Source organism: Paenibacillus sp. FSL L8-0436 (genome assembly GCF_038593025.1).
GTDB lineage: Bacteria > Bacillota > Bacilli > Paenibacillales > Paenibacillaceae > Paenibacillus_AQ.
Map to the genome: position 1 here is coordinate 6333951 of NZ_CP151955.1, position 230686 is coordinate 6564636.

At 50.1% G+C, this 230686-nt stretch carries 198 protein-coding genes, 16 tRNA genes, 2 rRNA genes, 3 pseudogenes, 2 riboswitches and 1 other annotated feature (1 of these 222 running past the window's edge); of the genes and pseudogenes, 56 read left to right on the forward strand and 163 right to left on the reverse strand.

Annotation, left to right across the window (positions count from 1 at the left end; translation table 11 throughout):
• From NSS79_RS29195 to NSS79_RS29210, 4 genes are all read left to right on the forward strand, one after another.
• Positions 1-440, forward strand: partial view of an ATP-grasp domain-containing protein gene (locus tag NSS79_RS29195; RefSeq protein ID WP_342437174.1) — the final stretch only. 457 nt of this gene lie to the left of the window's left edge; 440 of the gene's 897 nt are visible here — the last part of the coding sequence; the start codon falls outside the window, past its left edge; its stop codon occupies positions 438-440.
• A 156-nt stretch (positions 441-596) separates the two neighbouring features.
• Positions 597-2066: a VCBS repeat-containing protein gene (locus tag NSS79_RS29200; protein ID WP_342437175.1), complete on the forward strand. Its 1470-nt coding sequence runs from the start codon at positions 597-599 to the stop codon at positions 2064-2066.
• Positions 2067-2086: 20 nt separating this feature from the next.
• Positions 2087-2773 carry a response regulator transcription factor gene (locus NSS79_RS29205; RefSeq protein WP_342437176.1) on the forward strand — a complete coding sequence of 229 codons (687 nt, stop codon included), beginning with the start codon at positions 2087-2089 and terminating at the stop codon, positions 2771-2773.
• Positions 2774-2775: 2 nt separating this feature from the next.
• A complete protein-coding gene (locus NSS79_RS29210) occupies positions 2776-4173 on the forward strand; it encodes an ATP-binding protein (RefSeq protein ID WP_342437177.1) in 1398 nt (465 codons plus the stop codon).
• A 15-nt stretch (positions 4174-4188) separates the two neighbouring features.
• Here NSS79_RS29210 and NSS79_RS29215 read toward each other — a convergent pair whose 3' ends face one another.
• The 4 genes from NSS79_RS29215 to NSS79_RS29230 form a co-directional block, all read right to left on the reverse strand.
• Complete coding sequence (locus NSS79_RS29215) at positions 4189-4938, reverse strand: ABC transporter permease (protein ID WP_342437178.1); 750 nt, start codon at positions 4936-4938, stop codon at positions 4189-4191.
• Positions 4935-5858: an ABC transporter ATP-binding protein gene (locus NSS79_RS29220; RefSeq protein WP_342437179.1), complete on the reverse strand. Its 924-nt coding sequence runs from the start codon at positions 5856-5858 to the stop codon at positions 4935-4937. The genes NSS79_RS29215 and NSS79_RS29220 overlap by 4 nt, the downstream gene beginning before the upstream one ends.
• A 62-nt stretch (positions 5859-5920) precedes the next feature.
• Positions 5921-6610 carry a TetR/AcrR family transcriptional regulator gene (locus tag NSS79_RS29225; protein ID WP_342437180.1) on the reverse strand — a complete coding sequence of 230 codons (690 nt, stop codon included), beginning with the start codon at positions 6608-6610 and terminating at the stop codon, positions 5921-5923.
• An 86-nt stretch (positions 6611-6696) separates the two neighbouring features.
• Positions 6697-7002 carry a TetR-like C-terminal domain-containing protein gene (locus NSS79_RS29230; protein ID WP_342437181.1) on the reverse strand — a complete coding sequence of 102 codons (306 nt, stop codon included), beginning with the start codon at positions 7000-7002 and terminating at the stop codon, positions 6697-6699.
• Between NSS79_RS29230 and NSS79_RS29235 the strand changes: the two genes are divergently transcribed.
• Positions 7002-7571 (forward strand): hypothetical protein, encoded by a 570-nt coding sequence (locus tag NSS79_RS29235; protein ID WP_342437182.1) that lies wholly within the window; start codon positions 7002-7004, stop codon positions 7569-7571. The genes NSS79_RS29230 and NSS79_RS29235 overlap by 1 nt on opposite strands.
• 69 nt (positions 7572-7640) lie before the next feature.
• On the opposite strand, the gene NSS79_RS29240 is transcribed toward NSS79_RS29235, so the two are convergent.
• The 9 genes from NSS79_RS29240 to NSS79_RS29280 form a co-directional block, all read right to left on the reverse strand.
• Positions 7641-9698: an iron ABC transporter permease gene (locus NSS79_RS29240; RefSeq protein ID WP_342437183.1), complete on the reverse strand. Its 2058-nt coding sequence runs from the start codon at positions 9696-9698 to the stop codon at positions 7641-7643.
• An 8-nt stretch (positions 9699-9706) separates the two neighbouring features.
• Entirely contained in the window at positions 9707-10735 is a 1029-nt protein-coding gene (locus tag NSS79_RS29245; protein WP_038596330.1) for an iron-siderophore ABC transporter substrate-binding protein, read from the reverse strand.
• A 368-nt stretch (positions 10736-11103) separates the two neighbouring features.
• Positions 11104-12750 carry a 5'-nucleotidase C-terminal domain-containing protein gene (locus NSS79_RS29250; protein WP_342437184.1) on the reverse strand — a complete coding sequence of 549 codons (1647 nt, stop codon included), beginning with the start codon at positions 12748-12750 and terminating at the stop codon, positions 11104-11106.
• A gap of 23 nt (positions 12751-12773) precedes the next feature.
• Positions 12774-13601, reverse strand: a complete 828-nt coding sequence (locus tag NSS79_RS29255; protein WP_342437185.1) for a carbohydrate ABC transporter permease — start codon at positions 13599-13601, stop codon at positions 12774-12776.
• 12 nt (positions 13602-13613) lie between these two features.
• On the reverse strand, positions 13614-14498 hold the full coding sequence (locus NSS79_RS29260) for a sugar ABC transporter permease (RefSeq protein ID WP_342437186.1): 885 nt from the start codon (positions 14496-14498) through the stop codon (positions 13614-13616).
• A gap of 89 nt (positions 14499-14587) precedes the next feature.
• The gene (locus tag NSS79_RS29265) at positions 14588-15883 is read right to left on the reverse strand and encodes an extracellular solute-binding protein (RefSeq protein WP_342437187.1); all 1296 of its coding nucleotides are present in this window, start codon (positions 15881-15883) and stop codon (positions 14588-14590) included.
• 236 nt (positions 15884-16119) lie between these two features.
• The gene (locus tag NSS79_RS29270) at positions 16120-16971 is read right to left on the reverse strand and encodes a response regulator (protein ID WP_342437188.1); all 852 of its coding nucleotides are present in this window, start codon (positions 16969-16971) and stop codon (positions 16120-16122) included.
• Entirely contained in the window at positions 16968-18743 is a 1776-nt protein-coding gene (locus tag NSS79_RS29275) for a sensor histidine kinase (protein WP_342437189.1), read from the reverse strand. Before NSS79_RS29275 ends, NSS79_RS29270 begins: the two co-directional genes overlap by 4 nt.
• 396 nt (positions 18744-19139) lie before the next feature.
• Entirely contained in the window at positions 19140-19643 is a 504-nt protein-coding gene (locus NSS79_RS29280) for a MerR family transcriptional regulator (protein ID WP_342437190.1), read from the reverse strand.
• A gap of 452 nt (positions 19644-20095) precedes the next feature.
• On the opposite strand from NSS79_RS29280, the gene NSS79_RS29285 reads away from it, so the two are divergent.
• Positions 20096-21223 (forward strand): NADH-dependent flavin oxidoreductase, encoded by a 1128-nt coding sequence (locus NSS79_RS29285; RefSeq protein WP_342437191.1) that lies wholly within the window; start codon positions 20096-20098, stop codon positions 21221-21223.
• Between the two features lie 204 nt (positions 21224-21427).
• Here the strand turns inward: NSS79_RS29285 and NSS79_RS29290 are convergent, their stop codons facing one another.
• The gene (locus NSS79_RS29290; RefSeq protein WP_342437192.1) at positions 21428-22822 is read right to left on the reverse strand and encodes a PTS transporter subunit EIIC; all 1395 of its coding nucleotides are present in this window, start codon (positions 22820-22822) and stop codon (positions 21428-21430) included.
• A 253-nt stretch (positions 22823-23075) separates the two neighbouring features.
• Here NSS79_RS29290 and NSS79_RS29295 point away from each other — a divergent pair, with 253 nt between their 5' ends.
• On the forward strand, positions 23076-24275 hold the full coding sequence (locus NSS79_RS29295) for an enolase C-terminal domain-like protein (RefSeq protein ID WP_342437193.1): 1200 nt from the start codon (positions 23076-23078) through the stop codon (positions 24273-24275).
• A gap of 73 nt (positions 24276-24348) precedes the next feature.
• Here NSS79_RS29295 and NSS79_RS29300 read toward each other — a convergent pair whose 3' ends face one another.
• Positions 24349-25056 carry a GntR family transcriptional regulator gene (locus NSS79_RS29300; protein WP_076112612.1) on the reverse strand — a complete coding sequence of 236 codons (708 nt, stop codon included), beginning with the start codon at positions 25054-25056 and terminating at the stop codon, positions 24349-24351.
• Positions 25057-25119: 63 nt separating this feature from the next.
• Here NSS79_RS29300 and NSS79_RS29305 point away from each other — a divergent pair, with 63 nt between their 5' ends.
• Entirely contained in the window at positions 25120-25614 is a 495-nt protein-coding gene (locus NSS79_RS29305; protein WP_342437194.1) for a PTS glucose transporter subunit IIA, read from the forward strand.
• Positions 25615-26204: 590 nt separating this feature from the next.
• Positions 26205-27533 (forward strand): extracellular solute-binding protein, encoded by a 1329-nt coding sequence (locus tag NSS79_RS29310; protein WP_342437195.1) that lies wholly within the window; start codon positions 26205-26207, stop codon positions 27531-27533.
• Between the two features lie 71 nt (positions 27534-27604).
• Here NSS79_RS29310 and NSS79_RS29315 read toward each other — a convergent pair whose 3' ends face one another.
• The 9 genes from NSS79_RS29315 to NSS79_RS29355 form a co-directional block, all read right to left on the reverse strand.
• On the reverse strand, positions 27605-29209 hold the full coding sequence (locus NSS79_RS29315; protein WP_342437196.1) for a response regulator: 1605 nt from the start codon (positions 29207-29209) through the stop codon (positions 27605-27607).
• Entirely contained in the window at positions 29202-30992 is a 1791-nt protein-coding gene (locus NSS79_RS29320) for a sensor histidine kinase (RefSeq protein ID WP_342437197.1), read from the reverse strand. Before NSS79_RS29320 ends, NSS79_RS29315 begins: the two co-directional genes overlap by 8 nt.
• Before the next feature lie 198 nt (positions 30993-31190).
• The gene (locus tag NSS79_RS29325) at positions 31191-32138 is read right to left on the reverse strand and encodes an ABC transporter permease (protein ID WP_342437198.1); all 948 of its coding nucleotides are present in this window, start codon (positions 32136-32138) and stop codon (positions 31191-31193) included.
• Between the two features lies 1 nt (position 32139).
• The gene (locus NSS79_RS29330; protein ID WP_342437199.1) at positions 32140-33630 is read right to left on the reverse strand and encodes a sugar ABC transporter ATP-binding protein; all 1491 of its coding nucleotides are present in this window, start codon (positions 33628-33630) and stop codon (positions 32140-32142) included.
• A gap of 35 nt (positions 33631-33665) precedes the next feature.
• Positions 33666-34628, reverse strand: a complete 963-nt coding sequence (locus NSS79_RS29335; protein WP_342437200.1) for an ABC transporter permease — start codon at positions 34626-34628, stop codon at positions 33666-33668.
• Between the two features lie 90 nt (positions 34629-34718).
• A complete protein-coding gene (locus NSS79_RS29340; RefSeq protein WP_342437201.1) occupies positions 34719-35885 on the reverse strand; it encodes a Xaa-Pro peptidase family protein in 1167 nt (388 codons plus the stop codon).
• A gap of 53 nt (positions 35886-35938) precedes the next feature.
• Positions 35939-36952: a substrate-binding domain-containing protein gene (locus NSS79_RS29345; protein WP_342437202.1), complete on the reverse strand. Its 1014-nt coding sequence runs from the start codon at positions 36950-36952 to the stop codon at positions 35939-35941.
• 603 nt (positions 36953-37555) lie between these two features.
• Entirely contained in the window at positions 37556-38344 is a 789-nt protein-coding gene (locus NSS79_RS29350; RefSeq protein ID WP_342437203.1) for an RNA methyltransferase, read from the reverse strand.
• Positions 38345-38735: 391 nt separating this feature from the next.
• The gene (locus NSS79_RS29355) at positions 38736-39395 is read right to left on the reverse strand and encodes a TrkA family potassium uptake protein (protein WP_038596366.1); all 660 of its coding nucleotides are present in this window, start codon (positions 39393-39395) and stop codon (positions 38736-38738) included.
• Between the two features lie 311 nt (positions 39396-39706).
• Here NSS79_RS29355 and sspI point away from each other — a divergent pair, with 311 nt between their 5' ends.
• Positions 39707-39943 carry a small acid-soluble spore protein SspI gene (gene sspI, locus NSS79_RS29360; protein WP_076112599.1) on the forward strand — a complete coding sequence of 79 codons (237 nt, stop codon included), beginning with the start codon at positions 39707-39709 and terminating at the stop codon, positions 39941-39943.
• Positions 39944-40085: 142 nt separating this feature from the next.
• Here the strand turns inward: sspI and NSS79_RS29365 are convergent, their stop codons facing one another.
• The 6 genes from NSS79_RS29365 to liaF all read right to left on the reverse strand — a co-directional run bounded on the left by NSS79_RS29365 (position 40086) and on the right by liaF (position 47244).
• The gene (locus NSS79_RS29365; protein WP_038596370.1) at positions 40086-41672 is read right to left on the reverse strand and encodes a peptide chain release factor 3; all 1587 of its coding nucleotides are present in this window, start codon (positions 41670-41672) and stop codon (positions 40086-40088) included.
• A gap of 486 nt (positions 41673-42158) precedes the next feature.
• Positions 42159-43709: a glucose-6-phosphate dehydrogenase gene (zwf, locus tag NSS79_RS29370; protein WP_038596372.1), complete on the reverse strand. Its 1551-nt coding sequence runs from the start codon at positions 43707-43709 to the stop codon at positions 42159-42161.
• A gap of 238 nt (positions 43710-43947) precedes the next feature.
• Positions 43948-44763 (reverse strand): YwmB family TATA-box binding protein, encoded by an 816-nt coding sequence (locus NSS79_RS29375; protein ID WP_342437204.1) that lies wholly within the window; start codon positions 44761-44763, stop codon positions 43948-43950.
• A gap of 83 nt (positions 44764-44846) precedes the next feature.
• Positions 44847-45506: a response regulator transcription factor gene (locus NSS79_RS29380; RefSeq protein ID WP_144024396.1), complete on the reverse strand. Its 660-nt coding sequence runs from the start codon at positions 45504-45506 to the stop codon at positions 44847-44849.
• A gap of 17 nt (positions 45507-45523) precedes the next feature.
• Complete coding sequence (locus NSS79_RS29385) at positions 45524-46558, reverse strand: sensor histidine kinase (RefSeq protein ID WP_038596373.1); 1035 nt, start codon at positions 46556-46558, stop codon at positions 45524-45526.
• Positions 46559-46596: 38 nt separating this feature from the next.
• Complete coding sequence (gene liaF, locus NSS79_RS29390; RefSeq protein ID WP_342437205.1) at positions 46597-47244, reverse strand: cell wall-active antibiotics response protein LiaF; 648 nt, start codon at positions 47242-47244, stop codon at positions 46597-46599.
• A 259-nt stretch (positions 47245-47503) separates the two neighbouring features.
• On the opposite strand from liaF, the gene NSS79_RS29395 reads away from it, so the two are divergent.
• Positions 47504-48505, forward strand: a complete 1002-nt coding sequence (locus tag NSS79_RS29395; protein WP_340899475.1) for an IS110 family transposase — start codon at positions 47504-47506, stop codon at positions 48503-48505.
• A 595-nt stretch (positions 48506-49100) separates the two neighbouring features.
• On the opposite strand, the gene NSS79_RS29400 is transcribed toward NSS79_RS29395, so the two are convergent.
• From NSS79_RS29400 to NSS79_RS29415, 4 genes are read right to left on the reverse strand one after another with little or no spacing between them, the layout of a single operon-like run.
• Positions 49101-49811 carry a PspA/IM30 family protein gene (locus NSS79_RS29400; RefSeq protein ID WP_340896568.1) on the reverse strand — a complete coding sequence of 237 codons (711 nt, stop codon included), beginning with the start codon at positions 49809-49811 and terminating at the stop codon, positions 49101-49103.
• Positions 49812-49814: 3 nt separating this feature from the next.
• On the reverse strand, positions 49815-50300 hold the full coding sequence (locus NSS79_RS29405; RefSeq protein WP_340896567.1) for a PspC domain-containing protein: 486 nt from the start codon (positions 50298-50300) through the stop codon (positions 49815-49817).
• Positions 50301-50304: 4 nt separating this feature from the next.
• A complete protein-coding gene (locus tag NSS79_RS29410) occupies positions 50305-50982 on the reverse strand; it encodes a PspA/IM30 family protein (RefSeq protein ID WP_038596387.1) in 678 nt (225 codons plus the stop codon).
• 47 nt (positions 50983-51029) lie between these two features.
• Positions 51030-51332: a hypothetical protein gene (locus NSS79_RS29415; protein ID WP_342437206.1), complete on the reverse strand. Its 303-nt coding sequence runs from the start codon at positions 51330-51332 to the stop codon at positions 51030-51032.
• A 255-nt stretch (positions 51333-51587) separates the two neighbouring features.
• Here NSS79_RS29415 and NSS79_RS29420 point away from each other — a divergent pair, with 255 nt between their 5' ends.
• The 5 genes from NSS79_RS29420 (at position 51588) to NSS79_RS29440 (ending at position 59004) form a co-directional block, all read left to right on the forward strand.
• The gene (locus tag NSS79_RS29420) at positions 51588-52274 is read left to right on the forward strand and encodes a response regulator transcription factor (RefSeq protein WP_342437207.1); all 687 of its coding nucleotides are present in this window, start codon (positions 51588-51590) and stop codon (positions 52272-52274) included.
• Positions 52271-53305 (forward strand): HAMP domain-containing sensor histidine kinase, encoded by a 1035-nt coding sequence (locus NSS79_RS29425; RefSeq protein WP_342437208.1) that lies wholly within the window; start codon positions 52271-52273, stop codon positions 53303-53305. The genes NSS79_RS29420 and NSS79_RS29425 overlap by 4 nt, the downstream gene beginning before the upstream one ends.
• An 89-nt stretch (positions 53306-53394) precedes the next feature.
• Positions 53395-54099 (forward strand): ABC transporter ATP-binding protein, encoded by a 705-nt coding sequence (locus NSS79_RS29430; RefSeq protein ID WP_342437209.1) that lies wholly within the window; start codon positions 53395-53397, stop codon positions 54097-54099.
• A complete protein-coding gene (locus tag NSS79_RS29435) occupies positions 54096-56627 on the forward strand; it encodes an FtsX-like permease family protein (protein ID WP_342437210.1) in 2532 nt (843 codons plus the stop codon). Before NSS79_RS29430 ends, NSS79_RS29435 begins: the two co-directional genes overlap by 4 nt.
• Positions 56628-56811: 184 nt before the next feature.
• The gene (locus NSS79_RS29440; RefSeq protein ID WP_340896559.1) at positions 56812-59004 is read left to right on the forward strand and encodes an alpha-galactosidase; all 2193 of its coding nucleotides are present in this window, start codon (positions 56812-56814) and stop codon (positions 59002-59004) included.
• A 101-nt stretch (positions 59005-59105) separates the two neighbouring features.
• Here NSS79_RS29440 and NSS79_RS29445 read toward each other — a convergent pair whose 3' ends face one another.
• From NSS79_RS29445 to NSS79_RS29460, 4 genes are all read right to left on the reverse strand, one after another.
• The gene (locus NSS79_RS29445) at positions 59106-59885 is read right to left on the reverse strand and encodes a helix-turn-helix transcriptional regulator (RefSeq protein ID WP_342437211.1); all 780 of its coding nucleotides are present in this window, start codon (positions 59883-59885) and stop codon (positions 59106-59108) included.
• 27 nt (positions 59886-59912) lie between these two features.
• Positions 59913-60884 (reverse strand): EamA family transporter, encoded by a 972-nt coding sequence (locus tag NSS79_RS29450; protein ID WP_340896556.1) that lies wholly within the window; start codon positions 60882-60884, stop codon positions 59913-59915.
• A gap of 15 nt (positions 60885-60899) precedes the next feature.
• On the reverse strand, positions 60900-61352 hold the full coding sequence (locus tag NSS79_RS29455) for an Lrp/AsnC family transcriptional regulator (protein WP_340896555.1): 453 nt from the start codon (positions 61350-61352) through the stop codon (positions 60900-60902).
• A gap of 332 nt (positions 61353-61684) precedes the next feature.
• Complete coding sequence (locus tag NSS79_RS29460) at positions 61685-62251, reverse strand: transcriptional regulator (protein WP_340896554.1); 567 nt, start codon at positions 62249-62251, stop codon at positions 61685-61687.
• 221 nt (positions 62252-62472) lie between these two features.
• On the opposite strand from NSS79_RS29460, the gene NSS79_RS29465 reads away from it, so the two are divergent.
• The 6 genes from NSS79_RS29465 to NSS79_RS29490 all read left to right on the forward strand — a co-directional run bounded on the left by NSS79_RS29465 (position 62473) and on the right by NSS79_RS29490 (position 67732).
• Positions 62473-63354 (forward strand): sugar ABC transporter permease, encoded by an 882-nt coding sequence (locus NSS79_RS29465; protein WP_342437212.1) that lies wholly within the window; start codon positions 62473-62475, stop codon positions 63352-63354.
• A gap of 32 nt (positions 63355-63386) precedes the next feature.
• A complete protein-coding gene (locus tag NSS79_RS29470; RefSeq protein WP_342437213.1) occupies positions 63387-64229 on the forward strand; it encodes a carbohydrate ABC transporter permease in 843 nt (280 codons plus the stop codon).
• Between the two features lie 33 nt (positions 64230-64262).
• A complete protein-coding gene (locus NSS79_RS29475; protein WP_340896550.1) occupies positions 64263-65609 on the forward strand; it encodes an ABC transporter substrate-binding protein in 1347 nt (448 codons plus the stop codon).
• Between the two features lie 48 nt (positions 65610-65657).
• Positions 65658-66443: an HAD family hydrolase gene (locus NSS79_RS29480; protein WP_340896548.1), complete on the forward strand. Its 786-nt coding sequence runs from the start codon at positions 65658-65660 to the stop codon at positions 66441-66443.
• Positions 66440-66781 (forward strand): multidrug efflux SMR transporter, encoded by a 342-nt coding sequence (locus tag NSS79_RS29485; RefSeq protein ID WP_340896546.1) that lies wholly within the window; start codon positions 66440-66442, stop codon positions 66779-66781. Before NSS79_RS29480 ends, NSS79_RS29485 begins: the two co-directional genes overlap by 4 nt.
• 66 nt (positions 66782-66847) lie before the next feature.
• On the forward strand, positions 66848-67732 hold the full coding sequence (locus NSS79_RS29490) for a metallophosphoesterase (RefSeq protein WP_340896545.1): 885 nt from the start codon (positions 66848-66850) through the stop codon (positions 67730-67732).
• Between the two features lie 172 nt (positions 67733-67904).
• On the opposite strand, the gene NSS79_RS29495 is transcribed toward NSS79_RS29490, so the two are convergent.
• The 10 genes from NSS79_RS29495 to NSS79_RS29540 all read right to left on the reverse strand — a co-directional run bounded on the left by NSS79_RS29495 (position 67905) and on the right by NSS79_RS29540 (position 76484).
• The gene (locus tag NSS79_RS29495) at positions 67905-68729 is read right to left on the reverse strand and encodes a MetQ/NlpA family ABC transporter substrate-binding protein (protein WP_340896544.1); all 825 of its coding nucleotides are present in this window, start codon (positions 68727-68729) and stop codon (positions 67905-67907) included.
• Positions 68730-68789: 60 nt separating this feature from the next.
• Complete coding sequence (locus NSS79_RS29500) at positions 68790-69452, reverse strand: methionine ABC transporter permease (protein WP_076112570.1); 663 nt, start codon at positions 69450-69452, stop codon at positions 68790-68792.
• Positions 69445-70206: a methionine ABC transporter ATP-binding protein gene (locus NSS79_RS29505; protein WP_342440464.1), complete on the reverse strand. Its 762-nt coding sequence runs from the start codon at positions 70204-70206 to the stop codon at positions 69445-69447. Before NSS79_RS29505 ends, NSS79_RS29500 begins: the two co-directional genes overlap by 8 nt.
• Before the next feature lie 232 nt (positions 70207-70438).
• Positions 70439-70618: a hypothetical protein gene (locus tag NSS79_RS29510; protein ID WP_340896542.1), complete on the reverse strand. Its 180-nt coding sequence runs from the start codon at positions 70616-70618 to the stop codon at positions 70439-70441.
• 34 nt (positions 70619-70652) lie between these two features.
• On the reverse strand, positions 70653-71813 hold the full coding sequence (locus tag NSS79_RS29515; protein WP_342437214.1) for an ABC transporter permease: 1161 nt from the start codon (positions 71811-71813) through the stop codon (positions 70653-70655).
• The gene (locus NSS79_RS29520; protein WP_340896537.1) at positions 71767-73035 is read right to left on the reverse strand and encodes an ABC transporter permease; all 1269 of its coding nucleotides are present in this window, start codon (positions 73033-73035) and stop codon (positions 71767-71769) included. Before NSS79_RS29520 ends, NSS79_RS29515 begins: the two co-directional genes overlap by 47 nt.
• Positions 73036-73046: 11 nt before the next feature.
• Positions 73047-73982 (reverse strand): ABC transporter ATP-binding protein, encoded by a 936-nt coding sequence (locus NSS79_RS29525; RefSeq protein WP_342437215.1) that lies wholly within the window; start codon positions 73980-73982, stop codon positions 73047-73049.
• A 206-nt stretch (positions 73983-74188) separates the two neighbouring features.
• On the reverse strand, positions 74189-74842 hold the full coding sequence (locus NSS79_RS29530; RefSeq protein WP_340899722.1) for a response regulator transcription factor: 654 nt from the start codon (positions 74840-74842) through the stop codon (positions 74189-74191).
• A gap of 27 nt (positions 74843-74869) precedes the next feature.
• Positions 74870-76030 (reverse strand): sensor histidine kinase, encoded by a 1161-nt coding sequence (locus tag NSS79_RS29535; RefSeq protein WP_340896535.1) that lies wholly within the window; start codon positions 76028-76030, stop codon positions 74870-74872.
• A gap of 106 nt (positions 76031-76136) precedes the next feature.
• Positions 76137-76484, reverse strand: a complete 348-nt coding sequence (locus tag NSS79_RS29540; protein ID WP_342437216.1) for a BMP family ABC transporter substrate-binding protein — start codon at positions 76482-76484, stop codon at positions 76137-76139.
• A gap of 325 nt (positions 76485-76809) precedes the next feature.
• Here NSS79_RS29540 and NSS79_RS29545 point away from each other — a divergent pair, with 325 nt between their 5' ends.
• From NSS79_RS29545 to NSS79_RS29560, 4 genes are all read left to right on the forward strand, one after another.
• The gene (locus NSS79_RS29545) at positions 76810-77067 is read left to right on the forward strand and encodes an AraC family ligand binding domain-containing protein (RefSeq protein WP_342437217.1); all 258 of its coding nucleotides are present in this window, start codon (positions 76810-76812) and stop codon (positions 77065-77067) included.
• A gap of 32 nt (positions 77068-77099) precedes the next feature.
• Positions 77100-77558, forward strand: coding sequence for an AraC family transcriptional regulator (locus tag NSS79_RS29550; RefSeq protein ID WP_342437218.1), 459 nt, complete (start codon positions 77100-77102; stop codon positions 77556-77558).
• A 311-nt stretch (positions 77559-77869) separates the two neighbouring features.
• Complete coding sequence (locus NSS79_RS29555) at positions 77870-80101, forward strand: helix-turn-helix transcriptional regulator (RefSeq protein ID WP_342437219.1); 2232 nt, start codon at positions 77870-77872, stop codon at positions 80099-80101.
• A 195-nt stretch (positions 80102-80296) separates the two neighbouring features.
• Positions 80297-80902, forward strand: a complete 606-nt coding sequence (locus NSS79_RS29560; RefSeq protein WP_342437220.1) for a class I SAM-dependent methyltransferase — start codon at positions 80297-80299, stop codon at positions 80900-80902.
• A gap of 362 nt (positions 80903-81264) precedes the next feature.
• On the opposite strand, the gene NSS79_RS29565 is transcribed toward NSS79_RS29560, so the two are convergent.
• From NSS79_RS29565 to NSS79_RS29580, 4 genes are all read right to left on the reverse strand, one after another.
• Entirely contained in the window at positions 81265-82863 is a 1599-nt protein-coding gene (locus NSS79_RS29565) for an extracellular solute-binding protein (RefSeq protein WP_342437221.1), read from the reverse strand.
• 104 nt (positions 82864-82967) lie between these two features.
• Positions 82968-83861, reverse strand: coding sequence for a carbohydrate ABC transporter permease (locus tag NSS79_RS29570; RefSeq protein WP_038596468.1), 894 nt, complete (start codon positions 83859-83861; stop codon positions 82968-82970).
• 24 nt (positions 83862-83885) lie between these two features.
• On the reverse strand, positions 83886-84824 hold the full coding sequence (locus NSS79_RS29575) for an ABC transporter permease subunit (RefSeq protein ID WP_231578519.1): 939 nt from the start codon (positions 84822-84824) through the stop codon (positions 83886-83888).
• A 398-nt stretch (positions 84825-85222) separates the two neighbouring features.
• Positions 85223-86623, reverse strand: coding sequence for an MATE family efflux transporter (locus tag NSS79_RS29580; RefSeq protein WP_342437222.1), 1401 nt, complete (start codon positions 86621-86623; stop codon positions 85223-85225).
• Positions 86624-86784: 161 nt separating this feature from the next.
• Here NSS79_RS29580 and NSS79_RS29585 point away from each other — a divergent pair, with 161 nt between their 5' ends.
• On the forward strand, positions 86785-87666 hold the full coding sequence (locus NSS79_RS29585) for a helix-turn-helix domain-containing protein (protein ID WP_342437223.1): 882 nt from the start codon (positions 86785-86787) through the stop codon (positions 87664-87666).
• Between the two features lie 197 nt (positions 87667-87863).
• On the opposite strand, the gene NSS79_RS29590 is transcribed toward NSS79_RS29585, so the two are convergent.
• A complete protein-coding gene (locus NSS79_RS29590) occupies positions 87864-88244 on the reverse strand; it encodes a MerR family transcriptional regulator (RefSeq protein ID WP_342437224.1) in 381 nt (126 codons plus the stop codon).
• A gap of 153 nt (positions 88245-88397) precedes the next feature.
• On the opposite strand from NSS79_RS29590, the gene NSS79_RS29595 reads away from it, so the two are divergent.
• Positions 88398-89318, forward strand: a complete 921-nt coding sequence (locus NSS79_RS29595; RefSeq protein WP_342437225.1) for an aldo/keto reductase — start codon at positions 88398-88400, stop codon at positions 89316-89318.
• Positions 89319-90334: 1016 nt separating this feature from the next.
• Here the strand turns inward: NSS79_RS29595 and NSS79_RS29600 are convergent.
• From NSS79_RS29600 to NSS79_RS29700, 21 genes are all read right to left on the reverse strand, one after another.
• Positions 90335-91147, reverse strand: coding sequence for a hypothetical protein (locus NSS79_RS29600; protein ID WP_342437226.1), 813 nt, complete (start codon positions 91145-91147; stop codon positions 90335-90337).
• Positions 91137-91676 carry an RNA polymerase sigma factor gene (locus NSS79_RS29605; protein ID WP_342437227.1) on the reverse strand — a complete coding sequence of 180 codons (540 nt, stop codon included), beginning with the start codon at positions 91674-91676 and terminating at the stop codon, positions 91137-91139. The genes NSS79_RS29600 and NSS79_RS29605 overlap by 11 nt, the downstream gene beginning before the upstream one ends.
• 144 nt (positions 91677-91820) lie before the next feature.
• Positions 91821-91902 (reverse strand) — tRNA-Leu (locus NSS79_RS29610).
• A 35-nt stretch (positions 91903-91937) separates the two neighbouring features.
• Positions 91938-92011 (reverse strand) — tRNA-Cys (locus NSS79_RS29615).
• A 7-nt stretch (positions 92012-92018) separates the two neighbouring features.
• Positions 92019-92093: transfer RNA gene (locus tag NSS79_RS29620), tRNA-Gly, on the reverse strand.
• Positions 92094-92097: 4 nt separating this feature from the next.
• Positions 92098-92172 (reverse strand) — tRNA-Gln (locus tag NSS79_RS29625).
• Positions 92173-92192: 20 nt separating this feature from the next.
• Positions 92193-92268: transfer RNA gene (locus NSS79_RS29630), tRNA-His, on the reverse strand.
• 46 nt (positions 92269-92314) lie between these two features.
• Positions 92315-92390, reverse strand: a tRNA-His gene (locus NSS79_RS29635).
• 24 nt (positions 92391-92414) lie between these two features.
• A tRNA-Trp gene (locus NSS79_RS29640) sits at positions 92415-92488 on the reverse strand.
• A gap of 5 nt (positions 92489-92493) precedes the next feature.
• Positions 92494-92579: transfer RNA gene (locus tag NSS79_RS29645), tRNA-Tyr, on the reverse strand.
• 5 nt (positions 92580-92584) lie between these two features.
• Positions 92585-92660, reverse strand: a tRNA-Thr gene (locus tag NSS79_RS29650).
• An 18-nt stretch (positions 92661-92678) separates the two neighbouring features.
• Positions 92679-92754, reverse strand: a tRNA-Phe gene (locus NSS79_RS29655).
• A gap of 23 nt (positions 92755-92777) precedes the next feature.
• A tRNA-Asp gene (locus tag NSS79_RS29660) sits at positions 92778-92855 on the reverse strand.
• A 4-nt stretch (positions 92856-92859) separates the two neighbouring features.
• A tRNA-Met gene (locus NSS79_RS29665) sits at positions 92860-92936 on the reverse strand.
• 33 nt (positions 92937-92969) lie between these two features.
• Positions 92970-93045: transfer RNA gene (locus NSS79_RS29670), tRNA-Val, on the reverse strand.
• A gap of 55 nt (positions 93046-93100) precedes the next feature.
• Positions 93101-93175, reverse strand: a tRNA-Glu gene (locus NSS79_RS29675).
• A gap of 17 nt (positions 93176-93192) precedes the next feature.
• A tRNA-Ser gene (locus tag NSS79_RS29680) sits at positions 93193-93285 on the reverse strand.
• Between the two features lie 3 nt (positions 93286-93288).
• Positions 93289-93364 (reverse strand) — tRNA-Asn (locus NSS79_RS29685).
• Positions 93365-93427: 63 nt separating this feature from the next.
• Positions 93428-96355: ribosomal RNA gene (locus NSS79_RS29690) — 23S ribosomal RNA — on the reverse strand.
• Between the two features lie 245 nt (positions 96356-96600).
• Positions 96601-98156 (reverse strand): 16S ribosomal RNA (locus tag NSS79_RS29695).
• Together the 16S and 23S rRNA genes with 16 tRNA genes alongside form the textbook arrangement of a ribosomal RNA operon.
• A gap of 505 nt (positions 98157-98661) precedes the next feature.
• On the reverse strand, positions 98662-99537 hold the full coding sequence (locus NSS79_RS29700; protein WP_038596521.1) for a nucleotidyltransferase-like protein: 876 nt from the start codon (positions 99535-99537) through the stop codon (positions 98662-98664).
• A 129-nt stretch (positions 99538-99666) separates the two neighbouring features.
• Between NSS79_RS29700 and NSS79_RS29705 the strand changes: the two genes are divergently transcribed.
• Positions 99667-100032, forward strand: a complete 366-nt coding sequence (locus tag NSS79_RS29705; protein WP_038596523.1) for a DUF2614 family zinc ribbon-containing protein — start codon at positions 99667-99669, stop codon at positions 100030-100032.
• A 78-nt stretch (positions 100033-100110) separates the two neighbouring features.
• Here the strand turns inward: NSS79_RS29705 and NSS79_RS29710 are convergent, their stop codons facing one another.
• From NSS79_RS29710 to NSS79_RS29795, 18 genes are all read right to left on the reverse strand, one after another.
• Positions 100111-101838 carry a glycosyl hydrolase family 18 protein gene (locus NSS79_RS29710; protein ID WP_342437228.1) on the reverse strand — a complete coding sequence of 576 codons (1728 nt, stop codon included), beginning with the start codon at positions 101836-101838 and terminating at the stop codon, positions 100111-100113.
• 250 nt (positions 101839-102088) lie between these two features.
• On the reverse strand, positions 102089-102520 hold the full coding sequence (locus NSS79_RS29715) for a Fur family transcriptional regulator (protein ID WP_038596527.1): 432 nt from the start codon (positions 102518-102520) through the stop codon (positions 102089-102091).
• A gap of 123 nt (positions 102521-102643) precedes the next feature.
• A complete protein-coding gene (locus NSS79_RS29720) occupies positions 102644-104566 on the reverse strand; it encodes a DUF4097 family beta strand repeat-containing protein (protein ID WP_342437229.1) in 1923 nt (640 codons plus the stop codon).
• A 36-nt stretch (positions 104567-104602) separates the two neighbouring features.
• Positions 104603-105073 (reverse strand): GNAT family N-acetyltransferase, encoded by a 471-nt coding sequence (locus NSS79_RS29725; protein WP_342437231.1) that lies wholly within the window; start codon positions 105071-105073, stop codon positions 104603-104605.
• A gap of 94 nt (positions 105074-105167) precedes the next feature.
• The gene (gene gatB / locus NSS79_RS29730) at positions 105168-106613 is read right to left on the reverse strand and encodes an Asp-tRNA(Asn)/Glu-tRNA(Gln) amidotransferase subunit GatB (protein ID WP_342437232.1); all 1446 of its coding nucleotides are present in this window, start codon (positions 106611-106613) and stop codon (positions 105168-105170) included.
• Between the two features lie 40 nt (positions 106614-106653).
• Positions 106654-108111 carry an Asp-tRNA(Asn)/Glu-tRNA(Gln) amidotransferase subunit GatA gene (gene gatA / locus NSS79_RS29735; RefSeq protein WP_076113354.1) on the reverse strand — a complete coding sequence of 486 codons (1458 nt, stop codon included), beginning with the start codon at positions 108109-108111 and terminating at the stop codon, positions 106654-106656.
• Between the two features lie 24 nt (positions 108112-108135).
• Positions 108136-108423: an Asp-tRNA(Asn)/Glu-tRNA(Gln) amidotransferase subunit GatC gene (gene gatC / locus NSS79_RS29740; RefSeq protein WP_342437233.1), complete on the reverse strand. Its 288-nt coding sequence runs from the start codon at positions 108421-108423 to the stop codon at positions 108136-108138.
• Between the two features lie 377 nt (positions 108424-108800).
• Positions 108801-109184 carry a hypothetical protein gene (locus NSS79_RS29745; protein WP_038596538.1) on the reverse strand — a complete coding sequence of 128 codons (384 nt, stop codon included), beginning with the start codon at positions 109182-109184 and terminating at the stop codon, positions 108801-108803.
• A 159-nt stretch (positions 109185-109343) separates the two neighbouring features.
• Positions 109344-110114 (reverse strand): ABC transporter permease subunit, encoded by a 771-nt coding sequence (locus NSS79_RS29750; RefSeq protein ID WP_342437234.1) that lies wholly within the window; start codon positions 110112-110114, stop codon positions 109344-109346.
• The gene (locus NSS79_RS29755; protein ID WP_342437235.1) at positions 110111-111025 is read right to left on the reverse strand and encodes an ABC transporter ATP-binding protein; all 915 of its coding nucleotides are present in this window, start codon (positions 111023-111025) and stop codon (positions 110111-110113) included. The genes NSS79_RS29750 and NSS79_RS29755 overlap by 4 nt, the downstream gene beginning before the upstream one ends.
• Positions 111025-111216 (reverse strand): PLD nuclease N-terminal domain-containing protein, encoded by a 192-nt coding sequence (locus NSS79_RS29760; RefSeq protein WP_342437236.1) that lies wholly within the window; start codon positions 111214-111216, stop codon positions 111025-111027. Before NSS79_RS29760 ends, NSS79_RS29755 begins: the two co-directional genes overlap by 1 nt.
• 61 nt (positions 111217-111277) lie before the next feature.
• Positions 111278-111496 carry a hypothetical protein gene (locus tag NSS79_RS29765; protein ID WP_342437237.1) on the reverse strand — a complete coding sequence of 73 codons (219 nt, stop codon included), beginning with the start codon at positions 111494-111496 and terminating at the stop codon, positions 111278-111280.
• The gene (locus NSS79_RS29770; protein ID WP_342437238.1) at positions 111493-111816 is read right to left on the reverse strand and encodes a YxlC family protein; all 324 of its coding nucleotides are present in this window, start codon (positions 111814-111816) and stop codon (positions 111493-111495) included. The genes NSS79_RS29765 and NSS79_RS29770 overlap by 4 nt, the downstream gene beginning before the upstream one ends.
• On the reverse strand, positions 111806-112339 hold the full coding sequence (gene sigY, locus NSS79_RS29775; protein ID WP_038596550.1) for an RNA polymerase sigma factor SigY: 534 nt from the start codon (positions 112337-112339) through the stop codon (positions 111806-111808). Before sigY ends, NSS79_RS29770 begins: the two co-directional genes overlap by 11 nt.
• A gap of 57 nt (positions 112340-112396) precedes the next feature.
• Positions 112397-112618: a hypothetical protein gene (locus NSS79_RS29780; RefSeq protein ID WP_342437239.1), complete on the reverse strand. Its 222-nt coding sequence runs from the start codon at positions 112616-112618 to the stop codon at positions 112397-112399.
• Between the two features lie 184 nt (positions 112619-112802).
• Positions 112803-113438, reverse strand: coding sequence for an MBL fold metallo-hydrolase (locus NSS79_RS29785; protein WP_038596555.1), 636 nt, complete (start codon positions 113436-113438; stop codon positions 112803-112805).
• Positions 113439-114005, reverse strand: a complete 567-nt coding sequence (locus NSS79_RS29790) for a thioredoxin family protein (RefSeq protein ID WP_038596557.1) — start codon at positions 114003-114005, stop codon at positions 113439-113441. It lies immediately after the preceding gene.
• Complete coding sequence (locus tag NSS79_RS29795) at positions 114002-114616, reverse strand: DedA family protein (RefSeq protein WP_076113346.1); 615 nt, start codon at positions 114614-114616, stop codon at positions 114002-114004. Before NSS79_RS29795 ends, NSS79_RS29790 begins: the two co-directional genes overlap by 4 nt.
• Before the next feature lie 231 nt (positions 114617-114847).
• Here NSS79_RS29795 and NSS79_RS29800 point away from each other — a divergent pair, with 231 nt between their 5' ends.
• Both NSS79_RS29800 and NSS79_RS29805 read left to right on the forward strand, forming a co-directional pair.
• On the forward strand, positions 114848-115183 hold the full coding sequence (locus tag NSS79_RS29800) for an autorepressor SdpR family transcription factor (protein ID WP_342437240.1): 336 nt from the start codon (positions 114848-114850) through the stop codon (positions 115181-115183).
• Positions 115184-115185: 2 nt separating this feature from the next.
• Positions 115186-115839, forward strand: coding sequence for an SdpI family protein (locus NSS79_RS29805; RefSeq protein ID WP_342437241.1), 654 nt, complete (start codon positions 115186-115188; stop codon positions 115837-115839).
• Positions 115840-115924: 85 nt separating this feature from the next.
• Here NSS79_RS29805 and NSS79_RS29810 read toward each other — a convergent pair whose 3' ends face one another.
• The 4 genes from NSS79_RS29810 to NSS79_RS29825 all read right to left on the reverse strand — a co-directional run bounded on the left by NSS79_RS29810 (position 115925) and on the right by NSS79_RS29825 (position 122084).
• The gene (locus tag NSS79_RS29810) at positions 115925-118750 is read right to left on the reverse strand and encodes an O-antigen ligase family protein (protein ID WP_342437242.1); all 2826 of its coding nucleotides are present in this window, start codon (positions 118748-118750) and stop codon (positions 115925-115927) included.
• A 563-nt stretch (positions 118751-119313) separates the two neighbouring features.
• Positions 119314-120507 carry an SAM-dependent methyltransferase gene (locus NSS79_RS29815; protein ID WP_342437243.1) on the reverse strand — a complete coding sequence of 398 codons (1194 nt, stop codon included), beginning with the start codon at positions 120505-120507 and terminating at the stop codon, positions 119314-119316.
• 75 nt (positions 120508-120582) lie between these two features.
• Positions 120583-121410 (reverse strand): PhzF family phenazine biosynthesis protein, encoded by an 828-nt coding sequence (locus NSS79_RS29820; protein WP_342437244.1) that lies wholly within the window; start codon positions 121408-121410, stop codon positions 120583-120585.
• Positions 121407-122084 carry a DUF6483 family protein gene (locus NSS79_RS29825; protein ID WP_342437245.1) on the reverse strand — a complete coding sequence of 226 codons (678 nt, stop codon included), beginning with the start codon at positions 122082-122084 and terminating at the stop codon, positions 121407-121409. Before NSS79_RS29825 ends, NSS79_RS29820 begins: the two co-directional genes overlap by 4 nt.
• Before the next feature lie 276 nt (positions 122085-122360).
• On the opposite strand from NSS79_RS29825, the gene NSS79_RS29830 reads away from it, so the two are divergent.
• Positions 122361-122951: a winged helix-turn-helix domain-containing protein gene (locus tag NSS79_RS29830; protein WP_342437246.1), complete on the forward strand. Its 591-nt coding sequence runs from the start codon at positions 122361-122363 to the stop codon at positions 122949-122951.
• Positions 122952-124268: an MFS transporter gene (locus NSS79_RS29835; protein WP_342437247.1), complete on the forward strand. Its 1317-nt coding sequence runs from the start codon at positions 122952-122954 to the stop codon at positions 124266-124268.
• A 120-nt stretch (positions 124269-124388) separates the two neighbouring features.
• On the opposite strand, the gene NSS79_RS29840 is transcribed toward NSS79_RS29835, so the two are convergent.
• Both NSS79_RS29840 and yyaC read right to left on the reverse strand, forming a co-directional pair.
• On the reverse strand, positions 124389-125174 hold the full coding sequence (locus NSS79_RS29840) for an alpha/beta hydrolase (protein ID WP_341379829.1): 786 nt from the start codon (positions 125172-125174) through the stop codon (positions 124389-124391).
• Between the two features lie 125 nt (positions 125175-125299).
• Complete coding sequence (gene yyaC, locus NSS79_RS29845) at positions 125300-125818, reverse strand: spore protease YyaC (protein ID WP_342440465.1); 519 nt, start codon at positions 125816-125818, stop codon at positions 125300-125302.
• Between the two features lie 401 nt (positions 125819-126219).
• Between yyaC and NSS79_RS29850 the strand changes: the two genes are divergently transcribed.
• Positions 126220-126444 carry a DUF1128 domain-containing protein gene (locus tag NSS79_RS29850; protein ID WP_342437248.1) on the forward strand — a complete coding sequence of 75 codons (225 nt, stop codon included), beginning with the start codon at positions 126220-126222 and terminating at the stop codon, positions 126442-126444.
• 230 nt (positions 126445-126674) lie between these two features.
• Here NSS79_RS29850 and NSS79_RS29855 read toward each other — a convergent pair whose 3' ends face one another.
• Positions 126675-127394, reverse strand: coding sequence for a pirin family protein (locus tag NSS79_RS29855; RefSeq protein WP_342437249.1), 720 nt, complete (start codon positions 127392-127394; stop codon positions 126675-126677).
• A 433-nt stretch (positions 127395-127827) separates the two neighbouring features.
• On the opposite strand from NSS79_RS29855, the gene NSS79_RS29860 reads away from it, so the two are divergent.
• Entirely contained in the window at positions 127828-128352 is a 525-nt protein-coding gene (locus tag NSS79_RS29860; RefSeq protein ID WP_342437250.1) for a YtxH domain-containing protein, read from the forward strand.
• A 146-nt stretch (positions 128353-128498) separates the two neighbouring features.
• Positions 128499-128831, forward strand: coding sequence for a DUF5665 domain-containing protein (locus NSS79_RS29865; protein WP_038596579.1), 333 nt, complete (start codon positions 128499-128501; stop codon positions 128829-128831).
• 216 nt (positions 128832-129047) lie between these two features.
• Here the strand turns inward: NSS79_RS29865 and NSS79_RS29870 are convergent, their stop codons facing one another.
• From NSS79_RS29870 to NSS79_RS29915, 10 genes are all read right to left on the reverse strand, one after another.
• On the reverse strand, positions 129048-129818 hold the full coding sequence (locus NSS79_RS29870) for a sigma-70 family RNA polymerase sigma factor (RefSeq protein WP_076113333.1): 771 nt from the start codon (positions 129816-129818) through the stop codon (positions 129048-129050).
• Positions 129815-130267: an anti-sigma B factor RsbW gene (rsbW, locus tag NSS79_RS29875; protein WP_342437251.1), complete on the reverse strand. Its 453-nt coding sequence runs from the start codon at positions 130265-130267 to the stop codon at positions 129815-129817. Before rsbW ends, NSS79_RS29870 begins: the two co-directional genes overlap by 4 nt.
• 18 nt (positions 130268-130285) lie before the next feature.
• On the reverse strand, positions 130286-130624 hold the full coding sequence (locus NSS79_RS29880) for an STAS domain-containing protein (RefSeq protein WP_038596585.1): 339 nt from the start codon (positions 130622-130624) through the stop codon (positions 130286-130288).
• A 97-nt stretch (positions 130625-130721) separates the two neighbouring features.
• The gene (locus NSS79_RS29885; RefSeq protein WP_342437252.1) at positions 130722-132392 is read right to left on the reverse strand and encodes a response regulator; all 1671 of its coding nucleotides are present in this window, start codon (positions 132390-132392) and stop codon (positions 130722-130724) included.
• A 17-nt stretch (positions 132393-132409) separates the two neighbouring features.
• Positions 132410-133279 carry a protein-glutamate O-methyltransferase CheR gene (locus tag NSS79_RS29890; protein ID WP_342437253.1) on the reverse strand — a complete coding sequence of 290 codons (870 nt, stop codon included), beginning with the start codon at positions 133277-133279 and terminating at the stop codon, positions 132410-132412.
• 81 nt (positions 133280-133360) lie between these two features.
• Positions 133361-137029 (reverse strand): response regulator, encoded by a 3669-nt coding sequence (locus NSS79_RS29895; RefSeq protein ID WP_342437254.1) that lies wholly within the window; start codon positions 137027-137029, stop codon positions 133361-133363.
• Positions 137026-138192: a fused response regulator/phosphatase gene (locus NSS79_RS29900; RefSeq protein ID WP_038596593.1), complete on the reverse strand. Its 1167-nt coding sequence runs from the start codon at positions 138190-138192 to the stop codon at positions 137026-137028. The genes NSS79_RS29895 and NSS79_RS29900 overlap by 4 nt, the downstream gene beginning before the upstream one ends.
• 221 nt (positions 138193-138413) lie before the next feature.
• A complete protein-coding gene (locus tag NSS79_RS29905; protein ID WP_038596595.1) occupies positions 138414-138761 on the reverse strand; it encodes a general stress protein in 348 nt (115 codons plus the stop codon).
• Positions 138762-138852: 91 nt separating this feature from the next.
• Positions 138853-139386, reverse strand: coding sequence for a hypothetical protein (locus NSS79_RS29910; RefSeq protein ID WP_342437255.1), 534 nt, complete (start codon positions 139384-139386; stop codon positions 138853-138855).
• Positions 139387-139422: 36 nt separating this feature from the next.
• A complete protein-coding gene (locus NSS79_RS29915) occupies positions 139423-139929 on the reverse strand; it encodes a DUF948 domain-containing protein (RefSeq protein ID WP_342437256.1) in 507 nt (168 codons plus the stop codon).
• A 185-nt stretch (positions 139930-140114) separates the two neighbouring features.
• Between NSS79_RS29915 and NSS79_RS29920 the strand changes: the two genes are divergently transcribed.
• Together NSS79_RS29920 and NSS79_RS29925 are read left to right on the forward strand one after the other, a co-directional pair.
• Positions 140115-140282, forward strand: a complete 168-nt coding sequence (locus NSS79_RS29920; RefSeq protein WP_038596600.1) for a DUF1328 domain-containing protein — start codon at positions 140115-140117, stop codon at positions 140280-140282.
• 336 nt (positions 140283-140618) lie between these two features.
• Positions 140619-140984, forward strand: coding sequence for a hypothetical protein (locus NSS79_RS29925; RefSeq protein ID WP_342437257.1), 366 nt, complete (start codon positions 140619-140621; stop codon positions 140982-140984).
• A gap of 273 nt (positions 140985-141257) precedes the next feature.
• On the opposite strand, the gene NSS79_RS29930 is transcribed toward NSS79_RS29925, so the two are convergent.
• Both NSS79_RS29930 and NSS79_RS29935 read right to left on the reverse strand, forming a co-directional pair.
• Positions 141258-142340, reverse strand: a complete 1083-nt coding sequence (locus NSS79_RS29930; protein WP_342437258.1) for a C40 family peptidase — start codon at positions 142338-142340, stop codon at positions 141258-141260.
• A 212-nt stretch (positions 142341-142552) separates the two neighbouring features.
• Entirely contained in the window at positions 142553-143422 is an 870-nt protein-coding gene (locus tag NSS79_RS29935; protein ID WP_342437259.1) for a cation diffusion facilitator family transporter, read from the reverse strand.
• Positions 143423-143556: 134 nt separating this feature from the next.
• Between NSS79_RS29935 and NSS79_RS29940 the strand changes: the two genes are divergently transcribed.
• On the forward strand, positions 143557-143742 hold the full coding sequence (locus NSS79_RS29940; protein ID WP_038596607.1) for a hypothetical protein: 186 nt from the start codon (positions 143557-143559) through the stop codon (positions 143740-143742).
• Between the two features lie 126 nt (positions 143743-143868).
• Here the strand turns inward: NSS79_RS29940 and NSS79_RS29945 are convergent, their stop codons facing one another.
• Positions 143869-145494, reverse strand: a complete 1626-nt coding sequence (locus NSS79_RS29945) for an ATP-binding cassette domain-containing protein (protein ID WP_342437260.1) — start codon at positions 145492-145494, stop codon at positions 143869-143871.
• Positions 145495-145695: 201 nt separating this feature from the next.
• A complete protein-coding gene (locus NSS79_RS29950; protein WP_342437261.1) occupies positions 145696-146691 on the reverse strand; it encodes an MBL fold metallo-hydrolase in 996 nt (331 codons plus the stop codon).
• Positions 146692-146996: 305 nt separating this feature from the next.
• On the opposite strand from NSS79_RS29950, the gene NSS79_RS29955 reads away from it, so the two are divergent.
• Together NSS79_RS29955 and NSS79_RS29960 are read left to right on the forward strand one after the other, a co-directional pair.
• Complete coding sequence (locus tag NSS79_RS29955) at positions 146997-148130, forward strand: virulence factor (protein ID WP_342437262.1); 1134 nt, start codon at positions 146997-146999, stop codon at positions 148128-148130.
• A gap of 97 nt (positions 148131-148227) precedes the next feature.
• A riboswitch (Lysine riboswitch) is annotated at positions 148228-148438 on the forward strand.
• A gap of 254 nt (positions 148439-148692) precedes the next feature.
• Positions 148693-150087: an amino acid permease gene (locus tag NSS79_RS29960; protein ID WP_269322579.1), complete on the forward strand. Its 1395-nt coding sequence runs from the start codon at positions 148693-148695 to the stop codon at positions 150085-150087.
• A 104-nt stretch (positions 150088-150191) separates the two neighbouring features.
• Here the strand turns inward: NSS79_RS29960 and NSS79_RS29965 are convergent, their stop codons facing one another.
• The 9 genes from NSS79_RS29965 to xylA form a co-directional block, all read right to left on the reverse strand.
• On the reverse strand, positions 150192-151334 hold the full coding sequence (locus tag NSS79_RS29965; protein ID WP_342437263.1) for a transglutaminase domain-containing protein: 1143 nt from the start codon (positions 151332-151334) through the stop codon (positions 150192-150194).
• A gap of 289 nt (positions 151335-151623) precedes the next feature.
• On the reverse strand, positions 151624-154008 hold the full coding sequence (locus NSS79_RS29970) for a glycoside hydrolase family 95 protein (RefSeq protein WP_342437264.1): 2385 nt from the start codon (positions 154006-154008) through the stop codon (positions 151624-151626).
• A 100-nt stretch (positions 154009-154108) separates the two neighbouring features.
• The gene (locus tag NSS79_RS29975) at positions 154109-155851 is read right to left on the reverse strand and encodes an ABC transporter substrate-binding protein (protein WP_342437265.1); all 1743 of its coding nucleotides are present in this window, start codon (positions 155849-155851) and stop codon (positions 154109-154111) included.
• 206 nt (positions 155852-156057) lie between these two features.
• Positions 156058-156957: a carbohydrate ABC transporter permease gene (locus NSS79_RS29980; protein ID WP_342437266.1), complete on the reverse strand. Its 900-nt coding sequence runs from the start codon at positions 156955-156957 to the stop codon at positions 156058-156060.
• A 14-nt stretch (positions 156958-156971) separates the two neighbouring features.
• Complete coding sequence (locus tag NSS79_RS29985; RefSeq protein WP_342437267.1) at positions 156972-157958, reverse strand: ABC transporter permease subunit; 987 nt, start codon at positions 157956-157958, stop codon at positions 156972-156974.
• Positions 157959-158061: 103 nt separating this feature from the next.
• Positions 158062-159849 carry a histidine kinase gene (locus NSS79_RS29990; protein ID WP_342440466.1) on the reverse strand — a complete coding sequence of 596 codons (1788 nt, stop codon included), beginning with the start codon at positions 159847-159849 and terminating at the stop codon, positions 158062-158064.
• Between the two features lie 150 nt (positions 159850-159999).
• Positions 160000-161541 carry a response regulator transcription factor gene (locus tag NSS79_RS29995; protein ID WP_342437268.1) on the reverse strand — a complete coding sequence of 514 codons (1542 nt, stop codon included), beginning with the start codon at positions 161539-161541 and terminating at the stop codon, positions 160000-160002.
• Positions 161542-161642: 101 nt separating this feature from the next.
• Positions 161643-163139 carry a xylulokinase gene (xylB, locus tag NSS79_RS30000; RefSeq protein WP_342437269.1) on the reverse strand — a complete coding sequence of 499 codons (1497 nt, stop codon included), beginning with the start codon at positions 163137-163139 and terminating at the stop codon, positions 161643-161645.
• A 135-nt stretch (positions 163140-163274) separates the two neighbouring features.
• A complete protein-coding gene (gene xylA / locus NSS79_RS30005) occupies positions 163275-164591 on the reverse strand; it encodes a xylose isomerase (RefSeq protein ID WP_342437270.1) in 1317 nt (438 codons plus the stop codon).
• A gap of 328 nt (positions 164592-164919) precedes the next feature.
• Between xylA and NSS79_RS30010 the strand changes: the two genes are divergently transcribed.
• Entirely contained in the window at positions 164920-166080 is a 1161-nt protein-coding gene (locus NSS79_RS30010; protein ID WP_342437271.1) for an ROK family transcriptional regulator, read from the forward strand.
• Between the two features lie 134 nt (positions 166081-166214).
• Positions 166215-166415 carry a hypothetical protein gene (locus NSS79_RS30015; RefSeq protein ID WP_342437272.1) on the forward strand — a complete coding sequence of 67 codons (201 nt, stop codon included), beginning with the start codon at positions 166215-166217 and terminating at the stop codon, positions 166413-166415.
• Positions 166416-166513: 98 nt separating this feature from the next.
• On the opposite strand, the gene NSS79_RS30020 is transcribed toward NSS79_RS30015, so the two are convergent.
• The 7 genes from NSS79_RS30020 to NSS79_RS30050 form a co-directional block, all read right to left on the reverse strand.
• On the reverse strand, positions 166514-166912 hold the full coding sequence (locus tag NSS79_RS30020) for a GNAT family N-acetyltransferase (protein WP_342437273.1): 399 nt from the start codon (positions 166910-166912) through the stop codon (positions 166514-166516).
• A 399-nt stretch (positions 166913-167311) separates the two neighbouring features.
• Entirely contained in the window at positions 167312-167545 is a 234-nt protein-coding gene (locus tag NSS79_RS30025) for a glutaredoxin family protein (RefSeq protein ID WP_038596638.1), read from the reverse strand.
• A gap of 90 nt (positions 167546-167635) precedes the next feature.
• Positions 167636-168577, reverse strand: a complete 942-nt coding sequence (gene trxB, locus NSS79_RS30030; protein ID WP_038596640.1) for a thioredoxin-disulfide reductase — start codon at positions 168575-168577, stop codon at positions 167636-167638.
• A gap of 198 nt (positions 168578-168775) precedes the next feature.
• Complete coding sequence (locus NSS79_RS30035) at positions 168776-170743, reverse strand: heavy metal translocating P-type ATPase (protein WP_342437274.1); 1968 nt, start codon at positions 170741-170743, stop codon at positions 168776-168778.
• 1332 nt (positions 170744-172075) lie between these two features.
• Positions 172076-173134, reverse strand: coding sequence for a hypothetical protein (locus NSS79_RS30040; protein WP_342437275.1), 1059 nt, complete (start codon positions 173132-173134; stop codon positions 172076-172078).
• 426 nt (positions 173135-173560) lie between these two features.
• The gene (locus tag NSS79_RS30045; protein WP_341096463.1) at positions 173561-174853 is read right to left on the reverse strand and encodes a homocysteine synthase; all 1293 of its coding nucleotides are present in this window, start codon (positions 174851-174853) and stop codon (positions 173561-173563) included.
• A 240-nt stretch (positions 174854-175093) separates the two neighbouring features.
• Positions 175094-175600, reverse strand: a complete 507-nt coding sequence (locus NSS79_RS30050; RefSeq protein ID WP_342440467.1) for a GNAT family N-acetyltransferase — start codon at positions 175598-175600, stop codon at positions 175094-175096.
• Between the two features lie 57 nt (positions 175601-175657).
• Between NSS79_RS30050 and NSS79_RS30055 the strand changes: the two genes are divergently transcribed.
• Together NSS79_RS30055 and NSS79_RS30060 are read left to right on the forward strand one after the other, a co-directional pair.
• Positions 175658-176341: a hypothetical protein gene (locus NSS79_RS30055; RefSeq protein WP_342437276.1), complete on the forward strand. Its 684-nt coding sequence runs from the start codon at positions 175658-175660 to the stop codon at positions 176339-176341.
• Positions 176232-176924, forward strand: a complete 693-nt coding sequence (locus NSS79_RS30060) for a hypothetical protein (RefSeq protein ID WP_342437277.1) — start codon at positions 176232-176234, stop codon at positions 176922-176924. Before NSS79_RS30055 ends, NSS79_RS30060 begins: the two co-directional genes overlap by 110 nt.
• Before the next feature lie 119 nt (positions 176925-177043).
• Here the strand turns inward: NSS79_RS30060 and deoC are convergent, their stop codons facing one another.
• Positions 177044-177721, reverse strand: coding sequence for a deoxyribose-phosphate aldolase (gene deoC, locus NSS79_RS30065; protein ID WP_342437278.1), 678 nt, complete (start codon positions 177719-177721; stop codon positions 177044-177046).
• 284 nt (positions 177722-178005) lie between these two features.
• On the opposite strand from deoC, the gene NSS79_RS30070 reads away from it, so the two are divergent.
• Both NSS79_RS30070 and NSS79_RS30075 read left to right on the forward strand, forming a co-directional pair.
• The gene (locus NSS79_RS30070) at positions 178006-178347 is read left to right on the forward strand and encodes a hypothetical protein (RefSeq protein ID WP_038596681.1); all 342 of its coding nucleotides are present in this window, start codon (positions 178006-178008) and stop codon (positions 178345-178347) included.
• Positions 178348-178356: 9 nt separating this feature from the next.
• A complete protein-coding gene (locus NSS79_RS30075; protein ID WP_342437279.1) occupies positions 178357-179361 on the forward strand; it encodes a 3-oxoacyl-ACP synthase III family protein in 1005 nt (334 codons plus the stop codon).
• A 95-nt stretch (positions 179362-179456) separates the two neighbouring features.
• Here NSS79_RS30075 and NSS79_RS30080 read toward each other — a convergent pair whose 3' ends face one another.
• From NSS79_RS30080 to NSS79_RS30110, 7 genes are all read right to left on the reverse strand, one after another.
• Positions 179457-180287, reverse strand: coding sequence for a prohibitin family protein (locus NSS79_RS30080; RefSeq protein WP_341096471.1), 831 nt, complete (start codon positions 180285-180287; stop codon positions 179457-179459).
• A gap of 274 nt (positions 180288-180561) precedes the next feature.
• Positions 180562-182016 carry a SulP family inorganic anion transporter gene (locus tag NSS79_RS30085; protein WP_342437280.1) on the reverse strand — a complete coding sequence of 485 codons (1455 nt, stop codon included), beginning with the start codon at positions 182014-182016 and terminating at the stop codon, positions 180562-180564.
• Positions 182017-182210: 194 nt separating this feature from the next.
• Entirely contained in the window at positions 182211-183287 is a 1077-nt protein-coding gene (locus NSS79_RS30090; RefSeq protein ID WP_076114024.1) for a bifunctional 3-deoxy-7-phosphoheptulonate synthase/chorismate mutase, read from the reverse strand.
• 493 nt (positions 183288-183780) lie between these two features.
• Positions 183781-186042: a PAS domain S-box protein gene (locus NSS79_RS30095; RefSeq protein WP_342437281.1), complete on the reverse strand. Its 2262-nt coding sequence runs from the start codon at positions 186040-186042 to the stop codon at positions 183781-183783.
• Positions 186043-186194: 152 nt separating this feature from the next.
• The gene (locus NSS79_RS30100) at positions 186195-186332 is read right to left on the reverse strand and encodes a hypothetical protein (RefSeq protein ID WP_342437282.1); all 138 of its coding nucleotides are present in this window, start codon (positions 186330-186332) and stop codon (positions 186195-186197) included.
• Positions 186333-186851: 519 nt separating this feature from the next.
• The gene (locus NSS79_RS30105; RefSeq protein WP_342437283.1) at positions 186852-187241 is read right to left on the reverse strand and encodes a response regulator; all 390 of its coding nucleotides are present in this window, start codon (positions 187239-187241) and stop codon (positions 186852-186854) included.
• Positions 187242-187385: 144 nt separating this feature from the next.
• Positions 187386-188060, reverse strand: coding sequence for a Na-translocating system protein MpsC family protein (locus NSS79_RS30110; RefSeq protein WP_342437284.1), 675 nt, complete (start codon positions 188058-188060; stop codon positions 187386-187388).
• A gap of 216 nt (positions 188061-188276) precedes the next feature.
• On the opposite strand from NSS79_RS30110, the gene NSS79_RS30115 reads away from it, so the two are divergent.
• On the forward strand, positions 188277-188819 hold the full coding sequence (locus NSS79_RS30115) for a glutathione peroxidase (protein WP_076114027.1): 543 nt from the start codon (positions 188277-188279) through the stop codon (positions 188817-188819).
• 124 nt (positions 188820-188943) lie between these two features.
• Here NSS79_RS30115 and NSS79_RS30120 read toward each other — a convergent pair.
• Positions 188944-189198, reverse strand: a pseudogene (locus NSS79_RS30120) (ferredoxin family protein); the annotation flags it as partial.
• 95 nt (positions 189199-189293) lie between these two features.
• Positions 189294-189929 (reverse strand): annotated as a pseudogene (locus NSS79_RS30125) (ABC transporter ATP-binding protein); the annotation flags it as partial.
• 298 nt (positions 189930-190227) lie between these two features.
• Between NSS79_RS30125 and NSS79_RS30130 the strand changes: the two are divergent.
• Entirely contained in the window at positions 190228-191334 is a 1107-nt protein-coding gene (locus NSS79_RS30130; protein WP_342437285.1) for an LLM class flavin-dependent oxidoreductase, read from the forward strand.
• A gap of 160 nt (positions 191335-191494) precedes the next feature.
• Here NSS79_RS30130 and NSS79_RS30135 read toward each other — a convergent pair whose 3' ends face one another.
• Positions 191495-191734 (reverse strand): hypothetical protein, encoded by a 240-nt coding sequence (locus NSS79_RS30135; RefSeq protein WP_342437286.1) that lies wholly within the window; start codon positions 191732-191734, stop codon positions 191495-191497.
• 4 nt (positions 191735-191738) lie between these two features.
• Positions 191739-192740, reverse strand: coding sequence for a nucleotide-binding protein (locus NSS79_RS30140; protein WP_342437287.1), 1002 nt, complete (start codon positions 192738-192740; stop codon positions 191739-191741).
• Positions 192741-192900: 160 nt separating this feature from the next.
• Between NSS79_RS30140 and NSS79_RS30145 the strand changes: the two genes are divergently transcribed.
• On the forward strand, positions 192901-194031 hold the full coding sequence (locus NSS79_RS30145; protein WP_342437288.1) for an N-acetylmuramoyl-L-alanine amidase: 1131 nt from the start codon (positions 192901-192903) through the stop codon (positions 194029-194031).
• Positions 194032-194042: 11 nt separating this feature from the next.
• On the opposite strand, the gene NSS79_RS30150 is transcribed toward NSS79_RS30145, so the two are convergent.
• From NSS79_RS30150 to NSS79_RS30160, 3 genes are all read right to left on the reverse strand, one after another.
• A complete protein-coding gene (locus tag NSS79_RS30150) occupies positions 194043-195047 on the reverse strand; it encodes an HD-GYP domain-containing protein (protein WP_342437289.1) in 1005 nt (334 codons plus the stop codon).
• Positions 195048-195179: 132 nt separating this feature from the next.
• Entirely contained in the window at positions 195180-196760 is a 1581-nt protein-coding gene (locus NSS79_RS30155) for a response regulator (RefSeq protein WP_341096487.1), read from the reverse strand.
• Positions 196761-196795: 35 nt separating this feature from the next.
• Complete coding sequence (locus NSS79_RS30160; protein ID WP_341096489.1) at positions 196796-198625, reverse strand: histidine kinase; 1830 nt, start codon at positions 198623-198625, stop codon at positions 196796-196798.
• 121 nt (positions 198626-198746) lie between these two features.
• Here NSS79_RS30160 and NSS79_RS30165 point away from each other — a divergent pair, with 121 nt between their 5' ends.
• From NSS79_RS30165 to NSS79_RS30175, 3 genes are all read left to right on the forward strand, one after another.
• Entirely contained in the window at positions 198747-199637 is an 891-nt protein-coding gene (locus tag NSS79_RS30165) for a sugar ABC transporter permease (RefSeq protein WP_341096491.1), read from the forward strand.
• The gene (locus tag NSS79_RS30170) at positions 199637-200473 is read left to right on the forward strand and encodes a carbohydrate ABC transporter permease (RefSeq protein WP_341096492.1); all 837 of its coding nucleotides are present in this window, start codon (positions 199637-199639) and stop codon (positions 200471-200473) included. The genes NSS79_RS30165 and NSS79_RS30170 overlap by 1 nt, the downstream gene beginning before the upstream one ends.
• A gap of 107 nt (positions 200474-200580) precedes the next feature.
• Positions 200581-201888, forward strand: a complete 1308-nt coding sequence (locus tag NSS79_RS30175) for an ABC transporter substrate-binding protein (protein WP_341096495.1) — start codon at positions 200581-200583, stop codon at positions 201886-201888.
• A 110-nt stretch (positions 201889-201998) separates the two neighbouring features.
• Here the strand turns inward: NSS79_RS30175 and NSS79_RS30180 are convergent, their stop codons facing one another.
• From NSS79_RS30180 to NSS79_RS30190, 3 genes are all read right to left on the reverse strand, one after another.
• Positions 201999-203300: an Nramp family divalent metal transporter gene (locus tag NSS79_RS30180; RefSeq protein ID WP_341096496.1), complete on the reverse strand. Its 1302-nt coding sequence runs from the start codon at positions 203298-203300 to the stop codon at positions 201999-202001.
• A 378-nt stretch (positions 203301-203678) separates the two neighbouring features.
• Positions 203679-205382, reverse strand: a complete 1704-nt coding sequence (locus NSS79_RS30185) for a glutamine--tRNA ligase/YqeY domain fusion protein (protein WP_342437290.1) — start codon at positions 205380-205382, stop codon at positions 203679-203681.
• A gap of 88 nt (positions 205383-205470) precedes the next feature.
• Positions 205471-205730, reverse strand: a binding site (T-box leader).
• 49 nt (positions 205731-205779) lie between these two features.
• Complete coding sequence (locus tag NSS79_RS30190) at positions 205780-207336, reverse strand: tetratricopeptide repeat protein (RefSeq protein ID WP_342437291.1); 1557 nt, start codon at positions 207334-207336, stop codon at positions 205780-205782.
• A 157-nt stretch (positions 207337-207493) separates the two neighbouring features.
• On the opposite strand from NSS79_RS30190, the gene NSS79_RS30195 reads away from it, so the two are divergent.
• Positions 207494-208693, forward strand: coding sequence for an oxalate decarboxylase family bicupin (locus NSS79_RS30195; RefSeq protein ID WP_342437292.1), 1200 nt, complete (start codon positions 207494-207496; stop codon positions 208691-208693).
• Between the two features lie 65 nt (positions 208694-208758).
• On the opposite strand, the gene NSS79_RS30200 is transcribed toward NSS79_RS30195, so the two are convergent.
• Positions 208759-209871 carry a WG repeat-containing protein gene (locus NSS79_RS30200; protein ID WP_342437293.1) on the reverse strand — a complete coding sequence of 371 codons (1113 nt, stop codon included), beginning with the start codon at positions 209869-209871 and terminating at the stop codon, positions 208759-208761.
• Between the two features lie 176 nt (positions 209872-210047).
• Between NSS79_RS30200 and NSS79_RS30205 the strand changes: the two genes are divergently transcribed.
• Positions 210048-210200, forward strand: a complete 153-nt coding sequence (locus NSS79_RS30205; protein WP_341096505.1) for a hypothetical protein — start codon at positions 210048-210050, stop codon at positions 210198-210200.
• A 185-nt stretch (positions 210201-210385) separates the two neighbouring features.
• Entirely contained in the window at positions 210386-211447 is a 1062-nt protein-coding gene (locus tag NSS79_RS30210; protein ID WP_038596754.1) for an LLM class flavin-dependent oxidoreductase, read from the forward strand.
• Between the two features lie 286 nt (positions 211448-211733).
• On the opposite strand, the gene NSS79_RS30215 is transcribed toward NSS79_RS30210, so the two are convergent.
• From NSS79_RS30215 to NSS79_RS30285, 15 genes and pseudogenes are all read right to left on the reverse strand, one after another.
• Positions 211734-212255 carry a GNAT family N-acetyltransferase gene (locus NSS79_RS30215; RefSeq protein WP_342437294.1) on the reverse strand — a complete coding sequence of 174 codons (522 nt, stop codon included), beginning with the start codon at positions 212253-212255 and terminating at the stop codon, positions 211734-211736.
• 441 nt (positions 212256-212696) lie between these two features.
• A complete protein-coding gene (locus NSS79_RS30220; protein ID WP_342437295.1) occupies positions 212697-213056 on the reverse strand; it encodes a hypothetical protein in 360 nt (119 codons plus the stop codon).
• Between the two features lie 169 nt (positions 213057-213225).
• Entirely contained in the window at positions 213226-216282 is a 3057-nt protein-coding gene (locus NSS79_RS30225) for a glycoside hydrolase family 2 TIM barrel-domain containing protein (protein WP_342437296.1), read from the reverse strand.
• Between the two features lie 69 nt (positions 216283-216351).
• Entirely contained in the window at positions 216352-217176 is an 825-nt protein-coding gene (locus NSS79_RS30230) for a carbohydrate ABC transporter permease (protein WP_342437297.1), read from the reverse strand.
• A complete protein-coding gene (locus tag NSS79_RS30235) occupies positions 217176-218042 on the reverse strand; it encodes a sugar ABC transporter permease (protein ID WP_341097790.1) in 867 nt (288 codons plus the stop codon). The genes NSS79_RS30230 and NSS79_RS30235 overlap by 1 nt, the downstream gene beginning before the upstream one ends.
• 132 nt (positions 218043-218174) lie before the next feature.
• Entirely contained in the window at positions 218175-219476 is a 1302-nt protein-coding gene (locus NSS79_RS30240; protein ID WP_342437298.1) for an ABC transporter substrate-binding protein, read from the reverse strand.
• 286 nt (positions 219477-219762) lie between these two features.
• A complete protein-coding gene (locus NSS79_RS30245) occupies positions 219763-221529 on the reverse strand; it encodes a sensor histidine kinase (protein WP_342437299.1) in 1767 nt (588 codons plus the stop codon).
• A 21-nt stretch (positions 221530-221550) separates the two neighbouring features.
• Positions 221551-223092 (reverse strand): response regulator transcription factor, encoded by a 1542-nt coding sequence (locus NSS79_RS30250; RefSeq protein WP_341096520.1) that lies wholly within the window; start codon positions 223090-223092, stop codon positions 221551-221553.
• A gap of 199 nt (positions 223093-223291) precedes the next feature.
• Complete coding sequence (gene thiC / locus NSS79_RS30255) at positions 223292-225070, reverse strand: phosphomethylpyrimidine synthase ThiC (protein WP_341096521.1); 1779 nt, start codon at positions 225068-225070, stop codon at positions 223292-223294.
• A 104-nt stretch (positions 225071-225174) separates the two neighbouring features.
• Positions 225175-225281: riboswitch (TPP riboswitch) on the reverse strand.
• A gap of 84 nt (positions 225282-225365) precedes the next feature.
• Entirely contained in the window at positions 225366-226184 is an 819-nt protein-coding gene (locus tag NSS79_RS30260) for an SDR family oxidoreductase (RefSeq protein WP_342437300.1), read from the reverse strand.
• Positions 226185-226214: 30 nt separating this feature from the next.
• Entirely contained in the window at positions 226215-226757 is a 543-nt protein-coding gene (locus NSS79_RS30265; RefSeq protein ID WP_341096525.1) for a PadR family transcriptional regulator, read from the reverse strand.
• A gap of 153 nt (positions 226758-226910) precedes the next feature.
• Positions 226911-227765 carry a hypothetical protein gene (locus NSS79_RS30270; RefSeq protein WP_341096527.1) on the reverse strand — a complete coding sequence of 285 codons (855 nt, stop codon included), beginning with the start codon at positions 227763-227765 and terminating at the stop codon, positions 226911-226913.
• A gap of 213 nt (positions 227766-227978) precedes the next feature.
• Entirely contained in the window at positions 227979-228413 is a 435-nt protein-coding gene (gene tnpA, locus NSS79_RS30275) for an IS200/IS605 family transposase (RefSeq protein ID WP_342437301.1), read from the reverse strand.
• A gap of 420 nt (positions 228414-228833) precedes the next feature.
• Positions 228834-229265, reverse strand: a complete 432-nt coding sequence (locus tag NSS79_RS30280; RefSeq protein WP_342440468.1) for an RICIN domain-containing protein — start codon at positions 229263-229265, stop codon at positions 228834-228836.
• Positions 229266-229289: 24 nt separating this feature from the next.
• Positions 229290-230227: pseudogene (locus NSS79_RS30285) on the reverse strand (glycoside hydrolase family 5 protein); the annotation flags it as partial.
• Positions 230228-230686: the final 459 nt, after the last annotated feature.

The following is a 230686-nucleotide window of genomic DNA, read 5'->3' on the forward strand; positions in this document are numbered from 1 at the left end:
ACGAATGGGTTGATGCCTGCTATATCCCGGATGCTTCAGACCACGGCAATGTACAGCGGGTGGTGTGGAACTTCATTGAAAGACAGGGGGCTGGACTGAGCGAAGGAATCGTTATCCGTGAATTCGTTCCTCTGGAGTACCTGCAATCACACGATAAGAGCGGCATGCCTCTTTCCAAGGAATACCGGATATTTTTTCTGGATCATCAAATCATAGCTTTTCTGAATTACTGGGATGATGTTACCTACGATGAGGATCAGCCGGATCTGACCCCTTTTATGGAAATTGCCCGCACGATTACAAGCCGCTTCTTCACCATGGACATCGCCAAAACTGCAGAGGGAAGCTGGATTATTGTAGAGCTGGGAGACGGCGGAGTTTCGGGGCTGCCCGAGCAGATGGATGTCAGAGCGTTTTATGAGGGGTTACTTCAAGACTAATAATGTCCGATCCGCCGCTGCTCTAGCTTTTTGCTGGACACTTATATACAAGGCACTATCCAAACAGACTCCCGTTTAGCCTTTACCATTTTGAAACTACTTTGCCGAAGGGTTGGGATATACTAGCCACAGATGAACTAAAGGAGATTATATCTTATGAACAAATCAGGCCTAAGCACCCTTCTCTTATTATCGATGATTGCTGCAGGCTGCGGTGCACCCAAGACTCCCAGTGATTTACTCCGGGCCCCTTCGCAGGGCAGTGCCGATGGCACCATTACAAGTATTGTGAAGTCTTTTCTTCCGGCGAATGCCCACCTGACGGTGCCCATCAATTCCGAATCCGGCAGTGCCATTCAATTGCAGGATCTCGACAAGGATGGTCAGGATGAAATTCTGGCCTTCTATAAGACGGACAAAACGGATTATGAAATCAATACCCTCGTATTGTCCAAACCCGGCGCCGACTGGAAAAAGCTTACTACGATTACGGGAGTCGGCAGTGAGCTGGATTACGTACAGTTTATAGATGTTACCGCAGACGGAGCAGCGGATATGCTGCTAGGGTTCAGCGGCGGCGAAGGCTTGAGCAAGGAACTGTCCGTCTACAGTCTGAGTGGGGGTGAGCTGACCGAAAAGCTCAAGCAGCCTTATGACCAGCTGGCTGTCGGCAATCTGACCAATGAAGGTCAGACAGATATCGCCCTGATCCAGGGAACGTTCACCACGGACACCCAGCCGCAATCCCACCTGCAGGTAATCCGGCTTCATGACGGCAAGCTGCAGACCTTGTCTGACCAGACCATCGACGGGTATGTGTTTCAAGCCTTGTTTACAAAAGCAGCGCCATCCAAAAACGCCCTGTTCATTGATGCGGCGGTTGGTGCACATTCCTCCTACACTTCTCTGCTGACTTGGGAAAATGGCAGATTTATTGATATACTTGCAACAGAGGATTATCAGCGTGACGAATTGGCAGACAGCAGGGATATTGTGCTGGGGCCACTTGTTTCGGAAGCTAACGGTTTGCTGGGTGAGAACAATATGGCGATCAAGGATTACCCGCTGTATAGCTCAGATATTAACGGTGATGGCATTGTCGAGATCGGATTCCTTGTCCCTCCTGCGGGTACAGAGAGCTTTGCCCCGCTGGCCACTCCCTTCATCACCAAATATTATCAGTGGGACGGGCAATCGGGACTGAAGTTTGTGGAGGAGCATTTCGACAGATGGGGCTACAATTTCCACATTCCGCAATCCTGGACCGGTAAATACAAGCTTGTGGCCCCGGAGGAATCCCCTACGGCTTGGGAGCATATCCAGTTTAGCTACACCAATGCAGCGTCTGCTGAGCAGGCCCCGCTTCTGGAGCTGCGCCAGATCTCCAAAAAGGATTGGCAGACTGCCGAAGCGGCACTGCTGGCGAAGAACACAACCTATAAACTGCTGTATGAGCTGCAAAATACGGAGGATAGTACAGCGCCGACCGTGCTTGTTGCTGTTCTTCCATCCGCAGATGCAGCCGGCAAGCTGACCGGCTCCTCCCTTCAGGAGTATGAACAGCTAAAGCTGACGCTTGATGAAGTGCAGCAGCTGGCCGGCACGCCCCAGAAGCCCCAGCAATAGGTAGAACAAGGAGGGCACCCATGAAAGTACTGGTACTGGAAGATGAGAAGCCCATACGCGATTTTCTGCTTGTTAACCTTAAGCGTGCGGGCTTCGAGGTTGTTGAGGCCTCCACAGGCGAAGAGGCTCTGGCTGCCGCCCGGAATCAGAAGGATTTTGATATTGCTATTCTGGACCTGATGCTTCCCGGTGTCAGCGGCTTCGAGGTGTGTGAACGCCTGCGGGGACTGTTCCCCCGGCTTGGTATTATTATGCTGACTGCCAAAAGCCAGGAAGTCGATAAGGTGATGGGGCTGGAAGCCGGTGCAGACGATTATGTGGTTAAGCCCTTCAGTCCGGTTGAGCTGGTTGCCCGGGTCCGGTCGCTCTACCGGCGGATGTATCCGGGAGAAGTGTCCGAACAAGAGAACCATATTGAGCTTCCTCCATTTACACTGATGCTGGATGAACGCAAATTACTGAAAGACAAGCTCGAGATTCCCCTGACGCCCACGGAATTCTCCATCGTCAAGCTGCTTATGGAGCAGCCTAACAAGGCTATGAACCGTGACGATATTCTTACCTCCGTATGGGGGCAATATTTTATGGGAGAGCTTAAGATTGTAGATGTGAATATCAGCCGAATCCGCCAAAAAATCGGGCAGGGCTCTTCCGGACCACAATACCTCGAAACGGTCTGGGGATTCGGCTATCTATGGAGGGTCTAACATTGCTGAAGGGAATCAGGTCTAGGCTTATCGTCTATATCACCATTGTTCTGCTCCTGATCGTCCTGCTGCTGGAGGGGGTATTTATTGTAGCAGTCCATTACTACTATCTGGGCAGCGCGATGGAAACCCTGTCTTCCCGGGCCGTTACCTCCGCCACCTTTTTCAATAAGTATCTGGAGGGCTACTCGATCAATGAACGGGCCAGGTACATTCTGGAGAATCTTTCGACTGAAGAGAGCAGCAAGGTTGAAGTGCTCAGTCCGGCAGGTGATGTCATTATCAATTCATTCGGTTTCGCAAGCTCGGAGCATATTGAGACCCCTGACGTCAAAGATGCTTTGATCAGCGGCAAGGGGACCTATCAGAGTATTACCCCTCTCAACGGGGAACGGATAATGGCCGTTTCCATTCCTTTGAGGGAATCCGGGGAGAACATTGGTGTACTGCGCTATTCTGTTTCAGCAGAGCCCCTCTACGACGTTATTATCAACATTGTCCTGAATGCCGCCTGGGTCGGGCTGCTCGTCATTCTTTTTGGCTTCGTACTCAGCGTGATTATCGCTAAACGGATCGTTGGACCTATTCAGCAATTAACCTCTGTCGCCAAAGAGATGGCCACCGGAAACTTTGACGTAAGGGCGGAAAAGCGGTATGACGATGAGGTCGGCACCTTGGCAGTCACACTGAATTACATGTCAGAGGAAATGGTCAAAAGCGAAAAAATCAAATATGATTTCATCTCTTCCGTCACGCATGAGCTGCGCACTCCCCTTACCTCGATCAAAGGCTGGGGCGAAACACTGCTTGTGGGTGATTTGTCTGATAAAAAAGAGACCCTCCAGGGTCTTGAGGTAATGACCGGGGAAACAGATCGTCTGATTGGTCTGGTCGAGGATTTACTGGATTTCTCCAAATTCCAGGCTGGGGAGATAAAGGTCTCGCTCCAGCCTTATGACCTCAGGGGTCTGCTTGAGGATCTGCTGCTGCAGTTCAGGTACCGGGGCCAGACCAAACAAATCCGGCTCTATGCCGATATTCCCGATCAGCCGCTGCCCGTGGACGGCGATTTCAACCGGTTGAAGCAGGTTTTTGTAAATCTGCTGGACAATGCTTTCAAATTCACTCCGGCCCAGGGGGAGGTCCGCCTCACGGCGGACTATAATGAAACCCTAATTATCATCACAGTCGCGGACAACGGGGAAGGCATCGAAGCTGACGACCTCACGAAGCTCGGGACCAAATTCTTCAAAGGCAGATCACGCCAGTCCGGAAGCGGACTGGGCCTTGCCATCTGCAAAGAAATTATCGTACTGCATGGCGGCCGCCTGCGCATCGAGAGCGAATTCACCAAGGGAACCTCAGTCATCGTGGAGCTGCCGCGCTACCCGGTGGAGTGAGGTCCCTTTTATCAATTATGCTTGATCAGCATAACGCCACCAGGAGAGTGTGCCGATCAAGCCAATACCACCGGTCAGATACGGAAGGCTGAGACTCAGAGCCTGCAAATGGGCATTTTCCTCCCCCGAAGCGCCGCTGAGGAGCCCGGGGATGGCCCATGGAATATATTCCGTAATTCCAAGGCCTCCGCCAAGCTGGGAAATCACGATCGTAAGTACAATGAACCCAAATGCAGACATATACCCGCGTCCAACGCTGGCCATCCAGGCTACCGGGATGCATAGGCAGATAACCATGAGACAGAGCAATACATATTCCCTGAAGCTTTGCGCGATGATCTCAAGGCTCCAGCCATCCAACTGGACAAACCAGGCGGTAAGGCCTCCAACCGCAAACATAAGGAGTGCCAGGACCTCACACCAAACTGTGGCAACCATTAATTTAGCGGCTGCTACACTGTAACGGGAAAGCGGCAAGGCCAGTAAATCCTTAACCGTACGGTCGGAGTATTCCCGGCCGAATATCCAACTGTATATAAAACCGAAGCCGATCAAGCCTCCGATCGAAACCACATAACCAAGCTCATCCATAAACCCCGGCACATCCAATATACTCTCTATGTTGTTCTGAGAACCCAGCGATCCGGAAAATACGAGCCCCAGCATAACCGGCAGCAGGATGCTGGTGCCGAGTGATATCCATAGCAGTCTGGACCGGCGAAGCTTCAAGATTTCCCCTCCTATGGCTGATAACCATTGATTCATTCTGTTGCTCCCCCTCCGGTTTCAATTTTTCTAAGAAAATAAGCTTCCAGATCCTCTTCTTCTACACTCAACTGAATGGGCGGCATATTTGCATGGACCAGCAGCTTCGATATATGCTCAGGACTAGCTATCGCATGATCGTCGGAGAGCCGCAGCCCTTCCTCGGACCATTTCACCTTATAACCGTGCTGGAGCAGCTTTATCCGGGCAGCTTCAGGATTACGGGTCTGCACAAGCAGATGTTTCCGGAGAATATGCTGCAGCTCCCTGACCTCCGTTTCCTGAAGCAGCTTGCCATGATGAACAATACCGATCCGTGTCGCCAGTCTGGCGACCTCGCCCAGGATATGGCTGGAGATAAATATTGTCACCCCGTGAGTCAGGGCAAGCTCGTTAAGCAGCTGCCGTACCTCGACAATTCCAGCGGGATCCAGTCCGTTCGTCGGCTCATCCAGAATCAGCACTTTTGGATTATGCAGCATTGCCTTGGCCAGGCCCAGCCGCTGTCCGTTGCCGAGTGACAATTTACCGGCCTTGCGGTCCCGGTAGGGGGTTAGCTGCAGCTTGTCCATTACAGAATCTATGGCATCGTGTTCCGGTATGCCCCGCAGACGGCGGATGATCTCCAGATTCTCCCGGACCGTTAGCTCAGGATAAGAATACGGGGTCTCCACCATGTATCCGACGTTCGCCCACAGCTTGTGACTGCCGGCATCCACACGTTGTCCGAACAAATAGGAAGCTCCGGCATCCGGCCGGATCATCCCCAGCAGCATGCGTATCGTCGTCGTTTTGCCCGCACCATTCAATCCCAGAAATCCGTAGATTTCCCCTTGCTCAACATGCAGTGATATTCCGTCTACAGCATGATGGCTTCCGTAATGTTTCGTTAAGCCTTCAGTCTGAATAATAGCATTCACATTATCGCCTCCCTTTATAAACTAACTAGTTAGTTATATTTGATGAAAATAAAAGCCATCTTCTACAGTAGAGATGGCTCCATGACACCATAAATGACAAACTTCGCAATCTGATCCATGGTGTGCTCCTTCATCTCCGGGGAGTCCAGCTTGCCCATCACTTCCTTATACCGTGAAAAGGACTGAAGCGTCGCTGTCGTCACATTCAGAATCAGAATCGGAAACATCGCCGGATCGAAATCCTGCCGGAGGATTCCATTCTGCTTCGCGGCTATGGCCAGCTCATGCAGCTGAGTCATATCATCCGGGCGGTAGGTGATTTGATTCCAGGTCTTCCAATCCTCAGCGGCCTCCCAGAACAGAATTTTCAAATATCGCGGGTACTCCAGGAGAAATTCATACATTTGCCGGGTAATCTTCTCCAGAAAACTTTTGAATACAACAGGGTCACTCATGAGACTTGGGTTCTTTAACAGCTCGGCGATTGCCGCCCCGGTTACCTGTTCACTAATCTGGTCGGCACGTTTGACTACTTCGGTGTAAAGTCCCAGCTTATCGCCGAAATACTGATAGATCAGGCTTTTGTTATACCCCGAAGCTTTCGCAATCCCGTCGATTCGCGCTGCTGAATAACCAAGCTCGGCAAACGTCTCCTCCGCTGCGTCAAGAATCATCCCCTTGGTTCGGGCTGCATCGTAAGTCCGTGAACTTCGCTTGCCATTGTCCTTGCTCCCGCTCTCTGCTGATGTCATGGTTTTCACCTCTTTTTATAACTAACTGGTTAGATTATATTTAAATGTACTACCGAAGTCAAGAGCACCTATATTCTATTGATCCGTTATTGTGAGCGGAGCAACGTTATTTGTCTGGCCAGATAGGACGGTGTATAGGGCATGTCCTTTCGAAGCCAGGCGACAATCGTACCAATCAAGGCTGCGGAACCGTACCAAATGGCGATCTCTCTTTGTATGTTTGCTGATGAGTCCCCCGGGTCGCCTTGCTTTCGCTCCAGTCTTTCAGCAATCATTTCCGATAGCAGCTTGAACAAACGGTCCGTGAAGATCGTAATTTGTCTCGACGTAAGAATAACTTTGTAAAATCTTGCATTTGTCTTATTATCATATTCAAAAAAGGTGGGATACAATGCTTAAATCTACCCTGGTTTCCGTCCTATTGACGGCTTTCATCCTCTTAACCGCGTGCACTGGAGGTCTAAATAAATCCAACACAGCAGTAAACACACCCGGAAACGATGTTAAACCGACAGTATCCCAAAGTCCGTTGAACGGTAATAGCGGGGTAAAAGAACAAGATATTACGGGGACAAATCTGGAGGATGTATATAATTTTGATTCGGGAATGTTCATAAACCTGAAATCCTACGAAGATCAGTTAACTGAAGAAAACGTATCGGCGCTTTCCGCACTCGAAAAGAATCTTGCAGCGTTGGTTGAGCATAACAACACGGATTATAATGCCGGTTTTGTGAATGAAAAGCTGGTTGACGCTATGAAGTATTATTACGGCGAACAATTCCAGTATCGGTTTACAGCGATCGAGAGCATTGAGCCAAATCCGATGAATGGTAATTTACACATTACCGTTACCGGACAACGTTTGGATACGGATACTCAGACGATTGAGGATGTCAAAATGATGTATGCTCTCGGTCAGAACGACCAGGGAAACTGGGTGATTTATACAATTGACTGAGCGTACAAACAAAAAACCGATACCTAAAAAGGTACCGGTTTTAAGTCATTCTAGTTCTCTTCATCCCTTTTACTTCTTGCTGACAAGCGAACGGTACATTAGAAACAGGAAATATGGAGCTCCAATGATCATAATAATCAGGCCTGACGGTATTTCTATCGGGGCCATTATGGTTCTTCCGATCGTATCGGCAATGACCAGCATTAATCCCCCCAGCAGTCCCGACAAAATAATGGAGCGTCTTGTGTGATGCCCGATCATCATCCGTACTGCATGCGGCGCCATAAGCCCGAGAAATCCGATTGTCCCTACGCTGGCAACGGCTCCCGCTGCAAGCAAAACGCCGATAATCATAGCCCACAGCCGCGTTCCCCGAACCGGCAAGCCAAAACCTGTTGAACTCTCGTCGCCAAACGCCAGCAAATCAAATTTCCGGCCCAGATAATAAGCAACCGGCACAAGGACAATCAGAAAGATAAACAGGCTGTAAAACTGATTCCAGCCGCGGCCATAGGTCGAGCCTGTCAGCCAAATAAAGGAACTGCTGCTCCACAGGCTTGCCTTAACGATCATAACCTGTATGCCCGCAGAGCCGACGGCCGATACAGCGATTCCGAGCAGGATAAGCACGGACGGATTCAAGGCTTTACGCCAGGCCAGAAAGAATACAAAGGCTGCTGCGACAACCCCACCCGCAATTGCGGCAAAAGGTAAAACCACTACTGTCAATGCAGGCCATGCGAACAGTACGATCATCGCACCAAGCCCGGCGCCTGAGGTCACGCCGATAATCGAAGCGTCGGCCAGCGGATTGCGGACAGCGCTTTGAATTAAGACACCGCTGACGGCCAGCGCGATACCGCCGCAAGCTGCAACGAGAGTACGCGGAAGCCGCAGATTCAGCAGCACAGAAAACGATTGATCTCCCCCGGGGATAAGACTACCCAGCAAATCAGCCAACGGAATTCTTGTTCCCCCAAGCGATAAGCTCACAAGGATGACAACGAGGAGCAGTGCGGTCATGAATATCGCCGTAGGAACAAAACGCATACGCAGCGCGGCTCCCCCAACACTCATGGATGACTGTCCGGAGCCTGAACCGGAAATATTCTTCATCTTGGTAAGCACCAGCCAAATGAGCCATGGTGCTCCAATAATCGCCATAACCGCACCGACGGGTATCTCACCTACATTGCTCCGCACCACACGCGCAAGCGTATCCGCTGCCGTAATGAGCAAGGCTCCCCACAAGGCGCTCGCGGGAATAAGCAGGCGATGCTTGCGGATACCGCTAAGCCGGACCAGATGCGGAGCGACCAGACCGACGAAACCTATCGGTCCGACCACACTGACCACGATCGCAGCCATGAGCACGGATATGCCCAGGCCCACTGCCCGGGTTAACCCCACACGCTGTCCCAGCGAACGGGCGGTTGACTCATCAAGCTCAAGCGCATCGAATTGCCGGCCGGCGAATACTGCTGCCCCAATCAGCGCAAGGACGAAAGGCCAAGCGTACCGGACACCATCCCAGTCCAGTTGAATCAGGGAACCTGCGCCCCATAAGAATAAATTTTGTGTTTCCGTCTGTTTGAAGATATGTAAGGCAGATGTGAACGCACCTAATACCATGGATACGATCATACCCGATAATGCCAGCCGGACAGGCGTGGCCGCCTTGCCTCCACCCAGGAAATAGGCGGCCATTGCCGCCAGAAGTCCCCCTCCCGCTGCCAGCAAAAACGGGAACTGCTGCTGCATAGCCGGGAAAGCAACCACACCCAGGACAACCATAAAGTAAGCCCCGGCATTAATCCCCAGCGTATCCGAGGATGCGAGCGGGTTCTTCGTTATGGTTTGCAGTAATGCACCAGCCGCAGCTAAAGCAGCCCCGGCCAGAATCCCGATAACCGTACGGGGCATCCGGATATCCCAGAGCAGATTATGCTCCATCACATCCTGGCGGTTCAGCAATCCATCTAATATAGTGGCTGCCGGAATCTTGGCCTCTCCGAAGCCGAGGCTCAGGAGGAATAGAACGAAGAGGACGGCAAGGCCGCCCCCAAATATTCCAATTAGCCGCCAGGTCATTCCGATTGAGGATGCCTTGCTACTATTCCCGTTCATCAAAGTACTCATTTCGTTAAACTATTTACAACTTCATCCACGATAACCTTGGAGGAGACCGGACCGCCGAACACCCAAGTTGCGCTGCCTAATCCAAAGGTGCGTTTCTCCTTCACGAAAGTAAGGCCTTTCCAGACGGAATTATCCTTCAGTTCGTTCGAGAAAATATCATCATCCTTCTGGACGATATAGATCAGATTGGTATCCTGAACCGCAGGCAATGCTTCAACTGTCGATGTGCTGAATCCGTAAGCCTCAAAAGCTTCGGGTTTCCAGTCGTTCTTCAAGCCGATCCGGTCCAGCGTCTGTACCGCCAGAGAATTATCCGTAAAGAGACGCATTGTCGCTGCATTCTGATAGCTGTAGGCTTGCGTCAGTACATAGTTCAAGCCTTCCTTGCCTGCAGCAGCCAGCTTCGTCTTGGCATCCGCGTAATGCGCATCCAAATCTGCCAGGACCTTATCACCTTCCGCGGTCTTGCCGACAGCGGCTGCAATCGTTTTGAAGATGTCTTCCATCATCGTGTATTGATCGCCTTGGCCTTCAGGCGGATACAGGCCGAAAATCAGCGTTGGCGCAATGCCCTTCAATTGCTCATAGATGGCTTCATGGCTGTCTGTATTCGCAATAATCAAATCCGGCTTCAGCGCCGCAATCGTCTCCAGATTCGGCTCACCGCGTGTACCGACATCAGTCACGCCTGCATCCAGGGGCGCCTCGCCAGTTACCCACACCTTATAGTTTTCGTTATCGGCATTCCCTACCGGCTGCATGCCGAGGGCAATAATATCTTCAGTAAATGTCCACTCCAGCACTACGACCTTTTGCGCAGGCTTGTCCAGCTTAACCTCACCTTTAGCATCCTTCAGTACAATCGGGCCACTCGCCGCTTCACTGCCAGCATTCGTTGCAGTTGCAGTTGCATTGCCAGTTGCGCTTTCGTTAGCTGCCGGACTTTTCGTATTGTTGGATCCACAACCTGCCACAACCAGTATGACAGCAATAACCAGAACTAAACTCAACAACCTTTTGTGCATTTTGTAAATCCCCCTGATATTCAGATATAAGTTCTCTATGATAATCGTTATCGTTATATTGATAATGATTATCATTTCTATTCATATTAGCTATCTTATATGCGATTTCCCGGAATGTCAAAGTTAAAATTTAAATTTATGGAGAAGTGACGCTTGAGATCAGGTAGCTTTCTCTTGCGCCTAATTTACTCAAGCAAGCAGCCGCTGATCAAAAACACAGAGAGCATAACCGGGACACAAATAATTCCGGCAAACTACATGCAGTTTGCCGGAATTATTGAGTAGATGACAAGCGGTATTGACGTTTGGAGCCTTTTTACTTCTTATATCCTCCCTGATAAGAAACCTGATCTATCAAGGATTCTTGATTATTTAGCCTTATCACTAATTTCAGAACCACTCTGCCTGTTGATCCCAACAATGGACCAGTTGTCATCAACTTCCGGCGATAACGTCTTACGATCCCGGATGTAGCCTACAAGCATATCACGGATGCTGCATGCCGATTCCCAATGTTTTGTCGCGCTTACCAATTTGGACGCCTTCAATAAGCTGCTGTAGCGATAATTGTTGACAGCAAGCTGCAGCTGTTCGGTATCGGCAAGCGGTTTGCCTTTGTAGATCACATTTATGATCCGGCTACCGGAGGGTTGCGACAGGTCGATCTGATAATCGATACCGGCGAACATATCATAGAGATAACTCGGCACCTCGGGGTTAATACTAATCGCAGAGTCACCTGGCTGCCACTGTTTGAAATGCGTTGCTGAGGCTTCCATATAAGCCTTAAGCTCTTTGCCGGTTACATTGACAACGTACAGCAAATTATCGAATGGATAAATGCGGTACACATCAGCGTACGTCAATGGGCCCTGCTTCAAATCCGCCTTGTCCGAAAAAAGGCTCGTGGCGGCAACATCCGCACCGCTGGCCTCAAGCATCGCCTTCTGAATCAATGTAATGACTGCTGTATCCCGCAATCTTCCCGCTGGCACACCACTGATTTCATCCTGTGGCTGGAAGTCGGCTGTCGCATAGCCCAGAACGCCACCGTCCATTTCTGTTGAGGATACTCCTCCTCCCTGCTCGATGAAGCGAAGCGTTTCTTGATGCGCTTCTGAGACCAGACTCCGGAAATCCGGGTCCGGCTCCCAGCCGGCCATATCAACAATCGAGACTTCCCGGTTCACAACCCGGGGTCCTTCACCGCCAAGCTCGACCGTAAGGTCGAAGCGTACCACTTCCCGCCCCCGGTCGCGCGGTCCTCCAATGACGGTATCACCGGTACGTTCTTTAACCGTAATGTGCATATGACCGACCAGAAGCACATCAGCCTCAGGAACCAGCCGGACAATGTGTTCAGCGGCATCCGAACCGCCTTCTTCATCGAATTCCGCCACCATTCCGGCATGCGCGCTGATCATAATAATGTCAGCCTTACCTTCAGCCCTCAGTGAGGCTTCAATCCTCTGTGCCGTTTCAGCCATGGGGCCAAAGCGCAGAGCATCCACCTTCCCACCGTCCCAGCGCGGGACATTAGGGTTAGTCAGACCGATAACAGCAATCTTAATACCTTGTACTTCAACAAGCGCATAAGGTTCTGCAAACAGTTCCCCATTGAGATAACAGGCATTCGCAGCAAGCACTGGAAATTCCAGCTCCCGCCTGAATTTCTCAATCAGGGCAAGACCAAAGTTAAATTCATGATTGCCTAAGGTCATGGCCGAATATCCCATTGCATTAAGCGCCACTGAAACCGGATGTACACTATCCACCCGCTTATTGAAGACATCATCAGTCAGCATATTCCCTTGGAACACATCACCATTATCAATCAGAATGACCTCGGCTCCACTCTGTCTGATCTCCCGGACATAGGAGGCGACTCTGGCCATCCCGTCATTCGTTGTATCCACACCGTCTTCGTAACGATAGCCCCACAGATTCCCGTGAAGATCCGAGGTGGCAATAATTACGATATTCAATATATTACTGGTGTCCGCCCGTTCAATCATAATTCCATCCTTCTCTCGTCTCTTTACTTCAGAATTGCACCTGCGGTAAAACTCTTCTCCATCTGGTCACTGAACAGTACGTAGGCCAGTAGAATGGGAAGGGTCGATATGACCATGGCTGCTGCGAGCGGTCCCCAGCTAATGCTGTATTGACCGCTGAAATTCATCAGGCCCAGCGGCAACGTCCGCAGCTCTTGCTTTTGAATAAAGGTCGCAGCCATGAGAAGCTCATTCCATACGGCTAAAAACACGAAGATCGCTACCGAAGCGAGTGGTGGCTTCAGCAAGGGCAGCACAACTTTGAAGAAGGATTTAACGACTCCGCAGCCGTCCATAAACGCAGCTTCCTCCAGTTCCTTCGGCATGGTCCGCAGAAAAGCCGACAGCATGTATACGCCAATAGGCAAATTCACAGCAATATACGGCAAAATAATCGATAATCTCGAACTGAGAATGCCAAGATTCTTGAGTATCATAAAGAGCGGGATTAGCGTAGCGTGAATTGGAACCATAACGCCCATCAATAGAACGAACAAAATCACACCGTTATATTTGAATTTCATGCGTGTCAAAGCATACGCCATCATCGAAGCAAACAGAAGCACAAAAAAGAGTGTAACCAGCGTGACGGTCACACTGTTGAAAAAGTATTGGCTGACTTTAGCGCTTACCCAAGCCTCTGTGAAATTGTCTAAACGCCATTTGGTGGGCAACGCCCAGACCGCTCCGCCAATAATCTCCGAGTTATCCTTAAACGCACTTACCACAAGCCAGTAGAGCGGGAACAACTGGAGGACGGCGATGATGATCATCAGTATGTAAATAGCTGTATTTTTCGTTTTATTGAACATGACCTGTCCTCCTTAATATTCAATTTTTTCCTGGGTCAACAACTTGTTAATCACCCAGGCAATAATGAGACATTCCAGCACCATAAATACAGCAAGCGCGCTGCCGTAACCGAAATTCTGCTTCAGGAACGCTTCCTGAAACATTTTTAGCGCAATCACAGTTGTTGAATCAAGCGGTCCTCCATTAGTCATCACATACACACTTTCGAATGTTTTCAGTGCATATATAACGTTTAGGACGATACAGATCCGTAATACATCAGATAATAAAGGAAAAGTGATATAACGTACCGCTTTCCAGCCTGTCGCTCCGTCCAGCTTCGCTGCTTCATAATACTGTTCCGGGATACCTTGCATTCCGGCGAACAGGATCAGCATATTGTAACCCACGTAATGCCAAGTGGTTACGATTAATACGGACAGTAGTGCCGTCTTAGTGTCTCCAAGCCATGCTTGTGTCCAACTTCCCAGTCCCATGGCATCCATTAACGTGTTCAGCATGCCGATGTTCGGATCATAGATTTTGACCCATAGCAGGCTCACCATTGTTGTTGACATCACTACAGGGAAAAAGTAAATATTGCGGAACCATTTACGCCCCTTCATTTTTCGGGAGACCAGCATCGCCAAGGCAAACGAGATCGGCAACTGGATAAACACACCTACAAGCAAAAAGGCGAGGCTGTTCCATACCGCTTGCCAAAAACTTTTATCAACCGTAAACATCTCAATATAGTTGTCTAGTCCAATGAAGGTCATGGGATTGATGCCATCCCAATCTTGGAGACTGTAATAGGCTGTAATCAAAATAGGCACGAAATAGAAGATCAGAAACACGATTAATCCGGGCAATAAAAACAAAGCTAATATTTTTTTATTTGAGAGCGCTTTTTCCATCACTTACCCACCTGTCAAGTTGCAGAAAAGCGATGCGGTCCAACTGACTGCATCGCTTTTCCCAGAATATATTTTTGAAACGCTACAGCTTACTCTGCCTTGCGAAGCAAGGTTTCCAGTTCAGTTGTGAACTGCGCAGCTGTCAACACGCCACCATATAGCTGCTGTGTCAGATCACGGTATTCCTGACCTGCATCTGCTGAAAGCAGACCGAACCACATCGCCTGTGTTTTAGTGGTTTTACCGATATCTGTAGCGTAAGCTGAAAGCTGCTCATTCTGTGATTCAGACTTAACGTCGCTTTTGGCATATCCGGGCAGACCTTTTCTAACAAATTCGTCATTGAGCTTCAAAGACATGCGAATGGCGAATTCTTTGGCTGCATCCACATTTTTGGAGCTGTTGTTGACAAACAATGAGTAAGGCGCCTCAGCATTCTGGAAACCGATTGTTGAACTGTGAATCTCTTCTGCACCTGTTTTCGGAAATGCGATATATCCCAAATTGTCGCCCATTACAGTCGACAGAGAAGTGAAGTTAAAGCTGCCGTCGATCCACATCAAGGCTTTATCATTCTTAAACAGTTCTTGTGCATCCAGGTAGGCGGAGCCGAGGAAACCCTTTTGGAAGGCATTTGAGTTCACCAATGTTACCACCTGATTCGCTGCATCAACAAATGGTGCGTCTGTGAATTTAGCTTGTCCTTTAATCGCCTCATCGAAGGCATTAACGTCCTCACGCGCTACAAGCATGTTGTAGAGCAGATCTGCCTGCCATCTTTCTTTTCCGCCGAGTGCGATTGGGATCACACCTTCATCGTTTGCGGTTTTAATCAACGCCTGAAGTTCATCCCACGTTGTTGGAGCAGAAGCGCCAAGCTCGCCCATCAGCTTTTTGTTATAGTAAAGAACCAGTGTTGTACTGATGTTGGAAGGAACGGAATAGATGTTGCCATCTTCCTCTGTGACCAACTGATTGTCCAGAAATTGCGAGCCTAGTCCCGTGGAATCCAGCGTATCGTTCAATGGAGCAACTGTCTTCGACTGCAGAACAGGGGTGCGGTATGACTTTCCGGCATGCTGTTGGAAAACATCCGGAAGTTCATTTGCAGCAAGCGCAACACTTAGTTTAGTTTTGTATGTCTCATCTTGTATGTATTCATAATTCAGTTCAGCGCCAATTTCCGCTGCGGTAGCTTCGGCAGTTGCTTGGTACATCGGATCTGCATCGAATATCCATAACGTGATAGATTTCTTACTATCCGCTGCTGTCGCTTCCTTGTTCTGAGTCCCTCCATTGTTTACTTCCGCACCTCCACAAGAAGTAAGCACTACACTAACAAGCGCGACGGATGCTGCAATAACCCCAAACTTTTTACCAAACATCTGATTTAGACCACCTTTCAAAATTTACGGATACGAGCTACAGGTACAATCTTAACAAGTGTGAAGCTAGGTTCGAATGGATATATATTGGTTTTGACAGTAAAATTTTTAGGTATGTTATATTACTTAACACCACGTTTACAAACCACACCCGTGTTAACATCCCCTGAACATCAGATTTACTTTGCACGAACAAAAAAGCCCGGCTGGAAAACCGGACTTCAACTAGCAACTGCTCAATCTCTCTCTACATTGGACCCCTCGTATACCTTATTTGGGGTAATTCCGTACTTCTTCTTGAAGCATTTGCTAAAGTAAAACGGATCCCTATAGCCGACCTGATGTGCTATCGTCGCTACCTTTGGAGCCAAGGATTCATCCGCAGCAGCCCCTTGGCGCAACAGCTCCATAGCTTTGCCAAGACGGACATTGGTCACATATTCCACAAAAGACTCACTTGTCTCCTTCTTGAACATGTGACTTAAATAGCTCGGATTCACGAAGAGGACACTCGCTGTACTCTGAAGCGACAAGCTGTCATCGGCATAATGTGCAGTCACATGATCAACCGCTTTGCGAACCAGCCGTTTACCGCTGCCCTGACGCCTTCCCTCCTCAGTTGACTGCCCTGCTTCCGGTTCTTGTACATAACCCGCTTCCTTTTTCAAACGATTAATATAACGCTCTGCTTCCCATTTCTCAGTCAATTGCGTACGGATAGTTATAAGTGCTTGTTCAACCGCTTCCTCATCAATGGGCTTCAACAAATAATGATCCGCTCCGAGCGAAATGGCCTTCTGTGCATAAGTAAAGTTGTCGTAGCTTGTGATGAAAATCAGCTTTGCAGCTGAGTCTAGGGCGCGGACGGCCTTTACAAAGTCTAGCCCATTCATATTCGGCATTTCAATATCTGTAATGATGAGATCAATCGCTTGTTCCTTCATAATCTTCAAGGCTGCCAAACCCTCTTCAGCCTCTGCGACCACCTCAAAACCGGCAGAAGTCCAATCAATCAAATGGATCAAAAGCTGCCTGAAATAATATTCGTCATCCACAATCAGGACGCGGGCTACCGGCGCTGTATTCATAGTCTAGCTGTCCCCTCCTCCTGTCCGCTCGTTTTCAAGATCAGCGGCAAACGTACCTGCACTTCCACTCCATTGCCTGGTTCAGATGTCAGGACGATGCCATAAGATTCACCGAACCTCAGTTGAATCCGGTCCTGAATATTTTTAAGTCCGAAGCTGTATACCTCTTCTTCGCCATTGTCAGACCAAATAAGCCGTTTTTCCTCTTCACTCATGCCTTTGCCGTTGTCACGTACAATAAAGCAGAGATTGCTCTTCTCGCCCGTCCTTTCCGTATAGCCTATGATTTCGCACAATCCTCCGTCAGGCATCCCTCTGATTCCATGGTGGATCGCATTCTCGACAAGAGGCTGCAGCAGCATCGTAGGCACTTGGCAGGACTCTATTCCCGGTTCAAACGAAATCCGGTAATCCAGCTTTTTAAAGCGGATTTGCTGAATGTATAAATAGCTTTCCAGATGTTTTTTTTCCTGTGCAGCAGCAATTAATTCCTGCCCATTGCTAAGTGAAATCCGGTAGAATTCGCCAAGCGCCTTTAGGATACTGCTTATTTCTTTGGCATTCGTCATCACAGCCATCGCACGTATCGTGTCCAGCGTATTATACAAAAAATGCGGTTTGATCTGCGAATACAGCAGCCTTAGCTCCAGCAGCCGCTTCGTCTTCTCTTCATCTTCAATTCTTAGCATCAATCCCTGAATATGCTCCACCATTTCATTAAATGTCGCACCCAGCCTGCCAATTTCGTCTTGCGTTTCGGCGGATGCACGAACATCAAAGTTCCCGGCACCCACTTCAACAATCACCTCACTGAGCTGGCTAAGGGGCCGAGTTAGCAGCCGCGAGAACACAAAGGACAAAAACGCTGCCGAGAGCATGCTGATCAGTCCGAAGCCGACCATTAATAATGCGATTTTCCAATACCCATAGGTCAACTCTGAAGTGGTAACCAGGTGGACAACCTTCAAGCCATAGGGATCAAGGCTTTGTAAGGACACTAAATAACGTATTCCATCGACTTGCTCGGTCCTGCTCCCTTCAGCTGCTGACTTCGCCCATTTGGCAAGAGAGTCATCTTGAATCGCCTGGCTGACCAGTGAAGCTTCATTCGCGGATACAATTATTCCGTCCTGGTTAATGACCAAAGTAGGATTCTGATTAGAATGTTCATTATGGTACATTCGGGCGAGTGTCCGCTCGTCAATATTCACATAAATATAACCAAGCGGAGTCCCCTTCTCCATGCTCATAATAACTCTGCACACACTAATCATATTCTTCTTCTTCATACCGGACAGAAATGATGGCTGCAACGTATCTCCCCAGACCGCTCCACCTTTTGCAGCATCAATCGCTTCTTTGGGATAAATGCCGAGACTCTGCAAAGTAACACCGGTCAAATTGGAGGTATAATAGAGTTCGCCGCTTAAGGATTCGATAATAACGGAATCGATATTCGGCTCGGTCTCCAGCATCGCAGCCAGCGTATTATGTATTGACTTCAGAGCAGAAACGTCATCACTTGCTACGGTATCTCTACTGAGCACCTTCTGTGTATCCTGATTTATCAAAGCGAATTTCGAGAAGTTCTGAACAGATTGAAACACGGTCTCCATAGATTGTTTTATCAGTTTCACTTCTTGCTGCGAGCTTGCTGAAGTCCTTTCCAAGGTCTGATTAAAGACAATTCTATGAATGCTTATTATAAAGATTACCAGGGCCAGCGATACGATAAGAATGTTGCTGATTAGAATCTTTTGCCGCAGCGGCATGTTTCGTCTGACCTCCATTGTATATTCAATATTTCAGCGGAATTGATAATCATATTTTTTTATATAACTATAACATTTTAAAGCAAGTCTGTTGATTATATAGATTGAACTCAGGGTTTTAGAGTACAGGATCAGTTGCAGCTACGGTGAATATTTAGACTTCCGGCTGCTGTTGTCGTAAGAATTTCTTGATCAATACCGCTATTAGCGGTAGAAATCCGTGGACTGCTTATGCTTTCGATGCTAGCTTTCCTTTTGAAAGCTTTCAGGCGGACGCTACCGCTCCTCCAGTTCCAAATTCCCCTCCGTAGAATGACCCCGGCTTATATAAAACAGTGGCAGTCCTAGACAAAAACAAATGTCCTAGACTGCCACTGTTTGATTAAGCACACAAGCTTATTTAATCGCATTTGGTAACTTGCCCGTTTTCGCAGATGCGGAAAAATAACTCATCTCTACGACGGAAATGGGCTTTGTTTTTGTCTCCTTGAATTCTTCTTGAACGCCGTCTGGAGTTTGATCTGAGCATTCCCCTCGGGGTCGCCCTTCTTCTAACTTTATGTCAATGAAATCAACGATTTGCTGAAGCGATGAGATTTGGCTGACAATATTATCGCGTTGGCTCCTTAATTCCTCAACCAATTCCAGATGTTCGGCGGGATCAGCGTCAGCGGAGACCTTCAAAAATGGTTTCATTGCCTCCAGGGAAATCCCCGTTTTTTTCAGACAGACTATCAACCGGATCGTATTGATGTCCTTCTGGTGGTAAACTCGATGCCCATTGTCCTTCCTGTCCGCCTGAGGGAGCAAATTAATCTTTTCGTAATAACGGATCGTATCCTCAGAAAGTCCAGTTAGCTCCGCAGTTTGCTTTATCGTGAACGTTTGCTCGGTTATCATCCCGCACCTCCGGAAATTGAAACTTAGGGGCATTATACATCTTAGAGTCGGCTCCAAGTCAAGTCTCTAACCTTGGAACAACTAATTCGATATTTATGTCTTGACTTAAAGCCGACTCCAACAAATAACATAGCCGTTATACGGGGAAGGAGGAAATTTACAACGAACACGAACCAACGTGAAAATATTGCACTATATAGATTGAACTTGAGAATTATATTTAGGGAAAAGTGGCGGAGGGGAATTTTGGAACTGTAGGAGCGATAGCGTCCGCCTTTAGGTTTGGATTTCTACCGCGATTCGCGGTTAAATTCAGGAAATCCAAAACCTAACAGCGGCCGGAAGTCCAAACATTCTCTGGAGTCACGAACAATCCCAAAATAGAAGAATTATAAGTTCAATCTATATAATACGTTTAGTAATTACAGAAAAGATAACAGGAGTGAACAACTATGAACCCAAAATATCAACCTTTAATGGAGCCGTTTCGTTTCAAGAATGGGGTCGAAGTAAAGAACCGCGTCGTTCTTGCACCCATGACCATTTCTTATTCTCAGCAAGACGGTACGTTATCTGATGAGATAACCGCGTATTACGAAAGCCGTTCGAACGGTGTTGGAATAGCTGTCACTGGAAGTACCGTGGTGACACCAAATGGAAAGCTTTTTGGCGGGGAGGTGGGGGCTGATCGTGATGATATGATCCCAAGCCTGCAACGTTTGGCAGCAGCAATAAAGAAACACGGGGCAAAAGCCATTCTACAAATCTTTCATGGTGGTCGCGAATGTCTGCCCGAAGTGGTACCCAATGGTGAGATTGTAAGTGCGAGTGCGGTTGCTAAGGAAGGGGGAAGTGTGATCCCTCGAGCACTCGAAGAGCAGGAAATTATAGAGATCATTCATGCGTTTGGCACTAGCACCCGTAGGGCGATCGAGGCTGGTTTCGACGGGGTAGAGATTCACGGGGCAAATCGATTCCTTATTCAACAATTTTTCTCACCATACACAAACCGGCGTGATGATCGCTGGGGAGGAAATGTGGACAAACGTATGGCGTTTCCGCTCGCTATTGTAGATGAAGTGAAAAAAGTGGTGGCTGAACATGCCAAACAGCCGTTTCTAGTGGGATATCGGTTGTCCCCGGAAGAAGAAATGACACCCGGTATTACAATGGCCGATACACTAAAATTGATAGATACCCTCGCAAACCAAAACTTGGATTATTTGCATGTCTCTTTAATGAACTTCTGGTCTAAGCCTAGACGTGGAGTAGAGGACAATCGCTCTAGAATGGAAATTATTTATGAGCTCGTTGGGCAAAGAGTTCCCGTTATCGGTGTAGGTTCAATCCACACACCTGATGAGGCGCTTAGAGCGCTGCAATCGGGTGTCCCTTTTATAGCACTTGGACGAGAATTGATTATCGATCCAGATTGGGTTGAAAAAATAACTCAAGGTAAGGAAAGTGAAATTCGTACTGAGTTAACTTTAAATGATCAAGAACAATTGGGAATCTCTGATCCATTATGGCAGAAAATTATCAATACCCCAGGATGGTTCCCGTTTGCAAATCAAGGTTGACAGTCCCCCCTGTAAGAAGATGAAAATTTGCCGCAACGACAAAAAGACTGGAATTGGATCGGGGAAAGAATCGATCTTCTCCAGTCTTTTGGCTTCTTGTGGACATTAATGTGAGTTGTAATTCACTTCTTGCTTTGCCTTCAATATCTTTCGAAAACGTTATACAGCAAAATTTAAGTTCGGTACCCTAACATATTTGCTGCATTACTGTGCAGACTGCAGGGAGGCTTTATTGGCATTTTCAACATCATTTTTACTCAGAAGTAGATTGCAAACGGTAAAACCTACCACAACCGCAATGAACATTCCCGAAATTGCATAGACAAAGTAGGGGCCGATGTATGCCGGAATACTGAAAATACTGGACAGTACATATCCGTACAAACGGACACCGAAGAAACTAATGTAGGCGGAAGCAACCGTACTGGCAATCGTGGCAGCCAAGAAGGCTTTTTTGTACTTTGCTAACACCCCGAACAAAGCGGGCTCTGTTATTCCCAGCAAGCCGGATACGGCAGCGGAGACGATAATTGTTTTTTCTTTCGGGGTCTTCACTTTAAAATACACGGCAAAGGTTGCGCCTACAATCGAGAAGTTAGCCATACACATCATTGGCATTAACATATCATAGCCTTGTGTTGCAAAGTTCTGCAGCGCAATTGGGGTCATGGCATGGTGCATGCCCGTAAAGACAGCTATTGGACGAATCGCACCAACAACCACACCAGCCAGAACAGGGGAGATGTCAAACAAGCCTTGAACCAGCCAAGCCAGTCCGTTTCCTAAATAGACACCGATTGGACCAATAACAGCTAAAGCCATAAATCCAGAGATAAATAGAGTCAACGTTGGTGTAACTACCGTTCTGAGCACTTCCGGAACAATCTTGTTAACCCAGCCATAAATATAACTCATCGCCCAAACGGCAAAAATAATCGGGATGACGGTTCCGCTATAGTTGAAAACAGGAATCGGGAGCAGATTAAGGAAATGAAAAGAGGATATTTCACCGGCTTTCGCCGCATCCACCATCGTTGGGAACATAATAGTTGCCGCTATGGCAATGGCCAAATACTGATTGGTCTTAAAAATCTTGGCCGCCGAGGCTGCCAGGAAGAATGGCAGGAAAGTGAACACACCACTGGCCATCATATTTATTATTTGAAAGGTCTCACTTTTATCTGAGATGTAATGAAGTGCAGTCAAACCGGCAATAAGTCCTTTGATTAATCCCGCACCTGCAATTGCTGGTACAATGGGCCCGAATACACCAGATACTATGTTCATGAAGAGAGTAACAAAACCTACTTTTTGCTTGCTTCCCTTCTCCTCTTCAGGACTCTGCGCATCCTTCAGCTTGAGCTCATTAGCCAGAACGGTGTAATATTCTCCGACTTTAGGACCTAGTATTATTTGAAACTGGTCTTGATTGAACTGCGCACCAAGTACTGGGTCCAACTCTTTGATTTTCGCAATATCTACTTTATTTTTATCTTTCAGCTCAAATCTAAGTCGTGTCATACAATGCCAAGCGTTTTCAATATTCTCCTCACCGCCTATACCTGCAATCATGTCCTTAATCGCTTTCTCTTTGCTCATCAAGAATTCTCCTGTCCTAATGGATATTGGTTCCGTTTACACACTGAATAGTATCATAAAGAAACTTCTAATAAAAGCAGTCCAAAATGGTTCGCCTTTATCAAAAAAACCTTTATAAAAAAGGGTTTTCATTCAATTTACATCATAATTGGACTGATATCTTTCGTTATTCAACCGGTTTACCAAACCAAATTGATTCTTCCTTTCAAACTATGGTTCAATACTCTTAGAAATTGTAGAAAAGAGGAGAAACATGAACCCTTCCATCATCACTAATGTGGAAAGCTTTATACTAAAACCTGACCGTCATAATCTGGTGGTTGTCAGGGTAACTACGGATAATGGAGTCATTGGATATGGCTGCGCCACTTTTCAGCAACGGCCCAAAGCCGTCCAGCTCGTCATAGAGGAATACCTCAGACCGATTTTACTTGGCCGTGACGCCAACCATATTGAAGACTTGTGGCATATGATGATGGTCAATTCATACTGGCGCAACGGACCTATTCTGAATAATGCAGTTTCCGGTGTTGATATGGCTCTATGGGATATTAAAGGCAAGCTCGCCGGTATGCCATTGTATCAGCTGTTTGGCGGCAAATCACGGGATGCCATTCCAGCATATACTCATGCAGTTGCTGACAATATTGAAGATCTGTACAGCGAGATTGATGGACTCCTTGAACAAGGATACAAGCACATCCGTTGCCAGCTTGGCTTCTACGGGGGGAATCCTTCACAGCTGCACTCTCCGGCCACTTCCACAGTGGGCTCCTATTATGATCAGGACGAGTATATGGAGACTACGGTCATAATGTTTGCTCTTTTGCGGGAAAAGTATAACAACCGGTTCCATATTCTTCATGATGTTCACGAGCGGTTATTCCCCAATCAGGCCGTACAGTTTGCCAAAGCGGTCGAACCGTATAAACCCTACTTTATCGAGGATATTTTGCCGCCGGATCAGAATGAATGGTTAGGGCAGATCCGCTCACAAACGTCAACGGCGATTGCCACAGGCGAACTGTTCAACAATCCGCTGGAATGGAGAAACCTGATTGCGGGTAGACAGATTGATTTCATCCGCTGCCATGTATCCCAAATCGGGGGAATTACACCTGCACTGAAGCTTGGAGCATTATGCGAGGCTTTTGGGGTTCGTATCGCCTGGCATACACCATCCGATATTACCCCAATTGGAATTGCCGTCAATACACATCTCAACATTCATCTGCATAATGCAGCGATTCAGGAGAATATTCCGATTAAAGCAAACACCCGCAGCGTATTTTCGCACAATATTGACGCCATTGATGGCTATATTTATCCGATTGATCTGCCGGGCATCGGCGTGGAGTTCAATGAGGAACAGGCAGGCGCCTTCCCGGTGGAATACCGTATGCATGAATGGACACAGGCCAGATTACCCGACGGGACGCTAATGACGCCGTAATTAAGGCGCAGCAAAAAACTCTCCGGCACAGGCGGTCAGCACGGAGAGTTTCAGGTCAATGATTAGTTGCGTATCAGAGGTTTCTTCTTTTGTGATGCTCGTTGTTGAAGGCCGTCAAGTACGTGCACTTATAGTCGACAGCCACAATTTCACTGATTTCAAAAATGGTACCGTTATTCAGTATTCCACGGCTTGAAATTTTCATTGCTGGACTTTTCTTTTTTTGCTGCAAGAACATCGCTTGTTCTTTATCAAGCGAGATTGCCTCATAAGTATTCAGGTAATGTGAGATAGTGAACTTATGCTTTTTCACAAATGACTGAATGGAATTCTCGGCATCCTTCTGTGTTAATACAGGGAATAATGTCGCAGGCAATCTCGACTGCTCAATCTGCATTGTCTGGTAGTTAACGATTCTCAAGCGCTGGTACATCCACACTTCATCCTCGGCAGTTATATTAAAGATTTGCTGGTCACTAGGGGTGGAAGGAAGCTTCTGCAGCTCAATGACCTTAGACTGAATATTGGAATAAGGATTCTCTGTAAGTGAGTTGTAGATCAGCGGACTGGCTTGAATATTTTTGTTAATAAAAATACCCGAGCCCTGGACAACCTTAACCATACCCATATATTTCAGCTTCTTAATGGATTCTTGTATTGTAAATCTGGAAACCTTATATTGCGCCGCCAATTCTCTTTCTGTAGGAAGCTTCCAGTCTGAATAATGTTTTTGATAGATTTTACTGAGCAGATCATGGATGACAAAGTCTCTTTTGTTCACAAGGCAGGCCCCCTATTCGTTGTTTCATTGCTATTCTAACACACAGTTACAGGAGGAAAACCTATGTTTGGGTTTAAGAAAAAAAAGATAGAATCGCTTTCCATAGATATCTCATCACCTCTCTCCGGTCAATTCTTAGCTCTGGATGAAGTCCAGGACGAAGCCTTCTCAAGTAAAGCGATGGGCGAGGGATTCGCCATCTTGCCAGATTCCGGCAGGGTCATTGCTCCTTTTGACGGCATTATCGCCCATATCATGGAAAAGAGTAAGCATGCTATTCTCATTGAGCACATTTCCGGCGTTCAATTGCTCATTCATGTTGGTATGGATACCGTTTCTCTAAAAGGAAAGGGTTTTACAGCTCATGTAAGCAACAGCGACCGGGTGAAAAAAGGGCAGCTTCTACTGGAATTTGATATGGAAACTCTCCGGGAAAACGGATGTTCTACGGTTACGCCCATCGTTGTTCCAGGAGGACAGGACAACATATCGCGGGTCGAGGTTGTAAGCGAGAGTAAACAACCTGCGAACGAGACGGTGTTACGTATATTTTATTAAGTTGTTCAGGGCTGCTTCCGCTAATAATTTGATTACAGAAGTACAAATTAGTCTGGTATTTATTACCATATGATATAAAAATTCAGTGTGGTATAAATAACGTTTGTACGCTGTATTACTTATAGCCCTGCCCACACCAATAGCAGAAATCTCTTGTCACACAAGGGATTGCTGCTATTTCTCGGTCTCATTTTGAAGCTATAAGCTCATTTATTTCCTCTAACCATCCATATAAGTAAACTTTTACCAGTCATCAAATGGATCAAAGAAAGCAAATTGCGGCATAATAACTCCCCCAAAATGGTTCTAATATTATAGTTTCTGTAATTTCTAATGTCTCATCTAAGTCATTAACAAGAGTCAATGCTACCAACACTGAAAGCACTGGCCCCTAAACAGAAATCAATTAATTTTAGTACAGCTGTTTTCTCAACATTGTTACCAGTTGACTTATCGTCGAGTGGAGTCTTGTCAATAATAAGATTTAAGCCTTTATTAAATCAGTTTCGAAAAAAACATTTCTGTCGATTTAATCAAATAATCCCACTATACTATTAGAGGAAGATAACCCGACTATGCTTTGGGGGTGTATGGACAAGTCTATGCTCAAATCCAAGCTTTTTTATTATCTGTTATTACTGTCACTCCTGACCCTGGTAGCCATCTTCATCTTCAGCACCCGTTCGAATGAACGTGAATCCGGAAATGAAGCAGCCCATTCAACGTCTCCGGCCTCCGGCCGTCCTGACCAGATCAGCATTCTGATCGAAAACTCCTATCTGCCATATATCAGGCAAATTGCAGCGCGGTATGAAGAGCAATACGGGATCAAAGTCGATATCCGCTCCACCGATATCAACTCGCTGCATGACCAGATAGAAGACAGCATCCTGCGGGGAGGCACAGATCTGGATATTATTCTGGTCGATACGGTCTGGACCACCGGATTCGCCAGAGCTGGCTTGCTTGAGCCTCTGCGGAACTATGTCACAGGAAACGTAATTGATAAATTGGTACCCATTGCTTATAACCAGCGGGTCATCAGCAATGATTTATATGCGCTTCCCGATTTATATGCCTTCCCGGTCATCATGGAAGAGAAGTTCCTCTACTATAATGAAACGTTGCTGAGAAGCGCCGGCATTTATGCTCCTCCAGCCACCTGGGAGGAACTAAAGGACATGGCGAAGTACATTCAGGATAAGGGACTTGCCAAGTACGGCCTGATCTGGAGCTGGAAGCCTGGCGAAGGCCTGATCACTGATTATACGCTGCTGGCCAACGCCCTGGGTGTGCAGGCGAAGGATGCCAACGGCCGCTGGGTATTCAATGAAGGCGGCGGCGTGCAGGCGCTGGAATTCATGGTGAACACCCTGCGGAGCAGCGGTTTATCCGATCCCGCTTCCCTGACTGCAGGCGATATGTCGGCTATTGAGACCTTCGCGGAGGGCAAGTTGCCTTTTTTGATCAGCTGGGCTTATGCCGATCCGATCCTCAGCCGCAAACCCGGCTTTAAAATGGCGCTCGTTCCCGGTTTCCAGGGATATCAAAGAAGCTCCACCGTTACCGGGGGCGGCGCACTCGGCATTACCCGAACTTCACGTCATAAAGACTGGGCCTGGAAATTTATTGATTTGACGATTAGCATGAGAAATGAAGTGTCCGCCAAGGACCAACTTGGAGGCCTTTCAGTCTGGAACGAGCAGATCGACCAGTTCGAGAATGAGGAAAAATACCTGAACCGGAACCTGATGACCGAACAATTCGAATATGCGATCAACAGGCCGAGCATGTCATCTTATGTGGAGTGGTCGGGTGTGCTGCAGGATGCCATCACCTCGGCGCTCACCGGCAGGAAGACGGCCAGGCAGGCGCTGGATGAAGCCAAGGCGGAAATCAAAAAGAAGGGCATCAAATAAAAAATCTCTATCCCCGCTTGTTTTGCCAAACCGGCCGGGGATAGAGATTTTTGCTGTGCGCCCTCCTGGCGTTATAACGCATTGCACCGGGGGCCGAACAAGGTTTCTTTATATTCCGAGGGCGTCATTCCATAATATTTTTTGTACACCTGCCCGAAGTATTTGCCGTCCGCGAACCCGACCCGGTGGGCAACTTCCAGTACGGTCAAACGCCGGCTGCCGGTGAGTAATTGCTTGGCCTTTTCCACCCGTTTGAGCGACAGGTACTCGTTAAAGTTAGTCCCCAGCTCTTTTTTAAAAATTCTGCTGAGATGGCTGGCGCTCACATGGAACAAGTCTGCAACCAATTGAAGATTCAGCTCGGCTTCGGCATAATGATCATCCACATACCGGGCGATCCGCTCCGCCAGGCTTCTTCCCATCGCTTCTTCCTTCCTCCATAACGCCTCCTCGCAGGCCAGGGCCGTAATCCGGCTTAATAGGTCCGTATATTCTTCGAAGGTCCTCAGTCCGGTGATTCCCGCAATGGCTTCCGTGATCCGGTCCTTTATCTTCCACTCCGGCACATGCTTGGACAGGCCGAGCAGGAAGTCAATACAGCTGTTCAGGGCGATGCTTTTATTCCTGCCGGCTCTAATGCCGGCCGTGAATTCGTCCAAATACCGTTTCGCTTTCGGCTCGTCGCCGTCACAGATCGCCTCAAACCATTCCGCATCCATGCGGCCCAAGGGCGGCTTGCCAGAGCTGCACTGAAGTGCATCCTGCAGCTCTGGCATCAGACTTCCCCAGAACAATTGGGTCTCGAGCAGCTTGAGCGCATGCTGGAAGGAGCTGTACAACTCGCTGATCTCCCGGTAGTTGGTGCCGATGCCGACGCTGATTTGCTTTTTTAAATACATTTCGATGTTCTCCAGACATTCGGTTGTCGCTTCCACCACTCTTTTGCGGATAATCACCTGCTGCAAGGCGGGATCAGACTTGACGACGACAACGCTCTTCCCTTCCATATCCACGATGGAGGTCGCCATTTGGAAGCGGCGGTACGTTTCATTCACTATATTGTTGACGGCATACTGGTACAGGGAGGCATACTCTTCATAAGATAGATCCGAGGGATTATACATCTCAAACACCACGACCACACCGCAGCCGAGCTGGATACCGTAATCCTTCAGCTTTGTACGCATAGCGGCAATATCCTTATTGCCGTTCACAATCACATTCATTAGGATGCCCGCCTCCACGATGTCCGCGTTCTCCCGCTTGGAGTCATTGGCCGCCTGCAGCAGGGAAGCCCTCTTGCCGTTGATCCTGTCCACCGCCTTAAGAATGCAGGCATTCAGGTCCGGAATCTTGATCGGTTTGAGCAGATAATCGAATACTTGATGCCTTACTGCGGTACGGGCATAGTCGAATTCACTGTATCCGCTGAGGAGAATCGTGATCATCCCCGGATAATGACGCTTGATATGCTCGGCCAGCTCCAGCCCGTTCATCCCCGGCATCTTGATGTCGGTAATGACGATATCCGGCTTAAAGCGTTCAATGACTTCCATGCCTTCCAGTCCGTTGGCGGCCGTCCCGCATACTGTGCAGTTCAGCTTGCTCCAGTCTACCTTCTCGCTCAGCCCCCGGCTTACGATGTCTTCATCATCCACAATCACGATTTTATACAATATTCTTCCCACCTTCATCCGCAGTATTGGGAGGCGCAGTTACATTCACCATTACAGGCACTATAATCTCGACAATGGTACCGCTGCCCGGCATGCCGTTGATCGTCAGACCGTAGCTTTCGCCGAACAGCATTTGAATCCGTTTGTGTACGTTTCTCATTCCGTTGCCCGTCCCTTTGGCGCTGCCGAGGTCCACCTCGCCCGTGAATTCCAGCAGCCGGTCCCGCTTCTGTTCCTCGATCCCGACACCGTCATCAATCACCCGGAATCTTACGCTCCCTCCATCCACGATCCCGATTATGCTCAGGTTGCCCGGACCGACTTTATTCTCCAGCCCGTGTACGAACGAATTCTCCACAATCGGCTGCAAAATAAACCTGGGAATCCATAGCTCCGCAATGTCGTCGTCCATGTGGATTGAAACCGTGATCCGGCTCTCAAAGCGGGTCTTCTGAATAGCCAAATAAGCATTGATATATTCCAGCTCCGAGCGGACCGGCACCATTTCCCGGTGATCGGCCAGGTTGGCCTTCAACAGCTGCGCCAGGGAGATGGTCACATTCTCGATCTTGTCATTCTCACCGTACATGGACAGCCAGCGGATCGTATCCAGCGTATTGTACAGAAAATGAGGATTAATCTGGGCCTTAAGCGCCCGGTATTCGGATTCACGCTGGGCCAGCTCCTTCTGGTACACCTCGGAGATCAAATAATTGATCTTGCCCATCATCTGGTTGAAGCTGCGCCCGAGCCGCCCGAACTCATCCCTCCGGTTGATTCTGACCTGCTGATCGAAATGGTCTGTCTCCACCTGATCCATAACCTGCTTAAGCGCGTGGAGCGGAGCGATTAAGCGGCTGGTCGTGAACCAGGTCAAGAGGATGCCCAGCAGCACGCCGATCACTCCGATCGCGGTGATCCAGCGTCCGATCAGTTCCGTGCCTTTGGAGATTTCCTTAAGCGGCACAAGCGAGACTACTGTCCACCCTTCCTGGGCGGATACGAAGGTTGTGAACAGCATTTTTCCGTACGGCTCCATATTTAATAAAGAAGGCCTCTCGGCGGATTGCAATTTCGCGCGACGGAGCAGATCCTCCACGTGGATATCGGGATCCTCGCTGCTGCTGACAACGATACGATCCTGCTCATCAAACACATAGCTGTAGCGGTAAGGCTCGGATTGCAGGCGCTGCTTTAAATAATCGTCCTTGAGCGAAATGGTTATATAACCGAGCATCTTGAGCGAATCCCGTTCCCGGATGGCTCTTTCGATATAAATAACCCCTTTGTTAACCCTCCAGGTGATTCTTCCCACCGTGTCATAACGCTGTTTCTTCAACTCGGACTGCACATCGTCCTTATTATTCACACTCCCGGAAGTATTATAGTTCAGCTTGACCAGGAACTGCTGCGTATTGAAGAGATAGACGGTTTCCAGCTTATCGGTGGAGTACAGGATTTTGGAAACGACCAGCTGTTCCAGCGCACTTAACTTCTCATATGTAAGCTGGTTCGTCTGCAGCAGCATAGACTGGATATCTGAATCTTCGGTAATGCTGTCCATCAGCTTGCCCATATACGAAATGGCATCGTCCATATTCTCGCTGATAAATTGCACCTTCTGGGTATCATTTGCCTTGGCGTCGTTCAGATGAAAATTAATGGAAACGGCGTAAGTGACAATCTCGATGATAGCGATTACAAGAATCAGCATGACTACAACCATCAGAATCATCTTGCGCTTTACGCTGGAAGACAGGTAGGTTAGCAGTGCGCGCTTCAATATCCAGCAGCTCCTTCAAACATAGGTTGTACCTATACTACCAAGAATCCTTTTACATGTTAATGAACAAAATTAACCTGCTGCCGCGTATCCGACATGGTTCGCCTTTAAACTCCATATAGTGAAAACAGCCGAACGCCCCCATGATGCGGACCGTCCGGCCTTTACTCTTTTGCACATTCGCTATGCGTCTTTCGCTCATGAAGTTTCCGCAGCTGAGGATTTCGATTTTACCATCCGGGAAATCGCCAGGGCGGCCAGGATAATAATCAGTCCCCGCACGATCGGTTGGACAAAGGATGAGATGTTCAGCAGATTCATGATGTTCATGACAACAGCGAAAATGAGCAGTCCGATGAAGCTTCCGCCGATCGTGCCGCGGCCTCCGGTAAGGCTGGTTCCCCCGACAATCACGACGGCAATGGCCACCAGCTCAAATTGAAAACCCGAGCGCGGTTCACCCATGCCGATCCGGGAAGTAATCAGCAGCCCGGCCAGGGCGGCAAGAACGCCGCTGATGATATATACGATCACCTTAACGCGCTCAACCTTGATCCCGAACAACCGGGATGTCTCTTCCCCGCCGCCGACAGCCAGCACATGTCTGCCAAACGGTGTACGATTCAGAACGAAATATCCGAGGATGAACACCACTACGACATAGACGGCGGGAAGCGGAATGCCCAGCAAACTTCCGTTCGCTATATTCGAAAACGCAGGTGTCACCGTTCCGATAATTGGCCCGCCGTTCGTGTACCAGAGAGCAACGGCCCGGAAGATCGCCATCGTAGCCAGCGTCGCCATAAAAGGCTCGACCCGGAATTTCGTCAGCACGACTCCGTTAAGCGCACCGACAAGAGCCCCGATCAGGATCACCACCGCCAGAATGCCCCACACGCCCAAATGCTGCGTATTGGCGCTGACGACCGCCGTTAAAGCCACAACGGATCCGACCGAAAGATCGATCCCTCCCGTAAGAATAACAAGTGTCATACCTACGGCAATGAGCGCACTTTCCGCACTGTATTGCAACAAATTCATCAGATTGGCGTACGTCAGGAACTTATCGGACAGCAGTGAACCTACGATCATTAACAGGAAGAGGGTTGCCAGCGGAAGATAGCTTCTCCATTTCGCCATATTCATTTCATTTCACCTCCTGCAGTGCGTATTCCATAATTTTCTCTTCGGATGCTTCGTCCCGCTGCAGCTCGCCGGTAATGGTGCCGCCGGAGAAGACGAGAATCCGGTCACACATTCCCAGAAGCTCGGGAAGCTCGGAGGAGACCATGATCAGGGACAGGCCCTGGCTCAGCAGCTTGTTGATTTCCTGGTAAATTTCCATCTTGGCCCCGACATCTACACCCCGGGTAGGCTCTTCGAGAATAAGAATTTTATACTTGTCCAGGAGCCAGCGTCCAATAAGCGCCTTCTGCTGGTTGCCTCCGCTGAGAGAGCGGATCGGCGCCTTAATGTTCTTCGGTCTTACCGACAGCTGCTGCACCAATTCATTGGCCTGCCTGCTTTCCTTCGGCTCACTGATCAGACCGAACGTTCTGAACTTACGCAGCGAAGTAATGGACATATTGGTCCGCACACTTAAATTCAGAAATAACCCTTGCGTCTTACGGTCCTCCGGCACAAATGCAATCCCGTCCGCAATGCACTGCCGCGGATTTCTCGGAGCGAACGGCTTGCCGTCCAGCACCATCTTACCCGAATAGCCTTTGACCAGCCCGAACAACACTTTAGTCAAAATATTTCCGCCCGAGCCCGCCAATCCGGCAATGCCGAGAATTTCGCGTTTGTTCAGGCTTAAGCTCACATTATGCAGCAGCTCCGGCACATTCAAATCAGAAATCTCCAGCACTTTGGCACCGATCTGTTCCGTGTTCACAGGATAATATTCATTCAGCTCCCGCCCGATCATCAGCTGGACGAGCCGTGCTTCATCCGTATCCTTGATATCCATCGTTTTTACATGCTGTCCGTCCCTCAGAACGGTAACCCGGTCAGCCATGGCGAAGATTTCCCGCAGCCGGTGCGAAATATAGATGATCGTTACCTTTCTTTTTCTGAGCTCGGCAATCGTCTTGAACAGCACAGCCAGCTCGTCTTCGTTCAGGTTTGCGGAAGGTTCATCCATAATCAGCAGCTCCGCGTTGAACGAAACGGCTCTGGCGATCTCGACCATCTTCCGTTCCGAGATGCTCAGCTCTTCCATTTTCTTATAAGGGTCAATCTTGATGTCGAGATTGTTCAGCAGCTCTCCCGCTTCCTTATACAGCGTCTTCCACTGCAGCAGGGAACCCTTTTGCGGTTCTCTCCCCAGAAAAATATTCTCCGCCACCGACAGCGCGGGAATCTCCTGAATTTCCTGAAACAACGTGCTGACCCCGCTCTTCTGCGCCATATAAGGCGACAGGAACTTGACGGACTGGCCTTTAAAATGAACGTTGCCTTCCGAAGGCAAATGAACGCCGGATAATATTTTGATCAGGGTTGATTTGCCGGCCCCGTTCTCGCCGACAATCGCATGGAATTCCCCTTCGCTAATGTTCACGTTAATATCTTTCAGCGCATAATGATTGCCGAACTGCTTGGAGATTCCGTCTAATTTAAGGATGACATTATCCATAGCGTTCCCTCTTTGTCATATACATGGATTTGTAGTTACTTGCGGTTCTTGGAAGCGGAAAAGACGACGGCAGCCATAATGATGATGCCCAGAATGAACTGCTGAATATAAGGGTTCATGTTCAGGAATACGAGCAGATTAAACAGCAGCCCGGCGAGCAGAGCACCTAAAAAGGCTCCCCAGATTGTGCCTTTTCCGCCGGATAAGCTGGCTCCGCCCACCACGACGGCGGCGATGGCGCTCAGCTCCATGCCTGTTGCTCCGCTGTTGCCGGACATCGGCTGATAAGCGCCGGTTCTGGAGGCAATCAGCAGGCCCGCTATCGCGGCGAACAATCCGGACAGCGCATAAACGCTCAGCTGTACTTTTTTAACGTTGATGCCCGAGTTATAAGCCGCCACCCGGTTGGACCCTACACTGTAGATCTGCCGTCCAAAGATCGTTTTGTTCAGCAGAATGAACCCGATGATGTATAACACTAGCATGATAATGACGGGATTGGGAATAGCCCCGATGTACCCCCCGCCAATGGAAAGAAAGCTGTCGCTCGCGTCTCCGCTGATGCCTTTGCCTTTCGTCATAAACAGCGTGGTTCCGTCGATAATTACCTTGGTCCCGAGCGTTACGATGAATGGCTGCAGCTTCCCGAAGGTAATCAGCATGCCGTTAATGAGACCGAGGAACAAACCCAGTGCCAGGACAACTATCACGATTACGCCGGTTGGCGCCTGCAGCTGAACGAGCATAATGGCCGTTAAACTTACCGCCTGCATCACGGAACCCACCGACAGGTCAATGCCGCCGATCAGTACCGTCAGCAGCATCCCGATCGACACGATGGCCGGATAGGAGATCTGCCGCAGCAGATTTGAGAAGTTATAGGAAGTGAAGAACTCCGGTGAGAAGATCGGAGAGATTAATGTGACGATTACGATAAACAGCAGCAGCAGCGTCTCTTCCTGTTTCAAGAGCGTACGGGCTTTCTTAATGGTTTCCATCTGCTTGATTCCCCTTTATTTAATGGGACAATGATGGCTTTGCATACGGACGCTTAACTGAGGCAAAGCCATCATTGCTAATCTCAAATTTTAATCCTGGTACCAGTTGCAGACATACGGATGATTGGTCAGCGACTCCGGTCCATCTTTGCGGATCACAACCGTATCTTCTACACGGGTCCCGGCATATCCGGGAATGAGCAGAGTAATTTCAAAAGCGATCGTCTGGTTCTCGACCAGAATATCCTGGCTGTCCGGGCCTACTACCGGAATTTCCTCCTCCGGATCCATGCCTGTGGAGTGGGCGCAGCCGCGGCCTTCACCGGCCATATGCGGATATCCTTCGCGCTTCAGCACTTCGTTGGCGGCCACATCGGCCTCCGCGCCGGTCATGCCCGGTCTCAGAGCGGACATTCCCGCTCTCCATGCTTCCAGGCAGGTATCGAGCAGGCGCTGTTTCTCCGCATCCACCTTGCCGTAAGCTACACCACGCGCCATATCGGACGAATATCCGTTATAACGGCAGCCGATATCGATGAGGATCGTGTCGCCTTTGACAATTTCGCGGTCACGCGGGCGGGCCAGGAAGAAGTCCCCGGAGTTCGGTCCCGACTGGACCATCATGTCGAACGAGACGGTGTCCGCACCGCTCGCGAACATGTGCGCCATCGCTTGACGCGTCACTTCTCTCTCGGTCAGGCGTTCGGTGGCGAGCAGCTCGTGGATTTTTTCAATCCCCATGTCCGCCAGGCGGCCGGCTACTTTCATATTACGGATTTCCGTTTCGCTCTTAATCGATTTCAGGTACTCGATGATATTGGTCTTCTGCAGCATCGAGGTTGGATTCAGGCTGTCGCGGATCGTCTCATAGAATTCAAGCGCGCAGTATTTCGAGCCGCTGAGGCCGATTTTGGCGGAATTTCTGCCTTTCTGGAAATCCTTCAGCACATTGCCAAGCTCCTGGCGGATGCCTCTTACATCGGAGAACCATGTCTCGTCGGCGGCATAGGATACCAGACTGCCTTCCGCGAACAGCGTAGGTTCGCCGTCAAGCGGGATAAACACCATGGCCGGATACGGGAATACCCCGTCAAATGCGCGATAGTTGGCTAACCAGCGGACATTGCTCATACGGTACGAGTCTGAATAAACCAGCAGCCCGTCCAGGCCTTCCGCTTCCATTTTCACTCTTGCCTTCTGCAAACGTTCCTTGTACTCGGTTACCGGAATTTCCTGCAATACGTCTTCAAAACCCATGATGAATTCCTCCTGAATTTATAATTGGATTGGTGTTGGCGAATATGTTTCTTTTAGAACGTTGAATTCGGATCGTAGAAGTCATCGACATTCGACTTGTCGATTACAGGAGAGTCCAGAATCACTCTCTTCTGAATCTCTTTGCCGTTCGCCGCATCGATCGCCAGCTTCACAGCCGTCTCGAAGCTCCATTCATTTTTCACGGACATCAGCAGCTCATCCGTGTTCTTGATCTTCTCCAGCGCTTCCTTCTGGGAGTCCATGCTGACCACCTTGATCTCACTCATCCGGTTTGCTTTCTTAATGGCTTCAATCGCGCCAAGCGCCATCTCGTCATTCTGGGCGAACACGAAGTCAATCTTGCTGTTGGCCTGCAAAATATTCGTCATCACCTGCATCGCCGGCAGCCGCAGCCATTCTCCGGATTGCTCCGCCACGATCTTGATATCCGGATACTTTTGAATCTCCGGCATGAATCCCTGCGTACGAAGCTGAGAGTTGGTCGACTCGACGACACCGTTGAGGATGACCAGATTGCCCTTTTGGCCCATCTTGTCGGCAATGTACTTCGCCGCCTGCTGGCCCATCATCACCTCATCCGAAGCAACGAATGTCGTATAGGGAATGCTATCATCGTCCGGTACGCCGGAGGCCGCGATAATCAGCGGGATGCCCGCTCTTTCCGCTTCCTTGTATGCGGGATAGATCGCGTTGCCCGACAGGCTGCTCACGATAAGGGCATCGACATTGCGGGCGATCAGGCTCTCGATGTTGGCGATTTCCTTGTTTGCGTCCCCTTGTCCATCTGTCACAATAATCTCAACCCCGAGATCGGCGGCTGCCTTCTTTGCCGTATCTACGTTGGCAATCCGGAACGGGTGATTCATGACCGTCTGCGAGAAACCGATTACAATTTTTCCGTCTCCCGATTTCCCGGATGAATTGGAGCCTTCGGATGTACTGGCCGCTTCTGTCGTGCCTGCATTACCAGCCCCTCCGCCGCATCCTGTAACCGCTATCAAGAGCACTAAAAACAATGCCAATACCGAAGTTTTTTTCTTCATCATTATTCCCCCTGTCATTAGTGTTGACCTAGCCGCCGTCCTCCTTCCAGTGTTTATAGCTTGTTGCCTTGAATTGATTATATAATTAATTGCCGCCCGATTAAGGTTGAAAAAAATGACATCAGGGTTGAAAGTTTTGATGCCGGAGAGTAAAAAGAGCAAAACCCAAGCCTTGTTCCGGCTAGGGCTTTGCTCTGATGCTGTCTTGAACCTTATCTGCCTGTCCCAAATGTTTCCCTCTTCCAAACCCTCCCCAATCCCTTGCCCCACAAGGCTTCCCCTTCATTTTCAAGATAAAAATTAGTGTCTGAAAAGGTAGGGGGAAAGCTGGGGATCAGGTTCTCAAAAACCAGGGGAATAGCTTGAGTAAGTGCTTGAGTAAAAGACCCCACAAAACTTCTGAACCCTTGAGTTGCTTGGGTTTCTGCTTGAGTATGATTCGGGAAAAGACTGAGAGATCCCTGCATGGGTTCGCCGCAGAAGATGAAAAAAGACTGGGGATTGGATCGAGGAAAGAATCGATCTTCTCCAGTCTTTGGGTATTTGTGGACAGTTATTTTTATTCTGGGACAGTTATTGGGAAAATGGATAGGAATTATTATTTAGTTATAACCCCCGCTGCCGCATCCCTTCAAACAACAGAATGGTCGCTGCCATCGCCGCATTGAGCGATTCGGCACGGCCAGCCATCGGGATGATAATGCTTTTATCGACAAGCGCGGCCGTTTCCGGCGAGATGCCCTTACCTTCACTGCCGATCAGCAGCCACTGGCTGCCGTGAAAATCGTGGGTGTAGCACGAGTCCTCACCGGTCAGCGAGGTGCTGACTAAGAGTGCGCCGCGTTCCCGCGCCTGCGGCAAAACAACACTTAAATCACCCTCCACCACCGGGAGATGGAACATCGAGCCCATCGTGGAACGGATGGTCTTCGGGTTGTACAGATCGGCGCAGCCTTGGCCGAGGATCACGCCGTCCGCGCCTGCCGCATCCGCGCTGCGGATGATCGTCCCCACATTGCCGGGGTCCTGAACTCCGTCCAGCACAACGACTAGACTATCCGGCTTCGCAAGGATCGTCTCCACGCCCTGCTGTTCCTTGCGCACCACCGCAAATACCGGCTGCGGCGTATTGGTGCTGCTGCACTTCGCAATCACCGGCGCTGATACGCCGATGACCTCCATGCCCTGTACCGCCTGCAGCAGTTCCTTCAGCTCAGACGGCATGCCCTTATCGAGGTCATACGCCAATATTTCCACATCGGCTTCGGCCAGCAACGCCTCTTGTACGAGATGAATACCTTCCACAATATATTTACCGGACTTATCGCGGTGTTTCTTCTCCTGCAGTCCGGCCCATTCCTTCACCCGCGTATTTTGCGGAGACATAATTTCCATGAGGTCCTACCTTTCTGTTCACCTGCAGCTTAGTTATCGCATCTTTTCTGCCTTTTTCCTTGCAGTCACTACGATCTTCCCATGTATTTCTCTAACACGCTGCACCTGCACACAGCTTCATTTTAAGTGTATTTCCTGCAACTAAAACCACGCTTTTTACCGCTAATTCCAATTTAGTTGTAGTCTGTACATTTATAATCATCATTATGGCTATAAACCGGGGGTATGCTAAATTTTAATTGCACGAAATACATCTATCCTTCTGAACAAGCGGTTAACGAAGCAAATAGCTGTACAGAGTGCAACTAAGCAAATCCGGCCACTATCGTCAGCGCACTTAACACTTCCTACAGCACCGCGAGAGCCACGTTATACTTCGTTTGCTCGTGCGTTATTGATATGCCATCTCCAGCTTGGTCAGGTTGTCCTTGTGGCCAACGATGACAAGAACATCGCCATCGGCCAGCCGGTCCTCGGCTCTTGGAGTAATATTCATTTCTTCGCCCCGGCGGATCGCCATCACATTGCAGCCATATTTGGCGCGGATATTCAGCTCCTGCAGGTTTTTGCCCAGCATCGGCCTGGGAACCTTCATATCCAGAATACTGTAATCCGGCGACAGCTCAATATAGTCAAGGATGTTCGGCGAGGCCAGATGATGCGCCACCCGCATGCCCATGTCCCGTTCAGGGTAAATGACTTTGTCTGCACCGATCTTGCTTAGCACCTTGCCGTGCAGCTCACTTTTGGCCTTGACCAGAATCGCCGGCACCCCAAGGTCCTTCAAAATCAGCGTCGTAAGAATACTCGCCTGAATATCTTCTCCGATTGCCACAACGACAACATCGAAATTTCGAATGCCCAGTGCACGCAGCGCTTCCTCATCGGTGGAATCTGCAGATACAGCATGGGTAACAATTCCCGAAATTTCCTGTGTGCGCTGCTCATCCGAATCGATGGCCAGCACATCAAATCCCATCCCGCTGAGCGCCTTGGCTACACTTGAGCCGAAACGTCCCATTCCGATGATGGCATATTGTTTTTTAGCCATGTCCGTGTACCTCCCGCTCACATTTTACATCTCACACAGTATAGCATAAGCACACACAAACTTGAATTTTCAGCATCGCCGCAGGGCACATTAGTACAGGGCGTTTCAGCATGAGCAGGCTTCCTAAGCCAGTTCTGCGAACCATTGGCAGGATGCTTTGCTCACAAAACTAAGCATATGCTTTCGAAGCAGTTTTGTACGAAGAATTGGCAGGAAGCCTTGCTCACAAAACTAAGCACATGCTTTCGAAGCAGTTTTGTACGAAGAATTGGCAGGAAGCCTTGCTCACAAAACTTTTAAGGGGGTACATTATGCCGGTTACCATTGATTTGCGCCAGGCGATTCTCCATAAAGTGCACGGCCAGTCCGAAGAAGACCTGCGGCACATGATTGAAGGCTCCGTGGACGGGCCGGAAGCTGCACTTCCCGGGCTTGGCGTCGTGTTCGAAATGGTCTGGAAGGACCTTGGAGAGGCCAAGCAGGATCATGTGATTAGTCTGCTCCACAGACATCTGGAGGAGACTACTCCCGGATCCATCACATCCTAGAAAGCCTCATGAGCCAAAAACCTCCGTCACCCAAGGTGCATCTGCACACATGGGGGCGGAGGTTTTTACTACCTATTTGAAACTGCTGCAGGTGCAGCTGTATCCCCTGCACCTGCAGCCTGAATTCGTCAACAGCCTACACTCAAGGAGCTGTTTCCAGGAATTTCGCGGTCGGGTTCTTCTCCATCGCTGTACGCATCGCATACTCGTTCTCGAACAGCACCACGTAGTTGCCCTTCTTGTCGGTAACCAGTGTAGAGTTGATGCGGAATTTGCCGGGGTCCGGTTTATTCTCATCCACGATCCAGCGTGCGAACTGATATGACATCCGCTGCAGCTGAACATCCACGCCATATTCACCCTTCATCCGGTACTCGAACACCTCAAACTGCAGCTGTCCGACTACTCCGAGCAGAATATCGTCAAAGTTGACCGTACGGAACACCTGAATCATGCCCTCTTCCGTCAGCTGATCAATACCCTTCTGGAACTGCTTCGATTTTAGCGCGTTTTTGATGCTTACTTTGGAGAAAATCTCCGGTGAGAACGTAGGCAGCTCATCGAACTCCATATCCCCGGCTTGACTGAGTGTATCGCCGATCCGGAAAATACCCGGATCAAACAGCCCGATAATATCGCCCGGATACGCCTCTTCGACGATATCGCGGTCTTGAGCCAGGAACTGCTGCGGCTGGGACAGCTTAATGTCTTTGCCTGCACGGACATGCTTTACACTCATGCCGCGCTCGAACTTGCCGGACACGATCCGCAGGAAAGCAATCCGGTCGCGGTGGGCCGGGTTCATGTTCGCCTGGATTTTGAATACATAGCCGGTAAATTTCTCATTGGTCGGCTCAATGGAGCCAACTGTACTGCGGCGCGGCTCCGGCTTCGGTGCAAGATCCAGGAAGTTGTCCAGGAACGTCTGCACCCCGAAATTGTTGATCGCACTGCCGAAGAATACCGGAGTAAGCTCTCCGCGAAGTACCTTCTCATAGTCAAAAGGATCGCCCGCAACGTCCAGCAGCTCCAGCTCCTGGCACAGCTGATCATGCAGGTACTCACCGGCCATCTCACGGATGATCGGGTCACGGTAGCTTTCCACCTTTTGCACTTTAATTACGGAATGGTCATCACCCTGGAACAGCTCCACCTGATTCTTCATCCGGTCGTACACACCGCACAGTTCACGTCCGCTGCCGATTGGCCAGTTCATTGGAACAGAACGGATGCCCAGTACATTCTCAAGCTCTTCCATCAGATCAAACGGACTTTGGCCTTCGCGGTCCAGCTTGTTGATGAACGTAAAGATCGGAATACCGCGTTTGGCGCAGACCTGGAACAGCTTGATGGTCTGTGTTTCTACACCCTTCGCCACGTCGATCAGCATAACCGCGCTATCCGCAGCCGTTAACGTACGGTAGGTATCCTCACTAAAATCCTGGTGACCTGGGGTATCCAGAATGTTCACCCGATGGTCTAAATAGTCGAACTGCATCACAGAGGAAGTAACGGAAATCCCGCGCTGTTTCTCTATTTCCATCCAGTCACTTGTTGCATGTTTGCTTGCCTTGCGGGCTTTAACCGTTCCCGCTAACCGGATGGCTCCGCCGAACAGCAGCAGCTTCTCCGTAAGTGTTGTTTTACCCGCATCCGGGTGGGAAATGATCGCAAAGGTTCTGCGTTTGTCCACTTCCTGTTGCAGCTTCTGATCCGGTGCCTTATTCATTGCACATATCCCTTCATATATAAATTCATGCTTCTGCTTATATCACACGGGTTGTTCATCAAATCGGCGCTCTGCTCATGAGTACAAATCCCTCCATTGGTGAATTCATTGTTATCCCATAATAGTCTCCAGTTCCGCTTCTAGTGAAAGCATCCTTTAAAGTATATCAAAATCCGGCAAACTTTATCTACAAAAAAGCGGCTTATACCAAATATCTTGTAAGAAAAACAGCGATTGCAGCCTATTCTGTACAGTCCTCGGCCTATACGAGGCTATTTTGCGTGAATTTCACCAAGTGGAAACGGCTTTGCCGTCCTTTTTAAGGACGGTATCGTTTCAGCGAGAAATAGAAGGATAAGTTATCGTGTGAAACATATAAATTCTTATATTTGGGCAAACCCGTCCCCACGCTAACGGGGGTATCGCAAAAAAGCTCTCCCTGCAGCCTCTGCAGGGGGAGCTTAAATCTTGTAGCTTATTCAGGTCTTAGCTGTTAACCCGCCAGACCACATTGTCTTCTTCCTGTCCGTTTACCGGCCACCAATGGAAACCTTCCTGAGCCAGCAATTGATCGGCTTCCACCGGACCCCACGAACCTGCAGGGTACGAAGCCAGATCAGCCGCTTCTTCCTTCCACGCTTTGGCGATACGGTCCACGAACGACCATGCCGACGAAACCTCATCCCAACGGGTGAAATAGGTTGAATCTCCACGCGCCGCATCATGCAGCAGACGCTCATAAGCTTCCGGCGAGTTGATCCCCACCATGCAGCTTTGGCAGAAATCCATGGCCAGTGGCTGAATTTCCGATTCTGAGCCCGGTTTCTTGGCATTGATCTTCACATAGATGCCTTCCATCGGATTCACGCGGATGACGAGCAGGTTGGGCTCGAGGTTATGCTTTTGGCCCAAATAGACATTGGTCGGCATACCCTTGAACTCTACAACCACTTCCGTCGTCTTCACCGGGAGACGTTTACCCGTACGGATGTAAAAAGGAACGCCTGCCCAGCGGAAATTGTCCACAAATACACGCGCCGCGAAATACGTCTCGGTATTGGATTCAGGATCCACTTTGTCTTCCTGGCGGTAAGCCGGAAGGGTCTTGCCTTTATACAGGCCTTGGGTGTACTGGCCGCGCACCACGTTCTCGCGCACTTCTTCGGAGGAAGCATACGGACGCAGCGAACGAAGCACCTTGACCTTCTCATCACGGATATCTTCAGCCAGCAAACGGCTTGGCGGTTCCATAGCGATCATCGTCAGCAGCTGCAAAATATGGTTCTGGCCCATGTCGCGCAGCGCTCCCGCATGATCGTAATATCCGCCGCGCTCTTCCACCCCAACGGTTTCACCGAGGGTGATCTGAATGTTGGCGATGTGCTTGTTGTTCCAGAGCGGTTCAAAGAAGGCATTCGCAAAACGGATGACTTCGATGTTCTGCACCATTTCCTTGCCCAGGTAGTGGTCGATCCGGTAAATCTCTTCTTCCTTAAACACCTGGCGGATCTGTTCGTTCAGCTGCTCAGCAGACTCCAGATTGTAACCGAACGGCTTCTCGATCACCAGACGGTTCCAGCCTGAACTTTGCAGCATGCCACCGGCTTTGAGGTTGAACGACACGCTGCCGAACAGCTCAGGAGCAAGGGCGAGATAGAACAGACGGTTACCCGGAATGCGGAATTTCTCTTCGATTGCCTCCGTTTGCGCGTTGAGCTCGCGGAAGCCGTCGATATTATTGATGTCCAAAGACTTGTATTCAAAATGTTGCACAAACTCATTCCATTCTGCAGCATCTCCCGCCTGGTAGCGGCAGAATTCGCGAATGGACTCTTTCACATCTTCCCGGAATTCCTCCTGGGTGCGGGGACGCCGAGCCACGCCAATTACCGCAAAATCATGTGTCAGCTTACCTTCACGGTACAAACTGTAAATCGCCGGAAAAAGCTTACGCCGGGCTAGATCTCCGGTTGCCCCAAAGATAAAAAATACAGCGCCGGGTGTATGCAGTGCATCAAGGGTTTGATTTTCAGCCATGGCTCCTCATCTCTCTGTATGTAATATAGTTGACAATCATTCTCAACGTCCGTCAAATAATAAAAAACGCATGACGACGTGATGTCATTTTATCATATTCGCAGAAAGGATGCTATCACATTCCTGACAGTTTTTCTCGGGATTTCGTAATTTTTCATTAATCTTTCTTATTCGTTTACATACTCCAGCTTATATAACAATTAATGTCTATTACCTTCGGATTTCATCGAATCCGCCCTCAATATTCAATCGTGATCAGCGGCAGCCCGATCGTTACCCGGTTGCTGTTGTTGTTGCCGTTCTTATGAACAGCTGTCTGCATAGCAACAGCATGCTTCCCGCTGCTCACATAACGCGCCAAACCCGGGACAATGTAAGAGCGGCTGTACGTGGTTTCGTCTTCATACTCTTCCACCGACTGCAAGCCGGAGATCGCGGCAGCGATGGCCTGTTCCGTATGAACAAGCGCTTCGCGCGGGGTTCCTTGTGTGGACGCCACGCCCTGAAGGGAAACATTCCACTCCGGCTCGATGCCGGCAGCCTGCATCTGCACACCCGTTTCTTGCGCCGCTGCCTGAAATGCCGTTGCCTTGAGCAAATCAGCCGTTTCAAGGGTTACGATCACGTAGCTGCTGCTCTGGTCAATCCCGCTCCAGAACATGGAGATTTTCCCTGATGGGTTAAAGGAAGCGGCAGCACGGAAGGTTGTGTGTCCATCTTCTTCACTGTGCTCCGGCGTTCCAAGTCCAAGACGTTCAGCCAGGCCGGCAGCTGCTTCCGCAGATTCCGCAGCGTTACCGCTGTATTCCCCCTGCCATTTCAGCACAAGCCGCAGCGGGGATCCCGGTTCAGTGGATTTCCGTCCGGCTGTAACCAGCAGCTCCAGACCTTGCTCCAGTCCAGAGCCTTCGGAAATGATAACATCAGCCGCAGCCGATGCCGTCACAGTCTCTCCGCCTGCCCCACTGCGGAACCCCGCCAGTAATAGTGCCGCAATACACATGCATAGCAGCGCTAATGTGACCTTCCCTTTTCCTCTGTTCCGCAGCTTCATCTCCGCATCTCCCTCTCGAACCAATCTAGTAATCTACTAGAAAGGATGTCCAGGTTCAAGAGGATATATACTTCCTGAGGCTGTTATTCAGCCAGACCGTTCTTGTAAGCATATATAGCTGCCTGGGTCCGGTCTTCCACACCCAGCTTGGCGAGAATGTTCGTTACGTGAAATTTCACAGTTTTGATCCCGATAATCAGTTGGTCAGCAATATCCTGATTGGATTTGCCCTGGGCCAGCAGCTTCAGCACTTCCATCTCGCGCTCGGTAAGCTCCTTATAGGCAGGTGATTCGCCCTTGGCGTTGTTACGGAAACGGTTCATCATTTTGGAAGCTACCTGCGACTCCAGTACCGATTGGCCTCTTGCCGCCGCGCGGATGGCATCCGCCACTTCACTGGCCCGCGAGGTTTTCAGCAAATAGCTAAAGGCTCCGGCTTCAATGACCGGGTACATTTTTTCGTCATCCAAATAGCTGGTTAGTACGATTACCTTACAATCCGGATAAAGCTTCAGGAGCTGTCTCGTTGTTTCGATGCCGTCCATGCCGTCCATCACAAGATCCATCAATACGACATCCGGATTATATTCCTGGGCCAGCCGGATGCCTTCTTCTCCGCTTCCGGCTTCGCCCACAACTTCAATTCCGTCCTCGGTGCCAAGCACCGCAGCAAGTCCGATCCGGACCATTTCATGATCGTCCACGAGCAGTACTTTAATCGCTTCCGCTTCCTCCATCTCCATGGTTTGCCCTTGCCCCCTTATTCATTAACTAGTGGTACAGTAATTTCAATGCGCATCCCTTTGCCGGGTGCGGTGATAAATTGAATGGAACCTCCGGTTTCATTGATCCGCTCCTGCATATTGGAGAGGCCGTAGGAAGTCTGCTTACTCTCATCCATCTCGAAGCCGATCCCGTCATCCCGCAGTGTGAGCCGCACGGTATCTCCCCGGCGGTGCAGCCGGATCTCCATCTTATCCGCTTTGGCGTGGCGCAGTGTATTGGAAATGGCCTCCTGCACAATGCGGAACAAATGATTCTCGATCCCTTTAAGCAGATGTACATCCGGGTCCATCTCAAACACAATCTCCATAGGAACCTTGATCTCCAGTTCCTTTATCAACTCCTGCAGCCCCTGCTCCAGACCTTTGCCCTCCAAGTACACCGGACGCAGGTGCAGCAGCAGTGCCCGCATCTCCGACTGGGCTACGGCGGACATCTCCTCGATAAGCGCAATCTGCCGCTGTGCCTTGTCAAAGTCCTTCTCCAGCGTTCTGCCTACAGCCGTCGCCGTCATGGAGATCGCGAACAGCTGCTGCGATACAGCATCATGCAGCTCACGCGCCAGCCGTTGCCTTTCCTCCATAATCGCCGATACGCGCGCCTGTTCGGCAAGCTTGGCGTTATTGGTGGACAGCCGCTGCAGTGTGTTCACCTGGTTCTCCCACTTGCCGCTGATCCGGCCAAGCTGCAAGCCGAGCCTGCCCAGTTCATCCGTACCCAGTTCCGGCATGGCCGGGGTAAGATTTCCTTTCTCCCAGGCTACGAGTGTTGCCCGCAGCCGCTCCAGCTTGCGCTTGATACGGAAGCTCTGGTAGAAACCGAAGCCAATCCCGAAAACCATCGGCAGCAGAATTAGCGTCACCGCCGTTCTTACCCCGATCTTCCAGTTTTCAAAGGGCTGCAAATATCCGTATGTATACATAATGTACAGGATAACCAGCAGCATGACAAAGGAGAACAGAGCCCCCTCGCCCATGCTGCGCGTTACCATACTCCTATTCTTTTCCTCCACGCCGGGAGCACTCCCTTCTTAGCTAACGCTCATCCCTTTTAGGACATGCTTATATCCAGGTCACCCATTAAATAAGATACATTAATCTTCACCTTATTCTCGCTGATATCATAATTGGCCGATTTCCAATTGAGCCGGTTCAGCATTCCGGTATCCCGATGGCTGCCGAATTCAATCGAGCCGAACAACACAAAGGCTTCAATCTCCACGCCGTAGTCTTCCGACAAATGGACATCCATATCGCCAAAAATACCCTGAAACAGCATGATGGTCTCTTTATCCTCCGCCATAGCCAGCGAAAGATCCACATCGGCTTCGCCCATCACATGCCATGCACTCAGACTGCGCATCACCCATGGGGAGAGGTCCCAGTCAAACCGGGAAGAGAAGCTTTGCTTCTGCATGAACCCGCCGCGTTTCTGCATTCTTTTGGACTTTACAAAAAACATCCCCAGTGAGATCAGACAAATCCCCAATACAAGCAGCAAATGATCCAGCAGCAGCAGTACGGCACCGACTCCAAGCAGAGTATAACCCTGCTTCACCCTGCCCGATGTCGTCCGGTAAATCCCCAGCAGCAGGAACAGGAGCGCGACAATGGAGAAAAAGCCGATCCATCTGCCAAATATCATCAAGCAGCCTATACCAATCAGTCCGATGGCAATCAAACGGTTTCGTTTATCCATTTCGCACCTCCTAAATTTTAATGCCCTTGCGGGCACAATGTGTTATGAAAATAGGCTTGAGGTTTAACCGACAAGCATCCTGTACATACCAGATACTAAGCAGGACAGGTGAAGTCGGTAAACTTATTGTGTGTACGACCTCGACTCCTAAATTGAAATACGGCCGTCTTCGAGTACAATGTATTGTTGCCCCGAGCACCTCCATCAAATTTCACTGGATCGGACGGCCCGTAGCCCTGCCAAGAAAGGATGTTTTGTTTTGGATGCTATTCGTCAATGCTGTGCCGGCCTGGATGTTCATCAAGCCACGATTGTCGCCTGTCTTCTCAAAGGACCTTTAGACACCAAACCCACCAAACAGATTCGCGAATTCCCTACCGTCCTCTCCGGTCTTCTCTCCCTCGCCGATTGGCTGGAGCACGAAGGCTGCACCGACGTCGCGATGGAAAGTACCGGGGTCTTTTGGAAACCCGTCTTCAATGTCCTTCAAGATTCCTGTTCCTTGACCGTCGCCAATGCGGCTCATGTCAAGAATATCAAGGGACGCAAGACCGACGTCAAGGATGCGGAGTGGCTGGCCCAGCTTCATCGCTGCGATCTCATTCGCAGCAGCTTTGTGCCGCCTCAAGAGATCCGCAACCTCCGTGATTTGACCCGTTACCGCAAAAAACTCAAAGGCCACGAGGCTTCCGAACGCAATCGCATTCACAAGGTACTTGAGGATGCTAATATCAAACTCTCCAGTTTTGTCTCCGACCTCTTTGGTGTTTCGGGTCGCCTTATGCTTCAAGCCATTGTCAATGGCGAGGTCCTCGAACCTGACGTGATCGCCGACTTGGCTAAAGGCAAGCTTCGCGCCAAACTTCCGGAGTTGACCGCCGCCTTGAACGGGCGCGTTACCAAGCACCACCGCCAAATGATTTCCCATTCCTTGAAGCATCTGGCCTTTCTGGAATCCTCTATTGCTGAACTGGAGGCTGAGATGGACATCGCCTTTGCTCCTCATCTCCCGAAGCTTCAGCTCCTTCAGAGCGTTCCCGGTCTCGGTCCCCATACCGCCAAGATTCTCGTCGCAGAACTCGGGATCGATATGTCTGTGTTCCCGTCCGCTGCCCATCTTGCTTCCTGGGCCGGACTCAGTCCAGGCAGTAACGAAAGCGCCGGTAAAAAAAAAGTTCGGCTACCCTCAAAGGCAACTCCGCACTTCGCAGCGCACTCGTCGAAGCCGCTTGGGCCGCCAGTAAAACCCGAACGTTTTTAGGGGCAAAGTTCTGGGCCCTCGCCCGCAGGCGGGGTAAACCCAAAGCCATTGTTGCCCTCGCTCATAAATTACTCGTCATCGCCTATCACATCTTGAGAACGAATGATCCTTACCGGGAGCTTGGTACCGACTATTTACTTGGGCGAAATGCGATTTCTTCCGAAGATCGTTTAATCCGCCAACTGCAACGACTCGGGTACACCGTTCAGAAGCCGGGGCCCTCCCTATAGCCCTTTTTAAAAGGAGCTTTTTAAGCCTCCCGGGCATCCTATTGCCTTTTTTAGCGGTCACCTCGCAAGGGAGCGATTCGTTTGGACAAGAACCCGTAAAAGTCACTTCGTCTGTCCGCGTTATTTTCCCATCAAAAGTTTTGCGGAGCAAAACTGACTTCGTAAGCATAAACTTAAGTTTTGCGGAACAAAACTGATTAATGTTGAAGTTTCTCCAATCGATGATTGTATGCATCATGAATTGGAGAAACTTCCACCTATAGCCGCATCCCGCTACAAAAGCCATACCGGTATGGAGAATCCATACCGTATGGCTTTACCTTGTTCAGCATATCATATACGCCTATTGTTTAGGAACAGGCTTATTATTCTTTTTTGTCAAGTGACGGGGATGAAGTAGTCGTAGTCGTGTTCAGCTTGTTCTTAAGTGCAGCGAGCTGCTCATCCACTTTAAGCTGCTTCTCGGCATCCACAGGCTTGCTGTATACACCGGCCGAAGGGCTGTAAGGGGCACGCATAACATCTGCTTCCGCTTCAAGCTGCATGATCTTTTCTTCCATACGGTGGAATCCGAGCGATGCGCTGCCGCTTTCGATGGCATGAACACTGCTGATTTGCGACATTTGCTTCTTGGCTTTCGCCATTTGTGCACGGGAAACCAGCTCGTTGCGTTTGTTGCGCAGTTTGTAGAACTCATCCTTCATGTCATGCAGCTGCTGTACCAGTTCTTTGGCTTGCACTTCAGCTTGAGCATGAAGATCGCTGTATTCAACCTGCTTCTGGTCGAAATAGATTTTTTCCTCCAGCAGTTTGCGTGTTACTTCTTCCTGGCCATTCTTCAGAGCTAGCTCAGCCTGTGCCGCACGTTGTCCAGACATTTTGGCTGCTTCATCGACACGCTGCTTCATCCGGCGTTCATTGGCCATTTGCTTCGCTACAGTAACCTCAGCTTCGTGAATTTCTGCCTCCATATCGCGCAGATATTGGTTCAGCATTACAATTGGGTCCTCTACCTTATCCAGCAAATCGTTTACCGACGCCTTTGTCATATCTTTAATCCGTTGAAATACTCCCATGTTTTACACTTCTCCCTTCTCGTATTTAGCAAGTTTTTGTTTAAGCTCTTCGACTTCTTTCTGCAGGGCCTTCTTCTCAATATCCTTCATCATGGCATCCAGACCGGAGTCCGGGGCCGAGTAAGCATTTACTTTGTCATAACCGGGGTTATAGCCGGGCTGTCCGTTATTCGGACCATATCCTCCCTGTCCATGAGGACCCTGCGGGCCTTGCGGGCCGCGTCCATATCCAGGTCCTCCGGAGTAAGGGCCGCCATAAGGGCCGCCCGGAGCTCCGGGTCCAGGGCCAAAAGGATTATACTGCGTGGGCTCCTTGGGAATGACAAGCGCTGCAACAAGGTACACCAGAATCGTTGCGCCCCCGGTAAAGGGGATGCTGACCAAGAGCAATATCCGGAACAGGGTGGAGTCAATACCGAGAGTCTCGGACACTCCTCCTGCAAGCCCTGTCATTACCTTGTCACGGGTTGAACGGTACAATCGGCTCATAGTACTACTCCTTTCCGTCATTGTTAAGCTTCTCCTTCAGACGGGCCATTTCTCTTTCCAGCACAGTCGCTACGGTTTCTCCAGCCTGCACTGCGTATTCCTGCCCCATCCGGCGCAAATCGCGCAGACTTTTCGCTTCCAGCTCCCAGTCGTTCATCCGGTCCTCGAGCCGTCCGAACATCTTGGGAACATCACCGCCGTTGCCGTAGGTTCCGGCTCTTTGGTTCATCCGCTGCTGAAGTCTCAGCGACTCCATCCGTGCTGCATAATACTGGCGTTTGTTATATACGGTCTGATATTCGACTTTCAGTTCATTAAGCTGGCTTTCCAGCTCATACAGCGATACTTGGCTCTGTTCCAGCAGCCCGCTGTACTGCTCCAGCTTTTCCTCGTGAATGATCTTTTCCTGCAAAGCCAGCTTGGCGAGATGATCCTCTCCTGCCTTAAGTGCCAGCAGCGCCTGTTCTTCACGCTTATTCTTCATGGCCGTTGCCTGGTTGACTTGCTGCTGCAATTGCTTCGTGTGGGAAGCGTATTGCTGATAGAGTCTTTCAGCTTCACTGATTTCTTCACGGGTTGAATGGAGAAATTGATCAATTAGCTTCACAGGGTCCTGGCTTTGTTCCAGACGTTCATTTAGATTAGCTACGGTGATATCCCTCATGCGGCGAAAAACACTCATGATTTCCTGCTCCCTCCCTGCTTCTTAGTAAGTAAACTTCTAAAAACTTAGTATGTTCTGTTTTGTTTGCCCTTCAGTACTGAGATTCCCCAAACCACAAGCGCGATACCGAGCAGGGGTCCGATGATCCAGGAAAGCTTGGCAATCAGCGACATAACACCGATGAACAATACGGCCCAGCCGATAAATTTGCGTCCGCTTTTAATTCCGTAGTACCCGAGAACAACCAGCAATACCGGGAACAGAATTCTGAAGATTCCGTGAATCAGAGGAAGCGCAATACCCATCAGCATTATTGCTCCGAGTACGATCAGCACAACCGCAAGTCCGTTATCTTTTCTATTTTGCATTTTCTCACCGCCTTTCGTTGACCTCAACCTTATAATCTTATTCTAGGGTAAACCGCAGACTTTCAAAACAGACCGTGGACGGTTTTATAAACTGGACCTTAGTCGGGGCAAGGGTAGGACTGCAGGCTGCCGGAGGCGGAAACAAGCCTACCTCTCTGCCGGGAGAGACTTTAAACATCGCTAGTGTGTATAATTGTTGCAGGTATCCCTTAATATAGCTTCTGCAGCACGCAGAGGAACAAAGGAGCACACATCTTGAAGACATTGTTAATCGTTGAAGATGACCGGAGTCTCAATAAAGGCATCGCCCTGACCCTTTCCCAGAATGATCTGTCTATACAGCAAGCTTACGACATAGCCTCAGCAGAGATGATTCTTTCTTCTCTTAAGATTGATCTTATTATTCTGGATATCAATCTTCCCGACGGAAGCGGGCTGGATTACTGTGAGAAGATCCGAAAAACCTCGCAGGTGCCGATTATCTTTTTGACCGCAAATGACATGGAGCCTGATATCGTTACGGGGTTTGAGCTGGGAGGCGATGATTATATTACGAAACCGTTCAGTCTGATGGTCTTAAGGGCAAGAGTCATGGCCGTCCTCAAAAGATCTGCCCCGCACAGCGAGGACAAAGTAACGATAGGGCCCTTAAGCTTCGATTTTGGAAAGCTGGAGTTTTATAAGCACCAGGAGCAACTGATCCTTAGCAAAACCGAGCTCAAGCTGCTGAAAATATTTGTCACGAATCCCGGCATTATTTTAAATAGAGAACAGTTAATCGACAATATCTGGTCGCAGGAGGCTGAGTTTGTGGATGAGAATGCGCTGACGGTAGCCGTCAAACGGCTGCGGGCCAAGATCGAGGACGAGCCTTCTGCTCCACAATACATAAAAACAGTCTACGGTTTGGGATATCTATGGGCGGAAAGGCCAAACCCATGAGCAGCAGCAGACAGATCCATTACTCCAAACGCATTAGCCTTATATTTTCGGCAATCTTCATTCTCCTGGTATTCGGCTATGCTGGAGTGGTCCTTTTTCTGCAAGGGGATCATCCGGCACTCCCGGAACTCACTGCACTTTTTGTCTCTTTAATGCTCGTCATGGGTGCTGCCTGGAACTGGTCGTTGCGGCGGCAAGTTACATCCTTCGTGGATACGTTGGATGAAATGGTGGACCGGGCGATCTACGGACGGGAGAAAATGACCGATTTTGAAGAAACCCTCCTCTCTTCCATGGAACATAAATTGTTGCGTTACATTGAGATCTCCAAAGCGAATGAACAGAACCTGGAAACGGAAAAGAACAGAATCAAAGAGCTGATCTCTGATATTTCCCATCAGACCAAAACACCCCTATCCAATATCATGATCTATAGCCAGCTGCTTGCCGAAGTCCCGGAGCTGGATGGAGAATCCCGGCAACTGGTGAGCCATATTCAGTCGCAATCAGAAAAGCTCGAATGGCTAATTACCTCCCTGGTCAAGATGTCCCGGCTGGAAACGGGGATGATCACCCTGCACAGCACGGTCAATCCGGTGATTCAGACGATAACCCGGGCCGTATCCCATATCTATACCCGTGCGGAAAGCAAACAGATCGATATTCATATCGAATGCAATCACCTCGCAAAAGCCCGTCATGATCCCCAATGGACCAGCGAGGCCTTATTTAATCTATTGGAAAATTCGGTGAAGTACACAAAGGCAGGCGGTAAAATTTCGATCGTGACTGAAAGCAATGAAATGTTTACCCGGATAGATGTTTCGGACACAGGCATGGGAATTCCCCAGGATGAGCTTAAGCACATCTTCAAACGATTCTACCGGGGACACAGCGCCAGGGAATATGAAGGCATTGGAATCGGGCTGTATTTGACGCGGAAGATTATCAGCATGCAGGGAGGTTTTATTACAGCGGTGTCCGAGCCAGGCAGAGGAACAAAGCTGTCTATGTTTCTACCCCAAATCTAAATGTGTCATTATCATCAGATTTCAGACACTGTCCAGTTAGAATTGTCTGATATCTTAAGAGCATCAAAGATTATGGAGGATGAATCACCATGCCTATATTAAGAATAGAACACCTCAAGAAATATTATGGCAAAGATCCGCAGACGACGGTTAAAGCGCTGGACGATGTCTCTCTGTCTGTAGAAAAAGGCGAGTTTCTGGCCATTGTCGGCACCAGCGGCAGCGGAAAAAGCACCCTGCTTCATATGCTCGGCGGCCTGGACCGGGCCACTGAAGGCAAGGTGATTGTGGATGGGAACGATATCTTTGCGATGAGTGATGAGAAATTAACGATTTTTAGACGCAGATCGGTTGGTTTCATCTTTCAGAGCTATAATCTGGTACCGATTCTGAATGTGCTCGAAAATATATTGCTTCCTATAGAACTCGACGGCGGCAGAATTGATCAGAAATATCTGGATGAAGTGATCCAGGCCCTGGGACTTCAGGAGAAAATCCACAATCTGCCGTCTAACCTTTCCGGCGGGCAACAGCAGCGTGTTGCGATTGCCAGAGCGCTGGCAACTAAACCTTCCATTATTCTGGCTGACGAACCTACAGGGAATCTGGACAGCAAAACGAGCCAAGAGGTTCTTATTCTGCTGAAGCAGCTGAGCGAGAAATTCAATCAAACCATTGTCATGATTACTCATAACGAGTCCATCGCCCAGACTGCCGACCGCATTATTAGAATTGAAGACGGACGCATTGTTTCCGGCAACGAGACGGTATCCACCGGGGTTAAGACGTTATGATCACAACCAACAACCGCAAAATTGTAAACCGCCTTGCTCTAAAAAGCCTGAAAGCCAATCCCATGCGAAATCTGGCTGTAATCTGCGCGGTCATCCTGACTACACTGCTCATTACCTCCATCTTCACCATGGTCTTAAACATCAACAAATCGATGGAATTAGCCCAGATGAAAACGGTTGGCTCTGACTTCCACGGAGGCTTCAAATATCTGGCGCCGGCACAGGTCGAAGCGCTGAAGAAACATCCCTCCATTCGGGAATACGGAGTCACACTTAAAGCTGGAGAGTTAACAAATGATGTGTTCAAGGATAGTCGGGTAGAGGTCTTACGGATGGATGAGAACAGCGCAAAGCACGGTTTTATAACATTCATTGAAGGCGGGCTGCCTGCCGCAGAAAATGAGGTTGTGCTAAACACCTGGGTGATGGATAAGCTTGGCATCAGGCACGCGCTGGGCCAGCGGGTTGTTCTGGACATAGATACCGGGGAACGTGTGATTCAGCAGGAATTTATTGTTTCGGGGTACTATTACGCGGACAGAAACCTGGCCATGTCGGGGCTGGCTTTGGTATCGGAGTCTTTTGTAAACAAGAACCTGTCCTCTATCGATCCGGTGAAGTCCAAAGCTGACGGTTCTTATGTGAATACCTCCGAACTAAGTGTGATGTTCAGCAATGCCGTCGATATCGAAAAAAAGCTCAATAAGGTACTCAAGGACACAGGTGTAGATGCTCCAATCGGAATAAACTGGGCCTACACAACCTCCTCCCTTTCAGATAACATCATCAAATTTGTTCCCTATATGGGAGTCATTCTCATTATCATGCTCAGCGGATATTTGCTGATTTATAATATCTTCTACATATCGGTAGTGCGGGATGTCAAATTTTACGGCCTGCTGAAGGCAATCGGGACCACGCCGCGACAACTCAGGAGGATTATTATCAGTCAAGCGCAGCTGCTGTATATTATCGGTCTGCCGTTTGGCCTGGCTTCTGGTTATGGTATTGGCCGCTGGTTGACCCCATTGATTAGTAACGCATCCGAGGGTTCTATGGAAACTTCCTATTCAGCCAGCCCTTGGATTTTTATTGGGGCTGCCGTGTTCTCCTACCTGACGCTTTGGATCGCTGCCAGCAAGCCGGGACGGATGGCCGCACGGATCTCCGCGGTGGAAGCGGTCAGATTCGCAGGCGTGAGCGTAAAACGGCGGATGAAGAAACGCTCGACACGCGGGGCAAAGCTTTACAGTATGGCCTTCTCCAATCTGTTCCGCAATAAAAAGAAGCTGTTTCTTATGCTGACCTCACTCTCCTTAAGTATGGTCTTGTTCAGTGTTATCTTTACCGTGATTTCATCGCTCGATGTCAATAAGTACCTGGAGACTTATATCGCCGGTGACTTTGTAATCCACAATAACGCTATTGTGTATACAGAAGGCGAACAGGCCGGAGATCCTTACAAACTTTCGGAAGCGTTCAAAAGTACTCTGGATAAGATTGACGGAGTGGAACAGGTGGACAATGTATATTATAAATTCGAAAAATACACTTTGGATGACACGATACGCGCTACACTGAAACCTCAAGCAGAGGTACTTAAACCCGAACCTTTCCTTGTACAAACTCTTAAGAATAACTTCATTATGCTCGATCTGTACGGCATTGATGGCGGCTGGTATGATCTGGTGCAAAAGGATGTTATTGAAGGAACCTTTGATAAACAGAAGTTCGCTTCCGGTAACTATGTGCTGGTGACAGAGGCTATGATGCATGGGGAAGATAATTATGAAACTTATTATCATCCCGGTGACTCTATCAAATATCCGGGTCTGGGAAAGAGTTATGAAGTCATGGCCGTTTTAGAACTTGATGCCCTTTATGCAGCAACTACTCATGCATATCCAATCTATGGATACAACACCTTCCTTCCCGCCTCAGAATTAACCAAGGAGCTGCCGGCGGGAAGCAATCCGCCTATGGGGTTGTCAGTAACAATCCACGCCGATCCGGCCAAGCTGAGCAGTGTTGAACAGGAGGTTAAGTCCATTGTAGCTTCAAGTGATGAGCTGGGCTTCAAATCAAGAGAAGATTACAAGGAGGAGCTGGGCTCGTTTATCCGCATTTTCCAGACGGTCGGCTACGGTCTCAGCTTTGTCATTGCGCTCATAGGCGTCCTCAATTATATCAATACCGTCATTACCGGGGTTATTACCCGCAGAAATGAATTCGCCTTACTGGAGAGCATCGGTATGACCAAGCGGCAGCTGAAAAAGGTTCTGGTCTATGAGGGAATGTACAATGTCCTGCTAACCGTGGCGATCACCTCCACCTTAGGCCTATTTCTGACTTACATCATTTCCAAAAACATAGCAGATAATATGGCCTTTACGGTCTACCACTTCAGCTGGCTGCCGTTTGTTCTGGTCATTCCGGTCCTGGCTGCTATTGCGTACACTGTAACGCTAAGCTCCTACAGCCTGCTGACCAAGGCAACGGTTGTTGAAAGATTGCGGCAAGCAGAATAATCTCTAACGATGAAGCAGATCCGGGCAGCCGGGTCTGCTTTTTAAGCTCAGTCCCTTTATCCAATTGCAAAAGAGACTACATTCCTCCATATTCATTCTGCATTCCTCCATACGTTTGAATGCGAAACAGACTTATAATGAGGCTGTCTCATTACTTCAGCATCCACCTTAGGAGGTTATTTCCTTGTCCATTCATTATGATGCGAAGCTGCAAATCTTCCATCTGCAAACTGAAAATACCAGTTATGTATTCGGCCTGGCCCGCGGTACGTATCCCCTACATCTGCATTGGGGCAAAAAAATCCGCAGCTCTGCCGTTTCTGATTTATTCGATCCCGGAGCTATGGGCTTCAGCAGCACCGTTGATCCGGCAGAGCCTTCGCTCTCCCTGGATACCCTTCCCCATGAATATCCGGGCTATGGTTCGGGCGATTTCAGGGAACCCGCTTATGTAGCTGAGCTGGCCAACGGCACAACGGTCACGGAGCTGGCTTACGTGTCCCACAGCATTCTCAAAGGAAAACCGGCGCTGGAAGGCTTGCCGGCTGTATACGCTGAGACTGAAGAGGAAGCCGAAACGCTACAGCTGGTGCTGGAGGATTCACTTGCCGGTCTTCGGACCGAGCTGTCTTACACGGTCTTGAAGGGTTTCGATACCATTATCCGCTCGGCCCGGCTGATCAATACCGGAACCGGCCCGCTTAAGCTGAACCGGGCCTTGTCCCTGGCGCTCGATTTCCCGCATGATGAATTCGAGCTGATCCATCTTTCCGGCTCCTGGGCCCGGGAACGCCATTTGGTCCGTGCCCCGCTGCGCAGCGGAAGTCAGGGCATCGACAGCAAACGCGGAGCGAGCAGCCATCAGCAGAACCCCTTCCTGGCCCTGCTCTCCCCGAATGCCGGGGAAGACAGCGGAGAAGCCTATGGCTTCAGCCTTGTCTACAGCGGCAGCTTCAGTGCCGGGGCCGAGGTGGACCAATACGGGTCCACCCGGGTCACGATGGGCATCAACCCTTTCGGCTTCCGCTGGCTGCTTGAGCCGGGCGAAAGCTTCCAGACGCCGGAAGCTGTGCTTGCCTATTCCGATGCGGGGATCGGCGGCATGTCCCGTATTTACCACCGCTTGTACCGTACCCGTCTGGCAAGAGGGCTGTACCGCGATGAACCGCGTCCGGTACTGATCAACAACTGGGAAGCCACCTATTTCGGCTTCGATGCGGACAAGATCGAAGATATCGCCCGTGCCGGACAAGCGCTTGGCATTGAGCTGTTCGTGCTCGACGACGGCTGGTTCGGCCGCCGGGACGATGATTCCACTTCCCTGGGAGACTGGTTCGTGGATAAACGCAAGCTGCCGCAGGGCCTGTCCGATCTGGCGGAACGGGTGAACCGGCTTGGCATGCAGTTCGGCCTCTGGTTCGAGCCGGAGATGGTCTCCCCCGATAGTGAGCTGTACAGCGCCCATCCGGATTGGTGCCTGCATGTGCCAGACCGCAGACGCAGCCAAAGCCGTAATCAATTGATCCTCGACCTGTCCCGGCCGGAGGTCTGCGACTACATTATAGATGCCGTTAGCAGCGTATTGTCCTCGGCTCCGATCACTTATGTCAAATGGGATATGAACCGCCATATGACGGAAATCGGCTCCGCGTCGCTGCCGCCCGGGCGCCAGGGGGAAACTGCCCACCGCTATATGCTGGGGCTGTACCGGGTAATGGAAGAAATCACATCCAGCTTCCCGCATGTGCTGTTCGAGAGCTGCTCCGGCGGCGGCGGCCGGTTCGATCCGGGCATCCTGCACTACATGCCGCAGACCTGGACCAGTGACAATACCGATGCCGTAGAGCGCCTCAAGATCCAGTACGGCACAAGTATTGTCTATCCGGCCAGCGCCATGGGCGCACATATCTCGGCTGTGCCGAACCATCAGGTTCACCGCAGCACCCCGCTCTCCATGCGCGGCGATGTGGCGATGTCCGGCAACTTCGGGTATGAGCTGGACCTGACCCGGTTCACCGAAGAGGAGCAGGCGGAAGCGGCTGCCCAGGTTGCCTTCTACAAAGAAATCCGTTCGCTTGTTCAGCAAGGGGATATGTACCGGCTGCTTTCGCCGTTTGAAGGCAATGAAACGGCTTGGATGTTCGTAGCCGAGGACCGGTCCGAGGCATTGGCCGGCTACTTCCGTGTACTGGCCGGACCGAACACCGCCCGCCCCCGTCTCCGTCTTCAGGGTCTTGATCCGGACAAGGATTACGTGCTTAAAGAGACCGGCACCGTATACGGCGGCGACCGCCTGATGTATGCTGGCCTGCTGCTTCCCGAGCTGCATGGTGACTTCCAGAGCAAGCTGCTGCATTTTGTTGCAGTAACAGCATAAGTTATCGCCAAACAAACAGGCCCGCGTAGGATGCGAGGCCTGTTTGTTTGCAATCGAGAACAACTAACCTAATTTCATTCCTTGCAGCCTGCGGACCTGGCTTATTTGGCATACAAACGGGCTGCGCATTCATCCAACACCTCTTGGCTTAGAAATGGAGCAAGTTGCAGCAGTGTCCCTGCCTCTTTTTCAGTAAATGCCTTACGGGCGCATTCACTCAGAACTTCTTCACTGAGAAAGGGGGCCAGTGCTACAAGATTGCCGATTGGCCCGATCTCTATCACCTTCCTGGCGCATTCATCCAGCACTTCATCACTCAGAAAAGGAGCCAGCGCCACCAGGTCGCCGATTGGCCCGATCTCTATCACCTTCCTGGCGCATTCATCCAGCACTTCATCACTCAGAAAAGGAGCCAGCGCCACCAGGTCGCCGATTGGCCCGATCTCTATCACCTTCCTGGCGCATTTATCCAGCACTTCATCACTCAGAAAAGGAGCCAGCGCCACCAGGTCACCAATCGGCACATTGGCCTTTACATGCTCAAACACCTCTTCGATTTGTTCCGTCTTAAGCAGAGGCGCAACTTCCAATATTTCTATTGCAGATACCTCATGCTGATGCAGGTAATCCTCAGTTGCATTTTCCAGCACACTTGTTAGGATCGCTGTCCCCCTACCCTCTTCCAGAATCTCTTCAATAGAGACATTAAAGATTTCAGCCAGCTCCGGGAGCTTAGAGATATCGGGCATGCTTGCGCCCCTCTCCCAATTGCTGACCGCCTGATAGCTGATTCCCAGCTTATCCGCGAGTCCCATTTGCGTGAGCCCTGCGGCCCCTCTTAATTTAACGATATTCCTGCCTACCTTTAGCATATCGAACATGTTACCACCCCTTCAGCTGTGATGTCCTCAGTGTATCGATTGCTGCTGATTTTGCATATCAAGTGCTGCTTGAGTTCTTGCCTTCTGCGGCCTGCCGCGGAAAACGGTCACCAAAATTACAGCAGCGATAATGATAACGGCAGCGGTCAGGGTGTTCACGGTTAACTGTTCGCCTGCGAGCAGCCAGCCCAAGAATACGGCGACTATCGGGTTCACGAACGCATAGGTCGAAACCAGGGTAGCATCGGCATTTTTGAGCAGCCAGATGTAGGCCGTGTAGCCTATAATCGAGCCGAAGACGATTAGATAACCCAGAGCTGCGTACGAACGGAGGGAAATGGCCGGAATGTCCATCTTGGACCAGTCGCCGGTAAAGAAGGAGAAAACCAGCAGCAATGCGCCACCTGACAGCATTTGCGCAGCCGTTGACATCAGCGGAGAATCCGGTATCCGGGCGCTGCGTGAGTACATGGAACCTGCCGCCCAACTAAGGGAAGCTGCCAGCAGGGTAATAATGCCGATCAGGTCGGTTGCAGTGCCATTGTCTCCCTGCCCCGGCTGGAAGACCAGCACGGCGATACCCAGCAGTCCAAGCACAATCCCGGCGATAACGCCGGGATTTGGACGTTTGCCGCCGCGGCCAAACCACCCGAACAGCATCATCCAGACGGGCACCGCAGCGACGATCAGAGAAGCAATAGATGAAGAGACCCTTTGCTCCGACCATGCCACCAGTCCATTGCCTCCAAGCAGCAGCAGTGCGCCGACGATGGCCGAAGACCGCCACTCGCGTCCTGCCGGGCGTTTAGCACCGCTTAATCTGGAAATGACATAGAGTACAGCTCCGGCCACAAAAAAGCGGATTCCGGCCATCAGAAAGGGCGGCATGGTCTCTATCGCGACCTTCATGCCGACATAAGTTCCTCCCCAAAATAAATAAACAGACAACAACGCGATGCCAACCGCGTATACTGAATTTGCCCTGGCTTTCTGCTTCACGCACTACCACCCTCTCTATATTCCCTTAATGCCATTTTCATATAATGTAGATAAAATAAAGGTCGTCGAGGTTTCCTTGATGCCGGGAATCCGGAGAATTTCATCAAGCAAAAGGGTAAGCTGCTCCGGTGAGGTCACCCTCACTTTTAACAGCATGCACCACTCTCCCGCCATCCGCTGGCATTCTAGAATGCTCACACCCGGGATTTGAATGCTGATGATTGGGTCTGCCGCATCCCGGAAACTTTGGCTGACAACCTTCACGGAGATCATGACCTTGATTTTCTGATCCAGCTTGCCCCAGTCCACAATGCCTCTGTACCCTTTGATCACACCGCTTTTCTCCAGCTTGCCGACTCGTTGATGCACCGAGGGCCGCGAGATATGCAGCAGCTTGCCAATCTCTTCATGGGACAGTCTTCCGTTCTCTTCCAGCAGCTTCAGAATTTTGATATCCAGTTCATCCAAAGGAACCGCCTCCTGGGCAATATTATAGCATGATTTATTCCGATAATAACTAATCGTAATAATCAAGGCCCATAATCAAACGAACCGTTATCTTTGCAAGCATTTATTTTCTTTATCGTTAATCGAAGAGCCATAACAGGGCCAGAAAATGACGATTCGTAAAGCTGTTTTCACGCGCAAAAAAGCCCCCTCAGTGCAGCTGGCAGCAAGTGATTCCCGCTTTGGTGCTACTTGAGAGGAGAGCGTTCAGCGCCCGCGGGCCGATATACTCACAAAGCTCAACCTATATGGCTCACCTGCTGTACAGTTGCCGCATAACTGCCGTTCAGCCTCTACTCCCTGCCGGGCAGTCCGGCCCCGCCAAAGAATTCCCCTTCCTCCAGCCCCGACACAAACCGCTGCAGCCAGGCATAATATTCTCCCGCATGCTGGAGCTTGTCCAGGTCCCGCAGGCAGGCCTGCCGTTCCTCTTCAGGAGTGTCCTCCGCCTGGATCAGCTCCTGGAGCTCTGGCATCACCGTACCCATCGCCTCCTGCATGACATCAATTTCCCGCTGAAGCTTCAGGGTGAAGAAGTTTTTGAATGCCTGAAAAAAATCAGTCTCGGCTACATACAGCTCCTTCCGCTCACGTTTCTCGTCCAGCTTAGTCACCATCCGGGAAGCGATCAGGGAGCGGACGCCGTAGCTCATATTGCTTTTGCTCATATTCATGACCTGCTTCATTTCCTCCAGCGTCATCGGCTTGTCCTCAAAGAACATAATCCCGTATAGCTGCCCGTAAGAATAATTCGCTCCATATAAATCCATCGTCTGCGCTATCGCATCAATCATCGGTCGCAGCAGTTGCTCCCGTGGTGATAAATGCTGGTTGTCCTCGCCAAATGCGGCCTGCTTCATTCGCTGCACCTTCACTCTTTTTTAGAATTGTTCCCTCTACATTACACAATACTGAAGCTTCGTTACAGGTTTTCTGCAAATTTTACACAACTTCCGAACGATGTTTACTTCCGCTTAACCACGGGCTTGTCTCATGAGTGTACAATTTTTTTTGAACAGAGGAGCTTTCCTCTGCATTATACCGCAAAATCAAGCTGATGGAATGGGGTATCGGAACGAAAATGACACGCTCAAAGGTTATTAACGGCTTGAAGCCCGTGCTGTTCACGCTGCCGGCGATGGTACCGTTCGTTCTGTTCTGGCTGGCGCCGCTGTTGTATGTGCTGTATCTCAGCTTCACAGAATGGGACTTTATGAGCCCGGAGAAAACTTTTGTCGGACTGCAAAATTATGCCGATCTTTTCAGCAACCCGGCCTTTTACAAAGCGCTGAGAGTGACCGCGCTCTTCTGTGCGGGCAGTGTGCTGCCGATCATTCTCCTGGGACTCGGACTCGCGCTGCTGATGAACCGCAAGCTGAAAGGCTCCGCACTTTATCAGGTGCTGCTGTTCTCGCCATGGGTCACGCCAACCGTCGCTGTATCCATTGTCTGGTCGTGGATCTATGAGCCTGAGGTCGGCCTTGCCAATACGGTGCTTGATTTCCTCGGACTCGGGAAAATAGGCTGGCTGCAGGACCCCAAATGGGCGCTTGTGGGAGTCCTCCTGGTGACCATCTGGAAATCCGTGGGCTGGGCGATGATCTTTTATCTGGTGGCACTGCGGAATGTGCCTTCAGACCTGCTGGAGGCCGGAGAGCTTGATGGTGCAAGCGCTGCTCAGAAGTTCTTTCGCATCACTCTGCCGCTGATCTCGCCAACCACCTTGTTTCTATTCGTGGTACAGCTTATTCAGGCCCTTCAGGCCTACGATCAGATCAACGTGCTGACCCAAGGCGGCCCCTCCGGCTCCACCCGCACGCTGCTGTATCTGTATTATCAGTCCGCCTTCGAATCCTTCCAGATTGGAGAGGCTTCCAGTGTAGCTGTTGTCCTTGTCATCATCTGCATGCTGCTGTCCGTATTCTCATTCGGCATCAGCAAACGGACGACCCATTATCAATAATCCGTACATTTTCCAAGAGGAGGTCTCACCGCTTGCGTATATTCACACGGCTGGGCGGACCGGCCCGTCATCTTTTTTTTGCCACGCTTGCCCTGCTGATGGCTTTCCCGTTCTACTGGATGGTCACCAGCGCGCTGAAAACCAATGATGAAATCTGGCGTTCCCCGCCTACACTCTGGCTTGAAGTGCCGCTCTGGGGAAATTTTGCCGCAGCCTGGAATGAGGCCCCGTTTGCAAGATACATGGGCAATAGCATTTTCGTCGCCACTTCCATCGTCATTCTGCAGATCATCAATTCCGGCATGATGGCCTATGCGCTGACGCATATGAAATTCCGCCTGAAGGGGATTTTTGCCGGAGTGATCCTGTTCGGTTATATGGTTCCGGCTACAGCGGTCTACCTGCCCGGCTATCTTGTGCTGTCCGAGCTGCACCTGCTGAATTCCTACGGCGGCCTGATTCTCTCCAACTCTGTAAGCATCTTCGCGATCTTTCTGATCCGGCAAGCGTTCCTGCAGGTATCGCATGAGCTGGTGGAGGCCGGTGAAGTGGACGGCGCCTCGCATATGCGGATTCTATGGACGGTGCTGGTGCCGGTTACGAGGTCATCCTTTGCCGTGCTGGCGCTGATTACCTTCATTGATCAGTACAACAATTATTTCTGGCCGATGCTGATTACCAAAGACCCTGACCTGCAGTTAGTCTCCGCTGGCCTGCGCAGCTTTTTCGTGGAAGGGGGTGCATACGGATTACAATGGCCGCTGATCATGGCCGCCAGCGCCTTCACCATCGCCCCGCTGCTGCTTGTCTTCCTGCTGGCGCAGAAAACGATTATGCAAAGTGTCAATATGACGGCAGGCTCCAGTAAAGGCTGAATCTTACATTTTTGAACAAAGAGGAGAATGATGATGAACGTATTTAAAAGGTTGTCGGCGGTATCTATGATTGCCGGATTCACAGTGCTCACGGCTTGCGGCGGAAATTCCGCTTCGGACAACGTTACGGCGGGAGGCGGTGCCTCCGCAGCTCCAGCGGCAGACGCCCCTCCAGCCCAAAGCGAACCGGTAACCATTGAATTCTGGTATGGCCTTGGCGGCAAGCTTGGCGAGAATATGGAATCGCTCATCCAAAAGTTCAACACCTCCCAGCAGGAGGTCATCGTCAAAGGCATCGTACAGGCAGACTACAGCGAAACCGAGCAGAAGCTTCAGGCGGCCATTGCTACCGGACAGGTTCCTGCAGCCGTGCTCTCCTCCAATATGGACTGGGCGCGTAAGGGATATTTCTCTCCGATGGATGAGCTGATCACCCAGCAGCCGGATTTTAATAAAGAGGATTTTGTCCAGACCTTTCTGAACCAGGGCCAGGTTGACGGCAAGCAGTATTTCCTTCCGATGTACGGAACGACACAGATTATGTATTACCGCAAGGATGCTTTTGAGAAAAGCGGTATCGATGCCAGCCAGTTGAAGACCTGGGAAGACCTGGCGGCAGCCGCTGGGAAAATGGCCGTTAAAGACGGCGGCAAAACAACCTTCTTCGGATGGGAGCCGATGTGGGGCTCCGGCAACATGATCGATGCCGTCCTCAGCAAGGGCGGCAGCGTTCTCAGCGAGGATGGCACCAAAGTAACGATCGACTCTCCGGAGTGGATTGAAACCTGGGATCTGTTCCGCAAATGGATTCACGAGGACAAAACCATGCGCATCCACTCCGGCGGACAAGGCTGGGAGTACTGGTACAAGACCATTGACGATGTGATGAAAGGCCAAGCGGCGGGCTATATTGGCTCCAGCGGAGATCAGGGTGATTTAGATTTCAGCATCGTCTCCGCAATGGAGCAGCCGGGCTGGGCCGGAGTTGGCGAAGGCAAGCCTGTGGCACAAGCGATCATGGCCGGTATTCCTGCCAAAGCCGGGGATGACGAGAAGCTGGCAGCGATGAAATGGCTGACCTACTTCACGAACTCCGAGAATACCGCCTTCTGGTCAATCAACACCGGATATATTTCCGTCCGCCAGTCTGCGCTTGAAGATCCGGCATTCGTCTCCTTCAGCGAGACCAATCCGCAGATCAAAATCCCGTTAATGCAGGCGTCCCACGCCTCTGCCCCCTTCCAGGATCCTACCGGCGGCAAAATCAATGATGCGCTGACCATTGCTGCGGACAAGGTGCAGATTGAAAATATCCCGGCGGCTGAGGCCCTGAAGGAAGCGCAGCAAGCTGCCCAGGCTGCACTTGATAAAGTAAAATAAGGAGTAACATTATAAAACGTGAATTATTAAATCTAAGGGGGCGGCAGCATGCCTGAGCTCATCACTCCGCAAGGGGAACATTCCATATCCGCGATTCTGTTCGACAAGGACGGCACACTGCTGCAGTTCGTTTCCCTGTGGGGAAGCTGGGGCGAGTGTTTCCTGGGACAGTTCACCCGGCAGCTGGAACAACGCGGCCTCCAATTCCCGGTTCAGTATCTGGCCTCCCTGCTGGGAACCGTTCACGATGCTGAGGGTAGAATTACAGACTATGACCGGAATGGTCCCTTGGCCATGGGGACGATGAGCGACCTTTATGCCATTCTGTCCTGGCAGGGTTACCTGCTAGGCTTATCCTGGGCCGAGTCCAAGGAACTGGTAGAGCTCTGCCGTCAGGAAGCGGATGTAATGCTGGAGCGCAGCCGCCCGGTGCTCCCGCTTCCCGGCCTGCTCCGGTTCCTTGACGACTGCACAGCCAAGGGCATTGCTCTGGCTGTAGTGACTGCCGATGAAACAGCGGCAGCCGAAAATCACCTCCGCTGGCTCGGTATCCAACATTATTTCTCTGCCGTGATCGGTACGGATCAGGTCGAGCGGGGCAAGCCGTTTCCCGATATGGCGCTGCTCGCCTGTGAGCGCCTTGGGGTACAACCTGCCGGGGCCGCCGTGATTGGCGATACGAACGGCGATATGCGGATGGCTAAGGCCGCCGGGGCAGCTGTAGCCGTCGGGATTGCCGGCGCAGCGGATATATCAGTGCACGGCCTTTTGCCGGATGCAGATTCTCTGGTGCAGTCCTATGCAGAATTAAGTATTGGAAGGAATACAAGGTGAGGGCCGAAGGGGTGTGGGCCTGGATTTTTCTCGCGCTGGCGATTCTGTTCGAGCTCTCGGGAACCATCTCTATGAAAATATCCCATGGGTTCACCCGGCCCTGGCCCTCCGTGCTGATGTTCCTGTTCTATGGGATCAGCTTCACCTCGCTGAATGTGGCGCTCACCTCGATCAAGGTCGGGGTAGCTTATGCGGTATGGTCAGGTGCAGGAATCATCCTGATCTCCGTCGTGGGGGCGGTGTATTTCGGAGAGCGGCTGACACTGTCCTCCCTATTATGGGTGACTGTGATTGTGGCCGGCATTGTGGGCTTGAACATTAGTGCCAAGGGGCATTAACAGAGTTCTATTCATAAAGTTTGCATTCAGTTTAATACCATGCAATCCAAGGAGGTTCTCTCGCAAATGAGTACAAATGAACCAGGCGGACCACAGCCGCTGCTTACTTTCCAAATTATCACCGATACCCATGTCACTGCCGAACCATCCCATGAGTATAATCTGAATTTCGAGCGGGCGCTGCAGGATCTGGCTCACCATGCCCAGGGCAGCAGCGGGATTATGCATATTGGCGACATCACGGATCATGGCTTCCAGGAAGAATATGAGGAAGTCCACCGTATTCTGCAGCTGCATCAGGCAGTACTCCCGGAGATCCGTTACACCTTGGGAAACCATGACGTTGGACTCGGCCACTGGGAATCCCGCCTGGCAATGTACACTTCCCGCATGGGAATGCCCGGCCCCTATCATGACCACTGGATCGGCGGGTATCATTTTATTTTCCTGGGAACAGAGGAAGGTCTGCCAACGTTCTGTAAATTGTCGGACGAGCAGCTTCGATGGCTGGACCGTAAGCTTGGGGAAAAGCTGGTGGACGGACACCCGAAGCCTGAGCAGCCTGTTTTTCTCTTCCTGCATCAGCCGCTGAAGGACACTGTAGCCGGATCTTTGGAGTCACAAGAGTGGTATGGCGTCACGCAAGATAAGGAGCTGCGCTCCATCCTGTCCAAATATCCTCAGACACTTCTTTTTACAGGCCATACGCATTGGGAGCTTGAAGTCGACAACACGATGTACTCCGGCAACGGCGAGACGGCAACCATGTTCAATAGTGCTTCGGTTGCTTACCTCTGGACGAATGCAGATGAACACAAGACCGGCAGCCAAGGGTATTATGTGGAAGTCTATACCGACAAAGTCCTTGTAAAGGGACGGGATTTCACTACGGGGAGCTGGATTGAATCGGCGCAGTACGAGGTGGTTACGTCCTTAAATGTACGCAGCTAATACCTTGGCGATGCCCCGAACATCCGGTTACATTGACAAAACAGCTATAACAAAAAGCAGCCTTCTCCCGTTAGTGGTGAAGGCTGCTTTTGCATGCCGGTATCATACCATTTATATCAATAGTCGCTGGGCCGGATTAACACACAGCAGAGTTTGTTGCGGCTACCTTGCCTCAAAACGCTGGCAACGCAATCTCCGCATAGTTATCTTCAAGGAATTTCTTCACTTCAGGTCCGCTGATGCGCTTCGCCAGCTTTTGGATGGCATCCGAAGCCTGGTTATCTTCGCGTGCTACCAGGGTGATGGTAAATTCGGAATCTTCGCGTTCTGTAATCAGCGCATCCTTCTTCGGCGTCAGGCCCAGCGGACTGGCATAAGCCGGAGTCATCGCTACCAGATCGGCGTCGTCCAGCATCCGGGCCAGCATCAGCAGGTCCACTTCCTCGAACTTGTAGTTCTTGGCATTTTCGGTGATGTCAGCCTGTGTAGCCTTAATGCCTACCCCTTCCTTAAGCTTGATGAGTCCAGCGTCCGCGAACATTTGCAGGGAACGTCCAATGTTCGAAGGGTCGTTCGCCATTACCAGTGTTGCACCTTCCGGCAGTTCGCTGATCGCCTTGTAACGTTTGGAATATCCGCCGTAAATGGCATCATATACAGGCTGTACAGCGACCAGCTTGGAGCCTTTGCTGGCATTAAACTGCTCCATGTAGGGAACATGCTGGAAGAAGTTAGCATCCACTTCCTTGTTCGCCAGCGCTTCGTTCGGCTGCACATTGTCGGACAGCACCACGATCTCCATATCTACACCGTCTTCCAGCAGCAGCGGTTTCACAATATCAAGAATATCCGTCATCGGCGGAATCAGCGAAGCCACTTTAATCTTTACAGGCTCTTTGCTGACTGCAGCGGGCGCCTCTGCATTCTCCTTGTTATTTCCACAACCGGCAACGATCAACACAAGCAGTGTAAGCGCGAATAGCATTGTTTTTTTCATGATTATAACTAACCCCCAACTTATATTTTGATTTCAAGGTCACAGATGCTTGCAAATTGCTCAGCGTTTATCCAGCAGTCTCGCTGCAGTGCTGCCTGTAAACTGAATCACCTGCACGAGCACAATCATCACGACAATCGCATAGATCATCACTTCCGTCTCGAAACGCTGGTACCCGTAACGGATGGCGAAATCGCCGACTCCGCCCCCGCCGACAACGCCCATTACAGTTGAGAACGAGATAAAGCTAATCGTAGAAGCAGTCAATCCAAGCACCAGACCGGAACGGGCCTCCACATAAAGAAACTTGAAAATCAGCGAAACCTTTGAAGCTCCCATGGATAAGGCCGCTTCAATCGTCCCCTTCGGAACCTCCAGCAGCGATTGTTCTACCAGCCGCGAGTAATAGGCAATTGCAACAATAGACAACGGCACAGTAGCCGCTACCGTACCAATTGCCGACCCCACGAGGAAGCGGGTGACGGGAATCAGCGCCACGACAAGCAGCAGGAACGGAAACGAACGGACAACGTTAACGATGCTGTTGAGGATAAGAGACAGCAGCTGATTCTCATACAGCTGGCCTTTGCGGCAAAAATAAAGCAGCGTTCCAAGCGGGAGCCCCAGCAGTACGGCTGCGCCTACCGAAATGCCTACCATTACAAAGGTTTCCCCAATAGATTGCCACATTTGATCCTGGTATTTCAGCATATCCTCAAACATAGACTTCCCCCGCTTTGCCGGTAATTTGCTCACGGTAGGAACCGGTATAGCCGACGGGCGCTGTAAAACCAATCTCCCCGCGGGAGAAGGAATCCACGATTCTGCCCTCTTCCATCACAGATACATCACTGCAGATGCTGCGGACAACATCCAGCTCATGGGTGACGATAACAATCGTGACGCCGAGTGTGCTGTTAATCTCTTTCAGCACAGCAAGAATATCCGCCGTTGTTCCCGGATCAAGCGCGGAGGTCGGCTCATCGCAGAGCAGCAGCTTCGGGCTGTTCGCCAGCGCCCGGGCGATGGCTACCCGCTGCCGCTGCCCGCCGCTGAGCTGGGCGGGATACTGCTCCGCCTTGTCCGCAAGTCCGACGAATTGCAGGCATTCCTCCACCCGCTTCATCCGTCCGCTCCGCGGCATACCGGCCAGCTCCAGCGGAATGGCGACATTCCGGCTGACTGTAGCATTGCCGAGCAGATTAAACTGCTGGAAGATCATACCGATCTTCTGCCTCTCCTCACGCAGAGCCTTTTCCGCCATTCCGGTAAGCTTCTTGCCTTCAACCGTAACATTCCCCTCATCCGGCCGCTCCAGCAGATTGATCAGCCGCAGCAGCGTCGATTTGCCGGCCCCGCTGGCCCCGATGATGCCATGGACAGCTCCTGTCTTCACCTCAAGCGATACCTGCCGGACAGCATGATAGCAGCCTTCCTTCAGCTTGAACCTTTTACTCACCCCACTCAGCGATAGAATATGTAAGCCCCCCTCTCCAGAACGCCTATACTATAGCCTTTTATCGCCTCAAACAGTGTACTATAATTATTTAAAATCTGTTTCATTAAAAATCTCTTTAAATAATAAGGTATTTTATCGTCTGTGTCATCATTTTTCTCAAAATGATATATCAGCGGCATGGAAGAAAAACATGCCCGCAGAAGTAGAAATCAACAAACAAAAAATCCTCCCGGTCAGGAGGACGCAAACTTCAGACATGAAAGGCTCTTGAGATCCCGTTAATCAGCAAGAATACACCCAAGATTCTCAGTACAACTCTGGAGGTTTTGTCATCCTTTTTAAAGATGATTCTCCCAAACGCTCCAATCCATACATTGATGATGAGACCTGCGAGCAGCTCGATGATTCCTGCAAGCTCTGTAATGCCCAATATTATCACTTCCCACTCACCGTTATGATTATAATCATCCCTCTAATCCTCTAAGCTCTTTACGCATAAATACATAAGCTCCGGCCAGTCCCAAGAATCCAATCCCGGCAAGAGCGATAACTGCTGAACCTATCGAACCGTCCCGGATATTCATTACGGATGTTACTTGGATAACCCATGCCTCGGGTGTGAATTTACCGATAGTCCTCATAACCTTAGGAGCGAATTGCATGGAGAAGAAAGAACCCCCCAGCATCCCGGTAACCGCGACAATAATGGAAGCTGAGGAGGTAAACTGCTTCTGGCTCTTCATAAATGGAAGGATTAGCATGGTTAATCCGATTAAGGCAAATAAATACATGGCAAGCAGCATAACGAGAACAGGCAGATTATGATTTATCATGTTTATTCTCAGCAGATATTTTCCTGAGAGCAGTATGACTGAAATATAAATAATGCCAAATAAAAACGCTGCAGCCATTTTTGAGAGCAGATATTTCATATAGCTGACGGGTGTGCTCAATAGCCGGTTTACGGTTTTGTTTTCTTTTTCGTCGACCAGCGATCTTAAGCCCTGAACGACCACAAACCAAATGAACATCGCCATAAAGCCTGTAAACCTTTCGGCAGCAGTTTTGTTCTCCCCCTCTTCACCGCTGTTCAGAGTCTGCACATTAATGCTCAGTTTCGAAGCACCTTTTAATGCTGTAAATAAATATCTGGACATAGAATCAGCATTCAGCTGTAAATGGCCGGACATATACTCCGAGTCATTGGCTACTTTACGAATTGTGCCAGCTTCACCGGCGATGATCTCTTTCAGCAGCGCCCCCTCGCCGTTCTCCTCATTTTGCACAAAGCTGAGGGGAAGCTCCTGTCCTGACAGCAACATGCTGCTGAAATCCTGCCCGATCACAAATCCAAAAGGAATATCCTGCGCGTCCACCTTATTCTTAATGCTCTTCACATCCGTATTAATCACCCGCAAGCCGCTGTGCTGACTAATCAGCTCTAATAATTGCTTGGAGTAGATGCTGTGATCATCATCTGCAGCATATACAGTATCCGGCATGCTGCCTGTGGAGAACGAGAACAGATACGTTAGAATTAGTGGAAGACCCATCATCGCCAAAACGGCTATTCGATTGCTAAATATCTGTTTCAGCTGATGTTTCAGCATGATGATAAATTGCACGAAAACTCCACCTTCTCCCACTGTATTGACTAATGCATACGATAATGCAGATGACTCCCAGCCCTACCAGCTCCAGCAAATCTTTATACGACCCGGCAAGTCCTTTATTTTGGCTGATACTGAGGTACGCATTAATTGCTTTTCCGTTGGGAAGCAGCCCCTGAACGGTCCGCAGACTTTCCGGCAATTCGCTTCTACTGACAAAACTTCCGCCCAAAAAACTGAAAATATACAGCACAGGTGAAGCCAGGCTGGACACAGTCGTATGGTCTTTGGCAATAAATCCCCAGAGCAGCACAAGACTTCCTATGGCAAAAGCATACACAACCGTTATCACCAAAAGCTCAAGGGGCTGGCCCCAGCTCATTGCGAACACCAGCCAGCTGATGAGAATTACGCAAGACATTTGCAATACAATCGCCAGTATAATTCCGCTCAATTTGCCTAAAACATACTGCACATCCCAAGCAGGCGTTGAACGTATTCTGAACAAAGTATGGTTTTGCCGCTCATCTACGATGCTGTGCACCAGCACAAAGGCCGTCATGATCGAGAACATAACTACCATGGCAATGGAGTAATACTGTATCGCATCTACCGGCACCGCATCCTTTTGCGTTGAAACCGTCGGGATATCCGGGGAACGGCCGCTGAAATTGAATATATGGCTTTGAAGCTCCGCAATTGGGGCTTGCGGAAGGCCGTTACCGCCGTTTGAGAACTGGAGAACCGCGGACTTCTCTTCATTTAACAGATTGAGCTGCTCACAAAACTGCTCCAGTATAGTCCTCACGATTGCCGTTTGGAGCGTTTTGGCAGATTCTCCGATCACAACAAGGTTCGCCGCCTCCTGCTTTATTGCAGCATTCGTAAAGTTATCCGGCACATATATAAAAACAGCGGCATGACCGTCTTCGACTCTTTTTTTGCCTTCGTCATAGCTGGCCGCTTCCTGCAAATGTATGACTTTCCGCAGATCTTCCCGCATAAAAACATTCTTTAAGGATTTCCCCAAGGCCAGCGGGCTCCCTTGAGCAGCAACGCTTTTATCCGCATTATAAAAAGCAACGTCAAACGCCTTCACACTGGAGTCTGAGCCGCCGAATGCCGTGCCCAGAATGAGAATCAGTAGAGAAGGAAACAAAATCAGCTTCAGATAGAACCATTTATTTTTGGTCAGCAACCGGAAATCCAGTAAAAATAATGTGATCAGTTTTCGCATGACATCACCTTCTACTCCTCTCTTAAGGCTTTGCCTGTAATTTGGAGAAAAAGGCTTTCAAGATTCATCTCTTCGTACTTGAATCCGGTTAGCCGGATGCCCAGGTTCCTAATATCATCAACAATGTCAATCACACTTCTCTCCCCGGTAGAGACAAGCATACTAATATGTTTGCCTTCCACGGTTGCCTTGGTGACACCGGAGATTTGCTCGAGCTGGCCCAATGCTGCCTCATTTCCTTCACTATAATCCACCGTCAGCGTATCGCAGGCCTTCAAGTTCAGCTTGAGCTCCTCTTTGCTCCCCAGCGCAATAAGGGAACCATGGTCGATTATCGCAAGCCGCTTGCACAGATACTCTACTTCTTCCATGTAGTGGCTGGTATAAATAACCGTCATGCCTCTGTCCTGGTTTAATTTCTTTACCGTTTCCAGAATATGATGCCTGGACTGGGGGTCGATCCCTACCGTAGGTTCATCTAGTACGAGCAATTTAGGATCATTCATCAACGCGGCACCGATATTGACCCGGCGTTTCATTCCTCCCGACAGCTCGGACACCGCCTGGTTTCTTCGTTCTTTGAGTCCAATGATGTCCAGAACTTCCTCGGTTCTGCTCTTCAATCTGCTGCCGTAAAGTCCATATAGACTGCCAAAGAACTCCAGGTTGTCCTTCGTGCTTAACGCCTGGTATAACGCCAAATCCTGCGGAACAATCCCCATTATTTTCTTGATCTCTCTGGGCTTTCCGCTGAGCGGTTTGTGATCGACAGTGATCGTCCCTGCCGTTGGCCTTAGCACAGTGCTTATCATCGACACCATTGTTGATTTGCCTGCACCATTCGGTCCGAGCAAGCCGAACCTTTCACCGCTTTTCACATTTAACGAAATATCCTTTACAGCCGTAAAATCCTTATATTTCTTCGTCACATGGTTCAGTTCAAGCATCAGCGTGGTCCCCTTTGCGATAACTCTTACTCTGTTATCATTTTATCGCCACGCTTCGAACAGGGATATTCACTTAAGTCCCCAATCAAGGGGTTGCTTTAGTAAGCAATTTCAGTATTACTTTAGTCATATAGGTTAGAGGAAGGAAGGTCAGGAGGAGACAAAACAGCCCCTCTCTCTCCTGAAGAACGGGTGATCATGCGGAGTTATATATTAAGCTTCTGCAAATACAGGGTCAATTCGGTTCTGTTGTTTAATTCAAGTTTGTTAAGCATTCTGGAAACATAGTTTTTTACCGTGCCTTCTGTAATAAACAGCTCATTGCTGATGATTTTGTTGCTTTTTCCCTCCATAATCCCCTTGGCCACCTCAAGCTCTCTTGGCGTGAGCCAGGGGGAGACAGTGGGAGTTCCATTCTCCGTTGGCAAACTATGAATCGTCCCCGCCGAGTTAAGGGCATCCACCAATTCCCGGGTAATCTGCGGATTCAGCATAATGTTACCCTCGCAGGCCGATCGAATGGCCGCCATGATATCCTCTGAAGCCGAATCCTTAAGGATGTATCCATCCGCTCCATGCTTAAGCCCGGCAAGGATAAACTCCCTGTCATTAAAAGTAGTAAGGATGATTACTTTAACCCCCGGATACCCCTGTTTCACAGCTTTAGTCGCCTCAATCCCATTCATCAGCGGCATTTTGATATCCATCAAAATCACGTCAGGAGAGTAATCGGCCAGCAGCCGGAGCAGCTCCTGTCCATTTGCTGCCTCTCCGATTACCTTTGCATCCGCTTGAAGGCTCAAAACCATTTTCAAGCCTTCCCTGACAATCAGTTGATCGTCTGCAATTATAATACTCACCATAACTGCTGCTCCTCCTTGCCTATGCTAGAAATCAACCATTTTAGGAATATTCGCCTGCACTTTAAAACCTGAATCCTGATTAGAATCGAATTGAACGGTACCGCCCAAAGCGTGAATCCGCTGTTCGATCCCCTGAATTCCGTTTGACTTGATAACCTCCCTGCATCCCGTTCCGTTGTTAGCAATAAGCAATGAAATCTGCCGGGGATTTTTATGAATGGCCAGGGAGAAAAGTGTGGCTTTCCCATGTTTGATTCCATTAGTGATTGATTCCTGAACCGTTTTATAAATGCAGTCTTTAATTTCGAAGTTCACAGCTTCTATGTCCTCATCCATATTGAGTTCAAACCGGGTTTGCCCGGCCGCTTGGAAATGGGCGAAGAGGTTAAGGAGCTGCCGCTGGAGTGAAAGCTCCTGTACGTGCTGCTCCTCATTCAGCAGCAGCACAGCCTGTCTGAGCTGCACCATACATTCTCTTGACAGCTGGTAGGATTGGCCAACAACACTCCTGATTTTGTCCGTTTCCAGGTCTACAGCTTTGTGGGCGAATTCTAGATGCATATTTAATGCAGTCAGATAATGCCCCAATGAATCATGCAGCTCCTGGGCAATCCTTGTTCTTTCTTTGCTCAGCGTCAGCTCTCTGACCGTTACTGAATACTGTTTCAGCGCCAAATTAGCCTTCTCCAGTTCCTGATTCAGCACTTGTGTTCTGGCCTTCTCAATCATAGCATTCCTGAATAGGTAGACAATGACGAACATGATTGCATAGGAAGTTATTATGTATTTTATTGCGGTATGACCGGCTGCCAGAGAAGCGCTGAAAATCCCCATATGCAACAGCAAAAGAGGCACAGGCACCTTCCGCATACCCACGATGAGCTCCACAAGCAAAATAATGATATAAAGCTGGGTTCCGGTACAATACACTTTCCACAGCAAAAAACCAGCGCATAAATTGCTCAACACAAAAGAAAAAGACCACAGCGTCCCCGCTACGGATAAGTATCTGCTTCTGGCATAATCATTGATTAGCAGCAGTAAAGCAAAACACGCCAAAAATACCGCTGATCCGGGATCAGCGGCATAATCTTTAAGCAGCACAGCGAATACGGATAATACGGCGAACACTCTGATTATTTTCTCCGCAAACACTCGGACACCTTTGCCCGTAAAGCTTTCCATGGCCGACCCACCTCTTTAGCCACAGTATAGCATACACAGTTTCAGGCTGACGGGACTTACCGCACTTGGAAAGTAGTGCAAAATTGAATACAGCAGTGCAGCGGCCCTAAAATGCCCAAATGGAGGGAAATGCCTTAGTTGATTCTGCGGCGATATCGTTAAACGTAGGCTCCCATTTCGTCTTGTCGGCTCCCATTTCTACAACCTTGGTTTCCGCACCAAGCTCATCCTTCACCTTCTGCAGACCATTATTGGCCGCGTCAAAAAATGATTTATCTCCAAGCGTTCCCGGAATCAGCAGCACGACCTTGAGCTTGTCCCCTGCAGCCGCTTCTCCGCTTTCTGCATCATTTGCGGGATTTGCTGTATTTCCTTTGCCGGACGTATTATTTCCGCAAGCCGTGACAAGTATCATTACCATGAGCAACAATAAAGCAAGAACGTTCTTTTTCATTTTTGTTCACACCCCTTTTTGTAGTTGGTTTACCTTAAAGAAATGGCAAAATGTCCCAATTGCACATTTTGTGTTATAGCGATGACTCCGTTGAGTTTCAGCAAATTCATATAAACTATGAAAATTAGTGAATTACATTCAAAAGCAAACATTACAGGGATACAAATCTTGAAAAACCGGGTAATTCCCGAACGAGATGGCCAGTCTGGTTACGAATCTTCGGTTTAATTGATACGATCATAACAAATAAGGCAGCAAATATTTATATGGATTCGGTCAGGTTTTTGCACGATTCGGCTAAATGACAGAATAACGGAGGATCAGAATGGATCGAGTCCTATATATTGTAAGTGCAGATCATGAAGCTAATACTTATATCCCTCCGCATCAGCATGAATGCTTCGAACTGATTTATTACATCCAGGGGCTTGGTTCCTCGAATGTGGGGATCCGCAACTATCATTTCCGGCCCTATTCATTCGCGCTGATCCCGCCCAACTTTAAGCATGATGAGAAACACACGCCGGAGGCGGATGTTCTATTCGTAGGGTTTATCTGCGGCCATCCGATCTCCCCGCTTTAGCCGGAGTCTCTGACGACGACAAGGATCAGACCGTGCTGCAGATCATGCTGCGGATGAAAGAGGAGTTCTCCCGCAAACGGGATGGCTACACCGAGCTTATGAATCTGCAGATGAGTGAGATCATCGTTCATCTGCTGCGGCTGCTTGGCACGGGACATACGCCATCTCCTTCAGAGGATCAGATGCAGTATGTTCTGAACTATATGGACGAGCATTACCGCCATAAGCTTTCGGTTCAATCGCTCGCAGAAATGTCCGGCTACAGCTATGACAGGTTCCGGCATTTATTCAAGGAAAGATTCGGGCATTCTCCGAACCGTTATCTTCTGTCAAAGCGGATCAATTATGCGAAATCACTGCTGCTTCATACCCAAATGCAAATCGCTGAGGTTTCAGCGGCGGCAGGGTTTGTAAACGATGCCCAATTCTGCAATATGTTCAAAAGAGAGGTCGGCCTCTCCCCCCGGACCTTCCGGATGAAGAGTAAATGAAATAAAGACCAAAAGACAGGAAGCGATTTAGCTTCCTGTCTTTTGATCTTTTGGTCTGATGGAACGCAAGCACTTTACAGGGTGTAACGGTCACTCCCCGTAACCCAGCTCCTTTAGTTGGGCAACCGCCGTGTCGAGGTAGCTTTTGTACACAGATATTGGATTTGTTCACTCCCTGGCAATTCATCCTGTTCACTATTGTAATCTTGCTCTACTGTTCTGTTCATAGGGTGAAGTTTATAATTATACTGTGAACAATATAGAGAGGGCTTATTATCGCCAGTACAGACAATGAAGTCAGGGGGATGTCAATGAGACTGAATAAGATTGGCAACAAAAGAGCACTGTACAGCAAAATATTAGTCAGTATGACGTTATGTGTGTCCTTAACCTTCCTCGTCTCCACGATCATCTATTACAACTACTATATTGGCGTTGAAAAAACGCAGGCCTTCCGCTCCGACCTTAGCGACCTCACCAAAACAAGCAGAGAGGTTGTAAATATGAACGATGCCGCGCAATCGCTTTCCTTTCAAATCTACCGTAACAGCACCGTCTCCAAAATTGTACTTTACGACAAGCCGGATATTTATGACGTCACGGCTGCGATGTCGGAGCTTGGCAATTATTTAAGCTCGATGCCATACATTGAATCCATTTATGTCTATAATCCGAAAAGCGAAAAACTCTACATTGCCTCCTCCAGCGGACAAAACGGGGTATTTACCGAACAGGAGCTTGTGGATAAGAACATTCTGGGCATCCTGAACCACTATGAGGAATACAAGCCGTTTATGCCGATTCCGCGGGTCTATTCCAATGGTGCCGAGGAGGACGATCAGGTCCGGGCCTATACCTTTCTGTGCTTTGATGCCATCGGCTGGGACCGGGCGATTAATTCAGCAGTGATTGTGAACATCTCCGCACCCTGGATCAACAAAGAGATTACCCGTCCTGTAGATTCCAAAAGCTCGACCTTCATCCTGGCAGACCATGGCGCCTTCCTGTCCAGCAACAGCCTGGAGCAGCAGGAACTTTCCCCGGAGGAAACCCGCTGGATCGACCAGAAGGTCAAGGGCGACTCCGCAGGTTATTTTATCGGCAAATTTGCAGGAGAGAACTCACTGATTTCTTATACCGCCCCGGATGCTTTAAGCTGGCAGTATGTGCGGATCACGCCGTATGACATCATCACCGAGCAGACCGACAACATCCGGAACGCTACCCTGCTCATTGCAGTCATTATTCTGGTGGGAGGCATCGGGCTGTCCTGGATCATGTCGAAAAGGCTCTATCTGCCCATTCACCGGATCGTCAGCGAGATGAATATTCTCGAAAGCGAAAAACGCGACAGCATGTTTATGATTAGACAAAATACGGTGCGTGATCTGGTGCTGGGGTTAAAGCCGCTGCAATCCATGCAGCAGGTGGAGAAACTGAGGCAGCTTGGCATTCACTTTACGTTCAACGACGATTACCGCCTCATCCTGCTGCGGATTGACAACTATAATGAATTCAGGGAAGCCAGATCCTCTTATTTGCTGGCCTATAAATTTGCCATTATGAACATCGCTTCGGAAATCTGCGGCCAGACCTACCGTGTGGAGACCGTGGATATGAATGATGACGGCATACTGGTGCTGCTGAATATCATTGATCCGGTAGAATACACCGATACAGGACTGATCGAGACGCTGCTGCGGCAGATTCAGCAGGCCTGCTCGGATTATCTGAAGGTGAGCCTCACCCTTACCTACAGCCATATTGACCGGAATGCCCTGCAGTTGAATCAGCTTTATAAGCAGGTCCGGGAAGCTTCAAATCATCGTCTGTTCTACGGGCATGGCTGCATCATCAGCGCCCAGGCCGTTAGCAGTCTGCAGGCCAATACCTACCACTATCCGACCGAGAAGGAAAAGAAACTTATCGATGCTCTGATGAGCGGCAAAGTCGAAGACGCCCAGGCGCAATTCAGCGCCATCCTCCGGGAAACGGAATCTTATCCGTTCCATACCGTGCAATTAGCGTTGTCCAGGCTTAGTGTGACGATCAAAGAAATCATCAGTACTGTCCAAAAACGTAACCGTTTACAATGTGATGGGACATCAGGGCTGCCCGCTCTGGATTCCGTAGAAACCGTTGCTGAACTGGAAGAAGCCTTCTTCGTGCTGTTTAGTGAAATGCGGGAGCAGCTTGCTGAGAAAAAAAGCTCCAAGCAGCATGATCTGATCCTCCTGATTAATCAGAAAATAAACGAGAATTATATGGAGCCGAACCTTAGCCTGAACCAGATCGCGGACGAACTTGATATGTCCCCGATCTATATCAGCCGGCTATACAAGCAGCAGACCATGTCCAGCATCGTGGACATCATTCTGGAGGTGCGCATGCGTGAAGTATGCAGCCTGCTGGAGAGTACCGATCTCCCGGTAACTATCATCGCCGAGCGCTGCGGCTTTACCAGCAGCTCCTACCTGCACCGGATGTTCAAGCGCAGCTTCGGCACCACCCCCACCGATTACCGGCGTTCCAAAAACGCGTGAAAACAGGGGCTGTCTCAAAAGCCATGAAATGGCTGCTGGGATGCCCCCTGTTTCTTTTTGAGCAAAAGGAAACCGCTATGCAAGCCCTTTTTATTGAAGTATGGGCAGATCAGTTACAAAAAAAGGTAACGTGAGCCTTTTGGCGAAATAGACTTTAACAGGGAGAGTTCCAAGTTTATTGAAGGTGGGAGACCGGTGGAGAAGCAGAAGCTAATACGTATCTTTGATAAGCAGGCAAACCAATATGATAACAAAAGAGAAGATCCGCAACAAAAACGTTGGCGTCAACAGCTTTTAAGTCATGCGAAGGGCGAGGTGCTTGAGCTTGCCGTGGGGGCAGGTGCGAATTTCCCGTTTTATCCTCCAAACATAAAGGTTACCGCAACTGACTTTAGTGAGGCGATGCTAGAGAAAGCAAAACGGGCGGCACATCATCATCATATTGAGGGTACTTTTATTTGTTCGGATATTGAAGAAATGAGCTTCTCCGATCATTCATTCGACACCATTGTTTCTACGTTATCCTTCTGCAGTTATGATAATCCATTAATGGTGTTGGATAAGATCAACCGCTGGTGCAGACCGAATGGGCAAATTCTTCTCATGGAGCATGGGATCAGCTCTAACCCTGCGATGGCTGTTGTCCAAAAAGCCCTTAATCCGCTGTTATATCGTGCTTATGGCTGTCACTATACAAGGAACATTCTAGGACTGATCAAAGAGTCGGGTCTCAAAATCAATAAGGTGGAAAGCTACTGGCTTAACATGGTTCATCTGATTTGGGCGAGCCCGAGGCCTTGATCCATTTTCGGTTATCCGTTTTCAGTTCCTGTTTTTAATTTCAGTTTTGGGGCTACACTTTACGCTATCCGCGAAGGTCCCGCTACATCGAGGCAGTCTCCAAGTAAAACCGGAGACTGCCTCCTCTACTCTCCTCCCCCCTTGCCCCGAAAGCCGTGGCAAGGGGCTTGTGCCGCCTCAATGAACTTGGAGAACCACCATTAAGGTGCAAAGCAGCGGAGGGGAAGTTTGGAACTGTAGGAGCGCCAGCGGCCGAAAGTCCAAACATTCCACGCAGCTGGCCCAGCACCAAAATGCCCCACTCCCCGAGCAAAGCGCAGCAAAAAGCCCCGCCAGCCATCGGCTTTCGGGGCATCTCTGCACTACTTAATACCTTTCTCCGCCACATAAGCGTTCCACTGCTTCGTCCATTCGGCCTGGATCTTCTCCAGCCCGGCTTGCTTAGCCTTCTGCATAAAGGTTTCCAGCCCTTTATCAATATCATCCACTAGACCTGCCTCAAGCGGGAAGAGGTACTGCTTCTCGACTTGCTCCAGCGCCGCTTTTTCCGCCTGGTACGAGGAATAGTCTTCCGCAAAGCCCAGGAACAGGTCAGGCTTCTGAATTTTGTCCAACTCTTCGAAGATAGCCTTCACACCATCAAAACCTTTGTCGAACAGCATGAATTCCGGATTTCTCCACGCCCAGCCGTTCATCCCCTCACGGGAGAAGCCATTGGATTGGCTGGTGCCAACCAGTTTGTAGTAGCCGTCCTCCACGGTGTAGTTCTTGCCTTCAATACCGTATTCCGTCAACTGGTTATACCGTTTGTCCAGGACCAGCTTCTGATAGAAAGCAAGTGCTCTTTCCGGATTTTTGCTGTTCTTCGGAATAGCAAAACCATTGTGTATCGGATGTACCGGTGTAGCATAACCTGTGGTTTTCCCGAACGGATAATAGCCCAGCTCCCAATCGGGATGTGTCGTGCTGATCTTCATCTTCATGTCATTATAGCGTGTCGGGTTATCCCCGAACATACTGGCCGCTTTGCCGGAGGTGACCGGGTCCTGCATCGTGTCTTTGATATTCAGCACGTTTTTAGGAATGAAGGCTTTGTCTGCCCAGCGTTTCATCGTTTTCAGCTCTTCTTTTTGCTCATCGGAACCCCAGTAGGTGTATACGGTAGCAGGAGATTCATACTTCACACCCATACCATAAGGCAGCGCTCCAACCATTTTGTTCAGTTCAGTATAAATGTAGTGCAGATTATTGCCGATATCGCTGTTGAGGGACATTGGCATCATATCCGGCTCGTTTTTGGCAATGCCGTCCATATAGGCCTCATAGCTGGCCAGATCGGTGGGCTGTGGAAGATTGTATTTCTTGCGCAGATCCTCCCGCCATACGAAACCGTTGGTCACATACTCTTTATAAGTCGCAGGAACCGTATAGATTTTACCATCCACCTTCACATCTTCCCACATGGACTCAGGTACAAATTTCTGCAGCTCCGGGGCCGCCTTTGGCAGCAATTCATCAATGGCCAGGAACGCGCCGCGTTTCGCATAGGATTGGTACTGGGTCCAGTCCGCTGTAAAAATCAGATCAATCGCCTGACCGGAAGACAGCAGCAGCTTATATTTCTGGTCCCAATCCGTCCAGCTCGTATAGTTGAATTTAACGGTAGCATTCAGTTCTTCCTGAGCCATCTTGTTAATTTCCTCTTGGATCACCGGCAGATCCTTAGGGGCATCCCCAAGCATATAGAACTGCAGCTCCACCTTCTTCGAAGTGTCAATTCCGGTATCTGCCGGGGCTGCCGTGCTGCTGTCTGTTTTCACGGCTGTGCCTGCATTACCATCTGTTTCGCTGCTTGCGCTGTTGTTGCTGCTGTTATTGCCGCCGCATCCCGCGAGCAGCGAAAGAGCCAGCGCAGCTGTCGTAAGCGTTACCAGTGATCTTCTGCCTGCTTTCTTTTTCATGATGAACCCTCCTAAAGTTTTGTTTGTCAGCACATCTATCAGAATATGACGCTATGTTAGCCGGATAACAGGCACACCGTAATGGCGTGCTCCACCATACGGTTCTAACCTTTTACAGCCCCGATCGTCAAGCCTTTTACAAAATAACGCTGGATGAACGGATACAGAAACAGAATAGGTCCGGTAACGACAATCGCCATCGCCATCTTGGTCGACTCGGTGGGCAGGTCGGCTCCCAGGCTGACACCCGTACCGGCGCCCATGTTGGCAATGAATGCCGCTGAGTTGATTACATTGTACAGATGGAACTGCAGCTGATACTTATGCGGATCATTGATGAACAGCGAAGACGAGAACCAGTCATTCCAATAAGCCAAGGCAAGAAACAGGCCTACCGTGGCGATGCCGGGCATCGACAGCTGGAGCACGATCCGCCAGTAGATTTTGAAATCACCGGCCCCATCAATTTTGGCGGATTCGAACAGCTCCTCAGGAACGGCCGAACGGATAAAGTTCTTCATCAGAATAATCAGGAACGGGGTCATCAGCCCCGGAAAAATCAGCGCACCATACGAATCGGTCAGATGCAGATATTTGGTCATCATGATGTACCAAGGCACCAGCCCCCCGCCGAACAGGGTTGTGAAATAGATGTAGAAGGAAAACGTATTGCGGTATTTGAAGTCTTTACGGGCTAGCACATACCCGGCCATTGTCATAAAAAACAGCCCCAGCACCGTACCCGTCACCGTCGTAAACAGCGTAACGCCATAAGCCCGCAGTACCTCATCCGGGAACGTGAACACCGTCTTGTAGCCTTCCAGCGAGAATTGCGCCGGTATAAAATGATACCCATCCTTAATGATAGAATCATTGGCAGTCAAGGAAGCCGAAATAATCAGCAGGAATGGAATCAGGCAGGCCAGTGAACCTAATATGATTACGGTGTAAGCCAGCCCCTGCAGCATCCTTGTATAATGGTCGTCTTTGATATGCATGCTCATTTCCTCCTATTCCACCTTTTAGAACAACGCGTAGTCATCATTGATTCTGCGGATAATGTAGTTCACCGTCATGATCAGGATAAAGCCGAACAGGGATTGGTACAGCCCCGCAGAAGTCGCCATTCCGATATCAAAGGTAACCTTGAGTGACCGGAATACATACGTATCCAGAATGTCCGTGGTATTGTAGAGCACACCATTGTTGCCGATCAGCTGATAAAAGAGGTCAAACTGCCCTTTCATAATGCTGCCCAGCGAGAACAGCAGCAGCACAACAAAGGTCGATTTCAGCATGGGCACCGTGATATACCAGATCCGCTGGAAAATATGCGCTCCGTCAATTTTGGCCGCTTCATAGTACTCATCGCTGATCCCCGTAATGGCCGCGAGGTAGATTACCATGCTATAACCAAGGTTTTTCCAGAGATAGAACAAGATGATGAGGAAAATCCAGACGACCGGTTTATTGTAGACATCCACTGGACCGGCTCCGAACTGGGCAAGCAGGGTATTCAAGAAACCGTTATCATAATTGAACACATTGTAGACGATAACGCTCAGGATCACGAAGGAGACAAAATACGGCAGGAACATGATCGACTGGGTAAGCTTCTTGAACCATTTGACACGCAGCTCGCTGAGCAGAATGGCACAGACAATCGCCAGCACGTTGCCCAGCAGGATAAATGCCAGATTGTAACCGATCGTATTGAGTGTAAGCTTCACCAATGTCCCGGATTTCCAGAGAAACTCAAAGTTTTTGAGGCCCACGAACGGTGCATCGAACAGTCCGGAATTGAAATCAAATTGGGTAAATGCATAATAGACTCCGACCATCGGAAAATACGAATTCACCAGAAAAAACAGCAGTGTCGGAAGCAGCATCAGAAAAAGAACACGGTTATGGATTAGCTCATGCAGAAATCCTTTTTTCTTCTTTTTCATGCCGGCCCCCATCTGTGATGACAGCTGACCCGTTCCCTTTAAGGGAAGCTCAATGGCTAGCGGCATTCCATTCTTGCGTTTGCGCTGTCTCAAAGCCTTCACTCTCCTATACCTATATATAAGTTGCAGCGGCGCCGATTTCCCGCCTCCGCTTGGACACTCCAGCTGCGTTTAGCGGCGCCGTCCAATGTATGACCCAAGTATAGGAGCCCCCCCTTCCGGCGAACAGTGCAGCTTGAGGGTATTCCTGCATTATGTTGCTAACCGTGCAGTGTACTTTTCAGACTTTTGTGCAGAATTGTGAGAATTTGGACCTTTCCGGCAGCTTTGTGAGCATACAAATAACCCCGGCTCCTCTTCGGATTGAAGATAGAACCGGGGGAATCGCGTCTTCTAGCAGCTTGAACCTTTTATCCCTCCATCTTAAAAAGAACCTTGCTCCGCTTCCCGCTGCGTACCGGCTGTCCCCCGGCGGCTTTCGTTTCAGCCTCACGCAGCACCTTCTGTGCCCGCCAGCGCCGCAGCACCAGCAGCCCTCTTGCCGCTTCATCGGCAATCATGCAGCAATAGATGCCCACCAGCCCCCATCCGGCGCTGATCCCAAACAGGTAAGAGCCGCCTACCCCGATCAGCGACATGGAGATGATGGAGACTACCATGGTATAACGGGTGTCTCCTATGGCATTGAGGCAGTTGCCCATGGCCATATTGAGCATTTTGCAGGGCTGGAGAATCAGATTCAAGGCAAGCAGTGATACGCCAATCGAGACTATCTCCTGGTCAGCAGTGAAGAAGCCCAGCAGTGTTCTGCCGAAGAGAAACAGCAGCAGCACATTGGCACTTACAATGGCAAGCCCGATATAAAGCGTGCGGTACGCCCCACGGTATGCCTCCTTCATCTGCCGGGCGCCAAAGAGGTGGGCAATCTGAATTTGCCCCGCCATGGCTATGGCATATCCCAGCGTGAAACAGAAGGATTCCAGCGTATTCAGATAGGTACGGGCCGCCAGCTCCTTGGCCCCGAGCAAGGCCAGAAATGAATAGATCGCCAGCTGTGACAACACCCATGAAGAGGAGTTCAGGCCCAGCGGCCAGCTGATTCTAACAATCTCCCCGAACAATTTCTTACTAAAGGTGCGGAAATCCCGCAGCCTGATTGTGCGTTCAAAAACACCGCTGAACATATACAGCAGCACCACGACACCAAGCAGTCTGCTGACTACGTTGGATACGGCAATTCCGCCGAGCCCCATCTCCGGCAGCCCGAACATTCCGAAGATCAGGATATAATTCAGAATAATATGGATCACATTGACGGCCACTCCCGTATACATCGGCCCGCGTGTATTGCCGGTATTGCGGATCGCCGAGCCGAGCGAAGCGGTCATTCCGGCGAGAAACAGTCCTCCGCCGACATAAGTAAGATAGACATGTGCGAGTGGAATCAGACCGCCCGAGATATGAAGTGCACGCGCAATCGGGTCCGAGAACAGGAACAGGAGGATGCTGACCGCAAACCCCAGCACACTGCTGGCCGTAACTCCCATGATCGCTATCCTGCGCGCATCCTCATGGCGTCCCGAGCCGATACGCTGGGCTATCAGAATGCCCGCCCCGCCCGCAAAGGTTGTGAAGAGTGTGGTCAGCGCACCAAACAGCTGGTTTGAAATTCCAACTACCGCAACCGCATCATCGGAGATCCGGCTGACCATGATCGTATCCACCGTGCCAAGCAGCGTCTGCAGAAAAATCTCTATAAAAATCGGCCAGGCCAGCATCCACAGCCCAACTCTTCCACTTCCAGATTTCACTAATTCAACTCTCCCCTCACCGGTTACACTCATAACATTCAGCTGCAGCAAGCTTATAAATCACCTTGCTAGAAGTAAATTATAGGTGATATACTCTGGGAAATGTAGCAAATTCCAAACCTAAACTTTCATTTTCCAAACCTGCATCAAGGGGGTCCTTAATGAGCCTGCTTCAATTTACCGGTCCACCCGTGCCTCATTACATCATCAGCGGTCTTGCCTATTTCCTGCCGGGATATATCCATATGAACCGCCAGCATATTCAGGTGTTTGATCTGCTGTTCGTCAGGGAGGGCTGCCTTTATCTCGGCGAGGAGGACCGCAGATACGAGGTCCGGGCAGGAGAAGCGCTGATTCTCCGCCCGGACTGCCATCACTTTGGAACCGAAGGCTGCCGGGAGGACACCTCCTACTATTGGCTCCACTTCCAGACCTCCGGCACCTGGAGTCCGGTTACCGTTCCTTCGGCCTCGTTAAAGGCAGAGGACACACTTGATGAGTGCTCTCATTCCGCCCTGTTTGATGTCCGCACCTTCAACTTGTGGTTATCGCAGTACATGACACTGCTCCAGCCCGCCAGGATGGAAGAGCTGCTGGCCCAGCTGGAGCAGCTGAAGGTCAATGCCCACCTGGATTCAGTCCGCTTCAAGCAGCAGATTCTGTTCCAGGAGGTTCTGCAGCAGCTCTCCGCCTCCATGCACCGGGAGCAGACCGTCTCTTTGACCACCGCTTGTGCCGAGCAAGCCGCCTCTTATCTGCGTGCCCATTACCGCGAGGAGATCACGACGGGTATGCTGGGAGACAGCCTGAATTTTCATCCGGTCTATATTGCCCGCTGTATGAACAGGGAGTACGGCTGCTCTCCAATGGAATATCTGCTCCGCTACCGCATTGAACAGAGCAAGCTGCTGCTGATGCAGACCAGCTTCCCCATCGCGCGGATCGCTGAAGAAGTCGGCTTCAACCAGGCTCCCTATTTCAGCTCCAGCTTCATGAAGCTGGAAGGGATCTCTCCGCGGCAATACCGCCAGCGCTTCTCCTGATGAAATGCTGCTGCGGATGGGCGGGTATCCATGTGGATAGCCGCAGCAAGCAAACAAGCCCCTATCCGTAGCTAACGGATAGGGGCTAGGATCAATCTCTATAGGTTGAACTTTAGATGCAGATCCCCCACCCGAATGGGTACATCTCCTCATCCCTTAATACGCAGCCACCGCTGACGCTGACTACCTCTGTAAGATTACTTGCAATCCGCCTTAGCCTCCTCCTCAAGCGAGGCAAAATAAGCAATTTTATGATCTACCTTTTGCGCAAAGGTCTGGAAAAACTTAATCTTCTCATCAATATGCAGCTTATGAGCCTGCAGCAATTTCCGCTGCTCAGATAGTGAGCTATTTCCTTCCTTGGAGAGCGAGATAAACTGTTTGATATCGGCGATCGGCATCCCGGTATCCCTCAGGCAGCAGATTAACGAAATCAGCTCCAGATCCTCATCGTGAAAACAACGGTTTCCGTTCTCATCCCTGGCGACCACGGGCAGTACGCCCTCTCTTTCGTAATAACGTAACGTATATTGGCTCAGACCGCTTTTTTGTGATATGGTTTTGATGCTGTATCCCATGATAACAGCTCCCTTCCGCCTTTGGCTTTGGTTCCATCTCTAAAGTAACACCATTCGCGTTCTATTAAAAGCGCTTTAAAAATCTATTGACTTACAGTTAACTCTAAGGTCTACACTTTACTAGGAACCTTACATTTGAGGAGTGAGCAAACAATGGTAAAAAAAATTAAAGCAGGCAACAGCCAGCTTGAGGTCGCCCAGATTTCTTTAGGCTGCATGCGCATCGCCGATCTGTCTCCACAAGAAGCGGACGTGCATATTCACAGTGCCCTGGAGGCCGGAATAGACTTTTTTGACCATGCGGATATTTATGCCGCCGGCAAAGCTGAAGAAGTATTTGGCGACGTACTGGCCGCCAGCCCGGGCATGCGCGATCAGCTGATGATCCAGACGAAATGCGGAATCCGCCAAGGCTTTTTCGACTTCTCCAAAGAGCATATTGTCCAGTCGGTAGAGAACAGCCTGAAGCGCCTGAAGACCGATTATGTAGACGTGCTCCTGCTGCACCGCCCCGACACGCTGATGGAGCCGGAGGAAGTAGCTGAAGCCTTTGATCTCCTGGAGCAAAAAGGCATGGTCAAGCACTTTGGTGTCAGCAACCTGAACCCGCTGCAAATCGAGCTGCTCAAAAAAAATGTCAAACAGCCGCTGCTCTTCAACCAGCTGCAGCTTAGCATTATGGTCTCAGGCATGATTGACGCCGGCTTCAACGTCAACATGACCAACTCCGGTTCAGTTGTACATGATGGAGGCATTTTGGAGTACAGCCGCCTGCATGATATGACCATCCAGCCTTGGTCGCCATTCCAATACGGCTTCTTTGAAGGTGTATTCTTGGGCAACGAGAAGTTCCCTGAGTTGAATGAAGTCATTGGCCGTCTGGCCGCTGAAAAAGAGGTTGCCGACACCGCCATTGCGATTGCCTGGCTGCTCAGACATCCGGCCAACATGCAGCCGATCGTGGGCACGACCAATACCCGGCGTCTGCTTGATATTGCCAAAGCGTCGGATATCACACTGACCCGTCAGGAATGGTACGAGATTTATCGTGCAGCGGGCAACAAGCTTCCTTAACTTGTCCCATTTCTGGACCAGCCATAGCTTAAGAACACCTGTAAACAAACAAAGAGTACTCCAGAAGCCGCTTAAGGTTACCGGAGTACTTTTTGGTATTAACAACCTTTCTGAAATTATCATGGATCAACAGCGTACATAATCTAATTGACCTTTTTCATGCACTGGGATATTTTATTTCTAAAGGATAAGTAGAACGGAGCTTGCAGATGGGGTTACACTATAAGGGGTTTCTGATATCGCTTCTGATTTTATTGCCAAACATTCTTTTATTACGTTTTGCCCCAAGATCTATTCCTAAATTAACCTCTACCTCTATTCTCTTTACGGTATTCGAACGGATTGGCCAAATCACTTGTTTTGTTCTGCCTATCCTCTATGGGCGAAAGATTGCAGAGCAACCTATAGACTATATAACACTACTAATGGGGATCTGCCTCATAATTTATTACTTATGCTGGATTCGCTTTTTTGGGGGCGGGCGAGAGTTTTCATTATTGTTTAAACCCCTAGGTCCTATCCCAATACCAATGGCCCTCTTCCCAATGCTGTATTTTGTCCTTATGGCATATTGGCTGCACTCTTATCTCTTTGTTGTCCCTGCCCTTATATTCTCCATCGGCCACTTTGTAAATAGCTGGAGTGTATATACGCAGATCAGGAGATAGTATTACAATATATAGATTGAACTTAAGGTTTTAGAGTACAGGATCAGTCGCAACTACGGTGAATATTTGGACTTCCGGCCGCTGTTGTCCCCAGATTTCTTGATTTAACCCGCTATTTGCGGTGGAAATCCGGTGACAAAGGCGGTCGCTATCGCTCCTCCAGTTCCAAAATCCCCCTCCGTTGCTCCTTTCCCTTATTTCAAGTTTTTAAGTTCAATCTATATATTCAAAATTCGGATTTTGAAAGCAACTGCTTTCGTTTCTCTAGCCTAGCACACCCCTTCGCCGCCCTTTTCCGCCCTTTGCCTATCACCATTTAAATGCCGCTTTAAATGACACAATAGCTTGCTATTCCGCCAGTAACAAATAACGGTGGGCCAAATCAATCAGCAATTGCTCCTCCATCCCGTGGAATTCGAAAATTGTCACAGTTTTATTTTTTTCTTCATGATAAAGATGCATCTCTTTCCACCCGGAATTGTGCGCTCTGATCAAGGCAACATCCTCTCCAAAACCTTCTACAAACTTCCAGCTGGCCGGATAAGAATAAGACATACGATCCGACTTCTTGCGCGGCTCGGGCTTGTTCCACAAATTATAATCTGTACCCTGCACCACAACGATGTGTTGCTGGCTGTCATTTTCGAAAATTTCCACAAAGCCTGGTCCGAGTTGCGTCACAACCTCGTCCTTGCCAGAGTTGTCTGCATAAGAATAGTGATATTTTACAAACCCTGCACTTTCCGTCTTGTGCCAGCCTTCAAGCTGATCAAGCGACCTCAGCGGATAAAACGCAAGCTTCTGTACCTCTGCAGCCGTTAATTTGTCTTTTTCCTTAAGTATCTGTGTGAAGATATCCACCGGAGATTCCCAATTCGTCTCCTCTTCCATCATATCTGAAACGATATCGTCCTCCGGGGTTCGAACCGTGAAGTCCTGACTTCCCCAATCCAAATAGTTCTTCACATAGGAGTAACCAACTGCAGGCACAATGCCAAGGAATAGCACCACAGCCATCGCAACTATCGCCATCCTCCGCTTACCGATTGTCCGCTTGCCCCTTGATTCATGCCAAATTTGTGCTGCACTCACAGAGGTGTTTTTATTTTCCACCGAATCCTTCAGCGCATGTGAAATCCGGGTTTGCACATTATCTTTCATATAGTTTGCCTCCTTGAAAAAGTGCATTATCGCTATCCTGTTTCATCACGATCCTGAGTTTACTTAACGCGGAATTCAGCCTTGACTTGCATGTCCCCAGCGGAATACCCAAAACTTGCGCCGCCTCCTCCAAGGATAAATCCTGATAATAATGCAGTACAATAACCTCCCGGCATTTTAATGACAGCTTGGCGACATGCTGCCAGACCTCTTGACTGCTATCCGGAACAAATCCCTGTCCCCCTGCTGTATCAACCACCTCCGGCATATGCTGGCCAAACAGCTTGAACCATGTTTGCTTGCGCAGCATATTGCGCGTAATGTTCACTGCGATCCGGTTTATCCAGGGACGAAAAGGCCGCCCTTCATCATACAAATCGTATTTTTTCATCACTTTAATAAAGGTCTCCTGAGTAATATCATCAGCCAGCGCCTCAGAGCGGGTTAACAATAAAGCCGTGCGATATACATAAGCGGAATGCTCATTGAATAGCTGGGTTAACTTCTGTTCTGTTATTTGTGTTTTCATCTCACCCCTCCTCCGAAATATGGCTTGTTGAATAACTGTCATAGTATATACACAGCGAGGCAGCTGTTTAGTTCGATTTTACACTTAATAAAAACACAAAAAAGTCCATTGATATAATATCAATGGACTTCTAAAGGTTGTAGTTGGTACCGGCGAGAGGACTCGAACCTCCACGGTTTCCCACTCGATTTTGAGTCGAGCGCGTCTGCCATTCCGCCACGCCGGCGTATAGATAATGATAACAATCAGTTCAAAAAATAATGGAGGCGCCACCCAGACTCGAACTGGGGATAAAGCTTTTGCAGAGCTTTGCCTTACCACTTGGCTATGGCGCCACAAAAATGGAGCGGACGACGGGAATCGAACCCGCGACCCTCGCCTTGGCAAGGCGATGCTCTACCGCTGAGCCACGTCCGCAAAATGGCTGGGGATATAGGATTTGAACCTATGCATGACGGAGTCAAAGTCCGTTGCCTTACCGCTTGGCTAATCCCCAATAACATTTTAGAAAAAAAATGGGGCGACTGATGGGTCTCGAACCCACGAATGCCGGAACCACAATCCGGTGCGTTAACCCCTTCGCCACAGTCGCCATATGAAGCTGTTACTAACAATTTGCCAATCCTATTTTAAAGAAATGGGGCGACCGATGGGTCTCGAACCCACGAATGCCGGAACCACAATCCGGTGCGTTAACCCCTTCGCCACGGTCGCCATATTAAGCTTTAAAATTTTCATTGGCAGGGGCAGCAGGAATTGAACCCACACCAACGGTTTTGGAGACCGTTGTTCTACCTTTAAACTATGCCCCTAAAGATGGTGGAGGCTGATGGATTCGAACCACCGAACACGTACGTGAGCAGATTTACAGTCTGATGCGTTTGGCCACTTCGCTAAGCCTCCACAGATGGTGCCGGCGAGAGGACTTGAACCCCCAACCTACTGATTACAAGTCAGTTGCTCTACCAATTGAGCTACACCGGCATATTCGGTTAAATAAAATGGTGGCGCGGGAGGGAATCGAACCCCCGACACAAGGATTTTCAGTCCTTTGCTCTACCGACTGAGCTACCGAGCCATATAAGTTTGTTAAGGTATTGATGGCGGAACCGACGGGATTCGAACCCGCGATCTCCTGCGTGACAGGCAGGCATGTTAGGCCAACTACACCACGGTTCCAAATTGGTTGCGGGGGCAGGATTTGAACCTGCGGCCTTCGGGTTATGAGCCCGACGAGCTACCGGGCTGCTCCACCCCGCGTCAGTAAGAAAAGTATTCATTTAAAAGTTACAATGGTGGAGGCTGAGGGGATCGAACCCCCGACCCTCTGCTTGTAAGGCAGATGCTCTCCCAGCTGAGCTAAGCCTCCATAAACAAACAAGTGTTATTGTAGCAATTCCACTAGATAAAATCAAGTGGAGAAATGGTGACCCGTATGGGATTCGAACCCATGTTACCTCCGTGAAAGGGAGGTGTCTTAACCCCTTGACCAACGGGCCATATCTTTAAAAATTTGTGGCGGAGAGAGAGGGATTCGAACCCTCGAGACGCTTGTGGCGCCTACACGATTTCCAATCGTGCTCCTTCGGCCAAACTCGGACACCTCTCCATATGGCTCCCCGAACAGGACTCGAACCTGTGACAACTCGATTAACAGTCGAGTGCTCTACCAACTGAGCTATCAGGGAATACTACATATCAGGCTTGATCGCCTGAAAACTGAATCCGAAGCGAATCTGCGTCTTAAATTGTTGGATAAGCCCTCGACCGATTAGTATTGGTCAGCTCCATGCATTGCTGCACTTCCACCTCCAACCTATCTACCTCGTCGTCTTCAAGGGGTCTTACTAATTGGGAAATCTCATCTTGAGGGGGGCTTCACGCTTAGATGCTTTCAGCGCTTATCCCGTCCGTACGTAGCTACTCAGCCATGCTCCTGGCGGAACAACTGATGCACCAGCGGTACGTCCATCCCGGTCCTCTCGTACTAAGGACAGCTCCTCTCAAATTTCCTGCGCCCACGACAGATAGGGACCGAACTGTCTCACGACGTTCTGAACCCAGCTCGCGTACCGCTTTAATGGGCGAACAGCCCAACCCTTGGGACCTACTTCAGCCCCAGGATGCGATGAGCCGACATCGAGGTGCCAAACCTCCCCGTCGATGTGGACTCTTGGGGGAGATAAGCCTGTTATCCCCAGGGTAGCTTTTATCCGTTGAGCGATGGCCCTTCCATGCGGTACCACCGGATCACTAAGTCCGACTTTCGTCCCTGCTCGACTTGTTGGTCTCGCAGTCAAGCTCCCTTATGCCTTTGCACTCTTCGAATGATTTCCAACCATTCTGAGGGAACCTTTGAACGCCTCCGTTACTCTTTAGGAGGCGACCGCCCCAGTCAAACTGCCCGCCTGACACGGTCCCCGTACCCGATTAGGGTACCAGGTTAGAACCTAGATACGATCAGGGTGGTATCCCAACGGCGCCTCCGCAGAAGCTTGCGCTCCTGCCTCTACGGCTCCCACCTATCCTGTACAGATCGTACCCAAATTCAATATCAAGCTGCAGTAAAGCTCCATGGGGTCTTTCCGTCTTGTCGCGGGTAACCTGCATCTTCACAGGTATTAAAATTTCACCGGATCTCTCGTTGAGACAGCGCCCAAGTCGTTACGCCATTCGTGCGGGTCAGAATTTACCTGACAAGGAATTTCGCTACCTTAGGACCGTTATAGTTACGGCCGCCGTTTACTGGGGCTTCGGTTCACAGCTTCGGACTAAGTCCTAACCGCTCCCCTTAACCTTCCAGCACCGGGCAGGCGTCAGCCCGTATACTTCGCCTTGCGGCTTCGCACAGACCTGTGTTTTTGCTAAACAGTCGCTTGGGCCTTTTCACTGCGGCCCCCTCGGGCTATTCACCCTACCGAGGCACCCCTTCTCCCGAAGTTACGGGGTCATTTTGCCGAGTTCCTTAACGAGAGTTCTTCCGCGCGCCTTAGAATTCTCTTCTCGCCTACCTGTGTCGGTTTGCGGTACGGGCACCTTCTCCTGGCTAGAGGCTTTTCTTGGCAGTGTGAGATCATGACCTTCGCTACTACAATTTTCGCTCCCCATCACAGCCCAGCCTTAATGGTGTGCGGATTTGCCTACACACCAGCCTCACTGCTTAGACGGACATCCATCAGTCCGCGTCACTACCCTCCTGCGTCACCCCATCGCTCATAGCGGATTACGGTGGTACAGTAATTTCAAACTGTTGTCCTTCGACTACGCCTTTCGGCCTCGCCTTAGGTCCCGACTTACCCTGAGCGGACGAGCCTTCCTCAGGAAACCTTGGGCTTTCGGCGGATCAGATTCTCACTGATCTTTTCGTTACTCATACCGGCATTCTCACTTGTATGCTGTCCAGCGCTCCTTACGGTACACCTTCAACCTGCATACAACGCTCCCCTACCCCAGATACATCGTATCTAGCCATAGCTTCGGTGGTGTGTTTAGCCCCGTTACATTTTCGGCGCAGAGTCACTCGACCAGTGAGCTATTACGCACTCTTTCAATGGTGGCTGCTTCTAAGCCAACATCCTGGTTGTCTGTGCAACTCCACATCCTTTCCCACTTAACACACACTTGGGGACCTTAGCTGATGGTCTGGGCTGTTTCCCTTTTGACAATGGATCTTAGCACTCACTGTCTGACTCCCGGCAAGAAGTTAATGGCATTCGGAGTTTGACTGAGCTTGGTAACCCTTGCGGGCCCCGCACCCAATCAGTGCTCTACCTCCACCACTCCATTCACCGAGGCTAGCCCTAAAGCTATTTCGGGGAGAACCAGCTATCTCCGAGTTCGATTGGAATTTCTCCGCTACCCCCACCTCATCCCCGCATTTTTCAACATACGTGGGTTCGGGCCTCCAGTGCGTGTTACCGCACCTTCACCCTGGACAGGGGTAGATCACACGGTTTCGGGTCTACGTCCACATACTCATTCGCCCTATTCAGACTCGCTTTCGCTGCGGCTCCGGCTTCTCACCTTAACCTTGCATGTTAAACGTAACTCGCCGGTTCATTCTACAAAAGGCACGCCATCACCCCTAGATCGGGCTCTGACTTTTTGTAAGCACACGGTTTCAGGTTCTATTTCACTCCCCTTCCGGGGTGCTTTTCACCTTTCCCTCACGGTACTGTTTCACTATCGGTCGCCAGGTAGTATTTAGCCTTAGCAGATGGTCCTGCTGGATTCATACGGGGTTTCACGTGCCCCGCACTACTCGGGATCCGTCTCGGAGAGAACACAGTTTAGGCTACAGGGCTTTTACCTCTATCGCGGGCCTTTCCAGACCTCTTCGCCTACCATATTCCTTTGTAACTCCATGTGAGACGTCCCACAACCCCAAGGGGCAAGCCCCTTGGTTTAGGCTGTTCCGCGTTCGCTCGCCGCTACTGACGGAATCACTATTGTTTTCTCTTCCTCAGGGTACTTAGATGTTTCAGTTCCCCTGGTCTGCCTCTATCTCCCCTATGTATTCAGAGAGAAGTAACTGCGAATTACCACAGCTGGGTTTCCCCATTCGGACACCCCCGGATCAAAGCTTGCTTACAGCTCCCCGAGGCAGTTTCGTTGTTCGCCACGTCCTTCGTCGGCTCCTGGCGCCTAGGCATCCTCCGTGTGCTCTTATTAGCTTAACCAATGCGTTTTCCCTTAGGAAAATCGCTAGTATCACTATTAATTAAAACTTGTTCACACAAGTTTCAGCTAAAAGATGTTCTAAAACGCAAATTCGTTTCGGTATCCAGTTTTCAAGGATCAAGGTGTTACTTGAGAGCTTAAACTCTCAAAACTGACCAACGAGTGAGTAACAGGCCTAAACCTGAGTTTTGGAAGCTGAGCTTCCGATTTGAATGTCACCGTTGCAGGTGACGATTCTCCATAGAAAGGAGGTGATCCAGCCGCACCTTCCGATACGGCTACCTTGTTACGACTTCACCCCAATCATCTACCCCACCTTCGGCGGCTGGCTCCCTTGCGGGTTACCCCACCGACTTCGGGTGTTGTAAACTCTCGTGGTGTGACGGGCGGTGTGTACAAGACCCGGGAACGTATTCACCGCGGCATGCTGATCCGCGATTACTAGCAATTCCGACTTCATGCAGGCGAGTTGCAGCCTGCAATCCGAACTGAGACCGGCTTTGCTGGGATTGGCTCCACCTCGCGGCTTCGCTTCCCGTTGTACCGGCCATTGTAGTACGTGTGTAGCCCAGGTCATAAGGGGCATGATGATTTGACGTCATCCCCACCTTCCTCCGGTTTGTCACCGGCAGTCACTCTAGAGTGCCCAGCCTTACCTGCTGGCAACTAAAGTCAAGGGTTGCGCTCGTTGCGGGACTTAACCCAACATCTCACGACACGAGCTGACGACAACCATGCACCACCTGTCTCCTCTGTCCCGAAGGCCGCCACTATCTCTAGTGGATTCAGAGGGATGTCAAGACCTGGTAAGGTTCTTCGCGTTGCTTCGAATTAAACCACATACTCCACTGCTTGTGCGGGTCCCCGTCAATTCCTTTGAGTTTCAGTCTTGCGACCGTACTCCCCAGGCGGAGTGCTTACTGTGTTAACTTCGGCACCAAGGGTATCGAAACCCCTAACACCTAGCACTCATCGTTTACGGCGTGGACTACCAGGGTATCTAATCCTGTTTGCTCCCCACGCTTTCGCGCCTCAGCGTCAGTTACAGCCCAGAAAGTCGCCTTCGCCACTGGTGTTCCTCCACATATCTACGCATTTCACCGCTACACGTGGAATTCCACTTTCCTCTTCTGTACTCAAGCCACCCAGTTTCCAGTGCGACCTCAGGTTGAGCCCAAGGTTTAAACACCAGACTTAAATAGCCGCCTGCGCGCGCTTTACGCCCAATAATTCCGGACAACGCTTGCCCCCTACGTATTACCGCGGCTGCTGGCACGTAGTTAGCCGGGGCTTTCTTCTCAGGTACCGTCACTCCGGTAGCAGTTACTCTACCGGACGTTCTTCCCTGGCAACAGAGCTTTACGATCCGAAAACCTTCATCACTCACGCGGCGTTGCTCCGTCAGGCTTTCGCCCATTGCGGAAGATTCCCTACTGCTGCCTCCCGTAGGAGTCTGGGCCGTGTCTCAGTCCCAGTGTGGCCGTTCACCCTCTCAGGTCGGCTACGCATCGTCGCCTTGGTGAGCCGTTACCCCACCAACTAGCTAATGCGCCGCAGGCCCATCTCCTTGTAGCAGATTGCTCCGCCTTTCATCCTTCGTCCATGTGAACAAAGGAATTATCCGGTATTAGCTACCGTTTCCGGTAGTTATCCCAGTCAAAGAGGTAGGTTGCCTACGTGTTACTCACCCGTCCGCCGCTAAGTTAATCCGGAGCAAGCTCCTTCATAACTCCGCTCGACTTGCATGTATTAGGCACGCCGCCAGCGTTCGTCCTGAGCCAGGATCAAACTCTCCAAATTGGTTTTTTCGAGCGGTTACTTCACCCGAATTACTCCGAGAAAATAACTATCCGAAAAAGATATTGAAAAGAGCGATTGCTCAATTTGAAACATCTGACGAGAATTTATATTCTCTAATTTTGGATCTCACTTGCGTGATTTCCATACTCACTCGTTGTTCAGTTTTCAAAGATCAAGTTCTTGTTTTTTGTTGTCGGCGCTTGTCAGCAGCGACCTTTATAATATATCACAGCAACCTCGTTTTAGTCAACCTTTTTTTTAATTTCTTTTTCCGGTTGATTTACGCTTGCTTTGCAGCTTGTCATTGTGTCTGAGGGCCGAGTTATAATTTAACACACCATTAACATAAGAGTCAACTATAAATATTCCCTGCGTTTATCATCTCATTCAGAAACTGTACAAATAAAAAAAGAGAGCGCCCGGCCTCTCCCTATCCTACAGCATATGCTCTTTTGTCAGGTGGAACATCCCGTTATGGAAAGCCACTCTATCTTGCTCTTTATCTTTACCGGGTGTAACGTACCGCATGACCGTCGCCGGCATCATCCGCCCAGGAAGTAATCTCTCTTATTAGTGAACGGGAAACAAGCTTGCGCAGTACAAGCGGCAGTTCAGCTTCCAATTGGCTGAGGCCCGAATGCTGCAGTAATTCTTTGATACTCCATGATTCCTTTCGGCTGCCCAAGATATTCAAAAGCAATCCGCAACAATCAGACATCTTCGACATTAGGGCAAATTCACAGGCAAGCAGAATCAGTTCGACTCGTTGATCCAGAGTTTCGGTACTCACCGTAAGCTCTTCATACAGCTTGTGAACAGGGGTGTTCAGACTCTTGACTTGTTCCCATACTGCAGGGTCGGGGAAAAATCCCGCTTCACTGACTTCAATCCGCGCCCAATGATACAAAGCGATCAAAACACAGTTGTAGGCATCCATGGTACAGTTTGCTTCCAGATATCGTTTGGATTTAACATACATATGCAGAAAGCGGGCAAATTCCATAAACAGCACCCGCTCTCTTAGCGGGCCCTGGAATTGCATAATCTCTCTGCGCATATCCCCTAATATTCCCTTGGGGTCCCAAATCACATCTCCAGCAATTAAGCTGGTAAGAAGTTCATTGTTATCACCCGCCATTACAGCCCGTTCCAAGGCAGATAAGCCTACATGCACAGACTGCGTGCGCCGGTCACCAGCAATGGTATGGGTTATAGTCCGTTCTTTCTCTTCATCTTCATGCAGCATCAGCACTACCATATCGAAGTCATGAAGAAGCGCACTCTGAAACGGAGCATTACCCTTCTGCCTCAAAGTGACAGCTCCCAGAACATTCTCATCAAACGTTTCTCCACTCAACAGGGTCAAATTGGATAGTTCCATACTTCCCTCCATCAAATTTGGCGATTTTGCGTCCAGTCAGTTATAATCCTCTTAAATAATAATATTCTACATATTCAAATCAGTTCCTCCTGGACGACCGAACTATATTTTAGTTAGGAGTAAATACTCATGAAGCTAAAATCGGCTAAAATCAATGCTTTTCGCACCTGGGGACTACTGCTTACCATGCTTGGAATGGGACTCATGATTCTAGGAACGGCAGGCATCGTATTCTGGGGATCAGCAGGCAAAGTATTCGCTGCTATCGGTCTGGTCATCGGTCTGATCTCCATGATGGCAAGTCTCGCCATTTATTTCTGGGCAGGCATGCTGTCGACCAGCGCAGTCCAGCTGGAATGTCCGGAATGCCACAAACTGACCAAGATGCTCGGGAAAACAGACCGCTGCATGTTCTGCCATACCCTTCTGACAAGGGATCCGGCGCAGGCTACGATAACTGCAGAGCAGCTCGAAACTCAGCAACTCAAGCAATAACGACAGCTGATGAATGAATCATACAAACAAGGGGCTCCCAGACTGGGAGCCCCTTTGTTCTCTTACTGACAGAATATATTATTGATGAATGGTTTGCAGGGCCTCCCAGGCTTCCTGATTGCCCAGGCTGCGTGTCCATGAGGCCACTCCGCCAAGTCCAAACGATTTGGCAAGTTTAACTCTCCCTTGTAATGAGAGCTTATCCTCTATCCATATTTTGCGGAGAATCCCGTCTTCCTTGTACTCAACGTAATTCTGTCCCGCATCCTTATCAAGCTTCGGTGTCAGCTTCTTCTCAGTAAGAATCTCCTGAACCGCATTCATGCTCACGGCCTTGGAGCTCACCTTGGTTTTACCCTTTTCTGTTGTTTCCGACCAGATACGGGTATACAGCGGGACACCGAGAATCAATTTCTCGGCAGGCACCTCGTCTTCCTCGATAATGCGGCTGATGGAGTTCTCCACCCAAGGCAGCGAGGACACAGAGCCCGACTTTGGACTGGATGCCCAGTGCTCATCGTACGCCATGACCATCATGAAATCAACGACTGTACCGAGTGCGCGCCGGTCCAGAAACAAAGACCACATTTCACTCTTCGATTTAGGCGTCACATCAATGGAGACAATGAGATTTTTGGCTTGGGCCATTGGCTTCAGCTCCCGCATAAACTGCGTAACATTCTCACCGTCTTTGGTGTATACATTCTCAAAGTCGATATTGATACCATCCAGATCATATAAATCAGCAAACTCCAGCATTTGTACGATCGTATTCATCCGCTTCTCATAGCTCGCTAAGGCCTCAGTCGTCAGATCGGCATCAAAGCTGTTGCTGAGCAGAGCCCAGACTTCCATGTCCTGCTTGTGCGCCCACTGCACGTAAGCCTTGTCCGCTTTACTGCGCACATTGCCCTGTACGTCTACAATCTCAAACCACGTAGGGCTGACCACATTGACTCCGGGCAATTCACCGAACTTAGCCGGATCCGGTTTACGCTCGTATACTGCTTCCCAGAACAGATTTACCGGCTTGCCCTTCCAGTTGCGTTCCGCTCTCGACGGTGTGGAAGTTTTGTCTTCTACAGTTTTTTGCCCGTCTGACAGAATGTCACCTGCTTTGGCATATCCCGTATAACCACTGCTCAACTGCACATACAGCCAGTCGGGGTTGTCAGCCTTCCAGATCCTCACTACGGCTCCCGGAGGCATATCCGCGATAATGGGGGCATGAATCGACGCCTCACTGCGCAGTGCCTTCGTTCTGCCGCCTTCCTCACCCTTCACTTTGCCCAGCGGAACCGTCTCCCCGGCAGTCATCAGCAGTACAGCTCCGGTATCACTATCCTCTTCTACCTCAAAACCATATAGATCTTCGAGGGTGTCAGCCGGAAGATAGGTCACTCCATCCTTTTCTTCAGGAGCAAGCCGAAGCTGAATCGGCTGGTTGTTCAGGCTGGCGGAGGTTGAATTCTCTTGCATATATAGAAGTTCACTCTCAGTCGAAAGAATGGCTGATTTGCTCTCCTCTTCATAACGAATGGAAGAATCCACATACTTCTGCAAAAGCGGAAGCGGCAGCAGCAGACTCTCTCCTGTACCGTTAGCGTCAAAACCTGTAAACTCTCCTTTGACAAAAATGGGGTGTTCCATCCCTTTCCAGTCAGGATCAATATGCTGCCGGTTCGGCAGTACATAAAATACAATCCAGTAAGCAGCGGCGGCTATTATGACAAGCCCTAATAAACGGCGAAAAAGACCTCCACGCTTCTTGGTGCGTCTTTGTCTTTGTCTCTGTCTTCTGTCCAAAATGTATCCTCCACATATTTAGTTATTTGAGTGCGCGTATAACCAATCTTAAGTATACGCTATGTGAGTCTCTTTGGTTGCGAAAATCTACTAGAAGTTATTTATAGATTAAGTAAGTCATAGCAGAATTATCAAAAAAACGTGCAGCCTCCGCTTCCGGATTCCGCACGTTTTGGAAAAACCGGCAAATCTCCTGCAGTCCGAAACATCGCAGTCGATTATACCCATAATGTTATTCTAATCTGTTATCTCAATGTTTCTTGTCGCTGCAGCATTTGCACACACCGTACAATTCCATCCGCAAACCATGGATCTTAAACTCTGTAGCCTGTTCGGCAGCCTGCTCCACTTCATGCAGCGAGGCGTAGCTGAAATCTTCGATCTTCCCGCACACCTGGCAGATGACATGATAATGATCGGATACATTTGCATCAAAACGGCTTGAATTGTCACCATAAGTCAACTCGCGAACCATACCGGCTTCCATGAACATCTTTAGATTGTTATATACAGTTGCCACACTCATGCTCGGAAACTGCGGCTCAAGCGCACGGTAAATATCGTCTGCCGTAGGATGATTCAACGCTTCCATCAGATAAGTAAGAATCGCATGACGCTGAGGCGTAATACGGACACCGGTAGTCTTCAGTTGTTCCAATGCATGCTGTACGCCACTACCCATCAATTCCACCGCCTTTAAAATAAAACATAATAAAGCTATAAAGTAATTGTAAGACCGGACTTTCGATGTTGTCAACGGAGTCGATACATTATATTCATTATTATATAATAAAAATTACTTTTTTCAATATTTCCTCACATTTAGGTTGCTGTTTCCTTCTACGCGCAGTTTGAACTCGCCATTGCCGATTTTTCCGGAAATTGTCTTTTTGTCGATCGTCAGCTCTGGCAGGTCGGTGTCGATATCTCCATAACCGCTGGATCCGTCCACCTTATAATCGCCGAATAAAGGCACGTAAAGATCTATGTCGCCAACTGCGCTGTAAATATCCCAGTCACCGCCGACGGACTCTGATCGGGCATTTATTTTGCCATTTAGGGATTCTGCATGCAGTTTAGTCATCGCTCCGTCAATTACCAGATTGCCATTCTTGCTGGACAGATCCATTTCACCACCGTTGCCGGATGCCGTTATATTGCCTACAGCGGTCGACAGCTTCAATGCCCCTGTAACATCCCAAGCCGCCATATTCCCGCCGCTCGTTGACATCTCAACGTCCCCTTGAACCGTTCTGGCACGGGCTTCCCCGTTTAGTGTCTTTCCTTTTACATTTCCGTATATGCGGTATAGAACAATCGCGCCGTTGCCGGTCTCCAGAGAGATATCCTCAATGGCTTCCACATTCTGCAGCGTAATTCCGCCATTCATCGTCCGTACCTCCAGATTAAAGCGGCGGTCCTCCGGAAGCGAAATGTCAAGATCCATGCGCGGCTGGCGTTTCCCGGAGTCTCCATAAGTCTTGGTTTTTGGGGTGACTTTGATGTTAGAACCTTCAATGACCTCCACAAAGGACTGCTCCGATATCGCCTCTGCCACTGCACCATCAAGCTGATCCACCCATACTGTAGCCGTGATTTCAATATCCTCCACCGGGGCTCGGTGAATCATAATGTCGCCGTTGATGGCATCAACAGTTAGTTTGGAAGTGCCCAGCTCAACCGGTACGATTAATGGGGGCTTTTGAAAATGGCTGCCCTTGGCTTCGCCGTAATCCACTGCTGCAGCGGTAAGGTTAAGGCTGACCCGGTTCCATAAATGCAAATAATGCTCCTGCTCTGCCACGATAAATACACTGGCGGCCAAAATAACGGATGAGAACAGCCCACGCAAATCCATCCGGGTTCTTGAACCATAGGCAGTCTGACCTCTGCGGCCTGAGAAAAGGTAAATGAGCAGGTATTCCGCACCCCACAGCACTGGTATAACGGGCCACCATTTTAACAGCAGCAGCATATTATGTGTTCCATCTCTTGCATCCATCAGCAAAAGAACGCCGACACTGGCAAGCAGTACTGCAGCCGTATATCTGCCGACACGGCGGATGCGCCGCTCATTGCCTCTGCTCCTGGATAATCCCTTCGCAACCTCACGGACTCCCAGTAAAAAACCGCCGACGATCAGCACCGCGGCAATTACCGTTCCCGCATAATCCTGGATGAACATTTGCAGCCAGTCCGGCTTCTGCCGGAACAGGAACAGCAGCACTCCGCCAAAGAGCAGCATCAAACCAAACGAGATTCCCGGCTCACTCACCAGGGTACGGCGTTTGGCATATTTTGAAGGGGCTGGCGTTTCAGTATCCTCTTCCTCGGGAAAGCGCAAAATCCGGTCAGCAGACTGCAGGGCATCAAACACATTGTAGAAATACAGCACCGGAATCATCAGGGCCAGCAAAATCAGCAGCGGAACGTTGATCTGCATACCGATGGACGAAAAATACAGCAGCGCCGCAATATCAAGCAGGATAAGAAAGATGAAAGAAATCCCTTTGCGGAGAAGCCCGAAATATAGATGTCCTGTCCCCGGAATTAATGCGGACAGCAGTCCGGCAATAAATTTGCGTTTACGATGGGGACGGCGTTTTGGACGGGGCGGAATCGAGGGCTTCTTCTGCTCTATCCCGTCATCTTGCTCCTGTGCAGTTGTATCATATATTCCTTCCTCTGTCGGGAGCTTGGCGGAATCATCTTTCTGTTCAGGACTCATTTCGGGCTCCTCCTTCCATAAAGAATTGTATTACTTTCAAAGCATACCACTCCGATAAAATTCAATCAGTTCCACACCCGGTGCTACTTCCTCTAGTCCCGCTGGAATAAACCCATGTTTGGTATACAGTGTAACTGCAGGAATATTGAGCTTCCCTGTAGATACAATAAACTGCTCCATTCCCGGGTAATGGGCAAAGATAAATTCCAGCAGGCTTCCGGCCACCCCTTGGCGGAAATACTCAGGACTCACCATCATTCGGGTCACAGTCAGCTTGCCCGGTGACTCTTCCAGCACGGCAACAGCCCCCATCAGATCCCCGCTGCTGTCGAAACGGCCGTAGAAATCCTCCTGAGACTGGCTCATCATATCTCTGGTCTCCAGCAATGGCGGGATTTCATGGAATCCGATCATCTCCGCTTCCAGCCGGTAAGCTTTATGCTGAAGGCTCCATAGCTCACTAAGAATGATCTCATCCTGCAGATCAAGCTTGATAATTGTGTTCATCCGCACAGTCCCCTTATATGCCGCTTAGGGCCTGCCGTTGCCGACAAGCCCTGAGCTAATAATCCTATAGTCTACTATTACCCAAAAGCGGGATCTAGCTGTTCAAAACTTCAGCCAGCAATGTATTTACCAGACCCGGGTTGGCTTTGCCTTTGCTTTCTTTCATAACCTGCCCTACCAGGAATCCGATTGCCTTCTGCTTTCCAGCCTTGTAATCCTCTACCGATTGCGGATTCGCTGCCACTACATTCTCAACAATTTTTTTGATTGCGCCTTCGTCGCTGATCTGGACAAGTCCCTTCTCCTCAACGATTGCACCCGGCAGCTTTCCGCTTTCCAGCATTTCCTTGAAGACGGTCTTGGCAATCTTGCTGCTGATCGTTCCGCCTGAAATCAGGCCGATCATTTCGCCCAGACCCTGCGGCGTAATCTTCACCTGGGACAATTCCAGATTGCTGCCGTTCAGATAACCCAGCAAATCACCCATCATCCAGTTGGCCACAGCTTTGGCATCCTTTGTGTAAGCAAGGCAGCCTTCAAAGAAATCGGCCAGCGGCTTGGAGGAGGTCAGCACCCCCGCATCATAAGCGGTAAGGCCGTATTCCTCACTGTACCGCAGCTGGAGGGCATCCGGCAGCTCCGGAATCGTAGCCCGGATGGACTCTTTCCAAGCATCGTCAATATGCAGGACAATGAGATCCGGATCTGGAAAGTAGCGGTAATCATGAGCTTCTTCCTTGCCGCGCATAGATAACGTCTTGCCCTGCGCTTCATCCCAGCGGCGGGTCTCCTGCACGACGATACCGCCATCATCAAGGATTTCCCCTTGGCGGAATTGCTCGTACTCCAGACCGCGCAGCACACCCCGGAAGGAGTTCATGTTCTTAAGCTCCGCACGGATGCCGAACTCTTCCTGACCTGCTGGCCGTAGGCTTATGTTCGCATCGCAGCGCATGGAGCCTTCTTCCATCTTCACATCGGATACGTCGCAATATTGCATAATGGCCCGTATCTTCTCCAGATAAGCGCGCGCCTCTTCAGGAGAGCGTAGATCCGGTTCGGAGACAATTTCGATCAGTGGTGTGCCTACCCGGTTGAAATCGACGAGCGAAGCAAATCCGCCGTCTACATGAGTCAGCTTGCCCGCATCTTCCTCCAGGTGCAGGCGGGTGATACCGATCCGTTTGGTCTCACCGTTCACTTCGATATCGATCCAGCCGTTCAGACCGATCGGCTGGTCATATTGCGAGATCTGATACGCTTTGGGCGAATCGGGGTAAAAATAGTTCTTGCGGTCGAACTTGCTGACATCGCCGATGGTGCAGTTCAGCGCCATGGCTGCTTTCATCGCGTATTCCACCGCCTGGCGGTTCAACACCGGCAGCACGCCGGGATGACCAAGACAGACGGGACAGGTGTGCGTATTGGGCGGAGCGCCAAATTCTGTGGAGCAGCCGCAAAAGATTTTGGACTTGGTATGAAGCTCCACATGAACTTCCAGCCCGATGACCGTTTCGTATTTAGACATAAATGATCTCATCCCTTAAAAGTTTTGTGAGCCTAAGCTTCGAAGACCGCAATTATAGTTGTGGCTGTACTTTATGATGATCTGTATGTTGTTCAAAAGCGTGTGCAACACGCAGTACCGTGCTCTCATCAAATTCCTTGCCGATAATTTGCAGACCTACAGGCAGGCCTTCGGCAAAACCGCAAGGGATGCTGACGGCAGGAATGCCGGCGAGACTGACAGGAATGGTCAAAATATCATTCAAATACATCGTGAGCGGATCTTCCGTCTGCGAGCCCAGCTTGAAAGCTGTAGTTGGCGCAGTCGGTCCGATGACGACATCATATTTTTTAAATACTTCGTCGAAATCCTGCTTGATCAAGGTGCGCACTTTCTGCGCCTTCAAGTAATAAGCATCATAATAACCGGAGCTGAGCGCATAAGTGCCGAGCATAATCCGGCGTTTAACTTCCGGTCCAAATCCGTGGCTGCGGGAATTATGGTACAAATCAAGCAATCCGCCGCCGTTATCTATACGCGCACCGTAACGCACCCCGTCAAAACGGGCCAGGTTGGAAGACGCCTCCGAAGAGGAGAGCAAATAATACGCCGCCACAGCATATTCGGTATGCGGAAGAGAAACCTCTTCCCAGACCGCACCCAGACCTTCCAGCACCTTAAGTGCAGACAGCACACTCTCACGGACGGAGGCATCTACACCTTCCCCGATATACTCCTTCGGCACAGCGATGCGCAGCCCGGAAATATCACCGGTAAGCGCGCTTAAGTAATCAGGGATATTCACTTTGGCCGAGGTGGAATCCTGGGCGTCGTATCCGGCAATGGCCTGCAGCACATAAGCGGAATCCTCCACCGTCCGGGTAAGCGGACCAATCTGATCGAGCGAAGAAGCAAATGCCACCAGGCCGTAACGCGAAACCAGACCATAAGTCGGTTTAAGTCCTACCACACCGCAATATGAAGCAGGCTGGCGGATAGAACCGCCGGTATCGGAGCCAAGTGCAAAGAAGACTTCACCGGCAGCTACTGCAGCTGCCGAGCCGCCGCTGGAGCCCCCGGGAACACGTTCCAGATCCCAAGGATTACGCACAGCCCCGTAGCTAGAATTCTCATTGGAGCCGCCCATGGCGAACTCGTCCATGTTCAGCTTGCCGATGGTTACAGCATCGGCCTGACGCAGTTTGGAAACAACTGTTGCATCATATATCGGCTGGAAATTGTCCAGAAACTGGCTGGCACAGGTCGTGCGCAATCCTTTGGTTACAATATTATCTTTAATTCCTGCAGGAAGACCAAACAGCAAACCGCGCGCTGCACCGGAAGCCAGCTTGTCGTCCAGAGCACGTGCGGACAGCCGCGCGCCCTCCTCATTTAAAGTTAAAAATGCATGCACCTTCCCGTCACGCTCGGTAATGGCAGCCAGTGATTCTTCCGTCAGTTCGCTGACCGAAATCTCTTTGCTGTGCAGCATGTTATGTACTTCGGGTAGTCGATATTGAAACAGGCTCAACTTTCTTCCTCCTCTCTATTGTCGTTATTCCAGAACTGCCGGCACTTTGAAATGTCCGTCTTCATGTTCAGGTGCGTTAAGCATAGCTTCTTCTTGGGAAAGGCTCTCCTTCACGACATCGTCCCGCATCACATTGCTGACCTGCAGCACATGCGTTGTCGGCTTCACATGCTCCGTGTCAAGTTCGTTCAATTTCTCCGCATATTGTAAAATAGCATTCATTTGTTCAGTAAAAGTAGCCTCTTCTTCCGGGCTTAACTGCAGGCGGGCCAGCTTGGCCACATGCTGCACATCTTTGACGGTAATGCTCATAAGAAATATCCCTCCTGTTTAAAGGGCTAAAGCGCCCGGATAACGTTTTTAATTATATTGTAGAAGCCTGGACAATTCAATGAGCTTGTCATGTTCACAAAGCTGCAATTCGAACAACAGCTAGTGGCGCTACAGGTTATGGGTATATGAAACAAGAAAAAACGGCTATGGCGTCCTAATAGGGACGGCAGCCGTTTCTGCAGAAATATAAGGATAAAGCATTGCGTGCACCCTATAGACTCTTACATTTTAAGAAGAAACGGACTTTCAGTCCTCTTAGGACTGGCAGCCGCTTCTGCGAAAAATAGAAGGATCATTTATGGCGTGGAACATATAAATTCTTCTATTTCAAAAAAGCCGGCTTGCGCCGGCCTTACCTAAATCCAAGCGCGAAGATTCACCTGTTTGATAAATTCCGCCTGGGACATACTTTCCGTAGACGTCGTTTCCGCCTCTTCTGCTTCCATGTCTTCGCCGTTCATCAAATGATGAAACAGCTTCTCATTGTATGTCGACAAAGCATAATCGATCAATGCTTCATGCGTTGCTCTCTCAGCCTCTACCACCAGCAATTGTTCTTCCGCCTCAATATCCTCTGCCGTAACATAGAAATTCCTGTTTGCCTGAGGGACACGAATGACATAATCAAACGCATTGTCAGGATTGCGGTCGTAAGCAATCAGGTAGCCGTAGTCTCCAATAGGAAGACTCTGCTCAAAAGCGTCTGCAACAATGACAATTTTCTCTCCTAAACGCAGCATCGTCCTACCTCCTGAGCCAAAATCTATCATGGTTCTACTTGTTTCAACAGTCTACTAAAAAAAGATAGAGCTGTCCAGCAGAAGGAGGAGAGTTCAATGAAATTTTCCTTGAAATTTTCAGAAATGTCGAGAAAAAGCAACATTTTTCTTGTTTTTCTGTCAAACTGGGAGTTTATTTCTGGACGTTAACAGAGCAGCCCCGGCAATACACAGCACAATCAGCACGGCTGCTGAGAGAAAAGGGCCTACTCCAACTGTGCCGCTGTCTACAAGGACTCCGGCAGACAATCCGGGCAACGCAGCCAGCGTCCAGCCAAGCCGGGTTGGCAGCAGACTATAGGCAAGTGATACCCCCGCCACGAGCGCCAGGGCAAGAAACACGGCGGCAGGTCCACGAAGAAAGGAGCTGAACAGCAGTGTCAGTGAGACGCCGCAGAGCAGCCATAGCCCATAGATTCCGGTTGCAGCTGCAACCTCACCCCAGGCAAGCGGACCCATCAGCTCTTCCGTGTAATAACCGGCCCCCGCCGCGCCCAGTCCAAGTGCAATTATAAGCAGGGTCAGCTGTGCAGCCCATTTGGCGATGATAATGACCATCGGAGTAACCGGCTTGGCCATCAGCAGCTCAGCCGTTCCGCTGCTCCGTTCTCCCGCCAGTGCATTCATGCTCCCAAGCGCCAGAACCAGTATGCCAATCGTTCCATATTGGCCAAGCGCTTGCGCCATTACCGCAGTTGCCTCCGGCATTTCAAAGCTCTCCAGCATCCCTGCCGGCACATTTGCGGAAGCTTCCAGAATATCGCGCATGTAATAGGTCACAAGCGGCTGCATAATGCCCAAGATGATAAATACAATCGGTATCCAGATCAGTTTGTAGCTTCGCAGCGTCTCAAGCATTTCTTTTGAGTATAAAGTCCAGAAGCTTCTCATGAGCCCACCACTTTCATGAACAAGTCTTCCAGTGTGGAAGAGCCTGCTTCAAATTGCAGCAGCGGAATATCCAGCTTGCCAGCTTCCTGCAGAATCTCCCGCCGTGCCAGTTCTACATCGCTCACATTAAAAATGGCTTTACCTGCAGTAATCTGCGACTGAACAATAAAAGGTTTATGCACAAGGCCCTCCAGCCACCGGAATGCCTTATCCTCTTTCTCTGTATATAGTCTGATAATAGGAAGACTGTACTGTGAACGGAGATAGGATAATGTCCCCTGCTCAGCTATCACACCGCGGTTCATTAATATGATATCATCGCATATCTCTTCGGCATCATGCAGCACATGTGTAGAAAAGATGACCGTCGTCTCTTCACGGATCTCCCGCAGCAGTTCCATCACTTCCCGCCGTCCAATCGGATCAAGCGCCGAGACCGGCTCGTCAAGCAGCAGCAGCCGGGGGCGGTGCACCAGTGCCTGCGCCAGACCGAGCCGCTGCTTCATTCCGCCTGAATACCCGGAAATCCGGCGGCGCGCCGACTCGCTGAGACCTACCCGCTCCAGTGCGGCGGCCGACCTCTCGGCTGCTTCTCTGGAGCGCATGCCGCTCAGCTTCGCGGCAAAGACAACATATTCCTGTCCGCTCATCCAGTTGTAAAAAGCCGGGGATTGCGGCAAATATCCCAGTGCTTTGCGGTAATCCGCTCCCGGACGATTGCCGGCAAAGGATATCTCCCCCGACGTAGGCGGCAGCAGACCCGCAAGCATGCGCAGCGTTGTGGTCTTGCCTGCTCCGTTTGGTCCCAGCAAGGCGACACAGCGCCCGGCTTCGATCTCAAAGCTTATACCATCTACGGAGATATGTCTGCCATACCGTTTATGCAGATCGGCAACCTTAAGCAGCGGCATCAGTTCTCATTCCTTCCTGCTGTAAAATAAGCAATAGTGCCCAACAGATTGCCAAATACTATTATAATAATCCACATCCATTTCGGACCCCGCACTTTCTCCGCTCTGGCCAAAGATACCAATCCGACAATGGCCAGTAAGATCTGAAGTACAAGCAGCGGCCAAACCAAACCCCAATTCACTTTGTCCATCCCAGCATCCCCCGTTCTATTCTTCGCATACAGAAGGATCTTTCCTGACATCCTGTATTGATTAATCCCGTTTTCTTCTTCGTCTATCTGGCAGAATCACAAACAACAGATAGCAAACTGCCGGCGTGGGTATTCCGGTAAGACCCCAGATTCCCCAGAACCATGCCATGCCACCTTCGCCTCTCTTCTGCGCATCCCGGAATATCCATGTCCCCTGCAGCATCAGCACGGCAGCTAAGCAAATCCACAACCATAAAGGCACATCCTTCAGTTCACTCACTCTTCCGTATCCTCCCGCTGCAGTCTGACCCGCGAAACTCCCAGACTGCCAAGTGCCGCGAGGGGGAATACCGCCTGCAGTACCCAATAAAATACAGGGGCTGATCCCAAGGCAGTAAGAATGATACTGAGCACAATCAGAGCCAGGCACAAAAACAGCAGCAGCTCATTGCGGCTCTTACGGCGCCTGCGGAGGGTCTCGGCAGCAATGAGTTCTTCCATAACCAACAAGGATGGCGGCGAAATGTCATCAAATTGTGCATCCAAGATATTCAATTCTGCGTTCAACTGGACCAGCAGTTCATCATCATCAGGTTTCATCCTCATTCAGCTCCTTTCGCAGGTGGTTAAGGCCGGCAGACACACGTGATTTGACTGTGCCCGATGGGACTTGCAGAATCACACCGATTTCTTCATAGCTGTAACCGTAATAATGCTTCAGCAATACGGCTATCCGCTGAGGTGAGGGAATCCGGGAGAGCGCATCAAGCAGATCGCTCCATTCTATATTCCGGCTCTCAAACCGCCAGCGGATGGACAACACGCCCTGCTCCTGACGCCGCCACTCCGCTTCACGTTTCCATCTCCGCTTCCGGTCGATATATAGACGGGTAGCGATCGTGATCAACCATGAGGAAAAAGAAGAGGAACCATCATAGCTTCTAATCTTCTCCATGCATCTGACCATAGTATCCTGGGCAAGCTCCTCGGCGAGCAATGGGTCCATGGTGACCTTGATTAGGTATTTGTACAAAAAGCTGTAATGCTCCCGCAGCAGTAACGCAAGCGCCGAAGCATCGCCCTGCTGTGCCAGCTTGATTCTCTCCAGCGTCACGTCGCTCATTGTTCCCTCCATGCTTCCTTCATTCACACCTTAATACGAATAGCTATATCAATTCGTTCATTCGTGATCCAAATTATTTTGCAGCTCCCAAAGTCTCCGCCGCCAAGGCTGAACTGCACCTTTCCCTCTAGGGAAATGCCAGAATAAAGTCCGCTCCAAACCGTCTGGAGTTCTGCCAAGAGCAGAAAGCTCCGTTTCTTTCCCTTTACCGACTGCAAAGATTTCATTAGCTGTATCTGGCTTTCCATCGTCCATCTGGTAATGTATATCGTTCTTCAAGCCGCTTCCTCCCATACAATTCAACCTTTTATGTAGACAAAAAAAAGAACGCAAACCGGGATTATTCCACAGTCTGCGTACTTCGCGAGGTAAATGTTACATTTAATTAACATCATTGTAGCAACTTTGTATCTTTATGTCCATCTCTATTTTCCCGGTTCATGTCGCATCCAGGGGAATAAGGTCACTGCATGGGAACGTAAGGATTGCGGAGACGTTCAAAGCCGATGGTTGTCCGCGGACCATGTCCCGGATACACCTTCACTTCTTCATCCAGCCGGTACAGCTTCCCGCGGATGGAGTCAATTAAATCCCGCTCTCTGCCGCCGGGCAGATCGGTACGCCCGACCCCCAGCTTAAACAGCACATCCCCGGAGAACAGATCGTTTCCACACAGGAAGCTTACACTTCCCGGAGAATGCCCGGGGGTATGCATCACCCGGAAGGTGAGGCCCAGCAGCTGCAGAATCTGTCCTTCTGCCAGATCATACTCTGCAGGATCTGTGCTAATCGGAGGCGAGGCTTCCGGCCACATCAGTGAGCCGTTCAGCTTGGGACTGCTCAGCCATTCACTCTCCAGAGGATGAACATAGACAGGACATTTCTTGGCTTTGCGTATTTCATCTACGCCGCCGATATGATCGAAATGGGCATGTGTCAGCAAAATCGCTTCAATCTCCATGCCTTCTATAGCCCGCACAAGACCGGCGGGGTTCATACCGGGATCGATGATGATGCCACGCCCGGGATCTGCCCCGGTCAACAAATACGCATTGGTCTGGAGCGGCCCTAGATTATAGGAACGTATATTAAGCATAATTTAAAAGCCGGAGATCAGGCTGCGCAGCTCTCCTGCGATAACTGCGTGCGATTCCGTTCCTTCCCCGTAGGCTTGTCCCATCGCCTTGCGTACTTCGGCAATCTTGCTCTCGTAATCCGCGGCTTCGCGGTCGGGATTCTCCTGTTTGAATGCAGCCATCAGAGACTGCACATGCTCCGGACGCGGACCCCAATGACCGAGCACATAACCTCCAGTATCGGCAAAGATGACAATCGGCACCGATCTGCCGCCCATCGTCAGGAAATCATCCATGACATCCTGATTCTCTTCCAGAATCAGCACTTCAGTCTTAATCCCCGCTGTCTCAAGAATGCGGAATACAACCGGCACATTACGCACTACGTCACCGCACCAATCGGCAGCCAAGATCAGCACCCGCAGATCATCGCGATGGTTCAGGCTCTCAAAGTATTCCCGGTCACTTTCGTTATCCCAGGCAAACTTCTCATACCAGGACTCAAATGCCTGCTGATTTTTCGTCATCCCTTCCACGAACTGGCGCGGAGTAAGACCTTGACCAAATTTATGGGCTACATTCTGCTTCATACTGCACTACCTTTCTTCTTGGATTTGTACCACTTGAACAGAAAATATATAACGATAATGGCTATTGCAACGAGAATCAGCTCATGGGTGTACTTGGCCGCAACCTCGTCAATCGTTTCCCATTTGTCACCCAGAGTGTAGCCCAGGTAGACAAACAGTGCGCTCCACGGAATAACCGCGAGTGTGGTCAACAGAGTGAATTTGCCTAACGGCATACGTGATATCCCTGCCGGCACGGAAATGGCATGGCGGACAATCGGAATGAAGCGGGCCGTAAAAATAACACCGGTACCGTACTTGTTGAACCATTCTTCGGAATGATCAATATGCTTCTTCTTGATAAAAATATACTTCCCGTATTTCTCCAGCACAGGTCTGCCGCCATAACGGCCGATCCAATACACAAAGATCTGGGCAATGACCCCACCCACCGTTCCAAAAAGAACTGCGCCAAAAAAGTTAATCTGCCCTTGCGAAACCAAGTATCCGCCAAAAGCAAGCACAATCTCACTCGGTATTACTTCAATCATGAGTCCGATCATAATCCCGAAATACCCAAGACTCTGAATCCACTCAAACAACTGCGAGACCAGATCAGAAAAAAAATGCAATGCAGCTCCTCCTCCCGTATTTGCGGAATTAGGCTTAGCGCCCTTCAGGCTCAGACGAACAACGCTTCCGCTCTATGTATCCAGCTTCTTCTAGCCTATTCTAGCATATGCGGCCTTACGACTTCTACTTACGAAGATGGAATCTATGGCATTCAACAGATTGACAATTTATGAAATCAGTGCAATTATACATTTAGATAATTACTTAAATATCGAAAGGTCGGATCGAAAATGAATGAATCCTTCAAAGCGCTGGCCGATCCTACCCGGCGGCAGATCATCCGGCTGCTGCGGGAAAAAGACCGTACTGCCGGAGAAATCGCCGATTATTTTCAGATGTCAAAACCAAGCATTTCGCATCATCTTAGCGCACTCAAGCATGCCGGTCTGGTGCAGGATGAACGGAAGGGACAGTTCATTCTTTATTCCCTGGATACCACTGTGCTTGAAGAGGTGCTTGGATGGTTCCTGGAATTGACCGGCACGGGAAAAGGAAGTGCACCAGATCATTTACCTGAAGAAGACGGCAAAAGGCAACACAACCATTCTAACTCGGAGGTTGAGTAAAGATGAAAAATTTCAAATGGAAGTGGCAGGACACACTAATAGTCATTTTGGGGCTTCTTTCTCTTGGTTATGCGCTCATTAGTTATGGCAAACTGCCTGATCAGCTCCCTATCCAGTTCGGCATTACCGGAGAGGTTAACCGGTACGGGAGCAAAGGGTCGGCGATTGCACTGCTGGCATTCATGGGCCTGGCATTTCCCATTGGAATGCAGTTCATACGGAATATCGATCCCAAGAAAGAGAATTACTCGAAATTCGAAGGTGCTTATAAAATGACCCGCCTGGCTATCGCGGTGCTCGCCGATACTATACTTGTCCTAACCGTAGCCAGCAGTCTTGACCAAAATATTCCGGTCAGCAAATTAACTATGGTAGCAGTTGGCCTGCTGTTCATTGTTATTGGAAATTACATGCCGCAAGTTAAAGATAACTATTTCATCGGCATCCGCACCCCATGGACGCTGGCCAGTCCGGAGGTATGGCGGAAAACCCACCGTTTCTCAGGGTTCATGTGGATGCTGGGCGGGCTGCTGATTGCACTTGGCGCATTTATGCCAAAAATCCTGTCCATCAGTATGATTATCGCGGCCTTGCTGATCGCGACTATCATCCCGTACGTCTACTCCTGGTTCACCTCTCAGCGGATGAAGGCATAAGAGTAGGCCTGCCGGCTGCATTCCATATTGTGTAGCTGCTTGCAGTAATTTGGAGCGGCAGACGGACTTTTCTGATACCTGCTGATCAATACGCCGCTGTTGGCATCTGTACGCTGACACGGCGTTCTTCTGCTACCGGGCTGTATGCCGCAGCCAACACCTTTCTGAGCCGAAGCTCCAATGCTTCGGCTTCTGCTGTGAATCCAAACCGCCGGTCATTGTGCTGTTGTCCTTTGCGGCACTCGCTGTCCGCCTGCAAGCGGAACTGATGCAGCAGATCGAGACCCGCAGCCGCACTGGCTGTCCCTCCCGCCCTATCCCCCGCTATCAACCTGCGCTGACTCATGTCGAGGATTCCCTCAATCGCTTTTACCCTTTTGGCGGTATTATAGACATCCGCCTTCAAACTTCTGCGTATCCAGTGCAGTGCCTCTCCCGGATTACTCCCGTTTATCGACCTCTCCGCTATTTCCCATTGCACCGCAGCGTCTTCTGGCGCGTAGGCCAAGCTTCCGGTCAGCAGATCCATTGCCTCCCGGTCCGGGAGCAGCCTTGATAGACTAACAACTGCCCGGGGCTCACGGGGATTCCATTCCAGCGATTGCCGGAGCAGCGCAATGCTCCCTGCAGGGTCTGGTTCACGGGCAGCCACCCTATGTAATTCGGCCCCCTTCATTAGCTGAAAGGATAGCAAACTTAGCGCCAAGCAAAGGCACCCGGTGCAGACCGCAGCAGTAGCAGCCCTTACCCTTCGGTTCAAAACGAAGTGGCAGAGCCGTAAGCGAAGCCGCTGAGCTCTGCTCAACAAGCGAGGAAAACGCTTAGTACCGGGACTGTTGGCATGGGCGGCAGCAGGAAGAAAGTCTCGTGCCTGATAGGATGCATCCGGTCCGGTGGTGACCGCAGAGAAAGTTGCCCTTGTTCCAGATTCGGATGCCGTTAGGCACTTATTGACTGCGGCATTTGACAGAATGCCGCCTGCCGAAGGGATAACAGCTATTCCTGGAGCAGCCTTGACTGCAGTAGTGCCGGACGAGTTTTCCGCCTCCTGCCGGACCTCAGCAAGCGCGAGCGCCGGCAGGAGGAACAGCAGCAGCCAAGTAAGCCCATAACTCCAGTCGAAATCAACCGCCGCATGCAAGGCGATGACCAGCAGTGGCGGGAGCAGCCTTGGAGCGGCTGCTCCTACCACCCATCCTGCCGCCAGCAGCAGAAGCAGGACTGCTGCCAGGCCGACAATTCCCAGATTCAGCAGGAAGTCGAGATAACCGCTATGCACCTGGCTGCCTACATAGGGGCGGGACTGGGCGGCCAGGTACGAGTACCGCCAAGTCTCGCCCCCGCGCCCCAGCCAGGGCGCTTCCGCCGCGAGCTTCCAGGCATCGCGGTAATAAAGCCCGCGAGCGGCGACCGTCATAGACGGTCCGGTGATCCGCTCGCTTACCTGGACAAGGACGGCGGTGCCCGCCGCCGTCCAGCCTGCCGCCGCCAGCACCAGCATGGCGGCGCGGACTCCTCCCGCCGCGCTGATGCTGCGGCGGTACAGCCACAGGCCGGCCAGCAGCGCGCCGGCCCAGAGTCCGGCCAGCAGCAGCAGGCCGGGTAAAGGCTCTACCGCCAGCCCGGCACGGGCCAGCTGGCGGTAAAGCAGCGCCGCGGCAGCCAGAGGCGCGGCGCCGGCGGCAAGCAGCGGCGCGAGGAGCCGCCGCTTCCAGAGCAGAACGGCGGCGCTGGCGCAAGCCGCAGCCAGCCAAGCGCCGCGCGACTCGCTGAGCAGCAGCGCGGCGGCGTACGGAAACAGCGGCAGCATCCGCAGCAGCAGCTTCGCGTTGCTTATTATAGCAGCAGGCTCACCGTGTTCTTGCTCCACCAAAGCTACTGTACGCGCCAGCGTCTGCTCATCTTCTTCACGCCCCTTCTCCTGCTCCACTTCTCTGTAGGCCCTGCCGCGACTGGAACTAAGTTTCTTATCCTCAACTACATGCCGTTCCTCCCGCATCACTTCTGTGTAAGCTCTACCTAACCAGCATCTTGTTCTCGCATCCTCCGATACATGCTGTTCCTCCCGATTCTCATCTCTGGCTCTGCCACGACTGGATCTGGTTCTCCCCTCCTCAGTTTCACATCCCTCCTCCCGCTCCCCTTGCGTATTTCCCAAGCCCGCATAGGCTTCCTTAGGCAGCACTGGCGCTCCCCTTACGGCACTGCCCTCATCCGGCCATTGAACTTTCCCGCGCTTCTTGTCCGTTTCCGCTGCATCCCGGCAGGCAGCGAGCGCAAACAGACGCTCCAGCAAAAAAACAGCCATTACTGCACCGAAAGCATTAGGATACTCTAGCAATCCCCCCAGTCGGGCACCTGTAGCACTGACCTCCGTTGATGTGCTGTAAGCTATCGCAAAAGGAAGATTCAGTCCTCCACAGACGGCTAACAAGGCACTTATACTAATAAGCATGCCCAGCAAGCTCCACACTGCGTTAAGAAAACGTGCTCCCCAACGATGGCCTGCACAATAATAAGCGCAAAAAGCAAAGCTGGCGTAAAGGCCACAGCGCAGCAGCTCATTCAAATTCCCCTGGGCTGATAAAGGTCCGCGGTGCCAGTGAATACCGTAGAGCGCAAGGATGGCAAGAGGACAGATCAACAACAGCGCTGCTGCACTTCTATTGGCTCTGCGATTCCCGTAAATGCTAAGCAGGCTGGCTGAAGGCCCGCGCAGACTCGCTGCAATCAGCCATAACCCGGGGAATACAGCACACATGAGATACCATACCGTCAGAAACGGGTACATTTCCCCGGCAAAGAATAACCCGCGCAGCAACACACCTGCCGTAACAGCAGCCAGCACCAAACCTGTACCAACAAATACCATTGCCGCCACCAAACGCCGCTCAGCCATGCCACTATGCATTTCAACTTCCTCCGTAGAATTCAAGTTCTCTTTAGTCTTACCAGATTTGTCCTGAACCAAAAGGAAAACACAAAACAGGACGGCTGCCTCCAGATGGAGACTCACCGTCCTGCTTATTTATCGCGGTTATATCGTTAATGCCGTTATGACGTTAATGGCGTTAATCCCGTGATGATGTTAATGGCGTTAATGACATTCAGAACATATGCGATGTATGTTCAGCAAAAATTTTCCAAATTCCTTGGTGATTGTATTTCGTACATTAGTATTTGTAATTGGGCGAACGAAATCAGATTCTATTGCAGTTTCTGCAGTCAGAAGAGCAGAATCTCGCCATATCCGCAACATTTACCGGATTCCAGTGTAGAAAGTGCAACAGATGGCCATTTCGGGGCAATTTCAGCTCATTCTATTGCAGATTCTGCAATGAAAGCATTACGGTGATACCATTTGGTATCACCGTAGTGTATTGATTTCGGACATATGCCATTCGGTCAGCAGCTCACATTCTTCCGATTTGCTTATTGGCAGGCTTCAGCTGAATACAGCTCGTAATGCCCGGTTTATCCCTGCGCAAGAGCTTCCGCAGGCAGCAGGTCGGCGCAGACGCGTTCAAGGTACGGCTTAGCACCCAGGAAATCACGGAATGCGCTGTATTCGCGCCATTTGACGGCATTGTCGCCGCTTGTGCTTTTGACGGCCCGGATCAGGATGTTCTTCGGCGTATGCTCCATGTCGATGAACTCCAGCAGCTGGCTGCGGTAACCCATCAAATCAAGCAGCTTCGCCCGGATGGCATCAGTGGCGAGTGCAGAGAAACGTTCCTTCAGAATTCCGTGCGAGAGCAGCGGGCTGAGCACCTCGTTCTCCACCTGCCCAAATAGCTCATGCTGGCAGCAAGGCACCGAGAGAATAACCGATGCGCCCCAGCGCACCGCTTTTTCCAGTGCAGCATCCGTAGCCGTATCGCAGGCATGCAGTGTCACAACCATGTCCACCTGGTCCAGCTCGTTGTAATCGGCTATATCACCGACCAGGAAACGCAGTTTATCGTAACCCAGCCTCGACGCCAGCGCTCCGCAATGTTCGATGACATCGGCTTTCAGGTCAAGCCCGACAATATTCAGCTCCCGCCGCTCGCGGACAGCCAAATAATGATACAGCGCAAACGTCAAATAGGATTTGCCGCAGCCAAAATCAACAATCGTCAGCGGCCGGCCGGTTGGTAGATCACCCAGCACATCCTCAACCATCTCCAGGAAGCGGTTGATCTGGCGGAACTTGTCGTATTTTTTGGCCAGTACCTTGCCTTCGCTGTTCATAATTCCAAGCTCCACCAGGAACGGGACTGGCTCTCCCTCGTCCAGCACATAACGTTTGCGGCGGTTGTGGGCCAAGTCTGGCACCTCCTGCTTGCTGGCCGATTTGGTAAGAATAGAAACCTTGTATTTTTTACTGATCAGCACCTGGTAATCAGCTTCCACAGTGCAGATCAGCGCTTGCCGGAAGGTAGCTCTCAAGAGTGACATCATTTCTTCCGCAGCAGTGTCTGCCGGAATATTGCGGTGTTCCACTTTGGGGCCGATGGTATAGGCAAACTGATAATGCAGCTTGCCTTTTAGCTCAACCGGTTTAATCTGCACCTTGCTGTATGCAACTTCGCCTTTGCTGCGCAGTTGGCTTAAGGTTGCCGTAATCAGGGTACGGCCATTTATCACTTGATCAATCAGAGTTTTCAAAGATTCCACAGGGTACATCTCACTTTCGCAATCAAAATGGAGAGCAGGCTCTCCTGAATATCACTACATTATAGCATGTCCTGCTATACGATATCATAGCAGCTCGCCAACTCCTCCGGCAGGTACATGAAACTGTCCGCTAACCATGGTCACGGCCCGGCCCGATAAAGTCACGAGATCCTGACTCACTTCAAGCTGCAGCATCCCGCCACGCACTGAAGCCTGATATGCAGTCAATTGTGTGCGGCTTAACCGGCCGGCCCAATAGGGAGCCAAGGCGGTATGCAGCGAGCCGGTAACGGGATCTTCATTGACACCAATGCCCGGGGCAAAAAAACGCGATACAAAATCAATACCATCCGCAGCACATTCTGCGGTAACCGCGACAGCCCTTGGCTGGAGCTTGGCCACCTGGACAAAATCCGGGCAGAGTCCCCGCACCCTTGTCTCATGATCCAGACGCACCAGCACGTTGTCTGCATACCGCACGGTTTCCAGTACATGTGCCCCCTCAAGACCCAGCGCTGCCGCCAGCCCGGCTATCGGAGGTGAAGCTGTAATTTCATATGGAGGAAAATAGAGTGAAATCATCTCTTCTGATTTCGTTGCCCGCAGTAACCCGCTGCGTGTGTAGAATCTCGCTTCTTCGTGGGAACCCAGCCGCCCGGTTTCCCACAGGACATGCGCACTGGCCAAAGTGGCATGACCGCACAGATTCACCTCCACCGCAGGCGTAAACCAGCGCAGACGGTAGCCATCCTGCTCCGGCCACAGAAACGCCGTTTCGGACAGATTCATTTCCGCAGCCGTTTTGGCCATGAAGGCCTCATCTGCGGGATTTTCCAGCAGGCAGACGGCTGCAGGGTTTCCCGTGAACGCCTTGTCTGCAAAAGCGTCTACAATAAATAGAGGGGTATTCAAGAAGGTTTCATCTCCTTTGCCGCTTCAGCGGTAAGTTTATTCCACTCCTCCTGCCCTTGCCTAACCTCTGCCAGTGGAAGATCACCAAGCTCCAATGCTTCAGGTGGCAGCAGCAGCAGCCGGCCGTACAGCTCTCTTCCCTCAGCTGTAACATCTATTCCCTGTTCCCACAATCTGTACAGACTATCCTCGGCCTTGCCGTAGCGTCCGATTGATTCCATATAGGGCAGGAGCAGCCGTTCTGTCTTCACCGGAAGAAGATAACCTTCGGTTTCCTGTAAAAGTTCATCGATTTCCTTCGTCATCTGCAGCAGCTCCCGATCAGCACCGTATTGATCGGCGTACAAAAACAGATGCAGCGACCGTATAAACCTGAACAATGCAGCATCCTTATTGCCGCCGGCACTGTAGATGCCGCCTTCTTCTTTTAATAACCGCGCCACGCCTTGAAGCTTGTCGGACTCAATTACGCCGCCCAGGCGAAACATATCTATAATATCCTCTACGGACAATGAGTTTAAAAGGCGGGAGTTCAGGCGAAAATGCCGGTTCAGCAGCTCATCCACTTCCCATAATGCCTCTGTGGTCTTCTTCTCCTGCTTCAATGTGAGCACCTTGGCAACCATTGCCGACATATCCTCGATCATCCGGACGATATAATCTCTTCGGAACATCCTGCACACCCCTCTCCAATACTATCCTGCCATGATTCCTCAGCAAGTTAAACCAATGATGATTGCAGTTATTTTACAACAATCTTAAACCATTCCACCGCTCCGTGCCACCACTCCGTACCATGCCTTGGAATTCCTTGACAAAAAAACAAAGCATACCCTATAATAACCTCACTGGTCTTATCGATCTGGATTCCAGATCAATCTGAAATACAGAATGAAGAGCATTGAATGAATTGCAGAGAAATTGAGGTTGCACGGGTAGGAGGAATAGACATGAATGAAGACAATCCCGGCCATAGTCAGCCGGAAACGGAGAACTGCCTGGAACAACTGCCGGTTCGTCAAGACCGGGACAAAGATCAGCAACAGCAGCAGGAAGCAGACTCTATCCAACCTCTGCAGGTTACACCAGAGCAGAACAAGCTGCTGGAAAGTGCGCTGCGAATCAAGATTATGCATGCGCTGGCAGATGAACCGCTAACCTCCAAGCAGGTTGCCGAGAAGCTGCACAAGACACCCGGCAATATCCACTACCATATCATCAAGCTGTTCGATGGCGGACTGCTGGAGCTTGTCCGTACGGAAACAGCCGGAGGCATTATCCAGAAATTTTACCGCTCCAAAGCTACCTTCTTCCGCTCTGAGAACTTCAGCAGCTTCCAATTCCGCAAAGAGGATACAGTGGAGCATTTCGTTACAAGACTATCCTTGTCACCCAGTGAGCTGAAGGCTTTCCAGCAAGAGATGATGAAGTTCATTTCCGCCTGGGAATCGAAAGTCACCCATGGAGAGGAATACGGTATCGATGTCATTATCGGCCGCCTGCATACAGATGCCCTTATAGAACCGGAGGATGGTCCCTAAATGATCCCTACTGCTGCACCCGAACATACCAAAAACAATCCGCTGCGCCGATTTGCCGAACCCTTTGCCAAATCACGGACTTTCCCCTTTTTGTGGCTGGGAAATTTGATTTCCGTCCTGGGCAGCTCGGTGACCATGGTCATTCTCCCGGTTATGGTCTACTCCCTTACTGGATCAACAACAACCATGGGTTTCGTAATGGCGATTTATATGCTGCCCAATGTGATTATGCTGCCGATTTCCGGGCATATTGTTGACCGCTACGACCGGGTCAGGATTATGATGATTGCCGATATCGCCCGTTTTGCCGTCATGATCATAACAGCCCTGCTGGCTTTGACCGGTCTATTGACTGTTCCGCTGCTCTGTATATTTGTAGGTGCTTATGGTCTGTTTGACGGTCTGTTCCGTCCCGCCTACGCTGCCGTCCAAGCCTCCGTGTTCACTCCGGATATCCGGGTTGCCGCCAACTCACTGTCGCAAATGACTATACAGATGGTTCGTTTAATCGGCCCTTCACTCGGAGGACTGCTTATCACCTATCTCTCGGCTGGGGTTGGTTTTGGGCTCGATGCTTTTACTTACCTCTTCTCCCTGGTCTGTCTCGTCTATTTGCGCAAAGCGCTGATGCCTAGAACACAGGCTGCAGTGTCTGCAGCCTCGTCACCTCAGGCACTTGAAACCGCCGCAGCTGCGGCAGCCTCTCCTCATAACGACTGGAAAGAGGATTTCAAAGAAGGCATTGCTGTATTGCGCAGCAATCCCTGGTTATGGATCACCATCCTCGCCTTCTGCTTCATCAATATTTGTTACGCCGGCGTCACCAGCATCCTTGTGCCGTGGCTTTTCAAAGTTCATCATGGCTGGGAGCCATATGTATACGGGCTTGCCGGTACATTCTCCGGTGTCGGAGCCATTCTGGGCGGGCTGATTATCGGCATGAAGCAGAGATGGAATCACCGCGGCATCATCGCCTACGGAGGAGCATTTCTAGGCGGCCTCGCGTTGCTTATCCTGCCGTTTGTTACTAGCCCTGCGGCAGCTATTGCCTTGTTCGCCCTTGAGGGATTCGGCCTCATGGTCTTCATCCTCATCTGGGAGATCAGCCTGCAGGAGCTTGTTCCGCAAGAAGCCTTCGGACGTGTAGCCAGTCTTGATCTATTCGGCTCCTTCGCCTTGCTGCCCGTCGGCTATATCCTTGTAGGCTGGCTCGCCGATCTTATAGGCGGTGTAGCTACGATTGCCATTTTCTCCGGACTTGGCATGGCCTGTATCGCTCTTGTTCTATGTGTTCCTGCTATCCGCAAGTTCAATTAAACATTTTCAGCGTAAAGAGAATTTTATAAAAAGGCAGCACCGCGTCAATAGACGGATGCTGCCTTTTTATGTAAGTGAATTGTTTTCTTCACCCGTTATTTATGAGCTCTCAAGTATCGGTTATTTCTTAACTTGCGCAAGCACGAAGTCTTTAATAATTTCTGATAAACGTTCCGGCGCTTCATACATACTCATGTGGCCTGCTCCGGAAATCGTTGCCTTGGTTACATTCGGCTTATCGGACGTAAAGGTCCGCTCGGCAGGAATCAGACCGTCTTCCGCGCCGGCAACGAGCAACACCGGCAGTGCGGTAGCCGAAATGACATCACGGCGGTCAGGGCGCTCGCGCATGGCTAGTGCGGCACCGGCCGCGCCTTGCGGAGGTGTTCTATAGCCGATTTCCTTCGCCCGCTGCAACAGCTGCGGTGCTGCAGCAGGAGCGAAGAGTCCAGGCACCAGTCCGTCCACAAACGTAGTAATTCCATCGTTCTGGATCGTACTGACACTTTTCAGGCGTTTCTCCCTGGCTTCTTCACTATCAGGATAACCCGTGGAGTGAATCAGTCCGAATCCCTTCAAACGTGAGGCATGCCGCTGGGCAAAGGACAGCGTTATGTAGCCGCCAAGCGAATGACCCAGCAAGTAACATTCAGGGATTTCCAGCGCATTCAGCAGGGAAAGAACATCATCGGCCATCTGATCGATGCTGTAAGCTCCGAGCGGAGCATCCGAAACTCCGTGGCCGCGCAAATCCGGTGCGATCACCCGGTAGCTTCCGCTAAGATAAGGGATGACCTGCTCCCAATATCCGGAGCTTCCGCAAAAACCGTGCAGCAGTACGATAACGTCGCCTTCGCCTTGATCACTGTAACAAATATTGGTTCCATCGCATCGAACGTTTTCCATGGGCTGATTCCTTCTTTCTATGTAGTAGCTACACAAGGTATACCGATGAGTCTGCAATTAAATGGAATGCCATTTGCTTGTCTTAATTATTTAAGCAGAACCGCCCGTCTTGAAACTTCTCTCCTCTATTTCAACCCAAAGCCTTCTGCCGCAGCTGTGGCAATCTCTCCAGCCATAACCATTACCCTGTGCAGCGGCGTCGTCTGCAGGGTCCGGTAAGGGCGGGGTCCGTTAATATCGACAATTGCCGCAAGACTATAATGCCCGACTGCCGGCAGACTCACACCGACCGACTGCGCTGGCTGCAGCGGCTCACTGGCTGCAAAATAACAGCCCAGTGCCGCCGGCGGTCCAAGACAAGCATCAATGGCAATAATTATCTGCCCTACGGGAATCCCAGATATCCGGTTGACGAGAGTATCCGCATCGCAAGGCGATGGAAGCGTGCCTACAACATTCGGGAAGCCATGCTCCACCAGTCTGCTTCCGGTCAGCGGTCCAAGGGCATCCCCTGTGGAGCGGTCGGTACCGATGCACAAGAATGTAACCTGCTCTGCCGAGTGATGATCCGCAATGCTTTGGAAGAAGGTAATCAGCCCGGCCGCGTCTTTTTTAACCCGTTTTCTGCTCTCCTGCTCCCTGATCGCCAATTCCTGACTCCCTCCTGTCTATATAAGTTGAACTTTAGATTTACCGAGCCGGCATAGAACGCAACTGCGGTGAATGTTTGGACTTCCGGCCGCTGTTGTCTACAGATTTCTTGATTTATACCGCTATGTGCGGTTGAAATCCGCAGACTGCTTATGCTTTCGAAGCGAGCTTTCCTACGGAAAGCTTTCAGGCGGTCGCTATCGCTCCTACAGTTCCAAACTTCCCCTCCGCTGCTTTTGCCTCTAGGTAGTTCTTTAGTTCATCTTATATAGAAACCTTCGTTTATTTCTTTTAATTTAACATGATTTAGATGAAGCCAACAAAAAAATGGTGTTTCCTTCCCCAATCATGATAGAATATTTGAATCCAAACACAGAGAGGACTGTTTAACCCCATGGATTTATCGCAGCCCAGCCAGGAAAATGTGGAATATATGATCGAGGGCATCAAGACCAAGCTGAAGATGGCCAGCGCCGCAGCCATGCAGGCTTCTGCTTTCTCAGTGAACAACTATGAGGATATTCTTGATATTTATGAAGTTGCCATGAGCAGCGAGCGGCTCAGCATCTCGCAGGTGGAGGCGCTTGTCTCCGAGCTTGGACGCCTGCGTAAGAAATAGAAACAAGTGGAAACGGCTTCGCCGTCCTCAAAAGGGCGGTATCCGTTTCAGCGAGAAATAGAAGAATAATTTATAGCGCGAAGCATATAAATTATTATATTTTTCAAATAACCTGTCATGCAGAGGAGCTCCTTGCCTACGATTCCATCCGTGCGGATGGCCGTCAGGCAAGGAGCTCCTTTAGGATTTATTATGCTTACAAGTACAATGCAACGGGCAAGATTTAACGCTTACGGCAAATCAATCAGTATGAGTTCCGCTTCGCCCTCACTGCCAATGCTTTTGATCGTCAAGTCACAACCCTTGCGGATACGTGCGGCATCGCCTGGTTTCAGCTGAAAAGTTCCATCTGAGCAAGAGATCTCTACATCCCCGGAAATAAGGAAGATGTGCGTCCGCCTGTCTTCTTTTTGCGCATAATGAAGCTCCCTGTTCGTGTCCAGCACCGATAGATAGACAGTTGCATCCTCGCCCACCTTCAATGTGCCTTCCTCACCACTCCCCGAAACGACTGGCAGCAGCGTGTTGCTCTTGAACTCACGCGGGAAAAACTTTGCATCCCAGTTCGGCGCTAGCCCCGGTGTGCTAGGAAGCAGCCAGATTTGCAGAAACCGCACATTGTCGCTTTCCGAAGGATTGGTCTCCGAATGATTAACCCCGGTTCCCGCACTCATGACCTGAACTGTGCCTGCCTGAATATCCGCATGATTGCCGAGGTCATCCTGATGCTTCAGTACCCCGGAAACGACATAGGTGATAATCTCCAGATCATGATGCGGATGCTCATGCATCCCTTGTCCCGGTTTCAGCTCATTGTCATTGTGTGCGAGCAGCGCACCAAAGTGCGCATTGCTGGGATCATCATAATCGGCAAAGGAAAAACTGAACTCACTGTGAATCCATTCTCTATTCGAAGTATGTCTTTCTGCTGACGTAACTACTTTTATCATAACCATGCACCTCCAAAGATGTTGGAACCTTCTCCGTGCTTAACGGGTCGAAACCGCTCTTCGATTTAAATTGTTATAGGCGCTTTAATTAAGTATTTCTTACCCTGTTCCTTTCCCGCTCAATCATTAATGATTACTCCGAAAGAAGCAGGACGAGTAGGAAAGAACACACAATTTACTATCAAGTGTGAACTTTCGTATTTCCGCATGAGGATATTTGTAAAGCTCCATATTTCGTTGTTTTTAATAGGAAAATCTCCCTTTGTTCACGTATCCTGCTCTAGTCTCCCCCATTCTTCTCCATGCTTGTCTGCTGTTTCAGCCTATACGCCAACGTTTATATACCAAGTAAGATACTTCAGGCTATCCTGAATTCGAATGACGGCAGCCGCCTAATTTCGGAATACCATAATCTAATGAGGAGTGATTAATCATGAATAAAGCAGAAACGGAACATCCGGTAGAAAGCGGAAGCACTTTTTTCAAAGGAATCTTTATTGGGAGTTTGCTCGGCGCTGCCGCTGCGCTGTTGTTCGCCCCTAAGCCCGGCCGTGAAATGCGCAGTGACTTGTCTGATAAGCTTACGCTGGCTACAGACAAAACCAAAGAGGTTGCAGGTGTCGTGACGGACAAGACCAAAACAATTGCGACTACGGTTGGGGAAAAAGCGACCGATCTCGCAAGCACCGTATCGGCCAAAGCCTCCGACATCTTCACTACCGTAAGCGACAGCAAACAGCAAATTGCTGCCACCTTGGCGGAAACAGGCAAAAAACTGGGCGATTCCATCAGTGAAGTCTCCGAAAATGTTGCTTCTGACGTAAAAAATGCGTCTAAAGATGTAGCAGAGGAAGCGAAGAATGTAGCCGATGAGGCCAAAGCATCCTCTAAAGAGGTAGCTGATGAAGCCAAGGATGCCAAAGAGGAAGTAAAAGCGTCTTACAAGTCTTCTTACTAAACTGCGGTGATTCGCGGCTTGATCTAAATTTGAGAACAGCCAGCTCACCGCAGCTGGCTGTTGTTATGAGGAATGCAGCTTCTTCTTCGAAAGAAGCTGCATTTTTATCAAAGCCCTTATACGGCTAAGGAAAGCAGGGACGCCTTATGGGAGATGCAGGCAGCAAGACCAAAACCTACGAAGTCGAAGAGCATCCCTTTGAATTGCGGCATGAAGTTAAACGGCTGAACGCAAGGCTCGACAAAATTGCCGATTCACTGGAAAAATCCGAATTCAAGGATATTCTTGAGAATTATACGGACCCCAAAAAGCGGATTATTACGAATCTTATGGCCGGGATATCCCGGGGTCTCGGACTTTCACTCGGTACATTCGTGATCCTCGGCTTACTGGGTTACATTCTCAGCCTGTTTCTTGATGTACCCGTTATCGGTGAATATCTTGGAGAAATCAAAAAGTATATTGATGCCAACAGTTGATGCCAATAGCTGATAACATCGTTATCCACCCCGCTAAGCAGTTTGTTCAGCAGACTGCTTAGCGGGGCGGATGTGTATGTCCGCTTCAGGCTGAATACAAACAAGCAGAAGGATAATTTATAGCGTGAAGCAAATAAATGCTTATATTTAAAAAAAGACATACCCTTCCCCGGCGGGGATAAGGCATGTCCTAATCTTGGGGACTAGCGATAACAATCAATAGGAGGAGTTCGCCATGATCTGTTTCAGCTTCTCGGTGGCCCGCTTCTGGATCCGTGAGACGCTCATTTGTGATACACCGAGCTTCTGCGCGATGGCACGCTGCGACTGACCGTCCTGGAACGCCAGCAGCAGCACCTGCTGCTCTTGCTCCTTAAGCTGGCCCAGCGCCTGCTGGAGATCCATACGTTTCTCTACAGTCTCATAATCGTTGGCTTCGGAGCTGATCAGCTCGCCGAGCGTAGCGCCCGTCTCCTCTTGCGAGAGGGGCGAATCCAATGATACGTAATGATAACATTCCCTGCCGGCCAGTACTTCCACAGTTTCTTCCACAGTAAGATCAAGATAATGGGCGATCTCTTCCACAGCAGGAGAACGTTCCAGCCTGATGGTAAGTTCATCAATGGCCTGCTGCACAAGGGCGCCTTTCTCTTTAATCCGTCTTGGGACCTGTATGTACCAGGATTTATCCCGCAGGAAATTTTTCATATGCCCGATCATGCTCTTCATCGCATACGGCTCAAACGGAATGCCCAAGCTGATATCGTACTGCTGCAGTAGCCGGATAAGCGCCATCTGCCCAACCTGATACAGATCTTCATAAAGATCCGGACGGTTGCGGGCAATTTTCCCGGCAGCCATCTTCACCATCGGCTCATATTTCTTGATCAGCACGGTGGCAATTTCATTATCCTTGGTCTGCTGATATTCCCAGATCAAACTTACTGCTTCGTTCATGGACTCTGGGGGAGTCACTTTATCACTCATACTTTCTCCTCGCTGAAATTAAGCCGCTTAGTCAGGGTAACGACTGTCCCTCTCCCTGCTTCACTCACGACGCTTACGTCATCCATGAGCGCTTGCATTAAATAAAATCCCAGTCCGCCAACCTGAACATCATTCAGCTCTTTATCATGCAGCGTTATGCGTCCGTCGGGCGAATCCAATTCGTCAAAGCTCTCCCCTTCATCTTTGACGGTGATGGACAAGGCACTTGTACCTACTTCAAAGATTACATCGACCAAACCATCTTCTTGGCCGTACGCATATAAAACAGAGTTATTACAGGCTTCCGAAACCGCTACCTTCATATCCTCAATATCTTCATAGGTAAAACCCATTTTTGAGGCAATGCCATATAAATTCAGTCTAACGATATCGACATATTCTGCACTCGCAGGTAACTGAAGAACTACTTTTTGCACGTCATCACTCATCCTTAGTTCGATCCTTTCCTAGTGGGAATTCTCTTGGGGGGCAAAAAACTTAGAAATACCGGTCATATCAAACAGCTTCTGGATTTGCGGCGGAACTTCTTCAACGGTAAACTTAACGTCCATCCCGTGTCTTGCTTTGAGGATCGAGAGCAGGATTCCAATACCGGTGCTGTCAATATATCTCAAGTCTTTCAGATTAATAACGAGGTCAAGCCCCGTATCTCCCACAAGCGGCTCCATGACCAAACGGAAATCGGGAGCAACAGACAAATCTAGTTCTCCAATCAGGGAAACCGTACAAACGCTGCCTTCAGTTTCGGTTTTTGCATGGAACTTTTCGCTTTTATGTGTATTCATAGACAACTCTCCTGATTAAATGTTTTCTTTACCAATAACCCTAAAGACCTAGGTTTGAAACAAAATAACTAATTCTGCATCATTGGAAAATACTGGTTCATGTTTTGAAAAGGGTTTTATTTCGCCCATTGACGTGACTATCCTGTCTTGAATAACGGGCAATAATTTGTTTAATGCTGCTGAGCTTCAGCGGCTTGCTGATATAACCATCCATGCCTGAAGCCATGCAACGGTTCTGGATACCCTCCATGACGTTGGCCGTCATCGCGATGATGACTGCTTTCTCGGAGGATGGCCCATGACTGATCCGGATTTTGGAGGTCGCCGTCAGACCGTCCATGACCGGCATCTGCAGATCCATAAATATAAAATCATAAGCATAGTTTATTGCCAGCTCCACCGCCTGGCTGCCGTCCTCGGCGACGTCGGCGTCATAACCCAGCTTATCCAGCATGCTGACCATAAGCCGCTGATTGATCGGGTGGTCGTCTACAACCAGGACTTTTCTCCGCCATCTCTGGTTATCCACGTCTTCATACGGCTCCACCTCTTGAAATCCCCTTGCCAGCTCATCCTCAGGCAACGCTGCCTGAATGGTGAATACAAAGGTCGCCCCTTTCTCCTCCATCGATTCTACGCGTATGTCGCCGCCCATCATCCCGACAAGGGATTTGCAGATTGCCAGCCCGAGGCCGGTTCCACCGTATTTGCGAGTCATAGAAGAATCAAGCTGGGAAAAAGGCTTGAACAGACGGTCACATTTTTCCGGAGAAATCCCGATGCCCGTATCCTTCACGGTAAATTCAACTACCAGTTTATTATCAGCTGTTGGCACGCTGGATGCAACAAGGTAAACTCCGCCTTGATTGGTAAACTTCACCGCATTGGCGACTAAATTGATTAAGACTTGACGCAAACGGGCCATATCTCCGTAGATCAGCTTTGGAAGATTCTGATCAATGAAATAGGCCAACTCCAGGTTTTTCTTTCCTGCTTCGGCAGAAAACAAGCTAAATACCTCCTGAACGGTGGTCTGTAGCTCAAATAACTGCTCTTCCATTTCCATCTTGCCGGATTCCATCTTCGTGAAATCAAGGATATCGTTAATGACCGTAATCAGGGTATCGGCGCTTTTGCGGATAATCTCCGTATACTCCTTCTGCTCCGGAGCCAGCTCCGTTTCCATCAGCAGGTCAATCATACCCACCACACCGTTCATCGGCGTGCGAATCTCATGGCTCATCATAGCCAGGAACTCGGTTTTGGCATTAGCGGCAATCTCCGCCGCTTCCTTAGCCTTAACCAGCTCTCCGTTGATTTTCTCCAGCTCCTGCGTCTTTTGCTGCAGCAGCATAGACTGCATCTGATGTTTCTTGTTAGTTAAGTGCATGTTAACGAAGCCCTCAATCTTAGACTTCAAGATCTGCGGAATGAAGGGTTTGACCATATAATCAATAGCCCCGGCAGAATATCCCGCGAACAGATGCTCCGCCTCTTTGCTGTTGGCAGAGATAAAAATAATTGGAATATCCTTCGTCTTTTCTCTGGCTTTGATTAATTTGGCGGTTTCAATACCATCCATACCCGGCATTTGTACGTCCAGCACAATCACCGCAAACTCATATCTTAACAGACATCTCAGCGCTTCTTCACCGGAATTGGCTTTGACAAGCTTATAGTGTTGACTCTCAAGCACAGCTTCAAGCGCCAGCAGATTTTCAGGACGGTCGTCAACCAGCAATATATGAATTGGTTCTTGAACCCCCATAGGCCCCTCCTATCCCGCTATTTGTTCTTACGATAGATTTTTTCTACTCTATCCAGTGGTTCGTAGCTGTCGCTATACTTGGTGAAGTGAATAGATTCTTTGGAACCGAGCACCAGGACTCCGAACCGGCTGAGGCTCTCATAGAACAAGCCGTGCACATGGTCGCGAAGTTCATCATTGAAATAGATCATGACATTCCGGCAAAAGATGACATTAAATTCGTTGAATGAGGTGTCTGTTGCCAGATTATGCTCTGCAAAGATAATATTTTTACGCAAGTACGGCTGTAGAATGACTGAATTGTATTTCGCTGTATAATATTCAGAGAATGCGCGGGTCCCGCCCGCCTCCATATAATTCTTGGTATACTGCTTCATCTTACCGATCTCATATACGCCTTCCTTAGCCTGCTGCAGCGAGCGTTCGTTCATATCAGTGGCATAGATGCGCGCCTTGTCGTAGAGCCCTTCCTCGTGCAGCAGAATCGCCATGGAGTATACCTCTTCGCCAGTGGAGCAGCCTGCATGCCAGATCCTGATATAAGGATAAGTCCTCAGCAACGGGATCACCTTTTGGCGGAAAGTTAAAAAGAGGCCTGGATCCCGAAACATTTCCGTCACGGGGATGGAAAGGCTGTAGACGAACCGTTCAAAGCAGGCGCGGTCATGCAGCACCTTCTCCTGCAGCGCAGATATGCTCGGCACATTCTCGGCATGGACGTGATGCCAGATACGCCGTTTCAAAGAAGGCATGGCGTAATTTCTGAAATCATATCCGTACAAGCGATGCACGCCGCTCAGAAGCAGCTCAATTTCAATCTGCTCCAGCTCCTGCTTGCTTCCCGATTGGGTGAGCTCCTCATCATATCCCCGTTCCATAGCTGTCATGTTATCAAGGCTCCCTTGCATTTGCCGTATTTCCGGTCTCTTGTTTGTTGGTGCTGTAATGCTATTACCCCAAATTTACGCTTACGAATACAACCAAACGCGCATTAAAGAAAGTAGCTGATCGGTACCGATCGGTTTCTTCATATAATCCGAAGCTCCCGCTTCAATACACTTGGCCCGGTCTTCCTTCATCGCCTTGGCCGTAAGCGCGATTATTGGCAATTTATGATACTGCGGCATCTGGCGAATCCGGCGCATCGCCTCATATCCGTCCATTTCCGGCATCATCATATCCATGAGCACGAGATCAAAATCTTCCTGTTCGACCAGCATATCGAGTGCTTCACGGCCATTCTCTGCGAACTTCACTTCCATGTGGTATTCTTCCAGCACACTGGAGAGGGCAAATACGTTGCGGATATCATCATCCACGAGTAAAATCTTTTTCCCTTCAAACAGTTCTTCTTTATTGTGCAGCTTTTGCAGAATTTTACGCTTATCCTCCGGAAGATTAGCTTCCACCCGGTGGAGGAATAGGGTAGTCTCATCCAGCAGTCTCTCCGGCGAGCGCACATCCTTGATAATGATCGACTCGGCATATTTCCGCAGCTGCGTCTCTTCCTTGCTGTCCAGATCCTTGCCTGTGTAGATAATGATCGGCAGATCATTCAGTTCCTCATCATCGCGGATCTGATCAAGCAGTTCGAAGCCGTTCATATCGTCAAGCATCAGGTCAAGAACCATGCAGTCGTATTTCTGCTTACGCAGTTCACCGAGCGCTTCTTGTCCGGTTGAAACCGCCGTAATGGCGACATCATCATGGCCGATAAGCTCCATAATGGAACGGCGCTGAATTTCATCATCCTCGACAATCAGCAGATGCTTCAGGGTACTGGCTGTGTAGCTCTCAATTTGTGAGAATGCCCGCTCCAGTGCCTGCCGGGTCGAAGGTTTTCTCAAGTAAGCCATCGCGCCCATCATTAGGCCCTGCTTCATCTCATCATTTACAGAGATGACATGAACAGGAATATGCCGCGTTTGTGATGCGCCCTTGAGCTCTCTGAGTATCGCCCAGCCGTCCATAACCGGCAGCTGGATGTCCAGAATAATCGCATCCGGCAGATGGGATTTAGCCATTTGCAGCCCGATATCCCCCTGCAGCGCCACCAATCCCTTGAAACCGCGTCCGCGGGCCATATCGAGCAATATTTTGGCAAAGCTCTCATCATCCTCAACAATAAGCAGAACCTTATCGTTTGCCGTCAAATTCTCACGGTCATCCTCAACTATCACTGGGTGAAGCGGGGCAGGTATGACATCTCCGGATTTAGCAGGTTGTAGTTCCTCCACGTATTCTGCCAGTGTCGCCGCCTCTTGGGCCGCCGCCACCTCAACTGCCCCTGGAAGCAGGCTGTAATTCCCTTGGACCGGCAGATACAGCGTAAACGTGCTACCTTGCCCCTCACGCGACTCCAGCCCGATGGCCCCGCCCATCAGCCGTGCTAACTCACGGCTGATCGACAAGCCAAGACCGGTGCCGCCATATTTGCGGCTGGTCGTCCCATCCACTTGCTGGAACGCCTCAAATACGATATCTGTCTTGTCTGCAGGAATCCCGATACCGCTGTCTTTCACAGCTATGGAAATATACTCATACTCCGGCGGAAGGAAGGACGGTAATTGAGCAGGCACTGCACGGCTTACCTCAAATCCTACATAACCCTCGCTGGTAAATTTAAAGGCATTAGACAACAGATTGCGCAGAATTTGCTTCAGGCGATGACTGTCTGTAAATAAACTGTCCGGCAGCGGCTCATTAAAGGAAAGACGCAGAGACAGCCCTTTCTTAAGGGCTTGAGGGGCAAAATTCTGTTTCACAAAGGTTTTGAGCTCCGTCAGCGGAACTTCTTCATAATTCAGCTCCATCTTCCCTGCATCAACCTTGGAAAGATCAAGAATTTCATCAATCATCTTCAGGAGATCCGCACCGGACATATAGATCGTGTGCGCGAATTCAACCTGCTTTTCCGACAGGTTACCCTCTTTATTCTCGGTAAGCAGCTGTGAAAGGATAAGCAGACTGTTCAGCGGAGTCCGCAGCTCATGGGACATGTTGGCCAGGAATTCTGATTTGTATTTGCTCGTTACAGCAAGCTGCATCGCCTGCTTCTCCAACTGGACACGGGCGTGCTCAATCTCATCCTTTTTCTCTTCAACCTCCTGGACCTGATCCTCCAGCGCGCGGGTTTTGGATACCAGTTCACTATTGTAGTGCTCCAGCTCTCCCTGCTGCCGCTGCAGCAGCTCCTCCGAACGTTTAAGCGCATCGGTCTGCTCCTCCAGATTCTCGTTGGAGCGGCGAAGTTCTTCCTGCTGGGTCTGCAGCTCCTCCGACTGGCACTGCAGTTCTTCCGTGAGCGCCTGTGATTCGCGCAGCAGCTCCTCCACCACGAGTCTGCGGCTGATATTGTTCAGGATGACACCAAGATTATTCGTCAGTTGATGCAGCAATTCATTCTGCAGCGCGGTGAATGGCGTAAAGGAGGCAAATTCAACAACGCCAAGCAGTTCATCCTCAAACAACAACGGATAAATAGATATATGTTGAGGATGGGAATCGCCAAACCCTGAGGAAATGGAAATATAATCGTCCGGAGCCTCTGTGAGTTTGATCGGCTTCTTATCCAGGGCGCTTTGTCCGACAAGCCCTTGGCCGATTTCAAACCCTTCCTTCGGCTTGTCGCCCCCTTCACCGGCATAATAGCCGCTGGCAGTGAGCAGATTAGGATTGTTGCTATCCTTCAAATAAACCGCACCGTATTGGGCTCCCAGCACAGGAGTGAATTCGTTGATAAAGGTCTGCGACACCTGATTAAGTGAACTGACGCCGCGCAGCAATTCTGTTACCTGTGCGATATTCGCATTCAGCCAGGCCTGATCGCTCTGAGCCTGCGCATAAGCTTTTTCCAGCTGCTGCTTTTGTTCGATGTCCTCTGCCATCTCCTGGAATACTCGGGCTACATCACCGATTTCATCCTTAGAGACTACCTTGAGCCTGCGGATTGCCCGCATCTTGCCGTTTCCGAAGCTGGTAATCATCATGGAAACGACATTAAGACCGCGCGTAATGCTTGGAATCACCCAAAGGACGACACCAAGTCCAAGCAGCAGCCCAACAATCATAATCATCATTACCATTTGAATGGATCTTTCATAAGCTTTCTGCGCGGTGGCATTTTCTTCGGTCATCTGATAGGCATTGTAATCAGCGAGGGCATTCAGACTGTCCAGCACCTCGTTCTGAATGGCCTGTCCCTCTGCGTTGCGGTAGGTGTTGGCATTCTGAAAATAACCGGCTGTAAGCATCTCCAACGCTTTATTCTGATAGTTCAGGTAAGCGGAATTAGCTTTCTTAATCCGGCTCAAAAACTCCATTTCCTCCGCAGCACTCATCGAAGCTTCTATGGTCTTCAAATACCCTTCCGCCTTGATAACTTTGCCGTCTATCTCAGTTTTCTGGGCTTCCACAGACAGCGTATCAGCATTCAGCATCGATGTGGTCAGGATCCGCGCCATATCATTGACTTCGCCCCGAAGTCCGGAGATCGCACGCCCTTTGCTGTATCTGTCCTGAAAGCCGTCTAGCTGGTTGCTCATATAATTAAGCCGATCGTATCCAATCAGCGTAAGTGCCAACATAATTGCCAGCATCGCGCTGAAGCCGATCAGCAGCTTGGCCTTTATCTTCATTCCTTATCCGTTCCTTTCTTCAGCGTGATCCACACCAGGCATTTGTCGTCATCACGTTCCTGATCCGCTTCATCTGTGAAAAAAGCCTCCTGCATAACCTCTTCACGCCATTCGTGGTCCCCGTTCAGATTTCCGATCATAAAGTCCAGTTGCTCTTCCTGTTCACCTGGGGCCATTTCCAGCAGACCATCAGTGTACATTACCAGATGCCCTTCCTCTTCGAAACTCAAACTCTGCGGCTGAATATCAATTCGGTCGAACAACCCGACCGGATGGCAGTTGCTCTCCAGCAGCACTGGTTTCTTGGCGTTGCCTTCAAAGAGCAGCGCCGGCGGATGTCCGGCATTTACATAGTCAATTCGCTTCATTCGCGTATCAATCACAAGATAAATCGCGGTAAAGTAATACTGGACCAGCTGTTTCTCGATATAGAGCTGGTTAAACCGCCGGTTCAGCTCTTGAATTACCTTCTCTGGCTCCACATACGTAGTCACAGTATCCTTAAGCACAGAGGCCAGGAACATACAGAAAAGCGACGAGGAGATCCCGTGTCCCATCATATCCAGCAGGATCACAGCATACCTGCCGTCTCCCAGCGGATACCAGGCATACAGGTCCCCAGCCAGTTCAGCGGAAGGCTGATAGATGGCATGCGCCTCCAAAACCTCATCCGTAATCGGCAAACTGAGTACAGCATTCTGCACAAGTGCTGCAAGCTTCAATTCATCCTGCATCCGCTGATCCCGTTCTTTATGCCAATCCTTCTCCCGCTTAAGGCGGAGCGCCAGCCGGATACGCGCCATAAGTTCAACCTTGTTGATCGGTTTCGTAACATAATCCACAGCTCCGGCATCCAGTGCCTCCGCCAATTTCTTGGAATCCCCCACAGCGGTAACCATAATAATCGGAATATCCCTTAGATGCTCATATTGCTGAACCACACGGCAAGCCTCGATTCCATCCATCTCTGGCATCATCATATCCAGCAGAATTAAATCGATATCCGACTGCTGCGGTCCTTTCTTTTCGCCTCCAATGCCAAGCAGTTTCAGCATTTCTTTGGCGGATGATGCTGTTATAAAATTTCGATAGTCTTCTTTTTTCAGGATTTCACGGATAATGATTACGTTAGTCGGGTTGTCATCTACGATTAAAATTCTCAAGCATCTTCACCTCGCACGATTAGTATTAGAGCCGTACAAATCCCTCACATCTATAATTCTATCATACGATATTTGAACGCCGTCTTTCCAATTACCAACAATCTACCAGGAGAGTAATATATTGTATCAGCATTCAACAAAGTAACCTCCAGCCCCACTAATTATAGTGGAGCTGGAGGTTACGCTATCGGGCTATAGGTTCTCATACAACAAACCGGCGTTTATTGCGGGTTTCTTTTGGCGATGACGAGAACCTTGCCTGAATCAAGCTCTTTCTCGTAGAAGCCTGCTTCTGCGCTGCTAAAACCCAGCGAAGTAATTTTGAAACGGAGCGCATCCCCCCGCGAACGGAAAAGATTGGCAATCGCGCCAAATAACCCTTCTTCACTGAGACTGACCTCATTAGTATCTGCAGCATCAACGATACGGCCCTCACGGTCCTGATCGTGGCTAATGACATAAATGTCATCTCTGGAATAGCCGCTGCTGCGCAGCCGATTCACTTCTTCGATCGCCTGAACACCATTTTCCAGCAGCTTGGCATACGCCTGTGTACCGATTGAATCCATGAAATCACGCTCCTATGGTTAGATTAATGAGGATAATGCCTGATAAGACAACTGTTCCTTCATTAACCTTATTTACGGACCGTGAAACAGGTCAAGAGGAATTTCCATCAAATAAATCGATACCCTCCCACTCTCCTGTCTGCGGATTGCGGTAAATCTTCAGCGCAGCATTTCCTCTTAAATATACATCGCCGTCTTCAGCTACAAAATCCGGAGTTCCCAGCAGCTCTTGAAAATTGTTTCGTGCCGGATCCAGTTTTTCTTCATTCAGCTGCAATCCGTATTGCCCGGCCTGTGCCGGCGTTACGTGAACATATAGCACGACCCCTTCACAAACTCCTGCCGACATATCGGGGTATTGATACTCCAGGCATTCCTGCCAGGGATCAGGAGCAATACTAAGCGGCGAACCTTTAGCCAGCAGCAGTTCTTCCTCCGACATATAAAGGGATGCCCCTGCCAAAGAATTAAAGCTGCTGATATAAGGACTTACCCCCATACTGCGTTCAATGGCCAGCACCACTGGCGGCTGCACGGTAAAAAGGGCGGCAGGAACATGCTCCTTCTGCGGAGACGGTGTTAGATATGGAGAGAGAAGACTTAGCAAAAGAATGACAATGTTCATGAAATCATCCCGCCTTTCTCACTGCCGCCTACTTAGTTAATGCCGGAATTTTTGCCATATAGTAGCTGCAGCGTCAACGCCTTTAAGCGCCATTCCTATTTTCCCCGGACCTTTTTTGGCATATGCGGCATCATAGGATTTTACTGTACGTTCTTCGGCAGGTGTCAGCGGAGCATCTTCTATGGAGACGGCTTTGGCTTTCTCCTTAAGCTCACGTGATTTCCGGTACTTCTCAATCACAGTCACAGATACCTGCTTCACGGTAAGTGTCAATTCGTTCATTACATCGCCAAGATTTTTCACTGAATCCATAATAGGATCGATCTTTTGAATCTTGCCCTGAACGTCCGCCGTAATCTCATTGGCATGTCTGACGGTTGTTTTCACTTCATAAGTAAGCTCATCCACCGTCTTTTGGACTTCCTGCAGAGTCTGGCTGACCTTGTCGAGGGATTCTTTCGCTGATTTTAAGGTTTTAATTAAAAAGAAAACAAGTACGGTGAATGCAATCGCAACAAGTGCAACGCTAAGTTCAATGATCATTACGAAAACCCCTTCCAAATCATAAATGTCGGCTTGCTCTGCCTTGATACTGCATAGTTACCCTTACTTACTTAGGCCGAAACAGCTTGTCAAGCGACTTAAAGACTACCTCTCCTATTTTGTTTCAAAGGGGATCGCCCCGTTTAAACAATGACTACATCACTACACAGAAAGGATGACATCACATGTTGAAATGGTCAGTAATTCTGCTGGTAATTGCATTGATTGCCGGTGTATTCGGTTTCTTTAATATCGTAGGGGCGGCAGTAGGAATCGCTAAAGTATTGTTCTTCATCTTCCTAGTGCTGTTCATAGTTTCGCTCTTTACAGGACGCAGAGGAAGATCATTGTAACTGTAAAAGAACATTAATAACGACATCACATTTCAGGTACTAAGGACCCGGACTCCGAAAAGGAGTTCGGGTCTGATTTATGTATAGCGGTTGCCGCTGTCTGATTATGCCAGAGATCCCCCCTCCCTTTTTCCTCCATACATCATATTCACCATGCAGAAAGTATAGGCCTTTCCACTCGGAATGTCACCCGTAAGTCGCCTTCATTCCTCTGTTCACGATAGTTTTCATAAAAAAACAAAGGGGTTGGTTCATTGTATCCACTTTTTGTTTATATCCTTATTAACACATCGCAAACATGGTAAATAAGCAACACCAACTCTGGGAGGAATCACAATGAAAAAACTAGCCAGCTTAACAGTAGCAATGGGTCTTATGGCTTCCATAGCCGCAACGGCTTCAGCTGCAGAAGTAACCAACACAACAACTGTAACGGAAACAACTTACAGCCCCCGGTTTGAGACAGTAATCACACAATCAGACCTTAGACCAGCAACACCTCAGATTATTTTGACAAAAGCAACACCTTTCTACGCTTCCATGAACAGCCCTGTTGCTAATGGTTTTCTCGGCGCTCAAACCCTTGACACTACAGGAAATATCCTGGTTGATTCGAACGGCAATGAATGGAGAGAGATATACACCTGGTTGGGCATGCGCTGGATTAAGGTTCCCGCCTCCGCTTATGTAATCACTCCATAAATCAGTTTTACAAGCAGCGCCCCGCTCCCACACTCATACATAGCCATGCGGGGACTTGCCTTATTAGTATAGATACACCCTTATGAGGGTGTATAGTGAAACAGCCTGCGGACATTCAAAAGTCCTGCCGGGCTTTTTTTCTTGCATGCCCTAAACACAGGAAAGGCTATCCCTCAGCAGAAAATTCTACTGATGGGATAGCCCCACAAAACATCCGCCCTAGTTCACCCGTCACAAACTTGCGATGCTGTCGCTTCCTGTATGCATTTATATTTAGCGGATGACCGAACCTCCGTAAAGGAAACGGTTCACCCAAGAAGCGCTTAATTTATCTACCCGTACCCCGCCTGAAGATACGGAATACGTTTGCAGCATTTGTCCGTCACCCAGATACATGGCTACATGTGAAATTCTTGCCGCAGATTTGTCCATGCCTGCATAAGCAGAAACTGAATTTCCTTTATAATCCATGAAGAACATCAGATCCCCGCGTTTCAGGGCGGAAATATCTGTGACAGTGTTGCTGTTCTGCTGTACCCAGGCTCCCTGTTGACGTGAATCAGCAGGCAGTTTCAAATTAGCTGCATCTATGAAGATCTGCCGGATAAAGTCGGAGCAATCGAAAGTGCTCGTGTCGCTTCTGCTTGATCCGAACTCATAAGGAGTTCCAAGATAACCCATGCCCGCGGCAATGACCCGTTCAATCACTGCTGATTGTGACGGAGCCGTTGGATCTGGCGCTGGCGCTGGTGTTGGATTCGGTGTTGGTGTCGGCACTGGCGTTGGTGCTGGAGTAGACGTTCCGCCACCTACCGAGATATATTGGTCTGCAGCACTTGTATAGCCTACAGTTCCGTCTGCAGTTTTTACTTTGTACCAGTAACTGTTCGTTTCTTCCAGAATAGCTACTTGATCGCCTCTATTTAAATACCCCAGTACTTTTCCGCTTGTAGAAGGCAGTTCCCGAAGACGGACCGAAGCTTGTATAACCCCTGTCTGACCGGAGGATGTATTTCCAGATCCCGGAACCACTCGAATGTACTGCTCTCCCGCGCTGGTATAACCAACAGTTCCATCCGAAGTTCTGACTTTGTACCAATAGCTGTTCGTTTGTTCCACAATTGTTACCTGTTCACCTTCGTTTAAATAACGAAGCACACTACCGCTTGTGGAAGCGTTCGTGCGCAGACGAACTGAAGACTGTATAGTACCGGTCAATCCAGACGTTGCTGTCACTGCGAAATCTGAAGAAACCGAAGCTGCTTGCACCTTTTGCGGGCTGAAAACTCCCAATGATACTGCAAGTGATGCTGAGACCAGTAACGTTGCCGCAATCTGCTTATGTGATGTGATCATAGCGTTCCCCCGCTTAGCAAAATGAGAAAATCAACAACGGCGCGCGCTACGTTTGTTGCTTTCTGCCCTCATTATAGGCTTAGCCGGGAATTGGAACATGCTCCAAATTTCACAAAAAAGCTTGCCACTTTATGGTAAGTACCAGGTCTATAGTCTTGAATCCTCCTTGGATTTGGTGGAAATTACAGATAACTAGAAGAAATTAAGGATTTTTAACCTTTAGGTTCTACATGGACCTGCACATTCATTATATTATGCAATTTGCTCATTCTATCTTCAATGGAATCGCTGATCTCATGACCTTCCAATACGGTGATTTCGGCATCCACTTCCACGACAACATCCACCAGCACTTGATTTCCATGAACACGGGCCTTGAGGTCCTTAATCCCTTCCACACCCGGCGTCCGGGCAATCGTGCTGCGCAAATCCAGCAGCTTATCTTCATCAAAGCCGTCAGTCAAACGGTATGTCGAATCACGAAAAATATCCCAAGCTGTCTTGGAAATCAGCAGACCGACAGCAACCGCAGCAGCGGAATCGATCCACGGCAGTCCGAACTGTGCGCCAACGATCCCAACAGCAGCACCGATACTCACCATGGCATCGGAAAAATTGTCCTTAGCCGCAGCCATGAGTGCACTATTGTTAATCTGCTTCGCCAGCCGCTTGTTATAGATATAGACCCCCATCATGGCAACCGCACACACTACCGCCACACCTGCTGACCAAAGCTGCGGCACCTCCTTGGCTCCTTCGAATAAAGACCGGACCGCTTCTACAATAACCTGAATTCCGACCATAGCCATAATAAAGGATGCCAGTAATGCAGCTACGGTCTCGGCGCGGAAATGCCCGTACGTATGATCCGAGTCAGGCGGCTTCCGCGAGATGCGCAGCCCGATTAGTACCGCAAGTGAAGCGACAATGTCCGTCAGATTATTGAATCCGTCTGCAAGCAGCGCACTGGAAGCGAACAAGTACCCGCTGACCAGCTTTAAGGCGGACAGAATAAGATAAGCAATAATGCTGATCAAGGCCCCCCGTTCACCTTTGCGTATATCTTCATAAATATCAGCCAATTCCTGCCCCCCTATACCCGGTTTCTTTACTGCCCCTCCGGTAAATCATGCTTTGATTTATTCTTGCCCTTGTGACTGCATTTAAAAACAATTAGAATAAAGTAAAGGACTTGCTTTATAAGGGGGTTAACATAATGAGCGAAAGTAATGATAAACCAAAGATCAACTTGGCTGATGCCATCCGCCAGAAGCTGGAACAGAAGAAACAGCAGTCATCCGCTAAACCGGGTTCTTCCTTTCAAGCCGGTTCAGCGAAGCCGCTAAAGAGTCAAAATAACAAGAAGCCAAACAATCAGCGCCGCCGTACAGGTGGTTCTTAGGAATTATGGCATGTGCAAGTCGCATTTCACACTGTATTTGAACATAAACGGCTGCGTTATCCCTCATAAGGGGTAACGCAGCCGTTTTGCTATGAACGAATTACTGTTCACTCTTTCAGTTATCTCTTAAGCTTCCACAGGATACATGCGCTGGCGCATTTCCTTAATTTCCGGGTTCTCCAAATATTCATCATAGCTCATCGAGCGGTCGATAACTCCGGTAGGGGTAATCTCGATGATGCGGTTGGCAATCGTCTGGATGAACTGATGGTCATGCGAAGTGAACAAAATGGTTCCGTCGAAATCAATCAGCCCGTTATTCAGCGCCGTGATAGACTCCAGATCCAAGTGGTTGGTAGGCTCATCAAACACTAGCACATTCGCACCGTTCAGCATCATTTTGGCCAGCATACAGCGGACCTTCTCGCCTCCGGACAGGACGCTTGCTTTCTTCAGCGCTTCTTCACCGGCAAACAGCATCCGGCCGAGGAATCCGCGGAGGAAGGTTTCATCCTGATCCTTGGAATATTGGCGCAGCCATTCTACCAGGTTCATGTTTACCCCGTCGAAATAGCTGGAGTTGTCTTTCGGGAAATAGGCCTGGGTTGTTGTTACCCCCCATGCATATTCACCGGCATCCGCTTCCTTCTCACCCATGATGACATCAAACAGCAGTGATTTAGGCTGTGAATATGGACCTACAAAAGCGATCTTATCCCCTTTGTTCACCACAAAGCTGATTTCATCGAGCATCTTCTCGCCTTCAACGGATTTGCTCAGCCCGCTGATGGTAAGCAGCTGCTTGCCTGCTTCACGTTCCGGCTTGAAGTTGAGGAACGGATATTTCCGGTTGGAGGGACGGATGTCGTCCAAAGTAATTTTCTCCAGCTGCTTCTTACGCGAAGTCGCTTGTTTGGACTTGGAGGCATTGGCCGAGAAACGCTGGATAAATGCCTGCAGCTCCTTCATCTTGTCTTCCTTCTTCTTGTTCGAGTCACGCTGCAGGGCCTGGGCCAATTGGCTGGACTCATACCAGAAGTCGTAGTTGCCGACATACATTTGAATTTTGCCAAAGTCGATGTCCGCAATATGTGTACATACCTTGTTCAGGAAGTGACGGTCATGGGATACGACGATAACGGTGCCTTCGTAGTCCATAAGGAAGTTCTCCAGCCAGCCGATGGATTCAAGATCCAAATGGTTGGTAGGCTCATCGAGCAGCAGGTTGTTCGGACGTCCGAACAGGGCTTGCGCAAGCAGCACCCGTACCTTTTCGTTGCCGCTGAGTTCGGCCATTTTCTTGTCATGCATTTCACGCATAATACCAAGTCCGATCAGCATGGCGGCAGCATCAGGCTCTGCATCCCAGCCGTTCAGCTCGGCAAATTCGCCTTCAAGCTCACCGGCGCGCAGTCCGTCAGCCTCTGTGAAATCACTTTTGGCGTACAGCGCATCCTTCTCCTTCATGATCTCATAAAGACGGGTATGCCCCATAATTACCGTTTCCAGCACCAAAAATTCATCGTATTCGAAATGGTTCTGCTTCAGTATCGCCAGTCGTTCACCGGGGGTGATATGCACGTCCCCGATATTTGCTTCAATTTCACCGGACAAAATTTTCAGGAACGTCGATTTGCCGGCCCCGTTCGCTCCGATCAAGCCGTAGCAGTTGCCGGGTGTGAATTTTATGTTTACATCCTCAAATAGTGCGCGTTTTCCGTAGCGGAGTGTTACGCCGCTTGTGCTAATCATTAAGCATTACCATCCTTTTCACTTAGGGTTTCGGCTCATTATAGCATAAAATCAAGCAAAAGAGGCCCAAGAAGGAACTGCTTTGCCGTCTTTTTCAAGCAAACTGGACGTTTCCGGGCAAAATACAGAGATCCGTATAGCGTCCCACATCAAATAGGCCGAATTGCGGGAAAATCCGCGCTCGCCAATAGCCCGGCCGGGCTATTGGCGGGAATCACGCTCTTCGGGATGCACCACCAATGTTTCACCGTAACCCAGAGTGCGGATACGCTCTGCACGGATTCCTTGAGCCTCGCGGGCCAGCTCCATCCGGTCCAGCGCTTCCCGCGCCGTATCGTCAGCCAGCCGGAAGGTGCCGAAATGCATCGGGATCATCAATTCTGCACCTACATCTATAAAGGCCTGAACCGCCTCTTCGGGATTCACATGCTGTGAATTCATAAACCACTCCGGCTCGTAAGCCCCGATCGGCATCAGGGCGACATGGAGCTTAAACCGGCTGCCTATCTCCTTAAAGCCAGGAAAGAACCCGCTGTCTCCGGCAAAATACAGATTCGGCGGAAGCTTCAGCTTTGCTCCGTCCCCCTCCCCTTTCGGGTGTTTGCCGGGGTCGGCAGGCTCCAGCACATAGCCGCCCCAATGGGACGAATTCGTATCGAACGGCGTCCGCCGGGTCCAGTGCTGGGTCGGTACAAATGTAAGCTTAACCGCCCCCAGCGTGAGCTCCTCCCACCACTGCATTTCCAGGCAGTTGGCGAAACCCTTGCGCAGCATCTTCCGCTTCAGGCCCACAGGTACTACGAGCGTTGTACCTGCCCGGTATAATTTGCGGATGGAGGCAATATGAAGGTGGTCGTAGTGAGAGTGGGAGATCAGAATCAGATCAACCGGCGGAACCTCACCCAGCGGGATGCCCGGCTGGCCGATCCGTTTCTCAAAGCCGAGCCGCCGCGCCCATATCGGGTCGGTAATAATGTTCATCCCTTCATATTGCAGAAAAAAAGTCGAGTGCCCGATCCAGGTAATCGTGGTCTCCAGCCGGTTCCCGGCCAGATAAGCTACCTGCGGCGGATGATTTGGCACTTTATAGGTATAATCCTTCTTCTTGCGGCGGCGTTCCTCGCGCCACTGGCGGAATTCCTTAAGCGTTTTGTCTGTACTGACATTATCGACGTTATTGTATCGGATTTTAGCCATTCCAGCACCTCTCCTTAAAAGGCTTGCCGGAAGAACTACAGGGCAAGCTCAATAGCTTTACTATATGATTCCGCATAGTCATTTGCAAAATTCCAAGGGCAAAGCAAGGCTGCAGTCAACTAGAAAGCAACGATCAACCTCTGCGCGTCCGGCCAGACGCACCTTACATTTAGTACAAATTTTACCCACTTCCGCCTGGACTTAAGCGGCTGCCCCGGTAGCCCTTTTGGATTTGAGGCATGAAATGATGTAAAATGCGGGTAAAGAACACGGCACGAATGCCGTTCAAGGGGGAAGCCTAACGTATGAAGATCACATTTATTGAACCGACTCCAAGTCCAAATACGATGAAGCTTCATCTGGATGAAAGCCTGGAGCCCGGAATACGCCGGACCTATACACCGGAAAGCCAGCGCACCGCGCCCTCCTGGGCACGGGATATGCTGAGCATTCCGGGCGTCACCAGCATTTATCATGCTGCCGATTTCGCCGCGCTTGAACGCAAGGGCAGCGCCGATTGGGCGGCAATCCTCCGCGAGGTGCAGAGCCGTTTCGGCGCTGACGGCCTAAGCGCGGATTTCGACCTCGCCGATGAGAATGCAGGTGCCCACTTCGGAGAATCACAGGTATTCGTGCAGATGTTCCGCGGCATCCCGATTCAGATCCGCGTCAAGACGGGCGCGAGTGAGGAGCGCATCGCCCTTGCCGCCCGTTTCACGCAGGCGGTGACGGATGTGGCCAGCGCCGTGATGATCAAGGAGCGCAAGCTCACCGATTACGGCGTGCGTTACGGCGAGCCGGCCGACATTGCGCGCGAGGTGGAGCAGGAGCTGGAAGCGGCGTATCCGCAGGAACGCCTCGACTCGCTCGTGCAGCAGGCCATCGCGCACGGGACCGCCGGCGAGTTCATCGAGCAGCGGCAGAAGAAGGATCAGGCCGAGCTGCTGCGAGACCTGAAGCATGAGGATTGGCGCGTGCGCTACGCCGCGCTGGAGGATCTGGCTCCTACGGCAGAGCTCCTGCCGGAGCTGCGCACGGCGCTGCACGACCCCAAGCTGCAGCTCCGCAGGCTTGCGGTCGTGTACCTGGGCGACCTTCGCACGCCCGAGGCGATGGAGCTGCTCTACGAGGCGATGAGAGACAGCGCCCCGGCGGTACGGCGCACAGCCGGCGATACGCTCTCCGACATCGGCGATCCGGCAGCGACGCCGGTGATGACGGCGTCGCTGACAGACGCCAGCAAGCTCGTCCGCTGGCGGGCTGCACGTTTCCTCTATGAGGTCGGCACAGCTGAAGCCGAAGAGGCACTGAAGGCGGCAGCGGACGATCCGGAGTTCGAGGTGGGCCTCCAGGCCAGAATGGCGCTGGAACGCATATCCTCCGGTGAAGAAGCTGCCGGAACCGTCTGGCAGCAGATGTCGGAGCGCCGCCGCAACTGACGCCAACATTCCTATATTTGTCATTGCTTGCGATGCCAAGTTGCATTATACTAATTCCTGTTGTGTTCATAGTATAAAGATAGCCTCATCATACCTAAGATGAGGTAGAGGTCGCGAATATTAAGAGTACGCGCGTGGAGACGTTAAAGAGCCGTCTATGAAACGCCGCCGAAAGGAATATCCGCCGAAGTCTCTGCAGCCGCTCTTGTCAGCTGCAAGACTGGGGCCGTCGCCGAAAGGCACGGAACTGTCACAGTGCACCGCCGGTCAGAAACCGCGGGCAGCCACTGTGTTGCGCTATCTTAACAGGGAGTATGATGCGGGGCTGTAATACAGGAAACCGCAGAATCCGTCTGCGGTTTTTTTTGCGCTTTCAGGATGCCCCCTCCCTTATAAAGGGAAGGCGGCGACTCAGCACTCCCTATTCATGAACAGAAACATGATCATCTGAAGGAGTGTCCTATTCATGCAAGCTAAGCGAGATAAGCAGCAGACTGCGGGTCACGGCAGCTCCACTGCCCCCACGGCACTGCGCAAAACATTCAAGGCAAGGCATTTAACAATGATCGCCTTAGGCGGCTCAATCGGTACAGGTCTGTTCCTGGCCAGCGGCGGTGCCATCGCCTCATCCGGCCCAGGCGGAGCGCTTCTGGCCTATACAGCGGTTGGTATTATGGTTTATTTCCTGATGACCAGCCTTGGAGAGCTGGCTACCTATCTGCCGGATTCCGGTTCTTTCAGTACCTACGGCACCCGGTTCGTCAGCCCCGCCTTCGGCTTCGCCATTGGCTGGAACTTCTGGTATAACTGGGCGGTTACGATTGCCGCCGAGCTGTCTGCAGCAACCGTCATCATTAAATACTGGTTCCCCGAGAGTTCCTCGATGCTCTGGAGTCTCCTGTTCCTGCTGCTGATGTTCGGCCTGAACTTCCTGTCTTCGCGGGGCTACGGCGAATCAGAATATTGGTTTGCGATTATCAAGATCATCACGGTCATTGTCTTCCTGGGGGTCGGTGTACTCATGATCTTCGGCATCATGGGCGGTGAAGCCGTAGGCTTCAGCAACTTCCAGCTCGGTGGCAGCTCGTTCCACGGCGGATTCTTCGCCTTTGTCGGTGTGTTTATGGCCGCTGGATTCTCCTTCCAGGGCACGGAGCTGGTCGGTGTTGCCGCGGGTGAGAGCGAGAATCCGCGCCGCAATGTTCCACTCGCCATCCGTCAGGTATTCTGGCGCATTCTGATTTTCTACATCTTCGCCATTCTCGTGATCGGCCTGCTGATTCCTTACACGAATCCCGATCTGCTGCGTGGCGGCATTGATGATATCGGCGTCAGCCCCTTTACCATCGTCTTCAATAAAGCAGGGCTGGCCATTGCCGCTTCCGTCATGAACGCTGTCATCTTGAGCTCCGTGTTGTCTGCCGGAAACTCCGGGATGTACGCCTCCACCCGCGTCCTGTACGCTATGGCCAAGGACGGCATGGCTCCGCGCGCCCTCGGCAAGCTGAACCGCCGCGGCGTGCCTGTAGGTGCCCTTCTCGTAACCACCGCCGTCGGTATGCTGGCTTTCCTCGCCTCATTCTTCGGCGACGGCGCTGTGTACAACTGGCTGCTTAACGCCTCGGGGATGTGCGGATTTATCAACTGGCTGGGGATTGCCGTCTGCCACTACCGCTTCCGCCGCGCCTTTGTGAAGCAGGGACATTCACTCGATGAGCTGCCTTACAAGGCCAGATGGTTCCCGTTCGGCCCGCTGTTTGCCTTCGCGTTATGTCTGATTGCCGTATTTGGACAGAATATGGGCGCCTTCACAGGTGATTCAATAGATTGGTACGGCATTCTGGTCTCTTATATCAGCCTGCCGCTATTCCTCTTGATTTGGCTGGGCTATGGCTGGTTCAGAAAGAGCAGCCTCATCCCTCTCGACAAATGCGATCTCAGCACACACGCAGAGTAGAATCCTTCCTCGATTTATGCGGATTCTACCTGTTACCGCCTATTCACGCAACAAAGGGATGCCTCTTTCGCCAAATGGCGAAGGGCATCCCTTTTCTGTAATTATTATTCCCAAGTCACATATACCTTCAGATCGCCCGTGTTATCGAAGGGAGAGCTGTTGTACGAAAGATGGTCCATTCCAAGCGCATACAGTTCCTGAAGATCAGTCTTCAGCGATTTCTCGCTGCCGTCATAGCGGAACAACAAGGACGCCTGGCCGGAGGCAACGGCCTGTTTGGCAAGCAGCATTAGCTCTGAGCCGGAGCCCACAATCAAATCCTCCTGATACAGACTGTAGTCAAGCTTCCGCTCAAGCTCCTGATATACACCCACGCTTGGCCCCCCGCGGCTGATCAGCTCAGACAACGTTTGAGCGTAGCCGACGGATGAAGCAGGGTATGACTTGGTCCACTTGTGGTCAAGGCGCATCTGGGCATCGGTTCTCATATAGTAAGCCGTGCTGAGAGCGCCTTCCTTATTTGGCGTCGGATCATCCCAGGTGGTATCCAGGTGGTACCAGCGCCCTTCCAGCTGCACCAGATTCCAGGCATGCGACTGGGCGGCTCTGCCTTCCGCCTTCGCCGTTCCTTCAACGATTTTATTGGGTATCCCCGCGCCCAGCAATAGTTTATACGTCAGTAGCGAATACCCTTGGCATACCGCACTGCCGCTCTGAAGTCCTTCATATGCGGTGTATTTGCTGTAGGAGTTATCATACTTCAGATGCAGCACGACCCAATCATGAATAGCCTTTATCTTCTGGTGATTATTCATTCCCGGCAGTATGATCTGCTTCAAGATCTCTTTCACCTGTTTATTTACAAAAGCTGTCTGCTGCAGCGTCTCGCGGTATTCCACCTGTACTGTCACATTAGCCGAGCTGCTGCTCCCCCGGTAGGAAAATGCGTAACTGTCAATGGTGTAGTATAAATAAGGGTCGCTGCCCATCGCCTGATCTATCGCACTTTGTACCTGAGCCTTCAACTTGGACGTCTTCCCCTGATAAGCAAAGGTTATGGTCTCTCTGCGGTTATTCATCGCAGCGGTCAGCTTCTGCGTCATTTCAGTTACCGAGCGCAGTGATGCTGAATCAGCGGCAGCATAAGCCTGCCCCCAGCTCCAATAGAGACCAGGCGGCAACGCGGCAAAAACCAGCATTCCTCCAAGAACAGCCTTCATCAACGGCAGTTGTTTCTTCTTTCCCATATCGCTTCTGTGCCCCCTGCTGTAAGTAATAGCCCACTTATTGGTTTGTACTTTTATAGTAGATGCTGAACATTTACTCCGCACAACCTTAAACCCCACGTTAGCTTAATTTATTCCGCCAAAAAGCTTCATATTCACTATTATCGGCCCGGCACACCCGGAGGATAAGGCTTTTTTTGAGTGGAAGCTCCTAGATGCACGCAAAAAAACCGCCCCCTCAGATAATCTCTGCCAGGGGGCAGTGTCTCTTCGATTCAATCGAATATTATGCATCAATGGTTATGGATCGTCAAACCGTTACCAGATACACTTCTCCCGCTTTCATTTCCAGGGCGTTTCCTGCCGGCAATAAGGTACCGTCAGGATGCTGTACCTTAAGCTCCTGCCGCTGATAATTCAAGCGGCAAATCCCATCACGGCTGGCAGCAATGACCGCAGAAACCAGCTTATGGTTCCTCCATTCGATATCCAGCTCATAGCCGCCCCGGGCCCTAAGTCCTTTGACGCTTCCGTTCTTCCAAACGTCCGGCAGTGCGGGAAGCAAGCTGATTTCACCCAGATGACTCTGCAGCAGCATTTCTGCGATACCGGCAGCCGCGCCGAAATTCCCGTCAATCTGAAAAGGCGGATGGGCATCAAACAAGTTAGGATAAGCCGAGCGGGACAGAAGCGTGCGGACAAAGCCGTAAGCGGCCTCCCCATCCTTCAACCGTGCATAAAGGTTAATCAGCCAAGCACAGCTCCAGCCGGTATGTCCGCCTCCCGAGGCGATCCTTTTCTGCAGTGATAAGCGGCTTGCCTCCAACAGCTCTGGAGTATCCCGCCCATTGATGAACTCTCCCGGATATAATCCATACAAATGCGATACATGACGGTGTCCCGGTTCCGATTCGGCGAAATCCTCGTTCCACTCCTGCAGGCGCCCGTCATTGCTGATCTTGAGCGGAGACAGCCGGGAGAGCGCCTCTTCCAGCTGCTGCTGAAACTCGGAATCCACGCCCAGAATCCGCACAGCATGGAGGCAATGCTCAAACAGTTCGCGGATTAAGCTCATATCCATCGCGGAGCCCATCGAGACACTGCACGGCTCGCCGTCCTTCGTCATAAACCGGTTTTCCGGCGAAGTGGACGGATTCGTTACCAGAAGACCGTCCGGACCTTCCACCAGCCAGTCAAGGCAGAACAATGCTGCCCCTTTGATGAGCGGGTAAGCAGTCTCTGCCAGATAAGCAGCGTCAGGATTAAAGCTGTAATGCTCCCACAAATGGCGGCACAGCCACACGCCGCCCATCGGCCAGAATGCCCAGCTGGCATCTCCGCCTGAAGGAGAAGAACTGCGCCACAGATCAACATTATGGTGGGCTACCCAGCCGCGGGCTCCGTAATGAACTGCCGCCGTTCGGGCTCCCGTTTCACTGACCTCCCGGATCATATCGATCAGAGGTTCATGGAGTTCGCTTAGATTCCCAACCTCGGCCAGCCAATAATTCATTTGGGTATTGATATTGGTTGTATAATTGCTGTTCCATGGCGGTGTCAGATGGTGATTCCAAATCCCCTGTAAATTGGCAGCCTGCGTGCCGGTACGGGAGCTTCCCATCAGCAGATAGCGGCCATATTGAAACAGCAGCGCTTCAAGTGCAGGATCCTCCTGTCCCGCCTTATACTTCATGAGCCTCTCATCAGTGGGTAATCCGTCTCTCTCCCGCCCGCCGAGATCCATACCGACCCGGCGGAAGATTCGTTTGTGATCCTCTGTATGACGAGCCCGCAGCTCTTCATAGGACTTGGCAGCTGCTGCCGCCAGTCTTGCTTCACAGCTCTCTGCCGGGCTGAGAATGTTTCCATTCTTTGCGGTACCGTGCTTCTTGAGATGCGATGCTCTGCTTCTCAGTTCCTCATAATCGGTGCCAGCGGCAAGCAGCAGCTGTGCACTATCCGCCCCTGATATAACAAGTTTGCCATCTGTGTACTCTACGCTTCCTCCTGTGAGAATTATCTGCAGGTGAAGCTCAAACGTTAGACCCAGCCCATCCTCATATAGAATGGCACCTGGATGATCCTTATGATAATTATCCGCAATATGTGTAGGACAGCTTCCCTTAAGGACAAGCCCGTTTTCTCCTTTTGGCTCCACGGAGTGCTTCAGCAGGCTGTCCAAAGAGAGTGCAAGCTGAAGGCCACCCTTAACACTGCTCTTGGCCTGAATGACACATACACCGTCAGGTGCACTGATCCAAGCTTCGCGGGTAAATTGCCCCGTCTCCGTATGATAGGACACTTTGGCAATCCCGCTGTCCAGATCCAGCTCACGCTGATAATGGCTAAAATTCTCCGCACCGTCATGCTCCAGGTAAAGATCTCCCAGCGGCAGATAGGCCTGCGTATTTACGCCTAGCATGCGGGCGTTAATAGTTGCTTCAGCTTCCGCATAACGGCCTTCCGTTACCAGACCCCGCGCTTTTTTCAAATACCGGAGCGCTTCATAATTGTTGGTATCCCGGGGAAATCCGGACCATAACGTATCTTCATTTAACTGAATTCGTTCCCTGGCTGTGCCGCCGAATACCATGGCCCCCATGTGTCCGTTGCCAAGCGGCAGCGCTTCTTCCCAGATAGCCGCAGGCTGGTTGTATATTAATTTCCAAGGATGCTCCTTGAGCTCTTCCTTCATTTACTTGCCCTCCCCATGAGTTCAAAATACAGCAAAAGACCCTGACGAATGTCGGGTCCTTGCTGTTGCATTAGTTTTGTTTAACAAGGAGAATTGCTGCCTACAAATCTTTTCCAGTCCACAGGGATACTCTCTTTTTCACGAGTTCTGTAAACTCTTTTTCCATATCCTGAGCACCTGCTTTGTCCAGCTCAGCAAGGAATGCATCGTATACTTTATCGAAGTCAGCCGGTTTAGACAGGATCGCTTCTGGAATACGTTTGCGAACGATATCTCGAGTCTTATTAAAGATTACCTGGTATTGACCGTCAGTTGGAACAGGCATGTTGTACAAAGCGCCAGTTTCTTTGACTGGGAATTCATCTTCTTTAGGGAACAGATCTTTCCATGTTGTAGCATTGTAGCCTTTGAGCGATTCCTTCTCAGCTTCGGAGTAAGCAGCTACGATTTCTTCCGGGAAGGTTGCAGTGTAATAGTTGCCAGTAGGATCCTTCACACCATCGCCATAACGTGCACCGAAAATCAGATATTGTCCGATACCGGTTTCTTTTTGAAAGTTAGCGGCATCATTGGCTTTTCTGTCTGAAATTTCAGCTGGAACTTCACGCTTGCCATCTGCATTTACAGTGTAATGCTTGCCTTCAACCCCCCAGCTTCTCAAAACCTGGCCTTCATCGGAAGACATCCAGTCCAGCCATTTGATGATCCGGACAGGATCTTTAGCTGCAGTTGTAATCGCAAGACCATAGCCGTCGATACCTGTTGACATGAAAGAATGATCTTTATACTCTTCGGACAGGGTTACAGGGAAGTGCGCATAAGTGTACTCATCTTTACCGGCTGCTTTCAGAGCATTTTCACCATCGGAATATTCCCATTCCTGGGAGATCAGACCAAGCACACGGCCGCTGGCCACTTTGGCCTTATATTGGTCGTCTTTTTGTACGAAGGCATCTTTATCAAGCAGACCTTGATTGTACATGCCGTTCAACCAACGGAAATATTCTTTTTCTTCAGGACGTTTGTAGTGAAGTTTTGCTTCGTAAGTTTCCGGATCGACATAATATTCACCATCATCCGGTGCCCCTGTTGTAGTGAAGGCAGGGTTCGTAACCGTGATCATGATCTTCCAGTCATCGGCATTCAGCGTAAGCGGAATCGTAGGCTGTCCATCGGTTTCCGGATGCAGCGCCACATAATCCTTCAGCACTTTTTCATAGTCGGCTAAGGTCTTCACTTCAGGATAGCCCAGTTCCTTCAGTACGCGGTGTTGAATTTCAAATCCGCCTGTTGCGTCGAAGGATTGCTGGCCGACCCCCATGTTCGTAGGAATTTGATAGATACTCTGGTCATCCAGGCTGTATTTCAGACGGTTCATGTTATCGCCATATACTTTTTTCAGGTTCGGAGCATATTTATCAATTAGTTCGGTCAGATCAATAACCAGACCGGCATCTACCAGGATACTAAGATTTCCTTTGGCGAAGATCAAATCAGGAACATCTTCGCTGGCAGCCATCATAGGGATTTTTTGATCGCCGCCGCCGCTGCCTACATCAAACTCTGCATCAATCGTTACACCAGTTTTCTCAGTAATTACTTTACCCACATCATCCTGCATTTTGTTCCAGTTTGGACTGGCATCCCCACCAAAGAAAGAGATTGTAAAAGGGCTTGTATCCATAGCAGTATCGTCTGCAGCATTGTTGCCGGTGTTTTTCGCCCCATTGTCGGCAGGAGTGTTGATAACATTTTTGTTGTTGTTGCCGCCGCCACAGCCTGCGATCAGCATAGAGCTCATGAGCATGAGCGTAAAAGCAGTCTTAATGCTCTTGCTTTTCATTTGTGTATCCCCCTTGATAATTTGTATTAGTTCATCTATGCATATCAGGTTAAACCTGTATATACCATTGTTAGCGCTTGCAAATACGATATAATAATAAATCCAATCCAGCGCTTTCATTTGACGGATAAGCCAGGACGTAATTCTGCTTGGCAATTTTCCTGCCAGAAATACGTCCCTCTTATCCTAGCCCTGTCTAGCAGGGATTAGGCTTTTACAGCTCCCAGTGTCATACCATTTACGAAATACTTCTGCAGGAAAGGATACACTACAAGAATAGGTACCGTTACTACAATGGTGATAGCCATCTTGATGGACTCTGGTGAAATTTGCGCCATTTGCTGGGCCAAATCATTGGCATTTGCCATGCCGCTGCCCTGGTTCGTACTCGACAGAACCTTCATCAGCTCATACTGGAGTGTCGTTAGATGCGGCTTGTTACCATTATACAGATAGGTTGTGAACCACTCATTCCATTGTCCTACCGACAGGAAGAGTGCGATTGTTGCAAGCACCGGCTTACAGAGCGGCAAGATGATTTTGTAGAAAATCAGGAAGTCATTGGCTCCGTCCAGCTTAGCGGACTCTTGCAGGGCGTATGGCAGACCATCCATAAAGGAACGGATGACGAATACGTTGAACGCGGAAACCGCACCCGGCAAAATGTAGATCCAGAACGTTCCGATCAGATTTAAATCTTTCATCAGAATGTACATAGGCACCATACCGCCGGAGAAGTACATGGTCAGTGCCAGGAATACCGAAACAAATTTTCTTGCCCGGAAATCCGGACGGCTGAGCGTAAACGCCAGCATGGCAGAGCTTGCAAGTCCGAGAATTGTACCGGAAACGGTCCGCAATATCGAGATTTTGAAACCCTGAATCAGACCTGTATAACTGAAGATCCGTTCGTAGTTCTCAAGCGTCCAGGCTCTCGGGAAGATATATATGCCGCCTCGAACGGTGTCTGTAGATTCATTGAAGGAAATCGCCAGCACGTTCAGGAAGGGATATAGAGTCACAATCATGACCAACCCTAGTAAGATGTACAAGAAGATGTCGAATACACGTTCAGACCTTGACATTTGAAAAGCTTTGCTGCTCACTTAAGATCCCCTCCTTACATGATGCTTTCTTTAGTGATTTTCTTCATTACACCGTTAGCGACAAGCAGCAAGATCACACTGACTACTGAGGTGAACATACTGATTGCGGTACCATAGGAGAAGCGTCCTATTTGAATACCATATTTAAGCGCATACAAATCCAGCACTTCCGAATAATCGGTAACAAGGTTGTTCTGCAGCTGGAACTGTTTCTCGAAGCCGATACCGACCAAGTGGCCGATAGACATAATCAGGAGAACCGTGATTGTCGTGCGGATACCCGGCAATGTAATGTTGAACATTTGCTTGATTCTTCCGGCCCCATCCACCTTTGCCGCTTCATACAGCTCTTTATCGATCCCTGTAATCGCTGCCAGATAGATGATCGCATTCCAGCCAGTTTCTTTCCATATATCAGCTGCAGTTAAAATCCCCCAGAAATATTTACCTTTAGCCATGAACTGGATCGGCTCATCAATGACATTAAGCCAGATCAGCAAATCGTTCACGATCCCTCCGTCGATCGCGAGTGTCTTGTAGACAATCCCGCCTACCACGACCCAGGATACAAAGTGAGGCAGGTAAGATACAGTCTGAACTGTTCTTTTGAAGACGTTTCCCCGCAGCTCATTAAGCAAAACGGCGAACAAGATCGGAACAATGAAACCAAATACCAATCCCAAACCGCTCATTGCAAGCGTGTTTCTTAGCACAAGGTAGAAGCGTTCATCATGGAAAAGCTCTTTGAAGTTATCCAATCCAACCCACTTCTGATCCCCAAACGACTTGGCCGGTTTATATTTCTGAAATGCCATCAACCATCCCCATAAGGGCACATAGCTGAAAATGAATACCCAGATCACGAAAGGAAGAGACATCAGATACAAGTACTTTTGCTGCAGTACGCTACTCCAAAATCCGTTTTTCCGCTTCGCAGGTGGGTGGGGGGTTACGCTTTCATTTGCTGTAACACCGTTTTCAGTGAGCGCTTTCACGTTCATTATTCCCCCTTCGTTTTTATATTCATATCATACCGCACCCAAATGTAAGCGAATACCCGACAGATTTCACGTAAAATCCTGTGTAAATTAGACATTCAATAACCTACTGTCTGAAATCGCTGTCACGCGGGATGGAAAAGGATATTGTTGTGCCCTTTCCTTCTTCGCTTGTGATGATCAGGCCATGCTCTTCCCCGTAATACAGAACCAGTCTCTGATGCACATTGCGCAGACCGATCCGGCTTCGCTGCTCTTCCTCGGCTTGGTCAATTACCGCCAAGATTTCAGATAGCCGCTTCTCTGTCATCCCGGCACCGTCGTCTGCCACAACCACTTGTATCTCATCATCTGACAAAACGACACTTGCCCGCACGTTAACCGTTCCTTCTTTATTCTCCAGTCCGTGGACAACAGAATTCTCCACCAGCGGCTGGATGATCAGCGGCGGAATCAGGATATCGGAGGCTTTGGCGTCGAAATCTATTTCAAACATCAGCCTGTCCTCATACCGGAATTTCTGAATCTCCAGATAGGAGCGGATCATTTCAATCTCTTCCTTCATGGGCGCCCGTTCTCTGCCTACCTCCAGATTTTTGCGCATAAGCTTTCCGAGAAGTCTGACGATATTGGCGATCTCCTTCTCTCCCTTAAGATGGGCATTCATCCGGATGGATTCCAGGGCATTAAACAGGAAATGCGGGTGAATCTGGCTGGCCATCATTTTCAACTTAATTTCTCTCTGGGCGATTTCCAGCTTATTATTTTTCTCATTGCTCTCTATCACTTGAGCGATCAGCTGGTTTATGCTTCCCACCATATAGTTAAACTGCCGCGACAGCTGTCCGATTTCGTCCGTCCCGTCTACATGGGAGACTACGTTCAGATTGCCTAAGGCCACCTGATTCAGTTGGCGGCTGAGCCGGAGCAGGCGGTTGGTCGTCAATAAAGAAATGGTATAGACAAGCACCAGCGCAACAAGCAGCACTCCGACGATGATCAGCAGCCCCAGAACGCTCACTTTATTCGCATTGCTAAGAATGCTGCTTCGCTCAAATACGGTAATCACCTTCAGTTGGCTGATGCTAAACGAAGGAGTCATCTCATCGACAATAACATAGGAATCTTCGCCCTTTACCATGGTTCTAAACACGCCTTTAGTTTTCGTACTCAAGTCTATATCGATATCAAAGGAATCCAGCGTAGTCCCCACCAGCTCCGGGTTCTTGGCGGCAGTAATATATCCCTGCTCATCTGTGATAAGCGTTTCAAAGGGCTCCTGGTACAGCATTCCGTTCAGCTCATCGGGATTTACCTGCACCATTAATACACCGGGTTTTTTGTACTCCGAATAAGGCACTTGCCGGATGAGGCTTAACTTATTAATCGTTCCTTTTTCACTGGTTTCATATTTCTCCTTGTCGGGGATATACAGCCAGTGTATTCCTTTGGTCCCCACAACCTTCTGATACCATGATCTGGATTCAATCTCCGGAGTCAGGGGAGCGATAGACATATTATCAACCAGCGTCTGGTTATCAATGAAGAAACGGATGTTGGAGAGTTCGCGGTACTGCAATATATAATCCTTGAAATCTGTAAAGTTTATATAAGCCTTCGTCAGCTCCAGGATGCTGGGATACTGCGTAGTGACAAGGGTCTTGAAATCGCCGTCGAAATAGAGCAGATTCGAAATATCCGTGGGAACCCGCAGTTTGCTTGCCATTTGACTTTTGATTTTCTCCAAATTATTGGTTGCCTGGTCAATGGCTCTGTCCAAGGCAGCCCCGCGAAAATACCCGGTTAGGGCAATGCCTATAATCAGTACAGGAATCATAACGACTACAATGTAGAACAGAATGAACTTATATTTCAGCTTCATGTTATTGATCATCCGCACCAGATTTTTCACAACGTTCCCTCCTCTCCTAATCTGTTCACCCGAATCATGGCAAACAGGCCGCTCCCTCATCTGCCGCAGATAGGGAACAGCCTGTCTATCATAATGCTCACGTTAATCGTTCGGCAAGTGCGCTGGCCAAGATTAATTATCCTTGCGGTAGGCGGTTGGGGATACCCCGACGTATTTGCGGAACTTGGCGTTAAAATAATCGGAATTCATATACCCGACTCTTTCAGCAACTTCATACACCTTCATGCCCTGTGTCAGAAATTGCTTCGCTTTCTCAATTCTCACCTTATCCAGATAGGTATTAAAATGTTCGCCCATCTGGTTCTTGAACATTTTGCCCAGATAGGCGCTATTATAATTAAATATTTGCGCAAGCATCCCCAGCTTCAAGTTCTCATTGTAGCGGCGCTGGATCAAATCGGTGATCCGTTTAATCTCATCGCCCTTTCCGCCACTGTTCATCTGCTTCGAAATTTGCTCCAGGTAGTTCCCGGCCATATTCTCGATATCGCTCAGATAATAACTGCTGTATACTTCCCCCGTGGGAGAAGGATTGCCCGCAATAAAGGAACGGATGTCTGGGGTAGCTGCCTCCAGGCGGGCAATCGTACTGCTCATGATCCGGATCAGATTATCTTTGATATACGTCTCATTGCGTTTTATAGCAACAAGTTTGCGGATGATCTGCCCGACCAGCGCCTGAATGGCTTCATTACTCCCGGTTTCAATCGCAAGCAGCAGTTCCATCTCTTCATCGCGTTCCAATTCCTCAATGTCTTCAGTCTCTTCGATCCGAACCAGCCATTCATCTGGCTGTCCGCTCAGGAGAATTTCCCTGCGTCCGAAAAAAGCTGCCTCCAGCAGCCCGCGGGCTGCGGAAAAAGACTGGCTTGCCAGCTGAGGATCGGCAACTCCGCCTCCGGAAGCGGCATAAAAATCCAATCCCTCTTTGGAAATAACTCTATTGAGGTCATTCCACAATGCTGTGCGGGCATCCCCGTCCTTGAGCGGTTCCTTCAACAGGATTCCCATATATGGAGGCAAGGTGAAGAACAATGCTTCCTCTGCCGGCCAATGCTGCTCCAGCATGCTGCGTACACGATCTTCGCTTCCGTCCTCGCCTTTCTGCGCCCGTTTCAGCTCCAGCAGTACAATTTCACAGCTCCACCCCGTAAGCCCTAGCCCGGCTGCTGATTCTGCCGTGTCAAAACCATTCTCGCGCGGCTGAAGCAGCTCGCGCAGCAGCGCTTCATTGCCGCGTACCGGGAAATCCGTCTGAAGCTGGCTCAATTGCTCCTCCTGGCTTATCGTGACACGCAGATCATGAAGATAGGAGATCAATTCCTCTTCGTCGACCGGCTTCAGCAAATATCCGTCAATATGATAGGAGATCGCCCGTTTGGCATATTCGAAGTCAGCATGACCGCTAAGAATAAGCACATGGCAGTTAGCGTTTTCTTTGCGCAGCTCATTAATCAGCTCCAGGCCGTCCATTCCCGGCATGCGAATATCTGCGACAATCAGCTTGGGAGCAAAGCTATGGAACTTATCAAGCGCCTCGAATCCGTTTGAAGCCGTCGCCACTACGGTGTAACCCAGCTCTTCCCAAGGGATCAGGGTACGCATCCCTTCCCTCAGCTTGGGCTCGTCATCTACAATCAGCACTTTTATCATTAGTCTTCAGCCCCTAAGAAGCGTAGTCCCGCAAGGACAGCTCAAGTGCTGCCCTAACGGGTATCGCGGGCAGATCGTCAGCCCCATTCTTGCAAGCCCGGTTATTTCCGGTATGCAGCCAGCTTATCATTCAATTCGCGGGTCTGGCCGTATACGTCCTGGTAAATACTGAATAATCCATCATAGACAGCCACTTGCCCGGCATTCGGTTTAAATACTTCTGCAGGACGGATGAAAGCTTCCGCACATGCACCAAGGGAAGGGAACCAGCCGCTGCCGTAGGCAGCCAGCATTGCCGCACCCATAGCCGGGCCTTTCTCACTCTCCAGCTTGATAATCGACGCATTGAAAATATCAGCCTGCATTTGCAGCCAAGCCTCATTCTTCGCACCGCCGCCGATCGCCACAATCTCTGTAATTTCCTTACCCGATTCACGCACAATTTCAATCGACTCGCGCAGGGAGAACGTAATTCCTTCCAAGACCGAACGGGTGAAGTGAGACAAGGTATGGCCGGAATCCATGCCGATGAAGCTGCCGCGGATATTTGCGTCCGGATGCGGCGTGCGTTCACCAACGATGTATGGTGTGAACAACAGCCCGCCGCTTCCGGCCGGCACATCGTTTACACCTTTCAGCAATTCGTCAAAGCTCTTCTCCGCTGCAAAGGTTTCTTTGAACCAGGTAAGACTATGGCCCGCAGCAAGAGTAACGCCCATGATATAATAGGCATCCTTCTCCCCATGATTAAAGAAATGGACCTTACCTTCCAGATTAAGATCCTTGTTGCTCTCATAGGAGAGGACCACACCGGAAGTGCCGATGCTGCACATCGTCCGGCCCTCACCCAGAATACCAGCGCCGAGCGCGCCGCAGGCGTTATCCGCACCGCCGGCAAATACCTTAGTGGATGTCAGAAGGCCGGAGGCTTCAGCAATCTCAGGCAGCAGCGTTCCCGTCAGTTCGAAGGACTCTACCAGTCTAGGGCACAGCGAGACCGGAAGGGAGAAAGCTTCGGCAATTTCCGCACTCCACTGCTTCGCACCTACGTCCAGCAGCAATGTACCCGCCGCGTCGGAATAATCCATCGCATAATCACCGGTTAGACGGAAACGCACGTAATCCTTCGGCAGAAGGAACTGGTGCGCTTGCGCCAGCACCTCTGGCTCATTCTCCTGAACCCACAGGATTTTGGGCAGTGTGAACCCTTCCAAGGCGCGGTTTCTGGCAATGTTGATCAGCTTTGTTCCCAGTTTCTTCTCGATTGTACGGCACTGTGCCGTAGTGCGGGTGTCATTCCAGAGAATTGCCGGACGCAGCACATTACCTTCGCTGTCCACCAGCACCAGACCATGCATTTGCCCCGAAAAGCTGATGCCGTCCACTTGCGAAGGATCTACACCAGACACCTCGATCAGACGGTGGAGGCTAACCAGCGTTCCTTTCACCCAGTCCTCGGGATTCTGTTCACTCCAGTTCGGCTGGGGTCTGCTAAGCGGGTAGGCTTCGGAATGTTCGAAGGCCACCTTTCCCTGCGGATCAACCAATACAGTCTTTACCGCGCTGGTCCCCAGGTCTACACCGATTACATATTTCATATTGATCCTCCTAAAAGTTATATGAAGAAACACATTTACAAGAAAAGGGGCTGCCGAAGAATGCTCTCTTCAGCAACCCCCGTTGCGTTAATATCGGCTGAACTAAAGTCTGAGCCGTAAGCTCAAGCCCTAATCCTACTCAGCCAGGATGTATTGGTTCAAAGTAGCTCTGAGCAGTTCTTGACGTCCGGACTCATTGCGGCGCGGATTTTCGTTGTTTAGTGCGTATTCGGCAAGCGAAGCCAGTGTTGCTTTGCCGGAAACGATGTCTGCCCCTACGCCTTCATTAAAGCTGCTGTAACGTTTCGCGATGAAGTCTTCAAATACGCGGTCTTCAAGCAATTTAGCGGCAACTTTAAGGCCTTTGGCATAAGTGTCCATACCGGCGATGTGCGCCAGGAACAGATCCTCAGCCTCGAAGGAAGGACGGCGTACTTTGGAGTCAAAGTTGATTCCGCCTTTGCCAAGTCCGTCATTCTTGAGTACTTCATAAAGCGTAAGAGTTGCATCGTAAATGTTAACCGGAAATTCATCGGTATCCCAGCCCAGCAATGTGTCGCCTTGGTTTGCGTCAAGCGATCCAAGCATGCCGTTAATGCGTGCTACACGCAGTTCATGCTCAAAAGTATGACCGGCAAGTGTTGCATGGTTAGCTTCAAGGTTCAGCTTGAAGTGCTTGTCGAGGTTATATTTCTGCAGGAACGCAATTGTTGTTGCTGCATCGAAGTCATATTGATGTTTGGTAGGCTCTTTTGGTTTAGGCTCGATCAGGAATTGGCCGTCGAAGCCGATTTCCTTAGCGTAATCTACAGCCAGGCTGAACAGACGTGCAATGTTATCCTGCTCAAGGCCCATATCTGTGTTAAGCAATTCCTCGTAGCCTTCACGGCCACCCCAGAATACATAGTTTTGTGCGCCCAGACGTTTACCAACTTCCAGACCCTTCTTCACTTGTGCAGCTGCATGTGCGAAGACATCAGCATTAGGAGTGGAGCCTGCACCGTGCATATAACGCGGATTAGTGAACATGTTGGCTGTGTTCCACAGCAATTTCTTGCCGGAAGTCTTCATGCCTTGTTCAAGGATATCTACGATGGTATCAATGTTGCTGTAGAACTCACGCAAAGATGCGCCTTCAGGAGCGATGTCCACATCATGGAAGCAGTAGTACGGCAGGTCCATCTTCTCCATGAATTCAAAAGCCGCTTCAGCGCGGGCTTTAGCCTTGTCCAGGCCACTCAGGTGATTCCAGCTGCGGATTGCAGTTTCTGCGCCGAACGGATCGGAACCGCCAGCAGTTAATGTATGCCAATATGCCATTGCAAACTTCAGGTGCTCTTCCATAGTTTTGCCGGCTACGATTTCTTTAGGATTGTAGAATTTGAATGCGAAAGGGTTGGTGGAACGGCTTCCCTCGTAAGAGATCTTGCTCACTGTTTCAAAATAAGCCATTTGTAAAATCCTCCTCGATATTTTGCTTCGCCCGCAAGCGTTTACAGCATCATCTTAACACATCTTCAGGACTTTGTATATTGGTTAAACAAAGTTTTAAACAACTTTTTATTTGTCTATTTCTTCTCCTCCGCGAGCAGGGCCGAATAACCGTCCCCTGCCCGCTCTATCGTTTAACATGACCATAAAGTACCCTTTGACAGCATCGCCTATGCGTTGCCATTCGTTTGAACACAATGCGCTTCCTGTTGCATTTTTCCGCACATCACTCTAGACTAAGTGGCATACTACTCTAATGAGAACGTTGTCAAAAAAGGAAGTGTACTTCGTGAAAGTTACCGGTGACCAGGCGCTGGTCAAAAAAATCAATAAGTCGATTATTTTACATACGATCCGCACGCATTCTCCGGTCTCCCGGGCCAAAGTCTCCGAGATGACCGGCCTTAATAAAGCAACCGTGTCCAACCTTGTCGCCGAGCTTTGCGGACAGGAGCTTGTGACTGAAGCCGGCCCCGGGGAATCCAGCGGCGGACGCAAACCGCTCATGCTGCATTTTAACAAAATGGCGGGAAGCGTCATCGGCATCGAGCTGCGCGTAAAGCAGCTCACGGCGGTGCTCTGCGATCTGGACGGCGGCGTGCTTCACGAGCGGGATTGCCGCTTGGATGCCCATGATTTCCCTTATGTTGTGAATCAGATGAAGGCTATCATTGCGGAGCTGATCACCAAATCCCCCGCGTCGCCTTACGGTATCGTAGGAATCGGAGTAGGTGTGCCGGGGATGGTCGATGAGAACGGCGTGGTGCTGTTCGCCCCCAACCTTGGCTGGGAGATGGTGGATTTACGTTCCATTCTGGAGAGTACCTTCGCTGTTCCCGTCACGATAGACAATGAAGCCAATGCGGGTGCACAGGGAGAGCTTAATTTCGGAGCAGCCCGGGGCGTGCGCCACCTGCTGTATATCAGTGCCGGTTCAGGGATCGGATCGGGCATTATCATCGGGGGGGAGCTGTACAAGGGCGCCCGCGGATATGCCGGAGAAACCGGGCATATGACCATTGAAGCGGAAGGCAAACCCTGCAGCTGCGGAAGCCGGGGCTGCTGGGAGCTGTATGCCTCCGAGAAGACCTATGACAACTCAAACTTGTCATTGCCTGCCCGCACTACCACAGAACTGGTCCGCCATGCGCTGGACGGGCAGGAGGATACGCTGCGCCACTTCTCAACCATGGGCGAATATCTGGGCATTGGAGTCACGAATCTGATCAACAGCTTCAATCCGGAGCTGATTGTTATCGGAGGAGCCCTATCCGAGGCCGAACCTTGGCTGGGCGAACCGCTGCGCAGCGTAGTGGCTAAGCGTACGCTGCCCTACCATAAGCAGCAGCTGGAGATCACTTTTTCCAAGCTGGGCAGCCGCGGGACCATGATCGGTGCGGGCTTTTCGGCCGTGATGCATTTTCTCGGCAATATCAGGGTAACCCTGTAGACAAATTGACGTAAATTTGCCGCATTTAAAGCAGCCCAAAGTGCAGCAATAAGCAGGGCAATCCTTTATAATTAGGTCATAACTGTGTGACATATGTCACCATCACCCCTTTTTCTGAAAGCGAGAGTGAGTCTATGACCTATGTTGATACGTCTGATCTTTCAGCGCAGATGTTCATCACTGTGCTGCTGCTGCTGCTCATCATTGCTCCTTTAGTCAGTCTCGGTGTACTGCGTCTGTTCCAATCGAGGAAGAAATCGGGATTCATGCTTATTATCAGCGGTGTTGTTGTATACGCTATTTTTCAAGTAATCATGTCCTTTATCCAAGCTTAAGCGAGAGCTTTGACCCCTTTGCTCCTGCCCGTACAAAAACTAGCCGGCATCACAAAAGCAGACTATTTTTTGTACGGAAACTTGCTCCCCGGACTGCCTCAGCTCTGTTCTGCGTCATTTAGAGAAAGACTGCAGATGAAACGCTCGACTCCGGGATATTTTTCCCCCAGACTCTTAACTGCAAATCCGCTATTCCTGTAGAACCCAACGGCGTCATGGTCTGTCTCCGCGGTTATCGTGTCATATTCAGCAGTTCTGCCCAGCTCCTCTACCATCTTTCTGCCGATCCCTTTCCCGCGCCACTGCTCCTGAACTGCAAGATGCCTGATCTCCGCCTCTTTCCTGGAATGCCGCATGATTCCGATGATCCCTGCCAACCGACCGTTCTCAAAGCAGCCCAGCAATTCTGTCCAATCATTTGCAATATATCCCGCAAGCACCTGCTCGATCTTCTCATCAAGCTCCTCATCGGCAGCCCACATGCACTCGGCCAGCAAACGTTTTACTGCCCCGGAATACTTATATATAGATTGAACTTAAGGTTTTAGAGTACAGGATCAGTCGCAACTACGGAGAATATTTGGACTTCCGGCCGCTGTTGTCTTCAGATTTCTTGATTTTAACCGCAATTAGCGGTAGAAATCCGAAAACAAAGGCGGACGCTACCGCTCCTCCAGTTCCAAAATCCCCCTCCGTTCCTCCTTTTCCTTATCTCAAGTTTTTAAGTTCAATCTATATACTCCTTTAAATTCATTAACAAGGTTTGCAGCATCCTTTCATCGGTTGGAGATCCATATGTACATTAAACGATTCGGACGGATACAAGCCCGGCAACGCAAAGACCGCCCCCATCTCGGAAGCGGCCGGTATCCTCTTATTCAAGAGCAAAGGCTATATTATACAGTTGCCAAAGCCTTGTCGAATTGCGTTTTGTTCATGCCTACGATTTTGAAATCGCCGATGACAGTTACAGGTACAGCTCTCATGCCCATATCCCAAACCTGCTGCGCGTAATCATCATTCTGCTCGATGTTACGTTCCTCGTAGGATACACCCTTCTCGCTCAGGAAGCTCTTCACCTGACGGCAATGCGGGCAGTTGGTTGAAGTGTATACAATTACATTTTCCATAGTTGATCTCCTCCTTAATTTTATATGAACAGTATAGATCAGGGTAGTATCTATTGTAGCACCAGAGTGCCTTTTATTCCAAATAGAGGGTTACAAAATAACCGCACTGTGCTCCAGGCTTTCGATATATTTCTCAGCATCCATTGCTGCCATGCAACCACTGCCTGCTGCCGTAATGGCTTGTCTGTAACGGGTATCCTGAACGTCGCCGCAAGCAAATACGCCAGGAATATTGGTTTCGGAGGTACCCGGATTGGTCACGATATACCCGCTCGCATCCGTTGTAATTTGACCACCCAGGAAGGAAGTATTCGGATGATGGCCGACAGCTACAAACACACCGCTGGCTTCAATGAATTCCTCTTCGCCGGTTTCATTATTAAGCACCTTCAGACCGTTCACGCCTTTGTCGCCGGAAGTCACTTCCAGTGGAGTACGGTTCAGCCCCCAGGTCACCTTGGCATTATCGCGGACACGATCCTGCATAATTTTGGAAGCTCGCAGCTCTTCACGGCGGTGCACAAGGGTAACTTTCGAAGCAAAACGGGTCAGGAAGCCAGCTTCCTCAAGGGCGGAATCACCGCCGCCGACAACGACGATCTCTTTGCCGCGGAAGAAAAATCCGTCACAAGTCGCACAAGTGCTTACACCGCGTCCGATGTTGTCCTGCTCACCGGGAATGCCGAGGTATTTTGCCGTAGCACCTGTCGATAGGATCAGTGTATCTGTAGTCAATGTTCCCATACCTTCAACGTTCAGCTTGAACGGACGATCCCCCAGCTCTACGCTGTTCACCCAGCCTGTAATAAACTTTGCACCGAAACGCTCAGCCTGCTTACGCATATTGTCCATGAGTTCAGGACCCATAATACCTTCAGGGAATCCGGGGAAATTCTCAATTTCCGTTGTAGTGGTAAGCTGACCACCCGGTTGTGGACCTTCAATCACCAGCGGATTCAGGTTGGCGCGGGCCAAATAGATAGCAGCAGTCAGTCCGGCCGGTCCGGTACCAACGATAATGGATTTGTACATGACTATATCCTCCTTGAGATGGACGGTTAAGCGTCAATCCTTAATTAAAATTATTATAATGTAGTACTTATTATGATCACCCAAGAAGGAGTTGTCAATATGCCAGACACGCTGTAATCGTACCCATTTTGTGAACAATTCAATTTTAAGCAATTAAATTTCCGGAATACCCTGTTGGTTTGTCGATTTCAGCTTTTATTAGCGTAAAAGTCTTAATCCGTTCAGGATCACGAGAATTGTGCTGCCTTCATGACCAACAACACCGAAGGGGAGCGCGATCCCCTGCAAAAAGTTGCCCAGCATCAGGCTGACGATCACGGTAACAGCAAAAATCATATTCTGCTTCACAATACGCTGCGACCGGCGGGCCAGCGCAATGGTCGAAGAAATCTCTTCAATATTATCGTTCATCAGCACCACATCGGCAATCTCAAGTGCCGCGCCGCTGCCCTTCATACCCATCCCCATGCCAACGGTGGCCGTTGCCAGAGCCGGAGCATCATTGACCCCATCACCAACCATAATCACATGACCATATTGCTCACGGAGCGCTTTAATATGACTTACTTTATCCTCCGGCAAAAGATCGGCAAATACCATGTCCACTCCCGTTCTTGCTGCCATTGCCTGCGCCGCCTCTGCCCGGTCCCCGGTCAGCATAGCCACCTTAATTCCCAGCTTCTGCAGCTTGCGTACAGCAGCTTCCGCCTGAGGACGCACCGTATCCTGCAGCGCAATCATCCCGGCGATTTTGTCACCGGCCAGAATCAGCGACACGGTTTTTCCTTCCGCCTCGAACTGCTGCCGCAAGGTTTTCCAGTGTTGTACTGGTTCATCATCCCCCTGAACTGCCGGCTCATCCAAAAGATTGGATTTGCCGATTCTCCATTGTTGGCCTTGAACCGTGCCTTCAATCCCCCAGCCGGTTACGGATTTGCTCTCCTGGATATTGTACAGCTCCACCTGCTGCTCCTCAGCCATGCGGACAACCGCTTCCGCCAGCGGATGGCGTGACAATTTCTCAATGGATGCGCTGACCGCCAGCAGCTCCCTCCGGTCATATCCCTCTCCGGCGATAAAATCCGTCACCTGCGGAATCCCCTCAGTCAACGTTCCGGTCTTGTCAAAAGCTACCACAGACGTCCGCGCCATATTCTCCAGGTGCACGCCACCTTTGAACAGGATGCCTTTGCGCGCACTTTTGGAAATGGCCGATAGCATGGCAGGCATGATGGATGAGACCAGCGCGCACGGTGAAGCCACCACCAGAAAGACCATCGCTTTATAAAAAGTATCGCTCCAGCTCCAGTCCAGCAGATATGGCGGCAATGCAATCAATGCAACCGTTGCAGCCACAACCACCCGGGCATAAATCGACTCCAGCCGTTTAATAAACCGCTGTGAATCCGGCACTTCGCTCTCCGCCTCTTCCACCATCTTAATAATCTTGGCAAAAAGGGTGTTCTCTGCAGCCTTGGTAACTTCGACATAAAGCGGGCCTTCCCCGTTGACGGTCCCGGCGAATACTTCACTTCCGGCTGTTTTCTCTACCGGCAATGATTCGCCTGTGATCGAAGCCTGATTGACGGCCGATTCACCCCGGCACACTTTACCGTCAGCGGGAATCAGTTCACCGGGCCGCACCAGCAGCAAATCTCCGATGGCCAAAAGATCAATCGCAACCTCGTTCATAGCCCCCTGCTCAATGCGCACTGCCGTGGCCGGCTTCAGGGCCATCAGGGAGGAGATGTCCTTTTTGCTGCGCTCCATGGTATAACTCTCCAGAGCGCCGCTCAGTGCAAAGATGAAGATAAGCATCGCACCTTCGTTCCAGTAGCCGATTGAAGCGGCGCCCAGAGCGGCAGCGATCATCAGCAGGTTGACATCAAGGTCGCGTTCCTTGACCAGTGTCTCCACACCTTCCTTCGCTTTACTCCAGCCGCCTACCGTATAAGAGATCATGTAGAGCAGCACTGAGAAGATTTCCGACCAGCCGCTGGTTGCCCAAGCAATCAGCATAAGTAATCCGCTGCCCAGGGCAGCCTGCATTTCGGAATTGCCCAGCATAGCCTTCGGATCGAAACGTCGCGGCTCCGGTGTCCGGGGCTGCTGCGCGTTGCCTTGGCGCGCTATTGGTTTTGGCATTTGTTTGGATGTTACTTGCATGAATAATCACCTTCCTGATTGGTTTATGAGCATTGGTATTCTGTCCCTGACAAGATGAAGAGCAGCCAACTGAGAATGAGAGCCATTATTAAAGCCCTTAAAATGACACATGCTGCCCCGGCTCAGCCGGGACAGCATGGTAAATGAGAATGATAATCATTGTTGCAATAATGCAAATATATTTCATCAGTGCAACTTATAGTTATACTATACCACTTTCCGTTCGAATGTAAACCCGGAGACTAGCCTTTTTTTGAGGGGGGTTCCGGGGATGACGACTACAATATGGTGGGTGGGTGAATGAATGAATGAATGACGAGTGTGGGTTGCGTGCTTCGGGTAACTGGGTATTGTGAGCAACGGCGTAACTTGGACATTGGGTAACGTGGAGATCAAGAGAACAAGGGTAGGATCAGCAACGCGGGGATCATGAGCACAGCATACGTGGGTAACTGAGGGATTGTGGAAATCAAGAGCTTGAGGGTTACCTCAACATCGCGGGCACTGGGAGCAACAATGCACTAGGGCAAATGGGGTCACGGGGAAATCAAATCGTGGGATTGAGGTAACCTCAGCATCGCGGGTATTGGGAGCAAAGGTGTACACGGGCAACATGAGAAACGCAGGGTCTACTGAAAATTAATAAAATGAGCACTTGAGTATCCATCCTTGATTGCATCTTTAAAAGTCCCTTCCTCTTACGCCTATCCTTGCTTCTATCGGTGCTCCCCCTCCCTTCGAATGTAAACATCCCCTTGTTTACCGCAGCAATGCGGAACAAGGGGATGCATCGGTTACCACATTTTCAATTACCTTAAAAATCATGGAAGGATAACTTGGTTGAACCGATTGGATACGAGTACGTTGCCTGCTATCCGATAGACATAAGTGTATTTACTGCAACTATTCACGGCAGAAACAAACGTTTTGGTGAAATAGTTGTAGTTCATACAGCTAAAAATAGGCGATTGCTCCTCTGCGGGCCAATTTTGCTTTTTATAGCTGTATTGAATGCAACTATAGCTCAATAAAGCTAAAAAAGTAATGAAATAGATGTACAAAGTGCAATTATCCCCAGAAGCCTCATCATCATTCGGTTAAATTGCAGCGGCTTCTACCCCTAGCCAGTATCAAGCTAAATAGCTGCCGGGGAAGTTAGTCTTATGTCCGGATGCGGGCTAATCGTTGTACAGATGCCTGGAATACCAGAAATCATTTGAACAGGCACACCAATGATACCGGATATGCGAGTTGCCGCATGAAATGGCGGATATTCGCTGGACAGGCGCCCGGTCGCCGGCTATTGCCAGAGCGGGAGGGCGCCCGGAAATCCTACAGCCAACCGCCGGCGGCTGGATCTTCGTGATGGTCCTGCCGGGCCATCCAGGTCAGGCAGGCTGCCCTGAGCAGCGCTTCGGTCCGCTGGCCCGCGCTGCAAAAGATCCCGCTCATGCCGATCGCATACAGATCGGCAAGCGCGGCCGCCGCCGGTGCCCCCGCGGCGAGCACCACCGCCGCCGGCTTCACGCGCCGCACGGCGGCCAGCATCTCTCCCGCCGCACGGGCAAAGCCCTCGGCGGAGCTGGCTTCCGGCGCGCATCCGCAGGCCGCGCCGTCAAGCACAAGGAAATCGGCGATGCGCGCGATTTCCCCGGCGGCGTAATGCGCACCGGGCGCGATCAGCGCCCCGATGCGGCAAGCCGCCGCATAAGCGTGGCCGAGTGTCTGTTCGGCCACGTCCTCGATGAATTCGCGCATCACCGCGAATTCGGGCGCGCTGGCGGGGTAAGGCGCCAGCAGATCCACGCGGCAGTCGCTGCCCAGCCGCTGGCTCTCCGCCACGGCGGAGAACAGCGCTTCGAGCTGCGCATCCTGAAGCACGGCCAGCCTTGCAGGCAACGCGGCAAGCTCTGGGGTACACAGCAGAGTGACTGCGGTCCAGGCCCCGTCTGCTGATTCCAGCAGTGCCAAGGATGCGGCCCGCAGCCGGTAATAGATCCGCTGCAAAGTCCGTTCCGTCTGGACTTCATCCTCACCGGTCAACCAGCTGTCATACAGCTCGGCTAGCTCGGGAGTATTGAGCCACTCTTCGCTCCGGATCAGACAAGGGCCCACCGGAGCCGTTCCGGCATCCTCCCGGAAGAGCGGGCGATCCTCACAGCCGTCACGCAGCACCAGAAAGGCCGGACGTTCCCCCGGACGCTTGAAATAAGCACGGTTTAATGGACCCATTCCCTTTTGCCGCTCCCCTTCGTCTATAAATTCCGCAGCAGCGGAAGCCACGGATGCAGCCTGGCTCATCTCCACTCCTATAGCCCGATCACCGGCGTTATACTTGAACGGGCGCTCCTCATTACTCCGAACATGATCCTGCTGTTGTTCACCCTTCATCACCGCACCCACCTTTTTGGCATTGGATTGCTGCCGGCCGCCGTTTTAGGGGCAGGTTGATACCGGCATGTTACGCTGCTTCTTTTTATAAATACGGGAATGGGCCATGAAATATGCAAGCGTTGTCAAATGAGTAAGTTCTTAACGGAGTTTGCAGAAGCGTGAAATCACTCGTCGGTCCCTTTTGTAAGGCATATGCTTTGAGGGGAAACGATATTCTGCATTCCTTCAGCTATGCAAAAAGGCCATCTGCCCCATGCGCCGTCCAGTCACAGTATGAACAGGATCACACAGGCGAACAATCACCTAGAATTAATCTGATTCATAATTATGGAGGAAACGGCTCCGCATAATGGCAAAGGCCTTGATAGCCTGCAGCGAAGCGCTGCAGGCCGTAACTATTTTCGTACAACTGCTGTGCTGTCTTTATTGCTGGCTGGCGGCAATCGCCTGCTCCAGATCATACAGAATATCGTCAATGGATTCCGTACCAATCGACAAACGCAGCAATTCAGGGGTTACACCTGCTGTTGTCTGCTCTTCGGCAGAAAGCTGCTGATGTGTAGTGCTCGCCGGATGAATAATCAGTGACTTGGAATCACCGACATTGGCCAAATGGGAGAACAGCTTCACATTCTCTATCAGTTTGACGCCCGCTGCGGCTCCGCCCTTAATTCCGAAGGTAAGGATTGCGCCTTGCCCCTTTGGCAAATACTTCTGGGCAAGTGTATAGGAAGGATGGCTCGGCAATCCGGCATAGCTGACCCATTCCACATTCTCATGGGCTTCCAGATACTGTGCAACCTTCAGCGCATTCTGGCTGTGACGCTCAAGACGCAAATGTAAAGTCTCCAGCCCTTGCAGCAGCAGCCAGGAGTTAAACGGCGAAATCGCAGCGCCCAAATCACGCAGCAACTGCACGCGGGCTTTAATAATATAGGCAATCGGTCCTACAGCTTCCGTGTAAACCACGCCATGATAGCTTGGGTCCGGCTCGGTCAGCCCCGGGAATTTGCCGCTGGCTTTCCAGTCGAATTTGCCGCCGTCCACAATGATTCCACCGATGGAGGTACCGTGCCCGCCGATGAATTTGGTAGCTGAGTGCACTACGATGTCGGCTCCATACTCAATCGGACGAAGCAAATACGGGCTCGGGAAGGTATTATCCACAATCAGCGGAATGCCATGCTCATGGGCAATGGCCGCCACGGCTTCAATATCCAGTACATTTCCCTGCGGATTGCCGATCGTTTCGGCATAGAGTGCCTTCGTCTTATCTGTAATCGCACTGCGGAAGTTCTCAGGATTATCCGAATCCACAAAATGAACCTTGATGCCCAGCTTGGGCAGTGTGGTAGAGAACAGGTTGTATGTTCCGCCATAGAGACTTGCGGAGGACACAATCTCATCCCCTGCACCGGCGATGTTCAGAATAGAGAAGGAAATTGCCGCTGCCCCTGAAGCTGTGGCAAGGGCTCCTGCACCGCCCTCAAGCGCGGCAATCCGCTGCTCGAACACATCGGTGGTCGGGTTCATCAAACGGGTATAGATATTGCCGAATTCCTTGAGCGCGAACAAATTGGCTGCATGTTCCGCATCACGGAACCCGTAGGAAGTGGTCTGATACAACGGTACGGCACGCGATAAAGTAGTTGGATCGATCTCTTGTCCTGCATGAACGGCTAAAGTTTCAAACGACAGCTTGCGGTCTTCTGACATTGGTATTTCCTCCTATTCATAATTGGCAACCGTTAACAATTTAATTAAGAATTGAAACTATTCTCTCACAAACCATGTCATTTGAAAAGAAAAATATCTCATTATTCCACTGTGTTTTATTTTGTTTAGAGGAACTATTGATTTGATCGCACTCCCTCCCGTGGATAACGCTTTCAATTTTCACTATATATCAGGCTTCATCGCTATGTATCGGATTTTAATCGTAAACGGCAAGAGTGTCTAGCCGGCAAATTGATTTCGCCGCATATAGAAGTATACCAGATTGTCTACCAGCTCCTCATCTCTACAAAACCCCAACGCTGTCAGCAGGCGAAGGGATCTATCGTTCCCCGGATCAACTGTAGCTTCAATGACCTCAAGCCCCATCTCTTCATAACCAAAGGTGATCACCGGAAGGAGTGCTTCGGTCATCAGTCCCCTGCCCCAGAAGTCTCTGGACAGATCAAAGCCGATTTCTGCTTTGCCCCCAGGTCCGGTTGTCCAGCAATGATAGCCGCAGGTCCCTGCCAATTGATCCTGCTGCTTATCGAATATTCCCCAGCGGCAGCCCGAATCGTCGATGTGAAACTGGATAATTTCATCCGCTTCGCTAATGTCCCCGCAGGGCGGAATATCCATGTAACGCGTTACTTCTTCCTCCGAGAAATGGCGGAATACCGCCTCACGATCTTCAATCGTCAGCAATCTTAACTTCAACCTGTCTGTTTCAATGACCGGGTAATTCATCTTCGTCAATGCTCTCTCTCCTTCGCACTCACTTGCTGCCCCAAACTCGCTGGAACTTTGCCTATCATTCTATCATATTACTCAGCGCTTATGGACCATCAGTACCAGCTGCCGCTTGATCTGGACAACGGCCGGCTGCTGGACAGTGAAGGGCGGAGCATTTCCTGCCGGGCGGAAGATCTGGGCACCCAGTTCGGCTATGAGCTGCCGGACGACCAGTTCCGCAAGCCTTATATGGCCCGCAAACTCCGTCTGACCTTCGAGGCCGCACAGGTACCACCGCTCGGCTACAAAATATATGCCTGGATACAGTCACCAGATGTCCGTACCGAAGCTGCTGCCAGTCCACTGAGACTCATGGAACAGGGAATGGCCAACGACTTCCTCGCTATTGGGATCCGGGAGGACGGCTCCTATGATGTAACGGACAAACATACCGGTAAAGTCTTTAAGGGACTCGGCGTCTATGAGAACTGCGGCGATGTGGGGAATGAGTATGTGTTCCGTCAGCCGGAGGGCGATGTTCCGCTGACTACCCGTGGCCTCACAGCCCGTATCTCTCTTGCCGAGCATGAACCCTACCGCATTACCTACGAAATCGTCCACGATTGGAAAATCCCGGCTTCCGCCGATGCTGCATTCGCGGAAGAGAAACGGCAAAATGGTTCCGTTCCGGCAGCGCAAGGCAGGACGTTCCTCGGAGAAAGTGCCGCTGCGGATCGTGACCCGGATCAGCCTTGAGGCTGCAGGGAACGGCATTCAGGTCTCTGCCAAGTTTAATAATCAGGCCATGGACCACCGGCTGCGCGTCCTCTTCCCTACCGGACTTATCGCTTCTACCCTTCTGGCCGCCTCCATATTTGAAGCGGCGGAGCGCGATATTGCTCCGGCTCCCGATTGGATTAATCCAAGCAACGCCCAGCATCAGCAGGCTTTTGTCAGTGTGTCGGATGGCAGCGCCGGACTTATGATCGCCAACAAAGGACTGAATGAATACGAGGTCCTGCGCGACGGCAGGAATACCATTGCTGTGACCCTGCTGCGCAGCGTGTCGGAGCTGGGGGACTGGGGTGTGTTCCCTACACCGGAAGCCCAGTGCCTGGGTGAGCGTACCGTAGAATTTGCGGTACGTCCTTATGCCGGAGATGCTGCCGAGCCGGAGGCTTTTGCCTGGGCCTATCAATATCAGGCCCCATGGTTCATTGCCCAGACCGGCTGGCAGCAGGGCTCCTTGCCTGCCGAGTATCAGCCGCTGGAGTGGCAAGGCCGCACACTGGCCCTCTCCGCATTCAAATGGATATTGCAGCGGAAAACACTACCCTAGTTAATGATGTGAATTATAGAATCAAGTCCTGCCTTTAGAAAAAAACCGGCTGCGCCGTCCTTGTATAAAGGACGGCGCAGCCGGTTTTTTGTAGCTGGATTAGCTGGACTGCATGAACTTTAATAGCTGCTTTGGCTCTGTTCGCCTTTGGCAATAGCCACGCCGCCGCTGGTGCCGATTCTTGTCGCTCCGGCTCCAACCATAACAAGGGCATCCTCTGCGCTGCGCACACCGCCGGATGCTTTGACGCCGATGTCCGGACCGACTGCCGCACGCATCAGCGCGATATCTTCCTTGGTGGCTCCTCCGGTGGAAAACCCGGTCGAAGTCTTCACATAATCCGCTCCCGCTTCAACAGCAAGCTTGCAGGCACGGACCTTCTCCTCGTCGCTCAGCAGGCAAGCCTCAATAATGACTTTGGTTAATGCTTTGCCGCGGGCTGCATCAATAACAGCAGAGATATCACGCTTCACCAATTCATCATTGCCATCCTTCAAAGCGCCGATGTTGATCACCATATCGACTTCACCTGCGCCTTTTGCTATTGCATCGGTTGTTTCAAAGGCCTTTGTCTCCGGCGTTGAAGAGCCTAACGGGAAGCCGATAACCGTGCATACTTTTACCTCAGGTGTATCTTTCAAGACTTCATGGGCAACAGATACCCAGGCTGGATTTACGCAGACTGAGGCGAACTTATAGGCTTTGGCCTCTTCCGCCAACTTGATGATATCTTCTTTCCGTGCATCCGCCTTCAGCAGCGTATGGTCAATGATCCCGGATAGTGTAATTTCACTCATTCTTAATTCCTCCATAGCAGTAGATATTCTCATACCCTGTAATCATACCAATAGAAGAACGCTTTGGAAAGGCGAGGGAGAACGATCTGCACCTTTCAATATGCTTCTATGTACCTCTCCACGGAATGAATTAATCCCTATTTTATAAATATAAAAAAATAAAAAGTTTAATTATGCTAAATAAACCTTTTCAAAACAACGATAATAATTATATGGAATTATTGGTTTCCATATTTTTCTGGATTGATTTCATAACTATTTTGTAGAAGGAGATGTTTGGACAGATGGGTAGTTTTAAATTCGCAACGAACACCAAAGAGCACAAACTGGATGTACAAGTCGAAGGAACCATGTCAGAGGAGGACGCAGGACGGTTTATTCAGGAATATAATCAAACCGTAAGCAAGTTTGACCCTACTGAATATGAGATTGTCCTGGACTGCACTACGCTGAATGTTTCTTCTCCGGATGTGCTGCCTATGCTGGAGCAATGCTATATTCTGTACCAACAATCCGGGTTCAAAAAAGTAGTCTTCACGATCGCCAAAAGTCCGGTGCTGAAAATGCAGCTGAGCCGGGTGGCTCGCTCCACAAAACTGGCAAACTATGAAATTATCGAAGTGTAGGTGAACCTGATGAAACATACCGGAGAAAACATTAGAATCCGCAATGCCGCGTACTACCATCCACAGCACATTGTTGGCAATGATTATTACCTTGAGCATTTCGCGCAAATGGGGAAGGACATCAAGCGGTTCCTCGAAGTGATGGGCCGCAAGAATAGATACATTATCAAGGACGAAAATGAAAATTCGCTGACGATGGGATTAAAGGCGGCACAGAAGGTGCTTGAGGATGCCGGTCTGCAAAGTGAAGATCTCGATATGATTGTGTTCGCTTCACAGACACCGGAGTATACTTATCCTACCAATGCCCTGCTGCTGCACAACAAACTGCAATGCAAGCATCGCACCATTACTCTGGATTCCAATGCCAATTGCGCCGGTATGGTAGCGGCTGTTGAACAGGCGAGCCGTTACATGCAGTCGAACCCAAGCATCCGTTATGCGCTGATCACAGGGAGCGACTACAGCTCGGTCAACTGCAATACGGACGATGAAATCACCTATCCTAACTTTGGAGATGCGGCAGCCGCCGTTATTCTGGAGCGGAGCAGTGAAGCTGGGGGATTTACAGATTCCTTGTACTATACAGATTCCGAAGGCTGCGAGAACATTATGTTTCCAGCATGCGGATTGTCTAACATCTATCGCGAAGATATAACAGCAGAGCAGATTCGAATCCGCTGGACCCCGTTTGACGGTACCGTGTGCGTGGATGCGGCCATAGCTGATATTAAAGAGCTGCTGAGCCGCAACGGCCTGACTACCGATGATATCTCCGCCTTCTGCCTGTCCCAATTCTCACTCAAAAATATTGAGCTGATTCAAGAGGGGCTCGGCCTTAGTGAAGAGAAATTTATCTATGTTGGTGACGAATTCGGCTATACCGCCACAAGCAGCCCATTTATCGCCTTTCAGCGTGGAGTCGAGGATGGACGGATCAAACGCGGGGACTATGTCTTCTTCTGGTCCGTAGGCGCCGGCTGGCAAATTCCGACGATGCTCTTCCAATACTGATTAACGGGAAACCGGACAAGCTATCTTCTTAAAATCATGCAAAGAGCCTTGCTCTCATTCTGGAGCAAGGCTCTTCTTTATGCCGTAGCCAATGGTTACTTTTGCGTCAGCGAATCAATGTCCACAAATGGCGTGGCCCCGCCAGTTACCGACGGCAGTACGCCGTTCCATTTCTCCAGCGCTTTCTCCTGGACTTCAATTTGCTTCAGCTGCACCAGCTCAGGTGTAACCTCCTGCTTTTTCAGTCTTAAGGATTCGGCCTCCGCCTGTGCCTGGGCGATCTTCTGTTTGGCTTCTATCTCGACCCGCCGGAGATCATTCTCCGCCTTCAGCGCCTGCTGCTGGGCGACCTGCTTTGCTTCAATCGATTGGTTGAAGGCATCGGAGAATTTGAAATTGACAATGTTGATGTCATTAACGACTAGATCATATTTGGCCAGCCGTGCAGTGAGCAGACCACTGATTTCTCCCGCCACGGCATCACGCCGTGTAATCAAATCTTCTGCGGGGTATTTAGCCGTTACCTCCTTCACAATCTCCTGAATCGCCGGGTTGATGATCACGGCATCAAAATTGCCTCCAATATTATTCATCAGATTGTAGGCAGAGTCTTTACTGACGGAATAGTTAACGGCTACATGGGTAGATACGGGCTGAAGGTCCTTGGACGATGCCGTAGTGTCCGTCTCCGCTTTGGTTACCTGCGTGTTGACCTGAATCACACTCTGGAAGAAGGGAATTTTCAAATGAATGCCTGGTGTCAGCATATTGTTGTTCAGTTTGCCGAAGGTTTTGTACAAACCTACATGCCCGTACTCTACGGTAGCAAATGAGTTGGCGGCGATTAGCCCCAGAACCAACACCGCCGCCGCGATGCCTATGAGTTTGCCTGGCCTAGTCTGCTTCAATTTCGGATTAATCTCCATGATTGTTGAAACCTCCCTAATTATGCTCTGCTTGGTATTGTTAACCTTTTATACGGTGGTGCAGCACCAGCGGTCGCAAGGAATTTTTTGCAGGGAAGTATTTTATATTGTATTAGGGAGAAGAGGCTATAGCCGGATGCCGATGTCAGCAGCGGCACAAGCAGCACTGCGGTTATTCTTTTCAGGATGAGAATCATTTCTCTTCTATAATATATAAATAGCAGCCTTCTCCATAGAGAAAGCTGCTTGAAAGATGAATTATGAATCATATGATTTACGAATGTCCTCCGGATAAGGACAAGCCAACCCGCTTTACCAGCTGTGTGCTTTCCTCGTTTAATCCGGTAATCGTAACCGTTTTGCCATACGCCGCATACTTGCTGATCGTCTTGGCAATGGCGCCAGCCGCTGACTGGTCCCATACATGGGAATGTGTGAAGTCGATCCTGATGTTCTCCGGATCGCCCTCATAATTAAACTCATGAATAAAGTGGCTTGTCGTACCGAAAAACAGCTGGCCGGAAACGACATATGTGGCCATATCGGCGGATGTCTGGACGCTCAGGGAAATCGAGGCTATTTTCCAGGCAAACGTCAGGGCACTGAGCAAAACACCGAACAACACCCCGATGGACAGATTATCCGTTAGCACGACCGTAACAACCGTTACAATCATTACCAGCGCATCGCTTAGCGGTACGCGGGCCAGCGTCTGCAGCGAGCCCCATTCAAAGGTGCTGATACACACCATGATCATGACGCCTACCAGTGCTCCCATTGGAATTTGCTTCACGATATCACCGAGAACGAGGATGAGGAACAAGAGGAATATCCCCGACACAAAGGTGGATAGCCGGGTGCGTCCACCCGATTTCATGTTGACCATCGATTGGCCGATCATCGCACAGCCTGCCATACCTCCGAAAAAGCCCGTGACGATGTTCGCCAATCCTTGCCCCTTCGCTTCACGGTTCTTGTCGCTTCCGGTGCCGGTTATATCGTCAATTAAAGTTGCCGTCATCAGCGATTCCAGCAGCCCCACCACAGCGAGTGACAGTGAATATGGCAATATAATGAGCAGCGTATCCAGTGTAAATGGCAGCTGAGGCAGATGGAACAGCGGCAATGCCGATGTTATCTCTCCCATATCCCCCACGGTCCTCACATCCAGATCAAGCACAATGCTGAGCACTGAAACGATAATAATTGCCACAAGCGCCGAAGGCACCGCCTTGGTGAAACGCGGAACCGTATAGATGATGAGCAGAGTCAAGGCTACAAGGGCATACATCACCCAGCCTTGGCCCTTGAAATGCGTAAGCTGTGCCATAAAGATCAGAATAGCCAGCGCATTGACAAAGCCGGTCATGACCGGCTGCGGAAGAAAGGTAATAAATCTCCCCAGCTTGAGCATCCCCATCACGATTTGGAAAACTCCAGCTAATACGGTAGCTGCGAACAGATACTCAATTCCGTGCTGGATTACCAGACTGCCGACCAGCAGCGCCATTGCGCCGGTGGCTGCCGAGATCATGCCCGGTCTGCCTCCGGCAAACGATGTTACAATTGCGATGCAGAAGGAGGCATACAAACCGACCATCGGGCTTACTCCGGCAAGGATCGAGAACGCAATCGCTTCGGGAATGAGTGCAATCGCCACCGTCATTCCGGAAAGAACATCGCTCCGTGTATTGGAAAACCACCCGTTATTTAATTTTAGCTGCTTCAAGCTTCTGTTTCCTCCTGTTTCTGTTATGGTTGATTGGACTGTTCCGAACAGCCCGGGCCGGTGCAACGCCAATGTTTCTTATTGTACCTGACCCGCCATAACCTCCACAAAAGTGCAGCCTGTACTTGTAAGCGTTTATTTCTGTCTTTTTCTCGCATATGCTGCGAAAATCAAGTCCATTCAATAGATTTAAATTACCGGTATAGTCCTGAAGCCTTAACCTCATTGAAGAAGGTATTGAATTCCTCGATATTAAGCTGCTGCGCAGCATCCGACAATGCAGTCGCCGGGTCGGGATGAACCTCGACCATGATGCCGTCGGCTCCGGCGGCGAGTGCCGCTTTGGCGCAAGGGATCAGGATATCCTTGCGTCCGGTGGAGTGGGTCACATCGACCAGCACCGGCAAATGGCTCTCCTGCTTCAGGATCGGCACGGCCGAGATGTCCAGTGTATTACGCGTCCATTTCTCGTAAGTGCGGATACCGCGTTCGATCAGCATGACCTGGGTATTTCCGCGTGACATGATGTACTCAGCTGCATGGAGGAATTCTTCCATCGTTGCAGCAAGCCCGCGTTTCAGCAGAACCGGTTTATTCAGTTCTCCAGCCGCCTTGAGAAGCTCAAAGTTCTGCATATTGCGTGCGCCGATCTGGATAATATCCACATAATCCAGCGCCGGCTCCAGATGTGCCGGATCGACGATTTCACTGATCGTCAGCAGGCCGTATTCATCAGCCGCCTCACGGAGAATCCGCAGCCCATCCATGCCAAGGCCCTGGAAATCATACGGCGAAGTCCGGGGCTTGAACGCTCCACCGCGCATTACGCGGATACCGGCCTTTTGCAGCGCCGCGGCCACCGTACGGGTCTGCAGCTCGCTTTCTACGGAGCAAGGGCCTGCTACCATCAGCGACGACAAGCCGCCGACGGTCACATCGCCCGGCAGGACAATAACGGTGTCCTCTTTGTGGCTCTTGCGGCTGACAAGCATGCTTTTCTTGTGCTCGGCAGACTGCAAATCCAGAGAAGCGGAGAAGATTTGCTTGAAGAGGCTGCGGATCGTTCCGCTTGTGAAAGGTCCTTTGTTGCCCGCTACCAGCTTCTCCAGCATCTGTTTTTCCCGTTCCGGATCGAACTTCGGCACGCCTTGCTTTTCTTTAACTACACCAATTTCCTGAACTACCTGGGCACGCTCGGAGATCAGCTCCAGCAGCTGCTCATTAATTTCATCCAGGCGGGCTCTCAGCCCATCCAATTCCACGTTGCTCATTACCTTCCACTCCCTCTTCTCGATTAATTCAACCTATGAACGCAAAAAGGCCCCCCGTCGCAAGGGACGAGGAGCCGTGGTACCACCCTTATTTAGGATTAATCAAAAACAACCGCCGGCACAAAAAAATGAAAGCTCATTTCCTGCCCGGGATTAACCCTATCTTACACCCGATAACGCGGGGCGCGGGCCTCCCTACCCATAGTTGCTGCAGCAAATACTTCAGGGGCCGACTCGGAAGTGAAATTCGGCGCTAATCGTCTCATGAGGGTGCTCTCAGTCTCCGGCACACCTTCCCTGTTAAGATCCGCTTCTAGCGCTTACTCTCTTCGTCATTGTCATTTGTGTTATATGCCGGCGCTTCTTCTGCGCCGGTTGATGCTATCTTAATCAATAAGATCCTCTGATGCAAGACATCGATGTACCGCTTCGCAGCTTTAAGCAACTAAAATAACCTTTAATAAGATTAAGCGCCCAAGCCTGTTTTTTCGCCTCAAAAAAATTTCACGATGATATTCGAAATAGCTTCGCTTCTGAGCGGCTTGCTGATATATTCATCCATCCCGGCCTCGAGACAATGCTCACGGTCACCCTTCAGCGCATTTGCCGTAACCGCAATAATTACCGGAAGCTTCTCCTGCGGAAGTGTCTGTTTAAGAACCCTGGTAGCTTCCAGCCCATTCATCCCGGGCATCTGCACATCCATGAAAATAATGTCATAGTCCTTGCTGCCGGCCATCTCCACTACCTGCAGTCCATCTACCGCAACATCAACAGCGTAGCCCCGCTTCTCCAATATTTTGCGCAGCACGATTCGGTTAATTTCATTGTCTTCGGCCACTAATATACGCAGCTCCCGGCCAACCGGACCCAGGCTTGGCAACTCGGTACCCGGTTCCCCGTCTGAACCTTTATCCTCCTCGCGAAGCACCACAGTGAATACAAAGGCCGCACCAATCTCTGTGCTGGTATCCAATGCGATGCTGCCGCCCATCAGTTCAACAAGCTGTTTGGTAATGGCCAGGCCCAGGCCTGTTCCTTCATGACGCCGGCCCATAAATTGCTCAAGCTGATAAAACGGCTCAAACAGCCGTTCCCTGGAGTCTTTCGGGATACCAATCCCGGTATCAGCAACAGTGAATTGCAGCGTAACGCCATCCGCGGCTTTTGCCGCAGTCCGGACCTCTATTGTGACACCTCCGGTATAGGTGAACTTCACGGCATTGCCGACTAAATTGAGCAGAATCTGCTTCAGCCGGTCTGCGTCGCCTATCAAATGCTCCGGCACTTCTGCGCCCATCGTAACCTCAATGTACAACCCCTTCGCCTCCGCCTTAAGGAGCAGCAGTTCGAGCGCAGAGTCCATACAGTTCCTCAGCACAAACGGCTCTTCGTGCAGGGCTGTTTTGCCCGCTTCATTCTTGGAGAAATCCAGAATATCGTTGATGATATTCAGCAGCGTATCACCGCTCTGCCGGATAATATCGAGATATTCGCGCTGCACGGAGCCCGGTTCACTCATGTCCAACAGCAGATCAGTCATCCCCAGAACCCCATTCATCGGTGTGCGGATCTCATGGCTCATCATCGCCAGAAACTCACTTTTGGCCTTGTTCGTATTCTCAGCAATCTCCTTGGCAATGAGCAGCTTCTTCTGCTCGGTAATATCCTTCACGATAATATAGAATCCGACCCGCTCCTCGTTGATGATGATAGGGGCGATCGTTGTCAGCACTTCGACGGTATGGCCGTCTTTATGCCAGATCAGATTGATGTCCCGCTCCTTGCTGTTGTTCTCATTGCAATAACCGATTACATCATGCAGATGATGGGCGCCGATAATCAGACTCACACTCTTTCCGACCATTTCAGGGATGGTGTAGCCTGTCAACTGGCAGGCTTGTTCATTTCCGTTTATGATATTGCCCTGCAGATCCAGGGAAATAATCGCATCATGATTATATTTTTTCAGGGAGGTATACCGCTCGATGGATTCCTGCAGCATCGTCTCTACAGCTTTGCGCTCCGTTACATCACGGCCTACCGCAAGCACGCTCATGCTATTCCCATCCTCAATTAAACGCAGGGTGAATTCAATCCAGAGATATCGCCCGTCGGCATGGCGGATTCGCAGCTGGATGCTCTGAAACTCCATGGGCTCAGAGAGCTCCAAAACAGAAAGATCCTCATGGTGAATCAGCCCGCGGATATCGCGTCCAATCAGCTTCTCCGGCTCATACCCCAGCACCTCCTGAATCGAAGGTGAACAATACAGGCAAATGTTGTCCAAAGTGGAATAATACACAATATCCCTTATGTTCGCGGCGATCAGCCGGTAGAGTTCATCACTCGGAGGAGGGATGATTCCGGAGGTATTCCCCTCCGGAATCTCAGCCAAATGAATTAAATAATGCAGCTTCTCCCCCGTACAGGGATCGCTGATAAGCACAGCATGAAGAAGCAGCCGGACCGGTGTGCCGGCGGCACGGATCAGCTTAATTTCACATTCAAAAAAGGGGGCCTCTCCTGCTTGCAGAGCCCCCATCATCTTTTTATATACCGCCAAAGAATCATTATGCAGAAACTCACCGAACTCATGCTCCAGGAGCTGTTCCTCCGAATACCCCAGCATCAAAACTGCCGCGGGATTTATACGGGTCCATTTCTCATCCATAGAAAGAAAAGCTACTCCAACCTTTCCCGTTTTGTACGCCTGTCCAAAGCGGGAATATACCTCCGCATGCTGTCTTAACATCTGATCCACCGCCTGTTTGTGGAGTATTAGTGAAATTCGCTTATTTAAAAACTTCAATATAAATATCTTGTATAATCGGGCGAAAGTCAAATGTTATTCCCGCTTTTTCAGCTATAATATTCAAGGCATTAAATATTCACTTTCCGCAGGTCTTAGAATGAATAGTATACTTCTTTTCCGGCAAAAAAATCCCTGCACAGGGTATCGCATACTTTTGCTGCGTCCTCTTTAATCCAGCCATTCCGGTCAGGGTCATGAATAAAAAACAGATAGCTGATAAATATATCCATGAAAATCAATCCTTCAATATACCGTACCTGATCAAAAGTGAAAGTGGACCTTGAAGCATAACCCAGCAATAGGGTTTGCCTTAATTCGCTTGGAAGGATGGAAGATGCGCTGCCCAGGTCAAATAGGTAATAGCCATAACCGAACAATCCAAAGTCTATATAACAGGGACCCTCATTTGTAATAATGACATTCCCAAGTTGAACATCGGCATGTATGAGCCCCCACTCTTGTTGAGCATCCAAATCCCTCAGTTGGCCCTTTACATATTCCAGAACCTCCCTAATGATCTCATAGTGCTCTTGACTGTACAGGCTGGCTTCAATTCCATATCTAAGTTCCTCGATCGCACTATCCCGGCTACTCGGGCAAGAACAGTTAAATACAAAGAAGCCCTTAACAAAGCGGCTTCGTAATAATCCTTATAGAACGGCTTTTTGCCGGCAAACCGGCCTTCCGGCGGAGTTCTCCCCAGTGCCCCACCTTTGATTGCACACCCTTGCTCTAATCCCGGTCCGGCCTCAGGAACCCCCTGTTAACAGAGCTTCCACTGTTTCCGTAACGGCTTTGACCTGAAAGGGCTTCGTAATATACCCGGCAAAACCTGCACCTTTGGCCCGCTCAATATCCAACCTCTGGGCAAAGGCGCTGATCGCCAAAACCGGGATATGCCGGGTCTCCTCTTTCGACTTTAAAGACTCCAATGCCTCATAACCACTCAGGTCGGGCAAGCCGATATCCAAAATAATCAGATCCGGCAGCTTCTGCCTGGCAATCTGCAGACCAAGCTCACCCGTATCAGCTTTCAGCAGTAATACGGAGGGCAGATTTCTTTTGAAAATATGATGCATTAAATCCATGTTGAGCTCATTATCTTCTACATAGAGCACCGTCTGCTTGTATTCCCCCATTCATTAAGTCCCCCTAAATGTTTGATGCGCAATATACCTAGTCAGGGAAAAATAAAAAAGCCGAAGAAAGGGTCATCTCCCCCTTCTCCGGCTCATGTTCGGCTCATTTGCATGTCCGACCCATTTCCACCTCATTTATGATGTTTAATGAAAAGTATATGCTATCACACTGGTATCCTTGTCGAAATCCCAATCCACATAAATGTCAGACAGCTCCTTGCCAAGCATCGGCGCAATTGTGGTGGTATCCTCCAAATAACGTTTTTCCATTTTGCGTTTCGTTGTTTTGAGTGTATTCTCATAGCCGAGGCCAATCAGTTCCTTCTCCAGAGGAATCAGAATTCCCTCACGCTTGATGATCAGAGTGCGCGGGCCAAGCCACCAGGAGTCGGTAAATTCCGGTTCCTTCTGCACTTTCCTGCTCACTTCATTAATCTGGGCATGGACTTCTTCACGCCCGGCATAATCGTCGACAGCCACTCCGCTGTGCTTGATGAGTGCAACGATCATTCCTGACGCGTTATGTATGCCCCAATCATAAAAAATCTCGCTGACCTCAATAGCCATCTTGTCCTTCAGGTAAGCCGAAAGCTCGGGAAGCAGTGATTTCATCAGGAGCTCCCGCGTGTAGCGGAACGCCTGCTCCTCTTCCTTGTTTAATAAAAATCTCTCCACAGGCCCGATAAAATTGCGGATATGCATGGCGATGCATTGCTCTCCGATAGATGCATGTATGGATTCGGGGCCTTTCCCGAAGCGCTCTCTCAGCAGTCTTCCTGTGTAACTGGAAAGTTGGCTAGTAAGTTCTGTAGTACTCATCAAATTTCCTCCAGCATTATATTCTTTTGTCTGTGTCTAACTGTATGGGGAGACTCTCCGCCTGCTGAAGAACGGTTCGTACACCTTAGTATAATCTCAACTGCCAGCTTCGTACACACAAAAAAATCACCGCATAATTTGACACGCAAAATTATATTGTGTACAATTTAATAAATAAAATTATTTCATTACATATTGCGGAAGGATGATTCAGCAATGAGCATATATCAATATACCGCACGTAACATTCGGGGCAAGGAAACCAGCCTTGAACAATACAAGGATAAAGTCCTGCTGATTGTGAATACCGCCAGCAAATGCGGGTTCACTCCGCAATATTCCGACCTTCAGAAGCTCTATGAGAAATATCAGGATGACGGATTTCAAATTCTGGGATTTCCCAGCAACCAGTTCGGGGAGGAACCCGGAACCAACGAAGAAGTAGACGTCTTCTGTCAAATTAACTACGGAGTTAGCTTCCCCCTGTTTGAGAAGGTTGATGTGAAAGGCGAAAATAAACATCCCCTGTTTCACTATCTGACCGGTCAGGCGGGCTTTGAAGGCTTTGATGAAAGCAATGCCAGCGGGAAGCTGCTGCATGCCATGCTTCAGGAGCGTGAGCCTGCAACACTGGCTGATGACGAAGTGAAATGGAATTTCACCAAGTTCCTTATTGACCGTAAAGGCCAAGTTGTAAAGCGTTTTGAATCCTACAGCGATCCGCTGGACATTGAGCCGGCCATTCAAGAACTGCTGTAAAACAGTTCAGTTACATAGTGCCTGCCAATATATGGATACGACAAGAGGGCGTCCCGGAAGCCATGTTCATTCACGGCTTCTGGAACACCCTATTTATGCTTGCAAAAGAACCGAATGGCTTGCTTCACTTGCCACGGTACGTTTCAGTGAACACTTCAAAGAACGGCGTAGTGTCCCTTTCTGCCATTGTATCCTGTACCCCGGGACTCCAGCCAATCTCCGCCCGCCAGCTTCCGAGCAGCCCGGAAGCAATCAACTCCTGCTCATCCACCGCAATCTGCTCATCTCCCTGGGGCGCTACATAGAGCGCATCCGCCGGACAATAAGCCTCGCATATGAAGCAGGTCTGGCAGTCCTCCTGCCTGGCGATGACCGCAAGCTTGCCCTGCTGGCCTTCGCCTCTTCACGCAGCATAGCGTCCGGCTGCACATACCAGACCCCTGTACCTGACGGGGCGGTTGCCCCGCTGGAATAATTCAGCACCTTCAGACGCAGCTCTTGAAAAGAGGTAGTCGTCTTCCTGCGCGGATAAGGCAGATCGACCGGAACGACCTTGCGGATTTTGCCCGGGCGCGGCTCCAGAATGACTACCCGGTTACCCAGAAAAACAACTTCATCAATGTCATGGGTTACAAAAATCATCGTGGTCCGGTTCCGCCGCCAAATGTCGAGCAGCAGGATCTTCGGGTTCCGCAGCAGCGCCCGGGCAATCGCCACACGCTGGGCCATCCCTCCCGACAGCTCGCGGGGATAGGACTTTTCGAAGCCGGTCAGTTTCACCAGCTCAATCAGCTCATCCACCTTCTGCCGGATGTCCGGCCTGCCGAGCGGCAGGTCGGAGACGATATTCTTCTCCACGGTAAGCCAGGGAAACAGGCGGTGCTCCTGAAAGATAAACCCCTTATCAATACCCGGACCGCCAATCTCCTCACCTTCGAGAGTCACACTGCCGGTATAACCGGTATCCAGACCGACGACGATGCGCAGCAGCGTGCTTTTGCCGCAGCCGCTGGGTCCAATCACTGTAATAAATTCGCCTTCCTCTACATGCAGATCAACCTCATGCAGTGCCTGTACCTGCCCGCCCGCTGTATCAAAGCTCTTGTTCAAATTCTACAAAAAAAACAGAAGAACCTCGTGTGAAATAACACGGGCACCTCTGTCTGAACAGTCGGCAGTTAATAATTCGAAGTAAATCTATTGGAATTTGTAACAAACAAATGCATTAAATAGGCTTCTTCTGAAGATACTCGACTGAAAGCCCTCCACGGTTCACAGAACATTTATCATTTACTCATATACTTACATTTTGTAAGCAGTTATGTTATAATCATCAATATTCCTTCTCACACCGGACCAGTTACCATTTACTATATTTAACATTCTATTGAACAAGGGGTCAGCATTTATGAATAACAGCGTTCCGCAAGAAAACGTGCCGGAGTTTGAATTCGGTATTTACACACTCGGCGATATCGTAACCGATTGTCATACAGGTCAGACCATCAGCCCCCGGCAGCGTCTCCATGAAGTCATCGCAGCGGCTAAGCTGGCTGATGAGGCGGGGCTGGACGTGTTCGGTGTCGGTGAGCATCACCGGCTTGATTTTGTTATCTCCTCGGTGCCGGTCGTACTCGCGGCAATTTCGCAGGCCACGAAGCGGATCAAGCTGACTAGCGCCACAACGGTGCTGAGCACCATTGATCCGGTGCGGGTCTTCGAAGACTTCGCCACACTCGATCTGCTGTCGGACGGCCGGGCGGAGATCATTTCCGGACGTGGTGCTTTTCTGGAATCCTTCCCCCTGTTCGGATACGAGCTGGAAGATTACAAGAAGCTGTTCGCGGAGAACCTAGATCTGCTGCTGGAGCTCAATCAGCATGAAGTCATGAACTGGGAGGGAACCTTCCGCTCCCCGCTGAAGAATGCCGAGATTGCCCCGCGGCCTTTGCAGCGGAAGCTCCCGCTCTGGGTCGGCATTGGCGGTTCGGCCGAAAGTGCCGAAAGAGCCGGTACGCTTGGTATTGGGATGGCTATCGCCATTCTCAGCGGCAGTCCTGAACCCTTTCAGAATCTTGCCGAAACCTACCGCAGAAGCGGAGCCAAAGCCGGTCATGCCCCAGAGGACTTAAAGATCGCCATCACCAGCCACGGATATATTGCGAAGACGTCACAGCAGGCGCTGGACGAGTACTATCCTTACTATTACAGTTACCGCAATACCATCAGTCCGCATCCGGGCCAGGAGTACGGAGTATCCCGCAGCGATTTCGGGCGTTTCGTCTCTCCTGTTAACACGCTTGCTGTTGGCAGTCCGCAACAGATTATAGAGAAAATCCTGTACCAGCATGAACTGTTCGGCCATAACCGCTTTATGACCCAGCTGGACATCGGCGGACTCCCCTTTAACAAGGTAGCGACGGCTATTGAGCTGCTAGCCACCGAGGTGGCACCAGTCGTGCGGCGGGAAATTGCCAAGAAGCGTAGCAGCCGGTCTTCGCATCAGGAGATCTAAGAAACTGGGCGTACCCAAGTGGAAACTGCTTTGCCGTCCTTTTCGCAGGACGGTTATCGTTTCAGCGAGAAAGAGAAGGATAATTTACAGTGCGAAGCATATAAATCGCTTACATTTACAAAAAGGGGTCTCCGGCTGATGCCGGAGACCCCTTAACTAATTAGGCGAATGAAGGCTTGCTGTTGTCGACCTTCCCGCTGATAAGCTTCTTGTATTCCTCATCTCCGCCATCCAGCGACGGCGCAATATATACGTGGCCTGCCGAAGATGCTGGCTTTGCTGCCCGGCCTGCACTTGTCTTGCCCTTAGAGCGCCGGGTCCCTCCGGAACTGCTGCCGTTGCCGCCTGCGGATCGGCGGACCGCACTGGACAAACTGACTACACCCTTCATATTCTTCATGCTCCTAGTCCCCTCCCACTAAATAATTGACGGTACGGAACAAATCGCGGTTGTAAGCAACCACTGTGGTAAGATCCTCCGCAGACAGTCCGTCGTCTCCCGAGAAATGCACAGAAAGGACATGCTGCTCCCCTAAAGGATAGCATAGGATATATACCTCGGCAACTTCAGTACGCTGAAAAAAGGTCCATTCCTTGCTCAGATAAGCATCGAGCACACCAGGCCGTTTCCCTTTGTCTTCACTTAATGAAAAAGGGTAACAATGCCCACGGCCCACATTTCCTCCTACCTGTATCAGACCTTCCTTCTCACTTTCCCGCCAGAGCGCGGCGCCAATCACCCGGCATTGTCCGGGCGGCAGAAAGGAATTGCGGATAGCCTCGCTGAGCGCCTGGTATTTCTCTCCACCCTGAGCTCCGGCCACATTACTATTATATTGCCAGAAGAAATGAAGGATACTTTCCTTGCGCCTAAGCTCCAAGCCCAAATGTTCCAATTCCTTCAGAGGATCGCGGTAGCTCCCCTGCTCCTGAATACTGTCCAGGATCTTCCCGCAGCTGACATCAACGGCTGCCACCGGATTATCATGCTGCCATTCATACTCCAGCGGGGTGAGTCCGGACAGATCGGATAAGAGATGATACTCTTCGATATTCTTGCCGGGAATCAAATCCATGCGCGGGGCTACCCGGTCCGGAAGCAGGCAAAAGACACGTCTGCGCCGCAGCCTGGCCCAGAACAGCCCCATTTCGAACTGTGTATTATCACGGGTGACATAATAATATTTGCCGCGGATTTGAGCCACATCATCAGGTGAAAAGACGAATACGGCAAAATCGCTTTCATCCAGATGTCTCTCCAGCGCCTCCATCGTATATTCATTCGCACGGAAGGCATTGGCATACCAAGGATTAACCTCGGCTTCTCGCTTTAGCTGTTCGTGGATCGCCCGGGCGTAACGGATGGATTCCCTGGATGATCCGATGAATAGTTTGGGTCTGGTCACGACGGCACTCCTTTACAAACTTTTCCAATATCCAACAATTATACAGCGCTTTGCCACTTTGGAACAGAGGTTTAATTTCTATTAAATTTTAACCAAATCCTTTTCTTTGACCGATGAAACGGGTAATAGACATTTATCCATCCGGGAAGAGAGGAAATTTATGAACAAATTTATACATACCGCAGTGCTGGCAGCCTGCTTGCTCACCGGAAGCATGCTGCAGCCTGCAACCAGTTCCGCTGCAGGCGCCTATACAGCAAAAGTGAGTGCAAGCTCCCTCAATGTACGCAGCGAGCCGGCAGCCAATGCGGCTGTCACAGGATCCTTAAAGAGTGGCGCACAGGTGACCGTTACCGATGAACAGCATGGCTGGGCAAAAGTGCGGTCCGGTTCAGTCTCCGGCTGGGTTGCGGGGTATTATCTCATAAAAGTAAGCGGGACAGGCGGTGAATCCCGTGCAGCAGTTGCTGTATTTACATCCGCCAAGACCTCCGGAAGCGGCGGCAGCACAGCAATGGTTACAGCCGATTCCCTGCGCATCCGCGGAGGTCCGGGAACCGGTTATAAGATACTCGGGGCGTTAAAGGCAGAGGACTCCGTAACTGTTCTGCTGCGGCAGAACGGTTGGGTGCGGATCCGCACCGCCAGCGGGGATACCGGCTGGGTCGCAGCACAGTATATTGCCGGCGGAAGCTCCGCGAGTACAGGAAGCGGCAGCCGAACGACTGGCAGCCTTAGGCAGATTGGCGGGATCAATGGCAAGCGGATCGTCATTGATCCGGGTCATGGCGGCAGCGACCCGGGCATGCTCGGCACATCCTTTGACACGTTGGAGAAGGATCTAAATCTGCAGACGGCATTGTATGTCCGCGACTACCTGACAGCCAAGGGAGCCCGTGTGGAGCTGACACGCGCCCAAGACCAGCGCCCTTCCCTCACCAGGAGGGTGCAGATCGGGCAGTCTGTAGGAGCGGACGCTTTTGTCAGCATCCATTACAACTCCTCCCCGAAGAATGTAAGCGGCACGCTGACTTTTTATTACTCGGAATCGGATGATCTGCGCCTGGCACGCTCCATTGAGAACCGGCTCGGGCAGGGCATCGGCTTGAAGAGCAATGGAGTATCCTTCGGCAACTACCATATTCTGCGGGAGAACAACCTTCCGGCAGCACTGGTGGAGCTCGGGTTCCTAAGCAACCGGAACGATGAAGCGGTCGTCCGCACATCTGCCTATCAGAAAAAAGCCGCCAAGGCAATTGCCGAGGGGCTCGCGGACTATTTTAAAGGTTAATGGCGAAACGGCTATATACTGATTTCTTTGATTTTGAGATCCCTCATTTTGCCAAGGTCGATATATTCACCATCTATCTTGATTAAGGGCGTTTCGATGTTATGGGGATTCAAGTAGACAATTTCACCGACACGGCCGTCGGTTAAGATCACATCGCGCCCGACGGTCCGTTTCACAATATTCTCCAGGAACACGGAGACCACATGCGGGTCAAGCGCCCCAAAGCTGCCTCTCCTCATCTGCTCCACAATGAGATGGAACGGCATAGCTTCATGATAAGGCCGTTTGGAGGACATCGCATGAAAGATGTCGGCAACGGCAACGATTTTGCTGTAGGAATCAATCTGTTCCTCCTTCAGCCCCAGCGGATAACCCTTGCCGTCATTTCTTTCATGATGCTGGAGTGCGGTCAAGGTGATATGGGAATTCGCCCCCGTTGTCTCCTTGAGCATCTCATAGCCATAGATTGTGTGCTTTCGGACAATGGCGAACTCTTCAGCAGTCAGCTTGTCCGGTTTATTTAACAACTCGGGAGGAATTTTGAGCTTGCCGATATCATGCAAGGTTGCAGCTAGGGAAAGCACCGACAGCTCCGCCTGCCCCATATTCATCCATCTGCCAATCAATGTGGATAACACACCTACGCCGATATTGTGCTGGTATGTATAATCGTCCTTCCCCTGAATCGCTTCGAACAGCGCAAAAATATCGGGAAGGAGTGAAATCTCCTGAACAACTGGTACAACATCCTTTCTTATATCCGCCAATGGAACTTTGCGGGTTAATCTGAAAGAATTAAATAAATCCTTCGACACTTCCACTACACCGTTGACCATCTCGCGGCAGGCCGGCGTCTGTGGTTGTTCATCGGTGAATACGATATCCAATGTATTGATTCTTTGCTTGCGGATGAGTTCCAAATGTTCTGCGTTCAATACGCTTCTTGCCGGTATTACAGTTACACCGTACGCATTGATCAGATCATTTTTGAGGATTCTGCCTAAATAACTATCCATACCATACCAACCCTCCCATTTAACCGATAAAATGATGTGCGATATCCGTATGACTATTATCGGTAAAAGATGGGGAATTCTGAAATTTATAGGACGGCTCCATTTTTTGTCCATAGTGGAGTGGTTATTTCGCTACAGAGAGTTCTCCTGCTTGCGGTATTCACGCGGAGTCTGCCCGGTCGATTTCTTAAAAACCCGGCTGAAATACTTCTCATCCTCATAGCCGACCAGCTCCGAAATCTGCGATAGCCGCAGGTTTGTATTTTGCAGCAGCGTCTTGGCCTTGTCTATTCTCAGTGCAGTTAAATAATCGGACAGGTTCTCCCCGCTGATCTGTTTGAACTTGCGTGACACATTCTCCCTGCTGATAAAAAAGCGCTCGGCGATATGCTGAAGCGTCATGTCCTTGGCGTAGTTCTGATTGAGGTAATCCCGGATTTCCTGAACAAGCCGGCTGTCCGGTGTCTGAGAATTCCCTTTCCACAATTGCTGCAGCATGGTCTTTAACTGATTCCGCCAGTGCTCAACGGAGAAAAGCCCCTCTTCGTCATAACACAGCTCAAAGGTAATCTCCTCATTCTGCCGCCAGCGCATCAGAACGGCGCGGATCTCTTCCTGCTGGTGCAGAAAGTTATTCTCGGTGAGCAGCGACAGCCCTGAAAGCTGATCCGCCCATTCATCAACCACCCGTTCCATTCTCTGCAGATCCCCCGATAATACAGCCACCCTGAGCTTGTCCAGCAGCGATTCCAGCACGTGGTCTTCCACAGACCCACTCTCCTCCGTCAGCTCCCTGTAATGATAAATGCGCCCTTCCCGCTGCAGGAGATTGCGCTCACTAAGGCCTTGACGCGCCTGACGGAAGGCGTTTTGCAGCCCTTCGGGAAAAGCCACGGGCCGGCTGAGTCCTATATCCACCTGTACCCCATAGGTCTGTTTGATCGATTCATTGATAAGCCGCACCCACACTTCCGCATCCAGAGCCGCCGTCCAGAAAAGAATGACAATATCGGTGCCGGCCTGCCAGCTGCGAAAGGCAAAGCCGCTTCTCCCGGGGGAGATCACCTCATTGCAGACGTTCGCCAGCACGAAGGAGGTCAGCGGCACATCGCCATGAAACCGCTCCAGCAGGCGGCAGTTTGCACGCTGGAGCGAGATTACGGCAACTCTGCAGGTTGCCGCATCCCCGGGCAACCCCAGCTCTTCGCACAAGGAAGGCTTCAGCTCCTGAAATGAGGCATGACCGGAGACCAGATCCGAGAGCATCTTGTCCCAGTACAGCGGCCGCAGCACATTAAGCTGCATATTCTGCCGGTGACTCTGCTGCCGCTCCTCCTCTTCCTCCAACCACAGCTTGAAGGCATGCTCGGCTGCGGCAATCAGTTGTTTGCTGTTCAGGGGCTTCAGCAAATAATCTGTCCCGCCGTAGACGATTGCCGGCTTTACATAATTGAAGTCCTGATACCCGCTAATGACGATTGTCTTCGTATTCGGGAAATGATGATGCAGCCATTCCAGCAGCTCCGCACCGTCCATCAGCGGCATCCGCATATCCGTGAAGACAATCGCCGGCTGCTGCTCCTGCATAATCAGCGTAGCTTCCTGCCCGTTGGTCGCCTCAAAAATCTCTGAAATCCGATATTTCTCCCACGGTACAAAATAGCGGATCGCCTCACGCACATGCTTCTCATCGTCTACAATCAGCACCTTCATCTCACTTGCCGCTCCTTTGGGTCCATTGCACTCCCTTAATTTGTTGGGTCCATCTTATCCAGCGGAATAATAAGTGTCACCTTAACCCCGCCGCCTTCAACACTCTGCAGCAATAGCTCTGCCCCGCTGCTCATCTGCAGCCGCACACGCGCCAGTACGTTGTGCAGCCCAATCTCTTCGTGCTCTGTCCGGCCGCTCTGCTGAAGTCCAGCTGTAATTTCCTCCAGCCGTTCCGCAGTGATTCCTTTGCCGTTGTCCTTGACGGCAAGCCGCAGGCTGCCGTTGGCATCCAGAGCACAGGTGATGGAGATTACAGCCTCGCGGATCCCGTCCGTAAACCCGTGCTTGAATATATTCTCAACAATGGGCTGCAGAATCATCTTGGGCACGGCAATCTCCAGAGCAGCTTCCTCTGCATCAATATCCAGCCTTAAGTTCTCTTCCCCGAAACGTTCCGTCTGCAGGATCACGTAATTCTGCACATGCTCCAGTTCATCACGAAGCGGGACCTGCGTCCGCTCCGTGTTCATGGAATAGCGCATCATACTGCCAAGCGAATAGATGAGATCATACACCTTGGGTGCATTGTAGCGCAAGGACAGACTGGCAATGGACTGCAGGGCATTATACAGGAAATGAGGATTGACCTGGGCCTGCAGCGCCTTCAGCTGATTGGTCTTGTTGGCCAGCTCAAGTTTATATTCCTTTAAGATAAGATCGTTGATCGTCCGGGTCATGCCGGTGATTTTGCGTGTCAGGAGGCCGAATTCATCTTCCCGTTCGGCATCCATATGCGCATCAAGCTGACCAATCTGCACTTTCTGGGTGAAGGAGATCAGCTTCTTGATTGGCCTTGTGAATCCGACGGAGATTAATACCGCGCTGAGTCCGCCAAGGATCAGGAACAGCACACCGATTCCGGTGTTGAACCGGGTGATCGTTCTGGCATCGCCATACAGATCTTCATAGGGAACCAGCTTGATGATGCTGCCCTTGAACAACGTATTCTCAATGTGGCGATACATCACAATACCCTCGAAACCATCCTTCTTCCAGGTGAAATGGCCATTGTCATCCTTCCCCGGCAGCTGGCTCCAGCCCGCGGTGACCGGTTTGCCGATCCAATCGGAATCAGATGCAAACAAGGCCTCCCCCTGTTCATTCAAGATATAAAGCCGTTCTGTATCCGAATTGTACATGGATTTGACGATTCCCTCCAGCTCCCCCAAGCGGAAATCAATCGACAGATCGGCCAGAACAGCATCGCTCGGCGTTCGGTAAATGGGGAAATGAGCAGTAAAAACCGGCACAGTACCCGATTTCAAATTGGGGAATCCGGACTTCATCCCGTATTGATGATCCATATGCGTAACCTCAATATAAGGCCGGTACGTTTCCTCAGGATGGATCAACGGGACATAATCATCTTTGTTCTCCCGGCGGAACAGCCCGCCGAGCACCAGATTCGACTGCTTGGCCGCCCGGACATACAGGTGAATCTGAAAGGTGTTGCGGTCGGAGAGGAAAAGGTTGTACAGCTGGGTTGAGATGATCGCCCGGTTATCCGGCAACACAGCGTTTTCCGGAGCATTATCCGGATGTTTGGCCGTAAGCAGGCTAGTATAGAAGGAGCTGGGGACATTGATTCCGCTGTACAGGGACATCGCCTGCTGATTCATGCCGCTGAAATAACTGCTGAGATTGGCCTCCCCAAGCGTCAGCAGCTTCGTATTCTGCTTCACCGACTGTTCGGTTACCGATTGCTTGGTATAGAGATATGAGAACGTTACGGATATCCCCGACGGGATCACCGAGGCCAACAGCACAAGCGCCATCAGCCGGGTCCGGATACTGTTTCTGAACATGCTCATTTCCTCCTGCAATATAATCCACTTTTATAATCACCAAATTGAGTGTTGATGACTCCTGCCTCTTCCTATAATGAGGGTATGAACCCGTTGAAAAACTATACAAAGGAGATTCCATATGAGAAAAGCTCTGCGTTTGCAAAGAGGCTGGGGACAGCAAATCGTTTTCCTCGGACCCTGCCTGCTCTTCTTCCTGACCATTGTGGTCACACCCTTCTTTCTCGGCTTTTATTATTCTTCCACCGACTGGAACGGGCTGGATCTGGACAAAGCAGTCTGGACAGGCGCCGCCAACTGGAAACGGATTTTTCTGAATGATGATAAGTTCTGGGAATCCCTGCTCTTTACCCTTCGCTTCACTATAGTGTCCGTAGTTGCCGCGAATGTGCTGGCACTGCTGCTGGCCTTCCTGCTGATGACAACACTGAAGACCAAGAAATTGCTGCGTACCATCTTCTTTATGCCCAATGTAATCGGCGGTATTCTGCTAGGATACATCTGGCAGTTTATCTTCACCAAGGGCTTCGGGACAATCGGCGAAATCACCGGAATCTCCTTCTTCCAGCTGCCTTGGCTCGGTACGCCCAGCACTGGCTTCTGGGGCCTTGTCATCGTATTTGTGTGGCAGACTGCCGGGTATATGATGGTTATCTATATTGCCTCGCTCGCCGGGATTCCAAAGGATCTGATTGAAGCGGCCAAGATCGATGGCGCCCGAGCCCCACAGCTGTTCAAAAGCGTCTATGTGCCTTTGATCATGCCGGCCATCACGATCTGCCTGTTCCTTACCACATCCAATGCCTTTAAAATGTTCGATCTCAACCTGTCGCTGACTAAGGGCGGACCGGGAACCTCCACCCAGTCGCTCGCCTATAACATTTATGCGGAAGCGCTGATCAACAACCGGTACGGTCTCGGCACAGCCAAAGCGCTGCTCTTCTTCGCTGCTGTATCACTGATCACCGTTACTCAGGTATGGATCACTAAGAGAAAAGAGGTGTCGGCATAATGAATAGCAGCAGATACCGTCCCGGAAATTTCATTCTGGAAATTGCCGCCATACTCCTGGCCCTTGTCTTCCTGTCTCCGTTCTACCTGGTGCTTAGCAACTCTGTTAAAGGGCTTAAGGAAATTCTGACTGATGCTGCATCGTTTCCGCAGGTTTTTGTGTGGAGCAATTATTCTAAAGTCTGGGACGCCATAGAATTCCCGCAGGCTTTCTGGAACTCTCTGCAGATTACCATCCTGAGCGTTATCTTTATTGTTCTGTTCAGCTCCATGGCCGCTTATCAGATCGTTAGAAAGCCGTCGCGCTTCAATTCCTTTGTTTTCCTGCTGCTCATCTCGGCGATGATTATTCCCTTCCAGTCGCTGATGCTGCAATTGGTCCGGGTAACCAGTATCCTGGAACTGCGCGGAGAACTTTACGGTATTGTCGCTTGCTATCTGGGGTTCGGGATGCCTCTATCAGTCTTCCTGTTCCACGGCTTTATCAAAACTGTGCCCTTTGAGCTGGAGGAAGCGGCCCGGGTCGACGGCTCCAATCCTTACGGTGTTTTCTTCAAAATTGTCTTCCCGCTGCTGATGCCAATTATTGTTACTGTAATTATTCTGAACACCCTTTGGATCTGGAATGACTACCTGCTGCCTGTGCTGGTCATCGGCGGGAATAAGGATCTGACTACACTGCCGGTAGCTGTAACCAAATTCTTCGGGCAGTACACTAAGAAGTGGGATCTTGCGCTCGCGGGACTGGTCATGGCCATTACACCGATCCTCCTGTTCTTCCTGACGCTGCAGCGTTATATTGTTGAAGGAGTTACTTCAGGATCCGTCAAGGGATAAAAGGGTTGCAACAATATCCACTTTTTCGAGCAAAATATTAAGTGTAAGTGTAAGGTCATATGCATTACGATCAAGTTGTAGGAACCACAGACCAGGGAGGTTATTCTATGAAAAGAAAGTTCACGTTTGTTATCGCAACCGTTTGCACACTCATTATCGCAGGTTGCGGCAATGGCGGCAATACTAATTCCGGGAACAATGGAACCGCTACCAACGCCCCGAAAGAGTCAGCAGCAACTGAGTCGACCAAAGCTCCTGCCAAAGATGTGACGATCAAAATGTTCCAGTTCAAGGTCGAAATTGCCGAACAGCTGAACACATTGGCTGAACTGTATGAGAAAGAAACCGGGGTCAAGGTTGAAGTCGAAACGCATGGCGGCGGCGAAGATTATGGCGCATTGCTCAAAGCGGAAATCGCTTCAGGCTCGGAACCGGAAATTTTCAATAACGGCGGCTACACCGCTCTGGTTCCTTATTTGGACCGCGCTACCGACTTGTCAGACCAGCCTTGGGCAGCAAAACTGATCCCTACCTCCAAAACTCCTGCTACTGTAGACGGCAAGCTGTACGGCATGCCGATGAATGTCGAGGGCTATGGCCTTATTTATAACAAGGATCTGTTTACCAAAGCTGGTATTACTGAAGAACCAAAAACACTGTCCCAGCTTAAGGACGCTGCCGCGAAGCTGAAAGCTGCCGGCATCACTCCATTTGAAGCAACCAACGAATGGTGGTCCATGGGGATGCACCTTGTGAATGTTGGTCTTGCCCACCAGCCTGATCCGAAGAAATTTGTCGATGATGTCAAAGCAGGTACGCAAACCTTTAAAGGCAATGCCGTGTTCGAGCAATGGCTTGATCTGGTGGATGTAATCTTCGACAACGCCCAAGATAACAAAATGACTACCGACTATGCGACTCAGGTTGCTGATTTCGCCTCCGGCAAAGCGGCAATGATGATGCAGGGCAACTGGACTCAGGGTGACATCGACAAGATTGACCCTGCACTGAACCTTGGCCTGCTCCCGCTCCCGATCAGTGATGAAGAAGGCACCATTCTGGTAGGAGTACCTAATAACTATGTTGTAAACAGCAAATCCGCACATCCGGAAGAAGCCAAAGCGTTCCTGAACTGGCTCGTATCCTCGGAGACCGGCAAACAATATTTGACGAAGGAATTCAAGTTCATTCCGGCTGAGACTGATATTGAAACAGCTGCAGAAGATATCGGCCAGGTTGCCGTTGCTGTCCAAGAAAAATCCGCAACTGCACTCGGCTGGAACTGGGATATGTTCCCTGACGGTGTAACTCAGGGCTTCGGCGCTGCGATGCAGGAATATCTCGGCGGACAAATTGACCACGATCAGCTCCTGGAAAAGCTGGATAAATCCGTACAGGATATCGTGAAGCAATAATCAGCGTATAGCTTATACATCCTTATGTACAAAAAGCCCCGCCTTCCGGTGTGCTGTCAGGTTATACCTGACAGTCGCCGGGGGAGCGGGGTTTTGTCTGATTCTGCATTTTAGATGAACATTTCAACAATCAGGAACAGGTTGAGCGATACGACCAGCGCAGAGATGATCCAGCCCAAAACCGTAGTAATCCGGTGGTTGACCAGCCCCTTCATAATCTGGCGGTTGCTGGTGAAAATAACAAGCGGGATCAAAGCAAAGGCTATCCCGAAGGACAGTACCACCTGGCTCATTACCAGTGCGCGGGTCGGATTGATGCCAAAGGCGATAATCGCCAGCGGAGGAATAATCGTAATCGCCCGCCGCAGATACAGGTTGATTCTCTTATTAATGAATCCCTGCATAACCACATCACCGGCCATCGTCCCAACCGAAGAACTCGACAGCCCTGCGATCAAGAGTCCAAGGCCGAACGAAACTGCCGTTACAGGACCGGCCAAATGACTGAACTGCTGGAAGGCCACATCCAAGTCTTCAACTACAAGCCCGTTCTTAAAGAAAAGGGCAGCGGCAACGATTACCATCGCCATATTCACAGCACCGGCAATAACCATCGCAATAACGATATCGATCATTTCCAGCTTGAAAATCTGTTTTTTCTCTTTTTCGTCAATCCCGACCACACGGCTCTGTGTCAGTGAAGAATGAAGATAAATCGCATGCGGCATGACTGTTGCCCCGAGAATCCCTGCTGCCAGCAGGATGCTGTCCACACCCTCAAATGCAGGGGTGAATATTCCGGCGATTACTGCTCCGGCATCCGGCTTAGCCATAATGACCTGGAAAGCAAAGGCTAAGACGACGATCAGCACCATCGAAGCAATCCCGGCCTCAAGCGTCCGGTAACCACGCCGCTGCAGCTCAAGAATAGCGAATGAACCGACAGCGGTAATGATTGCGGCAGGCAGCATGGGTATCCCGAATAGCAGATATAGTCCAAGGGCTGCCCCGATAAACTCCGCCAGGTCTGTGGCAATAATGACCAGTTCGCTTTGTATCCATAAAAAAATTGAAGCGCCCTTCGGGAAGCGTTCGCGCGCCACTTCCGGCAGATTCTTTCCGGTAGCTATGCCAAGCTTGGCGGATAAGGACTGTATCAGCACGGCCATTAAATTCGATGCGGCAATGACCCATAACAACAGGTAACCGTATTTCGATCCGGCCGTAATGTTCGTGGCGAAATTCCCGGGGTCCAGATACGCTACTGAGGCAATAAAGGCCGGGCCCAGAAACGGAAGGAGTCTCTTCAATCCTTTGACGTCCCCGTTAAGTACTGCTTGTGCTGAAATTGTATTCTTGTGCTTAGGATTATTTATCATTTTGGGTGTTTCCACCACGTTTTGCTCGATCATTTCAAACCCTCCTCTTGCCCGGAAAAAGTTGTCTTCACACATGAAAGTTTCCCTGGTGCAACATTTAACTTATTTTTATTATAATCTGCTTATTGAAAAATGTAAATGTAATTTTCATGGAATTTTCCAATAAAACTATCACCTATTCTTAACTCAAATTACTGTCCGGCAATCATAATTAATCATATGTACCATAAGCCCAGTAAGTGAGCCTCCACTGCAAAGCGGATTTTGGGTATTTTGCGGAGCTTCCACTACATAAGATTCCACAAGTGGAAACGGATAATTTATAGCGTGAAGCATATAAATTCTTGAATTTTAAAAAAACGGGCAAGATTCAGGATGAAATCCCCTGTTCTTGCCCGCTTCCTCAAATAGCTAATTCTTCCCCTTCCAGCTATCCTTCAGCGGAACTATTCTGTTGAATACCAGCCGGTCTCCGCCGCTGTGCTTGCTGTCGGCACAGAAATATCCATGGCGCATAAATTGGAATTTTGCCTCCGGCAATGCCCCTTCCACAAATGGCTCCAGCAGGCAATTCTTCAGAAGCTTCACCGAATCCGGGTTAATGACATCTCCCCATGTCCCGGTATCGCCCTTAGGACCCTCGTTGTCTTTGAGCAGCTTCTCGTACAGATATACATCTGCCCGAATGCCGTGACCAGCAGATACCCAGTGGAGCGTTCCTTTCACTTTCCGCCCGTTAAAGCCGCTTCCGCTCTTCGTTTCAAGGTCATAGGTACAGCGCAGCTCAGTGATCTCCCCCGTTGCCGCGTCCTTGACCACTTCATTGCATTTGATAATGTAAGCCCCCTTCAGCCGCACCTCTCCACCCGTCGTCAGACGGCGAAAGCCCGGAGACGGTTCTTCCATGAAATCCTCCCGCTCGATATATACGACTCCCGAGAAAGGGACCTTTCTTGTGCCTAGCTCTGGATTCTCACTGTTGTTATCTATCTCCAGCAGCTCAAAATTCTCTCCGGCTTGCCCGGAATAATTGGTGATCACGACCTTTAAAGGATCAAGCACCGCCATTACACTAGGCGCTTTGGCTTTCAAGTCCTGTCTCAGGCTATGCTCCAGCATCGAGAAGTCAACCATTGTCTGATTTCTGACCATGCCAATCCCCAGCACAAAGCTCTTGATGCTCTCCGGCGTAAACCCTCTTCTCCGCAGTCCGCGAAGTGTGGGCAGTCTTGGATCATCCCAGCCTTCCACATAATTGCCGGCAACCAGCTGCCGGAGGTAACGTTTGCTGGTAACAACACCGGTCAGGTTAACCCTGCCGAATTCCCTTTGCTTGGGCGCCTCGGCGGTCTCCAGCTCATTCAGCACCCATTCGTATAATGGCCGGTGATCCTTGAATTCCAGAGAGCACAAGGAATGTGTTACGCCTTCAATGGCGTCTTGAATGGGATGGGCAAAATCATACAGCGGATAAATGCACCACGCCTCCCCTGTCCGGTAATGTTCGGCATGAAGGATTCTGTACAGTATGGGGTCCCTCAGATTGATGTTGGGCGATCCCATATCTATTTTGGCCCGCAGCACCCTGGACCCGGAAGGATACTCCCCGTTTCTCATTCCGCTGAACAGGCTCAGATTCTCTTCCACCGTGCGCTCCCGGTAAGGGCTGTTCGTTCCCGGTTCGGTTAAAGTCCCCCTGAAGGCGGTGACCTCCTCAGGAGACAAATCACAAACATAGGCTTTGCCCTTGCGGATCAAGGCCACCGCACTGCTGTAGATTTGCTCCGAATAGTCGGAGCCGTAATAAATATGCTCTCCCGGGCTGCAGCCCAGCCACTCGATATCTTCTATGATGGCCTTCACATATTCCATATCTTCTTTCAGCGGGTTGGTATCATCAAAGCGCAGATTAAATACTCCATTGAATCTGCGGGCCATGTCATAGTTGGTATGAATCGCAAACGCGCTGCCGATATGAAGATACCCGTTCGGCTCCGGCGGAAACCTTGTGCAGACCGCTCTGCTGTAGACGCCGCCTTCCACATCTTCCCTGATCAGTTTCTCCATATAGTTCTCTTCATTCTTCTCTTCTGGCGTCTCATTTACATTACTCATAGCTAAACCCTCCTGTGTGTGTGCAATAACCGCTCCTAAACAGTAATTCTGCGCAACAAAAAAGAACCTCACCTCCAAGACTTTGCGTCTTGGGGACGAGATTCTCGCGGTACCACCCCAGGTTTATTAATATGTCGCCATATTAAACTCATCAAGTACGGCATTGCTGAAAAGGCAAGGCTTATACTCTAGCTCTGTAACAGGAGCACCTGTCGTACCATCCCCGGCTGCCGGTTCCGATACGCCGCTCAGAGGCTTGTTTCAACAAAACATTCCCTGCCCCTTTTCAGCATCCGGGGCTCTCTGTGAAGGAATGAATTTATCTACTCTTCTCATCATCGCGTGTCATTATTTTGTATAGAATACCAAACAATCCCTGTTCCTGTAAAGGGGCGGTTTACCCCTCACTGAGTGCGGCCAGCAGGTCCAAGGCTTCCTCATGTTCCGGCTCCAGGACCAGTGCTTTGCGTGTATATTCCAGTGCCGCCTCCAGATCCTCCAGCTCATAGCTGCAAATCGCCAGGCAATAGAGCACTGTAATTACCGGCTCTTCCTCACTCTCATGAAGCGAGCGTTCCAGGAACATGCGGGCATCGCGGTACATATCCATTTCAAATAGCAGCAGTCCGCTATCCAGCGCCAGATCATACCTCTGGGGCATCGGGTAATATCCTGCCCACATCTGCTGTATACCATGCTGGAGATCCAGCAGTTCTTCGTCATTCGCATCCTCCAGCAGGCTGGAAATACGCTCAGCGCTCTGGATGAACAGCTCAGCATCATATCCGCCGAGACGCCAGAAAGCGAGAATTTGCTGCAGCCCGATGCTATCGAAGTTCTGATCCACCCATACCTTCAGGCTGAAGAAGTCATCCGGTCCGAACCGGTCGACAAACCGCCGGTAAGCCAGCCGGGTATGCACATGGCTCGCCGGATCTTTAAGCTTCAGAATACAGCCAACGTTCAGGTTCTTATAATGATGCGGGGTGAACAGCGAAAGTGCACCCTTTTGCTCAAAAAAGTACTGCATCGCGTGATAATTGGCCGTTAAGGAGATACTTCCGTGATGCATCAGCTTAGGGGGCTCTGCAAACTCCCAGTTCTCCAGCCGGTGATCGCCCTTGTCGGCGGTCAACAGCAGAAAGCCCGCTTGGGACAAACTGTCCAGCCGTTCCATACAAGCCAGCGCCGTAGCCGGGAACAGAATATGGGTATCCTCCAGCTTCTCCCGGTAGTAGTCCGCCACCACGTGATACGGATACGACTTCTCTTCATACCCTGCTGCACGGCTGTAATGATATTCCGGAATGATCCCCTTCAGCACCTCTGAAGTTCCCAGCGATTCGGCTTCCTCCGGATACTTTAGGGAAACCTCGCATTCATAAATTTTGCCTTCGTCGATATAGAGCAGTTCTTGCTGAATGCTGTCAAAGAAATAGTTGGCGATTACCAGCAGCGGCTGCTTCAGTCCGCCCACCTGGATCACGTTGCCGCTGTGCGTCAGGTGCAGCTCGGTATCATGGACCGCGTCAAAGCGGGCGAAATCAAGGATTCCCTGCTGAACAAAAGGGATCAGGCCGGGATGCTGCTGCCAGCCGGCAATATTTTTGACAGGCAGATCGCTCATTACATATTGGAATGGAGGCAGCTTAATCCCCGCATAGTCGATCAATTCGCTTAGCTTCTGCAGCACCTGGAAGGCTAGTCTGCCTGCCCCCGCACCCATTTCCAGAATAATAACCGGCTCATCGGTCTGGCCAAGTGCATAGCGGTCTTGCAGGAAGCCGAAGATCATCTCAGCATAGGCTGTCCCGATCATCGGGTTGCTCGTAATATATTGCGGAACCTGGTCATTTTTCCAGGCCTGCAAGCCCAATTCTTCGTAATATGACCGCTGCAGTTCCCAAATCGGCGCTTCGCTAAAGCGGTAGCGTTGTTGTTCGCTATTCGTCATGTTCTCTAACCCTGCTCTCTATAATTCTTGTTGAATATTAATAATTATATCCAATATCATGTCCAGTGTCCCACATTCCGCTGCCATTCATAAAAATCGGCTTCCGGCATATATATTCCCATTGATGTATTTTCGGATATGGAAAGGAGCTTAACCTATGGATTCCACTGAACAGGATTCAGCCGGAACAATGAAAATCCCCCAGCCGATAAGAAGCGACGGCGCAGGCAATATCAACCGCGGGCCGCGCGATATTATGCGGGACCGCGAGAATCCGGATATGTTCGTTCCTCCCCCCACGGACAACGGGCTGATTCCGAATCTGAAATTTTCCTTCTCCGATGCCCATATGCAGCTGAACTGCGGCGGCTGGTCACGGGAAGTTACAGTAAGGGAACTGCCTGTCGCCACGACTCTGGCAGCAGTTAATATGAGCCTGACGCCCGGCGGAGTGCGGGAGCTGCACTGGCATCAGCAGGCGGAATGGTCTTATATGCTGATCGGGAGCGCGCGGATCACCTCCGTGGATCAGAACGGCCGCAACTTCATTGCCGATATCGGCCCCGGAGATCTATGGTATTTCCCTCCGGGTATTCCGCATTCCATTCAAGGACTTGCCGAAGGCTGCGAATTCCTGCTAGTCTTTGACGATGGCAGCTTCTCCGATTTGAATACACTGTCGATCTCCGACTGGTTCGCCCATACGCCCAAGGAAGTCCTGGCGGCGAATTTCGGCGTACCCGCTGCCGCCTTTGACTGCATACCGAACGATCAGGTCTACATCTATCAGGATGAAGTGCCTGGTACGATACAGAGTCAAAAGGTGCAATCGCCTTATGGGGATATTCCGCTGAGCTTTAAACATCAACTATTGGCCCAGCCTCCACTAAAGACCCCTGGAGGAAGTGTAAGAATCGTCGACTCCTCCAATTTCCCGGTCTCCCGGACCATTGCCGCGGCACTGGTGGAGATTGAACCCGGGGCCATGCGGGAACTGCACTGGCACCCGAATAATGATGAATGGCAATATTATCTTGCCGGGCAAGGACGGATGACCGTCTTCGGGGGAAACGGCGCAGCCCGTACCTTCAATTATAGAGCCGGAGACGTCGGTTATGTCCCTTTTGCTTATGGACATTATATCCAGAATACCGGCACAGACACGCTCTGGTTTCTGGAAATGTTCAAAAGCGACCGCTTCGCCGACGTTTCCTTGAACCAGTGGATGGCCCTTACTCCCCATCAGCTGGTGGGCAGTAATCTGAATGCCGGGCCGGAGCTGCTGAATGCATTGCGTAAGGTGAAATGGCCTGTGGTGGAATATCCGGGCTACGGATTCCCGAAACGCGAGGAGTAACAACAAATAAGGAACGGCTAGGACAATGCTGTCCAGGCCGTTCCTTATTATGCAGATTGATGATTTTATTGGGCCAATCCGCGTTTGGTCAGAATATATCCTGTTCCTTGAGCAGTCATCCCCACAGCATAGCCGCCACTGAACGATGAGGATTCTCCCGTATAGATAAGCTTGGTCAGCAGTTCGCCCTTGGTGTTGATGTAACCATATTTGTCTTTGGAATTGTCGGCCGGGTTGCTGATGCCAACTAAAGCTATGCCTTCTTTGAACGAAAAGGCTCTATTGTATTTCTGGTAGCCGATGACCAGCTTGCCTTGTTTATTAATGAAGCCAACTTTACCTGCAGAATTGTATACGCTGGCCAGGCCTTCACTGAAATCACCGGTATTCTCATATTGAAAAGGAAGGCTGAGCTTGCCCTGCTTGTTAATAAATCCCCATTTGCCCTTCGCATTCTTCACGGAGGCCAGTCCTTCTGAGAAGCCGCTTCCCTCTTTGTACTTAAACGGAATCACTGTTTTTCCCGCCGTATTGATATATCCGTACAACCCCGCACTGTTCTTCACAAGAGCCAAACCTTGGGAGTATCCTCTCGCTTCGGTGTATTGATAGGGAATAACCAGCTTGCCGGAAGTATTGATAAATCCGATCTTCCCCCCCTCTGGCGCGTAAGCTAATGCCAGTCCGTCCGAAAAATAAAATTCCGAGCTATATTTCTCCGTTAGTGTAGTAACCACCTTACCTGCCCGGTCAATAAGGGCTTCGCCCGCACCCTCAGCCAGCACCACATGGGCTACACCACCCGACAGATTTCCGGCCGATTCATATTGGCAGGGAATGGCTACAATTCCCTTCGTGTTGATATAGCCATACCGTCCGGTTGCTGAATCCTTCACAACAGCCCGCTGCTCAGCAAAGTCTGTTACAGGCACTATACCCTCCGGGAGGACAAAAGCCTGTTTGCCGGTCCGGTCATAATAAACAAGATCTCCGTCGGCCTGCACTGCAAGCAGCAGCCCATGATGAAACTCTGCGTCACTGTTTGGCTTGGCGGTATCAAAGTCAAACGACGTTTGGGAGACATCAATCTGTGCCGGTGAAGGAGCTGCCCATCCGGTTCCCGCAATTGCGGTGGTAAGACTCAAAGTCAATAATGCCATTCCGATTCTTTTGAACATGTCTGAAAGCCACCACTTCCTTATTTTACCTAATATGTAGACGTGTTGAGTATAGAAAAAGTTTCGTTGACCGTTATGCAGCTTCTGCTGCGTTTAATGTTTGTTGGCCAAAAGTTGCTGTATGAATTATTTATCTTGTGAAGTACTAACAGCGTGTAGGATCTCATATTCTGATAATGGGGAGCGAAGCAGCATCTTGGAGAGGAGATGCCGGTCCGAAGAGCCATTCTTTCACAGGAATGGAGGTCGGACTCATGAGTACAGATCAGCTCATTGCACTGCTCGTTCTTGTCATTATGATCGTAAAGCTCGCCGTTAAGAAGGGGTAATTCTAAAGAAATGCACTCCTGAATCCGCTTGCTGCCCGGGGTATTACTGGGCAGCAGGCTTTTTTTCTGATAAAATGCCTGCCGGACACCGGACAAGCTTCTCGGCAACACTGTATTTTCACTTACTAAAGTTGAGAAACATTAAAAAGTATAGTAATATAAAAAGACGAAGGAGGCGGATTAAAATGGCCCAAATGGATAATAGTATGGAGATAGGAATCAGCACTTTCTTGGAAACTACGCCCGACCCGGTGACCGGCAAGGTGATGAGTCATGCGGAAAGACTGCGCGAAGCGGTCGAAGAAATTGTTCTCGCCGATCAGGTCGGCCTTGATGTATATGGAATAGGTGAGCATCACCGTGCGGATTACGCGGGCAGCTCTCCCGCAGTTGTACTCGCGGCAGCTGCGGCTATGACGAAGCAGATCAGATTGACCAGTGCTGTTACCGTTCTGTCTTCAGATGATCCGGTTCGCGTCTATCAGGCCTTTTCTACCCTGGATGGCATTTCGAACGGAAGAGCGGAGATTATGGCAGGCCGGGGGTCGTTTATTGAATCCTTCCCCTTGTTCGGCTACAGCCTGGAGGATTATGACGAATTATTTGAAGAGAATCTGGAGCTGCTGCTGGCAATCCGCGCATCAGAGAAGGTAACCTGGCGCGGCGGCCATCGTCCGGCCATCGATAACCTTGCAGTATACCCCCGCTCCGTTCAGGACCCGCTGCCGGTCTGGATCGCCACCGGGGGGAATCCGGAGTCGGCGATCCGCGCAGGGACGCTGGGGCTTCCGGTCGCTTTCGCCATCATAGGCGGAATGCCGGAGCGGTTTGCTCCGCTAGTGAAGCTTTACAAAGATGCCGCCGCACGCGCCGGACATGATCCTAGCAAGCTGCAGATTGCCACACATTCACACGGCTTTGTCGGGGAAACCACCGAGCAGGCCGCAGCCTTGTTCTATCCTTCCACCCAGGCGCAAATGAATGTCATTGGCCGTGAACGGGGCTGGAGCCAGCCGTACAACCGCGCAGCGTATGATGATGCCCGCAGCCTGCGTGGAGCTCTATATGTCGGTGACTCCGAATATGTCGCCGAGAAGATTATTTTGCTGCATAAGAATCTGGGCGTTACACGTTTCTTCCTTCACGTCAATGTCGGCACCATGCCGCACCGGGAGGTCATGCGTGCCATCGAGCTGCTCGGCACCAAGGTTGCGCCAATCGTGCGTAAGGAGCTTGCCCGCGGCTAAGTCAATCCTAATAAGTTCCCATACAAAAGGATGTCCGGTAAGCCAGGAAATACGTGGCCGCCCAGACATCCCTTTTTTTGGGGGTATAAGAATCCCTCCTTATCAGCCGCCTACAGAATCAAACTACAATCTGCAAACAGTGATTTGTACAGGGGTATCACGTCCGCTATCGCTCCTACAGTTCCAAAATCCCCCTCCGTTACTTTTGCCTTTTTGGATAGTTATTAAGTTCATTCTATATAATTTGAGAAACGGCAGCAGCAATATCGCCTGCAACCCTTCGCGCTTATGTATGATTAAGCACAGACCCAATACCTTTCCATTCATAAACTAATAGGTTTAATTCAGAACCTGCAATCTTCACCTTTTCCGTTTGAATCCATTCAGCACCAAAGGCTTCATAGAAGTAACGAGATTTGTTGCCCTCCAAAACCTCAACAAATACCCTGTTTATACTCAGCTTTTCAAATTGTAAAAATAGTATTCTTAAAAGCTGCCTTCCTGTCCCCAATTCCTGATATTGTTCAAGGATATAAATCGAGGTTAAGTCCGCTGAGTTTTCTACTGTATTCGTTTCTCTTTTTCCGCCATCGGCAAATCCAATAACTTCTCCAAGGTTATTTTCTGCTACAAAGACATAATTATCATCTTTTGATAAATTCCTCATCCATAATCTGGTCCTCTGTTCATAAGACAACTTCTCCAAAAATTCGTCAGGCATTATATTTCTATAAGTGGTTCTCCAACAATCCACATGTACTTTTGCTATCCCTTTAGCATCTGAAATCTTGGATTCTCTAATAATCATTGCTAACCCCCTCTGGATATTACCAATCCACCCAATTTTATTTAACGCATATTTTACCATGTTCAGTTAGGGCGTGTCTTCAAACCACTTCACTCGCCAAAACCTGCTGATGTATGCATTCTAAGGAATCACGGGTACAGTACCATTTTCTGATCACACGCGATGAAAGGCGTTTCGCCACTAGGTAGTTTTTTCGGTGGAGGCTTACGTCTCGGGGTTTCAGAGACTTCGCTCTTCTTCCGAAGACGTGTGTGTGTCTGGACAGTATATTCCTGGCAGTACAAACGGACCGAGCTGCACTTATTTGGGGCTTTTAGCCTGTTACAGTAGGGAAATGGACTCCAGTGCAGTTATTTCTCCCCAATGGCCATTTTTAGATAGAATGCAGCGCAGATAAGGTCCGCTGGGTCCGCAAAAGAGAATAAACAGGGGTTTTACTCTTCATAGCGTCTCCTGAGTCCGAGTAAACGAACCCGCTGCGGGCTTGAGGGACCCTACCTTCAATGCCAGAAATTTGCTGTTGGGGGACCAATCCAGCAGCGAGTAGGGTTCGATTTGATCGATCCGGGCAGCCCTAAACGTGACGGTATCTATTAGGTAGACCACATTGCCAACGCCAATGAAAGCGACTCTCCTGCTGTCAGGAGACCAATAAGGAACGGAGAACTCTGCACCCAGTCCCTTGGTAAGTTGAAAATTAAAACCGTCCTGCGGTCGGTACAGCCAAATGTCGAACGTTCCGGCGCGGTCCGACGTGTAGGCGATCCTTCCTTGAACATAATCATTAGGAACAACTTGCACGGCCAACACCCTCTCCTGAATCATCTTATCTTTCAAATGTATTCAGTGGAGAGCGATTAGGCTACAGTCCCGGACCGACGGTTATTTATAGATCAGACCAAAACACAACCGGCCTTGGTCCATGAATTCAGGACCAAGGCCGGTTTACGGCTTTAATAAGCCTAACGTGCTATTTCTCTTCCGTTCCCACGCTTGAAATGAAAAACTCGTATTCAAGACTTTGCTCTGCAGGGATGGTGTATTCCTTATATACTGGCGCGCCCCAGCTATCGTCTCCGCCTACGCCCATTTGTCTTCCTGCTACTGTCACTACGGTGTAATGAACCGCAGGAAGCTCGAACGCATGACTGGCATGCTCCAGCTCGAACGCGGTATACGGCGACAAATTACATTCCACAGGCGCAGTTGCAGGGGCCGAGATTTGCAGGCCCACTCCCGATTTATCGGTAATCTTCACGCGGCGTACACCGGTGCGGTTACCGGATTCCTGCGGAACAAGGTAGCGGGACGGCAGCTCCTGCACGCTCCGGCTGAACACGCCAAGTCTGGCACCGTACGCACGGTCGATATAATTCTCCTCTGGTCCCATCGCATACCATTCCGTCTGGTCGTAGTCGGCCGGCATTTTGAAGGACAATGCCAGGATCGGCAGATCCGGAAGCCCGGCAGCGCTGTTGTAGCCGGTACGCACCCGCACCTTTCCGTCACCGTAGACCGTATAGGCGGTTTGAACCGACAGCCCGGGATGGATGCTGAACCGGTAATCAAAGCTCACCGTAACTGCACCTTCCTCCTGTGAAAGGCTCACCTCTACACATTTACGCGACAGGCTTGCAGCATACCAGCATCCGGCATTGTAGCCGAGATTCGTTCCTTTGTCGTTGTCGGTCGCCGCCCGCCAGAACAGCGGGGCCGGAGGAGCCGCAATCATTTCGCGGCCGTGGATGTTCAAGGACACCAGAGAACCAGCCTGTTTAGAGAACAGCACGGTGAAGTCCTCGCCGAGGACGCCGATCTGCACATCCCCTTCCACAACCTTCAGTTGGCCGGCTGGCTGCTCCGCTTCAGCTTCCTCTTGCACTACGAAGATGGACTCTCCAAAGGCAATTTCATATCCGGCCTCAGCCCAGAGCTCCGCATCCTTCAGCAGCAATGAGGCCTGAATGCTGTATTCGCCCGGTTTCCCGTCTGCTTGCGGCAGCTCAACCGGCACCAGCACCTCGCTTTGCGGCGCGGCATTGACATCAGTTGTCCAAGTGCCGAGCAGCTCGCCTTCACGATACAGCCGGTATTCCAATGCCAAATGTCCGGTTCCTGCGAACAAGCTTTCATTCATGAGCCGAATGCCTGTTTTACCAGGCTCCAGCTTGTAGTTCTGGTACAGGAATTTAACCTCCTGCATCTTCGGCGTCCACTGCCGGTCGGCGTAGACAATGCCATTGCCGCAGAAGCTGTAGTCCGTCGGACGGTCCCCGAAATCGCCGCCGTAAGCAAAATACTCATGGCCGTAACGATCCTTAGTAATAATCGACTGATCGATATAATCCCAAATGAAACCGCCCTGGTACATCGGGTACTTATTCTCCAGCTCCGTGTACTTATGCATGCCGCCCACCGAATTGCCCATCGCATGCATGTATTCGCAGCTGAGATAAGGCTTGTCCGGATTGCTGTTCAAATATTCTTCAATATCCGCCGGCTTGGCATACATTCGGCTTTCCATATCGCTTGTCGCATCGTAGTCGCGGTTATGGAACACACCCTCATAATGGACAAGACGGCTACTATCACGGCTGCGGAACCAATTCGCCACATCCAGAATGACCTGACCCGCATACGACTCGTTGCCGCAGGACCAGATTAGTATGGATGGATGGTTCTTATCCCGTTCCAGCATAGACTCTGCCCGGTCCAGCACGATATCGCGCCAATTCGGATCGTTGCCGGGAATGTTCCACGAAGGCTCAACAGCCCCCATCTTTTGCCACGACCCATGGGTTTCCAGATTCATTTCGTCGATGACGTAAATGCCGTATTCATCGCACAGCTCATACCATAGCGTTTGGTTGGGATAATGCGACGTACGTACGGCGTTAATATTGCTGCGCTTCAGCGTACGGATGTCCCACAGCATGTCCTCACGGGTAATCGTCCGGCCGGTGCGGCAGTTGAATTCATGCCGGTTGACGCCTTTGAATACAATCCGCTTGCCGTTGATGCACATCAGCTTGTTCTTCAGCTCGAACCGGCGGAACCCCGTCTTTTGGACAATCGCTTCAATGAGCTTCCCCTGTGCATCGAGCAGCGAGATGCAGATTGAATACAGATACGGATTCTCTGCACTCCATGTCAGAACATCCGCAATCTCTCCAGACAAGGTCAGTTCACGTCCGCTGAATCCGCCCTCCGCACTCAGCCGGACCTGTCCTGCTTTATCCTTGAGCTCAATTCTTGCGCTAACGTTCTCCTGCGGAGTTTCCAGCAGCTGCATTTGAATATTCAGGCTTCCTTGCGTATAAGTATCGTCAAGCTCCGCCCGCACCGCGAGATCCCGGATATGCTGCTTCGGAGCAGTATACAAATAGACGTCGCGGAAAATACCCGAGAACCGCCAGAAATCCTGATCCTCCAGCCAGCCTCCGGTACTGCGCTGGTATACCTCGACGGCCAGCTTGTTTTTGCCTGTACGCACATACGGGGTCAGATCAAATTCCGACGGCGTAAAGCTATCCTCGGCATAGCCGACAAATTCCCCGTTAAGCCAGACATAAAAAGCCGATTCCACCCCTTGGAAGGAGATATAGAGCGGTCCGTCCTCAAGGTTCGCCGGTAGACGGAATTCCTTCACGTAACTGCCGACCGGGTTATGCTCCTGCGGGATATGCGGCGGGCGGACATCACTTAGTCCATCCCACGGATACATCGTATTGACATATTGCGGCCGGCCGAAGCCCTGCAGCTGGATATGTCCGGGAACCTGAATGCTGTCCCATGCGGAGCAATTATAGGCTTCCGCAAAAAACGACTCTACACGGCTGGCCGGATTCGGCGCATAGCTGAATTTCCAGCTGCCGTTCAGGCTATAGCGCATATCCATCGGCGCACCCGCCTCTGCCTTAGCCATGTCTGCATAATAACGATGGTCCGAATGGGCCTCCAGCCGGTTCACCTTGAACACACCCGGGTCCTCCAGCCAGCTCAAACTTGGGGTAACTGCCAATTTCATTTCCTCCTTCAGAACGTGAACATAAGAATATTAGCTGCTTCATTCTTATGTTCAGCTTATTAGTCATTGTTATTTCACGGAACCCACCATGCCGGCAACGAACTGCTTCTGCATCAGGAAGAAGACAAGTGCAGTCGGAAGCGTAGAAATGACAACCGCGGCCATAATCACGCCGAAATCCGGCGAATAACTGGAGCCCAGATTGGAGATCAGCAGCGGAATTGTCCGTTTCTCCGGGGTCTGCAGCACAATCAGCGGCCAGAGGTAATTATTCCAGCTGGACATGAACGTAATAATGGCGGCAGCCGAGTAAGTTGTCTTCATGGTCGGAACATAAATTCGGAAGAACAATCCCAGCTCCGACAATCCGTCCATCCGGCCGGCTTCCAGAAGTTCCCGCGGGAACATCTTGGAGCTCTGACGGAAGAAGAAGATCAGAAACGCCGTTGTGAAGGTTGGAAGAACGACCGCGGCCATCGTGTTGACCCCAATGAGCGGAGCTGTAGCGGACAGCTTTGAGAACATTTGATAGAGCGGTACCATCAACGCGGCGAAAGGAATCATCATGGATAGCAATAACAAATTGAAGACGATATCCTTTGCTTTGCTGCGATAAATTTCGAATCCGTATCCGGCCAGTGATGAGATCAGCAAGGCCAGAATCGTTGTCGTCACAGAGATTTTGAGCGTATTCCACAGAGCAGGCACAAGATTGATTGAATCCGTCAGGTTCTTGATATTCTCGATCAAATGACTTCCGGGAAGCATTCTTCCCTGAGTTACATCTACCGAAAGGTTTGTCGCGCTAATAATCATCCACAAAAACGGGAAAATCGAAACGAGCGCTACAATGGACAGAAACACATAAATAGGTGCGCGGCGTAAGGTTCTCATTACTTATCATCACCTGCCAATTTGATTTGAAGGAAGGCCAGTACAACAATCATGACAACGATGGAGTAAGACACAGTAGCTGCGTATCCAAAGTCAGGGGTGTACTTGAACGAAAGGTTATATATATATTGGGAAATGGAGAGTGTCGCGTTGCCGGGACCTCCCTTAGTAATATTCATGATTTCATCGAACAATTGCAGCGTCCCGATAGTTGAGGTGATCGACGTAAAGAGAATAATCGGCTTAAGCAACGGTGCGGTGATCGAGAAAAATTGTCTGACCCCCGAGGCGCCGTCAATCCGCGCGGCTTCATAAATGGAGTTGTCGATGTTCTGCAGCGACGAGAGGAAGAAGATCATGTTGTATCCCGTCCACCGCCATGTAATTGCGATAATAATTGTGACCTTTGCCCAGAAGGGATCGGAGATCCACTGAATCGGTTCGGATAACAAATGCATGTTCATTAAAGCCAGATTCACCAGTCCGTCATTACCAAACAGATATTTGAATACGACGGAGTAGGCCACAAGCGAGGTTACACAAGGCAGGAAAATAGCGGTACGGAAAAACCCTTTGAAGCGCAGCTTGCTGTCATTAAGGAGCACCGAAATAATCATCGCAAAAGTGATCATGAGCGGCACTTGCACAATCAGGAACAGAAAGGTATTCTTTACGGCGGTAAAGAAGGTTTTGTCGCTGAGCAGCCGCTTATAGTTGCTTAATCCGTCAAAATGAAGATTGGCTCCTGCGCCCGTTTTGAAGGAGAGCAGCAAAGCCTGAATCATCGGATAAAAGTAGAACAAACAAATCATGAGGACAGCCACAGCAATAAATAACCAGCCGGTAAGCTTAGCGCGGTTGCGCATGGTATGGTTCACAGCTCTCAATCCTTTCTCTATACAGGCGTGAATCGGAAAACGGATAAGCCGCCGTCCCCCCGCCAAGGCTTAAATCGGCCGGTACGGGAGGACAGCGGAGTAATCAGGTCCTACAAGGGGTTATTGGATTTGAGACTCCGCTTGGGACTGAGCATCGCCGAGCGCTTTATTTATATCCGTACCGTTCAGATAATTCTGCATTTCAACCTTGAGGATATCCTCGATAGCATAGGTGTGCATGCCGTAGTTAACATTCGGAATTTCCGCAGTCCATTTTGCGAAGTCGGAAATGACCTTTTGTCCGCCAAAGTAGTTGTCTGCAGCAGTGTAAGCTTCCCCTTCAGCGGCCGGTTTATAGGTACCGATAACGCCAACGTCGGTCACAAGCTTTTGATACAGGTCAGTGTTGGAGCCAAGTGTTGCGCCCAGGAATTCAATTGCGGCTTCTTTGCCGTCGTTGTTAAGTACATACCAGGAGCTGCCGCCCAGGTTGGAGGCATGCACTGAGCCTGCCGCATTTTTCAATTTAGGGAACGGTACAACCGCCCATTTGCCGGACTGGTCAGCTGCCGATTTCACCGATGGTGTAATCCAGTTGCCTGTTGGAACGGATGCAACGGCACCGCTGTTAAAGCCGGCGAGGAACGAGCTCCAGTCGGAGTTAACCTTAACGATATCCGCAGACATTAGCTCTTTATAGCTTTCGAATGCTTCCTTCAGTACAGCATTGTCCTTCAGGTCAGGTGTTGTACCATCGCTCTTCAGATACCAGGAGCCGGCGGATTGAATCATCATCCGGATCAGCCCCAGATCGTTCGGGTCCTGGGTCAGCATATCTTTGCCGGTTTTGGCTTTGACTGCTTTGCCGATCTCAATGTACTTCTGCCAGTCGATATCCTGCAGATCGTCAACTGTGTAGCCCGCTTCCTGCAAATAGTCTGTGCGGACATACAGGCCTACAACCCCGGAGTCGAAAGGAACGCCATATTGCTTGCCGTTAAAGCTGGTTGGTCCGATCTTATAATCGGCGAAATCAGCGGGTTTAATGGCATCACCAAGCTCCTGGAAGGAGTCTGGATACGTTTGCAAAAAGCTTTGAGCACGGTAGTCTTCGATTAGAACGATATTCGGCAGCCCCGATGCGCTTCCCGAGTTGAGACCGGTGTTCAGCTTCTGGATAATATCATCCTGGGCATATTCGATAACGTTGATTTTAGCATCCGCATGGTCTTTCACATAGGCATCCTTCGCCAGATTCATCGCAGCGATATTAAAGTTTTTGTCCCATGCCCAGACCGTGATTTCCTTGGAGGTGCCTGTAGCTCCCCCGTTGTTGGTTTTTGCCTGGTTATTGGCGTTACTGGAGCAGGCTGTCAGCAGCATAAAGCCGGCGAGCAGAAGAGCAGTAGCTTTTTTCTTCATGATGTATATCCCCCTAACGTATATTTGAAAGTGCTTTCTTTATCAAGAATATCATCCGGGTCCTTCATTTCGTTAGAAATTAATTTAGTTAAAATAGTGATAATATTGTCTTTGTATCCGCTTCCATGGAGAGTGAGTTAGCATTTTTTTTCTCCTTTCGCACTTTTTTTAGGTAAATTCCCGTCCAACAAACATCGCACATACAAAAAACCGGCGCCGTATATAGGGCGCCGGTTCATGGCGTGGCTTGGATAGTATGCTGCAAAAACACCGGTTCAATCCGTAGTTAGCAGGGGATTTTGATAGAAACCTTCGTCCCCTGCCCCGGTGTGCTGGAGATGGATACGCCGTAAGGCTCACCGTACAGCAATGTCAGGCGGGCATGAACGTTGCGGATGCCGATGCCGCTGAACAGCTGCCTGCTGACGGACGAGGCAGGAATCGAATCCTTGTTGTCCAAATCCATCCCATCTCCCGTATCAACCACCTCGCAGTGCAGCGTATCCCTGTCCTTCATAATGGTGACATAGATATAGCCGGAGGTTTTGATATTGAACGCGTGAAAGAAGGCATTTTCTATAAAAGGCTGAAGAACCAGCTTGGGTACTTTAGCAGACATGCAGTCCGGTGAAACGAAATAATCCACCTTAATGCGGTTGCCGTTGCGGACCTGATTAATATATACATAATGCTTCAGGTTAATAAGCTCCTCTTCCACTGTAATCGTCTCGTTCACATTGCTGATGGTGTTCTGGAGCAGGGAAATCAGCGCATGAATGGTCTCCGTCGCCTGTTCCTTGCTTCCTCTCTGCACCAGAATATTGACTGACGCCAGCGTGTTGTATAGAAAATGGGGATTGATCTGCTGTTGAAGCGCGGCCAATTCCGCCTTCCGCTGCTCCTTTTGGGTCTCCACGAGCTGACCGACATAGTCGTTCAGCTCTTTGAGCATATAGTTGTATGCGGTGCTTAGCTGTCTTGTCTCATAGGTACCGGTAACTGACATGTAGTTATGGAAACTTTTTTTGGTGACATTAGACATTTTTTTGACCAATGTGCGCAAAGACTGCGTCAGCCTCTTCGTCAGAAAATAGATGACAAGTACGGCTACGGCGGCGATTGCTGCAACGATCAGAAAAATCGCCTTTTTGTCCAGCAGCGTACCGATTGTCTGTTTCTTATCAATCAGATTCACAATATACAGGTTGTACGAAGGCAAATAGTCCGCCAGCACGATGACCTCCCGCCCGCCGATGGTGAGCTCCTGGCTGGATAGGCCCACCTCGGCGATCTGCTGCGCACTCTTCAGCAGGTCGGGAGACATGCTGCCGATTTGCTCCGTCCGGTTACCGGACACGATCAGGCCCGATGTATCCAGAAACATTACATCGTTTCCCTGGCTCGTAAAGCTGGCGTAGTTCTTGCGAAAGTCACTTTCACGGGTGAACATATACAAAGTGCCGTACGGCTTGGATAGACCCGGGGCGGTCAACGCCTTGGCGGCGACCAGATAACGGCTTTGTGAATTGAACGGGCTGGCGTCCATAAAGCTGTAGAAGAGCTGCCCATTGCGTTCCTGAGCGGCCTTTGTAATGGGATTGTTCTTCAACTCTTCTGATGAGCCCGACCAATAAGTAACATCGCTGGTGTAGCTTCTTCCGTTCACACCCAGAATGGAGAGGCCGATATTGGTCCCTCCGATGCCGGATTGAATGCGGTCCATCTGATCCCGCATACTGTAATACCGCTTGAAGTTCGCCAGTGAATTGATATCCTTCTCCGTCATGAAGCTTCTGATCACGCCGCTCTGCCCGACTTCAATAGCGCTGTTGACGGTTGCATAATGGGAGTTCTCCAAGGCACTTTTGATCTGGTCGATAATCTTGGAATTGGTGATGCTGAAGGTTTGCACGAATAGCTTTTGGGACATTTGTACGGTCACTCCGGTAATCAGGACGGTAACCAGAATGATGCTGATGACCATGACGGCGAATATTTTACTGAACAGGCTTTGATCCTTGAGCTTTGTGAGCCATTTCTCCGTTAGTCCCATTTCGGACTCCTTCCCGCTGCATTAGCCTTTCCGGTATTGACTGGGCGAGATTCCCATCAGCTTGCGGAATACTCTGGTGAAATAGCTGTGGTCTGAGTAGCCCACAAGACTGCTGATTTCGGAAATGGATAGACCGGCATTTTCTTTCAGCAGCAGGCACGCCTTTTCGATCCGCACCCGGTTTAAATATTCGTTGAAGCCCTCTTTGTTATGTAGCGCAAAATAATTAGACAGATAGGACGGGTTGAAATGAAATTGCCTTGCTACTTCGGTCAGCGTAAGCTGACGTGAATAATGCTCGTCGATATACAGTAAAATTTTTTGAATGGCTGGTACTCCGCCGCGGTTCTTGGTTACGCATTCCGTCGCAGCTTGCAAAAACTGCTCAAGCCGTATCTCCGTTTCACCGATATGCCGTGCCTCATGAATGGAGCGGAAGAATTCGTATTTGCTTTCGTCCAAGGCGCGGGCCTCGTAATGGAAATGCAGCAGCATTCCGATGATCTGAAACATACTGTGGCATAAAAACGATTTGAACTCGGACATCCCTGTATCTCTCCGGCCGGACATGGACGCGACATATGCGCTCAAGCGGCCGAAAGCCAAATCGAACTCCTGCCGGTTCAGCTCTGCGCCGAAGGCATCCTGATCGAAAGCGGGACCCTGCCGTCCCTCCTCGCCGTCATCTACCAGTAAACAATGATCCGGGAGAAAGAAGCGGCGGTCCAGCAGCTTCATCAGATCATCCTTATAGATCGTATGCAGTTCACTCAGCTCAGTGAAAACCCGGCTGACCGCGAGATTCAGGAACATATTTGCACGGATGCCCGCCGTGAATACCTGATCTGCAAGACGGATGAGCGCCTCATACCCAGCCTCCTCCAGATTAAACAGCAGACGGACATGCCCCTCCAGCGGAGACAGCCGGCGGAAGGTCACCCTGCTGACGCTGCTGTGCAGCAGAGAATGAATACTGTTCTCCAGCCATTCCTCTTTGCGGCTATTCGCAGCGGGTTCGTCGCCAGTATCAGCAATTAGCAGCACGAAGCCCGGTAAGGGGAACATCCCCCGCAGCGCTTCCTCGTCGTACTCCACTGGAAAGCCTGAAACCAGTTTGTCCAGAATATAGTCCGCGGATTGCCGCTTGTCGCTTCTCCAGTCCACATGCTGAAGCAGCGGAATCCGCTGCGCGGTTTTTTTCAGCACGGCAAGCAGGGAAGCGGCCTCCAGTCTGGGCTTCAGGATATAGTCGGCAACCCCGCTTTGGAAGGTTGAACGCACATATTCGAACTCACTGAAGCTGCTAAGCACGATCACCTCAATTTCCGGATACATCCCCTTGACGAGCCGGATCAGCTCTTCCCCGTCCATCACAGGCATAACGATATCGGTCAGGATGATATGCGGACGCTGTAATTCAATTAATTCAAAAGCCTCTCTTCCGTTGGAGGCCTCGCCTGCAATCTGAAACCCTTCCCCTTCCCAATCCAGCAGATGGATTATCCCCTGCCGTACCAGCATTTCATCGTCCACCACCAATATTTTGCAGAACGTTGTGTCCATGGCTTCTCCTTTTTGCGAACAAAAATACACTGAAAAAACAAAATGAAACCCGCTTGATTAAGGGGTTCCATCTCACCGAAACAAACTTATCCACCAGAAATGAAACAGCTTTCATAATCTGATTTACATTATAGGTATACGCCCGGAGACTGTCAATTGAGAGGGGGAGGGCGATTAGCGGCAGTCCCGGACCGACGGTTTATTTATAGATCAGACCTCCGCCTTCCTTAAACTCTTCTGCTTTATCCCGCATCCCTGCGGTAATCATCGCTTGCTCCGGTTCTTCTTGTCCCTCCTGCACCCTCGCCGTATCGCGGATACCATGAGAAATGCGCATACTGCAGAACTTGGGTCCACACATGGAGCAGAAATGAGCCGTTTTGGCCCCTTCCGCCGGAAGGGTCTCATCATGATATTCCAGCGCCCGTTCCGGGTCGAGCGACAAATGGAACTGGTCCCGCCAACGGAACTCGAAGCGCGCTTTGGAGAGTGCGTTATCCCGATCCTGCGCGCCCTTGTGTCCTTTGGCCAAGTCGGCTGCATGGGCGGCAATTTTATAGGTGATGACGCCTTCCCGCACATCATTTTTATTAGGCAATCCTAGATGCTCCTTCGGGGTAACATAACACAACATCGCCGTGCCGAACCAGCCGATCATCGCCGCTCCAATAGCCGAGGTGATATGGTCATAGCCGGGTGCAATATCCGTAGTCAGTGGTCCCAGTGTGTAAAAAGGAGCGCCATGGCAAAGCTCAAGCTGTTTATCCATATTCTCTTTGATCAGATGCATCGGTACATGGCCCGGGCCTTCCACCATCACCTGAACATCATGCTTCCAGGCAAGCGAGGTTAATTCACCCAACGTCTCCAGCTCGGCAAACTGGGCTTCATCATTAGCATCGGCAATGGAGCCTGGACGCAGCCCGTCACCCAAAGAGAACGCCACATCATAAGCCTTCATGATTTCACAAATATCCTCGAAATGTGTATAAAGAAAGTTCTCCTGATGATGGGCCAGGCACCAGGCCGCCATAATCGAACCCCCTCTGGAGACGATGCCCGTCATTCTTTTGGCCGTTAATGGGATGTAACGCAGCAGTACCCCGGCGTGAATGGTGAAATAATCCACTCCCTGCTCCGCCTGCTCGATCAGGGTGTCCCGGTATACCTCCCAAGTTAAATCCTCGGCCTTGCCGTTTACCTTTTCCAAAGCCTGATAGATTGGCACTGTCCCGATAGGCACCGGAGAATTGCGGATAATCCATTCACGGGTGGTGTGAATATTTTTACCCGTCGACAAATCCATGATGTTATCCGCTCCCCAGCGGGTAGCCCATCTCATCTTCTCTACTTCTTCATCAATGGAAGAGGACACCGCCGAATTCCCGATATTAGCATTGATCTTTACCAGAAAATTCCGCCCGATAATCATCGGCTCACTCTCCGGATGGTTAATATTCGCTGGAATGATCGCACGGCCGCAGGCTACTTCCTCTCTAACAAACTCAGGAGTTACATTTTCCCGGACTGCGATAAATTCCATCTCCGACGTAATCAGGCCTCTGCGGGCATAATGCAGCTGGCTGACATTGCGGCCCTCTCTGGCTCTCAAGGGACGACGTTGCAAGCCCGGAAACACCTCTGCCGCCGGCTTCTCTGTGAGATTCCCGTTATCCTCCGGCTTAACCGCTCTTCCCTCATAAGATTCGGCATCTCCCCGCTCCGTGATCCACTGAAGCCTGTGAGGCGTTAACCCCTTGCGGATATCGCTATAGGCTTCATCGTTAGTATAAGGCCCGCTTGTATCATAGACACGGACAGGAGCATTCTCCGCTTCTCCGGCCGTACCCGAGGTTCGGCTTAATGTAATCTCGCGCATCGGAACTTGAATATCAGGCCGTGAGCCCTCCACATACACCTTGTGACTTCCCGGAAAAGCACACAGATCAACCTCATGTTTCTTCTCTTGATTCAGCATCTTATTTCCTCCTTAAGGTTTGAGTAAATAAGAAAACGCGCAAAAAAGCCGCTCCACATGGAGCGGCTCAAAAATCCATATAAGGCTAACGCCAACAATGAAATAAAAGTCCGGCTCCACTTTCCTACGCTGGTATAATCCAGATCAGGTTCAAGGGTCCAGGAATGCATTTTTCCCGTCTCAGCCTATTCAGGCTCCCCTAGTGGTTTCTTATTTAGTTATGTTAAAGTTACAGAGAAATCCAGCAATTGTCAACCGGTGCTCTTAATAGAGCTTTGGATAAACATGTCCTCTTTTATGAAAAATGCTGAGCTATATTACTTAGATACTCTTCCTCAACCGTATTTTTCTTCATACTTATGAGCATTTTCGCATCTTCTCCCACTACATAACGGAATTTGCTGGTACCGTCTGTGGCCGCTTGATAAATAGTGTCAGCTACAAGTTCTGGTGCCGAAGCATAGTCTGGAGCTTTTTCCATTTCCCCTAATTTACCCAGAAAGGCAGTAGTGAATGATTTATAATCCGTTAAGTCATCATTAAAAAAGAACTCCATCGATCTTCCGCCAAAGTCCGTGCTAATGGCTCCTGGTTCAATCAGCTTTACTTTGATGTTTTGTGATGCTAATTCAAAAGATACGGATTCAGAAAAACCTTCTACCGCGAATTTAGTGGAGTGATACAGAGACATCGTAGGAAAGGTCACGATCCCTCCCATTGAAGAGATATTGATTAGCAACCCTTCCTGATTAGATCTAAAATGTGGCAACATGGCTTTAGTCATACTAATAAGACCAAAAACATTCACTTCAAATTGTCTTCGGATCTGCTCATCCGTAGCTACTTCTATAAGCCCCATTGTCCCGTATCCGGCATTGTTCAGGAGAACGTCAATTTTACCAAACCGCTGGACAGCTTCAGCTAATGCAGATTGGATGGTATCTGTTTTCTCAACATCTAACCGCAACACCAACACATTGTCCAATGTGATGAATTCAGTTTCTTTTTCAGGTGCACGCATCGTGGCTACTACGTTCCATCCTCTTTCAGCAAAATGTTTTACTGTAGCTCTCCCAATGCCGGATGAAGCACCCGTGACAAAAATTGTTTTCAATAAAATCCCTCCTAAATGTATCAGAATTCGTTAAATACTGCTATTCCCTTCCACTAACTGCTCCATGCTTAACAATCCCTCGGCAATGGTTGCAAGTTTAGCTTTATATTCTGCTATCCCAATCTGGATGCAAATGATCTGGGCCGGGTGCATTTCAGCTTTATAATGTGAATACTGCTCTAATAACTGATCTAACTTTTTTTGTGATTCCTCTTGTACTTGCTTCAACCAAAAAATCACCTTGTCATACCCCACAAATCGGCCAAAATAAAGCCTCATCATAAAATCGGATTTCTTACTACTGTCTCCCTCTAGTGGCGCTAGTAAATAGTCGTTAAAACAATCTCGCCCTTTAGCCGTTATGTTATAAACATTCTTATTTGGCTTACCTTTCTGGGGCACAATTTCCTTGGTTATTAATTCTTCCTTCTCCATGCGGGCAAGCGTAGGATAAATCGTGCCATAACTAGAGCTATAGAAATTAGATAACACATTCTCCAATAACTGCTTTATTTCGTAGCCAGTCAACGCTTCTTTCATGAGCAAGCCTAAAATAACATCCTGAGTGTTCAAGAATAGCTCCTCCTTATTTAAAGATATCTACACATCACACTTAGCAATATAACAGACCAATATATATCAAGTCAATATATAAGACTTAAGTAAAAAAAAGCCGAGTGAAATCAGCAGTGAATGCCTGAAATCAACTCAGCTTGTCATATGTGCTTAATTTACTGAACTAAAGTATTCTGATAAAATCCCCACCAAAACTTGCTTATAATCATTTAATTCATAAGAAGAGTTATTTACTTTTTTCTTGGTTAAGTTTATGCCGTTAAATATCTCTTCTTCCAATTCTTTTCTTGCCTTCAGTACCTCCAAGGTTCCTTCTAACCCTGTATAACCCTGCTTTTTTCCATACCCTTGGTTAGTATAATATTCAATAAATCCCTCCGACCATTCTTTAGGTCTTTCCCTAACGGCCTTTCTGAAAGAGTGATCAAGATTGTTCTGCTCTACGTAAAGCAGCAATGGATTCAGCCGCTCCACAATCGCTGCCAGTTCCAGCACATAACTTATAACGTCTTCCTTCTGTGCACCATATTTAATCATCCCAATGGTTACAGGGTTTTGTATAAAACAACAATCAAAAACAAAGGTGTCTGAGCCATTTAAAACACTTGCTGCAAATCCCTTCCAACGCTCTGTTATCAGTTTCCTGTTTTGATCAAGCGACAATTCATAAACATCATTTTTGGTAACTGCCTGCAATAACTCATCTGGAAAATCAGGCCCATATTCATTTGCGATTTTTCGATATTCCAGGAAATAATGGTTCCCTTGTTTAATCACTCGATTATTCAACAAATCCCGAAACTTCCCATGGGTACTCAATAATTCATTGAATTCATTTTTCTCCAAATAGGCGACTCCCTCATAATCCGCTGGATGCTCCAAATCCCCTTCTAAAAACAGCTGAGATTTAAGGTTCATTTCCGTAAGAATTTCATGGACTAATTGAGCCGTTGTTGTTTTCCCGAATCCTGGTAATCCCTCAATCAAGACTAACTTCGGTTTCATAATAAAATCCCTCCAATCATTAGTAGGAGGATATGTAGGTTAGGAGCGATAGAGATGCGGTTTCCCACGACAATCAGGACCACCCGTCCAACGGGTGGTTTGCTCTAGGGGTATAACCCCTCGTTGCCAAACTGCGCCTAAAGACGCTAGCCTGACCACACATTTGTTCAGGCTCAGTGTAATTTGTCATCTTCACTTACCCGTTAAACGGGCTTATTTCTTTTTGTTCCTTTTGTCACTGAATGGATCTTCGTATTCTTTTACACTCAATTTGTCTATGGCTTGGTCATGTGCTTCTTGTTCACGGATGTATTTGGCTACCGTGGCTTCATTTAAACCCACCGTGCTCACGTAGTATCCTTCCGCCCAAAATTTTCGATTCCCATACTTATACTTTAGTCCAGCGTGCTTCTCAAAGATCATGAGCGAACTTTTTCCCTTCAGATATCCCATGAACGTGGACACGGCGATCTTCGGCGGTATCGCGACCAACAGGTGCACGTGATCTGGCATCATGTGTCCCTCTATGAACTCGACTCCTTTGTATTTACATAAACGCTTGAAGATTTCGATTAAATCTTTCCTTACTTGATTATATATTTCTTTCCGTCTATACTTCGGGGTGAACACGATATGGTATTTGCACATCCACTTCTATAGCTCTTGTTTGCCATCTTTGACCATTCCTTTCCATTGAGCCTGAACATCTCAATTCTATCGGAATGGTCTTGGTGGTCAAACCCTCGTTCCCTCCACCCGCATAGCGGGTGGTTTTTTGTTTCGCGCGTTTCACGCACTCAACTGGCTAAAGCCATAATAAAAGCGGATACCCTAAGGTATCCGAAGAATGGGTTTACATTACACCTTTCCCTGCATACCCTGTAAGATTAAAGAAAAGCATGCCGAATAAAATAGTGTAATCACTATTACAGGCATCCTTTCGCATTGTTAATCTTTACAGAGTAATCCACATGATCAGGTTAACGCTCCTTTGTATGCATCTCTATTAGTTAGATTAACATTGAGCAGAGATAAATACAATCCGGGAGCCTTCTTCAAACCTCCCCGCTAGTTTAGTTGATACAGATTCCACTTTTGCGCGTTGGTACCATTGTCATCCCAAATTTGAACGTTGGTTCCATTTGCAGTGCCAGCAGCAGCGACATCCAGAGCTTTCCCACTGTTGCTGGCAATCAATTTATAAGCATTTCCAACTTTAACAATGCTCCACTTCTGATTGGAACCGCCGCCATAACTCCATAATTGCACATTCGATCCATTGGCAGTCCCCATCTCAGCTACATCCAAACCTGTATTACTATTGACGTTAATAACCTTATATAAACCTCCGCCAACATCTGTGATTATCCACTGCTGAGCACCCGTTCCGTTATCGTCCCAGATCTGTACATTTGTGCCGTTTGCAGTGCCTGCAGCAGCTGCGTCCAATGCTTTACCGCTGCCTACGTTAACCATTTTGTAGGTTTTACCAGAAACGATACCATCACTTGGAGGCGTTGCTGACTTTAACTGCTCTCTGACAAATTTACCGGATGCCGTTAACTGCGCGTCAGACCAACCACCATAAGGGCTTGCGCCAGGCGTCAATGCAGCGGAGGCTTCCGTTTTATCACATAATGACCAGTTGGTCCAACTCAGTTTTCTGTCTTTCATAAAATCCGTCCATACTTTAGATTCGGCAAGGAAAGGACCACGTCTCCGGAAGCGTCACTCGTTCCCCACTCGGTGATGAATACGGCCACACCTTTGCTCCTTGCATAATCAATACGATCTCTCAGCCATGAACCGTGAGTCCCGGCATAGAAATGTGTTGTATACATAATGTTGCTTTGGGCGATAGGGTTGTTGGCGGCATCATGCACATCCTGGCTCCATGTTCCGGTTCCTACGATAATGATTCCATTCGTATCAATGGAACGGATGACCGGAATCATTTCCTCTGCATATGGCTTAATGTGGCCGTTCCACGTAGCATACCCATTAGGCTCATTGGCGATTTCATAGATCACATTCGGATAATCCTTATACAAATTGGCCATTTCTGCAAAAAAACCTTTTGCCTGTTCTTTATAAATATTCGGATCTTTTTCACCCAGCACATGCCAATCGATAATCACATAGATTCCCAGATCAATTGCAGCCTGCACAGCTTCTTTCACCTTATTTTTTTGCGAAGGATCATTGATATAGCCGCCATCTTGCGTATACATAGCTGGCCGGAATACAGTTATTCCCCAATTGTCTCTCATCCATTTTATGCTATCATAATTCACGTACTGGCCAAACCATTGCAAACCATGGGAACTCATCCCCTTTAATTGGATCGCTTCTCCCGCCTGATTCACTAATTGGTTCCCAGAAACTCGCAGTTGGCCATTTTGGGCTACGACCGAATTAGCTTCGGCCTTCACTTTTTCAGGTGGGACAAAAGATACGGTCATGAAGGTGATAATTAATGCACTAACAACCGCAATCATTTTTTTGAACATATAAAGCTACCTCCTTAAATGGATTGCTGCACTTTCCTGTGCTCTATTTTCCGAAAAGATTCATCCCCCCTTCACAAAGTTTGCAAATCTATGGGGTATGTCTTGGTGGGTGTAGTCGATAGGCATTAAGGAGGTGCATTAGCATATGGAGGCGGCTAGATCATCAGATCTAAGAAGAATTATCGTTCTAGCATAGCGGATATTTAGATTAAGATACATAACATAGGGGGTGTGTTATGAAATCCCTATACCCAGTAAACGCTTACATATTCTGTTATATTATACAATCATCAATCGGTTTTTAATACCAAACGACAGCAAATTTCCATAAAAAAAGTGAAGCGCTGTTTCATTCAGCACCTCACTTTTATTATGATGAAATTCAAGCAAGATGCTCATATCTTGACGACT

What these genes read in the sequence shown, in the direction of transcription:
- NSS79_RS29800 (WP_342437240.1), top strand. Translation starts at nt 114,848, where the DNA reads ATGAATGAATCCTTCAAAGCGCTGGCCGATCCTACCCGGCGGCAGATC.
- NSS79_RS29860 (WP_342437250.1), top strand. Translation starts at nt 127,828, where the DNA reads ATGAATAAAGCAGAAACGGAACATCCGGTAGAAAGCGGAAGCACTTTT.
- NSS79_RS29380 (WP_144024396.1), bottom strand. Translation starts at nt 45,506, where the DNA reads ATGGAGATGGAGGAAGCGGAAGCGATTAAAGTACTGCTCGTGGACGAT.
- NSS79_RS29235 (WP_342437182.1), top strand. Translation starts at nt 7,002, where the DNA reads ATGCTTAAATCTACCCTGGTTTCCGTCCTATTGACGGCTTTCATCCTC.
- NSS79_RS29435 (WP_342437210.1), top strand. Translation starts at nt 54,096, where the DNA reads ATGATCACAACCAACAACCGCAAAATTGTAAACCGCCTTGCTCTAAAA.
- NSS79_RS30165 (WP_341096491.1), top strand. Translation starts at nt 198,747, where the DNA reads ATGAGAAAAGCTCTGCGTTTGCAAAGAGGCTGGGGACAGCAAATCGTT.
- NSS79_RS29285 (WP_342437191.1), top strand. Translation starts at nt 20,096, where the DNA reads ATGAACCCAAAATATCAACCTTTAATGGAGCCGTTTCGTTTCAAGAAT.
- NSS79_RS29225 (WP_342437180.1), bottom strand. Translation starts at nt 6,610, where the DNA reads ATGACATCAGCAGAGAGCGGGAGCAAGGACAATGGCAAGCGAAGTTCA.
- NSS79_RS29400 (WP_340896568.1), bottom strand. Translation starts at nt 49,811, where the DNA reads ATGGGAGTATTTCAACGGATTAAAGATATGACAAAGGCGTCGGTAAAC.
- NSS79_RS29355 (WP_038596366.1), bottom strand. Translation starts at nt 39,395, where the DNA reads ATGGCTAAAAAACAATATGCCATCATCGGAATGGGACGTTTCGGCTCA.
- NSS79_RS29815 (WP_342437243.1), bottom strand. Translation starts at nt 120,507, where the DNA reads ATGTACCCTGTGGAATCTTTGAAAACTCTGATTGATCAAGTGATAAAT.
- NSS79_RS30110 (WP_342437284.1), bottom strand. Translation starts at nt 188,060, where the DNA reads ATGAGTACTACAGAACTTACTAGCCAACTTTCCAGTTACACAGGAAGA.
- NSS79_RS29275 (WP_342437189.1), bottom strand. Translation starts at nt 18,743, where the DNA reads ATGCCGCTGCGGCAAAAGATTCTAATCAGCAACATTCTTATCGTATCG.
- NSS79_RS30130 (WP_342437285.1), top strand. Translation starts at nt 190,228, where the DNA reads ATGAATAACAGCGTTCCGCAAGAAAACGTGCCGGAGTTTGAATTCGGT.
- NSS79_RS29600 (WP_342437226.1), bottom strand. Translation starts at nt 91,147, where the DNA reads ATGAAAGATAATGTGCAAACCCGGATTTCACATGCGCTGAAGGATTCG.
- NSS79_RS29345 (WP_342437202.1), bottom strand. Translation starts at nt 36,952, where the DNA reads ATGATGAAGAAAAAAACTTCGGTATTGGCATTGTTTTTAGTGCTCTTG.
- NSS79_RS30145 (WP_342437288.1), top strand. Translation starts at nt 192,901, where the DNA reads ATGAACAAATTTATACATACCGCAGTGCTGGCAGCCTGCTTGCTCACC.
- sspI (WP_076112599.1), top strand. Translation starts at nt 39,707, where the DNA reads ATGCCGGTTACCATTGATTTGCGCCAGGCGATTCTCCATAAAGTGCAC.
- NSS79_RS29910 (WP_342437255.1), bottom strand. Translation starts at nt 139,386, where the DNA reads ATGAACATTGTCATTCTTTTGCTAAGTCTTCTCTCTCCATATCTAACA.
- NSS79_RS30090 (WP_076114024.1), bottom strand. Translation starts at nt 183,287, where the DNA reads ATGAGCAACGTGGAATTGGATGGGCTGAGAGCCCGCCTGGATGAAATT.
- NSS79_RS30155 (WP_341096487.1), bottom strand. Translation starts at nt 196,760, where the DNA reads ATGAAGGTGCTGATTGTAGACGATGAGAAGCATGTGCGTGAGGCGATC.
- gatB (WP_342437232.1), bottom strand. Translation starts at nt 106,613, where the DNA reads ATGAGATCATTTATGTCTAAATACGAAACGGTCATCGGGCTGGAAGTT.
- NSS79_RS30240 (WP_342437298.1), bottom strand. Translation starts at nt 219,476, where the DNA reads ATGAAGAAAAAAGCTACTGCTCTTCTGCTCGCCGGCTTTATGCTGCTG.
- NSS79_RS29750 (WP_342437234.1), bottom strand. Translation starts at nt 110,114, where the DNA reads ATGAGAAGCTTCTGGACTTTATACTCAAAAGAAATGCTTGAGACGCTG.
- NSS79_RS29745 (WP_038596538.1), bottom strand. Translation starts at nt 109,184, where the DNA reads ATGCTGCGTTTAGGAGAGAAAATTGTCATTGTTGCAGACGCTTTTGAG.
- NSS79_RS29495 (WP_340896544.1), bottom strand. Translation starts at nt 68,729, where the DNA reads ATGAAAAAAACAATGCTATTCGCGCTTACACTGCTTGTGTTGATCGTT.
- NSS79_RS29240 (WP_342437183.1), bottom strand. Translation starts at nt 9,698, where the DNA reads ATGAACGGGAATAGTAGCAAGGCATCCTCAATCGGAATGACCTGGCGG.
- NSS79_RS30270 (WP_341096527.1), bottom strand. Translation starts at nt 227,765, where the DNA reads ATGAAACCGAAGTTAGTCTTGATTGAGGGATTACCAGGATTCGGGAAA.
- rsbW (WP_342437251.1), bottom strand. Translation starts at nt 130,267, where the DNA reads ATGAGTGATGACGTGCAAAAAGTAGTTCTTCAGTTACCTGCGAGTGCA.
- NSS79_RS29930 (WP_342437258.1), bottom strand. Translation starts at nt 142,340, where the DNA reads ATGATCACATCACATAAGCAGATTGCGGCAACGTTACTGGTCTCAGCA.
- NSS79_RS29335 (WP_342437200.1), bottom strand. Translation starts at nt 34,628, where the DNA reads ATGGAAACCATTAAGAAAGCCCGTACGCTCTTGAAACAGGAAGAGACG.
- NSS79_RS29965 (WP_342437263.1), bottom strand. Translation starts at nt 151,334, where the DNA reads ATGGGAAAGAAGAAACAACTGCCGTTGATGAAGGCTGTTCTTGGAGGA.
- NSS79_RS30250 (WP_341096520.1), bottom strand. Translation starts at nt 223,092, where the DNA reads ATGGACACAACGTTCTGCAAAATATTGGTGGTGGACGATGAAATGCTG.
- NSS79_RS30075 (WP_342437279.1), top strand. Translation starts at nt 178,357, where the DNA reads ATGAAACATACCGGAGAAAACATTAGAATCCGCAATGCCGCGTACTAC.
- NSS79_RS29325 (WP_342437198.1), bottom strand. Translation starts at nt 32,138, where the DNA reads ATGAATATGGCGAAATGGAGAAGCTATCTTCCGCTGGCAACCCTCTTC.
- NSS79_RS29700 (WP_038596521.1), bottom strand. Translation starts at nt 99,537, where the DNA reads ATGGAACTATCCAATTTGACCCTGTTGAGTGGAGAAACGTTTGATGAG.
- NSS79_RS30025 (WP_038596638.1), bottom strand. Translation starts at nt 167,545, where the DNA reads ATGGAAAATGTAATTGTATACACTTCAACCAACTGCCCGCATTGCCGT.
- NSS79_RS29925 (WP_342437257.1), top strand. Translation starts at nt 140,619, where the DNA reads ATGAAAAAACTAGCCAGCTTAACAGTAGCAATGGGTCTTATGGCTTCC.
- NSS79_RS29950 (WP_342437261.1), bottom strand. Translation starts at nt 146,691, where the DNA reads ATGGCTAAAATCCGATACAATAACGTCGATAATGTCAGTACAGACAAA.
- NSS79_RS29545 (WP_342437217.1), top strand. Translation starts at nt 76,810, where the DNA reads ATGGATCGAGTCCTATATATTGTAAGTGCAGATCATGAAGCTAATACT.
- NSS79_RS29590 (WP_342437224.1), bottom strand. Translation starts at nt 88,244, where the DNA reads ATGGGATACAGCATCAAAACCATATCACAAAAAAGCGGTCTGAGCCAA.
- NSS79_RS29410 (WP_038596387.1), bottom strand. Translation starts at nt 50,982, where the DNA reads ATGAGTGTTTTTCGCCGCATGAGGGATATCACCGTAGCTAATCTAAAT.
- NSS79_RS30070 (WP_038596681.1), top strand. Translation starts at nt 178,006, where the DNA reads ATGGGTAGTTTTAAATTCGCAACGAACACCAAAGAGCACAAACTGGAT.
- NSS79_RS29280 (WP_342437190.1), bottom strand. Translation starts at nt 19,643, where the DNA reads ATGATAACCGAGCAAACGTTCACGATAAAGCAAACTGCGGAGCTAACT.
- NSS79_RS29265 (WP_342437187.1), bottom strand. Translation starts at nt 15,883, where the DNA reads ATGTTTGGTAAAAAGTTTGGGGTTATTGCAGCATCCGTCGCGCTTGTT.
- NSS79_RS30200 (WP_342437293.1), bottom strand. Translation starts at nt 209,871, where the DNA reads ATGTTCAAAAGAATCGGAATGGCATTATTGACTTTGAGTCTTACCACC.
- NSS79_RS30050 (WP_342440467.1), bottom strand. Translation starts at nt 175,600, where the DNA reads ATGAATTACCCGGTCATTGAAACAGACAGGTTGAAGTTAAGATTGCTG.
- trxB (WP_038596640.1), bottom strand. Translation starts at nt 168,577, where the DNA reads ATGTACAAATCCATTATCGTTGGTACCGGACCGGCCGGACTGACTGCT.
- NSS79_RS29895 (WP_342437254.1), bottom strand. Translation starts at nt 137,029, where the DNA reads ATGAAGATAAAGGCCAAGCTGCTGATCGGCTTCAGCGCGATGCTGGCA.
- NSS79_RS29990 (WP_342440466.1), bottom strand. Translation starts at nt 159,849, where the DNA reads ATGATCAATAACATGAAGCTGAAATATAAGTTCATTCTGTTCTACATT.
- NSS79_RS29535 (WP_340896535.1), bottom strand. Translation starts at nt 76,030, where the DNA reads ATGGAAAGCTTTACGGGCAAAGGTGTCCGAGTGTTTGCGGAGAAAATA.
- NSS79_RS29250 (WP_342437184.1), bottom strand. Translation starts at nt 12,750, where the DNA reads ATGATTGAACGGGCGGACACCAGTAATATATTGAATATCGTAATTATT.
- NSS79_RS29705 (WP_038596523.1), top strand. Translation starts at nt 99,667, where the DNA reads ATGAAGCTAAAATCGGCTAAAATCAATGCTTTTCGCACCTGGGGACTA.
- NSS79_RS29480 (WP_340896548.1), top strand. Translation starts at nt 65,658, where the DNA reads ATGCCTGAGCTCATCACTCCGCAAGGGGAACATTCCATATCCGCGATT.
- NSS79_RS30095 (WP_342437281.1), bottom strand. Translation starts at nt 186,042, where the DNA reads ATGTTAAGACAGCATGCGGAGGTATATTCCCGCTTTGGACAGGCGTAC.
- NSS79_RS29445 (WP_342437211.1), bottom strand. Translation starts at nt 59,885, where the DNA reads ATGTTCGATATGCTAAAGGTAGGCAGGAATATCGTTAAATTAAGAGGG.
- NSS79_RS29245 (WP_038596330.1), bottom strand. Translation starts at nt 10,735, where the DNA reads ATGCACAAAAGGTTGTTGAGTTTAGTTCTGGTTATTGCTGTCATACTG.
- NSS79_RS29555 (WP_342437219.1), top strand. Translation starts at nt 77,870, where the DNA reads ATGAGACTGAATAAGATTGGCAACAAAAGAGCACTGTACAGCAAAATA.
- NSS79_RS29365 (WP_038596370.1), bottom strand. Translation starts at nt 41,672, where the DNA reads ATGAATAAGGCACCGGATCAGAAGCTGCAACAGGAAGTGGACAAACGC.
- tnpA (WP_342437301.1), bottom strand. Translation starts at nt 228,413, where the DNA reads ATGTGCAAATACCATATCGTGTTCACCCCGAAGTATAGACGGAAAGAA.
- NSS79_RS29605 (WP_342437227.1), bottom strand. Translation starts at nt 91,676, where the DNA reads ATGAAAACACAAATAACAGAACAGAAGTTAACCCAGCTATTCAATGAG.
- NSS79_RS29760 (WP_342437236.1), bottom strand. Translation starts at nt 111,216, where the DNA reads ATGGACAAAGTGAATTGGGGTTTGGTTTGGCCGCTGCTTGTACTTCAG.
- NSS79_RS30100 (WP_342437282.1), bottom strand. Translation starts at nt 186,332, where the DNA reads ATGGATATATTTATCAGCTATCTGTTTTTTATTCATGACCCTGACCGG.
- NSS79_RS29295 (WP_342437193.1), top strand. Translation starts at nt 23,076, where the DNA reads ATGAACCCTTCCATCATCACTAATGTGGAAAGCTTTATACTAAAACCT.
- NSS79_RS29255 (WP_342437185.1), bottom strand. Translation starts at nt 13,601, where the DNA reads ATGTTCAATAAAACGAAAAATACAGCTATTTACATACTGATGATCATC.
- liaF (WP_342437205.1), bottom strand. Translation starts at nt 47,244, where the DNA reads ATGGATAAACGAAACCGTTTGATTGCCATCGGACTGATTGGTATAGGC.
- NSS79_RS30175 (WP_341096495.1), top strand. Translation starts at nt 200,581, where the DNA reads ATGAAAAGAAAGTTCACGTTTGTTATCGCAACCGTTTGCACACTCATT.
- NSS79_RS29465 (WP_342437212.1), top strand. Translation starts at nt 62,473, where the DNA reads ATGACACGCTCAAAGGTTATTAACGGCTTGAAGCCCGTGCTGTTCACG.
- NSS79_RS30235 (WP_341097790.1), bottom strand. Translation starts at nt 218,042, where the DNA reads ATGCGCAACCGCGCTAAGCTTACCGGCTGGTTATTTATTGCTGTGGCT.
- NSS79_RS29770 (WP_342437238.1), bottom strand. Translation starts at nt 111,816, where the DNA reads ATGAAACCTGATGATGATGAACTGCTGGTCCAGTTGAACGCAGAATTG.
- NSS79_RS30080 (WP_341096471.1), bottom strand. Translation starts at nt 180,287, where the DNA reads ATGGAGATTAATCCGAAATTGAAGCAGACTAGGCCAGGCAAACTCATA.
- NSS79_RS29520 (WP_340896537.1), bottom strand. Translation starts at nt 73,035, where the DNA reads ATGCGAAAACTGATCACATTATTTTTACTGGATTTCCGGTTGCTGACC.
- NSS79_RS30105 (WP_342437283.1), bottom strand. Translation starts at nt 187,241, where the DNA reads ATGGGGGAATACAAGCAGACGGTGCTCTATGTAGAAGATAATGAGCTC.
- NSS79_RS29985 (WP_342437267.1), bottom strand. Translation starts at nt 157,958, where the DNA reads ATGAACGTGAAAGCGCTCACTGAAAACGGTGTTACAGCAAATGAAAGC.
- NSS79_RS29960 (WP_269322579.1), top strand. Translation starts at nt 148,693, where the DNA reads ATGATCGCCTTAGGCGGCTCAATCGGTACAGGTCTGTTCCTGGCCAGC.
- NSS79_RS30150 (WP_342437289.1), bottom strand. Translation starts at nt 195,047, where the DNA reads ATGGATAGTTATTTAGGCAGAATCCTCAAAAATGATCTGATCAATGCG.
- NSS79_RS30215 (WP_342437294.1), bottom strand. Translation starts at nt 212,255, where the DNA reads ATGATTATTAGAGAATCCAAGATTTCAGATGCTAAAGGGATAGCAAAA.
- thiC (WP_341096521.1), bottom strand. Translation starts at nt 225,070, where the DNA reads ATGCTGAATCAAGAGAAGAAACATGAGGTTGATCTGTGTGCTTTTCCG.
- NSS79_RS29270 (WP_342437188.1), bottom strand. Translation starts at nt 16,971, where the DNA reads ATGAATACAGCGCCGGTAGCCCGCGTCCTGATTGTGGATGACGAATAT.
- NSS79_RS29955 (WP_342437262.1), top strand. Translation starts at nt 146,997, where the DNA reads ATGAAGATCACATTTATTGAACCGACTCCAAGTCCAAATACGATGAAG.
- NSS79_RS29995 (WP_342437268.1), bottom strand. Translation starts at nt 161,541, where the DNA reads ATGATAAAAGTGCTGATTGTAGATGACGAGCCCAAGCTGAGGGAAGGG.
- NSS79_RS29830 (WP_342437246.1), top strand. Translation starts at nt 122,361, where the DNA reads ATGAATGAAGACAATCCCGGCCATAGTCAGCCGGAAACGGAGAACTGC.
- NSS79_RS29855 (WP_342437249.1), bottom strand. Translation starts at nt 127,394, where the DNA reads ATGATAAAAGTAGTTACGTCAGCAGAAAGACATACTTCGAATAGAGAA.
- NSS79_RS29905 (WP_038596595.1), bottom strand. Translation starts at nt 138,761, where the DNA reads ATGGATTCAATCGGTACACAGGCGTATGCCAAGCTGCTGGAAAATGGT.
- NSS79_RS30045 (WP_341096463.1), bottom strand. Translation starts at nt 174,853, where the DNA reads ATGTCAGAAGACCGCAAGCTGTCGTTTGAAACTTTAGCCGTTCATGCA.
- NSS79_RS29305 (WP_342437194.1), top strand. Translation starts at nt 25,120, where the DNA reads ATGTTTGGGTTTAAGAAAAAAAAGATAGAATCGCTTTCCATAGATATC.
- NSS79_RS29340 (WP_342437201.1), bottom strand. Translation starts at nt 35,885, where the DNA reads ATGGGTTTTGAAGACGTATTGCAGGAAATTCCGGTAACCGAGTACAAG.
- sigY (WP_038596550.1), bottom strand. Translation starts at nt 112,339, where the DNA reads ATGAGCGACGTGACGCTGGAGAGAATCAAGCTGGCACAGCAGGGCGAT.
- NSS79_RS29540 (WP_342437216.1), bottom strand. Translation starts at nt 76,484, where the DNA reads ATGAAAAAGAACGTTCTTGCTTTATTGTTGCTCATGGTAATGATACTT.
- NSS79_RS29825 (WP_342437245.1), bottom strand. Translation starts at nt 122,084, where the DNA reads ATGTTCCGAAGAGATTATATCGTCCGGATGATCGAGGATATGTCGGCA.
- NSS79_RS29885 (WP_342437252.1), bottom strand. Translation starts at nt 132,392, where the DNA reads ATGGGGGTTCAAGAACCAATTCATATATTGCTGGTTGACGACCGTCCT.
- NSS79_RS29920 (WP_038596600.1), top strand. Translation starts at nt 140,115, where the DNA reads ATGTTGAAATGGTCAGTAATTCTGCTGGTAATTGCATTGATTGCCGGT.
- NSS79_RS29260 (WP_342437186.1), bottom strand. Translation starts at nt 14,498, where the DNA reads ATGGAAAAAGCGCTCTCAAATAAAAAAATATTAGCTTTGTTTTTATTG.
- NSS79_RS29430 (WP_342437209.1), top strand. Translation starts at nt 53,395, where the DNA reads ATGCCTATATTAAGAATAGAACACCTCAAGAAATATTATGGCAAAGAT.
- NSS79_RS29375 (WP_342437204.1), bottom strand. Translation starts at nt 44,763, where the DNA reads ATGAAGCTGCGGAACAGAGGAAAAGGGAAGGTCACATTAGCGCTGCTA.
- NSS79_RS29865 (WP_038596579.1), top strand. Translation starts at nt 128,499, where the DNA reads ATGGGAGATGCAGGCAGCAAGACCAAAACCTACGAAGTCGAAGAGCAT.
- NSS79_RS29310 (WP_342437195.1), top strand. Translation starts at nt 26,205, where the DNA reads ATGGACAAGTCTATGCTCAAATCCAAGCTTTTTTATTATCTGTTATTA.
- NSS79_RS29725 (WP_342437231.1), bottom strand. Translation starts at nt 105,073, where the DNA reads ATGAACACAATTATCAAGCTTGATCTGCAGGATGAGATCATTCTTAGT.
- NSS79_RS29870 (WP_076113333.1), bottom strand. Translation starts at nt 129,818, where the DNA reads ATGAGTGATAAAGTGACTCCCCCAGAGTCCATGAACGAAGCAGTAAGT.
- NSS79_RS29490 (WP_340896545.1), top strand. Translation starts at nt 66,848, where the DNA reads ATGAGTACAAATGAACCAGGCGGACCACAGCCGCTGCTTACTTTCCAA.
- NSS79_RS30190 (WP_342437291.1), bottom strand. Translation starts at nt 207,336, where the DNA reads ATGACGAATAGCGAACAACAACGCTACCGCTTTAGCGAAGCGCCGATT.
- NSS79_RS29880 (WP_038596585.1), bottom strand. Translation starts at nt 130,624, where the DNA reads ATGAATACACATAAAAGCGAAAAGTTCCATGCAAAAACCGAAACTGAA.
- NSS79_RS30035 (WP_342437274.1), bottom strand. Translation starts at nt 170,743, where the DNA reads ATGCAAGTAACATCCAAACAAATGCCAAAACCAATAGCGCGCCAAGGC.
- NSS79_RS29805 (WP_342437241.1), top strand. Translation starts at nt 115,186, where the DNA reads ATGAAAAATTTCAAATGGAAGTGGCAGGACACACTAATAGTCATTTTG.
- NSS79_RS29215 (WP_342437178.1), bottom strand. Translation starts at nt 4,938, where the DNA reads ATGAATCAATGGTTATCAGCCATAGGAGGGGAAATCTTGAAGCTTCGC.
- NSS79_RS29525 (WP_342437215.1), bottom strand. Translation starts at nt 73,982, where the DNA reads ATGCTTGAACTGAACCATGTGACGAAGAAATATAAGGATTTTACGGCT.
- NSS79_RS29350 (WP_342437203.1), bottom strand. Translation starts at nt 38,344, where the DNA reads ATGGAAATTATGTCTCCGCAAAATACGCGGGTGAAGGAATGGGCCGGA.
- NSS79_RS30195 (WP_342437292.1), top strand. Translation starts at nt 207,494, where the DNA reads ATGGATTCCACTGAACAGGATTCAGCCGGAACAATGAAAATCCCCCAG.
- NSS79_RS30040 (WP_342437275.1), bottom strand. Translation starts at nt 173,134, where the DNA reads ATGAAGGGTGAACAACAGCAGGATCATGTTCGGAGTAATGAGGAGCGC.
- NSS79_RS29940 (WP_038596607.1), top strand. Translation starts at nt 143,557, where the DNA reads ATGAGCGAAAGTAATGATAAACCAAAGATCAACTTGGCTGATGCCATC.
- NSS79_RS30160 (WP_341096489.1), bottom strand. Translation starts at nt 198,625, where the DNA reads ATGTTCAGAAACAGTATCCGGACCCGGCTGATGGCGCTTGTGCTGTTG.
- NSS79_RS29915 (WP_342437256.1), bottom strand. Translation starts at nt 139,929, where the DNA reads ATGATCATTGAACTTAGCGTTGCACTTGTTGCGATTGCATTCACCGTA.
- NSS79_RS29975 (WP_342437265.1), bottom strand. Translation starts at nt 155,851, where the DNA reads ATGAAAAGCAAGAGCATTAAGACTGCTTTTACGCTCATGCTCATGAGC.
- NSS79_RS29205 (WP_342437176.1), top strand. Translation starts at nt 2,087, where the DNA reads ATGAAAGTACTGGTACTGGAAGATGAGAAGCCCATACGCGATTTTCTG.
- NSS79_RS29565 (WP_342437221.1), bottom strand. Translation starts at nt 82,863, where the DNA reads ATGAAAAAGAAAGCAGGCAGAAGATCACTGGTAACGCTTACGACAGCT.
- NSS79_RS30135 (WP_342437286.1), bottom strand. Translation starts at nt 191,734, where the DNA reads ATGAAGAATATGAAGGGTGTAGTCAGTTTGTCCAGTGCGGTCCGCCGA.
- gatC (WP_342437233.1), bottom strand. Translation starts at nt 108,423, where the DNA reads ATGAGCATTACCGTCAAAGATGTGCAGCATGTGGCCAAGCTGGCCCGC.
- NSS79_RS29970 (WP_342437264.1), bottom strand. Translation starts at nt 154,008, where the DNA reads ATGAAGGAAGAGCTCAAGGAGCATCCTTGGAAATTAATATACAACCAG.
- NSS79_RS29755 (WP_342437235.1), bottom strand. Translation starts at nt 111,025, where the DNA reads ATGCCGCTGCTTAAGGTTGCCGATCTGCATAAACGGTATGGCAGACAT.
- NSS79_RS29840 (WP_341379829.1), bottom strand. Translation starts at nt 125,174, where the DNA reads ATGGAAAACGTTCGATGCGATGGAACCAATATTTGTTACAGTGATCAA.
- NSS79_RS29570 (WP_038596468.1), bottom strand. Translation starts at nt 83,861, where the DNA reads ATGCATATCAAAGACGACCATTATACAAGGATGCTGCAGGGGCTGGCT.
- NSS79_RS29850 (WP_342437248.1), top strand. Translation starts at nt 126,220, where the DNA reads ATGGATTTATCGCAGCCCAGCCAGGAAAATGTGGAATATATGATCGAG.
- NSS79_RS29720 (WP_342437229.1), bottom strand. Translation starts at nt 104,566, where the DNA reads ATGAGTCCTGAACAGAAAGATGATTCCGCCAAGCTCCCGACAGAGGAA.
- NSS79_RS30210 (WP_038596754.1), top strand. Translation starts at nt 210,386, where the DNA reads ATGGCCCAAATGGATAATAGTATGGAGATAGGAATCAGCACTTTCTTG.
- NSS79_RS29415 (WP_342437206.1), bottom strand. Translation starts at nt 51,332, where the DNA reads ATGCAAAATAGAAAAGATAACGGACTTGCGGTTGTGCTGATCGTACTC.
- NSS79_RS29475 (WP_340896550.1), top strand. Translation starts at nt 64,263, where the DNA reads ATGAACGTATTTAAAAGGTTGTCGGCGGTATCTATGATTGCCGGATTC.
- NSS79_RS29425 (WP_342437208.1), top strand. Translation starts at nt 52,271, where the DNA reads ATGAGCAGCAGCAGACAGATCCATTACTCCAAACGCATTAGCCTTATA.
- xylB (WP_342437269.1), bottom strand. Translation starts at nt 163,139, where the DNA reads ATGAAATATGTAATCGGTGTAGACCTGGGGACCAGCGCGGTAAAGACT.
- NSS79_RS29835 (WP_342437247.1), top strand. Translation starts at nt 122,952, where the DNA reads ATGATCCCTACTGCTGCACCCGAACATACCAAAAACAATCCGCTGCGC.
- NSS79_RS30245 (WP_342437299.1), bottom strand. Translation starts at nt 221,529, where the DNA reads ATGGGACTAACGGAGAAATGGCTCACAAAGCTCAAGGATCAAAGCCTG.
- NSS79_RS30180 (WP_341096496.1), bottom strand. Translation starts at nt 203,300, where the DNA reads ATGATCGAGCAAAACGTGGTGGAAACACCCAAAATGATAAATAATCCT.
- zwf (WP_038596372.1), bottom strand. Translation starts at nt 43,709, where the DNA reads ATGGCTGAAAATCAAACCCTTGATGCACTGCATACACCCGGCGCTGTA.
- NSS79_RS30225 (WP_342437296.1), bottom strand. Translation starts at nt 216,282, where the DNA reads ATGAAATTGGCAGTTACCCCAAGTTTGAGCTGGCTGGAGGACCCGGGT.
- NSS79_RS29890 (WP_342437253.1), bottom strand. Translation starts at nt 133,279, where the DNA reads ATGACAGCTATGGAACGGGGATATGATGAGGAGCTCACCCAATCGGGA.
- NSS79_RS30205 (WP_341096505.1), top strand. Translation starts at nt 210,048, where the DNA reads ATGGGGAGCGAAGCAGCATCTTGGAGAGGAGATGCCGGTCCGAAGAGC.
- NSS79_RS29330 (WP_342437199.1), bottom strand. Translation starts at nt 33,630, where the DNA reads ATGGATAATGTCATCCTTAAATTAGACGGAATCTCCAAGCAGTTCGGC.
- NSS79_RS30060 (WP_342437277.1), top strand. Translation starts at nt 176,232, where the DNA reads ATGCTGCATTCGCGGAAGAGAAACGGCAAAATGGTTCCGTTCCGGCAG.
- NSS79_RS29715 (WP_038596527.1), bottom strand. Translation starts at nt 102,520, where the DNA reads ATGGGTAGTGGCGTACAGCATGCATTGGAACAACTGAAGACTACCGGT.
- NSS79_RS30185 (WP_342437290.1), bottom strand. Translation starts at nt 205,382, where the DNA reads ATGAGTAATGTAAATGAGACGCCAGAAGAGAAGAATGAAGAGAACTAT.
- NSS79_RS30230 (WP_342437297.1), bottom strand. Translation starts at nt 217,176, where the DNA reads ATGAGAACCTTACGCCGCGCACCTATTTATGTGTTTCTGTCCATTGTA.
- NSS79_RS29585 (WP_342437223.1), top strand. Translation starts at nt 86,785, where the DNA reads ATGAGCCTGCTTCAATTTACCGGTCCACCCGTGCCTCATTACATCATC.
- NSS79_RS29945 (WP_342437260.1), bottom strand. Translation starts at nt 145,494, where the DNA reads ATGATTAGCACAAGCGGCGTAACACTCCGCTACGGAAAACGCGCACTA.
- NSS79_RS29290 (WP_342437192.1), bottom strand. Translation starts at nt 22,822, where the DNA reads ATGAGCAAAGAGAAAGCGATTAAGGACATGATTGCAGGTATAGGCGGT.
- NSS79_RS29595 (WP_342437225.1), top strand. Translation starts at nt 88,398, where the DNA reads ATGGTAAAAAAAATTAAAGCAGGCAACAGCCAGCTTGAGGTCGCCCAG.
- NSS79_RS29790 (WP_038596557.1), bottom strand. Translation starts at nt 114,005, where the DNA reads ATGAAGCAGAATGTAGCCCATAAATTTGGTCAAGGTCTTACTCCGCGC.
- NSS79_RS29405 (WP_340896567.1), bottom strand. Translation starts at nt 50,300, where the DNA reads ATGAGCCGATTGTACCGTTCAACCCGTGACAAGGTAATGACAGGGCTT.
- xylA (WP_342437270.1), bottom strand. Translation starts at nt 164,591, where the DNA reads ATGGCTTATTTTGAAACAGTGAGCAAGATCTCTTACGAGGGAAGCCGT.
- NSS79_RS29500 (WP_076112570.1), bottom strand. Translation starts at nt 69,452, where the DNA reads ATGTTTGAGGATATGCTGAAATACCAGGATCAAATGTGGCAATCTATT.
- NSS79_RS29575 (WP_231578519.1), bottom strand. Translation starts at nt 84,824, where the DNA reads ATGGGGGCCGGCATGAAAAAGAAGAAAAAAGGATTTCTGCATGAGCTA.
- NSS79_RS29460 (WP_340896554.1), bottom strand. Translation starts at nt 62,251, where the DNA reads ATGAAGCAGGCCGCATTTGGCGAGGACAACCAGCATTTATCACCACGG.
- NSS79_RS30115 (WP_076114027.1), top strand. Translation starts at nt 188,277, where the DNA reads ATGAGCATATATCAATATACCGCACGTAACATTCGGGGCAAGGAAACC.
- NSS79_RS30170 (WP_341096492.1), top strand. Translation starts at nt 199,637, where the DNA reads ATGAATAGCAGCAGATACCGTCCCGGAAATTTCATTCTGGAAATTGCC.
- deoC (WP_342437278.1), bottom strand. Translation starts at nt 177,721, where the DNA reads ATGAGTGAAATTACACTATCCGGGATCATTGACCATACGCTGCTGAAG.
- NSS79_RS29810 (WP_342437242.1), bottom strand. Translation starts at nt 118,750, where the DNA reads ATGCATAGTGGCATGGCTGAGCGGCGTTTGGTGGCGGCAATGGTATTT.
- NSS79_RS30015 (WP_342437272.1), top strand. Translation starts at nt 166,215, where the DNA reads ATGACCTATGTTGATACGTCTGATCTTTCAGCGCAGATGTTCATCACT.
- NSS79_RS29200 (WP_342437175.1), top strand. Translation starts at nt 597, where the DNA reads ATGAACAAATCAGGCCTAAGCACCCTTCTCTTATTATCGATGATTGCT.